The sequence below is a fragment of the Thermaerobacter sp. PB12/4term genome (assembly GCF_003403315.2).
GTDB lineage: Bacteria > Bacillota > Sulfobacillia > Thermaerobacterales > Thermaerobacteraceae > Thermaerobacter.
Genome location: NZ_CP048407.1, coordinates 57,672 through 288,357 on the forward strand (window position 1 = coordinate 57,672; position 230,686 = coordinate 288,357).

The following is a 230,686-nucleotide window of genomic DNA, read 5'->3' on the forward strand; positions in this document are numbered from 1 at the left end:
GACCGGCTGGAGCAGGACCTGGTTCGGCTGGAGGCCGAGCGCTCCATCGAGCTGGCGGAGCACTACCTGCCCTTCTTCGAGCCGGATATGGCCACCCTGCTGGACTATGCCCCGGGGCCCGCCATGGCTGTCTGGGTGGAGCCCCGGTCCCTGGAGGAGGCGGTGGCCGATCGGGAGCGCCAGTGGCAGGAGCGCCAGGCCGACCTTCTCGCCCGGGGCGAGATCCTGCCTGCCCAGGCCGCGCTCTACCTGGACGAACCGGCCCTCTGGGGCGCCCTGGCTTCCCGGCCCGTGCTGTACCTGTCGGTGCTGGCCCGGACGCCGGGCCAGGGGCCGGAGCCGCGGCAGGTGTATCCCGTGACGGCGCGGCCTGCCCCGATGTTCCACGGGCAGTGGGACCTGTTCGAGGAAGAGGTGCGCACCTGGCAGCGCCAGCAATACCGGGTGCTGCTGGTGGCCGGCGACGGCGACCGGGCCGGCCGGTTGCGCCAGGCCCTGCTCGACGCCGACGTGGCGGCTCGCCAGGTGGAGCGCCTGACCCTGCCCGCCCCCGGGGAAGTGCTGGTGGCTCCGGCCGGCCTGAGCGAAGGCTTTGAGGTGCCCGCCCTGCGCTGGGTCGTCCTGACGGAGCGGGAGGTATTGGGCCGCCGGGTGGCCCGGCGGCGCAGCCCCACCGTGGCCGCCGACCGGGCAGAAGCCCAGGCCCTGGAACGGCTGGTGGACCTCAAGCCCGGCGATTACGTGGTCCACGTCCACCACGGCATCGGCCGGTTCCTCGGCCTGCGCACCATGGAGATCCAGGGCGTGCACCGCGACTACCTGACCCTGCAGTACGCCGGCGGCGACCGGCTCTACGTGCCCACCGACCAGATCGAGCTGGTGCAGAAGTACGTGGGCGCCGAGGGTCACCAGCCGCGGCTGGCCCGGCTGGGTTCCGGCGAGTGGAACAAGGTCAAGCAGCGCGTCAAGGAATCGGTGCGGGAGATGGCCGGGGAGCTGCTGGCCTTGTACGCCGCCCGCCAGTCGGTCCGCGGTCACGCCTTCAGCCCCGACACCCCCTGGCAGCGCCAGTTTGAAGACGCCTTTCCCTACCAGGAGACGCCGGACCAGCTGGAGGCCATCGCCGCCATCAAGGCCGACATGGAGCGGCCGGTCCCTATGGACCGGTTGCTGGTGGGCGACGTGGGCTTCGGCAAGACCGAGGTGGCCATGCGGGCGGCCTTCAAAGCGGTCCAGGACGGCAAGCAGGTGGCGGTGCTGGTGCCCACCACCGTGCTGGCGTACCAGCACGAGCGGACGTTCAAGGAGCGCTTCGCGCCCTTTCCCGTCACCATCCGCACCCTGAGCCGCTTTGCCTCGCCGGCTGAGCAGGCGGAGATCCTGACGGGCCTGGCCCAGGGCACGGTGGACATCGTCATCGGCACCCACCGGCTGGTCCAGCCCGACGTGCGCTTCAAGGACCTGGGTCTCGTGATCATCGACGAGGAACACCGCTTCGGCGTGGCTCACAAGGAGCGGCTCAAGCAGCTGAAGCAGAACGTGGACGTGCTGACCCTGTCGGCCACGCCCATCCCCCGCACCCTGCACATGGCCCTGGCGGGAATCCGGGACCTGAGCCGCATCGACACGCCACCGGAGAACCGCTTCCCGGTCCAGACCTTTGTGGTGGAGTGGCACGAGTCGCTGGTGCGGGACGCCATCCAGCGGGAGCTGCGCCGCGGTGGACAGGTGTTCTACGTGCACAACCGCGTCCAGAGCATCCACGCCGTCCGGCGGCGGCTGGAGCGCCTGTTGCCCGAGGCCCGCTTCGCCGTGGCCCATGGCCAGATGGCCGAGGGCGAGCTGGAACGGGTCATGGTCGACTTCATGGAGGGCAAGGCCGATGTGCTGGTGTGCACCACCATCATCGAGTCGGGCCTGGACATCCCCAACGTCAACACCCTGATCGTGGAGGACGCCGACCGGATGGGCCTGGCCCAGCTCTACCAGCTGCGCGGCCGGGTGGGGCGATCCGACCGGGTGGCCTACGCCTACTTCACCTACCGCCGCGACAAGGTGCTGACGGAAGACGCCCAGAAGCGCCTGCAGGCGATCAAGGACTTCACCGAGCTGGGGGCGGGGTTCAAGCTGGCCCTGCGGGACCTGGAGATCCGCGGCGCCGGCAACCTGCTGGGCGCCGAGCAGCACGGCTTCATGCTGTCGGTGGGCTTCGACCTGTACACCCAGCTGCTGGAAGAGGCCGTCAACGAGCTGCGCGGCCGGCAGCGGCCCGCGCGGCTGAAACCGGTGATCGACCTGGTGGTCGACGCCCACATCCCCGACACCTACATCCGCGACGCCCGCCAGAAGATCGAGTTCTACAAGAAGGTCAACCTGGCGGAGACGCCGGCCGACCTGGCCGAGGTGCGGGAGGCGCTGCAGGACCGCTACGGCCCGCCGCCGGAACCGGTACGGAACCTGCTGGCCCTGGCCGAGGTGCGGCAGCTGGCGGCCCGCTGCGGCGTCTTCCGCATCGAACAGCAGGGCACCCGGATCGACATGGAAGCCGTCGCTCCCCAGGCCGGGGCCCTGACCCAGGCGTGCGAGGCGCTGCGCCCGCAGCTGGGCCGGCGGCTGCAGCTGGTGCGGGGCCGGGCGGCGGCGTTCTTCCGCACCGACGGCCTGGGCGAGCGCGAGGTCCTCACCGCCCTGCGCCGCTTTCTGCGCGAGCTGGCCCGCCACACACCCCTTCCCGCCGGAGAGCAGCCGGTGGACGAGCCGGTGGCAGAATAACGGAAAATTTTTGGCGGCACACTGTCTTCGCGGTGGCTGTCCCTCGAGAAGGGACCCCTGCGTGCGAAAAGCTATTCCGGAAGGATCACCCGCCCGCCCCCGGCGAGCGCGCCGGGCCGGGACGGGACACCAGGCCGGAACCCGGAAACGGACCGCCACCACCGCGAGGAACCAGGCGAGGAGGGGTGACGGATGAAGGCGACGGGCATCGTGCGCCGCATCGATGACCTGGGCCGGGTCGTGATCCCCAAGGAGATCCGGCGCACCCTGCGCATCCGCGAGGGCGACCCGCTGGAGATCTTCGTGGATCGCGACGGCGAAGTGATCCTGAAAAAGTACTCGCCTATTGGCGAATTGGGTGATTTTGCCAAGGAGTTGGCCGATTCCCTCCACGAGGCCGTCCACCACATCGCCCTGGTGGCCGACCGGGATGCCATCATCGCCGTGGCCGGTGCGCCCCGGAAAGAGTTCATGGAGAAGCGCATCGGGGGCGCCGTGGAGGAGGCCATGGCCCAGCGACAGCCCGTCCTCCGCAACCGCCCGGCCCAGAACCCCGGCGCCGGCACCCTCCTGGCCGACGACGAGACCGACGAGCGGTTCTCAGCCTACGTGATCGCGCCCATCCTGGCCACGGGCGACGTCATCGGGGCGGTGATTCTGGCCTCCAAGGAGCCCGGCACCCAGATGGGGGACCTGGAGCTCAAGCTGGCCGAGACGGCGGCGGCGGTGCTGCGCAAGCAGATGGAGGACTAGGCGGTGCCCATGTCCAACCCCCGGCCGGGGGGTTTATCGTGACGGACACCCTTGTGGATCGCAGCGGGCAGGACCCCTACGGATTCGCCAGGCTGGTGGAACTGGTCCGCCGCCTGAGGGAACCGGGCGGCTGCCCCTGGGACCGCGCCCAGACCCACCGCTCCCTGCGCCGCTTCGCCCTGGAAGAGGCGTACGAAGTGGTGGAAGCCATTGACCGCGGAGATCCTCAGCACCTGGCCGAAGAACTGGGCGACCTTCTCCTCCAGGTGCTGCTCCATGCCCAGATTGCCGCCGAAGCGGGTCACTTCGACGTGGCGGATGTCTGTCAGCGGCTGGCGGACAAGCTGATCCGCCGCCATCCCCATGTCTTCGGCCAGATGGAGGCCCGTAGTGCTGCCGACGTGCAGCGCCTGTGGGCCGCCATCAAGGCGGCGGAAGCCGGCGGCCGGCCCGGGCTCCCCGGGGCGGGGGACGAGCCGGCCCCCGGGGACGGCCAGACCCCGGCGCCACCCCCGCCAGCGGTGACCCCGCCTGCGGCGGGAAGGGCCGGGACCGGTGGCGCGGGTGGCGAGCATGGGGGTGCCGGCGACCGGTATGGGGCCGGCCCGGGTGGGCCGGCTGGGGACAGCGCGGCGGCCGGCCGGGCCCGGGAAGAAACGGGAGACCAGGGTGCGCCCGGCCTGCTGCCGGATGCCCGGCCCCATCCCGGCGCCCGGGCGGCGACGGGCGGCGAGGCGGACGCGGAGACCTGGCCGCCCAGCGCCCTGGTCCAGGCCTACCGGATCCAGGAGCGGGCGGCCCGCTCCGGCCTGGACTGGCCCGATCCCCAGGGGCCGCGGGCCAAGCTGGACGAGGAGCTGGCCGAACTGGACGAAGCCGTCGCCCACGGCGACCCGCAGCGCATCGAGGAGGAACTGGGCGACGTCCTGTTCATCCTGGTCAACGCAGGCCGCCACTGGGGCGTCTACGCGGAGGCGGCCCTGCTGGGGGCCGTCCGCAAGTTCCGCCGGCGGGTCCGCCTGATGGAAGAACAGGCCGCCCACCAGGGCCGCCGCCTGGAGGACATGTCCCCCGAAGAGCTGGACCATCTCTGGGAAGCGGCCAAAGACCGGGAACGCGGGAGGATTCAGGGCTCGTCCGCAGAACACAAGAGCGGAATTTGACGCGAGGCGAGGGGAGGGAAACGTGGGTGAACAAGCCTGAGCTGGTGAACGCCATCGCCGAAAAGACCGGCTTGAACAAGAAGGACAGCGAGCGGGCGGTCAACGCCTTCGTGGAGTCCATCAGCGAGGCGCTGGCCCGGGGCGACAAGGTCTCCCTGGTCGGCTTCGGCACCTTCGAGGTGCGCACGCGCCAGGCCCGCACGGGCCGCAATCCGCGGACGGGGCAGACCCTGACCATCCCCGCGGCCAAGGTGCCGGCCTTCAAGCCCGGCAAGCAGCTGCGGGACATGGTGAAGTGAGACCGGCCCCGCTCCGGCAAGGGTGACCCTGCGGGGTCCTGCGGGGCACAGAAGGACCGGCACCGGCGACACCCGGTGCCGGTCCTTTTTGCTTTCCAGGGCCGGCCGCCCTGGAGGGAGCGGCCCGCGCCGGGCATCCCCGCCACGGGTGCCGGTCCTTGTGCTTTCTGTGGCCAGCGGCGGGTGGCAGCGCGGTTGACCGGCCGGATTCCCGTGGCGGCGCCGGTGGCCGCGGCTCCCCGCCGGCAACCCGCGGTCGGGGCCGGGCACGGCCGGGACACCGGCCCGGTACATAGCCCCTTCCCCCGGGCATATCCATGAGCGAGGGCACCAGCCACATCCATGGATCGGGGGCCTGGCAGGCCCCCTGCCAGGGCGGTAGGGAAGGAGGTCCGGGCCGTGGCCGAGGGCCAGGCTGCGCCGGGCAACCGGGGGCGCCACACCCTGACGCTGGCCGGGCGGGAACGGCTGGAGCTGGACGGCGTCCAGCGGGTGGAGAACTTCGACGACCACACGGTGGTGCTGGAAACGGTGATGGGCCGCCTGACCATCCGGGGCGAGGGGCTGCACATCCACGAGCTCAACCTGGAGGAGGGGCGGCTGCGCATGACGGGCCGGGTTTCACTGCTGGCCTACGATGACTCCACCCAGCGCCGCCGCGACCGCCGCAACCTGCTGGAGCGTCTGCTGAAGTGAAGGGGCCCGCAGGCCCACACCGGCAGGAACCGGAGGCGGGCGGCCGATGTTCCCCCTGACCGTGCAGTTGTACATGCTTGCCGTCAACGTGGCCCTGGGCCTCACCCTGGGCTTTCTCTTTGATGCCTGCCGCGCCCTGCGTGCCGTCCTGGGCGGCGGCCGGGCGCCCCGCCGCCCCTGGCTGGACGCCCTGCTGGACGGGGCCTTCTGGGCGCTGGCCCTGCCTCTGGTGCTTCTGGCCTGGGGATGGGGCAACTGGGGCCAGGTGCGCACCTTCACCTTCCTGGGCCTGGCCCTGGGCCTGGGGGTTTACGCCGGGCTGGGCTCACCCTTCCTATATCCCGCCCTGGCAGCTACCTACCGGGCCACCGGCCAGGGCACCCTCCGGTTCATCCGGTGGAACCGGCGTGCCGCCGGCGCCCTCTGGCGGGGCTGCTGCTGGGTGGTGCGCAGCCTGCTGGCCCTGGTGCGCTGGGTGCTCAAGCCGGTGACCATCCCCCTGGGCTGGCTGCTGGCACCCGTCTTCATTCCGGTGCAAAGGCACGTCATCGACCCCTGCCGGGCCGCCCTGCGACGCCACCTTCTGGATCCCTGGCGCCGGTACCGGGCGGCGGCCGGCCGCCGGCTGTCCGGGCAGTGGAACCGGCTGCGGGCTGTCCTGGCCGCCTTGATCGGGCCTCAGCAGGGCGCGCCGCCCCCGCCCCCGGCGGGGTGACGGCCGGCGGCGGATCCAACGTGGGGGACCGGCAGGAATCCCCCTTCCCCCGGCGAACCGTACCCGGTACCTGCTGTATAAAGTTTGTCCACAGTATGTGTGTAATTTGTGGATAACCTCGCCTGAGGGCTGACGTCGGGGGTCGCCAGCCGGCCATGCGCATCGAGATTCGCGGGGCCGAGCGCCTGAGCTTTCGTGAGCGCCAGGTGGTCGTCCTGAAGGAGACGGGCTACAGCACCGAGCTCATCGCCCGCCGCCTGGGGCTGGCGCCCGGCACCGTGGCCACCCTCTACAACCGGGCGCGCAGCAAGGGCTACGAGGTGGTCATCGTCGTCGACGGCGACCCGCTGCGGCTGTTCGGTGAGGGCGACGAGGAAGCCCTGGACGGTGAAGGCGGCGGCGAAGAGGTCCGCTAAAGGGCGCCTGACCGCAGCTTGCCAGCACCACCGGGGCACCGAGGGGCAGCAAGGGCCGGCCAGAGACGGCAAGGGGCCGTGGATCTGGCGAGCCTGCCCCCGGGCCGTCCCCGGACAGGGACTTGAGGGTACCGTGCCAGGGTCACAGGCCAGGGTGACGCAGGGAGGTTGGGCAGGGATGCCGGTTCGTCCCGTGGGGACTCGCTGGATGCGCCTGGGGGAGCCGGGGTGGATGGGCCGGGAGGGTGACGGCGGGGCTCCCAGCGCCGGGGAAGCGTCCCGGGCGGAGCGTGACGGATGCGGTCCCGGTGCCGTGCCGGACGGTGGCGTCCTGGCTGACGCCGGGCCCAGCTCGCCCAACCCTCCGAGCCGGGCTCGGATCACCGGCCGGGGCGCCCCGCAGAGCCGGGCGGTGGCGCACCGCGCCGCGGGGGCTTCCGTCACGCCCCTGCGGCCGGTACCGGGAGGCCGTGGTGCCCGTGCGGGGCGCGCCGTTGCCGGGTTCCACCGCGGTCCTGGGCAGGCAGCCGGTCCGGGTTGGCCGCCCGGGGCCGGTGGGCGTGGGGCGCCGGTGCCCGAGCCGGGGAGCCGCCCCGTACGGCGGCGTCTCCGGCTTCGCTTGGGGCGGCTGGCCGCAGCGGTGGTGGCCGCCTACCTGCTCTCGGGGCTGATCCTTCAGCAGTGGGCCCTCTGGCAGGCGCGCCAGGACCTGCGCGCTCTGGACCGGCAGGTCCAGGCCCTGCGCGACCGCGCGGCCGAACTGGAGGCGGCCCGCCGGCGGGTCCAGGATCCAGCCTACGTGGACGAGACGGCCCGGCGCCGCCTGGGGCTGGTTCAGCCGGGTGAGACGGTCATCCAGCTGGTGGACGAGCCTGCAGCGGCGCACTAGAATTAAGGGCGCGGCGCCCCCCGGCGCTGCGCCTCTCCGGCCGGGGTGTCGGAATCGGCAGACGAGGCGGACTTAAAATCCGCTGGGCGCAAGCCCGTGTGGGTTCGAGACCCACCCCCGGCACAGGCCGGACAATCCGGTCTCCCGCCATGAGCAGCGGTCGTTGTCGCCACCGGCCCGCGCCGTTGACCCGGCCCCGCGGGCCGTTTTTCTAATCTCTTTCCGATCCGCCAGATGGAACGGCTGGGGCGAGCCCAGGGCCGAGCTCAGGGGCGAGCCAGGGGCCAGGGGGCTGGTCTGGCGTAGCGGTGTCCACGGCCCGGCTGGCGGTGCCATCGCCTGGCTGGTCGCGGGGCGCTGCGCCTGTTACCATCGGAAGGGTGGGAGGTGGAGATGGCATGGACGGAGAGCTTGGAACCCTGCTGCTCAAGCTGGTCCTCGCCCTGGTGGGCGGCGGCCTCACCATCGTTGGCCTTGCCGGCCTGATTCAGGGCAGCCTTTCGAGCCTGCGAGTGCCCAACCGGGTCGTGGCCACGGTGGTGTTCGTCGTGGGCCTGGCGCTGGTCACCATCTTCGGTGAGCCGGATCTGGTCACCAAGATCATGGCCGCTATGGGCGGCTCCTGAGCCTGAAAACGAAAGCGCCGGCAGCCCCCGCGGCCCGAGAGGGGCGCCTCGCCCTCGCGCCGGAGAGACCTGGCACAGGCCAGACTTCATCCCCCGTCGCCTGTGGGGTGGCGCGGGATTCGCCCATGCGCGGTGCCCATGCCGCCGAACGCTCTGGAGAACGAACCAGCCACGCCGTCACGCTGGAGGCGGGCCGCCGCTTGGTGCCCGCCTTTTTTCGTCCCCCACCCAGGGCCAGATCAGCACAGCTCCCAGCACGTTGAAGAGCGTGTGGGCCCAGGCCACCTGGCGAGCAGGGTCGGGGGACAGCCCGCGCGCCACGGCGGCCAGCAGGGGCCCCAGGGGAACTGCCGCCAGCGCGTTCAGCAGGTTCATCCCCAGGTGGAACAGGGCCAGGTCCAGGGCCGACCCCCGCAACAGCAGGCCCGCCAGCAAGACGTCGCTGGTCGTCCCCACGTTGGCGCCGTAGACCACCGGCAGGGCCTGTTCCATCCGGAGGAACCCGGCGGAGACGGCACGTTGCAGCACGGCCAGCACCGCGCTGCTGGACAGGGCCACGCCGGAGAGGACGAGGCCGGCGGCGAATCCGGCCCAGGGCTGCTGGACCCAGGCCAGCCAGGCCGGTACCAGGCTCCCCGCCGGGCCGGCCGGACCCGAGGCGGTGCCGGCTGGACCGGCCAGGGTCGCCAGGACGCGGCCCAGACCGTCCAGCGCGGCCAGGGCGGCCCCCAGGCCCAGGGCGGCCAGGCCCGCAGCCCGCAGCGACGGCCGGCGCCAGCCCAGGACCGCGGCCACCAGCCCGCCGCCGGCCAGCAGGGTGGCCAGGCCCAGGTGGGGCGCGGCCGTGAGGTGGGCGGTGAGGGTGGTCCCCAGATTGGCCCCCACCAGGGCGGCGCGGCCCGCCGGCCGCCGCACCCAGCCCGCTGCGGCCGCTGCTAACAAGAGCAGGCTGAAGGTGCTGGATGACTGCAACAGGGCGGTGACGGCTAGGCCGGCCATCAGCCCCTGCCAGGGGCCGGCATCCTGCAGGCGCTGTACCGCGTCATCCAGCCGGTGGCCCGCGGCCTGCCGCAGGCCCCAGGTCATCAGCGTCAGGCCTGCCGCAAGGCCGCCCAGGTGAAGGACGACGCCGATCCAAAAGGGTGTGCCCAACGGTTCCACCTTCTCCGGCGCATGGCGAGGCGGCGCTTCCGGGGGCGCTTCCGGCCATGCGGCGGGCCGCTGCCGCCCGGGCCAGGTGCTTCTCCTGAGCAGAGTCCGTCCGGCAGGACGGCATCCTTGTTCCCGGCGCCTGGTCCAGGTTTATGACGCGCGCCGGCGCGGTAGGTGGCCCATGGGTAGGTGGCCTCTAAAGGGGCGCGGCCGCCGGCCCGGGCGGGTGCCCGGCGCAGAGGGGGAACCGGCCCCCGTCCCGTTGTGCAGAAGAAAGGGTGCCTGGCTGGGGAATCTCCCCCGTGCCGCCGGAGAGGGCATCCGGAGCGCTGGTGAACGAAGGCTGGCTGAGATGCCGGGGGCAAGCGGAGGCCGGACAAGGAGGCGGCCGGTGAGAGGTGGCGGGAGAAGGTTCCGTTGGGAGTGCGGCTGGCCAGCAGGATGGGCCGCCTGGGCAGCGGCGCGGAGGCAAAACACCCGAGGCCGGCCAAAGGCCCGGGGGCCCGGCCAACCGCCAGCGCGACCAGCCACAACGACGCCCGGGGCCGGCCGCCGCGCGGCGACCGGCCCCGGGAGACGGCTCTTGTTACGCGAGGCGCGCGAGCGCGCGCTAGCGGCGGATCAGACGGGCAACCAGCATGGCCGCTGCGGCACCCACCGCCGAGATCACCCAGTTGGGGATTCGGGTCTTGGCCCGGGTGCGCATGCTCAGGCGCATGGGACCACCCCCGTCGCTAGCGTGTGCGGCGCAGGCGGCCCGCTCCCCTGGGAATGCCTAGTGCCGGCCACCGGCCTCCGGATAACCCGGCATGGATCCCACGCCTGGATTCATGTGCCCTCATCGCGCGGCAGCCGGACCGGCTCCCGGTTCGGTCGCCCGGGTCCGGCGACGGGCCCGCACGGGACACCCGGAACCGCCAGCCTAGCGGCCGCCGGTGGATGCCGCATCCTGGCCCTGGGCGGCCGGCACCGCGCCGGCGGGCGGCACCACGTCACTGGTCCCTTCCAGGAACCAGGCGGCCTCCATGGCGGCCTTGCACCCCTCCGCCGCCGCCGTCACCGCCTGGCGGTAGCGGTGGTCGCGCACATCCCCCGCCACGAAGACGCCCGGGATGCTGGTGCGCGGGCCGTCGGCGATGACGTAGCCGCGTTCGTCCAGGTCCAGATGGCCCCGCAGGAAGTCGGTGTTGGGCTTGTGGCCGATGGCCACGAAGACGGCAGCGCACGGGATCTCGCTGGTCTGTCCGGTCTTCACGTTGCGAACGCGCACGCCTTCGACCTTCTCTTCGCCCAGGATGTCCTCGACCACCGAATCCCAGACGAAGCGGATCTTGTCGTTGGCCATGGCCCGCTCCTGCATGATCTTGCTGGCGCGCAGCCGGTCGCGGCGGTGGACCACCGTCACCGAGCGGCAGATGCGGGCCAGGTAGAGGGCCTCTTCCATGGCGGTGTCGCCGCCGCCCACCACCACCACGTCCTGATCCCGGAAGAAGGCCCCGTCACAGGTGGCGCAGCTGGAGACGCCGCGGCCCATGAGCCGCTTCTCGCTGGGCAGGCCCAGCCACTTGGCCGAGGCGCCCGTGGCCAGGATCACGGCGTCGGCCTCCAGCTCCGTGGAACCGACCTGAAGGCGGAAGGGCCGGCGGCTGAAATCCACGCCGGTCACATCACCGTCGACGAACCGGGCCCCGGCCCGCTCGGCTTGCTGGCGCATGCGGGCCATCAGGTCGGGCCCCAGGATCCCCTCGGGAAAGCCTGGGAAGTTCTCCACCTCGGTGGTGAGCATCAGCTGGCCGCCGGCTTCCCACCCCGCCACGACGGTCGTATCCAGGTTGGCCCGGGCGGCGTAGATCGCCGCCGTCAGGCCGGCGGGGCCGGAGCCGACGATGACCACACGCTGGGAGGACATATTTCCTCACCTGCCTTCCGCCAACATTTTATATCAAGATGCCTGGCAACACCCGGTAGCCCGCGCCGGTGGCGCTCCGGCAGCGCAGGTGGCCGGAGTGCCCGGCGTCGGACCGGCCGCTGCAGGCAGACACTTGCCCCGGCAGATGCTGCCGTCGGGCGCAAGCTTGCGGCAGGCCCGGAGCACCGCCTACCCAGGCGTGGGCGCGGCCCTGAGGGCGCTGGGCCTGCCCGGCGGCGCCGGGGCTCGAGCCGCCACCTCCCGGCAGCCACCGGTTTTTGCCGCCTACCCCGCCCTTCGGATATGATGAAGAGCGGGTTGCAGCCCGCCGGCGTGCCGGCGGCGGTCGCAGGACCCGCCCCCGGTGGCAGTCCGGCCGGCACCTTGCCGGCGCGGTGCCGCGGGGGCGCGCCCTGCGACCGGAGACGGCCGCCCACCGCGGGTTGCCCCGCGGAAGGAGGGCGCCAGATGCCGATCGTTCCCCAGTTGCTGCGCCAGGCCATGGGGCAGTTTGCCACGGGGGTCACCCTGATCACCGCCGAGGTGCAGGGGGCCGTTCACGCCATGACGGCCAATGCGGTGACGTCGGTGTCCCTGGAGCCGCCCCTGGTCCTGGTGTGCGTGGGACGGGACCGGGTCATGCACGGCGTGCTGGAGCAGGCGGGACGGTACGGGATCAACGTCCTGTCCGCCGAACAGGAGCCCCTGGCCCGGTACTTTGCGCGCCAGACCGACCAGGAACCGCCCTATCGATTTCTGAAGGAAGCGCCCCGGGCGCCCCGCCTGGAAGGCGCCCTGGCCTACCTCGATTGCCGCATCGTGGAGCGCTTGCCCGGTGGCGACCACACCATCTTCCTGGCCGAGGTGGACCACGCCGAAGTCCAGGGTGGCGATCCGCTGCTGTTCTTCGCCGGCCGCTACGCCCGGCTGGCCGGCCAGCCGGCACCCACGGCCCGCTAGGCACCCCTGGGGTAGCGGCCGGCCCGGCGCCCGTGGATGGCGGCAGCCGGCCCCCGGCTCGCCGCACACCCGGCGCTCCAGGCCGCGTCCCGGCGGCCGCACCTTACCGGGCGGGATCGCCGGCCGGCGCGGGCCGGTGCACGGGTGACCGCCGTGGGATCGCCGACATGGCAAAAGGGGGAGCTGCAGGTGGACGAACGCGGCCAGCCGCCAGCGGTTCCGGGGCCTGGCGCCTGGACCGGGCGGGACTCCTTCCTGGCCTGGACCAAAAGCCGGCGGGCGGAGGAGCTGCTGAACCGCCTTCCGGAGGCGGCGCGGAAGGGCTGGACCTTCGAGCGGCTGGTCGAGCTGCTCACGGCGCTGGGGCTCACCCAGCCCCGGCAGTATTTGGAGGCGGGCTGGTGGGTCCCGGAGGCCGTGCGGCGGGACCCGCCCCACTCGGAAGCCCTTTACCAGCGGGTCCAGGAGGCCATGGCGGCGGGGCGCCTTCCCCCCGCCGGCGCGCCGTACACGTGGGACGACATCCGGCGGCTGGTGGAGCTCTGCGGCTTTACGGCCGACCAGCTGCTGGCCCAGCTGGCCTATGTGTACGCCCTGACCATGGGCGAGACCATCTTTGTCGAGACGGCCGCGCGGGTTGCCAGTGCGCCGGCCGAAGGCCAGGGCGCTCGTCCCTCCGAAGGGCGGGGCGCGGGTCCCCCCGGAGACCAGAAGGGGGGCCAGGCCTGAGGTCAAGCCGGGCCCCCGGCTTGTTCCGCCTCATACCGGTAGATGCCGGCCTGCAGGACCTTCAGAGCCAGCAGGGCGCACTTGAGCCGCACCGGGCTCAAGGGAATGCCCAGGAGGGCCAGGACGTCGTCCTTGTCCATGGCCTTGATCTCCTCCAGGGTCTTGCCCTGGACCGCTTCGGTCAGCATGGAAGCCGACGCCTGGCTGATGGCGCAGCCGCGGCCGTCAAAGGCGGCTGCTTCCACCCTCCCCTGGGGATCCAGCCGTACCTCAAAGCGCACCTGGTCGCCGCAGAGGGGGTTCAGATCCTCGTGCCGGATCTGGGCTCCCTCCAGGTGGCCGCGGTTGCGCGGGTTGCGGTAGTGGTCCAGGATGTTTTCCCGGTAGAAATCGCTGCCCACGGATGATGCCTCCCCAACAGGCCGTCCCCGTGCTCCGCCGGGCAGCCGTCCCGGACTCCTGGCTGGGGGGCGGCGCCCGGGCGCCTTCTTCAGGCGTTCAGGGGCCGGTCAGCAGGCGCCGGGCCTTTTCGATACCGTCAACCAGCCGGTCCACGTCGTCCCGGTCATTATAGATGTAGAAGCTGGCCCGGGCGGTGGCGACCACGCCCAGGTGGCGATGCAGGGGCTGGGTGCAGTGGTGGCCGGCCCGGATGGCCACGCCCTCGCCGTCCAGCACCTGGGCCAGGTCGTGGGGGTGGACTCCCTCCAGGGTGAAGCTGATCACACCGCCCCGGTGTTCGGGGCCCGGGCCATAGAGGATCAGGCCCGGCACCTGTTGCAGCCGCTCCCAGGCGTAGCGCACCAGCTCGCGCTCGTGGGCGGCCACCGCCTCCAGACCCAGCCGCTGCAGGTAGTCCAGGGCCGCGGTGAAGGCCGCCGCCTCGGCGATGGGGGGCGTCCCTGCCTCGAAACGCTGGGGCGGATCGGCCCAGGTGGACCGGTCCACCTCCACCCGCCGGATCATCCCGCCCCCGCCCAGCAGGGGTTCCATCTCGGCCAGCCGCTCCCGGCGGCCGTAGAGCACGCCCAAGCCGGTGGGGCCCAGCATCTTGTGGGCGGAAAAGGCCAGGAAGTCGGCCCCCAGGGAACCCACGTCCACGGGCAGGTGGGGGACGCTCTGGGCCCCATCCACCACCACCACCGCGCCGGCGGCGCGGGCTTGCCGGGCCAGCTCCGGAACGGGATTGATGGTGCCCAGGACGTTGGACATGTGGGCCAGGGCCACCACCCGGGGGCGGTGGGCCTCCAGGAGACGGGTGAAGGCTTCCCTGTCCAGCCGCCCGTCGGGCGTCAGCGGCACGGCCCGCAGCTGGAATCCTCCCCGGGCCGCCACCTGCTGCCACGGCACCAGGTTGCTGTGGTGCTCCATCAGGGTGACCAGGATGGTATCCCCGGGCCGCAGGTGATGGAAGGCCCAGCCCCAGGCGACCATGTTGAGGGCTTCCGTGGTGCCGCGGGTGAAGACGATTTCGTCCTCGCAGGCACCCAGGAAGGCGGCGGTACGGGCCCGGGCTCCCTCGTATGCCGCCGTCGCCTCCTCGGCCAGGGTGTGGATGCCCCGGTGGACGTTGGCGTTGCTTTCGCGGTAGAACGCGGCCAGGGCGTCGATGACCGCGGCGGGCTTCTGGGAGGTGGCGGCGCTGTCCAGGTAGGCCAGCGGGCGCCCGTGCACGGTCCTCTGCAGGATGGGAAAGTCGCGGCGCAGGACCGCCGGGTCGAAGGCGGGTGCGCCCTTCGCGCCGGCCGGTGAAACCGGGTCACCGGCCGGTGGCTGAACGGAGGTGGCCATGGCCCCAGGCCTCCTTGCATCGCGGGGGTCGAGGGCGCGAGCGCGGGCCGTCCCGGCCCGCGCTCGCCGCCTGCGCGACTCCTTTTCAGACCACCTTTTCCAGGACCAGCTCGCTGATGCGTTCCTGGGCCGCCTCGTTGGGGATCTTGCCCAGGAGCGGCTCAAAGAAGCCGCTGACCAGCAGGCGCCGGGCCTGCTTTTCGTCCAGGCCGCGGCTGCGCAGGTAGAACAGCTGCTCCTGGTCGATCTGGCCCACGGTGGCACCGTGGCTGGCCTTGACATCGTCGGCCTCGATCTCGAGGCTCGGGATATCGTCCAGCACCTTTGCCTCGGGCGAGAGGATCAGGGTGTTGCTGCTCAGGTAGTCCTCGCTCTTGTGGGCGCCCCGATCGATGCGGATCAGCCCCTGGTAGACCAGCCGGGAGGAGCCCGTCAGGATGCCCCGGGCCGTCATGTTGCCGAAGGTGCTGGGAGCACCGTGCCGGCTGCGGGTAAAGAGGTCGAAGTGCTGCTGGCCCGCCGCGGCGTAGGCCAGGATGTGCTCCATGCTGGCGCCGGGCTCGACCATATCCAGGAAGAACTGGTGGCGGGTCTGGCTCCCGCCGAAGAAGCCCGTGGTGACCAGCAGGGTCGCATCCCGCCGGACCACGCCGGCCTTCTGGGAAAACTCCCGCACCGGGCCGCGCCAGTTCTGAAAGCTGACGTAATTCAAGCGGGCGGCCGGCTGCACGTGAATCTCCAGCTGGCCGGTGTAGAGGGCCGCTTCCGCCAGGTCATGGGCGTCGCTCTCGTCGAACAGGGTCGCCTCGGCCTGCTCGTCCAGCACCACCAGGCCGTGGCCGGAGACGCTGGCACCCGCCGCCCGGCCGGTGATCAGGTTGACCAGGTAGATCGGCTTTTCCACCACCAGGCCCCGCGGCACGTAGACGAAGAAGCCCCCGGTCCAGAAGGCCGCGTGCAGGGCGGCGAACCGGTCGGCACCGGCGTCCAGGCCGCTCTGCATGAAATACTTCTGCACCAGTTCCCCGTGGGTCCGGGCAGCGGTGTGCAGGTCGGTGACCACGAGCCCCCGTTCGGCCAGGGCCGGGTCCAGGTGGGTCACCTCCACGCGGCCATCCACCTGGACGGCGATGGCGGCGGCCTCCGCCGCGGGCGGCAGGGAGGCCTCGGCCCAGGCCGGCAGCGCCGAGGCCGGCGCCACGGGCCGGAGCCGCTCCAGCTTCAGGTCATCCACCCGGGTATGCCGCCAGGACGGCAGGGGCAGCTCGGAAAAGATGCGGAAGGCTTCCCGCCGGCGCTCCACCAGCCAGTCGGGCTCGTCGTGGGCGCGAGCGATGCGGTCCACCAGTTCGGCCGTGAACCCCTGCGCCTGCGCCAGGGTTTCCAGGTTGTCCACGGACTTGGCCATCGTCCTTCCCCTCCTGCCTCGGCGGCCTCAGCCGACCTGCGCCTTGATCCAGTCGTAACCCTTGGCTTCCACCTCTTCGGCCAGCTCACGGCCGCCGGAACGGACGATGCGCCCGTCGACCATGATGTGGACGAAATCGGGCTCAATGTACTGCAGGATGCGCTGGTAGTGGGTAATGATGATGGCGCCCAGCTCCGGCCCCCGCAGGCTGTTGAAGACCCGGGCCACGTCCTTGAGGGCGTCGATGTCCAGACCGGAGTCCGTCTCGTCCATGATGGCGAACTTGGGCTTCAGCACCGCCATCTGGAGCATCTCGCCCTTCTTCTTCTCGCCGCCGGAGAAGCCTTCGTTCAGGTAGCGGCGCGTGAAGGAGGGATCCCAGCGCAACTGCTCCAGGGCACCCTCGATCTCCTTTTGCAGGGCAGCCAGGGCGGCCAGGTTCTTCCCCGACCCGGCGGGGCCCGCCGGCGCTTCGCCCCGCACGGAGTTCACTGCGGTGCGCAGGAAGTTGGCCACGGTCACGCCGGGCACTTCCTGAGGATACTGGAAGGCGAGGAACAGGCCCTTGCGCGCCCGCTCGTCCGGCGGTAGCTCCAGCAGGTTCTCGCCGTCCAGAAGGACCTCGCCGCCGGTCACCTCGTAGCGGGGGTGGCCCATCAGGGTGTACGCCAGCGTGCTCTTGCCGGACCCGTTGGGGCCCATGATGGCGTGGACCTCGCCCTGGCGGACCGTCAGGTTCACGCCCTTGAGGATTTCCTTGTCTTCAACGTTGCAGCGCAGCTCGCGGATCTCCAGCGTCGACGCCATCGGCGTGACCTCCTTCGTCAGCCGGCACGCATCGCCGCCGCCCGGAGGCGGCGGCGGCCGGGGCTTTTGATGGCCAGTTCTCAATTTATAATACTTTTAAATGCCGGGGCTGGCAAACACGGCCGGGGGAAGGGCGGAAGCGCAGGCCCCCGGCCGGGGCCGCCGCCGACCCCAGCGGGAAGGCGCCGGCGGGGGCCGGCCCCGGGGCCATGGCAGGGCCATGGTGATCGCGAAAGGATGGATGCCGATGGCCGACTGGCAGCATACCGCCCGGCTTTTAGAGGAACTGGCCGAGGCGCCGGGCGTACCCGGCGAGGAGGATGCGGTCCGGCAGGTGCTGCGCCGGTACCTGGCGCCGGTGGCGGAGCTGGAGCAGGACCACCTGGGCAGCCTCATCGCCCGGCGGCAGGGCAGCGCCCTGCGGCCCCGGGTGTTGCTGGCGGCCCACATGGACGAAGTGGGCTTCATGGTCCGGCGCATCACCGACGAGGGTTTCATCAAGTTCCAGCCCCTGGGCGGCTGGTGGGGGCAGGTCCTCCTGGCCCAGCGGGTGGTGATCCACACCCGCAAGGGCCCGATCCTCGGGGTGATCGGTTCCAAGCCGCCCCACCTCTTGCCGGCCGACGAGCGCAAGAAGCCCGTGGAACTCAAGGCGATGTTCATCGACATCGGCGCCCGCAGCCGCCAGGAAGCCGAGGAGTGGGGCATCCGCCCGGGCGATCCGGTGGTGCCCTACGGGCCCTTCACCCGCCTCCGCAACCCCGAGCTGGTCCTGGCCAAGGCCCTGGACGACCGGGCGGGCTGTGCCATCATCGTCCGGGTGATGGAAGAACTGGCCGCGGGCGGCCACCCCAACACGGTCTACGGGGTGGCCACGGTGCATGAAGAGGTGGCCCGCACCGGCGGTGGTGCCCGGACCTCGGCCTTTGCCGTGGACCCCGACGTGGCCATCGCCGTGGACGTGGGCATCGCCGGCGACATGCCCGGCGTTGAGCCCGATGAAGCCCAGAGCCGCCTGGGCCGCGGGCCCACGGTGCTGCTGTACGACAGCAGCATGGTGCCCCACCGGCGGCTCCGGGACCTGGTGGCCGAGACGGCGGAGGCCGAGGGCATTCCCTACCAGTTCGACATGATGCCGGGCGGAGCCACCGACGCCGGGTTCTTCCACGTGCACGGGCGCGGCGTCCCTTCGGTGGTGGTGGGGCCGCCGGCCCGGTACGTCCACAGCCACGGCGCCATCGTGCACCTGGCGGACGTGGAGCACACGGTGCGGCTTCTGGTGGCCCTGGTCAAACGGCTGGATGAGGCGACGGTGGCGGCGTTGCGCCAGGGTTAGCAGCCCGGGTGCGGCGAGCCTCCCGCCAGGGCGGGAGGCGGGCCCGTCACCGGCCAGCTTGCCGGCCCGCTTACCGGCCGGCTGAAGACCGGCTGAGGACCGGCGGGGCGAAGTTGACTTCGCCCCGCCGCTGTTCTTACTTTGAGTTGGGAAGGCAGGAAAACCCCTGCAAGGGCGGCAGCGCCGGTTCTTTTCTTTTCGCAGGCGGGTTGTCGGGTAGGCGGGTTGTCCGCAGCGGGTTGCCGGTGGCGGGGTTTCCAGGACGGTCGCCAGCTTGCTCGAGAGGAGGGTCGGGATGGGCCTCTACCGCGGCTACCGCGGCAGCCAGGGCCAGTGGGCGTGGATGCTCCACCGGCTGAGCGGCGTGGGCATCATGCTCTTTTTGATGATGCACATCGTCGACACCTTCCTGGCCGGGTTCGGACCGCAGGTGTACAACCACGTCATGGCCATCTACAAGGCACCGCTGTTCATGGTGCTCGAGGTGGTGCTGGTTGGCGGCGTGGTGTACCATGCGGTCAACGGCCTGCGGGTGATCATCATCGACTTCTGGCCCAACGCGCTGCGGTGGCACAAGTCGCTGATCGTTGCGGAAGTGATCGTCTTCCTGGTGCTCTTCATCCCGGCGGCGGTCATCATGCTGGGCCGCCTCTTCGGCTAGGGGGTGGCGGGGTGTCGTACGGCGAAGGCAGCTCGCGCCCGGCCAGCGGGTTCGAGTTGTGGTCCTGGTTCTTCATGCGCATCTCCGGCCTGCTTCTCATCTTCCTCGTCCTGGGACACCTCTACATCATGCACATCCTCAACAGCGTGGAAATCATCGACTACAACTTCGTCGCCCGGCGCTGGGCCAACATCGGCTGGCGCACCTACGACTGGGTGATGCTGGCCCTGGCGCTCTTCCATGGGGCCAACGGGATCCGGGTCATCATCGACGACTACGCCCACCGGCCGGGATGGCGCACCTTCTGGATGGTGCTGCTTTACGTGGTGACGTTCATCCTGCTGGTGCTGGGTACCGTGGTCCTGGTGACCTTCCCGTTCCCGGCCTGATCGGGGGTGTCTGCGATTCGTATCCACCGGCATCAGTTTGACGCCGTCATCGTCGGGGCCGGCGGCGCCGGTCTGCGCGCGGCGGTGGAACTGGCCAAGTATCCCGACCTCAAGGTGGCCGTGGTCAGCAAGCTCTACCCCTCCCGCTCCCACACCGGCGCGGCCCAGGGCGGTATCGGCGCGGCCCTGGGCAACATCGAAGAAGACCACTGGGAGTGGCACATGTTCGACACGGTGAAGGGCAGCGACTACCTGGGTGACCAGGACGCCATCGAGGTGATGTGCAAGGAAGCGCCCGAAGCCGTGTACGAGCTGGAGCACATGGGCTTGCCCTTCAGCCGCACCGAGGACGGCCGGATCAACCAGCGGCGCTTCGGCGGGCACACCAAGGAGTTCGGCAAGGCCCCCGTCCACCGCTCCTGCTTCGCTGCCGACCGCACCGGCCACATGATCCTACAGACCCTCTACCAGCAGTCCATCAAGCACGGCGTCCGCTTCTTCGACGAGTTCCACGTGGTCGACCTGGTGATGGACGGGCGGCGGGTGGCCGGGGTGGTGGCCATCGAGCTGGCCACGGGCGATCTGCACGTCTTCCATGCCAAGGCGACGCTGTTCGCCACCGGCGGTGCCGGCCGCATGTTCAAGGTCACCAGCAACGCGCTGGCCTTGACGGGCGACGGCTTGGCCATCGCCTTCCGCCACGGCATCCCCCTGGAAGACATGGAGTTCTTCCAGTTCCACCCCACGGGCATCTACCGCCTGGGGATCCTGATCACCGAAGGGGCTCGGGGCGAGGGCGGCATCCTGCGCAACCGGCACGGCGAGCGGTTCATGGAGCGGTACGCGCCCACCATCAAGGACCTGGCGCCCCGCGACGTGGTCTCGCGGGCCATCTACCTGGAGATCCGCGAGGGGCGCGGCATTGACGGCAAGGACTACGTCCACCTGGACCTGACCCACCTGAGCCGGGACGTGATCGAGACGCGCCTGCCCGACATCACCGACTTCGTCCGCACCTACCTGGGCATCGACCCGGTGGAGGAACCCATCCCCATCCAACCCACCGCCCACTACGAGATGGGCGGCATCCCGACCGACGTGGACGGGCGGGTGATCTGGGACGCGAAGAACACGCCCGTGGAAGGCTTCTACGCCGCAGGCGAATGCGCGTGCGTCTCGGTGCATGGGGCCAACCGCCTGGGCACCAACTCCCTCCTGGACCTGGTGGTGTTCGGCCGGCGGGCCGGCCGCCACATGGCCCGGTATGCCCGCGAGTCGGACTGGCCGGCCCTGCCCGGCGATGCGACCGACTGGGCCCGGGAGCAGGTGGAGCGGTTCCTCACCCGCCAGAAGGGCGAGAAGATCGGTGCCATCCGGGCACGGTTGCAGGAAGAGATGATGGACAAGGCCGGGGTCTTCCGTACGGAAGAGGGCCTGACGGAGATGGAGGGCATCCTGAAGGAGCTGGAGGCCCAGTACCAGGAGGCCGCCATCGACGACCGCGGCCGCATGTACAACACGGACCTGCTGGAGGCCCTGGAACTGGGCAACCTGCTGGAGTGCGCGCGGGCGACGGTGGTGGCCGCCCGGAACCGGAAGGAAAGCCGGGGTGGGCACGCCCGCGAGGACTACCCCAAGCGCGATGACGCCAACTGGCTCAAGCACACGCTGCTCTACCGGGAGCCCGACGGGTCGGTCCGGATCGACTACAAGCCGGTGGTCATCACGCGCTTCCAGCCCCAGGAGCGCAAGTACTGAATCCGGGGGAGGCCGGCGGGTCTTGCGGTGGCGGCCTGGCCAGCCCGGCGGCAGGAGGGCCGTCCCGGGGGTGGCGGCGGCCCCGGCCATGGTGCGGCCCAGGCCGGCACCCACGGCAACGGTCACGGGGAGTGAGAACCTTGCAGGTGACGCTGCGCATCCGGCGCTACAATCCGGAGCAGGATCAGGAGCCCCACTGGGAGGAATACCGGCTTGAGGCGGACCCTACCGATCGGGTCCTGGACCTTTTGAACCGGGTCAAGTGGGAGGTCGACGGCACCCTGGCCTACCGGCGGTCCTGCGCCCATGGGGTCTGCGGCTCCGACGCCATGATCATCAACGGCAAGGCCCGGCTGGCGTGCAAGACCCTGGTCAAGGAGCTGTCCCAGCCCATCACCGTGGAACCCATGCGGGGCTTCCGGGTCAAGAAGGACCTGATCGTGGACTTCACCGGTTTCTTCGCCGCATACCGGTCCATCAAGCCTTACCTGATCAACCACGACCCGGAGCCCGAGCGGGAGCGGCTGCAATCCCCCCACGACCGGGAGCGCTTCGACGACACGACCAAGTGCATCCTCTGCGGTTGCTGCACCACGTCGTGCCCGTCCTTCTGGGCCAATCCCGACTACGTGGGCCCGGCCGCCATCGTCAACGCCCACCGCTTCATCTTTGACAGCCGGGACCAGGCGGCCGACGAGCGGCTGCGCATCCTGAACTCCCGCGACGGGGTCTGGCGCTGCCGCACCATCTTCAACTGCACCGAGGCCTGCCCGCGGGGTATCGAGGTGACCCGCGCCATCCAGGAGGTCAAGCGCGCCATCCTGCTGGGGCAGCGCTGAGCCGTTGACCGAACGACATCGGGGCCGTGGGGGACGAACCCGGCCCTGCCCGGTGCGGGGCGGCCGGGGGCCCGCACCCCGGCCGGAACGGGGAGAGGCAAGGCCCGGGCCACCGAGGACCCGGCAGGGCCTCGCCTCCCGCGGGAGCGGGGAGGGGTAAGTCCCGGCCCACCGAGGGGCCGGCCGGGCCCCGCCTACGGGGCCGGCAAGGCGGCCTGCCCGGGTTCGCCCACCACCACGTGGACGGCGTGCCACCGGCCCGCCAGCCGAGCGAACCGGATCCAGGCGGGCCGCGTGGTGCGGCCGTCGGAGACGTCGTAGCGGGCGACCACCTGCCCGTCCCGCAGGAGCACCAGCTGGGCGAGGGTGACCTGGCGGGCGTGCCAGCCCTGGCGGGCCGCCGCCTGGCCCAGGATCTCGCTGCCCTCGGCGGCCAGTTCCGGCGCGAACTGGCGCAAAAACACGTGGGCATCGGCGGCCGAGCCCACGGCGATGGGCGGGCCGCCCTCTTCGTATGCGGCGGGCGCGGTGTCCCCCTCCAGGGCGATGCTGAGGCCGGCCTGGGCGGGCACGGCGGCGGGAACCCCCGGCAGCCAGCCGACCCGCGGGGTGGCCAGCATCCAGGGCAGGCCCGCCAGCAGGGCCAAAAGGAGCAGGAGGGCCCAGGGGCCCACGGGCAGACTGGAGTACGAAGCGGCCACGGGGCGCGGGCTCGAATCGGGGACCTGGAGACCGGCGGCGGAGGGATCTGGCCCGCTCCGGCCGGCGGCAGCCGCTTCGCTTCCCGGTCCCGGTCCCGACGTGGGGCCGCTGCTGAAGGGCAGGGAAGCCGCTGGGGGGGAAGAGGGAAGCCGGCGGAGCAAGGGCTTCTCCGAACGGGGCGACGAACCGGGTGGCCTGGCGATGGCAGCCTCCGGCGGGCCCGCAGGAACCGGCGGGTTCGTCCGGGAACGGAGGCGGGCCGGCCGGCTGCTGCGGAGACTCCAGACGATGCGCGGCAAACGCGCCTGCTTCATGGCTTGTGCACCCCCTGCACCCTATGCGCGCCGGTGGCGGGCCTAGACCGGGCGGGACGGCCGCACCGCGTCATGCGACGGTGGCCCGCCCGCCGGTCGCAGGGGGCACGGTTCACGGGCGAAGGGCGAGCGGCGGCAGCCCAGATCCTTTCCAGGTCCTGTCCAGGGCCGCACCAGCCGGCGCGCTCCGCGCGGGCCCCGGTGAGCGAGACCCCTCGGGACCGGTGGACGACGGGAGGGAAGGGAATGAAGATCTACACCCGGACGGGCGATGCCGGCGAGACGGGCATGCTGGGCGGGGGCCGGGTTCCCAAGGCCCACCCAAGGGTCGAAGCCTATGGCGCCGTGGACGAATTGAACGCCGCCCTGGGCTGGGCGGCGGCGCTGCTGGACGGCGCCGACCCGGCGCCGGTGATCTACCAGCTGCAGCAGGAGTGCTTTGCGCTGGGGGCCGATCTGGCGGCGCCGCCGGGTCCCGCCCGGGACGCGGCGACGGGCCTGCCCCGGGTGACGGCCCAGCAGGTGGAGGCGCTGGAGGGCCTGATCGATCGGTATGACGCCCAGTTGCCGCCGCTGCGGCAATTCATCCTGCCCGGCGGCGCGCCGGCGGCCGCGGCCCTGCACCTGGCGCGCACGGTGGCGCGGCGGGCCGAGCGCAGGGTAGCCGCCCTGGCAGCGCAGGAAGAAGTGAACCCCGTGGTACTCCAGTACCTGAACCGCTTGTCGGACCTGCTCTTCGTGCTGGCGCGCTGGGTCAATCACCAGGCGGGCGTGCCCGACGTCCCGTGGCAGGCCCAGTGACCGGTGACAGGCGACCCATTCAGGACCCGCCCCGCCCTTGCGCCGCGTCCCGCGCCACGATCCCCAGCGCGCCCGGGACGCCCGCTCCGCCTGTCCGCATTCCTGTCACCCGCCACACCAGAACGGCAACGAAAAGCAAGAAACCCGCACCGTGCGCGGGTTTCTTGTAGGCCCTGTGGGACTCGAACCCACAACACCCTGATTAAGAGTCAGGTGCTCTGCCAGTTGAGCTAAGGGCCTACGGGACGGATCCTATTATATCACGGCGCCCACGGCCTGGTGAAGCGGGAGGAACCGGTACCCGGGCGCCGCGGCCGGCATCCGGCAGGTTCGCGCGGAGCACCGCGGGCAATCAGGCCGCGGCATCCGACGGTAGCGGCGGGTGGATTCGAACCACCGACCCTGCGGGTATGAACCGCATGCTCTAACCAACTGAGCTACGCCGCCTCACGTATCTCCCACGATGACCTGTAACGGCCGGCGCGGGCCCGGCAGCCGCCACCCGGAAGGCGGTCACACCGACCGCCAGGCCGCTGCCGCGCTCGCAAGGCCTATTATAGGGACAGCTGCTGCGGCGCGCAAGCCATGGCCTGGACCCCGCTACCGCGCCCCTGCCGCCTTCCCGGGTGGCTCGGCCGAGTCTCCCCGGTCCCTCGCCTGGCATTGGACGACGACAGGCGCTGCGAACCCTGCCGGCCGAGCTGCCGGAGTCATAGGTCCTGCGACGCCGCATACCGATGAATCGTGTCGAGACCTGGTGGCGTCCGCGGGGCGGCTCGCGGAGCCCACGGCCGATCGCCGGGAGCGAACTTGCCGCGTTCGTCCGCCGAGTTCGGCGAAAGGGACCCCTTTCCGCCAGCGCAGGGAACGGGCGATGAAAGCCAAATATTATAGGAAAAACCCGCCTTTTCGGGTTGTGCCCAATACGCCGACGGGATGAGCGCGCGTTGTGACCGCTGCCGGCTTACCGCCACCTACCACGCAAGGGGAACATTCGACCCTGCACGACCGCTGGTTGTTCCTTGTCCCTGCCGCGCCCTGGCGTGCGGCCGGTTCGCTTCCACCAGACCGGGTAGGTACCCAGGCCAGCCTCCCGGTACGGGTCCGGAACGGCCGGCGGCCCCGGCTCCCGTGGGCGGGGCCGCCATGGCTGCGGTGGCACCTTCGGGCATCCACCGGATGTGGGTGATTCGTCGCATCCCTGCGGGTAGCGACCCGGTCCCCGCTCGCAGAGAGTACCTGCGCCCGGCGCGGATCCGGCGGGCGGGGCGCCAGGGTGACCCGCACTTCGTCGCAAGATCACCTATCCCCGGCCGGAAGCCCGGCGGTGCGTTCCCGCCCCGTCGCCGGCGCCAATCCAGGGGAGGATCCTGAAGGGGGGCATTCCGTGCGGTGGGTACTTCTCGGCCGGTTCGGCGACACGACGCAACAGTGTGCCGTCTTCATCCTCGGCCGGCATGACACCGTAGCGGCCATCCTCGAGCCCCGGGCGCGGCTGCGCCCCACCTGGGACGAGGACGCCTTCCGCGCCGCCCTGCGCCAGTGGGCCGGCCGCCATTTCCCCGACGTGCGCCCGGTGCTCGGCCTGCAGTATCCCCTGGGCCCCGGCCTCTACGAGACCGAGTGGCTCCTCTACTGCCCCCTCTGTGGCGCCGGTCCCTTTTGCCTCACGGCGGTTGCCGGCGACGCGGGCCTTGCGCCGCGCACCTGGGACGACCGCCGGCTGGCGCAGGAACTGGCCGAGCGGTTCCAGCACATCCACCCCGATCCCGAACCGCAGGGTCACGATCCCGGGACCGGCACCGTGCTTGGGGAGGCCGCGATCAGGTCCACCGGCCTCGAGGGCGAACCGGCCTCCAGCCCCCCGGGCCAGGCGCCCCTCAGCCCTCCGGAACGGGCAGGCCCCGGCTCCGCGCGCCCGCAGCCCGAGGACGAGGCCTGCCTTGCACCAGCAGGACGCCAGCTACGGCTACGGCCCCTCCCAGCCACTCCGCCCAGGTCGGGCGCTCGCCCAGCATGACCCAGGCGGTGGCCACGGCCAGCAAGGGATTCAGGTTGAGAAGGCTGGCCACCCGGGCGGCAGGTGCCCGGGCCAGGGCCGCCGACCAGCACCAGTAGGCCAGAGCCGACGGGAAGACCCCCAGGTACACCGCGGCCAGCCACGCCGCCGGCGCCAGGTCGCCGGCGGCCACCTGGCGGGCCAGCCCTGGGCCAAAGGCGGCACCCAGCAGAAGCGTGCCGGCCCAGGTGTAGAAGGAGGTCAGGGTGAGGGCGTCGTAGCGCCCGCTGAGGGGCCGCTGCAGGACGAAGAAGGCCGAGGTGCCCAGGGCGGCCACGCCCACGGCCGCAGGGCCGGCCCAGGCGGGCAGGGACGGGACGGAGCCGCCGCCCGTCGCCGTGACCGCCGCCGCGGGCTCCGCCGGCGCCGCCGCCGGCTGGGCGGCGGCCCAGCTGATCAGCGCCACCCCCGCAAAGCTGAGCACGAGGCCCAGCCAGCCCCGCGGTGCCAGCCGCTCCCCGAGCCAGAAGCGGGACATCAGGGCCGTCAGCGCCGGGGCGGTCGCCACCAGCAGGCTGGCGGTGGCGGCGGAAACCCTGGTCTCGCCCCAGTTCAACCCCGTGTGATACAGGAAAATCCCCGTGGCCCCCAGCAGGACGAAGCGGCCCGCGTCCCGCCACCATCCGGTCCCCGCGCCCGGTGCCGCCGGCAGCGCAGGGCGCTCCCCACCGGCGGCATGGGCCAGCCGGTGGGCCCGGCGGCGACCGGTACCGGCGGCACCCGGCCCGGTCGCTACGGCGGTCGTTGCCGGGGCAGTCGCCGGTACCGGCGGCTCCTGCCCGCGGGCCAGCCGGCGCAAGCCCAGCCCCAGCGCCAGGATGAGGGAGGCGACGACGAAACGGGCCAGCGCCAGCTCGCCGGGACCCCAGTACCGGAGCCCGGCCCGGATCACCGCGAAGGCCGACGACCAGAACAGGAGGGTGCAGCCCGCCAGGGCCAGGGTTCGCCAATCCATGGAGACCATCGCCGTCCTTTCACCGGGGGCGGCTGGCTGCGCACCGGGGGCGGTTGCCGGCGGGGCCTCCGCCGACTGCAGCACGCTTCGGTAGGTGGATCCCCCCGAGGGCTGTTGACAGCCGCCGAACACGAGTGCTAATAAACAATTCAGGATATATCCACCAGGCCACCGCGTCCTCACACCAACCGTCGTTTACTGGCTGCCGAGTCTCAACCCTTTTCCCTGCCGGCCTGGCCGGCGCTGCACAACGCACAACCCATCGCCAGGGGGAATCCTCCGGCCGGTGCCAGCGGCGCGATGGGGCCCGGCTGGCCGCCCGCACCGTGCCGGTGGTTGAGACCATCTTTGCCCATGAAGGGGCGGCTCCTGCCCCGTTCGTCCCGCCGGCTCCGGCAAGGATCCGGTGGATGGCCGAAGGGGCCACGCCGCCCCGCCGGGGAAGGAACGTTCCTTGCCGCCCGGTGGCCTGGTGGCGGCCGTGGGGACGCCGTGGCCTGTCGATCCCCAGCGGAAACCACGTCCACATGAACCGATCCGATCACACGGGGCGCCGGCCGGCCCGCGGGCCCGGCCTGGGCGAGCCTTGCCCGCGGGCGGCGCCAGGGCTCTGGAGGGGAGGGCAGCTGCGATGCGCAAGATCCGCGTGGCCATCGCGGGGGTAGGCAACTGCGCCAGCTCGCTGGTGCAGGGAATCTACTACTATCGCGACACCCAGCGGATCAAGGACGGCACCGGGCTGATGCACCCGGAACTGGGCGGCTACTATCCGGCGGACATTGAAATCGTCGCTGCCTTCGACGTCGACCGGAGGAAGGTGGGCAAGCCGCTCCGGGAGGCGCTCTTCGCCAAGCCCAACTGCACGCCGGTGTTCTGCCCGGACCTGCCGGACATCCCCGTGACCGTTCAGATGGGGCCCGTGCTGGACGGTGTCAGCGAGCACATGGCGGACTATCCCGAAGACCGGACCTTCGTCCTGGCCGATGAGCCGCCGGTGGACGTGGCCAGGGTGCTGCGCGAGACCCGGGCGGACATCCTGGTCAACTACCTGCCGGTGGGGTCGGAACAGGCCACCCGCTACTATGCGGAAGCCGCCCTGGAGGCGGGTTGTGCCTTCATCAACGCCATCCCCGTGTTCATCGCCTCGTCGCCCCGCTGGGCGGAGCGGTTCCGCCGCAAGGGCCTGCCCGTGGTCGGCGACGACATCAAGAGCCAGGTCGGCGCCACCATCGTGCACCGGGTGCTGACCCGCTTGTTCGAAGACCGGGGCGTCCGCCTGCGCCGTACCTACCAGCTCAACTTCGGCGGCAACACCGACTTCCTCAACATGCTGAACCACAGCCGCCTGAAGAGCAAGAAGCAGTCCAAGACCCAGGCGGTCCAGTCCCAGCTGGGCGAGCCGCTGCCGGGGGAGGACATCCACATCGGTCCCAGCGACTACGTGCCCTGGCTCCATGACAACAAGATCTGCATGATCCGCATGGAGGGCACGGGCTTCGGCGACCAGCCCATCGAGCTGGAACTGCGCCTGTCGGTGCAGGACTCGCCCAACAGCGCCGGGGTGATGATCGACGCCATCCGGTGCACCAAGCTGGCGCTGGACCGGGGCCTGGCGGGGCCCATCGAGCCCGTCTCCGCCTACTTCATGAAGTCGCCGCCGGTGCAGTACACCGACGACGAGGCGCGGCGCCTGGTGGAGGCCTTCATCCGAGGCGAGTCCCTGGCGGCTCGCACCCAGGCAGGGGACTGAACCCATGGACGCGGTGGTGCTGGCGGCCGGCGCCGGAACCCGTTTCCGGCGCACGGCCGCTTCCTGTCCCAAGCCCCTCTACCCGCTCTTCGGCGTGAGCCTGGTGGAGCGGGCCCTGCGGGTCGCCCGCCAGGCCGGTTGCCGCCGGGTCCTGGTGGTCACCGGCTACCAGGCGGAGGCGGTGGAACGGGCGGTCCTGAAGGCTGGGCGGCCCTGGGTCGAAGTGGTCCGGGCCGAGGGGTGGGAGCGGGGCAACGGTGCCTCGCTGCTTGCCGTCCGGGGCCGGGTGGACGGCCCCTTCCTCCTGCTGATGGCGGACCACCTGGTCGACCCCGGCCTGGTGCGCCAGGCCCTGGCCGAGGCCCAGGCGCGGCGGGACGAGCTGCTGGCCGGCGGGGTCCTGCTGCTGGTGGACCCGCGCCTGGACCGGGTGTTTGACCTCCCGGAAGCGACCAAGGTACGAACAGGCGACGGGGGCCGCCGGATCGAAGCCATCGGCAAGGACCTCGGCACCTTTGACGCCGTGGACACGGGGATCTTCGTGGCCTCACCTGCCCTGCTGGACGAACTGGCCCGGCTGGCCGCCGGCAGCGAGGCCGCAGCGCCGGTGGTCCCCGGCGCCGGCCCGCCCGCCGGTTCCCAGGACCGCCCCGGGGATCCGTTACCACCCGCCGGGACCGAAACCGTCACTTTGACGGCGGCTGCGGGCCGGCTGGCCCGGCGGGGCCGGCTGGGAGCGGTGCCGGTGACCCGGGGCTGGTGGATCGACGTGGACGATGGGGCCGCCCTGGCCCAAGCCCGCCGGCTGCTGCTGGATCACGCCGCGGCCTCAGGGGGCGACGGGCCGGTGGCCCGCTGGCTCAATCGCCGGCTTTCCCGGCCCCTCTCCGCCTGGCTGGCCTCCGCAGGGGTAGGGCCCAACGGAGCCACCTTGCTGGCCTTTGCCACCACCCTGGCCGGGGCGCTGGCCTTTGCCGCCGGGCAGCCCTGGCTGGGGGGCCTGCTGTGCCAGGCGGGATCCGTCCTGGACGGCTGCGACGGGGAGGTGGCCCGCCTGCGGCTGGAAGCCCAGCCCCGGGGCGCATTCCTTGATACAGTGCTGGACCGTTATGCGGACGCGGCGGTGGTGGCAGGCCTGGCAACGGGAGCCCTGGCAGCGGGAGCGGGCTGGGGGGTGACCCTCGCCCTGGCCCTGGCCGCCATGGCCGGCATGCCGCTGTCAGCCCTGATGAAGGACCGCCTGCAGCTGCTGCGGCCGGCCACCGGCCAGGGGGCCGGTGCCGCGGAGGCTGCCGGCGGCCCTAGGACCGGGCAGCCGGGGGACGGCTCGCCTCGGACCCGCCGGTTCGACCCCATGCGTGATGACCCGCCGTGGCTGCGCTGGATACCGGGCAACCGGGACGGCCGGTACTTCCTGATCTGCCTGGCGGGCCTGGCCGCCGCACCGCTGGCCGGCCTGGCGGTAGTCGCCCTGGTCTCCCACGTCCTGGCCGTGGGCAGGCTGTTGCACGGCTGGCGGGCGCTGGCGCTCCGGCAGGAATGATCCTCCAGCTGGACAGGGCTGGTATAATTGTGGCGGCACGGGGCCATACGGGGCACCGGTCCCCACACGGGGCACCAGCCCCCATGCGGGGATGAGGGCTCCATGCCGGGGAGCGGGCCCCATGCGGGGGTGAGGGTCATGTGCGGCCGTTTCACCTTGACCACGCCGGCGGTGGAACTGGAACGCCGATTTCTCGTTGACCTGCAGGGCCGGCATGTACCCCGCTACAACGTGGCCCCCGGGCAGGAGGTCCTGGCGGTGGTGGCCCCGGCAAGGGAGCGGCGGCCTGCGCGGCTGGTGTGGGGGCTGATCCCGCCCTGGGCCCAGGAACCCCGGCCGGGTCCCATCAACGCCCGGGCAGAGACCGCAGCGGTGCGGCCCATGTTCCGGCAGGCCCTGCGGCGGCGCCGGTGCCTGATCCCGGCCGATGGGTTCTATGAGTGGTTGCGGCGGGAGAAGGCCCGGCTGCCGGTGTTCCTTCGCCTGCGGGAGGGAGAGCCCTTCGCCCTGGCCGGCCTCTACGAGCGCTGGGACGGGCCCGGCGGGCCGCGCTGGACCTGCTGTATCCTGACCACCCGGCCCAATGAACTGGTGGGTCAGGTGCACGACCGGATGCCGGTCATCCTGCGCCGCCAGTGGGAAGCGGCCTGGCTCGACCCTCAGGTGCCGCCCGAGGAGCTGGCACCGGTCTGGGAGCCTTTCCCGGCGGAGGCGATGGAGGCCTACCCGGTCTCGCCCCGCGTCAACTCACCCCGCTACGATGATCCCGGGTGCCTGGCGCCCGCAGGGCCGCCGCTGTCCCGGCCAGGGGCCGGGGGCTGACCGGCCTCAGTGGATAGGAAGCGACCCGGGACCGGGGACTGCCGGGGAGCTGACGGCCCCGCCGATGCGGGCGAACCGGCCACTCGCTTCCCGCCCGCGGCGGCGGGAGGAGGGAAGCCGGTGGCGGCGACCCCCGGAAAGGGCGGGGTGGACGGGACCCGGGGCTGGCCCCAGGCCCGCTGTAGGGCATCGGCCACCACCTGGCGAAGCCACTCCCGGGCCTCCGGTTCGTCCAGATAGGAGGCGGGGGAGGGCCTGCCGGCAGGACCGGGTCCTGGGGTCTGGATCACGCCGGAAGGCGTCGTCCCGGCAGCTGGTCCGGGGGTGCCCGCGCCTCCGGGCCTCCCGGTGACGGCGCCGGGGTAGCCGGCGGCGAAAGGTGCCGGGCCCGGTCCCGAAGCGGCACCGGAAGCGGCGCCGAGGGCCTGGACCACCATGCTGCCGGCGAGCCGGGCCAGGCCCAGGGCGGCATCCAGAAGGTCCACCAGGTGCTCGCGGGCGGCATCGTCCAGGGGAAGCCCCTGATATCGCAGGGGCCGGGTGGGATCCCGCAACAGGTTGCGGAGGTCCAGGGGGCCGGGCAGCGGGTCACGCCCGGTCACCAGCCAGTCCAGGCTGCGGTCCAGGGCCGCCGCCAGGGTGACGGCCACGGCCAGGGACGGGTGCTTGACGCCCCGTTCGATGTCGCTCAGGTGGGACGGGGAGATGTGGGCCCGCCGGGCCAGGTCCTTGACGGACAGGCCGGCGGCCTGGCGGGCGAGGCGGATGCGCTGGCCAACGGCAACGGGATCGGATTGCATGACGTCATGAACATTAGCACCGCTTGCAGAGGCGATAAAGCGGCTGCGGTTCGCCGGAGGCGAACTTGACGGAACCAGTTGCAGCCCCCGGTGCCGGCGGGTGCGGCGAAGGATGTGCAGGGGCCTGCCTTAACAGGTTGCGGTAACAATGGAGGCTTAAGGATGTTAGGGTACTGCTGGGCACCGCCCGGGACTGACAACAAATCCCCTGCCGGCGTGGCATTCTGCGGTGCACCTGCCCCACCAGCGACCTTGTTGCCATCCTCTGTTCGCTAAAAGCGTGTTTCCGTCTCGAGTTCCCCATGGTAGATTTCACTATCGGCGAAAAGAAATCGCCAGCGGCGCTAACCAGTATTCGCCCCGGGAGGGCAAAGGCGGGAGAGTCAGGGTGGTCGGTGAGGGTATTTCTGCGGCGCTGCGCGACCTGGCGGAGTTCGGGTGGGTGGATGTGCCCGGCCGTCACCTGGCTGAGGTGATTGCCGCCGAAGCCCGGCGGCTGGGCGTGGAGGCCCGCATCATCCCCTTGACCAACCAGTGGTTCCGGGTGGAGACCTATTCCAAGCCCAATCCGGGCCGGGCCTGGGTGGCGGTGCGGGCGGTCGTTACCCGGCCGCGGGGAGGCCGGCCCCGCCCGGGCGGCGCGGGAGGGCAAGGGGGTGCTCCGGGGCAGTCGCCCCAGCCGGGCGGCGACGACCAGGTCACCGAGCATCTGGTCATCGTGGACACGGGGTCAGTGGTCCACATCTTTGCGTTCCCGCCCGATTCCCTGGATGAAGCACGGGTCTTTGCCCGACAGGTCGAACAAGAGGGGATTGCAGACCCCCGTCGCCTGGAGGCGCTGGCGGGCCGTATGGGCGGCCGCCGCCGCTAGCATCGACCCGGCTGGGCCCTGCCGGGCACTGGGCGTATCCCCCGCCTCCCGAGGTGCCCCGGTCCGGGTCCCTTCACCGGGCCCGGGCGGGCCTCCAGTGGGCTGGCGCCGATGGTGGGGCGCGGCAGGAACCCCCGGCCGGCCCGCGAAACGTCTCCAGGTGCCCGCCGAGCTGCCCCGCCCGCTGTCGCCGCGGGGGCGGGTGGCCCGCCGTGGCGGCCTGTCGCCCCGATCCCGCCCGTTCCACCGCCCGCGCCGGAAGGGGGAGGGCCGATTGGAGAGCACCCCGGCGGCCCGGCGGCGCACCGGGAGGCGAAGCACGGCATGGGACAGCGGACGCCCCTGGCGGTCGACATTGAAACCGTGGGCTTCGACTGGGACGAGTTGCACCCCGAGGTGCAGGACTACCTGTTGCGCCGGGCTCGGGACGACGACGAGCGGTCGCGGGTCAAGGACCAGCTGGGCCTGCATCCCGGCACAGGCCGGGTGGTGGCCATCGCCCTCTGGCGGCCCTATGAAGACCGGGGCGGTGTGCTGGTGGAAGACCCGGGCGCCACGGCCCCCCGCTGGGCACCCTTCCCCGAGGCCGGTGCCGGCGCCCTGATCTACCGGGGCACGGAGAGGGACATCCTGACGGAGTTCTGGCGCTACGTCAGCCAGCACGCGGGGACCCTGATCACCTTCAACGGCCGGTCCTTTGACGGGCCCTTCCTCATGATCCGCTCGGCTATCCTGGGAGTGGTTCCCACCCGCAACCTGGTGCCCTACCGGTACAGCTTTCAGGACCACTGCGACCTGGCGGAGGTCCTGTCCTTTTACGGTGCGCGCCAGCGCAATTCGTTCCTCTTCTGGTGCCACCAGTTCGGCATCCCCTCGCCCAAGCAGGCGATGGACGGGGCGGATGTGGGCGAAGCCTACAGGCAGGGGCGCATCGACGACATCGCCCGTTATTGCCTGGCCGATGCCCGGGCGACGGCCGAGCTGTACCGGCGGCTGGAACCCATGATCGCGGTGATGGACGGGCGGAGCCAGGGCGGCGAGGCCGGGGCAGCCCCTGGCAACGGCTCGTCCCCGGCCGGTCCGGGCACACCGGGCGGCGAAGCGCCGCCGGGCCCGGCCCGGTGATGGTCGGCCCGCAGAGGGGCACCCGGGCCACGGCAGGGCGGTGCCGCGTCCGGCCCCGTCTCCCACGGGGCATGGTGGCTAGAACGGGACGAGTCGCGGGTGCGCCCTGTCGAGGGCGGATCCCCAGGGGCGGGCGCCTGCCGGTGCCCCGGCGGCTACGACCGGGTACACTGACGGCGAGTGAGACATGGAGCGGGATAGTAAGGCATGGGGCGTGATCATGGAACGGAACGGACTTGAGCCAGGCCAGCCGGAGACCAGCGTGCCGCCGGGGCAGGGGCCTGCACCCGGCCGGCGGGGACCCCTGGCCATGGGGGATCTGGTGGTTTTCATCGACAACAAGCAGCGCCGTCGGCTGCAGCGGCTGCGCCAGGGCCGGGTCTTCCAGGCCCCGGCGGGTGGCATCGTGCGCCATGAGGCCGTGGCCGGCCTGCCGGAGGGCAGCACGGTGGTGACCAGCACCGGCGGCCGCCTGCGGGTGCTGCGCCCGACCCTGGAGGAGTACATCCTCGCCATGCCGCGACGGACCCAGGTGATCTATCCCAAGGACCTGGGGCAGATCATCATCCGGTCGAACCTGCGCCCGGGGGACCGGGTGCTGGAGGCGGGGGTGGGTTCCGGCGCCACCACCTTGGCCCTCCTTCAGGCCGTGGGCCCGGGAGGCCAGGTGATCTCCTACGAGCGGCGGGCCGAGTTCGCCCGGCTGGCCCGGGAGAACGTGGAGCGCTTCCTGGGCTACGCGCCGTCGTGGTGGCGGGTCGAGTTGCGGGATGTCTACCAGGGGATCGGCGAGCGCGATCTGGACGCCATCGTGCTGGATGTGCCCGAACCCTTCCACTGTGTGGGCGCGGCGGCGGAGGCCCTGCGCCCGGGCGGCGTCCTCCTCTGCTGGCTGCCCACCACCAACCAGGTCCAGCAGCTGGTCACCGCCCTTCAGGCCCACCCTGCCTGGGACCTGGTGGAGACCACCGAGCTCCTGCTGCGGCCCTGGCACGTGACGGCGTCCAGCGTGCGTCCCGAACACCGCATGGTGGCCCACACCGGCTTCCTCATCAGCGCCCGGCGGGTGGTGCCTGGCGCCGCCGCGGGGGCCGCCGGCGTTGGCCCAGGCGAACCTGCAGTGGAAGCCTCGGACGCACCCCCGGCAGGGGCCGGGGAAGGGGGCGAGCCCGAGGCGGCCGGGGAGCACCGCGGACAGCATCCCGGACCGGCCGATCATCTGATGTGACGCGCCTCCCCGTCTCCCCGCCTGCCCGCCCGGGCCGGCCCTTCCGGGATCCAGGCGGCGAAGCTTGTCGGCCGGTCCTGGCCGGCTTGCCGTCACCGTCCATCAAAATCTGGCGCCTCCAGCCTGCGGCCGCCGGTACCGGCGGCCTATTCTCTTGCTCTCCCAGCTCCGCGGCGTGCCGGCCCCGGTCCCTTCCGCCGCTCGCCCTGCCGGGCGGGCCAGGCGGTGGGCCGCCGCCCCATCCCTGCCCCCGCCCCCGGGCCGGAACGGACCTTCCCGTCCCCTTCGCATCCTGTCGGCCGGCTCCGGGGCCTGTCGCAATTTTTGTCCGGGCCACCTCGCCGTTGCGACAAAACTCCGGCAGGCGGCCCCGTTACAATCGGGCCACAGCTTGTCCCCCGGTCGGGGGACAGGCTCCCGGAATGCGTCACGGGATGGCCGGCCGGTGGACCCTGCGGGGAGGGGCGCCGCCGCCGGCCGGAGCGAGGTGAACGGTCATGGGGAAGAACGGGCGGCGCGGGCCGGTGGCATGGCGATCCCTGGCGTCAGGGGGCGGAGGCCGGTTCCGCCAGGACCAGGGCGGCCGGAGGGAAGGCACGGTACCCGGCCCAGGCGCCCGGGCGCACGGCAGCCTGGCGGCCGGGGGTGGCGCCGGCGGCGCCGCCGGGGGCCACACGGGCTCCGGTGCCCGGCCACGCGCGGGCACCTGGGAAGGACGGTGGCACCAGGCCCTGGCCTGGGGGCCCCCGTGGGCTGCCGCTCTGGCCCTGGCCTGGCTGGCCGGGCGGGTCCAGCCGGCGGGCCTGCCCTCACCCCTGGCTCTGCCCCTGGTTCTGGCCACCCTGGCCATGGCGCCGCGCCTGGGCTGGCTGCTGGTGGCGGCCGCCGCTGCCGGTGCGGCCAGCCGCGGTGCCCTGTACGGGGCAGCGGTGCTGGTGACGGCGGCGGCCCTGCTGCGGCTTGAGCAGCGGATCCTGGCCCGCTGGGAGCGGGCGGGTGAGTCTCTCCGGGAAGGTGGAGCGTTGGCGGGAGGAACCCCTGCCGCCGGCGCCGCCCCCTCCTGGCGGCTGCTGGACGGCTCCGCCGCGGGCATCGTCCTCCTGGCCGGGGCCCTCTGGGGGTGGCCCCGCAGCGACCTGGGCTGGGCGCTGGATCAGGTGGTGGGGCTGGCGGTCACGGCAGGGGTCTTGCTCCTGGCCCTGCCCTGGGCCCGCCAGGCGGTGGCGGTGGCCCTCTCCCTCCTGCCGCCCTTGCCGGGCAGCCTCGGCCGGGTGGCGGCCGGGCCGCCGGTCGTCCGGACGGTTCACGGCCGGAGAGCGCTGGCCCTGCTGGTGGTCCTGGCCACGGGCGGCCTGGACGGGGTGCGGCTGCTGGGCATCGACACGGCCCTGGTGGTACGCGGTGTCGCCGTTCTCGTGGCGGCTCACCTGGGAGGTGCCCAGGCGGGGGCCCTGGCGGGCACGGCCGCCGGCCTGCTGGGGCTGCTGGGCGGTCAGGGGGCTCTCTGGAGCCTGGCGTGGCTCGCCCTGGCGGGCGCAGCCAGCGGGCTCCTGCAACGGTATGGGAGGGCGGCGGCGGTGGCCGGCTTCCTTCTGGCTACCGCGGTGGTCGGCGGCTCGCTGCCCACGGCGGCTGGGGTAGGGCAACTGGCGGGCGGTGCCGCCACGGCGCTGGTCATCTACCTGGGCATCGCCGCCACGGGCTGGCCAGGGCGGCTGGCGGAGCGCCTGGAGGCCGCCCTGCCGGGCCACTGGGCCGGCGGGCGGTCCGGGGAGGCCGGCCGGGCCGGCGGCGCGACCGGACCGGCCGGGTTCGTCCCCGGTCCTGGACAGGCAGGTGCGGAGACCGGCTACGGGCCCGCCGCCCCATCAGCAGGCCGGGGCCGGGTGGCCGCTACGGCGGGAGCACAAGGGGGGCATCCCGGCGGGGCAGGCCCGACCCTGCCTGCCGCGGGTCCTGCCGCCGGTGGGGGCGCCGCTGCCCGCCGGTCGCCGGCGGGAGCCGGGCTGGCCGGTGGCCTCGACGGCCAGGGGCTATGGGACGTCCCTGCGCCGGCCCCGGGCCCCGGCCCGGCGGGCCGGCACGCGACGGCGCCGGCGGCCGGTACCGCGTTCCCTCCCCATCCCGGCATGCCGGCCTGGCCCTCCCTGCTGGCCGATCTGGCCCGGTTGATCGAGCCGGACCCCAGGGCCTGGGATCCGCGGGAGCAGGTGGGAGAGCTCATCAACGACGTGGCCCGGCGCCACTGCCTGCGCTGCCCCATGGCCCGCACCTGCTGGCAGGACCAGTTCACCCAGACCTATCAGGCCTTCTTCGACATTCTGGCCGGCCATGAGCGGGGCACCGGCTTCCGGCAGGAGGCCGTCACCCCGGCCTTGCGGGCCCGCTGCCCGCGGTTGCCCGCCATCAGCCGGTCGCTGGCCGAAGGACTCGACGTGCTGCGCATCGAGATGCGCTGGCAGCGGCGCCTGGACCGGCACCATCGCCTGGTGGCCCAGCAGTTGCGCGAGCTGGCGGCCCTGGCGGCCCAGGGGACGGGGCAGCCGCCGGCTCCCCGCCGCCCGGGATGGCGCTACGGCATGCGCGTGGGAGTGGCCCGCACCCCCAAGGAGGGGCGCTGGATCTCCGGCGACGGTTACCTGTGCCGGTCCTTCGACCAGGGCGGCCGCATGGTGCTGGTGATCAGCGACGGCATGGGGTCGGGGCGCCGTGCCGCCAACGAGTCACGCCTGGCCCTGCAGTTGCTGGAACGGATGCTGGAGGCCGGCCTGCCCGCCACCCCGGCGGTGCGGTTGCTCAACACCGCCCTGGCCCTGCGGGACCGGGAGACCTATACCACGGTCGACCTGGCTGCGGTGGACCTGGAGCGGGGCCGGGTGGAGTTCGTCAAGATCGGCGCCGCGCCCAGCTTCGTGCGACGGGCCCGGGAGGTCCAGATGATCGCCCACCCCGCGCCGCCGGCCGGCTATGTGGAGGAAGGCGATGTCCAGGCCGGCAGCGGGGTCCTGGAGCCGGGCGACCTGGTGGTCCTGGTCTCCGACGGCGTGCTGTCTGCCTTTGGTGACGTGGACGCCGCCACGGCGTGGATCCGCGGCTATCTGGCCGGCCTGGAAGACGACGACCCCCGCCGGGTGGCGGCCCGAATCGTCAAGGAGGCCCTGCGCCGCTCAGGCGACCGGGCCCCCGACGACATGACGGTGGTGACCGGAAAACTCTTGCCGCGGGCCCAGCTGGCGCCGGCTGCCGGAGCCGGCGGCCTGCGGTAGCACCAACCCAAACCCTCTCTCCCCTCAGCGGCGGTTCCCGGCGGCGGGCCGTCGCCTCCCCCTGCGCGGTCCTCCGGAGCCTGCGGGCCAGCCCGCGGCGGCCGGTGGCCGCGCTGCTTTTTGTCCCCGAGCCTTGTAATGTAAATAGGAAACGACCGGCACCTGGCGACGGGGAAGGGGGAGGGGCGGGAAGCCGTGAAACGGCCCGGCAAGGCGGGGGGCATCGCCATCCCCCCGGCCATCCGGCGACTGGAAGAACAGGTCCTCCAAGCGGCCGGCCGGCACCGCCTGCTGGAGGCCGGGCAGCGGGTCCTGGTGGCCGTCTCGGGTGGCCGTGACTCCATGGTCCTGCTGGACGTGCTGGACCGCCTCCGCCCGGTCCTTGGGCTGGCCGCCCTGGGGGTTGCCCACGTGGACCACGGCCTGCGGCCGGACTCGGCGGCCGACGCCCGCTGGGTGGAAGAACAGGCCGCAGCCCGCGGCCTGCCCTTTCTCTGCCGCCGGGTCCACATCCGGCCGGGACGCCGCTCCCTGGAAGAAGCGGCCCGCCTGGCCCGCTACCGTGCCCTGGCGGCCATGGCCCGGCAGTTCGGCGCCCAGCGGGTGGTCCTGGCCCACCATGCCGGTGACCAGGCGGAAACGGTGCTGATGCGCCTGCTGGCTGGGGCCGGGGTGCGGGGGCTGGCGGGGATGCCCTGGCGGCGGGGCCCCTTCGTCCGGCCCCTGCTGGCCACCGAGCCGGCCCTGCTGGCTGCTTATGCGGCCGCCCGGGGCCTGGGCTGGCGGGATGACCCGTCGAACCAGGACCTGACCTTTCTCCGCAACCGGATCCGGCACCGGTTGCTTCCCCTGCTGGAGGCCGAGTTCAACCCGCGGGTGGTGGCCGCCCTGGGCCGGGTGGCCGGGGTGCTGGCGGCGGAAGGCGCCCTGCTGCGCCGGCGTACCCGGAGGCTGGAGGGGCGGCTGGGATACCGGCTGGGGCCCCGCTGGGCGTGCCGGGTGGACGATCTGGCCCGGCTCCCCGTGGCCGACCAGCGCCGGCTGCTTCAGGCCGCCTACCACCGGCTGGCCCGGCGGCCTTTGCCCCTGGCCCACTGCGAGGCCGTAAGGGCCCTGGCGGCGCCGGCGGCGGAGGGCGAGCGCGGGCGATCGGCGCCGGAAGTCCGGCCGGACGCGGCAGCAGGGCCGGCGGCGGGACAGGGGGCACGACCGCAACGGGCAGCACCGCCGGCAGAAGCGCCGCCAACGCCGCCCGGGGAGCGGCCACAAGGGGAGGCCTGGCCGGAGGAGTGGCCCAGGTCAACCCCGGAGCCCGGGCCGGGGGCAGGGGGGAGCTCCGGGGCGCCGGTGGCGGGCCGTGTGCTGGATCTACCCGGCGGGTGGCGGGCCCGGCGCCAGGGGGTGTGGCTCTGGCTGGAACCCCAGGCCGGCGGCCGGCTCCGCGCCGCGACGCCCGTTCCCGGGACTCCCGGCGGGGAGGAACCGGCGCAGGCGGCGGCGCCGGGCGAGCCGGCCCCTGGACCGGCGCGGATTCTGCAGGTTCCGGGCGCCTGGCCTTTGGAGTCCGGCCTGTGGCTCCGGGCCCGCTGGCTGGAGGGGGACGAGGCGCGCCAGGCGGTAGCTCGGCTGCTGGCCGTAGGGCCGGCTGCCCCGCACCTGCCACGATACCCGGAGGGGAGGGCGGCGGCGCGCCGGGCGGGTCCCGGTCCCCGGTTCCTGGCCCGGCTGCTCTGCCCCGCCCGGGCCTTGCAGGGGACCCTGATCCTGCGCCGGCCCCTGCCCGGCGAGACCATGCAGCCCCTGGGAGCGCAGGGGCACCGCTCCGTGGAACGGCTTTACCGCGCCGCGGCCCGCCGGGGCGACCTGGACCTGGTGGACCCCGCCACGGGCACCGGCGCCCGCCTGGGACCGTGGGTGGTCGCCGCCGGCAGGGATGTCCTCTGGCTGGTGGGGGTGCGGGCGGCGGAAGGGTGCCGGGTTCGTCCCGGAGACGAGCGGGTGCTCTTGCTGGAGGTGCAGGCGGGGCTTGGGCCGGGCGGCGGGCCTGGAGGGTGGTGAGGGGCGACATAGCCGCACCATGGGCGCCGTGTTATAATGGGGGCGCCTTTACGGCGTCAGAAGGCGCAAAAACGCGGCGCCATGCCGTCGAGGTCCGGCCTGAACCCGCCTCGGCCGGGGGCAGGCCCGCGGGCCGCGCCCTGAGCGGCCGCAAGGAGGGCCATGATGAAGCCAAACCGCATCTTCAAGAACCTGCTGTTCTACCTTATCCTGCTCTTCTTCGCCATCGCCATCGTCCAGCGTTTGAATCCGGTGACCACCGAAGTCCAGTCGCTGTCGACCGGTGAGCTGCTGGAGAAGATCGAGCAGGGTCAGGTGGAACGCGTCGTCTATGACGAGAGCCACCGGGCGGTGACGGGGCAGCTCAAGGACGGCACCCACTTCCGCGCCAACGTCCCCGACCTGGACTGGCCGACCATCCGGGAATGGCAGCAGAAGGGTGTGCAGGTGGACACGCGGCCCATCGAGGAGACACCCTGGTGGACCAACCTTTTGACGGCCCTGCTGCCGGTGATCCTGGTGGTGGCCGCGTTTTTCTTCATCATGCAGCAGACCCAGGGGACGGGAAGCCGGGTGATGCAGTTCGCCAAGAGCCGCGCCCGGCTGCACCAGCCCGACGAGAAGCGGCGCATCACCTTCGACGACGTGGCGGGATATGAAGAGGTCAAGGAAGAGCTGAAGGAGATCGTCGACTACCTGAAGAACCCGCGGCGCTACATCGAGCTGGGCGCGCGCATCCCCAAGGGCGTGCTGCTCTACGGCCCGCCGGGCACGGGCAAGACCCACATGGCCCGGGCGGTAGCCGGCGAGGCGGGAGTTCCTTTCTATTACATCAGCGGTTCGGATTTCGTCGAGATGTTCGTCGGCGTGGGCGCGTCCCGGGTGCGGGACCTGTTCGAGCAGGCCAAGCGCAACGCGCCGGCCATCGTGTTTATTGACGAGATCGACGCCGTGGGCCGGCAGCGGGGCGCGGGCTACGGCGGCGGCCACGACGAGCGCGAGCAGACCCTCAACCAGCTGCTGGTGGAGATGGACGGCTTCGGCACCAACGAGGGCATCATCGTCATGGCGGCGACCAACCGGCCGGACGTGCTGGACCCGGCCCTGCTCCGGCCGGGCCGGTTCGACCGCCAGATCGTGATCGACCGGCCCGACCTGGTGGCCCGGGAGGCGATCCTGAAGGTCCACACCCGGTCCAAGCCGCTGGCGCCCGACGTGGACCTGGCGCTGCTGGCGCGGCGCACGCCGGGCTTCACCGGGGCCGATCTGGAGAACCTGGTCAACGAGGCGGCGCTGCTGGCGGCGCGGCGGCGCAAGAAGCAGATCGACATGCAGGACCTGGAGGACGCCATCGACCGCATCGTGGCCGGCGGTCCCGAGCGCAAGACGCGGGTGATGAGCGAGAAGGAGAAGCAGCGGGTGGCCTACCACGAGGCGGGGCATGCCCTGGTGGCCAAGCTGCTGCCCAACACGGACCCGGTGCACAAGATCTCCATCATCCCCCGCGGGGCTGCCCTGGGCTACGTGATGCAGCTGCCCACCGAGGACCGTTACCTCATCACCCGCCAGGAGATCCTGGACCGGGTCACCATGGCCCTGGCGGGCCGGGCCGCGGAGGAACTGGTCTTCGGCGAGGTCAGCACGGGCGCCCAGGACGACCTGGAGAAGTCGACCAAGATGGTGCGCCGGATGATCACCGAGTTCGGCATGAGCGACGAGCTGGGCCCCATGACCTTCGGCCACAAGATGGACGCGCCCTTCCTGGGCCGGGACCTGATCCGCGAGCGCAACTACAGCGAGGAAGTGGCGGCGGCCATCGACCGGGGCATCAGCGAGGTGATCAACGACTGCTACGACAGGGCCCTGCGGCTGCTGCGCGAGCACCGGGATAAGCTGGAGCGCATCGCCCGGCGGCTGCTGGAGAAGGAGACCATCGAGGCCGAGGAGCTGGACGCCCTGCTGCAGCAGGAGGGGGACGAACCGGCGGCGGCCGGCGAGAAGGCCTCCTGACGCCTGAAGCCGCCTGCGACCCGGGGCCGCCTGCCCGCGCCACCGGCCCCGCCACGCCGCCAACTGGGTCTATGCGGAGAAGGCAGCCCGGGGCACGCCGCCCCGGGCTCTTTGCCGCCGGCGGGCCGGGTCTTCAGGGATACCCCTGACCGGGAGCGTCGCCTTCACAGGCCGCAGGCGGTGCGGCACAATGGGGAATGTCCTGAAGAAGGAAAGCAAGGGCACCGCGCCCCGGGGAGGGTGAAGGATGGGCGACGGGCAAGCCACCCGCCAGCGGGAAGAGAAGTTGCAGCGGCGCCAGCGGGAGCGGCAGCAGCTGCAGGCCACGCGGGAGACCCTGCGCCGGCTGCTGGCCATCACCCGCCGCTGCCGCACCGGGGAGGAGTTTGCCCGTGCCCTCACGGCCCTTTGGGCCCAGGACACGCGTTTCGGCGGCGATCCGGGGCGGGGAGCGGGCCCGGTCTCCGGCACCGCCGGTGCGGATGCGGCGGGCGCCGTCGCCGGCACCACTGCCGGCGCTGCGGCCCCCGGCGCGGCCGCCGGCGCTACGGCCCCCGGCGCGGTCGACGGCACCCCCGTCACCGGGACTGCGGCTGCGAATGGGGCCGGCGCCGGCCCGGCTGCCGGACCTGCCGCGGCGGCCCTGCGTGCCCTGGCGGCGCTGCCGCCGCGGCAGCGGCCTGCCGAGCTGCAGCGCCGGTTCGGCCAGCTGGTCCCCGCTCCGGTGAGGGAGATCCTCCAGCGCCTTGACCAGCACGGGTACGGCGCCTTCCTGGTCGGCGGGTGCGTCCGGGACCTCCTGATGGCCCGGCCGCCCAAGGACTGGGACGTGGCCACCGCCGCCCGGCCGGACGAGGTGCGGCGCCTCTTCCCGCGCACCATCCCCACGGGCATCGAGCACGGTACGGTGACCGTCCGGCTGCGGGGCATGAGCGTGGAGGTCACCACCTTTCGCCAGGAAGCAGGCTACAGCGATCACCGTCACCCCGACCGGGTGGAGTTCACCCGCGACCTGCGGGCCGACCTGGAGCGGCGGGACCTGACCATCAACGCCATGGCGCTGGACCACCAGGGGCGGCTTCACGACCCCCTGGGCGGCCTGGATGACCTGGAACAGGGTCTGGTGCGGGCCGTGGGCGATCCCGAGGAGCGCTTCCGCGAGGATGCCCTGCGCCTGCTGCGGGTGGTGCGCTTCGCGGCGCGCCTGGGTTATCGGGTCGAACCCCGCACCGGGGCGGCCCTGGCGCGCTGCGCCCCCCTGATCCGCCACGTCTCCTGGGAGCGCATCCGGGAGGAGATGGCCGGCCTGCTGACCAGCCCGCGTCCTGCCTGGGGGCTGGAACTGCTGCGCACCAGCGGGCTGCTGGAGCCCATCTGGCCCGAGCTGCTGGAAGGCGTGGACGTTCCGCAGAACGTCCACCATGCCTACACCGTCTGGGAGCACAACCTCCTGGCTTGCGAGTACACGCCGCCGGTCCTGCGGCTGCGCCTGGCGGGCCTCCTGCACGACGTGGGCAAGCCGCGGACGGTGTCCGTCGACGCCCAGGGCGAGCGGCACTTCTACCACCACGAGGTGGTGGGGGCCCAGATGGCCCGGGACATGCTGCGGCGCCTGCGCTTTGACAACGAGACCGTCCAGCACGTGGTCCACCTGGTCCGCCACCACCTGGCGCTGCACCACTACCCCGGGATGACCGACGCCGCCATCCGGCGGCTGATCCAGCGCATCGGCTTCGACTACCTGGAAGATCTCATCATCCTGCGGGTGGCCGACCGGGCCGCCTCGGGAACCAAGCGGGCGCCCATCTCCCGGGGCGCCTACCGGCTGCTCACCCGCATGGAGAAGATCCTGGAGCAGGACGCGGCCTTCAGCCTGCACGACCTGGCGGTCGACGGCCACGACGTCATGGCGGCCACGGGCCTGGGGCCGGGACCGGCCATCGGGTGGATCCTGCAGCAGCTGCTGGAGGACGTGCTGGACGAACCCGCCCGGAACCGGCGGGAGTGGCTGCTGGAACGGGCCGCCCAGCTGCGGGTGGAGGCCGAGGAGCGATTTGCCGGCCGGAAAGGGCGATCCTCCTGAGGGTGGGTCGGGACGGGGGGAAGGGATGACCCGGCTCCGGTGGCGCGCTCGGGAGTTGGGCCCCGGGGCGCGGCGCCGCGGCATCCCCCCGGCGGGAACGGTCCGGCCCGTGCCGGGCGGCACCGCAGCCGGGTCACCGGGACGGGCACGGGCCGCCTGCATGGTGCGGGACGGAGGACCAGGGAGGGTGAGGGGCGTGGACGGGACGAGGGGCGCGGGCACGGGCCCGGCAGGAGGGGCCCGGCGGGGCGGTGCCGCCGGGATGGCGGCAGCGGGTGGACTCCGGGCGGAAGGGCCTTCCGTACCCCAGATGGGGCGGCTGCGGGCCCTGCAGGAGCGCATGGAGTCGGCGGGGATCGACCTTCTGATTCTGACCCCGGGGACCAGCTGGTTGTACCTCACGGGCCTTCCCCTACTGGGCAGCCGGCTGGCCCTGGCCGTGGTACCGCGGCGCGGCGAGCCCTCCTTCGCCGTGCCCCTGCTCGAGGCCGGGCGGGTGGTGGAGGCGCCCCTGGTGCGGGCCCTGGCGGGGGGAGGGCCTGGTGAACCCCAGGCGCCGGCGGCGGGGCCCGGCGGCAGTGCGGCCGCGCGCGGCGCTTCCGTATCCCCCACGGGCCTGCCCGCCCCAGCCGCCCCGGCCACCACGGCTGCTCCGGCCGCCCCGGCCGAAGGCCCCGCCCCCACCGGGGCCGGGGCCTTCGGCCGGGTGTGCCCGTACGCCGACGGAGCCGATCCCGCCCCCGCGGTCGCCAGGGCCGTCGCCCTGGCGACCGCGGGGCTGGGCGGGCCGGTGCGGGTGGCGGCCATGGAGGAGCGGGTCGCCCGGCTGTTCGAGTGGCGGGCCGCGGCGGCGGCGCTGCCGGGGGTGTCCTGGCAACCGGCCGACCCGGTGCTGGGCGCCCTGCGGGCTCGCAAGGACGCCGCGGAGGTGGTGGCCCTCCGCAAGGCAGCGGAGCTGGTGGAGACGGCCCTGGGCCACGGCATGGCCTTCATCCAGCCGGGGTACCGGGAGAGCCAGATTGCCCGGGAAATTGAAAAGGCCCTGCGGGAACTGGGCACCCGCAGTCCCTTCGGCATCCACGTGGCCTCCGGCCCCCGGTCCGCCGTGCCCCACGCCGAGACCGAAGACCGGGTGCTCCAGCCGGGGGACCTGGTCTGGGTCGACGTGGGGGCCGAGGTGGACGGCTATGCCGCCGACATCACCCGCACCTTCCTCCTGCCTGGGGGCGACCCCCATGGAGCGGCCCAGAAGGCCGAGATCTACCGCGTGGTCTACCTGGCCCAGGCGGCGGCCAGGGCCGCCGCCCGCCCGGGGGTGCGGGCGCAAGAGGTGGACGCCGCAGCCCGCCGGGTGATCGAGCAGGCCGGTTACGGGCCGTACTTCACCCACCGCACCGGCCACGGCCTGGGGCTCGACGTCCACGAGGCGCCCAACATCGCCCCCGGCGACGAGACCGTCCTGGAACCCGGCATGGTCTTCACGGTGGAGCCGGGCATCTACCTGCCCGGCCTGGGTGGCGTTCGCATCGAAGACGACCTGCTGATCACCGAGGAGGGGGCGGTCAGCTTGACCCGCTCCCGGCGCTGGCTGGCGCCGGGCCCCGAACCCGCCCTTCCGGTGTCCGGCCCTGAACCCGCCCCGCCGGCGCCCGCTCGCGCACCCGCCCCGCCGCGGGCGGCGGCCGCCCATCCGGCCACCGCATGGCCGCCGGCGGAGGATGTCCCGTGGTTCGAGCCGGCCGTCCCGCCCGGGGGAACGGCCCGGCCACCGGCGGGGCCGTCCCCGCGGCCGGAGGAGGGCGGCCGGTGACGGGCACCTCCGGCCGGCGGGCCCTGGTCCTGGACGGCTGCAGCCTGACCCTGGCCGCCATCGCCCAGGTGGCCCGGGAAAGCCGTCCCGTCGCCCTCGACCCGGCGGCCCGGCAGTGCATGGAGGCCAGCCGGCGGCGGGTGGAGGCGGCCGTGGCCCGGGGGGAGATCCTCTACGGGATCACCACCGGCTTCGGCAAGCTGGCGGACGTGGCGATCCCTCCCGCCCAGGCGCGCCAGCTGCAGGAAAACCTTCTGCGCAGCCACGCCGCGGGGGTGGGTGAACCCCTGCCCACGCCGGTGGTCCGGGCCATGATGCTGCTGCGGGCCAACGCCCTGGCCCGCGGCTTCTCGGGGGTCCGGCCGGAAGTGGTGGAGCGGCTGCTGGACCTGCTCAACCACCGGATCCACCCCGTGGTGCCCTCAAGGGGTTCCCTGGGCGCCAGCGGCGACCTGGCTCCCCTGGCCCACCTGGCCCTGGTGCTCATCGGACGCGGCGCCGCCGAGGTCGACGGCCAGGTTCTTCCCGGCGCACGCGCCCTTGCCCGCCGGGGCCTAGAGCCGCTGGCGCTGGAGGCCAAAGAAGGGCTGGCGCTGATCAACGGGACCCAGGCCATGACTGCTCTGGGCTGCCTGGCGGTGGAGGAAGGGCTCTACCTGGCTGCCGTGGCCGACGCTGCTGGGGCGCTGACCCTGCAGGCCCTGCGCGGCATCCCTGCCGCCTTCGACCCCCGGATCCACGCCCTGCGGCCCCACCCGGGCCAGCAGGCGGCCGCCGCCCACCTGCGCCGGCTTCTGGCGGGCAGCCGCCTGGTCACCGAGCCCGGCCAGCTGCGGGTCCAGGACGCCTACAGCCTGCGCTGCATGCCCCAGGTGCACGGGGCGGTGCGGGATGCGCTGGCCCATGCCGCCCGGGTGCTGGCCGTCGAGGCCAACAGCGTGACCGACAACCCCCTGATCTTTCCCGACGAACCCGGCCCGGGGGACGAGCCCGGCGGCGCGGCCGGCGTCTTCGCCTCCCGCGGTGCCACCGCCGCCGGCGGGGCTACCCCAGGTGCGTCCAGCGCCAGCGAAGCCACCGGCGCTGCCGGCGCGACGGGCGACGTCCTCTCCGGCGGCAACTTCCACGGCGAGCCCGTGGCCCTGGTGCTGGACTACGCCGCCATGGCCCTGGCCGAGCTGGCCGGCATCGCCGAGCGCCGCATCGAGCGGCTGGTCAACCCCCAGCTGAGCGGCCTGCCGGCCTTCCTGACCCGCCACGGAGGGCTCAACTCCGGCCTCATGCTGGCCCAGTACACCGCCGCGGCCCTGGTGTCCGAGAACAAGACGCTCGCCGTTCCGGCCAGCGTCGATTCCATCCCCTCCTCGGCCAACCAGGAGGACCACGTGTCCATGGGCATGACCGCCGCCCTGAAGCTCTGGCGGGTGGTCGAGCACACGCGCCAGGTGCTGGCCATCGAGCTCCTGTGTGCCGCCCAGGCCCTCGATCTGGTCGGGCCGGCCGGGCTGTCGCCGGCGACGCAAGCGGTCTATGAGGCGGTGCGGGCGGCGGTGCCGCCCCTGGACGGCGACCGGGAGCTGGCGCCGGACATGGCCGCCCTGGCGGAGCTGCTGGCCCGGCGGCAGCTCCCCCTTCCCGCTGCCGGGGACCTCCCCGGTGGAGGAGACGGGACCGCAGCCGGGGACCTCATCCCGCGGGAAGGCCCGGCCACCGCCGGAGACGGCACCGCGGCCGGGGACCCGCCCGTCCCCGGCCCCTTCGCCGCCAGAGGAGAACGCCCCGCGCCGGGGAGACCCCGCGTCGGGGGCGGCCTGCAAGCGGGCCGGCCGGACGCCGGCCCGGAGGGGGTGGAGCCGCGGTGAGCCGGTCGTGGCAGGTGATCCCCGGGGGGCTGGCCTGGGGCGATCGCCGGTTCGTCTGGGGCAGCCGGACCTACGTGATGGGAATCCTCAACGTGACGCCCGATTCGTTCTCGGACGGCGGCCGTTACCTGGACCCGGGAGCGGCGGAGGAGCATGCCCTGGCCATGGCGGAGGCCGGCGCGGACGTCATCGACATCGGGGCCGAGTCCACCCGGCCCGGGGCGGTGCCCGTACCGGCCGATGAGGAGCGGCGCCGCCTCCTGCCCGTGATCCGGCGCCTGGCGCCCCGGCTGGACGTGCCCATCTCGGTCGACACGTACAAGGCGGAGGTGGCCCGGGCCGCCCTGGAGGAAGGGGCGGCGATGATCAACGACGTGGGCGGCCTGCACCGCGACCCTGCCATGGTCCAGGTGGCGGCCGCCTACCGGGTGCCCGTGGTGGCCATGCACGCCCGGCCCCACGGCGACACGGCCTATGCCGACTTCTGGGGCGAGGTGCTGGGCTTCTTGCAAGCGGCCATCGACCGGGCGGCGTCCGCCGGGCTGCCGCGGGAGATGGTCATCGTCGACCCGGGCTTCGGCTTCGGCAAGACCCCCGAGCAGAACCTGGACCTGGTCCGGCAGCTGCCCCGGCTGCGGGTCCTGGGGGCGCCCGTGCTGCTGGGGACGTCCCGCAAGAGCACCATCGGCCGGGTGCTGGACCTGCCCGTCGACCAGCGGCTGGAAGGTACGGCGGCCACCGTGGCCCTGGCCGTGGCCCGCGGGGTCGACCTGGTCCGCGTTCACGACGTGGTCCCCATGGTGCGCCTGGTGCGCATGGCCGACGCGGTGGTCCGCCACCCCCGCTGGGAGGCACCGTCCCCCCTGGCGCCCGGGGGGGCACCGCCGGCCCGCGGCACCGGTGTGATCCAGTTGCGGGGCCTGCGCTTTGTGGCCTGCCACGGCGTGCTGCCCGAGGAGCACAAAAGCCCCCAGCCCTTCCTGGTGGACGTGGACCTGGGCGTCGACGTGACCGCGGCCGCGGCCCGGGACGACCTGTCCTTCACCATCGATTACGCCGAGGTCCACCGCAGGGTGGCGCGGATCCTGGAGGGTCCCCACCGCCGGCTGATCGAAACCCTGGCCTGCGCCGTCGCCGACGATCTCCTGGCCGCCTTTCCTGTCGGCTGGGTGCGGGTCCGTGTGGCCAAGCCGGAGGCGCCGCTGCCCGGCCCGTCCCAGGGCGCGGCGGTGGAGGTGTGGCGGGGCCGTGAGCCGCGTTCGTCCTGGATCTGACGGCCCGGCGCCCGTGCGGGCCTACCTGGGCCTGGGCGCCAACCTGGGGCGGCCCCGGGAGCAGCTGCGGTGGGCGGTGGCGGCCCTCGCGCAAGAGCCGGGCATCACCGTCACCGGGGTGGCATCCCTGTACGGCTCCCGGCCCGTAGGCGTCACGGACCAGCCCGACTTCCTCAACACGGTGGTGGCCGTGGATACCACCCTACCGCCCGGCCAGCTGCTGGACCGGATGCTGGAGCTGGAGCGCCGGGCAGGCCGGGTCCGGATGCGGCGCTGGGGGCCCCGTACCCTGGACATCGACCTCCTGTGGTACGGCGGCTGGGTGATCCACGATCCGCCGCGCCTGATCGTTCCCCACCCCCGGGCGGCCGAGCGGGCCTTCGTCCTGATCCCCTGGGCCGAGCTGGCACCGGGGACGGTGGTGCCGGGCCACGGCAGGGTGGCCGACCTGTGCGCGGCCGCCGATCCTTCCGGCGTCTGGCTGGAAGAACCGGCCCCCGCCTGGTGGCAGCGACAGGAATCGCGGCCTACGGGCGGCGAATAGCCTGCCTGGCCGCCACCTGCGCGGGGGAAGGGGGCGAAGGGCGTGACGGCGGAGCGGACACCTGACGGCGGCCGGGAACCCGGCGGTTCCGGCCGCCCGCCGGGCCAGGAGGCCGGTGCCCCGGCGGTCGGGGCAGCCGGCTCCCCGGCGGGCGGGGAGGCCGGTTCGACCGGAGCGGGCCGGGATGCGGACGCGGGGGACGGTACCCTGACGCGGGTCGAAGGCCTGTGGGTCGGCCATGCCAGTGATCCGGAGGGGCTGACGGGCTGCACGGTGATCCTCTGCCCCGAGGGAGTCGCCTGCGCCGCCGACGTGCGCGGCGGGGCACCCGGCACCCGGGAGACCGACCTGCTGGGTCCCGGCCGGCTGGTGCAACAGGTCCACGGGATCTGCCTGGCGGGGGGCAGCGCTTTCGGGCTGGCGGCGGCCCAGGGCGTCATGGCCTGGCTGGAAGAACGCGGCTACGGCTTCGACACCGGGGTGGCCCGCGTACCCATCGTCCCGGCGGCCATCCTCTTCGACCTGGCGGTGGGCGATCCCCGGGCGCGGCCCGACGCCGCCATGGGCTACGCCGCCTGCCAGGCGGCCAGCCGGGAGCCGGTGCAGGAGGGCAGCGTGGGCGCCGGGACGGGGGCGGTCATCGGCATGGTGATGGGCCCCCAGGGGGCACGCAAAGGTGGCGTCGGCTCCGCCGCCCGGTTCCTCCCCGCTGGTTGGACCGTGGGGGCCCTGGTCGTGCTAAATTGTTACGGAGGCGTGCGGGATCCCGCATCGGGACGCTGGCTGGTGGGCCCGCCGCCGGTGGTGTCGACCCCGTCCTGGCCGGGGGCGGCGGAAGGCGGGCCGGGCTTGTCCCACACCACCCTGGTGGTGGTGGCGACGGACGCGCCCCTGGCCCGGGACGATCTCTACCGCGTCGCCCAGGTGGCCCAGACCGGCCTGGCGCGGGTGATCGACCCCGTGCACACCTGGGTCGACGGCGACGTGGTGTTCGCCTTGTCCACCGCGCGGCACCGGCAGGCGCCGGACATGGCGGGCCGCATGGCCCTGGCCGTGGCCGCCGCCCAGGTGACGGCGGAGGCGGCGCTGCGGGCTGCCCTGCGGGCGACGCCCCTGGGCGGGATTCCGGTGGTGGACGCGGCGGGGCGGCGCGACCCTGGCCGCTGAGCCGGCCCGGGACGCCGTGCAGGAGGCGATGCCGGCGGTGCTGCTGGCCATCGACATCGGCAACACCCATACCAAGCTGAGCCTTTACGACGATCGCCAGCAGCTGGCCGGGTGGCGCCTGGCAACCAACGGCGAGCGGACCGCGGACGAGTTTGCCGTCACCCTGGCGGCCCTGATGCGGTCCCGGGGGCTCGAGCCGGCCCGGATCACCGCCGTGGCCATCTGCTCGGTGGTGCCGCCGGCCCTGGTGCCGGTGGTGACCATGGTGCGGCGCGACCTGGGGCTGGAGCCGCTGGTGCTGGGGCCGGAAACGGACACGGGCATGCCCGTGGCCTACGAAAACCCGCGGGAGCTGGGCGCGGACCGCATCGCCAACGCGGTGGCCGCGCGTGCGGAGTACGGGGCGCCGGTCATCGTGGTCGACCTGGGAACTGCCACCAAATGGGAGGTGGTGTCCCCCGAAGGGGTCTATCTGGGGGGCGCCATCGCGCCGGGAGTGGCCATCTCCCTGGACGCCCTCTTCGGGCGGGCCGCGCGGCTTTCCCGCATCGAGCTGGCCCGGCCCCGGCGGGCCATCGGGCGGAGCACGGTGGAGGCCCTGCGGGCCGGGGTGCTGTACGGGTATGCGGGTCAGATCGACGCCGTGGTCGACCGGATCCAGTCCGAACTGGGGTGTCCGGCCCCCGTGGTGGCCACGGGGGGGCTGGCGGGACTGATCGCCCCTGAGTCCCGGCGCATCCAGCATGTGGACCCGCACCTCACCCTGAAGGGGCTGCGCTGGATCTACCAGCGCCAGCTGGAACGCGCCCGGCGGGTGCAGGATCCCGGGGCGGGCGGAGGGGCGGGATGAGGGGCCGCCGGGATGAAGGGGCGCGCCGGCAGGGCCTTGCCGGGCTACGCATAAACTGGCTAAAGGAATCAACCGGAAGGGATCGAAACTCTGTCGTTACACGTGGCACCGGCGGCAGCCAGGTCATGGCGGCAGGGCCGGTGCCGTGGTCCCGCCGGGCCGGCGACGGCCGGGCGGGTGCCGGCCGCGGGGCCGGCCGAGAGGGGGAACGGGCCTTGGTCGAGATGAAGGTCCTCAGCGTGGGGATGGTCCAGGGTTCGGACGGCAACGTGGTCGTGCTCAAGGAAGCCGACGGGGACCGCCTGCTGGTCATCGCCGTGGGCCTGGCCGAGGCCAGTGCGATCGCGTTGCAACTGCAGGGTATGCAGCCTCCCCGGCCCCTCACCCACGATCTGATCGTCAACCTGGTCCGGCGGATGCAGGGCGAGATCGTCCGGGTCGTGGTCCACGACCTGCGGGACGAGACCTTCATCGGGCAGATCGACATCCAGACGGAGCACGGCATCATGGAGGTCGACGCCCGTCCCAGCGATGCCATCGCCGTCGCTCTGCGGGCCGACGCACCCATCTACGTGGCGGAGCCGGTCCTGGAGATGGCTGCGGTGCGCAGCGACATCCTCTCCGGCGACTCGTCCGAAGAATAGCTCAGGGAGGAACCGGCCGGGGTGGGAGGCGGAGGGGGGATCGGATCCCTGCCGGGCGCCGTGCCCACCCGGCCTGGGGGGCCGCCGGGCGACGGGAGGCATTGATTTTGAAGCGGATCGTCAGCGTCAGCCTGGGCTCGTCCCGGCGCGATCACAAGGTGCGCCTAGAGCTCCTGGGCGAGACCCTGGAGATCCAGCGGATCGGCACCGACGGCGACATCCGCAAGGCGGTGGAGCTGATCCGCCAGCTGGACGGCCAGGTCGATGCCTTCGGCATGGGGGGCACCGACCTCTTTCTCGTCGCGGGGCGCCGCCGGTACGTGCTGCGCGCCTCCCTGCCGCTGGCGCGGGCGGCGCGGAAGACCCCCATCGTGGACGGCAGCGGCCTGAAGAACACCCTGGAGCGGCGGGTGGTGCGCCAGCTGGCCCGCGAAGGGGTCATCGACTTTCCCCGTTCCCGCGTACTGGTGACCGTGGCCGTCGACCGCTTCGGGATGGCGGAAGCCCTGGCGGAAACCGGTTGCCAGCTGATCCTGGGCGACCTCATCTTCGCCCTGGGCATCCCCGTCCCCCTGCGCAGCCTCGACGCCCTGGAGCGCCTCGCGCGGGTCATCGCGCCCATCGCCACGAGGCTGCCCCTTAGTGTCCTCTACCCCACGGGCGAGAAACAGGAGCAGACGGTACCAAAGTTCGGAAAGTTCTTCGCCTGGGCCGACGTCATCGCGGGGGACTGGCACTACATCCGGCGCCACATGCCCCCCGCCCTGCCCGGCAAGGTCATCCTGACCAATACGGTAACGCCCGAAGACGTGGCCTTGCTGCGGCAACGGGGGGTACGGATGCTGGTCACCACCACGCCCGAGCTGGAAGGCCGGTCCTTCGGCACCAACGTGATGGAGGCGGTGCTGGTGGCCCTTTCAGGCCGCCGGCCGGACGAACTCGGCCCGGCCGATTACGAGCGGATGCTGGATGCGCTGAACTTCCGCCCGCGCATCGAACAGCTGCAGACGAGCCCGGCCTAGGGGGTGGCCGGGCTAGGCCCTGGACGGTGAGGCCGGCGGGTGCCGGCCCAGGGACGGTTCCCGAGCCGTGGCGGTGCCGCGGGCGGGCCGCCCGGCCGGATGGCCGGAAGGCCGGGAGTGGCAGGGGCATGCAAGCCCCGGGCGGTTGCGGGGTACCCTGCATCCCGGTGCCCGGAGGCGGCCGCGTTCGACCCGTTGCCGCGGCGGCGGGGAGGATGCCTCGGCCGGGACACGCAACGAGAGCCGGGATGGACCGGTCCCGGCGGCATGGTTTGACAGTCACGGGGTGGCCACATATAATACAACACCGCTCGCCGGCTGGATCCCGGTCCCTGCCGGGACGGGGTTCCTGCCGGGGGGCGGTCGCCTTGCAAGGGCCGGCTTGGAAGGAGCGAATGGGGGACGATGGATAAGGAGCTGCTGCTCTCGGCGGAAGGCCTGCGCAAGCTGGAGGAAGAACTCCAGTACCTGAAGTCGGTCAAGCGCCGCGAGGTGGCGCAGCGCATCAAGCAGGCCCGCGAGTTCGGGGATATTTCCGAGAATTCGGAGTACGAGGAAGCCAAGAACGAACAGGCCTTTGTGGAAGGGCGCATCATCGAGCTGGAGAAGATGCTGCGCAACGCGCGCATCGTCAACGATGACGAGATCGACCCGACCAAGGTCAACATCGGGTCCACCGTTTACCTCAAGGACGTGGACACCGGCGAGGAAGTGCAGTACACCATCGTCGGGTCCAACGAGGCCGATCCGGCCGCCCTGCGCATCTCCTACCAGTCGCCCGTGGGCAAGGCGCTGTTTGGCCACTCCGTGGGCGACGTGGTGGAGGTGAAGGTTCCGGCGGGCACCTTGCGTTACGAGATCGTCCGCATCGAGAGGGCCGGGTAGGGCGGACCCCGGGCAGGGGACGTACGGGCCGGGGGCCGGCCGTGGATGGGCCCGGCGACTCGCGCAGGCTCGGGCGGCCGGCGTCCATCCGCCCCACGGCCCCCGGCAAGGTGCACGGCGGGGATCCGCCAGCAGGATGCCGACGGTTGTCATGCTTCGCGCCGGTCCTGGCAGGACTGGCGCCATTTGTATTCGGCTCGGGAGGGACAGGCCGTGGTCGATGAGGGCGTGACGGGCCCCGTCGAGGGTGCCGGAGGGGCCGGCTTGCGGGGCGTGGACGGCCGGGGTGCAGAGGCCGGGCCTCCGCCGGCCCAGGGCGCGGCGGGCAGTACGGAGGCGGTCTCCGGTGCGAACGGGGCTGCCGGCCGGGAGGTACCGTCCGGGCCGGACGCAACGGGTGGAACCGGCGAGGGTGCCCGCCTGCAGGAGGTGCTGCGCGCCCGCCGCGCCAAGCTGGAGTTCTGGCGGCAGCGGGGCGTCGATCCCTTCGGCCGGCGCTATGACGTGACCCACCACGCCCGCGAGATCGTCGACCGGTTCGCCGAACTGGAGGGGCACCCGGTTCGGGTGGCCGGGCGCCTCATGGCCCTGCGCCGGCACGGCCGGGCCGCCTTTGCGGACCTGCAGGATGCCAGCGGCCGGATTCAGCTGCTGGCCCGGGTGGGGCCGCTGGCCGAGGACACCTATTCAGCCTTCCTGGAACTGGACCGGGGTGACTGGGTCGGGGCGGAGGGGACGGTGATTCGCACCCGGCGCGGCGAGGTCAGCGTCGAGGTCACCGGGTTCGTCCTGCTGGGCAAGTCCCTCTATCCCCTGCCGGAAAAGTGGCACGGCCTGCAGAACGTCGATCTGCGTTACCGCCAGCGGTATGTGGATCTCATCGTGAACCCCCAGGTGCTGGAGACTTTCAGGCTGCGCTCGCGCATCATCCGGGAGATCCGTGCCTTTCTGGACCAGCGGGGGTTTTACGAGGTGGAGACGCCCGTGCTGCACCTCATCTATGGCGGTGCCGCGGCGCGCCCCTTCGTCACCCACCACAACGCGCTGAACCTGGACCTCTACCTGCGCATCGCCCTGGAGCTGCACCTCAAGCGGCTGATCGTCGGGGGCATGGAACGGGTCTACGAGATCGGCCGGGTCTTCCGGAATGAAGGCATCTCGACCCGGCACAACCCCGAGTTCACCATGCTGGAGCTGTATCAGGCCTTCAGCGACTACGAGGGCATGATGGAGCTGACGGAACAGCTGGTGAGCCACGTTGCCCAGGCCGTGCACGGGTCGCCTGTGGTGCACTACCAGGGCCAGGCCATCGACTTCACACCGCCCTGGCGCCGGCTGTCCTTCGCCGAAGCCCTGGAGAGCATGGCGGGCGTGCGCCTGGAGGACGTGCTGACCGACGACGGTGCCCGGCGCGTCGCCCGCGAGCGCGCGCTGGAGCTGACCAGGGACCCGACACCCGCGGCGGTGCTGGATGAGCTGGTGGACGTGTACGTCCAGCCCCGGCTGGTCCAGCCCACCTTCCTCTACGACTATCCGGTGGTCCTGTCGCCCCTGGCGCGCCGCATACCCGACCGTCCCCATCTGACCTACCGTTTCGAGGCCATGGTGGCGGGGATGGAGATCGCCAATGCCTTCAGCGAGCTCAACGACCCCGACGACCAGCGGCAGCGGTTCGAAGAGCAGCTGGCGGCCCGGGCGCGGGGTGACGAGGAAGCCCATCAGATGGATGAGGACTACATCCACGCCCTAGAGATCGGCCTGCCCGCCACGGGCGGCCTGGGCATCGGCATCGACCGGCTGGTGATGCTGCTGACCGACAACCCGTCGATTCGCGATGTCATCCTGTTCCCGCTGATGCGTCCCCGGGATTAGCCCCGTTTCTTAGCGGCCCCCGGGTGGGTTGACGCGCCGCCGGACCGGCGTTATACTCACCGTTGCCGGTCGGGCGGCGCGCGACGCGCCCGGGCCGCCGGCGCCCGGCTCGAAGGGCGGGGCGCCAGGCGGCGGCAGCCGGGCCGCGTACGCCAGGGGGCGTGCGGCCGGGTTGCACCGATGCGGCGGCCGTGGCCGGAAACGGCAGCGGCGGGGGCTTGACGGCCCCGAACGAGCCTGATAAATTTCAAATCTGCCGGTGCGACACCGGCAGCGCCGCAGCCGGCGGCGCAACCTGGTCCTTGAAAACGGAGCAGCGCGTGGAGAGGCAGGCCTTGCGAGCCTGGTGGTCACCGGTGCCGTTGCGCGGGAGCGCAGAGGTGGCGGTGGCCGGGCGACGCGGAAAAGAGCGTGAGCCGCGAGAGGACTCTCTTGCGGGAAGGGAACTTTCCGGAGGAGAGTTTGATCCTGGCTCAGGACGAACGCTGGCGGCGTGCCTAAGACATGCAAGTCGAGCGGGGAGATTGGGGAGCTTGCTCTCCGGTCTCCTAGCGGCGGACGGGTGAGTAACACGTGGGCAACCTGCCCGGCAGTGGGGGATAACCCTGGGAAACTGGGGCTAATACCGCATACGGTCCGCGCTCCGCATGGGGTGTGGAAGAAAGGCCGTCGGAAGGCGGTCGCTGCCGGAGGGGCCCGCGGCCCATCAGCTAGTTGGTGGGGTAACGGCCCACCAAGGCGACGACGGGTAGCCGGCCTGAGAGGGTGGCCGGCCACACTGGGACTGAGACACGGCCCAGACTCCTACGGGAGGCAGCAGTCGGGAATCTTGCGCAATGGGCGAAAGCCTGACGCAGCGACGCCGCGTGGGGGAGGAAGCCCTTCGGGGTGTAAACCCCTGTCGTCCGGGACGAAGGTGAGGGGCTGAAAGGCCTCTTGCTGACGGTACCGGAGGAGGAAGCCCCGGCTAACTACGTGCCAGCAGCCGCGGTAAGACGTAGGGGGCGAGCGTTGTCCGGAATCACTGGGCGTAAAGGGCGCGTAGGCGGCCTGGCAAGTCGGATGTGAAAGGTCCCGGCTCAACCGGGGAGGTGCATTCGAAACTGCCGGGCTTGAGGGCAGGAGAGGGCAGCGGAATTCCCGGTGGAGCGGTGAAATGCGTAGAGATCGGGAGGAACACCAGTGGCGAAGCGGCTGCCTGGCCTGGCCCTGACGCTGAGGCGCGACAGCGTGGGGAGCGAACGGGATTAGATACCCCGGTAGTCCACGCCGTAAACGATGGGTGCTAGGTGTGGGGAGGTATCGACCCCTTCCGTGCCGGAGCTAACGCACTAAGCACCCCGCCTGGGGAGGAACGCCGGCAGGCTGAAACTCAAAAGAATTTAACGGGGCCCGCACAAGCGGTGGAGCATGTGGTTTAATTCGAAGCAACGCGAAGAACCTTACCTGGGCTTGACATCACCGCGAACCTGGCCGAAAGGCCGGGGTGCCCTTCGGGGAGCGCGGTGACAGGTGCTGCATGGTTGTCGTCAGCTCGTGTCGTGAGATGTTGGGTTAAGTCCCGCAACGAGCGCAACCCCCGCCCTGTGTTGCCAGCGGTTCGGCCGGGCACTCACAGGGGACTGCCGGTGACAAACCGGAGGAAGGTGGGGATGACGTCAAATCATCATGGCCCTTATGCCCAGGGCTACACACGTGCTACAATGGCCGGTACAACGGGTTGCGAACCCGCGAGGGGGAGCCAATCCCTAAAAGCCGGTCCCAGTTCGGATCGCAGGCTGCAACTCGCCTGCGTGAAGCCGGAATCGCTAGTAATCGCGGATCAGAATGCCGCGGTGAATACGTTCCCGGGCCTTGTACACACCGCCCGTCACACCACGGGAGCTGGCAACACCCGAAGCCGGTGGCCCAACCCGTCAGGGAGGGAGCCGTCGAAGGTGGGGCCGGTGACTGGGGTGAAGTCGTAACAAGGTAGCCCTACGGGAACGTGGGGCTGGATCACCTCCTTTCTAAGGAGTGCCAAGCCGGTGCACCGCACCGGCCCACTCCAGGTCGATCCTGCCTCGACGAAGCGCGCTGCTCGGTTTTCAAGGACCGGGTCGCCCGGTGCTGTGCCGGTGGTTGGCCGGCGGGGCGACCGGTGCTATAATAAAAGCCCGGTCACGGGCGTGGGGATATAGCTCAGGTGGTCAGAGCGCACCCCTGATAAGGGTGAGGTCGGTAGTTCGAATCTACCTATCCCCACCGTCCCTTTGAGCCCTTTTATGTGGGGACGTAGCTTAGCTGGGAGAGCGCCGGCTTTGCAAGCCGGAGGTCGGCGGTTCGAATCCGCTCGTCTCCACATAAACCAGGAGCCGCCCCTTCGGGGGCGGTTCTTTGGGCCGAGGGTTTTGCACCTTGACAGCGGCATAGGGGAAGCAGGAGAGCGTGACGCGGGAAGCCGGTGTGCGCGCCTTGCGCGAATGCACCCGCGGGGCAGCGGTTGGCGCTGCGGCGGGTGGGTGGCGTGCGAGGGCGAGAAGGTAGGAAGGGCACACGGTGGATGCCTCGGCGCGAAGGGCCGATGAAGGGCGTGGTAAGCTGCGAAAAGCCTCGGGGAGCCGCAAGCAGGCGTTGATCCGGGGATGCCCGAATGGGGAAACCCGGCGGGGGGAATGCCCCGTCATCCCGGACTGAATCCATAGGTTCGGGAGGGGAACCGCGGGAACTGAAACATCTCAGTACCGCGAGGAAAAGAAATCAACCGAGATTCCCCGAGTAGCGGCGAGCGAAAGGGGAGGAGCCCAAACCCGGGCGGTGGAGAAGGCTGCCACCGTTGCCGTCCGGGGGTTGAGGGGCGCAGGAGCGGAGCTTGGCAGGGCTCCGGCGGAGTGAGAAAGCCGTCCGCTAGCCGAAGCGGTCTGGAAAGGCCGGCCAGAGAGGGTAACAGCCCCGTAGGCGAAAGCGGAAGGCCTCCGTTGCTGCGTTCCCGAGTACCACGGGGCACGTGGAACCCCGTGGGAAGCTGGGGGGACCACCCTCCAAGGCTAAATACCCGAGCGACCGATAGTGCACCAGTACCGTGAGGGAAAGGTGAAAAGCACCCCGGGAGGGGAGTGAAAGAGAACCTGAAACCGTGTGCCTACAGTCAGTCGGAGGGGCGCAAGCCCTGACGGCGTGCCTATTGAAGAATGAGCCGGCGAGTGACCGTCTGCAGCGAGGTTAAGGGCCGCAGGTCCGGAGCCGCAGGGAAACCGAGTCCGAACAGGGCGCCAGTTGCAGGCGGTCGACCCGAAACCGGGTGATCTACCCATGGCCAGGGTGAAGCGCGGGTAAGACCGCGTGGAGGCCCGAACCAGGTTGGTGTTGAAAAACCATCGGATGAGCTGTGGGTAGGGGTGAAATGCCAAGCGAACCCGGAGATAGCTGGTTCTCCCCGAAACCACTTGAGGGTGGGCCTTCCGGGCTGACGCGCGGGGGGGAGCACTGCTTGGGCTAGGGGCCTTCGCGGGTTACCGAACTCAGGCAAACTCCGAATACCGCGCGGTGTACCGGAGGAGTTAGAGCACGGGGGATAAGCTTCGTGCTCGAGAGGGAAACAACCCAGACCACCAGCTAAGGCCCCAAGTCCGTGCTAAGTGGCTAAGGATGTGGGGTCGCTAAGACAACCAGGATGTTGGCTTAGAAGCAGCCATCATTTAAAGAGTGCGTAATAGCTCACTGGTCGAGCGACCCTGCGCCGAAAATGACGCGGGGCTCAAGCACGGCGCCGAAGCTGTGGACGGGCGCAAGCCCGTGGTAGGGGAGCGTTGCCTGGGCGGCGAAGGCCGGTCGTGAGGCCGGCTGGAGCGCAGGCAAGTGAGAATGCCGGCATGAGTAGCGAAAAGGCCGGTGAGAATCCGGCCCGCCGAAAGCCCAAGGGTTCCTGAGCAAGGCTCGTCCGCTCAGGGTTAGTCGGGACCTAAGCCGAGGCCGAAAGGCGTAGGCGATGGAGAACCGGTTCATATTCCGGTACCACCGGGAAGCCGTTACGAGCGATGGGGGGACGCAGGAGGGTAGGTACCGCCGGCCGCTGGAGATGGCCGGTGCAAGCGGGTAGGGAGCCCCGGGAGGCAAATCCCCCGGGGAGTCCTGAGACGCGACGCCGAGCCCCCTCGGGGGCGAAGGGGCCGATCCCCCACTGCCAAGAAAAGCCTCTAGCCAGGCTTCCGGTGCCCGTACCCGAAACCGACACAGGTGGGCGAGGCGAGAAGCCTAAGGCGCGCGGGAAAACCCTCGCTAAGGAACTCGGCAAACTGACCCCGTAACTTCGGGAGAAGGGGTGCCCCCTGGGGTGAAGGCCCTGGCGGCCGGAGCGCCGGGGGGTCGCAGCGAAGAGGCCCAGGCGACTGTTTATCAAAAACACAGGTCCCTGCGAAGCCGTAAGGCGCAGTATAGGGGCTGACGCCTGCCCGGTGCTGGAAGGTTAAGGGGAGGGGTCCGGGCGCAAGCCCAAAGCTCCGAACCGAAGCCCCAGTAAACGGCGGCCGTAACTATAACGGTCCTAAGGTAGCGAAATTCCTTGTCGGGTAAGTTCCGACCCGCACGAAAGGCGTAACGACCTGGGCGCTGTCTCGGCGAGGGGCCCGGTGAAATTGAGCGGCCCGTGAAGACGCGGGCGACCCGCAGCTGGACGGAAAGACCCCGTGGAGCTTTACTGCAACCTGTCATTGAACGTCTGCCGGCCATGTATAGGATAGGTGGGAGGCTGCGAACCCGGGCCGCCAGGTTCGGGGGAGCCGACGGTGGAATACCACCCTTGGACGGCGGGCGTTCTAACCGCGGCCCGTCATCCGGGTCCGGGACCGTGGCAGGTGGGCAGTTTGACTGGGGCGGTCGCCTCCTAAAAGGTAACGGAGGCGCCCAAAGGTACCCTCAGCACGGTTGGAAATCGTGCGCGGAGTGCAAAGGCACAAGGGTGCTTGACTGCGAGACCGACGGGTCGAGCAGGGGCGAAAGCCGGGCTTAGTGATCTTACGGTCCTGTGTGGAAGGGCCGTGACTCAACGGATAAAAGCTACCCCGGGGATAACAGGCTGATCTCCCCCAAGAGTCCACATCGACGGGGAGGTTTGGCACCTCGATGTCGGCTCATCGCATCCTGGGGCCGCAGCAGGTCCCAAGGGTTGGGCTGTTCGCCCATTAAAGCGGTACGTGAGCTGGGTTCAGAACGTCGTGAGACAGTTCGGTCCCTATCCACTGCGGGCGCAGGAGACTTGAGGGGAGCCTTCCTAGTACGAGAGGACCGGGAAGGACCGACCGCTGGTATCCCAGTTGTCCCGCCCGGGGCACGGCTGGAACGCCATGTCGGGACCGGATAAGCGCTGAAAGCATCTAAGCGCGAAGCCGACCCCAAGATGAGGTCTCCCATCCCGTCAAGGGAGTAAGACCCCTGGTGGATCACCAGGTCGATAGGCCGGGCGTGTAAGGACCGCAAGGTCTTCAGCGACCCGGTACTAATCGGTCGAGGCCTTCTCCCTTCATCCCACCCCCCGCCCATCGCCAAGCGTTGCTCCGCTCCCGCATCACCCGCTCCCCGCTCCCCTGTGCCGCTCTCAAGGGGCAAAACCCCCCACCGTTCCGGTGGCCATAGCGGAGGGGTCCCACCCGTTCCCATCCCGAACACGGCCGTTAAGCCCTCCAGCGCCAATGGTACTGGGCGGGCCACCGCCCGGGAGAGTAGGTCGCCGCCGGAACAATTTTTCAGGCTCCGTGCCTTCGCGCGCGGAGCCATTTTGTTTATGATCGAGGGGATCAGGAGGGACCGCTGATGGCACCGGTGGTCATTGGCATCGCCGGCGGCACGGGCTCGGGCAAGAGCACGCTGGTGCGCCGCATCGTGGAACATCTCCCGGGGCGGGTGGCCGTGCTGCCCCAGGACGCCTACTATCTGGACCGCCGGGATCTTCCCTTCGAGGAACGGGCGCGGCTGAACTACGACCATCCCCTCGCCTTTGATACGCCGCTGCTGATCCGGCACCTGCAGGAACTGCGGCGGGGCCGGCCCATTCGCCGGCCTGTATACGACTTCACCCAGCACTTGCGCGACCGGCGAACGGTCCGGGTCGAACCGCGCGACGTGATCGTTGTCGAAGGGATCCTGGTGCTGGCCGACGAGACGCTGCGCTCTTTGATGGATATCAAGATCTTCGTGGATACGGACGCCGACGTCCGAATCCTGCGCCGGCTGGTGCGGGACATCGAGAAGCGCGGCCGCACCATGGAGTCGGTGATCAGCCAGTACCTGGAAACCGTGAAGCCGATGCACGAGCAGTTCGTCGAACCAAGCAAGCGCTATGCCGACCTCATCATCCCCGAGGGCGGTTTCAACCGCGTGGCCGTCGACGTCCTGCTGGCGCGCATCCGGGCGGCACTCGGCTCGCAGGCGGTGGCCCTGGGGACTCGTGCCCGGCTGCTGGCGGCACCATCAAGGCTGCCGGGCGTGGAGGCCGGGCGGAGCCCGGGCACTGCCGTCGAAGGAGACGGCACGGCACACAAGGCCCGCAAGCGGAGAAGACGCAAGCGGCGGCGCAAGGCTGTCGCTGCCCCGGCCGCTCCCGCCCCCGTCACAACCGGCACCCGGGCTGATGACCCTGCGCCCGCCCCGCCGGCACCATGAGGCTTCCCCCGGTCCGGCGGCGCACCGGGCGGCAGCGGTGGCAGGCTGGCCGAGTGAGCCGCCGCCGGTGCTCCGCGCTCCCGCCCCCCGTTTGAACTCCTCATCTGGGGGCTCGCCCGGCAGCCTCCGGCCGGTAGGCTCCAGTGTTGGACGGCGGGATGGTGGTGCTCCCGTCAAATCTGGAGGCCGATGATGGCATGGTGATGATGCCATGGTCAGGGAAGGGACCCCTCGCCGCAGCCGGTGGTGGACCCGAGCTGGCGCGGCAGCCGTAACCAGCCTCCTTCTTCTGGGTCTTGTGCTTCGATGGGCGCCAGGCGCTGGGCGACCCGGCCCCGTGGAAGCGGCGTCCGGGCCGCCCGCCGCTCCCGGTTGGGCTGGCCCGGCCGAGGCTGGGCCCGGAGGCCGGCCCCGCGCCACCCCCGAGGCCCGTCTCGGTACGGGCGGCCGTCCCGATCCCGGCGGGCGATCCGCCGGGGCGCAGGGGCCCGGTCCGGGAGCCGGGGCAGAACCCGCGGCCGCCATGGCCCTGGCGGAGCAGAACGGACCGGCCCTCCCGGAGCAGGGCGATCATCCGAAGCGGTCCGAGGTGCCCGGCACCGGCAGTGCGGCGGGCGGCGAGGAGACCGCGCGGCAGGGCACCGGCGCGCTCCAGGCCGCGCGTGCCCTGTGGCTGGCGCGCCGCTGGCCCGAACCCCAGGGGTCCTGGACACGGCCCGTAACCCGGGAGGAACTGGCCCGCTGGCTGGTGACGGCCCTGGTAAGGCCGGCGCCGCCCTCCCTGCCTGCAGAGGAGGCGCTGTCCATGGCCGTGGCCCTGGGCTGGGTTCCACCCGAGTGGGGGCTTGGGGGCGGCGGTACCCCAGGGGGCGGAACTCCCGCCGGTGGAGGGGACGAGGTGCCGGCAGGGGTGATGGACGGGCAGCCAGCAGGGCGGCCGAAGGGGTCGCAGGCGGGACAGCCGTCGGGGCAGCCCGAAGAGCAACCGGGGGGGAAACCGCCTGGGCAACCGGGGGAGGAGCGGGCGGGACAGCCGGCCGGGGGTGTGCTGCCGCTGCAGGCGCGCGACCTGGGCGAGGTGGAGGCCCGGGTCCTGGGGGACCAGGGGCCCGGTGAAAGGGCGATCTCCCACCCCGCGGCGGGGGTGACGCTGGCCGAGGCATTGCCGTGGTTCTTGAGTCTGGTGGAGCGGGCCGGGATGCTTTTTGACGGGGAAGGCACCGTGGTCAGGCTGGATGCCGGGCACGGCTGGATCGAAGTGACCCAGGGCGATCTCCGCCGCATCCTGGTCCTGGACGGGCAGGCGGCGGTCTACCTCAACGGGCGCACGGCGCGGCTGGACGATCTGCAGCCGGGCGACGAGATCCGCTGGGTGGAGTCTCCGCCCGGCCCGGATGGCACCACCCTACCTCCCCCGGACGGCAAGCCCGCCGGGGCGCCCTCGACCACGGCGGCCTATGTCGAGGGTTATCGCTGGATCCTGCAGGGAACGGTCGACCGGGTGGACTGGCGCCGGCACCACCTGGTGCTGGTCCTGGCGGGATGGGCGCCGTCCCCCCCAGGGACCGGGCCGGGGTCGACCCCCGCCGCGCCCGCCGCCGGGCGGCCACCGGCGCCCTGGCACGTGCCCGGGCCAGGGGATGCGGCGGAGCGCAACGTGCCACCGGCGGCTGGCACAGGGGGCGACCGGGCCGGTTCCGGCCGGGCAACGGTGGAGCCGGGCCCGGGCGCAGTCGCTGGCGCCTCCGCACCAGTCCCGGGCACCAGCCTGGGGGGACGGGGGACACAGGAGGGCCAGGACGCCCCCGGTGCGCCCGGCCCGGCGGTGCGGGTGGCGCTCCAGGTGGAGCCGGGAGCGACCGTCCAGGTGAACGGCCGGTCCGGCAGCCTGGCGGCGCTGCGCCCAGGGGACCGGGTGAGCGTGACCCTGCGGCGGGCCACCGGGGCGGTGCGCCAGCTCAGGGCCGCCCGGATTTCCGTCCGGGGGCAGGTGGTGGCGGTGGACCTGCTGCGTGGTGTCATCACCGTGCGGACCGGCAGCGGGATAGGCCGCTGGGTGATCGGCACCGACGCCGTCATCCTGCGCGACGGTGCCGGGGCACGCCTGGCCGACCTGAGGCCCGGTGATGGGGTCTGGCTGGCCCTCGAGGCCCCCAGCCTGGCATCCTACGTCGAGGGGCGCACCGGGCCGGAAGAACAGCCGCCGGGTGGCGCCTGAGGCCGGGTGGCGCGCCAGGCAGGGGCACGCCAACGCGACGGGCCGCGCAATGCCGGGGACGCGCAATGCCACGCGCAATGCCGGTGGATGCGCAGCACCACGGGGCGCGCAAGGGCAGGGCCGCAATGCCAGGGGCCGCACCACCCGGGACCCGACACCAGGGGAGGGGCGCAGGTTGACCGCCCGCCGGGGGGCGAATCCACGGCGTCGGGGGTTGAAGCCCAGGCCATGACCGAACGACAGCACAGGGTTCGTGGACCCGGTGGCGGTGCTGCTGCCCTTCGCCGGGCGGGTTCCGGCTGCGGCCCCAAAGCCGCGCGCCGGCGCGTGGGGCATGCCCTGCTGGCCCTTCTGCTGGCAGGGCTCACGCTGCTGCAAGCCGTTCCGGCGGCCCCGTGGGTGCTGCTGCAAGCCGCTCCGGCGGCGCCGTGGGCAGGCGAGCCGGCACCCGTCCAGGCTGCTGCGGCCGGCCCGCACCCCTCCGGTTCCGGGACCCCCGGACCGGCAGAGCCGGGACCCCGCACCCCTTCGCGAACGGTGCTCACGCCCGAAGCCGGGCATCCGCCTCGGGCCGGGGACGGGACAGGGGCCACCGGCACCGTGGCCGGCTGGTCGGAGGGGGCGCGGGCCGAGTGGCTCGAGGCCCTGGCCCGCGGCGGCCAGGTGGCGCTGACCCTCTCCCCCCGGGCCGGGCGGAGGGCCGAGTTGGAGCGATGGATCGTCCAGGGCGGGGGGCAGGTTCTCTGGGCAGGCCGGGCCACACCGGTTCTGGCCGCGCGGGTCCCGGCGGCGGTGGTTCCCCGGCTGTTGCCCCTGGTGGAGGCCATTGAGGTGGCCCGCCGGGCAGGGGTGGCGGTGCCCAGCGCACCGTCGCCGGGCCCGGAGGCCGGGACCGGTTCGACCTCTTTTGAGCGGGCCCTGCACCAGGCCAATCAGGAGGTTCTGGGCGCCCCGGCCCTGCGCTCGGTCCACGGCGTGACGGGCCGCGGCGTCCGGGTGGCGGTGATCGACACCGGGGTCGATCCCGGCCTGCCGGCGTTCCAGCGCCATCTGGTGGACTACGTGGATTTCACCTCGGCGGTGCCCTTCGCCCAGCGGGTGGAGCGCGCCCGGGCCGCCGGGGAGGCGGTCCTCCAGCAGGGGCAGAACCCGGCCTGGGCGGCCGAAGGGGACGTCTTTTTGACGGGTACGGCACGGGCCGGCCGAGCGGATGGGGACGGTGCAACCCTGCGCTGGGGGAACCTGCAGGTCCGGCTGCCCGCCTGGGCCGCCGGTGGGGAGGTGCGCCTGGGCTGGCTGGACGAGGCGAACGTGGGGCCTGGCGGCACGGACCTGAACGGCAACGGCACAGCCCGCGACCGGTGGCTGGTGGTGGCCTACCCCTGGCGCGGTGACCGGGCGCCTGCACCCGGTGGGGGGCACCCCGGGACCGGCGCAGCGGTCCAGGGTGGAACTGCAGCGGGGCAGGAAGCCGGGCGAGGAGCGGCCACCCCAGCCCCTGGCGAAGGGGCTGCCGGCGGGGTGGGCGGGACCGGCGGCCCTGCGGTGCAAGGCCCTGCGGTGCAAGGGCCTGCGGTGCAGATCGACAGCGATCAGGACCTGAATCTGGCGGAGGAACCTGTCCTCCGGCCGCTGGCGGCCGGGGGACCGGTCGCCTGGCTGGGGCCGGCGCAGCCTGCCGGTCAGGCCGCGGGGCAGGGCGGGGGCGGCGGCATGGCCCTGGTGGTGACGGCTGCCGATCCCGGTGGGATCCTGGTGAATTTTGGTTTTGACGCCAACGGCCACGGCACCCGGATGGCGTCCATTCTGGCGGCGGCGGGGACGGCCTATCAGGGGGTCGCCCCCGGCACCGGCCTGATGGTCCTCAAGGCCCTGGGCAGCCGCGGGCAGGGAGACTGGAGCCAGATCCTGGCCGCCGTGGACTACGCCGTGGCGCAGGGAGCGGACATCATCAGTCTCAGTGCCGAGAGCCAGACCCCGGGCGAGGAACTGGCGGTGACGGAGCGCGTCCTCCGCCAGGCGATGGCCCGGGGCGTGCTGCCAGTGCTGGCTGCGGGCAATGGCGGGCCGGGCCTCCACACGGCTCTGGCCCTGCCCGCCGATGCGGGGCTGGTGGTGGGCGCCTTCCTGCCGGGCGCGGCGGCCGACCTGCTGGGCGACCCCGCCGGGGAGCGCCTGTTGCCCTACAGCGCCGCCGGGCCTGCCCGCGATGGGACGCCGTCCCCCTCCCTGGTGGGGCCTGGGGTCACCTACACCCTGGTTCCCTCCCGGCAGCAGGGGCTGTGGCCCGGAGGCCTGGCCCCCGACGAGGGCACCAGTGTGGCCGTCCCTTACATCGCCGGGCTGGCGGCTCTACTGCTGGAGCATGCCCGGAGGGAGGCGCCGCAATGGCCGGCGGCTGCCCTGGCGCCTGTGCTCCAGGCCTCCGCCCGCCCCCTCCCGGGAGTACCGGCGGCGGTGCAGGGGTTCGGCGTCCCGGAGGCGGCGGCGGCCGTGGCGCGCCTGGCGGAGCGCCGGAGGGCCGGCGGCGGTGATGGGGCAGGTCCTCCTTCCGGCACCGGATGGTCCATCACGTGGCTTCACCGGGGGCGCCCGTACCGCGGTGTGATCTGGGAAGGGGCGGCGCCGGGGGTGCTCACCCTGGCGGTCGGCCACGGCGGGCGGGAGCCGGTGACCGGGCGGTGGACGGGGGCACCTCCCTGGGCCCATTTCCCCGGCCCCATGCCCTACCCCGGCGGTGACGGCATCTACCTGCCCGTGCAGTACGACCTGCCGGGCCGGCCGGGGCTGTATTCCGCCCTGGTTCGGCTGGAGGGAGGACCGTCCCTGCCGGCCGGGTTCCTCCAGACCTTCGTGCGACCCTATCTCCTGGATGAGGACGGCCTGGAAGTGGCCGGCCAGGTGGGCCGGGGCCGGGTTGAACGGGTGTTCGTGGAGGTGCCGCCCGGCGTCACGCGCCTGGTGGTGCGCGTCGACCGGCCGGGGGACGGTGCGGAAGGCGCGGCTGCGGAACAGGAAGGCGGCAGCCTCAGCGCCTGGGTGTATGCCCCGGGGGGGCGCCTGGTGCGGGACAGCGCCCGGGACACCGGCCGGTTGATCGGCGGGCCCGAACTGCCCGACTGGACGGTGGAAATCCCGTCGCCGGAGCCGGGGGTCTGGGAGGTGGACCTGTTCTTCTCGACCCTGTCGCCGGTGGCCTTCGACCGTCGGGCCAGCGGCTTCCGGGTGACGGTGACGGCCCAGGGGGTGGCCTGGGAGCCGCGGGAGCTGGAGGTCCGGGCTCCGGGCGCCCAGGGGGCGAGGCTGTGGGCCGGCGTCACCCTGGTGCCCTACGGCCGCGCTGTGCGAGGCCGGGTTGCGGGCATGGGCTGGGATGTGCCGGTGGAGGCGACCGCCCGCCCGGTTGAGGAGAGCCGGCCGGAGGCGGCGCAGGAACTGCCGCCCCGCCAGTCGTCCGGGACGGAGCAAACGGCCGGCGGCGCCCCGGGCCGGGCTACCGCCGAAACCGCAAGCGTCACGCAGCCGGCGGCCATGGCGGAGGAACGGGCCCAGGTGATGGTGCTGGCCGGTGAGCCCCAGCCCTACGGTTTCGACGTCCCGGCCGGTACCGCGCTTCTGGAAGTGCAGGCCGGACCGGCGCCCCGTGCCGGCTGGCGGCCCCGCCTCTACCTGTACCGGGTGGAGGGCGGCGCGGCCGAACCGGTGGGGGACGGCCGGGGCGAGCCGGTGGCGGTGGTGGCCGACCCTCCTCCGGGCCGCTATTATGCCGTGGTGGAACTCGAGCCCACCGGCGCGGGCGCGCCCTCCTGGGACGAGCCGCTGGACCGGGACGCCGGGCCACTGGCCATCCCGCTGGTGCTGCGCCGGTTCCGCGACGGGGGCGGCATCCGGGTCCCCGCCGGCTCGGTGGAACTGGCGGCCGGTCAGCCGGCCCGGATCATGGCGCTCCTCGACGTGCCGCCGGGCACCGGTGAACCGCAAGGTTACTTGGTCCTGCTGGACGAGGCCGGGGCCGTCGGCGCGCCGCTTCCCGTACGGGTGCGCCGCGGCCCGCCGCGGCTGGTGGTCACCGCCCTGGTCCCGCCCCTGTCGCCGGGTGTGCCGGCCCGCATCACCCTACAGGTGCGGGACCGAACCGACGGGCGGCTGCGGGATGCCAGCCTCATCGTCCAGGGCCGGCTTTATACCACGGCGGGAGGCCAGGTGACCCTGGCCTGGGACGGGCGCAGCAGCGGGCTGGTGGTGCGGGTGCTGGGGGCAGGGGAGGAGAGCGTGCAGGTTGTTCCCCTTCCGCCCGGATCCTAGGACAGGGCCGGCGGCCCAGGGCCAGCATCGCCCGCCTAGGGCCGGCGACCGCCGGCCAGGGCCAGGGACCGCCGGCCCAAAGCAAAGGACCGCCAGCCCGAGGACTGCCGGCCAGGGGCTGAGGGCAGGGTTCGGCTACCGGAAACCTGCTTGCCTGGGGGCGGGCGGGCTGGGCCGCCCGGGCAGGCCCGGGGCAGGAAGCGGGCCGCTTCCCCCCGAAACTCTTACTGCCAGAGGAGCGATGGGCCATGGAACTGTTTCTCGACACCGCCCAGGTGGATGAGGTGCGCCGGGCTGCGGCCTGGGGCGTGGTGACGGGGGTGACCACCAACCCCACCTTGATGGCACGAGCCGGTGGGGATCCGGAGGCCATCCTTCGCACCATCGCCGGTCTGATACCCGGTCCCATCAGCGCCGAGGTCATCGCCACCGACGTCGAAGGCATGGTGCGGGAAGGGCGGCACCTGGCGTCCCTGGCCGACAACATCGTCGTCAAGATCCCCATGACGGCGGCGGGCCTGGAGGCGACCCACCGGCTGAGCCGGGAGGGCATCCGGGTCAACGTCACCCTGGTCTTCCAGCCGGGGCAGGCGCTGCTGGCCGCCCGGGCGGGGGCGACCTTCGTCAGCCCCTTCGTGGGCCGGCTGGACGACATCGGGGAAGACGGCATCGGCCTGGTGGCCGAGATCGTGGAGATCTTCCGTACCCACCGCCTGCCGACGCGGGTTCTGGCGGCCAGCATCCGCCACCCGCGCCACGTGATTGCTGCTGCCCGGGTGGGGGCCGACATCGCCACCATGCCCATGGCGGTGCTGGAGCAGCTGATGCGCCATCCCCTGACCGATGCGGGTCTGGAGCGCTTCCTGGCCGACTGGCAAGCCGCTCAGCAGGCACGCGCGGGGGCGCCGGCCTGAGCGGCCCGAGGGGCCGGAGCCGCGGCGGGGCCGGCATCCACGGGAAATCCGGCGCGGCAGGGGGAGCGCCCGGGGCGCCGGCACGGTCCATGGGCCCGCTTGCCTTCGGGCCGGAGGGCCAGCGGCCCGGCGCCGGGGAGGCAGAGGCACCCGCGGGCTGGTACCAGCCAAGGGCCGGCGGGCCTAGCACCAGGGAGCCAAGAGCGCCCGGGGGCCGGCGGCAGCCAAGGGCCGGGCAGGACCCCGGGGCGCCAGGGAACCAGAGGCGCCCGGAGGGCCGGCAGGGCCCAGGGGCCCCGAGGGACCGGGGAGCCAGGGTCCCCGGGGCCAGCGGCGACTGCGGCGTCCGGGGAGCCCAGGGGGCCGGTCCGGGCGCCCCCTGGCGCTCCTTCCTTACCTTGACGGCGACTCCCTCGCCTGCTATACTGCCACCGCACACCAGCGGTGATGGCGCCTGGCCGGGCGCATAGCCTTTTACCACCGACGCAATCCTTATGGTTGGCCTCCTCCTCCCCCAGACGCAGCGCCAAACTCGCCAGCGAGGGTACATGCCCGCCTAAGGGAAGGTGACCTCTTTGCCGGATACAACCGAATCCCACACCGCGTCGCGTTCCCGTTCCGGACGGGCGCGAGGTTCACGCACGCGAAAAGCAGCGGCTGAGGCCGCCCAGCCCGAAGGGGGCGCGGCCGGTGCCGAGACCCGAAAAAGTGAGGAAGGGCCCATGCTAGAAGAACCGGCCGCCACCCCGGCGGTGTCCGAACCGCCGGCCGGAGCCGGCGGAACCACCGGGACTCCCGGGACTTCCGGGACCATCCCCGCTCCCGGCGGTGAGGACGCCGGAGCCGGTGTCCCCGGCGCCTCCCGCGAAGGGGCGGAGAGCGGTCCTTCCGCCGAAGAGGCGGCGACTTCGTCCACCCGCACCCGCCGCCGCCGCACGGGCACCACGGGAACCCGGCGTTCCCGCCGGCAGGCGGCCACGCCAGAAGCGACCACGACGGAAGCGGCGGGCACAACCGCTGTAGAGCCCCCGGCCGGACCCGGCGAGACCATGGCAGGCGCCGCCCCGGCTTCCCCTGCTCCGGCGACCCCTTCCCTGCATGACGGGAGCCTTTCCGTGCCGGACGAACCGGCAACCGCCGCCCAGGACCAAGAAGGTGGCGCTACGGCCGGGCCGGATGGAGCGGCCGTTGCCCCGCGCTCCGCAACGCGGCGGGGACGGCGAGGCCGCACCGCGACCCGGAACGCCACCCCGGAACCGGCAGGTCAACCCGTTCAGGAGGCGCCGTTGGAAGGGATCACCAGGTCGGGTGGCGCAGGCGCCCCGGACATCCCGGGTGGCGAAGCCGCTGCGGGTGATGGGACCTCCCAGGCCACCCCCGACGCTGTCGATGGGACGGATGCCCCGGGCACGCCGGCCGCGCCAGATGCCGGTGCGGCACCGGCGGCCACTGCGGGCGCCGGGCCGGCGTCTTCCGCTGCAGCGGAAGCGGAGGCCCCCCGGCCCGTGGAGGCCGGCGCCGGCCAGGAGCCGGGCGGGCGGCCGGGGGGCGAAGGTGGGCTGCGGCCCGACCCATCGCCTCCCGTTGCTGCAGCCGCACCGGCGTCCCGCCCGGGGGTGGTGGAGTCCGCTACCCCCACCGGCCCCGAGCCCGTGGCCCCCGTTACGCCGGGGGTGCCTGCCGGGCAGTCCAAACAGCCGGCACCGGCGACTCGTAGACAGGAGTTGGCCCCCTCGTCCCAGGTGCCGGTGGCGCCCCAGTTGCTGAGCCGGCCGGCCGAGCCGGTCCGGACGGACGCCCGCCCGCGTTCCCAAACCCGCCTGCCGGAGCAGCAGCGCGGGGAGCAGCGGTCGCGACCGGCCGGACCCGAGCGGGCCGAGGGCCGTTACCGGGGTGGAGTCGCGGCCCGGCCCAACGGCGTGGAGGCGGCCGGTCCCGGCCGCCCGGGCAACGGGTGGCAACGGGGGACGGCGGCCGGGCATCGTCCGGGGGCGGCGGCCCGGTGGGAAGCCCGTGAAGGAGGGTTCCAGGTGCCAGCAGCGATGCCGGCGGAGCCGGCGGCGTCCGGGGAGCGCCCCGGGCTGTACCCTGCCGGGTACCCCGCGGCCGAAGGGGGCCAGCCGGGAACCGGCGGGCCGGGCCAGGGGACCTATGGCGCCGTGGCCGAGCCGGGGGTGGACACCGTCCTCCCGGGAGCACCCGGCGCACCGGCGGCCGGGCCCGGCGGGGCCGGTTCTGCCGGTGGCGACGCGGCGCCCCGCGGGGGGCGCCCGCAGGGACCCGGCCGGGGTCGTCAGGGTAACGGCGGCCGTCCGGACATCCGTGAGATGGAGCAGATGCCCCTCAAGGAGCTGTACGCCCTGGCCCGCCAGCTGGAGATTCCGTACTACAGCTCCATGCGCAAGCAGGAGCTGATCTTCGAGATCGCCAAGGCGCGCACGGAGAAGGACGGTCTGCTCTGGGCCGAGGGCCTGCTGGACATCATGCCCGAGGGGTTCGGGTTCCTCCGGCCGGTCAACTACCTGCCCAGCAAGGAGGACATCTACGTCTCGCCGTCGCAGATCCGGCGCTTCGACCTGCGGCCCGGCGACATGGTGTCCGGCCAGGCGCGACCGCCCAAGGACAACGAGCGCTACTTCGCCCTGCTGCGGGTCGAGGCGGTCAACGGCGTGGACGCGGAGCTGGCCCGGGACCGGCTGCACTTCGAGGGCTTGACGCCCATCTTCCCCAACGAGCGGCTGACCCTGGAGACGCCCAACGGCAGCATCGCCCAGCGGCTGATCGACCTGGTGGCGCCCATCGGCAAGGGCCAGCGCGGCCTGATCGTGGCCCCACCCAAGGCCGGCAAGACGATCCTGCTCAAGCAGATCGCCAATGGCATCGCCTTCAATTACCCCGACGTGGCCCTGATGGTGGTGCTCATCGACGAGCGGCCCGAAGAGGTCACGGACATGGAGCGGTCGGTGCGGGGCGAGGTGCTGAGTTCGACCTTCGACCAGACGCCGGAGAATCACGTCAAACTGGCCGATATGGTGCTGGAGCGGGCCAAGCGCTTGGTCGAACACGGCCGCGACGTGGTGATCCTGCTGGACAGCCTGACCCGGCTCACCCGGGCCCACAACCTGGTCACGCCGCCCAGCGGCCGCACCCTGTCGGGCGGTCTCGACCCCGCCGCCTTCTACAAGCCGAAGCGGTTCTTCGGGGCGGCCCGCAACATCGAGGAGGGCGGCAGCCTAACCATCATCGCCACGGCCCTCATCGACACCGGCAGCAAGATGGACGACGTGATCTACGAGGAGTTCAAGGGCACGGGCAACATGGAGCTGCACCTGGACCGGCGCCTGGCCGAGCGGCGCATCTTCCCGGCCATCGACATCAAGCGCTCGGGCACCCGGCGGGAAGAGCTGCTCCTCAGCAAGGACGAGCAGGAGATCATGTGGGCCCTGCGCCGGTCCATGGGCGACCGCGATCCGGCCGACATCCTGGAGAAGCTGATCGAGCGGATGCGCAAGACCCGTTCCAACGCCGAGTTCATCGCCCAGATCAAGGAGCACCGGAGCTAGGCCGCTGCCGCCGGGGGCGGGGCGCGCCGGTCGACGGCCGGGGCAGGTCCTCGGGCGCTACGTCGCCCAGGGGTGCGGTGCCCCGCAAGCCGGCCCCGCACCCTCCGGGCCGGTTGAAATGCCCCGGGCGGGGTGCGGCCCGCGGTTCAGCCGTGGAGTGTCCTGGGTTTTTCCGCGGACCGGCCGGCGGAGCAGGGGCGGTGGCGCCGGCCGGAACCCGCCGCGCAGGTCGCCGGGGCGGGGGACCGGGCCTCGGGCGCCCGGGGCCGGGGACCAGGCCCTCGGGCAGGCCCGGGGACGGGCTGCATACCGCCGCTGTCTTCCAGCCAAACTCCACCTCGTGCCTGGAAGGTCCACGAGGTGGTGTCCGTTGGCCAACCTGAGTCGCTGGCTCAACCGCATCAATGCGCTCCTGCTCGCCGCATGGCTTGGCATGGTGATGGCCTGGGGACCCGGGCGGGCGGGTCCGGCCCTGGGACGGCCCCAGTCCCCGGACAAGCCGGCCTGGGTGGCCGGGCTCGATGCCCTGGCCGACCGGTGGCTGGGATCCCGGTCCGGCCTTCAGGATCCCGGCGGCCCCCAGCCGCACGGCGAGGGCGGAGCCGGGCGGGCCGGCGCCGGTGGAGCCGTTCAGGAGGCGCAGGCGGCCGGATCGCCCGGTCCGGCGGCGGGCGGGGCCGGGTCCTCCGCCACGGCGGGGGCGGCCCAGGCCCCCGGGGCGACCGCCGGCAGCCAACCCGGCCCGCCGGCCATTCCGCCCGGCCGGCGGTGGCACCCGCCCGTGGAAGGGGTGGCCACCATCACCTCCCTCTTTGGTCCCCGGGACGGGCGCTGGCACCACGGGGTCGACCTGGCGGTCCCCGCCGGCACGCCGGTGCGGGCGGTCTGGGCGGGGCAGGTGCGGCAGGCCGGCTGGCGCGGCGATTACGGCCTGGCGGTGGAAGTGGCCCATCCCGGCGGCTGGTCGACCCTCTACGGCCACCTGGAGTCCCTGGCGGTCGAACGCGGCCAGCAGGTGGCCAGGGGCCAGCTGCTGGGGTGGGTGGGGGCCACGGGCAACGCCACGGGCCCGCACCTCCACCTGGAGGTGCGGGGTGGTCGCGGGTTCTTCGATCCCCTGGCGTGGCTCGACCCCCGCTGGTACCGGCCGTCGCCGGCCCTGCCCGGGAACCGGGAAGCCGGCTCGGGGGCGGGAGCCGGTGCCCGGGGCGGGTCGTGAGGCGGGCCTCCGGGCCGCGGGGGCGGCGGCGATGGCCCCGGCAAAGGGCAATGGCCCGGCAAAGCTGGTATAATGGTTGGGTGCATTCGAGCCGGAACCGCTCCAGCGGTCCGGCCATCTTGTGCGGGCGATGGCGTCCCGCCGCGATGAGGTGAAGGGTATGAAGCCGGGCATCCATCCCGAATACAAGCGGACGGTGATTACCTGCGCCTGCGGGGCCGTGTACGAGGTGGGTTCGACCCGGGAGAACCTGCGGGTCGACGTCTGTGCCCAGTGCCATCCCTTCTACACGGGCACGCAGCGCATCGTCGACACCGGCGGCCGCGTCGACCGGTTCCGCCAGAAGTACGAGCGGTTTCGCCAGGAGCAGCAGGCGGGCGCGGGCGGCCGCTGACGGCCGCTGCCCGGCCCGGCCGGTTCCCCGCCGGCGGTGGCAGGTTGGCTGACCGGGTGGCCGGGGGCCCGCGGAAAGGGCGATGGGCATGGATTGGCGCAACCGCTTCGGCGGCCAGGCGGTGATCGAGGGTGTGATGATGCGCGGTGCCGGGCGCCTGGCCCTGGCCGTCCGGCGGCCTGATGGGAGCATCCATGTCACCGTCCGGCCCCATACCGCCTACACCGCCCGCCGGTCCTGGCTGGGCTGGCCGTTCCTGCGCGGCATCGCCGCCCTGGCTGAGGCCCTGGTGGTGGGCATTCGGGTCCTCAACGAGTCGGCCCGGCTGGCGGAAGAACCGGCCGGCGGGGCTGCCGGCGGGGAGAAACGGGGGCCCGACCACCTGGCGGGCCGTCACGGCCAGGCGGTGCCCGCTAGGGACCAGGGCGCTCCGTCCGGAGACCGCTGGGTGACGGTGGTGAACGTCCTGGCCCTGGCTCTGGGCCTGGTCCTTTTCGTGCTGGTCCCCACCTGGGTCGCCACGGCCATGGCCGCCGGCGAGCTGGCCCGCAATCTGGTGGAGGGCGCCACCCGGCTGGTTCTGCTTCTGGGTTATATGGCGGCCATTGGCCGCCTTCCCGACATCCAGCGGGTCTACCAGTACCACGGGGCTGAGCACAAGGCCATCCATGCCCTGGAAGCCGGGGCACCGCTGGAACCCGAGGTGGCGCAGGGCTTCTCCCGCTTCCACCCGCGCTGCGGGACCGCGTTTCTGCTGTTTGTGGCGGTGACGGCCGTGCTGGTCCACGCCCTGTTCGGCTGGCCGGATTTCTGGCAGCGGACCTTGTTGCGCCTGGCGCTGGTGCCGGTGGTGGCCGGCCTGGCTTATGAATGGATTCTCCTGGCTGCCCGCAGCGCAAGCCCCTGGGTCCGCTGGATGTCGGCGCCCGGCCTGTGGTTGCAGCGGCTGACCACGGCCGAACCCAGCCTGGATCAGCTGGAGGTGGCCCTGGCGGCCCTCAAGGCCTGCCTGCCCCGCGACGGGTCGCAGGCCCCTGCCGGAAGGGAGTCCGGAGCGACCGCGGCCGGCCGGGCACAGGCCGCCGGCGCCGGTGCCGCTGCCGGGGCGGCGGCGGCCCAGCCGACGCAGGCACCGGCGGGGGCCGTGCCGGTGCCGGCCTCGCCCGGCGCTGCCACCTTCCCTCCGCCTGCTTCGAGGTGACGCCGTATGGCCGAAAGGTCCAACTCCGTCCACGCGCACGGCGCCCCGGGTGAAGGCCCGGACCACGGCCCGGAGTCGGGGCCCCTTCCCGAGCTGCCGGGGGCCCTGCGGGAGGCGCTGGCGGCGCGCCTCGGCCGGTTCGACCAGCTGGAGCGGGAACTGGCCGATCCGGCGGTGGCCTCCGATCCCCGCCGCTGGCAGCCCCTGGCCCAGGAACGGGCGGAGCTGGAGCCGCTGGTCGAGGCCTACCGCCGCTGGCGGGAGGCGGCCGCGGACCTGGAGGCCGCCCGGGCCCTCTTGCGGGAGGCCGAGGATGCCGACGAACGTGCCTACCTGGCAGCCGAGGTGGAGCGGTTGGAGGGAGAGCGCCAGGCTCTGGAGCGGGCCTTGCGCGGCCTGCTCCTTCCCCGCGATCCCCGGGACCAGCGGGACGTGATCATGGAGATCCGGGCCGGAACCGGCGGCGAGGAAGCTGCCCTCTTCGCCGGCGACCTCTTCCGCATGTACCAGCGCTACGCCGAGCGCCAGGGCTGGCGCACCGAGATCATGGCCGCCACCGAGAGCGACCTGGGCGGGTTCAAGGAGATCATCTTTGCCGTCAGCGGCCGCGGCGCCTTCAGCCGCCTCAAGCACGAAAGCGGCGTCCACCGGGTCCAGCGGGTTCCCGTGACGGAAGCCGGCGGCCGCATCCACACCTCCACGGCCACGGTGGCCGTGCTGCCTGAAGCCGAGGAGGTGGAGGTCCAGATCGACCCCGACGATCTGGAGATCGACACCTTCGCCGCCAGCGGCCCCGGCGGGCAGCACGTGAACAAGACGGAGTCGGCCGTGCGCATCACCCACAAGCCCACGGGGATCGTGGTGACCTGCCAGGACGAGCGCTCCCAGCACAAGAACCGCGCCCGGGCGATGAAGATCCTGCGTGCCCGGCTGCTGGACTACTACACCCGCCGGCAGCAGGAGGAGCTGTCCCAGCAGCGGCGCTCGCAGGTGGGGACGGGCGAGCGCAGCGAGAAGATCCGCACCTACAACTTCCGTGAGAACCGCGTGACCGACCACCGCATCGGCCTCACCCTGTACCGCCTGCAGGAGGTCATGGACGGCGACCTGGACGAGCTCTTGGATGCCCTGGCCGCCCACGACGAGCAGGTGCGCCTGGGCGAGGCGGTGAGCTGAGATGCCGGGTTTCTGGGAGGAACCCGCCGCCGCACCGCCCGGCGGCGCCCCCGGCTTGACCCCGCCGCCGGGCCCGGCAACGGCCCCCCACCGGACGGGGCCGGCCGGCACCGGCTTGCCGGCCGAGCGCCCGGCCCGGGTGGGCGAGGCGCTGGCCTGGGCCCGGGCCTTCCTGGTCGAGGGGGGCCTGGAGCCGGACGAGGCCCGGGCCTCGGCGCGGGTGCTTTTGGGGGCCGCCATGGACATGCCGGGCGCCCGCCTTCTGGCCGAACCGGAGGCGCCGCTGCCGCCGGCCGCGTGGGCCCGGTTCGTCCAGTGGGTCCTGCGCCGCGCCCGGCGGGAACCCGTGGCCTACATCCTGCAGCGGGCCGAGTTTTACGGGCGCCCCTTCCGCGTCACCCCCGCCACCCTAATCCCGCGGCCGGAGACGGAGGTGCTGGTGGAGGCGGTCCTGCGCACGCTGCCGCCGGAACCGGCGGTGGTGGCCGACCTGGGGACGGGGACGGGCATCGTCGGCGTGACCCTGGCCGCAGAGCGGCCCCTATGGACGGTGCTGGTCACCGATTGCTCAGCCCGTGCCCTCAAGGTGGCGCGGGATAACGCGGCGCGCCACGGGGTGGCGGCGCGCATGCAGTTCTGGGCGGGCGACTGGGCCGAACCCCTGCTGGCCGGCGGCTGGGCGGGCAAGCTGGCCGCCGTGGCCAGCAATCCGCCGTACGTCGCCTCCGCCGACCTGCGCCACCTGCAGGCGGAAGTCTACCGCTACGAGCCCCACTTGGCCCTGAGCCCGGGACCCACGGGGCTGGAGGCGTACCACCGGCTGATCCCCGGGGCAGTCCGGCTGCTGGCGCCCGGGGGCTGGATCTTCCTGGAGGTGGGGGCAGGGCAGGCCGCCGCCGTCCGGCACCTGCTGGGCGCGGTGGGTTGCCGCAACCTGTGCCAGTGGCCCGATCTGGCCGGCATCCCCCGGGTGGTGGCTGGACAATGGACGGCCTGAACCGGCCGCCGGCCGATCCCCCGCCCGCGCCGCCGGGCCGGAAGACCGGGCTGCCAGACCGGGCGGCCGGGCCGCTTGAGCGGTCCCGGTTGTCCGGTGAGGGGACCAGGGCGGCCGCTCGGCCCCCCGGCGCGGGCGGGCGGGAAGGGGATCCCGGCCCCGGCGCCGCCTGGGTCCGCCTGGGGACGGACCCCCACCAGGACGAGGCCGCCGTGCAGCGCGCCGGCGCCATCCTGCGCCAGGGGGGGCTGGTGGCCTTTCCCACGGAGACGGTGTACGGCCTGGGCGCCGATGCCCTCAACCCCCGCGCCGTGGCCCGCATTTTTGCTGCCAAGGGGCGGCCCGCCGACAACCCGCTGATCGTCCACGTGACGGGTCCCGAGCAGGCAGGTTCCGCCCTGGTGGCGTCCTGGCCCGAGGTGGGCCGCCGGCTGGCGGAGCGCTTCTGGCCGGGCCCGCTGACGCTGGTGCTGCCGGCAGGCCCCGCCGTGCCCGCAGCGGTGCGGGCCGGGCTGCCCACGGTGGCCGTGCGCTGCCCTGCCCATCCGGTGGCCCGGGCGCTCATTGCGGCTGCCGGTACCCCCGTGGCGGCCCCCAGTGCCAACCGCTCGGGGCGCCCCAGCCCAACCCGCGCCGAAGACGTCTGGGCCGACCTGGGGCCCCACCTGGACATGCTGCTGGATGCGGGGCCCGTGCCCGTGGGGGTCGAGAGCACCGTGCTGGACGTGACCGCGTGGCCCCCCAGGCTCCTGCGCCCGGGGGGCGTGCCCGCCGAGGACCTGGAAGCCGTGCTGGGGGTGCCCCTGGCGGCGCCGCCGGTGGTGGCGGGCGGTGAGGCGGCGCCGGCGCCGGGGATGAAGTACCGGCACTACGCCCCCGAGGCGCCCTTGGTCCTGGCGCCCGATGCCGGCGCGGGGGCCGTGTTCGTCCGCCGCTGGCTGGCCGAAGGCCAGCGGGTCGCCCTGGTGGGCTGCCGTGAGGACCTGGAGACGTTGCTGGGACAGCTGGGGTTGGGCGGCCGATGGCTTCCTCTGGATGAGGACGAAGGCGACCCGCGGCGGGGCAACGGGGATCCCACCGGTGAGGCCGCGGGTTTCGCCGCGGGACCGGAGGACGGCGAGCTCGCCGCGGGGGTGGCTTCTTCCCCCGGCGTCGGAACGGGCCCTGACGCCGCTACGGGCCCTGGCGGCGGGGTGGAGTGGGATTTCGCCCGGGGGCCGGTGGTCCTCGACCTGGGACCCCGGCACCGGCCCGACCAGCAGGCGCGCCGCCTGTTTCGCGCGCTGCGGGCCGCCGACGCCGCCGGGGCGACGCGGGTGCTGGCCCTGGCGGTGCCCGAGCGCGGGCTGGGGCGCGCCGTGATGAACCGGCTGCGTAAGGCAGCGGCAGGAGGGGAGGTGCCCGGCGATGACCATCCGCAGGGTGCTGGTCGTCTGTAGCGGCAACACGTGCCGGAGTCCCATGGCCGCAGCCTACCTGAAGCAGGCCCTGGCAGAGGCTGGTGTGCAGGCCGCGGAGGTGGCGTCCGCCGGTCTCCATGCCGTCCCGGGGCTCCCGGCGGCGGCCGAGGCCCGGGAGGCCGTGGCTCGTGACGGGCTGTCCCTGGCAGACCACCGCAGCCAGCCCGTGACGGCGGATTTGCTGGAGGGTGCCGACCTGGTCCTGGCCATGACCCGTTCCCAGGCGGAGGAACTCCGCCGCCGCTTTCCCGGGATCGCGCCGCGGGTCGCCCTCTGGCGGGAGTGGGCGACCGGCGCCTCCCTGCCCGACGCCGATGTGCCCGACCCCTTTGGCCAGGGGCTGGCGGATTATCAGATCCTGGCCCGGCAGCTGCGGCGGGAGGCGGCCATGGCGGCGCAGCGGCTTGCCGGTCTGCTGGGCGGGGCTTCGCAGAGGGGAGGCTGGCCCCGGCCCGTCGCCGCCCCGGGGGTGGACGCCGCCCCCGGCACCGGAGTCTCTCCTGCCACCGGAGTCGCCCCCGGCGCCAGTGCCGGCGCCGGAGGGGACATGGCTTCGCATACCAGGAGGGAGGAACGCGCCGTGACCGGGAGGGAAGAACGCGCCGTGGACCAGGCCGGCGGAGCCCGGGGGGCATCGGGGCGCCTGCGGGTCGCCATCGGCAGCGATCACGCCGGGTTCGACCTCAAGCAGGACCTCATCGCCTTCATGGAGGAACGCGGCCTGGAGGTCATCGACGTGGGCACCCACCAGCGGGAATCGTGCGACTACCCTGACTACGCGCGGGCGGCCTGCGAGAAGGTGCTGGAGGGTGAGGCGGACCGGGCGGTGCTGATCTGCGGTACGGGCATCGGCATGGCCATTGCGGCCAACAAGCTTCCGGGCATCCGGGCCGCGTGCTGCACCGAGCCCTACTCGGCCCGCCTGACCAGGCAGGACAACGACAGCAATGTGCTGACCCTGGGCGCGCGGGTGGTCGGGCCCGGAATGGCCCGGGAGATCCTGGCCACCTGGCTTGAGACGCCCTTCGCCGGCGGGCGCCACCAGCGCCGGCTCGACAAGATCGCTGCCCTGGAACGCGAATCTATGCAACGGTGACCGTTTTGGACCGGGGAGGAATGATTGTTAACCTTCTGTAAATAATGGAAACCGCCCTGGCGAGCCCTTTGACACCGCAGGGGGCGGGTTCTACAATCCATGAGGACGCCGGCCGGAGACTGCGGCCGGGGCGGGCGGCGCCCTGTGGTGGAGGGGGTCGCCTGCCGGTTGGGAGAGAACGGGAGGAAGAGCCGTCATGCCATCGTGGGCCCATTCCCAGTCGCACTGGCTGGCGCTGGCCGTCGCGGCGCTGGTGGCCCTGGTGACCACCCCCCTGGTGCGGGCTGTGGCCCTCCGCCTGGGGCTGGTCGCCCGCCCGACCCCGCGCAGCGTGCACCGGGTTCCGGTGCCGCACCTGGGCGGCCTGGCCATCTTTGCCGGGTTCGTCGCCGCGGTGCTGGCCAGCCTGGGTTGGGCCGATGCCGATGTGGCGGCGGTGCTGCTGGGCGGCCTGGTCATGGTGGCCGTGGGCCTGGCCGACGACGTGCTGGATCTGCCGCCCGTGGTCAAGCTGGCGGGCCAGGTGGCGGCGGCGCTGGTCGCCGTGGTACATGGCATCCGCATCGAAGTGCTGACCAATCCCCTCGGGCTGCTGACGCCCACCGGGGCCGACGACCTGCTGGTCCTGGGGGCATGGGGCATTCCCCTCACCGTGCTGTGGATCGTCGCCATGAGCAACGTGATCAACCTGATCGACGGGCTGGACGGCCTGGCGGCGGGGATCGGGTCCATTGCCGCCCTGACGGTGCTGGTGGTGGCGCTCCAGACGGGGCAGCCGCTGGAAGCGGTGCTGCTCATGGCGGCCCTGGCCGGCAGCACCCTGGGGTTCCTGCCCTATAACTTCAACCCGGCCAAGATCTTCATGGGCGACACGGGGGCCCTTTTCATCGGCTACACCATCGCCACCGTCTCGGTGGTGGGCCTCTTGAAGAGCGCGGCCGTGGTGGCCCTGGCCGTACCCGTGATGGTTCTGGCCCTGCCCATCGCCGACACCGCCCTGGCCATCCTGCGGCGCCTGCAGGCGGGACGGCCCGTCATGGCCGCCGACCGGGACCACCTGCACCACCGGCTGATGCGCCTCGGCTTCAGCCACCGGGACGCGGTACTGGTGATGTATCTCATCACCGCCTGGCTGGCGCTGGGGGCGGTCTCGGTCGCCGAGGGGAACATCCTGCAGGGCGTGCTGATCGTCGTCACCCTGGCCGCGTCGGTTCACCTGGTGGCCCGCAAGCTGGTGGAGTGGAACCGGCAGCGGCCGCGGCGCCTGGGCCACTGAGCCTCCCGCCGAATCACCTGCCCCAGGGCCCGGTGCCGCCGGGCATGGACCCGGCGGCTTCCCGCCGGCCTCCTGCCGGAACTTGTTTGGCAAGCCGCCAACGTGACAACCTGACATCATCGCCTCCGCACCCCTCCAGGGGGTGTCCGGCCGGCGCCACGGGATCGGCACCCTATCCCCGGAGGGACCAGGCTACCCGGTGCGGCCGGCTCCCGCGCGGCGGCGGAGACGGAGGCGAAGGAGGGGCAGAGCTGGATGGGGCAAGCTGAGCGGGCCCGCCGGTTCCCGGGCGGCGCGGCGGGCGGCACGGTGCCGCGGGCGCCCCGGCGGGAACCGGGCGCCGGAGGTCGAGGGGAGGCCGGGACCTCCGGGGGGGCCGCGCCGTTCCACCCGGACAGCCCGGCCGGTAGGCTGGGGAGCCCGGCGGATGGGGGCGCAGGCGGGGGTAGCGGCCGGTCCGGTGGCGCCGCCGGGGCGGCCGGAACGGCAGCCCTGCGCGCCCGCCTGGGAGCGCGCAGGCCGGCGGGCCAGCCGCTCAAGGTCCTGGTGGTGTTTGGCACCCGCCCCGAAGCCACCAAGATGGCACCGGTCGTTCACCAGCTGGCGCGGCGGCCGGCCATTCGCGTGCAGGTGGCCGTGACGGCGCAGCACCGGGAACTGCTCGACCAGGTCCTTCATCTCTTCGGCATCGAACCCGACTTCGACCTGGACATCATGCAACCCCGGCAAACCCTGACCGACATCACGACCCGGGCCCTGCAGGGTCTGGAGGCGGTGCTGCGCCAGGCGCAGCCCCATCTGGTGCTGGTCCACGGCGACACCACCACCACCCTGGCCGGCGCGCTCGCCGCCTTCTACCACCAGGTGGCCATCGGCCATGTGGAGGCGGGCCTGCGGACCTACGACAAGTACCAGCCCTTTCCGGAAGAGATCAACCGGCGGCTCACCGACGCCCTGTGCGACCTGCACTTCGCGCCCACCCCGGCCTCCCGGGCGAACCTGCTGCGGGAGGGCATCGACCCGGCCGGGATCTTCGTCACGGGTAACACCGCCATCGATGCCCTACTGTCGGTGGTTTCGCCCGGTTACCGCTTCCGCCGGGACGATCTGGCCCGCTTCCCGTCGCCCGGCCGGCGCCTGGTCCTCTGCGAAGCCCACCGCCGGGAGAACTGGGGCGAGCCCCTGGAGGCGGTGGCCCGTGCCCTGCGGCGGCTGGTGGAGAGCCACCCCGACATCGAGCTGGTCTACTCGGTCCACCCCAACCCGGTGGTGGCCGGCACCATCCGCCGCCACCTGGAGGGAATCGAGCGGGTGAGCCTGCTGGATCCGCCGGAGTACGCCGACTGGGCCAACCTGATGGCCCGCGCCACCCTGCTGCTGACGGATTCCGGCGGGTTGCAGGAAGAGGCGCCCGCCCTGGGCTTGCCGGTGCTCCTGTTGCGGGACAAGACGGAGCGGCCGGAAGCGGTGGAGGCAGGCACCGTGCTGCAAGTCGGCCCCCACGAGGAGCCCATCCTGCGCACGGCCCGGCGGTTGCTGACCGATCCTGCCGCCTACCGGCAGGTGGCCCAGGCCCGCAACCCCTTCGGCGACGGGCAGGCGGCGCGGCGCACCGTGGAAGCCATCGAGTATGCCTTCGGGCTGCGGGACCAGCCGCCCGACCCCTGGGATCCGGGACTGCCTCCGGCCCAGGCGGTCCCGGCCGCCGCTCCGGCGGAATCCCCGCCGGGCCACGGCCTGAGCCCCGGCGACCCGCAGGCGGCCCGTTCGTCCTGAGGGGCCCGGTGAAGGTACGGCGTTCCCGCGGCCCCTTCCCGGCTGCCACGCGTGCGGCGAGCCGGGGGGCGGGATCCCCAGGCCGGCCCGGGTCCCGGCAGGAGGGCTTCGCGGGCCTAGGGTGGGAATCCGGTTGCCCGCCCTACGGCCCTCTGCTAATCTACCGCTGGTGCGCGCGCCAGTGGCCTCCGGAACCGGCCCGGCGGCGCCCCGGCGGTAACCTGGCAGGGGACCGCAGCAGGGAGGATGGACCATGGCGGGCGACAGCCCTTCCAGGCCCAGGCGGCCCCGCAAGGCCGTGCTGCCCCCCCGCAAGGCCACGCCGCCCGGGGCGCGGGACGGCTCCGGGAGGGCGCGGGGCGGCTCCGGGAGCGGGCTGCGGGGTGCGGGCACGCTCTTCGAGCTGGCTTTCACCTTCGCGGGTACCCTGCTGGCCGGCATGGCCATCGGCTACTACGGCGGCCGCTGGCTGGACGGGTGGCTGGGCACGGCACCCTGGCTGCAGCTCCTGGGGCTCATGCTGGGCGTGGTGGCTGCCTTCCGGGTCCTGTGGCGTACCCTCCAGCGCCTGGATGCGGACGAACCGGCCGCCGGCGGGCCGGGGCGCGGCCACGGGGGACCGGGCATGCCGGGCAGAGGGCCGGGCGCAACCGGTCCGGGCTCTTCCGGCTCCCGGCCCGATCCTTCCGCCGGCCGCGGGCTTCCCAGGGACCCGGCAGAGCAGGAACGCGGCGGAAAGGGCGGGCCGTCTTCGTGAACGCTTTCACAAGCTGGGCGGATCCGGCACTGGGGCTGGCGGCCGGGGTGTGGGGCATGCTCTGGGGATTTGCCAACTACCGGTTGCTTGCCGGTCCCCTGCAGCGAATGTGGACCGCCACGGATCGCGAAGCGATTGCCACACTTCAACAGCAAGTTCTGGGCCGATTCTTGTTGCGCATGGCTCTAAGTTTTGTTTCACTCTTGATGGTGTTCCTGGTGACCGGCCGGCCCCTGGCCATCCTCGCGGCCGTTGCCGGGCTCATCCTGGCCGGTGACGCTCCCCTGTTCTTCCGGATGCGAGCAAGGAGGGAACGGGCTTGACCCCATGGCTGCAGCTGGCCGCCGCGGGCGGCGAGGCGGCGGAGGGCGGGCACGGGGCCGAAGGCGCGCACGTGGTCTTCCACCTGTTCGGGCTGCCCGTGCACGAGTCCATCGTCACCATGTGGATCCTCATGGCCCTGATCATCGTGCTGGGGATCGCAGCAGCCCGCGGCCTGCACCTGGTGCCGCGCAATCGCTTTCAGATGGCCGTCCAGTGGGCCGTGGAATCCCTTTACGGTTTTGTGACCGACATCATGGGCCGGGAGCGGGCGCGCCAGTTCACACCGCTGTTGGGCTCCTTCTTCGTTTTGATCCTGCTGAGCAACTACACCGGCCTGCTTCCCCTTCTGCCCCACGAGAACTGGTTCCAGCCGCCGACGAGCCGCTGGGGCGTGACCGGCGGCCTGGCCATCTTCACCTTCGTGGCCGTCCAGGTCTACGGCTTCCGGCGCCACGGGCTGGGGTACTTTCGGCGCTTTCTTGAAGGGCCTGTCTTCCTCTGGCCCCTGACGGTTCCCCTGGCGGTCATTGAAGAGCTGATCAAGCCCTTCTCCCTGTCCTTGCGTCTGTTCGCCAACATCTTTGGTGGCGAGGCGGTCCTGGCAGGGCTGTTGGCCGCCCTGCCCTGGTTCCTGCCCATGGGCGTGATGTTCATCGAGGTCATCGCCGGGTTCGTGCAGGCGCTAATCTTCACCATGCTGTCGGCCCTGTACATCGAGGCGGCCACCGCCGAGTTCCACCACGAGCACTGAGGAAGATTTTCAGGCTTGACCCGCGGGCGGCTGCGGCGGCCCGCCGGGCAAAGTTTTCGGAAAGGAGGGGGAGACGCGGTGGAAGGAATCACCGGGATTGCGTTCTTCTCCGCGCTGGCGGTCATCGGCCTGGCCATCGCTGCCTTCGGCTCGGCCACCGGCCAGGCGCGGGCGGCGGCGGCGGCGCTGGACGCCATCTGGCGCCAGCCTGAGGCGGCCGGCCGTATCCAGACGGTGCTGATCCTGTCGCTGGCCTTCCTCGAGTCGCTGACCCTGTTCACCTTCGCCCTCGCCTTCCTGTTCGCCGGCCAGGTGGCCGGTTGATGGGACGCCGGCAGGGGCGTAGCCCGCCCCTGCCGGCGGCGAGGCGGGTTGGGTGGCGGGGGGCGGCCGGGCCCGGGCTCCATCGGTTGCATCGGACCGCCCCCCAATGGCGTTGTGGGGCCATGGACCACGCCCCGGCGGGGCCGGGCAGGCCACGGCCTGCTACCGGGTACCGCCCGCGGCTGGAGGGAACAACGGTGCATATTTCACCCGAGTTGATCTGGGCGTTTATCAACTTTTTCCTGTTCGTCGTCGTGCTCGCCCGGTTCTTCTGGCGTCCGGTGATGGAGTTGCTGGACCGGCGCCGGGAGGAGATCGAGGTCAACCTGGCCGCTGCCGAGCGCGCCCGGGAAGAGGCGGCCCGGGCCGAGGCGGAGTACCGCCAGCGGCTGGCGGCCGCCCAGCGGGAGGCCCAGAGCATCCTGGAGCGGGCGACCCAGCTGGCGGAGCAGGAGCGCCAGGAGCGGTTGGAGGCCGCGCGCCGCGAGGCGGAGCAGCTGCTGGAACGGGCCCGGGCGACCATCGAGCGGGAGAAGGAGCAGGCCATCGCCGCGCTGCGGCGGGAGGTGGCCGACCTGACCCTGCTGGCCACGGAGCGGGTGCTGGGCCGGGTGCTGGACGCCGAAGATCAGCGCCGGCTGGTGACCGAGGCCGTGGAAGAGGTGGCGAACCTGCGATGAAGCGTCGCCCCCTCGCCCAACGCTACGCCCGGGTGCTGTACGATCTCGGCCGCGAGAGCAGTGAACTCGACCGCCTGGCCGCCGACCTGGCCCGCGTGCTCGACGTCTTCGGCGAGCACCCCGAGTTGCGCCAGCGCTTCGAGAGCCTGGCCGTCCCGGCGCGTGACAAGCAGCAGCTGATCGAGTCCGTCTTCGGGGACCGGGTCCATCTGTGGGTAGGCAACCTGCTGCGGCTGCTGGTGCGCCGGCGGCGGGAAAACCTGCTGCCGGACATCGTGGCCGAGTTTACTGCCCTGCGCGACCGGGAGGCGGGCGTGCTGGAGGCCGAGGTGGAGGCGGCGGCGGAGCTGCATGCCGCCACCCGGCAGCGCCTGGAGGAGGAGCTGGCCCGCTCCCTGGGGGCCCGCCAGGTCCGCCTCGCGGTGCGGGTTCGTCCGGAGCTGCTGGGCGGCCTGGTGGTGAAGATCGGCGACCGCCGGCTGGATGCCAGCCTGCGCCGCCGGCTGGTGCAGCTGCACCGCCGGCTGGCGACGGGCGGTCAGGCGTAGGAGGGACGAGCTGGTGAGCATTCGTCCGGAAGAGATCACCGCCATCATCCGGCAACAGATCGAAAACTTCGAGGGCCGCGCCGAGCTGGAAGACGTGGGCACCGTGATCCAGATCTCCGACGGCGTGGCCACCGTGTACGGCCTGGAAAAGGTCATGGCCAGCGAGCTGGTGGAGTTCCCCAAGAGCGGGGTCTACGGCATGGCCCTGAACCTGGCCGAAGACTCCGTGGGCGTGGTCGTGCTCGGGCCCTACACGGACATCAAGGAAGGCGACGAGGTGCGGCGCACGGGCCGAATCATCCAGGTGCCGGTGGGCCCCGAGCTCTTGGGCCGGGTGGTGAACCCCCTGGGCCAGCCCATCGACGGCGGCCCTGCCATCAATGCCACCCGCACGCGGCCCATCGAGTCGCCGGCTCCCGGCGTCATCGTCCGGCAGTCGGTCAACCAGCCCCTGCAGACGGGGTGGAAGGCCATCGACTCGATGATCCCCATCGGCCGCGGCCAGCGCGAGCTGATCATCGGCGACCGCCAGACCGGCAAGACCGCCCTGGCGGTGGACACCATCATCAACCAGAAGGACCAGAACGTCATCTGCGTCTACGTGGCCATCGGCCAGAAGGCGTCCACCGTGGCGGGCGTGGTGGAGACCCTGCGCAAGTACGGCGCCATGGACTACACCATCGTGGTGTCCGCCACCGCGTCCCAGCCGGCGCCGCTGCTCTACATCGCGCCCTATGCCGGCTGCGCCATGGGCGAGTACTTCATGTACGAGGAGCACCGGGACGTGCTGGTCATCTACGACGACCTCACCAAGCAGGCCTGGGCGTACCGCGAGCTGGCCCTGCTGCTGCGGCGGCCGCCGGGACGCGAGGCCTACCCCGGTGACGTGTTCTACCTGCACTCCCGCCTGCTGGAGCGGGCGGCCCGGCTGAGCGACGAGGTGGGCGGAGGGTCCCTGACGGCCCTGCCCATCATCGAGACCCAGGCCGGCGACATCTCGGCGTACATCCCGACCAACGTCATCTCCATCACCGACGGCCAGATCTTCCTGGAGTCGGACCTGTTCTACTCCGGCGTCCGGCCCGCCATCGACGTCGGCCGGTCGGTGTCCCGCGTGGGCTCGGCCGCCCAGATCAAGGCCATGAAGCAGGTGGCCGGCCGCCTGCGCCTCGACCTGGCCCAGTACCGCGAGCTGGCCGCCTTCGCCCAGTTCGGCTCCGACCTGGACAAGGCCACCCAGGCGCGCCTGGCCCGCGGCCAGCGGGTGACGGAGATCCTCAAGCAGGGCGAGCACCAGCCCATGCCCGTGGAGGAACAGGTCGTAGCCATCTACTGTGGCGTCAACGGGTATCTGGACGACGTGCCCGTGGAACGGGTGCGGGAGTTCGAGCGGGAGTTCCTCCAGTACCTGAAGCGGTTCAATCCGGAGGTGCTGGAGTCCATCCGCACCCAGAAGGAGATCACCAAGGAGAACGAGCAGCGCCTGCAGGCGGCCATCCAGCAGTTCAAGGCCGGCTTCCTGGCGGAGGGGCAACAGGGCACGGGGCAGCCCGCCCCGCAGGCGCAGCGGGCGTCGTGAGCCCGGCCGGGAAGGGTGAGTGGCCATGGCCTCGATGAGGGACATCCGGCGGCGGATCCGGGCGGTGCGCAGCACCCAGCAGATCACCCGCGCCATGTACATGGTCGCCGCCGCCAAGCTGAAGAAGGCCGAAGAGGCCGCCCGTTCCGGCCGCCCCTATGCCGCCGCGTTGCGGGCCATGCTGGCCCGCCTGGCAGGCTCCGAGCAGGCGCGCCAGCATCCCCTGGTGGCGCCCCGGCCCGTGCGCCGGGCCGGGCTGGTGATCATCACCGGTGACCGGGGCCTGGCGGGCAGCTACAACGCCAACGTCATCCGCCGGGCCGAACAGGAACTGCGCCAGCTGCCCGAAGGGGTCGAACCGGTCCTGGTCACCGTGGGCCGCAAGGGCCGCGACCACTTCCGCCGCCGGGGCTACCCGCTGGCCCATGAGCTGACGGGCATCGGCGAGGACGTGGACTTCGCCACGGCCCGGGAACTGGCCCGCTGGCTGGTCGACCGCTACCTGGCGGGGGCCATGGACGAGGTCCGGCTCATCTACACCGAGTACCGCTCGGCCATCAGCCAGCGGCCGGTGGTGATGCGCCTCGTGCCGGTGGCCGGCCTGGACGAGCAGCCCGGCGGGGAGCCGGGGCGGGGCGCCGCGAACCCCGCCGGGGTCGAGCCTGCGGGACGGCAGGCTCCCGGTTCCGGCCCCACGCCCGGCTCCTGGCGGGAATACATCTACGAGCCGTCGGAGCAGGCCATCCTGGAGGCGCTGCTGCCCAAGTACGTGCAAATCCTGGTCTTCCGCGCCCTGCAGGAGGCGAAGGCCAGCGAGCACGGGGCCCGCATGACGGCGATGAAGAATGCCACCGACAACGCCGGCGAGCTGATCGACACCCTGACCCTGGAGTACAACCGGGCCCGCCAGGCGGCCATCACCAAGGAGCTGGCGGAGATCGTCAGCGGCGCCGAGGCCCTCAAGGGCTAGCCGGCCCGGCCGGCGGCCCGCCGCCGGGTCCGGCCCGGAGCTGCCGGGCCTGGGCCGGCTAGGGCCAGGCCGGAGGCGGCCGGTTCGTCCAGCACCGGGCGGGACGGTGGCGCCGAGGACCGGAGGGAACACAGCAATGGCCGAGAAGAACGTGGGCCGGGTCGTGCAGGTCATCGGCCCGGTGGTCGACATCGAGTTCCCCGAGGGCAACCTGCCCGACATCTACAACGCCATCAAGATCCAGGCCAAGACCGAAGAGGTGGAGATCGACCTGACGGTGGAGGCCGCCCAGCACCTGGGCAACAACGTGGTCCGCTGCGTGGCCATGGCCTCCACCGACGGCCTGCAGCGCGGCATGCCGGCGGTGGACACCGGCGGTCCCATCTCCGTGCCCGTGGGCCGCGAGGTGCTGGGGCGGATGTTCAACGTCCTGGGCGAGCCCATCGACGGCAAGGAGCCGCCCCAGGCCAAGAAGCGGTATCCCATCCACCGGCCCGCGCCGGACGTGGCCGACGTCAACCCCGCCACGGAGATCCTGGAGACGGGCATCAAGGTCATCGACCTGATTTGCCCCTTTGCCCGCGGCGGCAAGGTCGGCCTGTTCGGCGGCGCCGGCGTGGGCAAGACCGTCATCATCATGGAGCTGATCCACAACATCGCCTACAAGCACGGCGGCTTCTCCGTCTTCGCCGGCGTGGGCGAGCGCACCCGCGAGGGCAACGACCTGTACCACGAGCTCAAGGAGTCCGGGGTGCTCGACAAGACGGCCCTGGTCTTCGGCCAGATGAACGAGCCCCCGGGCGCCCGCCTGCGGGTGGGCCTGACGGGCCTGGCCATGGCCGAGTACTTCCGGGACGAAGAGGGCCAGGACCTGCTGCTCTTCATCGACAACATCTTCCGCTTCACCCAGGCCGGTTCGGAGGTATCGGCCCTGCTGGGGCGCATGCCCAGCGCCGTGGGTTATCAGCCCACGCTGGCCACGGAGATGGGCAACCTGCAGGAACGGATCACCACGACGCGAAAGGGCTCCATCACCTCGGTGCAGGCGGTGTACGTCCCCGCCGACGACTACACCGACCCGGCGCCGGTGACCACCTTCGCCCACCTGGACTCCACGGTCCGGCTGGAGCGGGCCATTGCCGAGCGCGGCATCTACCCGGCCGTCGACCCGCTGGCCTCCACCTCCCGGATCCTGGACCCCAACATCGTGGGCCAGGAACACTACGAGGTGGCCCGCGGCGTCCAGCAGGTGCTGCAGCGGTATAAGGACCTGCAGGACATCATCGCCATCCTGGGCATGGACGAGCTGACGGAAGAGGACAAGCTGATCGTACAGCGGGCGCGCAAGCTGGAGCGCTTCCTGTCCCAGCCCTTCTTCGTGGCCGAGGTGTTCACCGGCACGCCGGGCAAGTACGTCAGCCGCGAGGAGACCGTCCGGGGCTTCAAGGAGATCCTGGAGGGCAAGCACGACGACCTGCCCGAGGCGGCCTTCTACATGGTCGGCACCATCGACGAGGCCGTGGAGAAGGCGAAGACCCTGGTCTGAGAGGGGCGACACCATGGCGGAGCGCGCCATCACCCTGGAGGTCATCACGCCGGAGCGGGTGGTCTTCCGCGAGGAGGTCGACTCGCTGATCGTGCCGGGAGCCGAGGGCTTGCTGGGCGTGTTGCCCGACCATGCCCCCATGGTGGCGGCCCTGAAGATCGGCATCCTGACTTACCGCAAGGACGGCGAGCGGCGCCGGGTGGCGGTGGCGGGCGGGTTCTTCGAGGTGGCGGACAACCACGCCGTGGTGCTCTCCGACGCCGCCGAGCGGGCCGAAGAGATCGACGTGCTGCGGGCGCGCCAGGCGGCCGAGCGGGCGCGCCGCCGCCTGGCCGAACGGGAGGCCAACTGGGACTTTGAACGGGCGCGGGCGGCCCTCAACCGGGCGCTGAACCGGCTGCGGGCCGCCGGGGCCGACACCGGCGACCTGGCCTGAACCCGCCGCTGCGCGCCGGCCCCGCGCCGGCGCGCAGCGTGCGTGGGGATGCAGCGCCCGGGCCGGTCGCCGGCCCCCGGGGCCGGCGGAGGTCCACCCGCCGGCCGGCGGGGACCGGGCCCGCGCGACGGGTGGGCAACCCCCAGGGCGGTGGGCGCCTTCCCAAGAGCCGCCTGGAACCCCGGACGGGCCGGGGACGATAACATACATGGGGATCCACGCGGCGGCCCCCCGCCCGCCTCAGGGCGGCCGGGGGCACAATCGGGCGGCCGCCCGCGAATCCCTTATCGGCGGGCACGCCGAAGGTGCGCCTGCAGCGTGCGGTGCCGCAGAACGGAGCGGCGCGCGGCAGGGTGGGTCCTCGGCGCCCGGCGTGTCCCGGTTGCGGCCCGCCCGCCTGCGGGCGTGGCCCTGGAGGGGGTTGAGACGGTGGAACGAATCGTGGTTCGCGGCGGGCGCCCCCTGCAGGGTCAGGTGAGGATCAGCGGAGCCAAGAACGCGGCCTTGCCGATCCTGGCGGCTACCTTGCTGGCGGAAGACACCTGCTTGCTGTATGACATCCCGTCGCTGGACGACGTGGTCACCATGACCCGCATGCTGACCCAGCTGGGGGTCACGGTGGAGTCCACGGGGGAGGGTGCCCTGGCCGTCCACCCGGCGGCGGAGCTCCAGTACGCCGCGCCCTATGACCTGGTGCGGCGCATGCGTGCGTCCATCCTGGTCCTGGGACCGCTGCTGGCCCGCCTGGGGCGCGCCCGGGCCGCCCTGCCCGGAGGCTGCGCCATCGGGCAGCGTCCCATCGACCTGCACCTGAAGGGCTTTGCCGCCCTGGGCGCCGATGTGGAGGTCAGCGGCGGCGAGGTGGAGGTCCGGGCCCCCAGGGGGCTGCGCGGCACCTCGATTTACCTGGACGTGCCCAGCGTCGGGGCGACGGAGAACATCATGATGGCCGCCGTCCTGGCCGAGGGCACGACCACCATCGAAAACGCCGCGGAAGAACCGGAGATCGTCGACCTGGCCAACTTTCTCAACACCCTGGGAGCCGACGTGCGCGGCGCCGGCACGCGGGTGATCCAGATCCACGGCGTGCCGGTGCTGGGAGGCGGGACGTACACCATCATCCCCGACCGCATCGAGGCGGGCACCTTCCTGCTGGCGCCCCTGGTGGCCGGAGGCCAGGTGACGGTCACCGGGGTGGTGCCGGAACACCTCAAGTCCCTGCTGGCCAAGGTGCGGGAGATGGGCGCCGATGTGGCGGTCGACGGGGACGAGGTGACCGTGGCGGTCAGCAGCCGGCCCAAGGCGGTGGACATCAAGACCCTGCCCTACCCGGGCTTTCCCACCGACCTGCAGGCGCCCATGATGGCGGCCCTGGTCACCGCCGACGGAACGGCCACGGTGACCGAAACCCTCTTCGAGAATCGCTTCGCCCACGTGCCGGAGCTGCGCCGCATGGGTGCGCGGATCCAGATCCAGGGGCAGACGGCCATCATCACCGGGGTCGAACGGTTGCAGGGTGCGCCGGTCACCGCCACCGACCTGCGCTCGGGTGCGGCCCTGGTGCTGGCCGGGCTCGGGGCCGAAGGGATCACCGAGGTCAGCGGCGTCCACCACATCGACCGGGGCTACGTGGGCATCGAGCAGAAGCTGCGGGCCCTGGGCGCCGACGTGGCGCGCCTGTCCACGGAGGACGACCCGCTGGCGGCGGCCCTGCTCCTGCACTAGGCCTTGCACCAGGCCGCGCGGCGCCTGCTCCGCCGTCGCGGAACCGGATGGCGCCAGGAACTCCGAACCCTTTCGTCCGGGTGCGAGCCCCGGAGCCATGGCCCCGGGGCTCGCGCCGCTTTTTGCAGGTCTTGCGCCCCTTTCTTCCAGGGCCTCGCGCCCAGGGCCTCGCGCCCCCGTCGTGCCGGCGCAGGCATGTCCCCCCTCCCCGGTGCATAGAGATGTCCCGAATTCGAGGGAGGGATCGCCCTTGCCTGTTCGGCCGGCGTGGCGCCGCCCCGTAGCCGGCTGGTTCCTCCTGGCGCTGGTGCTGACGGTGCTGCTGCCCTTTCTCGTGGTGCTGACCCGGGGCCTGCGCATCGAGACGCCTCAGGCTCCGGCCGTGCCCCTGGACCCCGGCCAGCTGCCGGTGCGGGTGTGGATTCCGGGCCAGGACAGCGTGCAAACCCTGCCCCTGGAGGTCTACCTGACGGGCGTGGTGGCCGCCGAGATGCCCGCTTCCTTTCACATCGAAGCCCTCAAGGCGCAGGCGGTGGCAGCCCGCACGTACACCGTGCGGCAGATGCAGGTCTTTGGCGGCCCAGGTTGCCGGGAACACGCGGAGGCGGACGTCTGCGGCGACCCCCAGACGGGACAGGCCTGGCAGCCCCTGGAGGCCCGGCGCCGGGACTGGGGGCTGTTGAACGGGTGGCGCTTCGCCCGGAAGATCCAGCAGGCGGTCCAGGAGACGGCCGGCCTGATCCTGGTCTACCAGGGGGCGCCCATCGACGCGGTCTACCACTCCACCTCCGGCGGGCGCACCGAGGACGCTTCCGCCGTCTGGGGCAACCAGGTGCCTTACCTGCGGCCCGTGGACTCCCCGTGGGAGACGGCCTCACCCCACTGGCGCAGCACCCGGACCATGACCCTGCAGGAGTTCGCCCGCCGCCTGGAGGTCGACCCCAAGGTCGTGCGGGACCTGCCGGGGGACCAGTGCTTTGCGCGGGTCGAATCGTCGCCGGGCGGGCGCGTGGGCCGGGCCACCGTGGGCGAGAAGGTCTTCACCGGTCCCCAGCTCCGCCAGCGGCTGGAGCTGCCCTCCACCTGGTGGACGTGCCGCCGGCAGGGAGAGCAGCTGACCTTCACCATCCGGGGCTGGGGCCACGGGGTGGGGATGTCCCAGTACGGTGCCGACGGAATGGCCCGCCAGGGGTACAGCTACCAGGAGATCCTCCGGCATTACTACCCCGGGACCAGCCTGCGGCCCATCTTCAGCGAGTAGCCCACCCGTCTTCGGCGGATAGCCCGCCCGGCCCGTCGCCGGGTCCCTCCCATGGGTACGGACGGCTTGCCCGGCGGGCCGGGCCGGCCCGGGCCGCCGGGCCCCTCCGCCAGGGCCCTGCTGTCGCTTCGGCCGGTGGAATTCGCACTTTCCTGCATAAATGCACCAGCCCTGGTAACACTACCGCCCAGAGGTGGTGCCACATGCAGGAGACCCCGCAAAGCGGGCAGAGCCGCATGGCGGGCCGGCTGGCCGGCTGGATGGCCCGGATGCGCGGGCGGCCGGCGCTGCGGTCGCTGGTGGGTTTCGCCGTGCTGGTGGCCGTCTTCATCGGGTCTTATCTGTACTTCCAGGGCTGGCCGGGGTTGAGCGGGCCCGAGACCGCTTCCCTGGATGAGCAGACCCCCTTGGAGACGGGTGCCGACCAGGGCGTAGCACCCAGCACGGCCACCCCGGAACCCATGACCGGCCAGGCCGGGGCCGGCACGGAGGCGGGGACACCGGCGCAACCCCGGGACAACGTGCCCACCCGGGAAGTCACCGGCGAGACGACCCCGGCCTTCATCTGGCCCGTCGCCAGCGGCAAGACGGCCATGGGCTTCGGCTGGCAGTACTCCGAGACCATGGGTGACTGGCGCTGGCACCCCGGCGTCGACCTGGCGGTCGAGGAAGGAGCCCAGGTGGTGGCCGCCGCCGACGGGCGGGTGGTCGCGGTCAACCGCGACCCCGACCGCGGCCTGACGGTGACCATCGAGCACGATGGTGGCTACCGCACGGTCTACGCCAGCCTGGCCGAGGCGACGGTGGAAGCCGGCCAGCAGGTGCGGCGCGGCCAGGCCATCGGCAAGGCGGGCCAGTCGGCCCGGATCGAGGCGGCCGCCGGCACCCACGTCCACTTCGAGATCTGGCGTGGCGACGAGGCCGTCGACCCGCAGACCCTGATCGGCTAGGATCCCCCGGCGCCGGACCCCGCCGGAAGAACCGGCCCGGAAGAACCGGCTCCGGCCCGGCGCCGGCCACCGGGGAACCCGCATCCCCGTACGAACGGCGGCCCCGCTCCCCCGAGCCCCCTCGGGGAGCGGGGCCGCGGCCTTTGCCGGGGTGTGGCGCCCCGGCGCCCCGGCCGGCCCGGCGGCCCAGCGGCCCGCCGGGCCGGCCGGGGCGTGCCGGGCGGTCATCCCGTCCAGCCGGTTTCGGCACCGGCAAGGCGATCGGGTCGACCCGTCCCAGCTCAGGCCTGGCAAACCCCCGCCGGCTTGCGTCCGCCCGCCTGGCCTGCGCTGGCCCGCACCGCCGGGCCCACGCCGTGGCGACCCCCGGCTGGCCCGAGCGGGCCTGTCCGCCCATCCGCGGCCCCACCCGTGGCGCCCCCCGGGGTGGGCCGACCGGACCTGCCCTCCCATCTGGGACCCCACCCGGTAGCGACCCCCGGGCTGCCCGACCGGGCCTGTCCTCCCATCCGTGGCCCCACCCGGCGGCTGCCCCGGCGGCCCGAGCGGGCCTGTCCGCCCGTCCGCGGCCGTCCGGCGGCCTGCGGCCAAGGTATGTTTGCCTAACGCCCTCATATAGATGGTACCAGACCAGGGCGAAGGGGGCAGGTCGGTGAAGGACTACATCTGGAAGCGCGTGGTGGAGGTGAGCACGTACATCGCCCGCACCCGTTCCACCGTGCGCGAGGCAGCCAAGGTGTTCGGTGTCTCCAAGAGCACCGTCCACAAGGACGTCACCGAGCGCCTGCCCAAGATCGACAGCCAGCTGGCGGCCAAGGTCCACCAGGTCCTGGAGACCAACAAAGCGGAGCGCCACCTGCGGGGCGGCGAGGCCACCCGCCTCAAGTACCTGCAGGAACAGCGGGGCCAGGAAACCAGGCAAGCCCCTTCGGAGCCCCCCGTCGGGGCTTGACGCGCCGTCCCTGCCCGCACCGGCCCTGGCCCCCGGACGAACGCGGCCGTGGCGGCGGCCCGCCGGGTTCCACCCGGCTGATCCCGGTCCGCAGCCCGGCCACCTTCCTTCCCGCCCCCTTCAGGGCCCGTCCGGCCGCGGCCTCCGCCGCCCCCCATGCCCGCCACGGGACGGACAACCCCGGCTTTTCCCTCCGCCGGCCGGCCCGGCCAGGAGTCTGGCGGTCAAGAGGAACCCGGCCTTATGGCAAAGAAATCCGCCACAGCAACCGCAGTCAGACGGATTCCTGCCAGCCCTGAGGCCCCGGCGCGGCCGCCGGCACCGGGACACCCCGCCGGTTCCCCGCCGTCGCCCAGGCGGCTGCCGGGCGGTCAGGAGGGGGACAGGCTATGGTCGGGTTCGTCCGGGACCTGGGGGTCGACCTGGGAACGGTCAACACCCTGGTCTTCGTCGAAGGCCGGGGCATCGTGCTCAACGAGCCTTCCGTCGTCGCCATCGATCGGGAAACCGGGCGGGTGCTGGCCGTGGGGTCGGAGGCCCACCGCATGCTGGGCCGCACCCCGGGCCACATCGTGGCCGCCCGGCCCCTGCGGGGCGGGGTGATCGCCGACTTCACCGCCACCGCCACCCTGCTCAAGATGCTGCTCCAGCGGGCCATGCCCCGACGCCTGGGGGTGCGGCCGCGGATGGTGGTCTGCGTTCCCTCGGGGGTGACCACCGTGGAGCGGCGGGCGGTCATCGAGGCCGGCTACGAGGCGGGGGCCCGCAAGGTCTACCTCCTGGAAGAACCGGTCGCCGCCGCCCTGGGGGCCGGCCTCAACATCCACGAGCCCGGCGGCCACATGGTGGTCGACGTGGGCGGCGGCACGACGGACATTGCGGTCCTGTCCCTGGGCGGGGTGGTGGTGGCCGGTTCGGCCCGCGTGGGCGGCGACACCTTCGACGAGGCCATCGTGCGCCATGTCAAGCGCCGGTACAACGTGCTGATCGGGGAGCGGACCGCCGAGCAGGCCAAGATCGCCATCGGCCGCGCCGAGCCGCCGGAGGGGGAGGGGAAGCGGTTTGAGGTTCGCGGCCGCGACCTGGTGACCGGGCTACCCCGCACCCTGCACCTGACGGCTGCCGAAATACAACAGGCCCTGGACGAACCCGTCTCGGCCCTCATCACGGCCCTGCGCAGCACCCTGGAGCGGGTTCCTCCCGAGCTGGCGGCCGACATCCTGCACCGCGGCCTGGTGCTGACGGGAGGCGGCTCCCTGCTGCGTGACCTGGACCGGCGCATCGCCCGGGCCACGGGCCTGCCCGTGGTGAAGCCGGAACAGCCGCTGCTGACCGTGGCGCTGGGTACCGGCGTCGCCCTCAGCATGCTGGACCGCCTGGACGGCGTGCTCATCGCCGGCTGACGGCCGCCGGTCCCTAAAAGGCACGCCGGCCGCCTGAACCGGGAAGGAATTCCCCTCCAGGTGTCGAATGGGCATGTAAAGCCTCCTGAGGCCGTACGTTCTAAGACGTGGTCCCGCGCATCAGGCGATGCACCTCGGCGAAAGTACGGCCGAGGCACCACAGGCTTCAACACGACCGTGACACGGCACGTGACCACGCCGCGATAAAGGCAAACCCGCCGAAAGGCGGGGGCGCAAAGCCACGGGTCTACCGCACGGCGGGACGGAGGGACGCCTCGCCCGGCGCGCACCGGGATGCGGGAGTCGGGTCAGGTTCCCGGGACAGGGAACCTGGCACCGGACCGGTAAGGGGGTGCCAGCCCTGGCCGGGCTCCGGTTCCGGAGAGCAGCTGGGCCGGCTCCTGCAGCGAGGTGTTCCGGCCCCTCCTCCTGCCGGCCATGACGGCCGGGCTGCCGAACGGGTGGACGGGATCTGCCGCCGGGTTCGCCCGCCGAACCCGGCGCGGTGAGAGGATTTTCCACCCCCGGTTGCCGCCCGGGGGTTTCGTTTTTCGCGGCCGGCTGCATGCCGCGATTGTGGCCGGTTGCATGCCGCAGGACGGCCTACCGGCGGGGCGGGGCGATCTCGGGGTCTGGCGTGGCGGAAGGGGTGATCCGGTGCTGCGAGGTCTCTACACCGCGGCCAGCGGCATGCTGGCCCGGGTGCTCCAGCAGGAGCGGCTGGCGGGCGACCTGGCCAACGTCAACACGCCCGGGTACAAAGCGAGCCGCAACGTGACCGAGGCGTTTCCCGAACTCCTGCTGTCGCGGCTCGACGGGACGGGAGCCCCGGTGGTGGGGCCCCTGGGCACCGGTACGGTGGTGGCCGAACCGGGCGCCGACATGCGGCCCGGACCCTGGGTCACCACCGGGCGACCGCAGGACCTGGCCCTGGAGGGGGACGGCTTCTTCGTGGTGATGGGCCCCGGCGGCCCGGCCTACACCCGGGCCGGCAACTTCACCGTGGGACCCGAGGGGTACCTCCAGGCTCCCGACGGCTCGCCCGTCCTAGACACCACGGGCCAGCCGCTGCTGGTGGGCAGCGCCCAGTTCACCGTCCGGCCCGACGGCCAGGTGGTGGGGGGGGACGCGGTCCTGGGTACCATCGCCCGGGTCACCTTCGCCAACCCCGCCGGCCTGCGGCGGGTGGGTGACAACCTGTGGCAGGCCACGCCCGAGTCCGGCCCCGCCGTCCCGGCGGCTACGCCCGTGCGCCAGGGGGTGCTGGAGCAGTCCAACGTCGACCCGGTGCAGGTGGTGGTCGCCATGCTGGCCAACTTCCGCGCCTTCGAGGCCGCCCAGCGGGCCGTCCAGGCCCAGGATCAGACGCTGGGGCTGGCCATCCAGGAAGTGGGGCGGGTCACATGATCCAGCGGGCCCTCTGGTCGTCCGCCGCGGGCATGGCTGCCGCGGCCCGGCAGGTTGACCTTACCGCCGGCAATCTGGCCAACGTGAACACTCCGGGTTTCAAGGCTGCCCGGGCGGATTTCGCCGATCTGGTTTACGCCGCGGCCCAGGTGCCGGTGGCGCCTCCTGCCGCCGCGGCGGGAGGCGTCCAGGTGGGACACGGCGTCCGCCTGGCGGCCACACCCCGGTTGTGGAGCCAGGGGCCCTTGCAGGCCACGGGCTCCCCCTGGGACCTGGCCATCGAGGGTCCAGGCTTCTTCCAGGTGGCCGATCCCGGTACCGGCGAGGTCCTTTTGACGCGGGGCGGGACCTTCATGGCCAGCCCCGTACCCGCCGGCGTCCCCGGCGGTGGGGAGGCCGGCGAAGCGCTTCTTGTCACCGACGGCGCCGGGCGGCCGCTGCTGGCGGCCGGCGGCCAGCCCCTCCTGCTCCCGGCGGGATCCCGCGGCTGGGTGGTATCGCCGGACGGAGAGGTGCGGGCCCTCCTGGCCGGGGGGCGCGAGGTGCCCGCCGGCCGGCTAGCGGTGATCGTCCCGCCGGCGCCCGATGCCCTGGAAAGCCGCGGCGAGGGCCTGTACGCCCTGGGCGGCAACCCGGTGCTGGCCATGGCGCCCGGCCAGGGCGGAGCGGGGTGGATCCGGCAGGGGATGCTGGAGCAGTCCAATGTGGACCTGGCCCTGGAGATGACCCGGCTGCTGGCGTCCCAGCGGGCGTACCAGCTCAACGCCCGCGCCGTGCTCACAGGCGATGAGATGCTGGGCCTGATCAACCGGTTGCGCTCCTGAGGCACCGCTCATGCGCTCAAGTGCATGCGCCCAAGATTGTTAGCGGTTTAGCCCGACGGCCCGCATGGGCCTCCCCCCTGATGCGGCCGGGGTCCGGGCGGCAGGCGCCGCCCGGACCCCGGCCCTTTTCCGGCGGCTCACCCTGCGCCCGGCGAGCCACCCCGCCGGCGGGGCCCGCATGAAAGCTGCCGATGCTTGGTATATACTCGTAATCGAGCGCAGGAAAGACTGGATCCTGGGAACGGGCAGGATACCGGTGCCACCGGGCCGGCCCTGGCGGGGCGGGCCTGCTCTGCTGCCGTCAGCCTGTCCCCGCAACCGGTGGCGCCGGGGCCGGTTCGTCCCGGGAGCCGGTCGCTGCGCACCTGCCGATTCAAGGAGGGATTGCCGGTGGCTTACCAGTTGCCGCCCCTGCCGTACGACTACAACGCCCTCGAGCCCCACATCGACGAGCAGACCATGCGGATCCACCACGACCGGCACCACGCCACCTACGTCAACAATGTCAACGCTGCCCTGGAGAAGTACCCCGAGCTGCAGGACAAGCCCATCGACGAGCTCCTGCGCCAGATCGACCAGGTTCCCGAGGACATCCGCACGGCGGTCCGGAACAACGGCGGCGGCCACGCCAACCACTCGCTCTTCTGGGAGATCATGAGCCCCAACGGCGGCGGCCAGCCCACGGGGGCCCTGGCCGAGGCGATCAACAAGGCCTTTGGCAGCTTCGATGCCTTCAAGGACCAGTTCACCAAGACGGCCACGACCCACTTCGGCAGCGGCTGGGCCTGGCTGGTGGTCGACGAGAAGGGCGACCTGCAGGTCTACAGCCTGCCCAACCAGGACAGCCCATACATGAAGGGCCACACGCCCATCCTCGGCCTGGACGTGTGGGAGCACGCCTACTACCTGAAGTACCAGAACAAGCGGCCCGACTACGTGGCGGCCTGGTGGAACGTGGTCAACTGGGACGAGGTGGCCCGCCGCTACCAGCAGGCCCGCGGCTGAGCCACCCATTGCCACCCGCATCCTCCCGGCCCGTGGTGACAAGGACCACGATGACAAGGACCGCGGTGAAAAGGGGAGCCGGCAATCCGGCCCCCCTTTATTTTCCATTCGGAAGGGGGACGGCGGCGGGCGGCGAATCCTAGGGGCGAACCCTGGTGCCGGACCGGCCACCGGGGCAACCCCGGTGCCGCAGCTTCGGGCCCCACCAACGCGGAGGATTGGACCAGACTATGGCGGAACAGGATGAGCCCCAGGGGGGCATGGACATCCAGGCGATCCTCGAGGTGTTGCCCCACCGTTACCCCTTTCTCCTGGTCGACCGGATTCTTTCCCTCGAGCCGGGACGCCGGGCGGTGGGCCGGAAGTGCGTCAGTGCCAACGAACCCTTCTTCCAGGGTCACTTCCCCGGCCGGCCCATCATGCCTGGGGTTCTGATCCTGGAGGCCATGGCCCAGGTGGGGGCGGCGGCGGTGCTGTCGGTCCCTGCGAACCGCGGCCGCCTGGCCCTCTTCGCCGGCGCCGACCGGGTGCGCTGGCGCCGGCCCGTGATTCCGGGCGACTGCCTGGAGATCGAGGTGGAGATCATCGCCATGCGCGGTCCCCTGGGCAAGGGCCGCGCCCGCGCCACCGTGGACGGCGAGCTGGCCGCCGAAGCCGAGTTGAGTTTTGCTTTGCGGTAGGCGACCGGTCACCCTGCAGGCGTAACATCGACCCCCGATGGATCCCTGGCCCAGGGGCCCTGTCCCGGAACCGTTTGCACCGGCCTCGCACCGGCCTTGACCGGATCTGTTTCCCTCAGGTGGGAACCCTGGCACTGGAACCACCAGCGGGCCCAACCGGCACGGCAACTTCGGTCCTCGTTGCCCCTTGCATGTCCGTTGCCCGGCCCTGGATGGACATGGTGAAAAGCCTGGCCGATCTGCTCACTTTGGATAAGGCGGGTGCATATTCCATAACCTACATGCAGGTGCACCGTACGAATGGCGTGGTGTAGCTTGCGGCCGGGCGTGGCGGAACCCGGCCCCGGCCTTGAGGAGGCGTCTTCCCGTATGCCGGATGCGATGAAGGATTCCCTGCTTCCTGAGGAGGATTCGCCCGCGTCACCGTCCGTGCCATCGCCGGTGCCATCCGGGCCTGCTCCGCCCTCTGACCTCGCCGGACGAACCGGCCGCACCGGCCCGGAGCGGGAGGGACGCGTCCCCGTTGCCCTGGAACCGGCCCGGGCGGCCGGCGCCGCGGTTCCCGCCGGGACGGGAACCGGTGCCGCTATGGTACCGGCGGCGGGGCCGGCGGCAGGGCCGGTGGCAGCAGCGGGCGAGGGGGTGCGGGACCTGGCCGGGCTTGTGCCCCTGGCGCCCGGGACCCGGGTCCACGGCACCATCACGGGCATCGTGGACTACGGCGCGTTCCTCGTGACCGACGACGGCCGCCGGGGGCTCATCCACATCTCGGAGATCTCCGACTGGTACGTGGAACGGGCGGAAGATTACTTCTACAAGGGCGAGCGGGTCCAGGTCGAGGTGGTGCACTTTGATCCCAACAGCGGCAAGTACGCCTTTTCCACCCGCCGCCTGGGAGGCAAGCAACCCCTGGCCAACCGCTACGCCGACCGCCTGCTGGAGCTGCACCGCCATGGCGTGACGGGCGCCCGGTACCGGTACGGCACCGGTTGGGCTCGCCGCCCCCACGCCCGACGAACCGGCCGCCCCGGTCCGGCGGCCGGCGCCACGGATCCCCAAGGCTCTACTGGCGGCTCCGGATACCGGCTGCCGGGTGGCACGAGCGGCGATGGCCGGCGGGGCCCGGGAGCGCCTCGCAGCCTGGCGAGGCAGGGCAGTGATCCGGCCGGCGTGGCCGGCACCGCCGGGAACGCTGGCCACGGTTCGGCGGGCCACGGTTCTGCGGGCAACGGGCCCCGGGCGGGCGGCAGCGGGAACCTGGAAACGGCCGGGGGCGCCGCCAGACCGGCGACCGGCAGCTGGCGGGACCCTGATGCGGGCCGCCTCCGCGCGCGGTACCGGGCAGGTACGGGCTGGCGCAGCGCCGCTCCGGTCGCCGGCGAGGACCGGGAGTCGCGGGAGGCCCTGCTCCAACTCCTCCGCCATCACGTGGGTCAGGTATCGCCCGCTGCATGCACGGAGCTGGACCGGCTGGTCGAGACCTACGGGAGCGAGCGGGTGGCCACCGCCCTGGCCCGGGTGCTGGAAGAGACGGACCGGGCCCTGCAGGTGATTGAGGCGACGGGCCGCCGGTTGGCGAGCGGCACGGCGGACTGAGCGTGGGGCCGGCAGGCGGGCCTCGCCACGGAGCTTCCCGGGCGGGGCCCGCAGGCGAGCACGGTCCGCAGGCGAGCATGGCGGGTGTATTGGACGGCGGCGCATCCATGGGCAACGCATCGCGTCACCCGCCGCCGCTGTAACCCACCGGCCAACCTACCGGGCCACCCACCACGGCGATACCTGGGGCCCGGGCTAGGCGGGAGACCGGAGGCTGTAGGCCAAAGCCCCGGATCACCCGCCGCCCGGGCCCCGTCATCTTGCGGTGCGTGATCCGCTGGCTGGTTGGGGAACAGGGTGTGGGGTGGCTGAGCGGGGTCCCCATGGGATTGCCCAATGGGGTCCCCTGCCCCCTGCGTTGCCTGGGACCCGCAACGGCCCCGCCACCGCAACCGCTACTGCAACCGCCAGGGACCCCGCACGCCCAGGACCCCGAGGACCCCGGCTCAGCACGGCCCCTCGCCCCCCTGTAACCCTATAATAGGAGCGGTTTGATCTTCAAAGGAGGATGCCCCTTGCTCCCTTACCTGATCGCCCTCGACGTCGACGGCACCCTCTTGGACAGCCAGGGCCGGCTGCGCCCGCGGGTGAAGAACGCGGTCCGGGCGGCCGTGGCCGCCGGTCACCATGTCTGCCTGGCCACCGGCCGCCGCTGGGTGGCCAGCCGTCCCTTCGCCCAGGAGCTGGGCCTGCGGACGCCCTGCATCGTCCACAACGGCGCCGTGGCCGTCGACCCCCTGACCGACGAGCCGGTCTGGAAGCAGCCCTTGCCCGCCGAGTTCGTCCGGCAGGCCATCCTGAAGGCCCGGGAGCTGGGGGTGTCCCTGTTCTTCCACGACCTGGACCATCCCCACGGCGACCGCATGCTCTACGAGCCAGGGGCCCGGCTGCCGAGGGCCTCCTGGTTCTTCGAGGCGGGGCGCCTGACCCAGGAGGTGCCCGATCTGCTGGAGTGGGTGAGCGTCGGGGCGGTGCGGGTGCTGGTCCGTGACCGGTACGAGGGTGCGGAGGCCTTCCGCAGGTGGATCACGGCCGAGTGGGGCGACGCGGTGCGGGTGCTGGCAGGGACCGATCTGGAGCCGGGCCTCTACGCCGTGGAGGTGTCCGACGCCCCTGTGTGCAAGGGCTGGGCGGTGGAGCGACTGGCCGCCCACCTGCAGGTGCCGGTGGAGCGGGTGGTGGCCTTCGGCGACTGGGACAACGACATCGAGATGCTCCAGTTCGCAGGCATTGGCGTCGCCATGGCCAACGGCTCCCCCGCCGCCCGGGCCGCCGCCCGCCGCGTCACCGCCAGCAACGACGAGGACGGGGTGGCGGTGGTGCTGGAGGAGCTGCTCGGCGGGGGTGTCCGCGGGGGCGTGGGTGGGGGTGCCGGCCGGGGCCGCTGAGGCCCCGGTACCGTTCGCCCTGCCGCCCGGGGCATGCCGGGGGCCAATCCAAGGGGCGCAGTGCATCGTCCCTCTGGGAATTTGGGACCCGGCCGGCGCTAACGTGTTGTCGCCTTCCCTTCGATATTCCGGGTAGCCGTCAGAACCCCCGGAGCGGCAGGCGCGCGATGCCGCCCGGTGGGAAGAACCCGGCAAGAGGGAGGGCTGTTGTTCATGCGGATCAACCACAACGTGGCCGCTCTCAACGCGTGGCGGAACCTCACCCAGACGAACAGCCTGCTCAACAGGTCGCTGGAGCGGCTGTCGTCGGGCCTGCGGATCAACCGGGCGGCCGACGACGCGGCGGGCCTGGCCATCTCCGAGAAGATGCGGGCCCAGATCGCCGGTCTGCAGACGGCCCAGCGCAACGCCCAGGACGCCATCTCGCTGATCCAGACGGCGGAGGGCGCGCTGAACGAGACCCACAGCATCCTGCAGCGCATGCGCGAGCTGGCGGTGCAGGCGTCCAGCGATACGAATACGGCCGCCGACCGGGCGCAGATCCAGAAGGAGATCGACCAGCTGGCCCAGGAAGTGGGCCGGATTGCTGGGACGACGGAGTTCAACACCCAGAAGCTGCTGGACGGGTCGTTCGAGCAGAACGGCATCACCTTCCAGATCGGAGCCAATGCCGGTCAGAACATCTCGGTCAAGATCGGGAACATGGGCGGCTTCAGCCTGGGCGTGGTGAGTGACCAGGTCAAGGCCCAGGCGACGGTTAGCGGTACGCTAACCGAAGGGGCCACCAATACTACCGACATTCCGGATGGTACCTACACCGTCCGGGCGGGTGCGAGCGGCGGCTACGAACTGGTCGACGCCACGGGAGTCGTCGCAGCGACGTCAACCGACGGCAAGACTTGGACCGGCGGTGACGACACAATCACATTCTCGGTCGCGGTGACGAACGGTACCGTCACCGTGTCGGGCACCACCGTAACTGCCAAGGGTACCTTCTCCTTCACGAACGGTGGTCTTGAGGCAGGCAGTTACACGTACGACGCGACTTCCAAGGTTCTGAAGGACAGCAGCGGCAACGTGGTCGCGACCGAAGATCCGACGACGGCCGGTAAGTTCATCGACAGCAAGGGCAACGTGGTGCTGGACGCGAGCGGCCTCGGTACGTTGAGCAACGGTCAAGTCTTCACCGTCAGCGGTCTCGACGTGACCTCCCAGGCGTCTGCCGGCTCTGCCATCACTGCATTCGACAGCGCCATCGAGAGCGTCTCGGGCCAGCGTGCAGACCTCGGTGCCATCCAGAACCGCCTGGAGCACACCATCGCCAACCTGGGCGTGGCGGTGGAGAACCTGCAAGCGGCCGAGTCGCGCATCCGCGACGTGGACATGGCCCTGGAGATGGCCAACTTCACCCGCAACCAGATCCTGTTGCAGTCCGGCACGGCGATGCTGGCCCAGGCCAACGCCATGCCCCAGGCGGTCCTGCAGCTGTTGCAGGGCTAATCGAAGGCGGAGCCATCCGTCAAACCGATGCAGTAGGTCACGTTCGACACACCATACCCCCCATCGATGGTCCAAGGTGAACTCCCCCTCACCGGGACCGGAGCGGAGCCCCCGGCGGAGCCGGCCGTCAGAGGATGGCCGGCTCCGCCCATTTCGGGACCTCAACCCTCTTCCTACCCAGACCCACCAGAATAGGACTCGAGGGCCGTTAACGACCTCCCGTTTCCAACCGATATGACGAACAAATGGGACCGGCGAACCTGACCGAGCCGTTGAAGAGACCGGACCGGGAGACGTGAGATCCGTGACCGTGTCACCCCAGGAACCCGTTGGGGGCGTCCTGCAACTCCGATACCCCGCTCCAAAGGCTCCGGCACAGGCGGATTTCGAAAGCCTGGGAGGCACCCCCAAGGGGCCCAATGCGCCGACTGCCGGCGTTGAAACGCAGGATGCCCGGGGGGAGGGCCCATCGTCCTCCGGGTTCGCCCCTTGGATGCCGCCCTTGCCCGATCACCCCCGCGACCCCTTCAGCTATCAGCTCCAGTTCCACGTGGACGACGCCACGGGCCGGGTGGTGGCGGAAGTGGTCGACCGGGAGACGGGCGAGATCGTACGGCAGGTTCCACCCGAACACGTGCTCCGGATTGCCATGTACGTGAAGATGCTCCTCGGGCAGCAGGTCGATCAGCGCGGCTAGGGCGGTTAGGCGGCTGGGGCGAGGCAGGCCAAGTGTTCGGGCAAGGAGGACGTCACCCAATGCGCATCGGTGGACTGGCCAGCGGCCTCGACTGGGAGCAGCTCGTCGAGCAGCTGATGCAGATCGAGCGCCGCCCGCTGCTGCTGCTCGAGCGGCGCAAGCTCGAGATCGAGTCCGAGAAAAATGCCTGGAGCGACATCCGCTCCCGCATCGACACCCTGCAGGACCGCATCGCGGATGTCCTGGCGGCGGACCTGTTCTGGCGGCCGCGGTCCACCAGCAGCGACGAGGCGCGGGTGACGGCGGAGGCTTCGGCCGCCGCCACCCCGGGCACCTATAAGGTTGAGGTCCAGCAACTGGCCACGGCCCACTCCATCGCCACCTACGACCCGGTGGCCGACCCCCAGGCCGCGCTGAACCTGAGCGGAACCTTTCGCATCACCGTCGGCAGCACCAGCGTCGATGTCACCGTCAACACCACCGACTCCCTGAACGCCATCCGCGACCGGATCAACGCGGCGGTGGAACAGGCGGTGCAGGCGGACCCCGCGGCGGAGGCCAGCGCCGTGCGAGCGGAGGTGATCGGCGGCCATCTGGTCATCACCCGCACCCACACGGGCCAGGGAGCCATTGACGTCAGCGATGGGAGCGGCACGGTGGCCCAGTCCCTGGGGCTGATCGACGCCACCGGTGCGGAACGCCGGGTGCTGGTCACGGGCCAGGATGCCCAGTTCACCGTCAACGGCCTCGCCTTCACCCGCTCGTCCAACACCGTGACCGACGTAATCCAGGGGGTCACCCTCGAGCTGCACCAGGCCGCCCCGGGCAGTCCCGTCACCGTCACGGTGGCCTGGGACGACGACGCCGTGGTCAATGCGGTGAAGAAGTTCATCGAGCAGTACAACAGCGCCCTGTCCTTTATGGCGCAGCAGCAGGACTACCAGGACGCGGGCGGCGGCAAGCTGGGCGGCGACGTGCTCCTCACCACCCTGCGCAACGAGCTGCGGCGCATGGTCTCGGACCCCGTGGCGGCGCTGGCCGGTTCGACCACCCTGGACCGGCTGGCTGCCGTGGGCATCACCACCCAGGACAAGTCGGGGACCCTGCAGCTGGACGAGGCGAAGCTGCGGGAGGCGCTGGCGGCCGACCGGGCGGGGGTGCAGCGGCTTCTGGCAGGCGACCCCGACGGCACCACCACCAGCGACGACGGGGTCTTCGTGCGGCTGCAGAAGGTCCTGGACGGGTGGCTCGAGACGAACACCGGCCTCTTCGACCGGCGCATCGACTCCCTGGACGACCGGGCCCGGGACTACGCCGAGCAGATGGAGCGGATGGAGTACCGCCTCAAGTTGCGGGAGCAGAACCTGACCCGGCAGTTCGAGGCGCTGGAGACCCTGCTCTCCACCCTGCAGTCCCAGGAGCAGTGGCTGGTCCAGCAGGTGAACCAGCTGGCGTCCCTGCGGCCGAAGGACTGAGGGCGACGGGACTGGGGACGGCAGGATGGGACTGAGGACGGCTGGATGGACCTGAACATGGGAGGATGGACTTCGTTCGCTGAAGCCGGGGTGAACGCCGGGGCAACCGCGGGGTGACCATGCGGGTGGACGGCGAGGTGAAAAGGCTGGGCGGACCGCCGGGTGTGCAAGACAGGGTGAATGGCGGGTTGAATGGCAGGCTGAAATGCAGGCGGGAGGGCAGGGTGACCGGCAGGGCAGGCGGCCCAACGCGCGCGGGCAGCAGGCGGGAGGGGTTGGCCCATGCAGAAGGCAAGCGGGGGCCAGGGCGGAATCGCTGAGCAAGGCGAAGTCGTCGCGGGCGCGAAGCCGGAGCTGGAGACCGGCGGGATGGCGGGGCCGGCGCCGTCCGGATCCGCAGCCGGCCCGCTGGCGGGCGAGGCGCGGGCGCCGGGGCAGGGGGCCCGAGGGGGAGGGGTCTTCCCCACCGGCCTGCCGCGGCGGGCCGTGGCCCATCCGGCCCGGTCCTACGTGGCGACCCGGGTGCTGACGGCGCCGCCCCAGGTGCTGGTCTTGATGCTGATGGACGGCGTGCTGCGGGAGGTGGCCCGCGCCCTGCAGGTCGACCTCAAGGCCCCCGGCGGCCGCGAGCGGCTTCACCGGGCCTTGACCCGCGCCCAGGACTTCTTGCGCGAGCTGATGCTGGCCCTGGACCACCAGCAGGGGGGCGAGCTGGCCGCCCGGCTCAGCGCCCTGTACCTGTTCTGCCAGGAGCGGCTGATCGAGGCCAACGTGAAGGCCAACCCGCGGCTGGCGGCCGACGCCGTGCGGGTCCTGGCCCCCATCCGGGAAGCCTGGGCCGCCCTGTGCGCCGAAGGAGCGGGCGGAACCCGCCCGGCGCCGTCCCCGGAGGTGCCGTCATGAGCGAGACCGACCTCTGGGAACTGGTGCTGGAAACCCGCAGGGACCTTGACCGGTGGATCGAGCGGGGCCGGCGGGCCCAGGCTGCCGCCGGGCGGGGCGACTGGGAGACGGCCCGGGCGGAACTCGAGGCCCGCCGGTTCCTCCAGGAACAGGTCAGCGCCCGGCTCCACCGGCTGCATGCGGGGGCAGCCCCCGGCGGCCGCGGCTTGCCCGGCGGGGAGGATGCCCGGCAGTGGCTGGCCCAGCTGGAAGAGCACCTGCGCCAGGCCCTGGAGGCCGACCGCCAGCTCCGCCTGGCCCTGGCCGTTCGCCATGAAGCCTTGGCCGAGCGGGCCCACTTCCTCGAGCAGGCCCGGCGGGCCGTGGCCGCCTACGCCCGCAACGCGCCGCCGTCGACACCCGTTGACAGCGCCAATTGACACCGCCGCGCGGGGGTTGCTAGACTAACCTGGGTTTAAGGAGGCCCGGCCGGTTCGACCGCCGGGTTGCACCGGTTTGTGCGGACGAACCGGCCGCGGGGCGGGGCGCAGCGGCCTTCCGCCACCCCACCGCCCGGGCCGCAGGGATGGAGGCTCCTTCTCTTCGGAGAAGGGGTCGTTTTATCTCTATCTCTGTCTCGCGGAAAGGAGGAACCCCGCGTGACGCGAGCCAGGGGCCGCCACCTGTTTACCTCGGAATCGGTGACGGAGGGCCACCCCGACAAGATCGCGGACCAGATCTCCGACACGGTCCTGGACGCCATCCTCGAGCAGGATCCCCAGGCCCGGGTCGCCTGCGAGACGGCGGTGACCACGGGCATGGTCCTGGTGATGGGCGAGATCTCGACCACCTGCTACGTCCACATCCCGGCGCTGGTCCGCGACGTGCTGCGGGAGATCGGCTACACCCGGGCCAAGTTCGGCTTCGACGCCGACACCTGCTCGGTGCTGACCACCATCGACGAGCAGTCGCCCGACATCGCCCAGGGCGTCCTCGATGCCTGGGAGGTGCGCCACGGCGAGGCCCCGCCGGACGACTTCGCCCGCATCGGCGCCGGCGACCAGGGGATGATGTTCGGCTTCGCTTGCCGGGAGACACGGGAGCTGATGCCGCTGCCCATCACCCTGGCCCACCGGCTGACCCGGCGGCTGGCGGAGGTTCGTAAGTCCGGCCTGCTTCCCTACCTGCGCCCCGACGGCAAGGCTCAGGTGACCATCGAGTACGACGGGACGCGTCCCGTCCGCGTGGAGGCCCTGGTGTTGTCGACCCAGCACCGCGAGGACGTCAGCCGCGCCCGCCTGGAAGAGGACCTGCGCCAGCACGTCATCGGCGCTGTCGTCCCGGCGCCCATGCTGGACGAGAAGACGCGGATCTACATCAACCCCACGGGCCGGTTCGTGGTGGGCGGGCCCCAGGGCGATGCGGGCCTGACGGGGCGGAAGATCATCGTCGACACCTACGGCGGTTACGCCCGCCACGGCGGCGGCGCCTTCTCGGGGAAGGATCCGACCAAGGTCGACCGGTCGGGCGCCTACGCCGCCCGCTGGGTGGCCAAGAACGTGGTGGCGGCGGGGCTGGCGGAGCGGTGCGAGATCCAGGTGGCCTATGCCATCGGCGTCGCCCAGCCCGTGTCGATCCGGGTCGACACCTTTGGAACGGGCATCATCCCCGACGACCGGATCGAGGAACTGGTGCGGGAGCACTTCGACCTGCGGCCGGGCGCCATCATTCACCACCTGAACCTGCGCCGGCCCATCTACCGCCAGGTGGCGACCTACGGCCACTTCGGGCGGCCCGATCTGGACCTGCCCTGGGAGAAGATCGACCGGGCAGCCCAGTTGCGGGAGGCGGCGGGGCTGGGGGCGATGCCCGACGATCCGCTGGCCGAGGTGGCGGTGACGCTGTAGGGTCCGGGGCTTGCAGGGCGCGGCCGGGGCCGGTTGCGGGCCGCGGCCGGGGTCGCGGGGCCGCAGCCGGGTCGCCGGGTTGCGGGTAAGCCGTCCGGCCGAGGAACGGGCCTGGGTCGCGGAACCGCGGGCAGCCGGTGCAGCCAAAGAATAGGACGGGTTCCAGCGGCGGCAAGCCTTCGGGGTCGCCACTATCTGCACGAGCTTTTGCCAGGCCTGGCCGGGCAGGCGGCGGCGCCACGCCGGGGGCGGCGCGCCTGCCCGGCCGTTTTCAGCCTTGGGGACCGCCCTGCTCAGGGAGGTTCCACTCCAGGGACCTTCCGGCCCGCCACGGCATACCTTGGAACCGCGACAGCGCCATTACGACCCTGACTTCCCGGCCCCACGGGGGTGCCGAGTCCATGGGGCACGATGCCGTGTGGTGGGCCCTGGCGGTCCTGGTCGCGGTGACGGCGGCCGGCATGCTGGGCGCGTTGCGGGGTGCATGGCACCGCGGGCAGCGCCGGGTCCAGCCCCAGGGGTGGGAACCATGGCCCCTGGTGGTGCTGGTGCGGGACGCGGCTTCCTTCATCGAGGGATTCGTGGAGGACCTGGCCGCCCTCGCACCCGGTTCGCCCATCGTGGTGGTGGACTGCGGGTCTGCCGATGAAACCGCCGCCATCCTCTACCGGTTGCGCCAGCGGGTCCCGACCCTGCAGGTCCTGCGCTGGCCGGCCCAGCGTTCGGGGGCGCCCGGCCCGCTGGAGGCGGCGCTTTTCGTCACCGGGGCGCCGCTGGCGGTGACCATTGACCTGACGAATCCCGGCGGATGGCGCTGGCAGGACCTCCGCGTACCCCTCATTCACCTGCTTGAGGCGTCGGCATCCAGCAGGAAATGCATGACAGGTTGAGAATGAAATAAGGACCGCGACACGGGGTGGGGGTCACGATCGCCGGTGAGGTCCTGGCGTAGCCCGCAGCGGCTGTATATCCTGGCCGTCGGTGTGGGCGGGATGGTGGCTCTGATCCTGGCCTTGCGCCAGTGGGAGCCCGTTCCCGCCCTGCCCATGTTGATGATGCTCGCCGCGGCCGTCCTGATGGACGCCTACCCGCTGCCGATGCCCGGCGGCGGGGCGATGTCCCTGACTTTCGGGGTCACCCTCACGGCCCAGTTGCTGTACGGTACCGTGCCCGCGGCCATCATCAACGTGCTGGGCAACCTCATCGGCTACGGGGTGCTGAACCGCCGGCCTTGGGACCGCACCCAATTCAACGCCGGCCAGTTCGCCCTGACCATCCTGACGGCAGGGGCCGTCTCGACGCGGCTCGGCCTCCATCCCTGGCCCGCGCCCACGGGGATCACCATTCCGCCGCTCCACCTGGTCTTTGTTTATGTGGCGATCTACTGGGTGATGAACAATGCCCTGGTGGGCCTGGCCCTTTACTATCACCAGGCCCATCCCACCCGGGAGTTCCTCCGCCTGTTCTTCCGCTGGTTGCCGGTGGATGCCCTCAGCACCGCCTTTGCCGTGGCCGCCCATTCGGTGGTGATGATCGCCTTTCAGGCGTACGGTGAAATCGGCATGGCCGTGGGCCTGACCCTCTTCCTGATGATCAACTACCTGCTCCGCCTGCACATGCGGCTGGTGGAGGCCCACCACGACCTGCAGTCGCTGTACGAGATCACCAAGGGACTGGCTTGCGTGCTGGAACTGGACGATGCCTTCGGCTGGATCGACCGGGCCGTGCAGCAGCTGGCGCCGTCGGACGCCTTCGCCATTTACCTGGCGGAGGAGGGCGACGTGCTGCGCCTGCAGCATGCGGTCCATCCCGACGCCGGGGAGGTTCAGGGCCGGGTGGCAGGGGAGGGGGCCGTCCGGCGGGCCGCCAGGGAGCGCCAGCTTGTCGAGCACGTGGACGAGCCCACCCTGGTGACGGAGAACTTCGAGCCGTCCAGCGTGCTGGCGGTACCCCTCTCGGCCGACGAGCGGCTCATGGGCTGCCTGTGCCTGGCCCGGCGCCATCGGGCCTTCGGCGATCGCGAGCGGCGCCTGCTGTCCATCCTCGCGTCGCCCATGGCCATGGCCATCCAGAACGGGCTGATCTATGGCCGAACCCAGACCATGGCCCACACCGACCCGATGACGGGCCTCTACAACTACCGGTTCTTCAGCATGCGCCTGCGGGAGGCGGTGCGGCGGGCCAGTGCTACGGGCCAGCCCCTGGCGCTGATCCTGATCGACCTGGACAATTTTTCGGACATCAACAACCAGTTCGGTCATCAGGCGGGCGATCACGTCCTGCGGCAGTTCGCCGACCTCTTGCGGCATTCGGTGCGCCAGCAGGATCTGGTGGCCCGGTATGCGGGCGACGAGTTCGTCGCCATCCTGCCCGGTGCCCGCCGGGAAGAGGCCGAAGCGGTGGCCGACCGCATCTGGGAAGCCGCCCTGAGGTACCGTTTCACCGACCTTTCGGGCCAGATCTTCTTCCCCCTTCGCTTCAGCCTGGGCGTGGCCGTCTACCCCTATGACGGCCCCTCCGACGAAGACCTCATCGCCGCTGCCGACCGCAACATGTATCGGGAAAAGCGCCACCACCGGGAGCGGTACCGCCGCGAGCACGCGTGAGGATTTTGTCATCCGGATTGTAATATAATGGCATTGCCGGCTTGGATGGGTTCCCTCGTGGGATACGGAGGTCGCGGTGCTTGCGGGGGGCCCGGTGCCGCCGCGGTCCGTGGGGCGCGGTCTACGTGGTGTGGTGCACGGGACGCCGCCTTCGTGGCGGTGTTTCCTCGTGCCGGGAGGCCGGTGGCTCGGCCTGCTTGATCCGGCGGCCGCCCAGGGCTGTCGCCGCCTGGCGAGCGCAGGGAGAGGGGCTGGGAGGCGATGCCCCCGCAACATTCCGGCGAGTGGCGGGCAGGCTGGGCCTTCACCGGCCCCCGCCCGAGGCCAGGGGGGAACTGGCAGAAGCTGTGGGCCGCCGTGCGCGACGAGCTCCTGGCCTGGGTCTTCCCCTGGCCACCCTATTGCCTGGGCTGCGGGGCTGACCTGCCCCACTGGCCGCCGGCCGACCCTGCGATATGCCCGCGCTGCCAGGCCCGGCTGGGACACGAGCCGGGCAGCCGGTGCCTGTGGTGCGACCGGCCTGCCTGGCTTGCCCACCCGGATGAACCCTGCAGCCAGTGCCGCACCCTGGGACCGCCCTGGGTGGCCGTCCGGGCGGTGGGGACTTACCGGGGCCTCTTACGGCGCCTCATCCTGCGGATGAAGTACGAAGACGAGCCCTACCTGGCCGAACTCCTGGGCCGCGCCATGGCCGCCCGGACCGGGGGCTGGCCGGCAGCGGCGCTGGTTGTACCCGTGCCCATGCACCCCGACCGGCTGCGCCAGCGGGGCTTCAATCAGGCGATCCTTCTGGCTCGGGCCGTGGCCCGGACGGGAGGCTGGCAGCTGGCGGAAAACCTGCTGGTGCGGCGCCAGGCCGGAGCCGGCCAGGCCACCCTGGGGGCGGCGGGGCGGCGGCTGAACGTGGCCGGCGTCTTCGCCCCCTCGCCCCGGGCCCGTCGGCTGGCGGGGCGGCCGGTTCTTCTGGTGGACGATGTGCTCACCACCGGGCGCACCCTGGCTGCGGCCTGCGAGGCCCTCCAGGCGCTGGGGGCGGGGGCTGTCTACGGCCTGGTGGCAGCGGCCACCCCCCTCCAGCCCGCCCGGTATACGGCGCCCGAACGCTCGGGGGACATGATGCCGTTGTAACGGTGTCGCAGTCCCCTCTAAACATCACGACCCGGCGTCACGAAAACCGGGTTAGTCACAGCTGGCGAGGAGGACGGGGCAATGATCATCTCCCGGCAGCAGGTCTTGAATGCGCTGAAGGCCTACGGCATGCAACCAGGCGCCGGTGCCCCGGCCGCTGGCCCGGCGGGGAGCCCGGGTCCCGTCCAGCCGGCCGCACCCGGAGTGTCTTCGGGTACCGGGGCGGCCGGCGCCGCACCGGTACCCGGCCGCGATCGGGTCGACCTTTCCCCCGCGGCCGCGGCAGTCCAGCGGCTGGTGGACGAAACCCGCGGGTTGCCCGAGGTTCGGGCGGAGCGGGTGGCGGCGTTGCGGGCGCAGATTGCCCGCGGGGAGTACCGAATCGACCCCCAGCAGGTGGCGGAGCGGATGCTGTACCGCCTGCTGGCGGACCGGGTTCAGGAGGACCGGTGAGCATGGCGCCCATTGACCCGGCCCGGCCCGGCCCCGCCGTCCCGGCCGCCGGCGAAGGATCGGAGCCCGCCCCTGCCGTCCCCGTGGCCCCGGCCCCTGCGACCGATGAGGCGCCGGCCGCACCTGCCGCGGCCCTGGCCCATCAGCTGGTCGCCCAGCTGGCGGCCATGGTGGAACCCTGGGCGCGGCTGCTGGAGGCGACCCGGGCTACCAACCGGGCCCTGGTCGCCGGGGACCCGGCGGTCATCGAGGCGGCCCTGGCCTTCGAAGAGGAATGCCTGCGGGTGATCGGCGAGCTGGAGCGGCGCCGGTTCGACCTGCAACGGGAGCTGGCGGCGGCGTGGGGGCTTGACCCCGCCTGCCTGTCCTGGGATGAGCTGGCCCGCCGCGTTCCCGATCTGGCCCCGGCCCTCGCCCGCTGCCGGGACTCCCTGAAGGCGCTGGCAGAGGGTGTGGAACAGCTCAACCGCCAGAACCGGGCGCTGGCGCGCCAGGGCCTGGCATGGGCCCGGTTCGGCCTGCAGAGCCTGGCGGCGGCCCGAGGTACCGCCGGCCCGGGGTACGGACCCGACGGCCAGTTGCAGTGGAGGCCGCCGGCCCTGGCCGTGGACCGGGCCTTTTAGGCTTCTTATGTTAGGCATTTAGGTGTTTAGGTGTTTCAAGGGTCAAAGGATGATGCCCCCGTGCGCAGCACCTTCTTCGGACTCGAACTGGCCCGGCTCGGCCTCTGGGCCCAGCAGCGAGCCCTGGATGTGACCGGGCACAACATCGCCAACGCCAGCACCCCCGGTTACTCCCGGCAAGTGGCGCGCCTGGCGCCCACGCCGGCCTACGCACCACCATCCCGGGCCATGGCGGTGGAAGCCGGCCAGGTGGGGACCGGGGTGCAGGTCGCCGGGATCCAGCGGGTCCGGGACCTGTTCCTCGACCGGCAGGTGCGGGACTTGCAGGGGCAGCTGGGACGCTGGCACGTTCGCACCCAGACCCTGGCGGAGCTGGAGACCATCCTGGGCGAACCATCCGACGCCGGCCTGGCCCGGGCCCTCGCCGACTTCTGGGAGGCCCTGGGGGTCGTGGCGAACCGTCCTGACAGCCTGCCGGCCCGGACGGCGGCCATTCAGCAGGCCCATACCCTGCTGGAACGCTTTCAGGAGGCGGACCGCCAGCTGGCGGACCTCCAGCGCAACCTGGACGCCAGCATCCTGGCCCGGGTCGACCGTGCCAACCAGATCGCCACCCAGTTGGCCGACCTCCACCGCCGCATCCAGGTCGCCACCGCAGCGGGACAGTCGCCCAACGACCTGCTGGATGAACGGGACCGGCTGGTGGAGGAGCTGGGCGGCCTGCTGCCGATCCGGGTGACGGAACGGGAGGGCGGCGCCCTGCGGGTCGAGGTGGCCGGGCTGCCCCTGGTGGACGGCCGGGTCGTCCACCGCCTGGTGGTCCGGGAAGAACCGGCCGCGGCCACCGGCGGCGGCACCGGTGGCGCCGGCAGCCCGGGCGGCGGGCCGGCCTCCGGCGATCCGGGTGCCGGCGACCTGGTGGTGCGGATCTACTGGTCGGGAACGGCCCAGGTCCTGGCGGAAGGTTCCGGGGCCGGTGCCTTGCCCGGTGAGCCGGGTGCCGGTACCGGGGCCGGACCCGCCCTCCTGCCCCTGGACGACACGGTGCTGGAGGGCGGCGAGATCGACGGCTTTCTCGAGTCGCGGGACCGGCTGGTAGCGGGCTTGCGTCAGGATCTGAAAGCGCTCTTTTTTGCGCTGGCCACTGCCGTCAACCAGGTCCACCGGCAGGGGTACGGGCTCAACGATGCCCCCGCTTCCGGCTCCCAGGGCGGAGGGGCAGGCCGGGACATGTTCCTGCTGGGGACGGGGACCGACCTGCAGGCGGTGGTGGTCAATCCCGCCCTGGACGATCCGGCCAACCTGGCAGCGGCCCTGGAGGCCGGTGCACCCGGAGACGGGCGCAATGCCCTGGCCCTGGCGCAGCTGCGCCACGCCGCCCTGGCCCTGCCCGGCGGGGCGCCGGCCCAGGATTACCTGGAGAGCGTGGTAGCGGGGCTGGGCATCGCGGGGCGCCAGGCCCAGGAAGGCCAGCGCACCACCCAGCTGCTCATGGATCAGGTGGCGGCCCAGCGGGAGAGCGTGCGAGGCGTTTCCCTGGACGAGGAGATGACCCAGCTGGTCCGGTACCAGCACGCCTACGCGGCGGCGGCCCGGCTGGTGACGGCGGTGGACTCCATGCTGGCCGTTCTCATCGAGCGGACGGGCCTGGTGGGTCGTTGAGGCGGCGTCCTCGAGGGCTGCTCACAGGAGGGAGCACGGGTGCGCATCACCGGCGGAATGATGATCACCACCCTGCTGGCCGACCTGCGCCGGGCTCAGCAGCGGCTGAGCACCTTTCAGAACCAGCTGGCTTCGGGCAAGCGGGTGCAGCGCCCTTCGGACGATCCCGTAGCCACCGTGGACAGCCTGCGCCTGCGGGCGCGCCTGGCCGAGGTGGAACGCCTGCGGGCCAATGCCCAGGATGCCCGGGACTGGCTCGAGATGACCGACAGCGCCCTGGACCGGGCGACCCAGATCCTCCAGCGGGCGCGGGAGCTGGCGGTCCGGGCGGCTTCGGGTACCCTGCCGGACAGCTCCCTCCAGGCCATCCAGGCCGAGGTCCAGCAGCTGCAGGACCACCTGCTGGAGGTGGCCAACAGCACCCTGGGCGACACGTACCTGTTTGGCGGTTTCGGGACGCAGCAACCGCCCTTCGTGGCCGATCCGGCCAGTTCCACCGGCGTCACCTATCAGGGAATCAACGGGCCCATCCAGCGGGAGGTGGCGCCCGGCACCACCCTGACCATCAACGTGCCCGGGGACGCCGCGTTCGACCCGGCTTTCGCGGCCCTGAGCGGGTTGCAGGTGGCCCTTCAGAATCGGGACGTCCAGGCCGTATCCGCAACCGGGATCGCGGCTGTCGACCAGGCACTGGACGGCCTGCTGCGGTTCCGCGCCGAGGTGGGGGCCAAGGTGAACCGCATCGAGCTGGGTCTTTACCGCATGGACGAGATCCGCGTCGACACCGAGCAGCTGCTCAGCGGCGTAGAGGATGCGGACATCGCCGAAACGGCCATGCGCCTGTCGGTGTCCGAGGCGGCGTACCGGGCGGCGCTGATGGCCGGTGCCCGTATCGTCCAGCCCACCCTGATGGACTTCTTGCGGTAACCGGGATGAACTTCACGCGGTAACCTTCGGGCCTCCGTACCGGCGGCGCCGTGGAGTCCCCCGGCTGCGCAACCAGGTCTCCCCGGGAGGAACCCTAAGCCAGGTTGCGAAGGTTCCACCGAGGTGAGCACCGGGTGAGCGACGCGCAGCAGAAGGGGCACGCAGACCGGAACCATTCCCAGTCCCAGCCCCAAACGGCATCGGTACCCGCCACGCCCATCCGCTTCGGCACCGACGGCTGGCGGGCGGTCATCGCGGAAGAATTCACCTTCGCCAACGTACGCCGGGTCGCCTGGGCCCTGGCGGAGCATCTCGAGGCCACCGGCCGCGCCGGCCAGGGCGTGGCCGTGGGCTATGACTGCCGGTTCCTCTCGGACCGGTTCGCTGCGGCGGTGGCGTCGGTGCTGGCGGCCGCCGGCATTCCCGTCCTCCTTTCCCGCTCCGCCTGCCCGACGCCGGCGCTGAGCTGGGCGGTCGTGTCGCGAAAGCTTGGCGCCGGTGTCATGATCACCGCCAGCCACAACCCGCCCGAATACAACGGGTTCAAGCTCAAGGGCTGGTTCGGAGGCCCGGCCCTGCCGGAAGAAACCCGCCAGCTGGAGGCGATCCTGGCCCGGCAAGAAGCCGGGCGGGCCGGGGCCGCGCCGCCGGCCGGAATGGACCTGAAGGAAGCGCGGCGCCTGGGCCGGGTGGAGGAGGCCGATCTCATCGGCCCGTACGTCCAGCAGCTGCGGAATCTGGTCGACTTCGAGAGGCTGCGGGCGGCCCGGCTGCGCCTGGTGGCCGACCCGATGCACGGGGCGGCCCGCGGGGTCTTGGCGAACCTTCTGGGGGAGGCCGGCGCCGAAGTGACCGAGATCCGGGGCGAGTTCAACCCCAGTTTCGGCGGACTGGCTCCCGAGCCCATCGCCCGCAACCTGGGTTCGGCGGTGGATGCCGTGCGGCGCCTGGGTGCCCAGGCCGCGCTGGTTACCGACGGCGACGGCGACCGGGTGGGGGCGGTGGACGCCACCGGCGAGGTGCTGGACGCCCAGCGCATCTTCGCGCTGCTGCTCCAGCACCTGGTGGAGGTGCGCGGCTGGAGGGGGTCGGTGGTGAAGACCTTCGCCGGCACGCGCATGGTCGACAAGCTGGCGGCCCGGTACGGACTGCCCTTCCACGAGACGCCCATCGGCTTCAAACACGTCTGCGAGTACGCCCTCAAGGAAGACGTCCTCATCGGCGGCGAGGAAAGCGGCGGCATCGGCATCAAGAACCACATGCCCGAACGGGACGGTCTCCTCTGCAACCTGCTGCTGGCGGAGATCATGGCGACCCGCGGCCGCACCCTGGGCGAGCAGGTGGCCGTCCTGATGGCGGAGATCGGCCCCCACTACTTCCAGCGCCGCGACCTCCACCTGACGCCGGAGGGGAAGAACCGGCTGATGGCCCTGCTGCGGGACGACCCGCCGGCCCGCCTGGCGGGCTGGCCGGTGGAGAAGGTCGACCCCCTGGACGGCTACAAGCTGATCTTCGGGCCGAGCCGCTGGATCCTCTTCCGTGCTTCCGGTACCGAGCCCGTGGTCCGCGTGTATGCGGAGGCCGAATCGCCCGAGGAGGTCGGCGCCCTGCTGGACGACGGCCTCCGGCTGGTGGAGTCCGCGACCCGCTGACCGGCCGGTCTTGCACCGCGGGCACTGCCAGCACGGCCGCCCGCGGGCCACGGCCTGCCGCGGGGGCGGGCCACGCCGCGGCATCGAATGTTGCAGGAGCTGTGGTCCTTTTCGTCCGGAAAATAACGAAAATTGGATAGGCTCGGATGGTCGCTGGTAGGGAACGGAGGGCCGGTTATCCCCAGCCCAATGAACAAGGGGGTGCCGGCCCTTCACCGCAGAAAAGGGGCGAACTCGTACTTATCAACAGATCATCCACATTATCCACAGTGGCCCGGGGGCAGACTATCCACACCAGGCATCGCCGGGAGCGGTGATTGGTACCATCCTTTGGGAGGTGGGGCCCCGGCCGCAGGTACGCGGAGCGGTAAGGTTGAGTCCCCGCTGAGAACCGGGAGAGCCGGCCGCCCGCTGTCTTCGCCCGGTAGGAGGACGCCGGTCGGGTGCGGAACTACTGCAGTAGTTCAGGGGAAGGAGTGAGGGCTGTTGAACATCACCATCTACGGCAAGAACATCGACGTCACCGAAGCCCTCAAAGAGTACGCCCGCAGGAAGGTTGGCAAGGTGGCCCGCTACTTCAACGGCGAACCCCTGCAGGCGCAAGTCACCCTGAGCATCGAGCGGGACCGGCACATCGTCGAGGTCACCATCCCCGTACCCACCAACGGCCTCCTGATCCGCGCCGAGGAAGAATCCGACGACATGTACGCCTCCATCGACATGGTGGTCGACAAGTTGGAGCGCCAGATCCGCAAGTTCAAGACCCGCCTGAACCGCAAGGCGCGGCGCCTGGAGGCCACCACCGGTCAGGCCGTGACCGAGCTGGACACCGCCGTGGACGAACCGGCGTGGCCGGAGGGAGAGGAGGAAGGCCGGGTCGTCCGCACCAAGCGTTTCGCCGTCAAGCCCATGACGGTGGACGAAGCGATCCTCCAGATGAACCTGCTGGGCCACGACTTCTTCGTCTTCGCCAATGCCACCACCGGCCAGGTCAACGTGCTGTACCGGCGGCGTGACGGGCAGTACGGCTTGATCGAGCCGGAGTTCTAGGCCGGGGGAACGGGTCGAACGCGGCCACGGGCCCGGCGCCCGTGGCCGCCTGCGCTTGCGCCCGCGCCGCGGCCCTGCGGCCGATCCCGGATCGGACGCCTGTCTTCTGGTCCCCAGTTGCCGGGTTCTGGCTTACGCCACCGAGCCTGACGCGGGTCGCCGGGCTTGGGGTGGCCTGTGCATCCATCCTGTGCATCCTTCGGACCACCCCTGTCTTGCCGGCCCTGGAGGCTCCGACCTCCGGACCCTATTCCAGGCCCGTGGTTCCCGGCGCCGGCCTGTACCCCTGCCCCTCGATCTTCCCCTCCCCCCGCTGTTCGTCCCGGGCCGCTGGCCCCCGGACGGGGTGGGTGAGGTTGGGTGCGCGCTGCGATTTCCAATTTCGACACTTCTCGTCTTCGTACGGGAAGGAGAAACCCGTATCCGCGGGTTCCGCTGGGGGAGCAGGGATTTTGGGACTATACCGGACCCGTGGGGGAGGTTAAGGTGGAGAAAGGCAGAATCGTCTATTCCTGACACCAGGGGCCGTGACCGCGGCCGGCGGGAGGATGCTACGGGTGTCGCAGCAATCGTCGTGGTCCGATCAGACCGCCCGGGCCATGGAGTCCGCGCTCCTCGGTTTGCCGGGCGTGCTTTCGTCCCATGTGGAGGTCGACGCCGGCGGCCGTGTTCAGGAAATCCACCTGCTGGCAGGACCCGGACGGGCCGAGCACCAGCTGTTTCGCGATGTCCAGTCCCTTATGGCCATCAGCTTCGGTCAGGACGTGGAGACCGGTGCCATTCACCTCACCCGGGTCGGTGCCGGTGACGAGTACGGGGAGTCCCGCTTGCGCCTTCTCCGTCATCGCCTGGAGACCGAGGGGACCCAGGTCGGCGTCGTGGTGGAACTCGGCAACGGCGAGCGGATCTTCCGGGGCGAGGCCCGCGGCACGCGAGGCCCCACTTCCGTCCTGCGGATGGCCGCCGCGGCAACGGCGCGAGCCGTCGTCGCCGCCCTCTACCGCATGGTGGAGGTTGAGGTGTTTGCCGTGCAGCGGGTACGGCTCGGCCACCGGGCGGTGGCCCTGGTGGGCATCACGGCCGGGGGCGGCATTCTGCCTGTCCAGGAATACGTGGGCGCAGTCCTCATCAAGCTGGACGAGACGGAGGCCACGTGCCGGGCGGTGCTGGACGGCGTGAACCGCTTCTTTGCCCTGGCCGGTCAGCTGGCACCGGAAGGAATCGGCGGTAGGACAACGAATGTGTGAAGCACGTGCTGGCACGGATTACCGGCCCCTGTTAGGACACGGACTTCCTGGGCGAATCCACCGTGCCGCTGCGATCATTGTCGATACGAAGTTTTGACAACAGGTTTCGGTTACTGTGGCCGGGTTTTACGCAGCGTGGCCATGAGCGGAGCTCGCTTCCCGGCGGTCGAGTGATCGCCGCGGGGGCAGATCGAGCGGAGTGATTCTTCATGGCCCGCGTGATCAAGGTTCTGCTTCTTCTGGCGACCCTGGTTCTGGCTGCCGGTTCGAGCTACCAGGTTAGCTTCTGAAGGCTAACCGGTCACAGTAACCGCTTTTTTATGGAGAGGGTTCTTAATGCTCTTGCCACGTCCGCGCACGGTCAAGCTTTATGCCTTATACCTCCTGATTATGGGGGGCTCGTTCTTACTCTGGCAGCACAGTATTCCCCCGACAGTATGTGGCGTATTCTTGTTCTATTTGTGTTTACTCTTCTCGCGGAAGCCTTCCCAATCCCTGTCCCGCCATTATCTGGTTCGATATCACTTAGCTTTGTGACGATTTTTGCTGCAATATTATCTGAGGGTCCCATCTGGGGTACTTTAATCGCTACATTAGGCACTATTCGTCCACTCGATTTTTCTGGCCAAGTTTCCATTAGGGGTATATTGTTTAATCGCTTTCAGCTGGGCTTATCTGCCTGGGTGAGTGGCTATGTGTATCACGCCGTTTCTATTGATGACCAAATCACGGCACTTCGTTCTGTCGTCGGATTTTTTGTCGCTGGCATGGCGTACTTTTCGGTTAACGTATTACTTTTTGGGTTATATGTTTGGCGTTATAAGAGGGTAAGCATTAATCGTGTCCTAAATCAGTTGCGCGTGAATGGAGTAGCAAACTATGTTGCGCTAATGCCTTTGGCATATCTTATTGCTGCTATTCAAGAGCGCGTTGGTCTGTTTGGTGTTTTGCTTTTTCTATTGCCTTTGGCTGTCGCGAGGTTTTCATTTCAGCGGTACCTTGATGTCCACCATATGTTTCTAAGCACCATTAGAGCTCTTGCTTTAGCGTTAGAGGCCAAGGATCGTTATACATACGGGCACGCGGATCGTGTGGCGCGTTTATCAGTTGAGATAGGAAAGGCTCTAAACTTGCCTGACAAGCAGCTCGAACTGTTGCAATATGCGGGTATCCTCCATGATATTGGCAAGATTGGTGTTCGCGATGAAATCTTAAATAAGCCTGGTCGCTACACTCAAGAAGAATACGAAGAGATGAAAAAGCATCCTGTGATTGGTGCGCGTATTGTAAGTGGTGTAGATTCCTTAGAAGTGGTTGCGCGTTGGATTCGTCATCACCACGAAAAGTTTGATGGCACAGGTTATCCGGATGGGCTTAAGGGGGCTGATATTCCGCTTGGTGCAAGAATTATTGCGGTAGCTGATGCTTTCGATGCAATGTTGTATGACAGGCCATACAAGGCTGGGCGTCCCCTTCCCGAAGTAATTGATGAGCTCAAAAGATGTTCGGGAAGCCATTTTGATCCGGAAGTCGTATCTATATTGCTCAAGCTCATTGAAACACCTGAGCGTGTGGCCGAACTGACACGCCCTCCGGAACTGCGGTTTGTTGAATACCTCGCTTCAATTTACGGACTTCGGCCTCCGATGCCTATTATTCAGGAGCTTCCCGCTGCTGATGAGGCGGCAGTTGCTGCCGAGGAGTTTCAGGAGCGGCCCGAATACCCTGAGATGTGACGTATACCTGTGAGGTATACCGGCAAGCGAAATCGGAGGTACACGGTGTTCCTCGTAACACTTGTATCAGCACTGTGCATTGGATGGTTACGAGGGGGTTCGCTGGAAAGGGTAGCGCATCTGCCCTTGCGGTGGGCGGTGTTGCTCCCTGTTCCCTTTCTGATACGTGCCACCCTACTACACGCTGGAGCGGCCGAATCTGGCATATTAAAGTCCTGGGCTCCCGAGTTGCAAGCGGTCGCCTATGGGATGCTTGCCTTGCTTGCCGTAGCCAATCGCCACCTACCAGGGGCGGCGCTCTTAATTGCGGGGACCGTCGCCAATGCCCTGGTGATCATGGCCAACGGTGGGCGGATGCCGGTCAGTGAGTGGGCGGTTCGGGTTGCCGCCGGCGGGGCGGACCGGGCTACGGCCCTCACCCTTCTGCGCATGGAGGACAGCCTCACCCACCAGCTGCTCGGACCGGAGACGCGGTTTCCCTGGCTGGCGGACATCATCCCCTTGCCTCGACCCTTCCCCTTCCCCTCCGTCGCAAGTGCGGGTGATGTAGTGCTGGCAATCGGCCTGATGTGGCTCATACTGGCGGCCATGGGGAAGCGGGCCAGCACGGCTGCTGACGAGTCGGGCCGCCTTGACGCGGCCACAGGCCCGGCGGAGCGGGCACTGGACCGGTTTGGTTCCCTATGACGGGGGCCGGACAAGCCGCTGGCCGAACAAGCTTCGGGTGCTTTTCGGGCGTGGAGGGGCCCCAGTCACGTGGTAGAATAACTAGGACGTACAGGTCGACGGGCGGGCCGCGCCAACCGGGTCCAGCCGGCCCTTCGGGGGGCAGCCGGACCCGCGGCCGGGCATGACGGCGCCCCCGCACACTGGGTCGCGCGCCATGGCGCCGGGCAATTGGCTTGAGCCGTGAAGCCCGGCATCCGTTCGGGCTGCAGGCGGCCAATGGCGAGGAGGCCAACAAGGCCAAAAGGCGGATAAGGGCTGAAGAGGATACTACAACCCGAACTGGATCCGGCTCGTTGTACGGTGCGGCCGGGTGCCCCCGCATGCCGGTGGACCGGACCAGACGGCTTGGACCGGATGATATGGGCGCGGGCCGGATTACGCGGCGTGAGAAGCTAGCGGCGGGTGGAGCGTCCAACCAGCGGTCGGCGGCCTGGTGCCGATTCGACCGTGCCGGCGCGACTCCAGACGCCGGTTTTTTCTTCAGGAGATGAGAACGCCATGCTGGGGCTGTTGCGCAACCTGTTCAACTACAACGAGCGGGAGATCCGGCGCCTGTCGCGAGAGGTCGAGCGGATCAACGCCCTCGAGCCGGAGATGGTGCGTCTCACCGACGCCGAGCTGCGCGGCAAGACCGGCGAGTTCCGCCAGCGCCTGGCCGCCGGGGAAACGCTGGACGATCTTTTGCCCGAGGCTTTTGCCGTCGTCCGGGAAGCGGCCCGGCGCACGCTGGGGATGCGGCCCTTTGATGTGCAGCTGATGGGCGGCATTGTCCTCCACGAAGGCAAGGTCGCCGAGATGAAGACCGGCGAAGGCAAGACTCTGGTGGCGACCATGCCGGCCTACCTGAACGCCCTGCTGGGACGCGGCGTCCACATCGTCACCGTGAACGACTACCTGGCGCGGCGCGACGCCGAGTGGATGGGCCGGATCTACCGCTTCCTGGGCCTGACGGTGGGTGTCATCGTCCACGGGCTGAGCTTTGACGAGCGCCGCCGGGCCTATGCGGCCGACATCACCTATGGCACCAACAACGAGTTCGGCTTCGACTACCTGCGGGACAACATGGCACTGTACCCCGACCAGATCGTGCAGCGCGAGCTGTATTACGCCATCGTCGACGAGGTGGATAGCATCCTGATCGACGAGGCGCGCACGCCGCTCATCATCAGCGGCATGGCCGACAAGCCCACCGAGCTCTACTACCAGTTCGCCCAGATCGCCCGCAAGCTGGAACGGGACCGGGATTACACCGTCGACGAGAAGGCGCGCACCGTCGCACCGACGGAGGAGGGCGTCCACCGGGTCGAGCAGATGCTGGGCGTCGAGAACCTCTACGCGCCCGACAACCCCGTGGACTACGCCCATTACCTGATCAACGCCCTGAAGGCCAAGGAACTGATGCGGCGCGACGTCGACTACGTGGTGAAGGACGGCCAGGTGATCATCGTCGACGAGTTCACCGGCCGCCTGATGTTCGGCCGCCGCTACTCCGACGGGCTGCACCAGGCCATCGAGGCCAAGGAGAACCTCAAGATCGAGCGCGAGTCCCAGACCCTGGCCACCATCACCTTCCAGAACTACTTCCGCATGTACGAGAAGCTGGCCGGGATGACCGGCACGGCGGCCACGGAGGAAGAGGAGTTCTCCAAGATCTACGGCCTGGACGTCGTGGTGATCCCGACGAACAAGCCCATGATCCGGCGGGACCTGCCCGACGTGATCTACAAGACCGAGGCGGCCAAGTTCCGGGCCGTGGTGGAGGAAATCGCGGAGTGCCACCGGCGCGGCCAGCCGGTGCTGGTCGGCACCATCTCCATCGAAAAGTCCGAGCGCCTCAGCGAGATGCTCAAGCGCCGCGGCATCCCGCACCAGGTGTTGAACGCCAAGTACCACGAACGGGAAGCGGAGATCATCGCCCAGGCCGGCCGCGTGGGCGCGGTGACCATTGCCACCAACATGGCCGGGCGCGGCACCGACATCCTGCTCGGCGGCAATCCCGAGTTCCTGGCGCGCCAGCACATGCGGAAGCTGGGCTATGAGCCCGAAGTGATCACTGCCGTCTCCGGACAGCTGGACCCCGACGACCCGGAACTGGCCGAGGCCCGCCGGGATTACCTGCGCCTTCTGGAAGAGGCCAAGCGCGAGACCGAAGCGGAGCATCAGCGGGTGGTCGAACTCGGCGGCCTGCACATCATTGGGACCGAGCGGCACGAGTCCCGGCGCATCGACAACCAGCTGCGGGGCCGCGCCGGGCGCCAGGGAGACCCCGGCTCGTCCCGGTTCTACCTGTCCCTGGAAGACGACCTGATGCGGCTGTTTGGCTCGGACAGCATCCGGAGCATCATGGACCGCCTGGGTGTGGAAGAAGACGAGCCCATCGAGCATCCCCTGATCACCCGCGCCATCGAGAACGCCCAGCGCAAGGTGGAGCATCGCAACTTCACCCTGCGCAAGCAGGTGCTCGAGTACGACGACGTGATGAACAAGCAGCGCGAGGTGATCTACGCCGAACGGCGGAAGGTGCTGAGCGGCGAGGACGTGCACGAGCACATCCTGGGCATGATGGACGACATCATCCAACATGCCCTGGACAATTACTGCAACGAGCACGCCCACCCCGAAGAGTGGAACCTGGAAGGGCTTGTGGAGTACCTGGAGGGCAACTATCTGCCGGCCGGCACCCTCAAGGCGGAGGAACTGGCCGACCTGGGCCGCGATGCGCTGGCCCAGGAGATCAAGGCCGCGTTCCTCCGGATCTATGAGGAGAAGGAGAAGGCCATCGGCAGCGCAATGATGCGCGAGCTGGAGCGGGTCGTGCTGCTCCGGGTGGTGGACCAGAAGTGGGTCGACCACCTGGCGGCCATGGACGATTTGCGGGACGGCATTGGCCTCCGGGCCTACGGCCAGCGGGACCCGCTGCTGGAGTACAAGTTCGAGGCCTTCGAGATGTTCCAGCAGATGATCGAAAGCATCAAGGAAGACGTGATCCGCATCCTGATGCACATGGAGGTCCGGCCGGGCCAGGCCGAGCCCCAGCGCCGGCGAGTGGCCGTGGGTGCCCGGGAGGAGAGCGGGCGGGTACCGGTCTTCGCCCTGGCGGCGGGTGCCGGCGGAGAGCAGGAGGGCAGCCATGGCTTGGCCCCTGCCAGGGCCGGTGCCGGTTCCATGGGCGCCGCGGCCTCGCCGGCCCAGGGCCCGCGGGAGCCGGTGCGGGTGCAAAAGGTGGGGCGAAACGACCCTTGCCCTTGCGGGAGCGGGAAGAAGTATAAGAAATGTTGTGGCCGGACGGCCTGATGGCCGGCTCCGGCTGCGCCCGCCGGCGCGAGCGGAAGCTGCAAGGGCAGGTGCAACGGCATCAGGGGAGGATGAGAGCATGTGGGATGAGGTGCTGCGCCGCATTCGGGCCCTGCGCCCGCGGCTCGACGAATTGAGGGATGATCTTTGACCTCGCCGGGAAGCGGCGGGAGATCGAGCGCATCGAGCAAGCCATGACCGAACCCGGTTTCTGGGATGATCCGGAGCGGGCCCAGCACCAGGTCCGGCAGCTGAAGGTCCTCAAGGGGCCCGTGGAGCGCTACGAGGCCCTGGACCGCAAGCTGGAGGACCTGCAGGTGCTGGCCGAACTGGCAGCGGAGGAGGCCGACGTCTCGGTCATCCCGGAGCTGGAAGAAGGCATCGCGCAAGTGGAGGAGGGCCTGCGGCAGCTGGAGCTGGAGCTGCTGCTGACGGGGCCGTACGACGGGTACGACGCCATCGTCTCCCTGCACCCCGGTGCCGGCGGGACCGAGTCCCAGGACTGGGCCCAGATGCTCTGGCGGATGTATACCCGCTGGGCGGAAGACCGGGGCTACCAGGTGGAGGTCCTGGACCTGCTGGAGGGCGAGGAGGCGGGCATCAAGAGCGTCACCTTTGCCGTCCGCGGGCCTAATGCCTACGGATACCTGCGCAGCGAGCACGGGGTGCACCGGCTGGTGCGCATCTCGCCCTTTGACGCCGCGGGGCGGCGCCATACCTCCTTCGCTTCGGTGGACGTCCTGCCCGATCTGGGGGACAGCCCCGAGATCGAGATCCGGCCGGAGGACCTGCGCATCGACGTCTTCCGGGCGGGAGGCCACGGGGGCCAGCACGTCAACAAGACCGAGTCGGCGGTGCGCATCGTGCACCTGCCTACGGGGATCGTGGCGACGTGCCAGAACGAGCGCTCCCAGCACTCCAACCGGGAGACGGCCATGAAGATCCTCAAGGCCCGCCTGGCCCGCTACTACGAGGAACAGCGCCTGAAGGAGATCGCAGCCCTGCGGGGTGACGTGGGCGAGATCGCCTGGGGCAACCAGATCCGATCCTACGTTTTCCAGCCCTACACCCTGGTCAAGGACCACCGCACCGGGGTGGAAGTCGGCAACGTCCAAGCGGTGATGGACGGCCAGCTGGACGTGTTCATCAACGCGTACCTGAAGTGGGAGGCAGCGCGGAGCGGCAAGCTGGGGGCACGCAGCGGGGACGGGCCGGGCCAGGTCCGGGATGCGGCGGCCACCCGGGGCCAGGGCGAGTAGCAGGCTCCCGGCCCCCCGGGGGTGCCGGTCCTGTGGCGGTCCATTTCCACAAGCGAGCCGGCCTCTGGAGGCGAGCCGCTGCCCGAGGTCAACTCCGGGCGGCGCCATACGATAACTGTACGGGAGGTCCACCGCCGGCCTCCCCTTTTTGCGTCTCCGCAGGGCGCAGGGGATACCGATTTTCGGCCATGGTGGCGAATTCCACCCATCAGCGGGGAGGGTTTGACCCCGTAAGGTCGAAGTACGCCGGGCGCGGGAATTGTCGAGAGGTGGCACCCCCCGTGATCGAGTTCATCAATGTCAGCAAGGTCTACCCTAATGGCGTCACGGCGCTTCAGGATGTCAGCCTGCACATCGAACGCGGCGAGTTCGTGTTCCTGGTGGGGCCCTCGGGGGCGGGCAAGTCGACCCTGGTTCGCCTGATCTATCGCGAGGAGGTTCCCACCCGGGGCATCGTGCTGGTGGACGGCCTCAACGTGGGGCGGATGCGCCGCCGGGACGTGCCGTACCTGCGGCGCCAGATGGGCGTGGTTTTCCAGGACTTCAAGCTGCTGCCCAACCGCACGGCCTACGAAAACGTGGCCTTTGCCATGTTCGTCACGGGGCACACCCAGCGCCAGATCCGGCGCCGGGTGCCCGAGGTCCTGGAGCTGGTGGGCTTGCGGGACAAGGCCGGTGCCCTGCCGTCGGAACTGTCGGGCGGCGAGCAGCAGCGGGTGGCGGTGGCCCGGGCTGTGGTCAACCACCCCAAGATCCTGCTCGCCGATGAGCCGACGGGCAACCTGGATCCCGAGACGGCGTGGGGCATCATGGAGCTTCTGGTGGAGATCAACCGGCGCGGGACCACGGTGGTGGTGGCGACCCATGCCCACAACATCGTGAACGCCCTCAAGCGCCGCGTGGTGCGGGTTGAAGCCGGCCGCGTCATTGCCGATCAGACCCAGGGGGTGTACGAGCGTGCGATTTGAGACGCTCGGGTACTTCCTGCGCGAGGCGTTGACGGGGATCCGGCGCAACGGGTTCATGAGCTTTGCGTCGGCATCCACCGTGTTCGTTTCCCTGGTGGTGCTGAGCCTGCTGCTGGTGGTGGCGGCCAACGTCCGCCACCTGGCGGCCTACGTCGAGTCGCAGGTCGCGGTGGTGGCCTTCCTGGCGCCGGGTACCGGCCGCGCCGAGGGCCGGGCGCTCGAGCAGCGCATCGCCGGCATGGAGGGCGTGGCCGCCACACGGTTCGTCACCCGGGAAGAAGCCTTGCAGGACCTGAAGGCGATGTTCGGCGACCGCGCCGACCTGCTGGAGGGCGTGGAGCAGGAGAACCCGCTGCGCGACTCCATTGAAGTCCGCCTGGCGGATCCGCGCTATGGCGAGAAGGTGGCCGCGGCGCTGCGGCAGTCGGCTGGGGTGGAAGACGTCAAGTACCGCCGCGACCTGGCGGATCGCATCCGCCGCGTCGGTGACGCGGTGCGGACGGGTTCCGCCGTACTGGTGGGCTTGCTGGCGGTCACCACCCTGTTCCTCATCTCCAACACCATCCGGCTGACGGTGTACGCCCGCCGGCGGGAGATCCAGATCATGAAGCTGGTCGGTGCCACCGACTGGTTCATTCGCTGGCCCCTGATCATCGAAGGCATCCTACTGGGGCTGGCCGGGGCAGGGGCGGCGGCCGCTCTGGCCTGGTGGGGATATGACCGGCTGCTGGTCGAGGTGACCCGGGCGATGCCCTTCATCCCCCTGGTCCCGCGGGAGCCGCTGCTGCCGCAGGTGGCGCAGGTGGTGGTTCTGGGCGGTGCCCTCCTGGGGGCCCTGGGCAGCTCCTTGTCCCTGCGCCGGCACCTGCGGGTCTAAGCCGGGGCACGCCTTGGCCTAGCCCGAAGGGCTCCGGCCGAGGGGGCCGGCCGCAGGTGGAGGCGACGGTCGGGCCAGGTGCGACCGGGCCCGGTGCCCGGCCGGGCAGCCCGGCCTAGATCGCGTCCATCGCTCCTGCGTCACGGCGAGTCCGGCAAGTCGAGTCCGTTGTATCCATTCTTCAGAGGGGACGAACCGGCCGCGGGCGCGGCCGCTCCGGGGGTGGGCACCCCGGGCGGGCGGCCGCGCGGGTTCCCCACGGCCGGGGTTCATCCGGGGAGGGCATTGCGCATGGCGTGGCGGCGAGGGCCGTGGTTTGCTCGCTGGGGGGAGGACGAGCCCTGGGCCGGAAACGTGCAGCCCGGGGGTGTCCGCAAGCTCCTGGGGCGGGCGGGCACGAAGAGCTGCTCGCCGGGGACGGGCGCCGTCGACGGGTGCCGCGGCGAGGGGGCGCCGGTCGACGGAGGTGCGGTGGGAAGGCCGCTCCTGGTTCCCAACGCCGGGTCGTCCCCGGCCCGTGACGCTGGGGGCGAAGGGACGGGGGTCAGGACAGGGGAGGCTCCGGGCCGGCCGGGCCGCAACCGGAGGGCGGTGCGGCGCCGGGGGGCGCGGGCCGTCACGGTGCTGGTGGCGGCCGCCCTCGCGGCGGGGGTGCTGTCCGGGGTGGCGGGACCGGCGCCGGCTCCGGTACGGGCGGCCAGCTCCATCAGCGAGCTGCGCCAGAAGATCAACGATGCCAACGAGACCCTGCGCCAGCTGGAGCAGCGCCAGGCGGAAGCCCAGCGCAAGCTGAAGGCGCTCAAGCAGGATGAGGCCTCCATCGCCGAGCGGGTGCGGATTCTGGAGGCCCAGATCCGTGAAACCCGGGTGAAGCTGGCCGAGCTGACGGGGAAGGTGCGCGAGGCCGAGGCCCGGGTGGAAGCGAAGCAGCAGGAGATCGACGAGGCCACCCGCCAGCTGGAGCAACGGGAAGATTACGTGGCCCGGCGGATTCGGGCGATTCAAGAGAACGGCACCGTGGGCGTGCTGGAGGTTCTCTTCGAGGCCAACAGTTTCTCCGACTTCTTGACCCGCCTCGACCTCTTGAGCCAGATCCTGCGCCACGACCTGGACGTGATGGCCCAGGTGCAGGCGGAGCGGGAGCGCCTGGTGGCCGAGAAAAAGGAGCTGGACGCCGAGCGCCAGAAGCTGGTGGCGCTCAAGGCCGAGGTTGAGCGGCAGCAAAAGCAGCTCAACGCCACCGTTGCCAGCCACAAGGACGAGCTGGCCCGGCTGGCGGAACAGCGGCGGCGCATGGAAGAGCACCTGGAGGCCCTGGAGGCCGACTCCAAAGAAGTGGAAAGGCTGCTGAAGAACCTGCAGGCGGATCTGAAGCGCCAGCTGGAGGCGCTCAACCGCAACCGGGCGCCCCGGAGCGGGGGTCGCTTCCTGTGGCCGGTTCCCGGCGAGTACACCATCACCTCCGGGTTCAACCCGGCCCGCCGCCATCCCATCTACGGGACGGTGCGGCCCCACACGGGGATTGACATCGACGGCCAGGGGCCGCCGGACCCGAATCCCAGCACCTGGGATGAGATCGTGGCGGCCGACGACGGCGTCGTGGTGGCCTCGCGCTACATGCCGGGTTACGGTAACACCATCATCATCGCCCACGACGAGACGTACTCCACCCTGTACGGCCATCTGAGCCGCCGCTACGTGGAGCCGGGCCAGGTGGTGCGGCGGGGGCAGGTCATCGGGCTGATGGGCACCACGGGTGCGTCCACCGGAACCCACCTCCATTTTGAGGTTCGGGTCAACGGCCAGCCCGTCAACCCCATGCCGTACCTGCGTTGATGTCGCGGCATGGACGGGTGGGCCTGCGCTGACGGTGCGGTACGGTGACATCGGTGTACGGCGGTGGGTGGCGCCAAGCTGCCGGTGGGGCCGCCGGAGCCCCCCGAGCCGCCGGATTTGACGGAGCAGGGCCGGAAAGCCGGAGCCGGGTTCATCGCCGGGTTCTTCCGCGGGAACCCGGCCCGCTTGTCCTTGAGGGAGGCCGGACCTGTACCTTCACCGGCTGCGAACCCGAAGAACCGCCGGGGCCGGCCACCGCGCCCGCCGGTTCGGCCGGCGGCCGGCCCCAGCGCCGCCGTTCCTGCACCCGGGGCCGCCCCCCGCGCCTGGTGGCCCTGACCCGGCAACCGCCCCGCCACCCCGGCCCCGCCGCCCCGGAGCCGCCCCCTGACCCGCTGTCCCGCACCAGCCGGTTGCCGGCCCCGGCCCGGGCCTGCCGGTGGGGCCGTCGGGCGATGTGCTATCCTGAATTGAGTGAATCGAGATGGCCCTGCTGGCGTGACCCCGCCGGCCCTGGCCCTGCCGGCGAGGCCTTCGGGTACGCATCCGGGGGCTTCGCTCTCCGTCCCTCGACAGTGCGGGCGGAACGGCCGGGGGCATAGGCTGGTGGAGGCACGAGCCTCGCACCGGCTGGGAGGATCGGAACCACGATGACGTCCTTCGGCCATTCCTTCGACACCGGACCGGCCGGGCGGGAGGGGGACCGCCCGGTCTTGACCTTGCGCCAGGCGCTGGCCGGCGCGCTGATCCTGGTCGTCCTGACGGCGGTGGTGACCCTGGCCGTCTCCGACCGGGTGGAAGGCTTCTGGCTCCGCCTCTTCCCCCAGAGCGTGGCCCTCACCGATGCCGAAAAGCAGCAGCTGCTGGACGAGCTGGTGCGCTCGCCCAACTTCGACCGGTTCCTCACGGTGTTTCAACTGGTGAGGAACCAGTACGTCGACCCGCTGCCTGTGGACCAGCTGCTGGAAGGAGCCACCCGGGGGGTGGTCGAGGCCACGGGGGATCCCTTCTCCGCCTATTTCGATCCGCAGGAGTTTCGCGAGTTCCAGATCGACGTATCGGGCCACTACAGCGGGATCGGCGTGGTGGTGTCGGAGGGGAAGGATGGTGGCGTGGTCGTCCAGACCCCCTTCGAAGGCTCGCCGGGAGCCACCACGCCCTTCGAGGGAGCGGGACCGGACGATCCCGTGGGCCTGCGGCCGGGGGACGTGATCATCAGCGTCGACGGGCAGGACGTCACCGGGGAGAGCGTGGAGGCGGTGGCCCGGCGCATCCGCGGGCCCGAGGGAACCCAGGTCACCCTGGAGGTGCTGCGGGAGGGCTATGACAAGCCGCTGAAGTTCGTCCTGACGCGCCGCAACATCGACGTGCCGTCGGTCCAGGCCCACATGCTGGACGGGAAGATCGGCTACATCCACCTGACCCAGTTCCTGCCCGATACCCCCGACGACTTCGATGCAGCGCTGGACGAGCTGCGCCGGCAGGGCATGCAGGGTCTCATCCTGGACCTGCGCAACAACCCCGGGGGCGAGCTCCAGGCGGTGGTGCGCATCGCGGACCGGCTCCTGCCCCGGGGGCCCATCGTCCACATCGAGTACCGCCATCGCGGCCGGGAGACCCACTCTTCCGACGCCGGGGCCCTGGGCCTGCCGCTGGCGGTCCTGGTCAACCAGGGCAGCGCCAGTGCCTCGGAGATCCTGGCGGGTGCCATCCAGGATTACGGCGTCGGGGTGCTGGTGGGCGAGCACACCTTCGGCAAAGGCACCGTGCAGACGGTGTGGCCGCTGGACGGCAAAGGCCGGGCCGGCCTGGGCCGGCGGGGGGAAGAGGGGGCGGGCGTCAAGCTGACCGTGGCCCGTTACCTGACACCGAAGGAACGACCCATCGTCATGGGCAAGGGGATCGAGCCCGACGTGCACGTGCCCTTCGACCTGGAAAACCTGGAGGGGATGGGCGACCTGCGCCGCGACCCGCAGCTCCGGGCAGCCTACCAGCGGGTTGAGCAGATGGTCGCCGGCGGCGCATGAAGGGGTCTCTCGAGCTCTGGGGATTGCCTCTCGGGGAGCTGGCCCGGCTGCTGGCCGCCGACACCCTGCCGGCGGCCCTTCTCAACCCGGGCACGGCGCCCCTCTTCCTCCTGGTCCTGGGGTTGGTGGCCTTTCAGTACGCCCGCATCGGGCAGATGGAAGCTCGGCTCTACGGCCGCCCGCTGGTGCCGTTGTGGCACCGGGTGCTGACGGCCATCGCGGCGGGCTTGCTGGGCGGATTCATCGGAGGGCTGGTGATCACGGCGGCCGGCGTGGTGCTCGAGCCCCGGGACGTCACCCCGCTGTGGCCCGTGGCGCTGGGGCTGGCGCTCATCCGGCCGCGCTTCCTTTGCTTTGCCTACGCCACCGGGTTGATCGGGGCCAGCCACCTGCTGCTGGGGTGGCCCCAGGTCCATGTGCCGGGACTGGTGGCCCTGGTGGGGGCGTTGCACCTGGCCGAGGCCGTGCTGGTATACGTCGACGGGGCCGAGGGGGCCACGCCGGTCCTGGCGCGCAACGGTCGCGGCGAGGTGGTGGGCGGGTTCCTCCTGCAGCGGTTCTGGCCGGTGCCGGCGGCCATCCTGGTGCTGGTCAACCTGACGGCGCCGGGCGGTGGCATCGAGATGCCCTCCTGGTGGCCGCTGGTCGGACCCGCCGATCCTGCGCGGTTGAACGCTGCGGGCTGGATCGTGGTCGCTCTGCCCCTCGTAGCGGGCCTTGGCTACTCCGACCTGGCCCTGACGGCCACCCCGGGCACCCGCTCCCGCCAAACGGCTCTGGTGATGGTCCTGTACAGCGCCGCCCTGGTGGCCATGGCGGCTCTGGCGGAGCGGGACGCCCGGTGGCTGTGGCCGGCCGTCCTGGCGTCGCCGCTCCTGCACGAAGGAATGATCCAGCTGGGAATTGCCCGCGAGCGGTGGGGGCGCCCCCTCTTTGGCCCGCCCGCCCAGGGGGCCCGGGTGCTCTGGGTCTGGCCGCGGTCGCCGGCAGCGGCGCTGGGCTTGCAAGCGGGCGACGTGATCCTCACGGCCAACGGGCGGCCGGTGCGCAGGGAGAGCGATCTGCGGGCCGTGTCCATGGACCTGTGGGAGGGGCCGCTGCGGGTCTTCGACCTGGAGCTCGAGATCCAGCGAGGCAACCGGCGCCTGACCCGTCGGCTGCAGCGTTTCGACCCCGGGGCACCCTTCGGGGCGCTGCTGGTGCCCCCGCCGGGGGATCCGGTGTCGCCGCTGATCGACCTGGGCCGTGGCAAACACTTGTTTGGCGCTTGACAACAGGGGTACACTGGAAGGCGCACCGGCTGGCCCACTGCGGCGGCTGCAGGGGCCCCGCGACCAGGCCCGGGTGGCCGGGGGCAGGTGCTGCCGTGCAAGCAGCAGGGGATGGGGAGGTGGAAGCATGCCTGCGTTCAAGGTGGTGGCCGAATTCGAGCCCCGGGGGGATCAGCCCAAGGCCATCGAGGCCATCAGCCGTGCCTTCCGGGAGGGGGCGCAGGTGGTGACCCTGCTGGGCGCCACGGGCACAGGGAAGACGGCCACCATGGCGTGGGTCATCGAGCAACTGCAGCTCCCCACCCTGGTCATCGCCCACAACAAGACCCTGGCGGGCCAGCTGGCCGCGGAGTTCAAGCAGTTCTTCCCCCATAACGCGGTGGAGTACTTCGTCAGTTACTACGACTACTACCAGCCCGAGGCCTACGTGCCCCAGACGGACACCTACATCGAGAAGGATGCGCTCATCAACGACGAGATCGACAAGCTGCGCCACTCGGCCACCAGCAGCCTGTTCGAGCGCAAGGACGTCATCGTGGTGGCCAGTGTCTCCTGCATCTACGGCCTGGGCGCGCCGGAAGACTACCGGGACCTGGTGCTGTCGCTGCGGGTGGGCAACGAGATGCCCCGGGAACAGATCCTGCGCAAGCTGGTGGACATCCAGTACGCGCGCAACGACGTGGACTTCCAGCGGGGCACCTTCCGGGTGCGGGGCGACGTGATCGAGATCTTCCCGGCGTCCATGGCCGAGCGGGCCATCCGGGTGGAGCTCTTCGGCGATGAGATCGACCGGCTGGCGGAGATCGACGCCCTGACGGGAGAGGTGCTGGCCTACCGGGACCACGTGGCGATCTACCCGGCCAGCCACTACGTCACCCACGAGTGGAAGCTCAAGCGGGCCATCGAGTCCATCGAGCGGGAGCTGGAACAGCGGCTGGCGGAGCTGCGGGCCAGGGACAAGCTGCTTGAGGCCCAGCGCCTGGAGCAGCGCACCCGGTACGACCTGGAGATGCTGCGCGAGGTGGGCTACTGCAGCGGCATCGAGAACTACTCGCGCCACCTGACCGGGCGGTCGCCCGGCGAGCCGCCCTACACCTTGCTGGATTACTTCCCCCGGCCCTTTCTGTGCATCATCGACGAATCCCACGTGACCATCCCCCAGCTGCGGGCCATGTACGAGGGGGAGATGTCCCGCAAGGACTCGCTGATCGAATACGGCTTCCGGTTGCCGTCCGCCCGGGACAACCGGCCGCTCAAGTTCGAGGAGTTCTGGGAGAAGGTCGGGCAGGTGCTCTTCGTCTCGGCCACGCCGGGGCCCTTCGAGCGGGAGCACTCCGACGTGATCGTGGAGCAGATCGTCCGGCCTACAGGCCTTCTGGACCCCGAGATCGAGGTGCGTCCCACCCGGGGGCAGATCGAGGACCTGCTGGGGGAGATCCGCCAGCGGGTCGAACGCGGCCACCGGGTGCTGGTGACCACCCTGACCAAGCGCATGGCCGAAGACCTGACGGACTACTTGCGGGAGATGGGCATCAAGGTCCGCTACCTCCATTCGGAGGTCGACACCCTGGAGCGGATGGAGATCATCCGCGACCTGCGCCTGGGCGTGTTCGACGTGCTGGTGGGCATCAACCTGCTGCGGGAGGGGCTTGACCTGCCCGAGGTCTCCCTGGTGGCCATCCTGGACGCGGACAAGGAAGGGTACCTGCGGTCGACCACCGCCCTGATCCAGACCATCGGGCGGGCGGCCCGCAACGTGGAAGGCAAGGTCATCATGTATGCCGACACCATCACCGATTCCATGCGCCAGGCCATCGAGGAGACCTACCGGCGGCGCAAGATCCAGGAGGAATACAACCGCCGGCACGGGATCACGCCCCAGACGGTGCGCAAGGCGGTGCGGGACGTGATCGAGGCGACCCATGCTGCGGAGCGGCCGCCGGAGTACCTGGCGGGGAAGCGGCTCTCCGACCTGCCCCGCCACCAGATTCCCGAGATCGTCAAGAAGCTGCGCAAGGAGATGGAAGAGGCGGCGCGGGATCTGGAGTTCGAGCGGGCGGCCCTCCTGCGCGACATGATTCTGGAGCTGGAGGCGCGCCGCTTGGGCCAGCCGGTCGGCCGGGACACCCTGCGGGCGGCGGCCACCGCCGGCGCCGGGGGCGGCCCATCCCCCGCCGCCCGGCGCCGGGGCCGGGCCGGGCGCGCCGGCAGGTGAGAGCATGGCACAGGACCGGATCGTCATCCGCGGGGCGCGGCAGCACAACCTGAAGAACATCGACCTGGAGCTGCCCCGGGACAAGCTGATCGTCCTCACCGGCCTCAGCGGCAGCGGCAAGAGCTCGCTGGCCTTCGACACCCTCTATGCCGAGGGCCAGCGGCGGTACGTGGAATCGCTGTCCGCCTACGCCCGCCAGTTTCTGGGCCAGATGGACAAGCCGGACGTGGACATGATCGAGGGGCTGTCGCCGGCCATCTCCATCGACCAGAAGACCACGACCCGCAACCCCCGCTCCACCGTGGGCACGGTGACGGAGATCTACGACTACCTGCGGCTGCTCTTCGCCCGGGTGGGGCATCCCCATTGCCCCAACTGCGGCCGGCCCATCAGCCAGCAGACGGTGGAGCAGATGGTGGACCGGGTGCTGGAGCTGCCCGAAGGCACCCGGGTGCAGGTCCTGGCGCCCCTGGTCCGGGGGCGGAAGGGCGAGCACGAGAAGGTCTTCGACGAGGCCCGGCGGGCCGGGTTCGTCCGGGTGCGGGTGGACGGCCAGGTGCGGGAGCTGGCCGAGCTGCCGCCGGGTTTCAAGCTGGAGAAGAACAAGAAACACACCATTGAAGTGGTGGTCGACCGCATCGTGGTGCGGCCGGGGGCCCGGTCCCGCCTAGCCGACTCCATCGAGACGGCCCTGGGGCTGGCCGACGGGCTGGTGCTGATCGATGTGCTGGACGGGGAGGCCATGCTCTTCAGCCAGCGCTTTGCCTGCCCCGAGTGCGGCACCAGCCTGGAAGAGCTCAGCCCCCGCATGTTCTCCTTCAACAGCCCGTACGGGGCTTGCCCGGAGTGCTCCGGGCTGGGCAGCCGGCTGGAGATCGACCCCGAGCTGGTGATCCCCGACCGGCGCAAGTCCCTGGCAGCCGGCGCGGTGGTGCCCTGGAGCCGGGGAACCTCCAACTACTACCCGCAGCTGCTGATGGCGGTGGCGCGCCACTTCGGGGTCGACTGGGAGGCGCCACTGGAGGAGGCGGGGGAGGAGTTCATCCGGGTGCTGCTCTACGGCACCCCGGAACCCATCCGCTTCCGCTACGAGAACCGGTACGGGCGGGTGCGGGACCGGTACGTCCAGTTCGACGGCGTGGTGGCCAACCTGGAGCGGCGCTACCGGGAAGCCACCACGGACTTCCAGCGGGAAGAGATCGAGCAGTACATGAGCGCCCACCCCTGCCCGGCCTGCCGCGGGGCCCGCCTGCGGCCCGAATCCCTGGCGGTCACCGTGGGAGGCAAGAACATCGCCCAGGTGACGGCCATGTCCGTGCGCCAGCTGCTGGGCTTCCTGGACCAACTCCGGCTGACGGAGCGGGAGGCGGTGATCGCCCGGGAGGTCATCAAGGAGATCCGGGCGCGGCTCCACTTCCTGGCCGACGTGGGGCTGGATTACCTCACCCTGGACCGCCCGGCCGGCACCCTGTCGGGCGGCGAGGCCCAGCGCATCCGGCTGGCCACCCAGATCGGGTCGGGCCTGGTGGGCGTGCTCTACATCCTGGACGAACCCAGCATCGGCCTGCACCAGCGGGACAACGCGCGGTTGATCGCCACGCTGCAGCGCCTCCGGGACCTGGGCAACACCCTGGTGGTGGTGGAGCACGACCAGGACATGATGGAGGCCGCCGACTTCATCGTCGACATCGGGCCGGGTGCCGGGGAGCACGGCGGCCGGGTGGTGGTGGCCGGCACGCTTCAGGATGTGATCCGCTGCCCCGAGTCGGTGACGGGCCAGTACCTCTCGGGCCGCCGGGCCATCCCGGTGCCGGAACGGCGGCGGCAGCCCAATGGCCGGTGGCTGGTGGTGAAGGGAGCGCGGGAGCACAACCTCAAGGGCATCGACGTGCGCTTCCCCCTCAACCTGCTGGTGTGTGTAACGGGCGTGTCGGGCAGCGGCAAGTCGACCCTGGTCAACGACATCCTCTACCGGCGCCTGGCCCAGCACGTCTACGGCACCAGGACGCGGCCCGGCGAGCACGAGGGCATCGAGGGCCTGGAACACGTCCGCAAGGTGGTCAACGTAGACCAGTCGCCCATCGGGCGGACGCCGCGGTCGAACCCCGCCACCTACACCGGCGTCTTCGACTTCATCCGCGAGCTTTTCGCGGCCACCCCCGAGGCCCGGATGCGGGGTTACACCAAGGGACGGTTCAGCTTCAACGTGCGGGGCGGCCGCTGCGAGGCCTGCAAGGGCGACGGCATCATCAAGATCGAGATGCACTTCCTGCCCGACGTCTACGTGCCGTGTGAGGTGTGCAAGGGCAAGCGATACAACCGCGAGACCCTGGAGATCAAGTACAAGGGCAAGTCCATCGCCGACGTGCTGGACATGACGGTGGAAGAGGCGCTGGAGTTCTTTGCCGCGGTGCCCCGGGTGCAGCGGAAGCTGCAAACCCTGTACGACGTGGGGCTGGGGTACATCCGGCTGGGCCAGCCGGCCACGGAGCTCTCCGGCGGGGAAGCCCAGCGGGTCAAGCTGGCCACCGAGCTCTCCCGCCGGTCCGACGGCGGCACGGTCTACATCCTGGACGAGCCGACCACGGGGCTGCACTTCGCCGACATTCACCGGCTGGTGGACGTGCTGCAGCGGCTGGTGGACGCCGGGGACACGGTGATCGTCATCGAGCACAACCTGGACGTGGTCAAGGTGGCCGACTGGGTCATCGACCTGGGGCCCGAGGGGGGCGACGGTGGCGGCCGGGTGGTGGCCGAGGGGCCGCCCGAGGCCATCATGGCCGAACCCGCCTCGTACACGGGCCGGTTCCTGCGCCAGCATCTGGAGCGCCAGGCCGGCCGGTCGGGCACGGGCGGGCAGCTGCCCGGGGCGGCGCCGCCGGATGGGATGGCCGCCGTGGACGGCCTGGCCACCGGGGATCGCCCGGCCTCCCGGGACGGCGGCGCCGTGGCCCGGGCCGCGGGGCGATAAACCGGCCGCTCTCAGGCGGGCCGGCGGGTGATGACGACCCGCGGGCCGCGGGCGGGGGGCGGCGGGTCTTGCCCCTCGCGGGCCGGTTCCTGCTCGCGGCGTTCCGGGGGCAGGGGCCCGGGCGATCCGGCACCGGCCGGTTCGTTCGCCTCGCGGCCCGGGTCTTCAGCGTCCCCGGGCGGGGCTGGAGCTTGAGCCCCCACGGGGCGGGGCGCACGACTGGGGCGGCGGGGTTTCCCCCGGTTGCCCCCACCGCCGGGTTCGCCGGGGTCCGGGTCGGGCGGGTTGAACTCCCGCAGCAGTGCCTGGGCGACGGCGGCCACCGGCACCGCCAGGATCGCCCCCAGGACACCGGCCACTTCGTAGCCGGCCAGCAGGGCCAGCAGGGTGGCCAGGGGGTGGAGCCCGACGGCCTGGCCCGTGATGCGGGGCACCAGCAGGTTGCCCTCCACTTGCTGGACCACGATGAAGAACAGGGTCACGTAGAGGACGGCAGGCCACGGCTGGAACAGGGCCACCAGGATGGCCGGGATGGCACCCAGGACGGCGCCCACGATGGGCAGCAGCTCCATAACCCCCGCGATGACGCCCAGCAGGGCCGGGTAAGGAATGCCCAGAAGGCTCATGCCGATTCCGACCACCAGGCCGATGATCAGGCCCAGCAGCAGCTGGCCCCGCAGGTAGCCGCCGAAGACCCGCAAGGCCACCGACTGGGCGCGGCGGACGGGCCGGCGGTACCGGGCGGGCAGGTAACCCAGCATCTGCCTGTTGAGCCCGGAACCGTCGACCACCAGGTAGATGGAGATCACCAGCACCAGCACGGCGTTGGCCAGGGTGGTGCCGATGCCGGTGACCAGCGCGGTCACGCCGGCCAGGATGCGGTTGGTGCTGCCGGCCACCCGCTGCAGGAACTGGCCGGCGAGATCCTGGGGCTCCACGCTGACCCCGTAGCGCGCCAGGAATTCCCGCAGGAGCTCCATGTAGTTTTGCAGGATGGGCACCGCTTCCGCCACCTGCTGCCGGTAGCGCGGCACGGACCAGAACAGCTCCTGGGCCTGCTCCTTGATGGGGCCGGCCAGGTAGACCACGCCCAGGGCCAGCAGCGCAACAAAAGCCAGGTAGAGCAACAGGGCGGCCAGGGCCCGGCTGCGCATGCCCCGCTCCAGGAAGCTGACGGCCGGTTCCAGCAGAAACGCCAGCACCCCCGCCAGTCCGAGCAGGGCCAGGGTGCGGCCAAAGTGGGAGAGCACCCACCAGACGAGCCAGAGCACACCCGCGCCGGCCAGGATGTTGAGGAGCCCCACCAGGGTGGACCAGGCCGGCCCGGCCGGCCCCGGCGCTCCCGCCGGGGGTAAGGCCGGCTGCTTGGGCGGTTCCGTCGCCAACGACCATCCCTCCGCCGCCCGAAATGACCTGCATCCGTGCACCCAGCGCCGCGCCCGGATGCATGCACAAACCGGATCCTTAAGAGCTACCGGCCCATCTTCGACGGTAGCGCCGCCGGTTTCCTTCTCCATAGACGGTATGGTCACCAGGCCGGCAGATTATTTTGACTTCATCCTTCGCGGGGCCGGCGATGCAGGCCGGCTTCAAACGCCGGGCAACGGCAGGGCGATCTGGCCGGGAACACCGCGGGATCGCCGGTCCCGGTGCCCGGGGCGGACCGGGCGACCGGGCGCAGGGGTGCGGCCCGAGGCGCCGGCCGGCTTCCTGTCCCGGGTGGCGGCGCGGGCAGGCTGTTCCAACCCGCCGGCGGTGGCGGAGCGCTGGGCGGTGCCGGGCTGGCGGGTGGCAGGCCCGGGGCCTGCCGGCCGGTTCGCCCGCGGGAGCATCGGGAGGAGGGCCGTCACGCCCGCCATGGCGGCGACGGGCACCGTGGTAACCGGGGCAGGGGGCCGGGTGGGGGCGGCCGCCCGGCCGGCGTCACCGCTGGCGGAAGGGGCGGTCCCGGCCGGCGGGGTGACCCGGTGTACACCGTCCGGCCGCGGTCCGGCCAGACCCCACCGGGTTTTCAACTCTTCGACCCGCCGGAGCACGCTTTCCCGGTAGAAGGGTGCCGCCTCCCTCCCCCGATAGAGGGCCCGGTACATGGGCATCAAATCGGGCCGCAACCGAGCCAGGGCCGGGAAGACCCACTCCCGCACGCCGGGCGCCAGGTGCATGACCCCCGGCCACAGGAAGGCCGCCCCGTGCTGCGCGGCCGCTTTCACCACGGCTTCCAGGTGGAGCCGGTCGTCGGTGATGCCGGGCAGGATGGGGGCCAGGAAGACGCCAGCCCGGATTCCAGCGGCCCGCAGGCGCTCCAGGACCCGCAGCCGCTGAGCCGGGTGGGGGGTGCCGGGCTCCAGCTGGCGCCACAGGCCGGGATCGACCGTCGGGATGGAGATGTTCACCGTGCAGCCCGCCCGGCGGCTGGCCTCGGCCAGCAGGTCCAGGTCGCGCAGGACCAGGGTGTTTTTCGTGGTGATGGAGAAGGGGGTTTCGGCGTCGATCAGTGCCCGCAGGATGCCGCGCATCAAACGGTATTTCCCCTCGATGGGCTGGTAAGGGTCGGTGGCGGTGCCGATGGCCACCATCTCCCGGTTCCAGCCCGGCCGGGCCAGGTCCCGGCGCAGGGCTTCCACCGCACCCTGCTTCACGAAGATCACCGATTCGAAGTCCAGGCCGCCGTCGAGCCCCAGATAGGGATGGGTTGCGCGGGCATAGCAGTACACGCAGCCGTGGGTGCACCCGCGGTAGGGGTTGATGCTCCACTGAAAGGGCATTCCGGAGACGCGGTTGACCAGGCTCTTACAGGGCAGCCAGCGGTACTGGATGCGGCGAGTGCGGGGACGCACGGGACCACCACCTCCCTGCCGACCTGGACCGGGTGCGAACATGCGTTCCCTGCCAGGCATTGTAGGAGGGAATGGGTGTTCGGTCAAGGGCTGCGGATCGTGCTATCATCAAATCTGCGGCGAGAGAAGCCCGCCGGGAGACGGGCCAAACCGGGCGAAAGGAGGCGGGATGGTGCCGGACAGGCGACAGCGCGGCGAACCCCAGCCCCCGTCGGGGGGTGGGGCGGTGGCCACCGGCGAGCTCGGGCCCGCGGGCGAGCGCGGGCCAGCGGGCGGGTTGGGGCCCGCCGGCCAGCGGGGTCCCGCGGCCGAACCGGTGCCCTCCGGCCGGCCCGTTCTCCCCGGGGACCCGGTGCCCGCCCGCCATCCGGAGCCGCCCGGCGGGACGGGGGGGACAGGAGCGTCCCTCCGCCAGCGGGCTGCGGACCTGCCCGAGCAGCCCGGCGTGTACCTGTTCAAGGACGCCCAGGGCCAGGTGCTCTACGTGGGCAAGGCGCGCTCCCTGCGCCAGCGGGTCCGGTCGTATTTCCAGTCCTCCCGCCACCTGCCGGCCCGCATCCAGCGCATGGTGGAGCGGGCGGCCGGCCTGGAGTTCATCGTGACCCGCAACGAGGTCGAGGCGCTGGTTCTGGAAAACACCCTGATCAAGCGGTACCGGCCGCGCTACAACGTCCGGCTGCGGGACGACAAGACCTATCCCTACCTGAAGGTCCACGTCCATGAGGACTGGCCCCGGGTCAGCATCGCACGGCAGGTGCAGGACGATGGCGCCCGCTACTTCGGGCCCTACACCTACTCCGCGTCGCTGCAGGAAGCCCTGCGGCTGATCCGCCGGGTCTTCCCCTACCGCAGCTGCTCCGATCACCGGCTGCGGCGGGGCGGCCGGCCGTGCCTGCACTACTACATCGGCCGCTGCCTGGCTCCGTGTGCCGCCCTGTGCGACCGGGACCGGTACGACGCCATGATCCGCGACCTCATCGCCTTCCTGGAGGGCCGGTCGCGGGAGGTCCTGGAACGGGTGGAGGCGGAGATGCAGGCCGCCGCCGCCCGCTGGGAGTTCGAGCGGGCCGCCGAGCTGCGCGACCAGCTGCGGGCGCTGCACCAGGTCCTGGAGCGGCAGCAGGTGGCCAGCCCCCGCCGGGCGGAGGAAGATGCCATCGGCATCGCCCGCCAGGGCGACCGGGCCCACGCCCAGGTCTTCTTCGTGCGGGAAGGACGGATCATCGGTCGCGAGCAGCTGTCCATGACGGGCGTCGACGGCCTAGACGACGGGGAGCTGCTGGCGGCGTTCCTGACCCAGTACTACGGGCGGGCGACCTTCGTTCCGCGGGAGATCCTGCTGCCCGCCGAGCTGCCCCCGGGCGAGGCGGAGGTCATCGGCCGGTGGCTCAGCCAGCGCCGGGGTGTTCAGGTGCGCCTGCACCGGCCCCAGCGGGGCACCAGGCGCCGGTGGGTCGAACTGGCCGAGCACAACGCCCGCCTGCTGCTGGCCCAGGCGGAGACGGACGACCAGGTGCGCCAGGACCGGGCCCGGCGGGCCCTGGAGGAGCTGGCCCGATACCTGGACCTGGACGAGCCGCCGCGGCGCATCGAGTGCTACGACATCTCCAACTTCCAGGGTGCCCAGCCGGTCGGCTCCATGGTGGTGATGATCCGCGGCGAGCCGGCCAAGGCCGAATACCGCCGCTTCCGCATCCGCACGGTGGAAGCACCCAACGACTTCGCCAGCATGCAGGAGGTGCTCTACCGCCGCCTGCGGCGCGGCCTGGAGGCCCAGGGGGTGCCCGTGGAAGGCGACGTGCCCTCCACGGCCGGCGCCGGGGAAGGCGACCTGCCGGCCTCCGGGGCCCCGGCCGGGGAGACCCCCGCGGCACCGCCGCTTGCGCCCGGCCAGGCCGGCGCGGGTGAGGCAGGGGCGGGACAGGCCGGGGCCGACCGGGCCGGGGCGGGTCTCTCCGGGACCGCCGTCGGCGGAGCCGGCCGGACTCCCGCCGGCGATCCCGGCGCCGCGGAGCTGCGGGGCTTTGCCGACCTGCCGGACCTGATCCTGATCGACGGGGGCAAGGGGCAGCTGTCGGCCGCCCAGGAGGTCCTGGACCGCCTGGGGCTGGTGGACATTCCCGTCTTCGCCCTGGCCAAGCGGTTCGAGCTGGTTTACGCTCCGGACCGGCCGGATCCCATCGTGATCCCGCGGGACTCCCCCGCGCTGCACCTGCTGCAGCGGATCCGGGACGAGGCCCACCGCTTCGCCTTGAGCTACCACCGGCAGCTGCGCCAGCGGGCCGGGTTGCACTCGGTGCTGGAGGAACTGCCGGGCATCGGGTCCCGGCGGAGGAAGGCGCTGCTGGAGGCCTTCGGCTCCCTGGAGGCCATCGCCCGGGCAAGCGAGGACGAGCTGGCGGCCGTACCGGGGATGAACCGGGCGGCGGCCCGCACCGTTTACCGGGCCTTCCACCGCCTTCCCACACCGGACACCGGCCCGCCCGGCGGCGATGCCGGGGAAACAGCCACCGGCGGTGGTGGCGATCCCGCCTGAGGGACGGGCTCCCTGCACGCCCGGCGGGATGCCGGGCCAGGGGTGAGCCGGGACCCGCAGGGTGCCGCCGGGGCCGGTTCCGCCAACCGTGGGCCCCGAGCGCCCCCGCTCGCCAATTCGGAAACGTGAGGAAGTGAGGACCATGGACCGCTTCTGGGAACAAGGGCTCATCAGCCGCCTGCGCCCCTATGAGCCGGCTCTGGTGGTGACGGCCGGGGAGCCCCTGCCCGCCCCCCTGGCGGCCGCCGCCGCCGACGGTGCCGCCCGAGCCACGGGGCGGCCGGCGGTGCTGGTGGCCGGGTCGGGCGCGGAACTGAACGGGATGCTCCCGGCCCTGGCCGTAGCCGACGCCGATTCCGTCCCCCTGGTGGTGCTGGTCCGGGGCGGCACCGCCGCTGACCTGGAGGCCGGCCGGGAGCGGGCGGGTGCCCTGCCTGACACCCTGCGCCTCACCGAGCCGGTCACCGGCTGGAACACCCGGGTGGACCGGCCGGAGGACCTGGACCTGGTGCTGGAGGCCGCCTTCACCGACCTCGCCCGGCGCCGCCCCCGCCCGCTGCTCATCGAGCTGGCCGTCGAGGCCTTGCCGCGCCTGACCGCCGTCCCCCCGTCGGGGACCGCTTCAGGACCGGCTGCCGCCCGGCGGTGGGCCGGCGCCCCGGGCCCCGCCGTTGGGGAGGAACCGACCGGAGACCCGGCCGCGGGTCTGGCCGGGGGCCTTCTTGCCGGCCTGTCCGGCCCGGGCGACGGTGGGGGCGATCCGGCCGGCGGCCGGGCCGGCCAGACTGGTGCGGACGGCGCGTACGGTGACCCGGCCGGACCCGGAGGGCGGCGGGACGGCACGGCCGGGCCCGAGACCTTCGTCGACCGCCGCTGGATCGACCAGGTGGCGGCAGCCCTGGTGCGGGGCCGGCAGCCGGCCATCATCGCCGGGGGCGGCGCTGCAGGGGCTGCCGAAAGCCTGCGGCGGCTGGCCGAAACCCTGGGTGCGCCCGTCTTCCTGACCCTGGCCGGCCGGGGGCTGCTCCCGGCGGAACACCCCCTGGCCGTCGAGGGACTGGGTGCCGCCCCCGCCCGGCGCTGGCTGGAGGAGGCCGACGTGCTGCTGGTGGTGGGCACCACCCTGTCCCCGGCCGAGCACGGCGACCTGCAGCTGAAGGGGCGGGTGGTGCACATCGACCGGGATGCCGAGCGGCTCGGCCGCAACACGCCCGTCTGGCTGGCCCTGCCGGGCGATGCCGCCCCTGTGCTGGCTGCTCTGGCCCGGCGGGTGGAAGCCGAGCAGGCCCGTCCGGGCGGGCCCGAGGTCTACCTGGGCGCCACCGGGCCCGAGCAGCGCCGCCGGGAGGTGGCCCGGCTCAAGGATGACCTGGCTGCCGCACCCCAGATGGTGCCGGAGGCTATAGCCGCCTGGTTCGCCGGCCTGGAACCGCGCCTGACGGCGGCCGAACCCGGGGCCCTTAGCGTGGTCGAAGCCAACCTGCTGCCGGTCCCCGGTCCCCGGTCCCTGCTGGTGCCGGTCCGCCTGGGCCAGCCCGGTTACGCCATCCCGGCCGCCTGGGGGGCCGTACGGGCCACCGGGCGCCCGGCCCGCGCCATCACCTCGCCGGCCGGCCTGCTGGCGGCGGCCGCGGTGCTGCCCTGGATCGCCTCCCTGGGCGCCGGCCTGGAGATCCTGGTCCGGCTGGACGCGGGGGATGAGGGCGAGGAACCGGGCGTGCCGCTGGACGGCCGGCCCGGCCTGCCGGGTGGGGTGACGGGGCTGCCAGGAGCCGGTGGCGGGCAGGGCCTGGGCTCCGCGGTGGCAGCGTTCTTCCGCCGGGCGGCCGGGGCATTCCGGCTGGAGTGGGACGAACCCGGCCCCCGCGGGGCCGTTCCCTTTGCCCGGCTGCGCCCCGCGGAGCCGGCCGGCCAGGGGGCGGGAGGTTTCTAGCGGCCCGGTAGGGGCCGGAAGGGCCCGCGGCGAAGCCTCTTCCCGGTGCACAACCTGCGCCTGCCAAAGCCGGTGCGGCGGGGCACGGGAGCGCCCCGGCGCCCCTGGGCGTGCCCCCTGGCCCGCCCGGCCGGAGCGGTGCCTGGCTGCCGGTAGGAATAGGGAAGGCTCGGGAGAGGTCGGCGGGGCGGCAGCCCGCGCGCCCGTGCTTGGGGGCTGCCCGCCGGCCGCCGGGATGGAGGCATGTCATGCTGGCCCTGACCGCGTTCTTTGCCGGGGCCGTCCTGATGGCCCTCGAACTGCTGGGCAGCCGGCTCCTGGCGCCGAGCCTGGGGAGTTCCATTTTCGTCTGGGGCAGTCTGATCGGCGTAGTGCTGGCCGCCCTTAGCGCCGGTTACGCCCTGGGCGGCCTGGCGGCCGACCGCTGGCCGGCCCGGGCGGGTCCGGCCCTGGTGCTGGTGCTGGCCGGCGCCTGGATCCTGGTGCTGGCCGCCCGTGGCGAAGCCTGGGTCGCCGCCCTGGCGGGCCGGGTGGCGGACCCCCGCTGGGGGGCGCTGCTGGCCTCGGCGGTCCTGTTCCTCCCGCCGGGGCTTCTGCTGGGCAGCATCTCGCCCTGGCTGGTGCGGCTGGCCGCTCCGGCCACCTACCGGCTGGGCCGGGTGGCGGGGAACCTCTACGCCGTCTCCAACGCCGGGAGCATCGCCGGGACCCTGGCCACCGCCTTCTGGCTGATCCCCCTTTTGCCGGCGGCCACCATCCTCAAGGCGCTGGCGGCCATCCTGGCGGGCGCCGCCGTGCTGCTGGCCGGGCGGCGCCACCTGGCGGTGGCCCTGCCGGCGGCGGCGGTGCTGGGGGTGGCCGTGGTGCCAGCCCCGGCTCCCGCCGCGGTGACCGCGGACGGGGCCAGGGTGGTCTACCAGCGCAACACCCTCTACCACCACCTGCGGGTGGAAGACCGGGAGGACAGCCGCTTCTTGCGCTTTGACAACTCGTGGCAGAGCGGCATGTACCTCCACGATCCGGTGACCGCCCGGTTCGCCTACACGGACGTGATGCATGCCGGCTGGGCGCTCAAGCCCGACGCCCGGCGGGTCCTGCTGGTGGGTCTGGGGGGCGGCTCGATCCCCAAGCGGGTGCTGGCGTCCTATCCCGACGTCACCATCGATGTGGCCGAACTGGACCCGGTGGTGGTCGACGTGGCCCGACGGTTCTTCCACCTGCCCGGCGACCCGCGGCTGCGGGTGTACGTGGAGGACGGCCGCCGGTTCATCCGGCGGGCGCCCCAGCGGTATGACCTGGTGCTGCTTGACGCCTACTACGCCGATGCCATCCCCTTTCACCTGACCACCCGCCAGTTCCTGGAGGAAGTGCGGTCCCGGCTGGCGCCGGGGGGCGTCGTGGTGGCCAACGTCATCGGGGCGCTGGAAGGACCGCGCAGCGCCCTGCTGCGGGCCTTTTACCGCACCTACCGGGAGGTCTTCCCCGAGGTGTACCTGATGCCCGTTCTGCCGGTGGAACCGGCGGAGCTGCAGAACGTGATCCTCCTGGCCCGGGACGACCAGGGGGAGCCCGGCCCCCTGGACGGGGAGGAACTGGCCCGGGCGGTGGAGGCGTGGGCGGCCCGCCACCCGGAACTGGAGGCGCTGGCCGCGGCGGCCCGGTGGATCTATGACCGGCCGGTGCCGGTGGACGATGTTCCGGTGCTGCAGGACGATTACGCGCCCGTGGACGCCCTGCTGCACTTTGAGCGGGACAACCCGCTGCCGGACGTGCTCCGGCCGGGCGGCGGGAACTGAAGGAGCGTTGAAGGAGGGCGGCCGATGAACCTGCTGCTGCGCTGGCTGATCAGCGCCGGGTCCATCCTGCTGGTGGCCTGGCTGCTGGAGGGGATCGACGTCACGGGGCCGGGGGCGGCGCTGGTGGCCGCGCTGGTGCTGGGCCTGGTCAACGCGGTGATCCGGCCGGTGGTCCTGTTTCTCACCATGCCCATCGGCTGCGTGACCCTGGGCCTGTTTACCTTCGTGGTCAACGCCCTGATGTTCTGGTTGGTGGGGGCGGTGGTGGACGGCTTTGAGGTCCGGGGGTTCGTCCCCGCCCTGATCGGCTCCTTGCTGGTCAGCGTGATCAGCACGGTGGCCAGCCGCCTGTGGGCCGACCGGGGCGAGCGGTGACGGCAGCGGGGGCGGCAGCGCCGCGGCCAGCGCCGGCGGTCGCGGCGAGCGCTGAAGGCGGAACCGGGCCGGGACGCCGCCGCAAGCGGTGACGGCAGAGGCGGCGGGTCATGGCAGCGGCGCCCGGCGACGGGCCTCGGCGGGCGGGTCATGGCAGAGGCCACCGGTGACGGGCCACGGCCCGCGGTCACGGCCGCCGCCCCTCAGGGCCCCTCGGCGGTCCCGGCCCCGGGCCCGGGCGCCAGGCCGGCCAGGGCCAGCAGCCCCTCCAAGGCCAGCAGGTAGCCCGTCACCCCCAGCCCGCTGATCACGCCGCGGCAGGCGCCTGCCGTGAGCAGCCGGTGCCGGAAGGGCTCCCGGGCGTGAACGTTGCTGAGGTGCACCTCGATCACCGGCACCCCTAGGCCGGCGATGGCGGCCACCGCGTCCCGTAAGGCCACGCTGGTGTGGGCGTAACCGCCGGGGTTCAAGATCACGCCCAGGTACCGGCCGGGCGCCTGGTGCAGCCGGTCGATCAGCACGCCTTCGTGGTTGCTCTGAAAGCACTCTACGGGCACCCCGTAGCGGGCGGCCCGCCTTTGCAGCAAGGCGTCCAGTTCCGCCAGGCTGGTGTGCCCGTAGACCTCGGGTTCCCTGCGACCCAGCAGGTTCAGGTTGGGCCCGTGCAAGACCAGAACGGGCCGGCCCGGGGCAGGTTGCGGGCTGCCCCCAGGGCTGGCCTCGGCCGGCGCGGCGCCGGGGGATCCGTCCTGCCGGGCCGGGCCGGACGTTCCGGCCGGCCCGGGCTGAAAAGGGGTCGTCACCGCTTCGTCCACCTCGCCATCTGCCGGTTTTCCTGCCGTCACGGGTCCTGCCGTGGTCACCGTCCTGCTACCGTGCTGCGGCCTGCCGGGCCGCAGGATCGCCGGGAGGGCCGCCGCGACGGCCGCTCGGATGGTCGCCGAGATGGCCGCGGGAAGGCCATGCCGGCCACCGGAAGGCCATCCCGCCGGAAGGCCACCCCGGCGGCCATCCCGGGCAGACCGCCGCAAGACCGCGCCGGGAAGACCGCCAGAAGACCATGCTGCGCCTGCAGTTACACCTGGGCGCGCCCTGCCCCTGCAGCAGGCGACCGGCCGGCCAGAGACCGGCCGACCAGCTCCTTCACCACCGCCTCGGGCACGTCGTCCCGCAGGGCGATCTGCCCCGGCGCCCCGAGCAGGACGAACCGCACCCTGCCCTGCCGGTTCTTCTTGTCATGCTGCAGGCGACCCAGCAGCTCGGCGGCGGTGGGCGGCTCCACACCCCATTCCCGGCAAGCCTGGGCCAGGGTGACGGGAAGGCCGAGGCGGGCCAGCAGCTCCTCCACCCGGCCGGCCAGCCCGGCGGGGGCCATCCCCAGCCGCTCCGACAAGGCCAGGGCCAGCACCAGGCCGGCGGCCACGGCATCGCCATGGGGCACCCGGTAGCCGGCGGCGGCCTCCAGGGCGTGGGCAAAGGTGTGGCCCAGGTTGAGGAAGGCGCGGGGGCCGCGTTCTTCCGGGTCCTGGGCGACGATCCGCGCCTTGACGGCCACCGAGCGGGCGATGAGGGGCGCCAGCCCGTGGGGGTCGCGGTCCAGCAGCCGGGGCACGGCGGCCTCCAGGGCGGCCAGGTGGCCTTCCCCGTCCAGCAGGGCGTGCTTGACCATCTCCGCCAGCCCGCCCCGGTAAGCGGCCTGGGGCTGGGTGGCCAGGGTGGCCGGGTCGGCCACCACCAGCCGCGGCTGGTGGAAGGCGCCGATCAGGTTCTTGGCCCGCGGGTGGTTGACGGCCACCTTGCCGCCGGCGCTGGCGTCAACCTGGGCGAGGAGCGTGGTGGGCAGCTGGGCAAAGGCGATGCCCCGCATGTAGGTGGCGGCGACGAATCCCGCCAGGTCGCCCACCACCCCGCCGCCCAGGGCGAAGACCCAGGCGTCGCGGCCCGCGCCGGCTTCCACCAGCCGGTCGTAGAGGCGGGAGGCCCACTCCAGGGACTTGGCTTCCTCCCCGGCGGGCACCACGGCCCGGACCACCCGGAACCCCGCCCGCTCCAGGGCCCGGGCGACCCGCCCGCCGTAGAGGGCGGACACCACGGGATCGCTGGCCAGCAGGGCCACGGGCGCGCCCCCGCCAGGCTGGCCGGCCGGGCGCTCTTCCGCTAGGGGACCGGCCGCTGGAGGGCCTGACAGAAGGCCGGCAGCGCCGGGCGTGGCCCGGGTAGCCGCCGGACCCGGCCGGCCCGGAGCCCCCCAGGGCGGTGTTCCGCCGGCGGGGACTCCACCGGTCCATGCGGCGGCCAGCAGCGCCTCCAGCCCCACCTCCCCCGCGGTGCCCGTCACCGTGCCCGCTCCCGTGCCCGCCACCGCACCGGGACGCACCCACAGAGGGTAGCGCTCGGCCCCCGCCTCGATCAACAGGTCCGGCTCCGCGACGGCGGCGGGCGCCGTAGGCGCGGAAGACGCCCCGGGGGGAGCCGTAGCGGCGGAAGGCACGGTGCCGGGACCGGCGGCGGAAGGCGCCGCGGCGGGATCCGTGGCGGAGGAAGGTGCGCGGGCGTGCGGCGGGGCGCCGGGCGGCGGGACGGTGGCCACCGAACCCGGGGCGGTGGTCACGGAACCTGAGGGGCCGTGGGGGCCTAAGGCGGTCGTGCCGGTCCCCGGGCGGGCAGCGGGGCCGGGGACGGGTACCGGTAGGAGGTGTTCGAGGACCGCCTCCGTGACCGCCGCCACCGGCCGGCCGGCGGTGGGGATGCGGTACCGGGCCACGGCCGCGTAGGCACCGGCCCGCTGCTGGAGCAGCTGGGCCAGGCGCTGAGCGAGGACGGCCGGCGGGTGATCCGGCGACCCGCCGGCCGGGGAAGCGCCCAGCTCCCGAGAGGCACCCACCATTGAGACAGCTTCAGCCGCCGCGCCCGCCAGCAGGGGCCGGCCGGCGGCCTCCTGCCCGGCCAGCCGGCGGGCCAGTTCCTCCGGCGGGGCCTCCAGCCAGACCACCCAGGGCTCGGCGGCCAGCTTTGCCCGGTTCGCCTCCGAGAGCACCACCCCGCCCCCCGTGGCGATGACCACCCGCTCCAGGGCCAGGGCCCAGGCCAGCGCCTGTTCCTCCCGGCGCCGAAACCCTGCCTCCCCCTCCTGGGCGAAGAGGGCGCCGACGGTGCGGCCCGCCGCCTGTTCGACGAGGTCGTCCAGGTCGAGAAAGGCCCAGCCCAGGCGGGCGGCCAGGGCCCGTCCCACGGTGGTCTTGCCGGCGCCCATCATGCCGACCAGTACGAGCCGCAGGGGCCTTCCCGTCACCGGGGGTCCCTCCCCGGGGTGGGGGCGCCGGCCTGGCTCCCGCCCGCCGGAGGGGAACCGGCAGCCCGGGACGCCTCCGGTGCCGGGGCACGGTCGACCCAGGCGGCCAGGCGCTCGCAGTATGCGATGTAGTTGCGCAGCATGTCGTCGACGCTGTCGCCGCCGAACTTGTCGATCCACGCCGCGGCCAGCTCCAGCGCCACGATGGCCTCGCCCACCACCGCCGCCGCCGGCACGGCACAGATGTCCGACCGCTCGTGGTGGGCGGCGAAGGGTTCCCCGGTCAGCAGGTCGGCCGACGGCAGGGGCCGGCGCAGGGTGGCGATGGGCTTCATCGCCGCCCGCAGGACCAGGGGCTCGCCGTTGGTGATGCCGCCTTCGATGCCCCCGGCCCCGTTGCGGTACCGGAAGAACCCGGCCGCCGGGCCGCGCCAGCCGTCGGCCCCGGCCCGGGCTGCGGCGGCCCGGGCCGCCGGGTGGGCGGGACCGGGCGCCGCTGGGGCTGGTTCCGTACCCTCCAGGCGGGGCGGGCGGAACCCGATGGGGTCGTGGACCCGGGAACCCGGCAGGGCGGCGGCGGCGAAGCCCAGGCCCACCTCAACCCCCTTGATGGCGTTCAGCGCCATCAAGGCCCCGGCCAGCCGTCCCTCCAGCCGCCGGTCGCCGCTGGAGTGGCTGCCCAGCCCCACGGGCACCCCGGTGACCAGGATCTCGAACACGCCCCCCAGGGTGTCCCCGGCCTGGCCGGCGGTCCGGATGGCCTCCACCATCCGCTCCGACGCCGCCGGATCCGGGCAGCGGACCGGCGAGGCTTCGGTGGCCTCCTCGAGGGCCCCCGGGTCCACGGGCGGGCGGCCGTCCTCGCCGTACTCCAGGACCGGCGACGGGATGGCCACCTCGCCGATGCGCAGCACGTAGCTCTGGATGCGGACCCCGAACAGGCCGAGCAGCTTGCGGGCGACGGCCCCCGCGGCTACCCGGGCCGCCGTCTCCCGGGCGCTGGCCCGCTCCAGGACGTCCCGGATGTCGCGGGCGCCGTATTTCAGGGCGCCCGCCAGGTCGGCATGGCCCGGGCGGGGGCGGGTGACGGGTTCCAGGCGCCAGTCGCCGTCCGCAGTGGCCTGGGCGGCGGCGTCCGGGGGCTCCGGCGCCATGGCCCGGCTCCAGTTCTCCCAGTCGCGGTTGGGAATCCACAGGGCGATGGGGCTGCCCAGGGTGCGGCCGTGGCGCACCCCGCCCACGATCCGCACCCGGTCCTGCTCGATCTTCATGCGGCCGCCCCGGCCATAACCCCGCTGGCGCCGGGCCAGGTCGCGGTCGATGTCGGCGGCCGTCAGGGGCAGCCCGTGGGGCACGCCTTCCAGGACGGCCACCAGGCCGGGTCCGTGGGATTCGCCGGCGGTCAACAGCCGCAGGGCCACCGGGTTCACGCTCCTTGCTCCGGAGATGACGCCCCCCGGCCCGTGCCGTCCCAGGCCTCCGCCGGAACGTCCCGGGCCCCGGGGGCACCCGGGTCGCCGGCGGCCAGGGCCGCCTGCAGGGCGGCCCGCATGGCGGCCAGGGGGGCGGGCCGGTTCGTCCAGAGTTCAAAGGCGGCGGCCCCCTGGTGCAGCAGCATGCCCAGGCCGCCGATGGCCCGGGCGCCGGCCGCCGCCGCCCGGGCCAGGAAGGGGGTGACGGCCGGCCGGTAGACCAGGTCGTAATACACCTGGCCGGGCAGGGGGCGGCAGGTAGCCGGCAGCGGGTCCACCCCCAGCTGGGGCGCCATGCCGGCGCTGGTGGCGTTGACCACCAGCAGGCAGCCGGCGGCCACCTCCGGCAGGGCCGGGTCGTCTAAGGAGAGGGCTTCCACGGGCGCCTCCACGGGCGCCGGATCCAGGGAAGCCTCGCAACCTTGATCCCGTGCGCCGGCGGGCCTCCCCGGTTGCGGGGACTGGCCCCCGTCGCCGGACCCGGCCGGGCCCGCGATCCCGTGCCGGGGGTGGGGCCGGGCCGGAGGCCCGCCGGCTGCGCCCGGATCCACGGGCGCCTGCGCCAGCTCCCGGGCCAGCGCCCGGGCCCGAGCGGCCGTCCGGTTGGCGATCACCACGGCCATGCCGGCTTCCAGCAGGGCGAAGGCCACGGCCCGGGCGGCACCGCCGGCTCCCAGGACCAGGGCCCGCCGGCCGGCTAGGCGGCCGGCGGGGAGGCCGTGCTCCTCCAGATCCCGGAGGAACCCGGTCCCGTCGGTGTTGTACCCCACCAGCGCCCCGCCGTCCTCCCGCACCACGGTGTTGACGGCGCCGATGCGGCGAGCGGCGGGATCGAGCCGGTCCAGCAGGGCGAGGGCGGCTTCCTTGTGGGGGATGGTCAGGTTGACCCCGGCCCAGCGGGGATCGGCCCGCACCTGGGCCAGGGCGGCCTCCAGGTCCCCGGGCGGCACGTCCCAGGCCTGGTACGACCAGGGCAGGCCCGCCGCCCGGAAGGCGGCAGACTGCAGGGCGGGCGAGAGGCTGTGGCCGATGGGATGGCCCAGGACCGCCAGCCGCCGCGGCGGCGGCGAGCCGGGGGTGGCCGGGGGGCGGCTCATGCCGGTTCATCCCCCGCGGCCGGGGCCGGCAGGGAGCCGGGTGCCGCACCTGCACCGCCTGCTTCCAGGGAAACCAAGCCTGCCCCCAGGGTCACCGGGCTTGCCGGCTGGGGCTCCGGGCTCCCCGGCAGGCCTTCCGGACCCTCCACGGGAGCGCCCAGCCGGCGGAGGTTGCTGAAGAAGCCAGGGTCCGACACGGCGGCGCTGGCGGCGCCGGTGATCACCGTCTCGCCGGCCGCCACCAGCCCGGCCACGGCCAGGGCCATGGCCATGCGGTGGTCGCCCCGGGAAGAGACCACGGCGCCCCGCAAGGGGGTGGGGCCGTGGATGTCCAGGCCGCCGGGGTGCTCGTCCACCCGGGCGCCCAGCCGCCGCAGTTCCTCGGCGATGGCCGTGAGGCGATCGGTTTCCTTGACCCGCAGTTCCGCGGCGTCGCGGATGCGGGTGGTGCCCCGGGCCTGGGTGGCCAGCACCGCCAGGATGGGGATCTCGTCGATCAGCCGGGGGATCAGGTCGCCGCCCACGTCCACGGCCCGCAGCTCGGAGGTTTCGGCGGTGAGGTCCGCCACCGGCTCGCCCGGCCCGCCGGCCGTTGCGGAAGAACCGGCGGGCCCTCGGGGAACGCGGCCGGGGGCCGGGCGGCCTCCGTCCCCCGCTCCCCGGGCCGGCCGGCCCGGCCCCGCCGGGTCGCCGGCGGGACCGGCGCCGGGCTGCAGTTCCCGCACGGCCTTCACCCGCACCCGGGCGCCCATGGCCTGCAGCACCTCCAGGAACCCCGCCCGGGTGGGGTTGACCCCCACTCCCTGCAGGGTGATCCGGCTACCCGGGCAAAGGAGGGCGGCGGCCAGGTAGAAGGCGGCCGCCGACGGGTCGCCGGGGATGGCCAGCCGGGCCGGGGCGGCCAGGACCTGGCCGCCGTCGACGGCGACCAGCAGCCCGTCCCGCTCCACGGCGACGCCGAAGAGGGGCAGCAGCCGCTCGGTGTGATCGCGGGAGAGGGCGGGCTCGCGGACGCTGGTTCGTCCCGCGGCAAACAGCCCTGCCAGCAGGATGGCGCTCTTGACCTGGGCGCTGGCCACGGGGCTGTCGTGGTGGATGGCCCTGAGGTCCCCGCCCCGGATGGTCAGGGGGGCCCGGCGGCCGCCCTCCCGGCCGCTGATCAGGGCGCCCATGCGGCGCAGGGGCTCGACCACCCGGTCCATGGGCCGCCGGCACAGGGAGGCATCCCCGGTCAAGGTGGCGGTGAAGGGGCGGGATGCCAGCAGCCCCAGCAAAAGGCGCATGGTGGTGCCCGAGTTGCCCGCGTCCAGGGGAGCTGCGGGAGCCTGCCAGCCGGCGATGCCCGGCCCCTCCAGCACCACCTGGTGGGGCGCCGGACGCCGCACCGTGACCCCCAGGGCGGCAAGGCACGCCAGGGTCGAGGCAGCGTCCCGCCCCGGCGCGTAATGGTCCAGGACGACCCGGCCCCCGGCGGCGGCGGCCAGCAGGGCCGCCCGGTGGGCGATGGACTTGTCCCCCGGCACCGGCAGCGTGCCGCCCAGATCCCGGGCGGGCCGCACCCGTACCAGGCCGGAGTCCAGGGCGGGGTCGCCGGCGGCCGGTTCCGGGGCCGCCCCGGGGATCCCGGCTGGTTTGGTGGCTGCGGCCGGGGCAGGAGCGCCGGCGGGTCCGGGCGCCGCTCCGGGCAGGGCATCTCCAGGCGCTCCGCCCGCCCGGCGGTGCCGGCGATTGGATTCAGGTTCAGGCGTTGGGCAGTGCACGGGCGTCACCCATCCTCGCTGGAGCCTGGCCGGGCGGTCTCCGCGGGCGGCCCGGGCCGGCGCAGGATGGCCTCCCGGAAGCGGCGGGCCGCGTCCAGGTAGCGGAAGAGGGGATCGCCCCCTTCGCCCCCCTGGGCCAGCCCGGTGAAGTCTCCCCCTCCGGCGCCGGTCCCCCCGGCGCGGCCTTCCGGCCCCGCCGGTCCTTCTCCGGGCCCGGCGGGGACCACCGCCCGGGCCAGCCGGTCAAGTTCTTCCTTCAGAACCTCGAGCCACGGGGCCAGATGGACCCAGTTGGCGCGCAGCATGTCCCGCCCCAGCACGGGGTGGCCGCCGGCCACCCGGGTGGTGTCGCGAAAGCCGCCGGCCACCAGGCCGGCCAGGTGGGGGAGGCTTCCGGCGCCCCGGCGGGCGGTGCCTGCCAGGGCGGCGGCCACCAGCAGGGGCAGGTGGCTGGCCAGGGCCACGTGCCGGTCGTGATCCACGGGATCCATCAGGAGGACCCGGGCACCGGCGGCCTCCAGCAGCGGGATCCAGGGCCGGGCCGCCCCTTCGCCCCAGGGGGCGGCGGGGGTGAGGACCCAGGTGCACCCCCGGAAGAGCCCGGGATCAGCCGCGGCGGCGCCCCACCGCTCGGTGCCGGCCATGGGGTGGCCACCCACAAAAGCCACCTGGGCGGGCAAGTGCTGCCGGGCGGCGGCCACCACCGGCCCCTTGACGCTGCCGGTGTCGGTGAGCAGCACTCCCGGCCGCAGGAAGGGCCGGGCCTGCTCCAGCACCGCCGGCATGGCGCCCAGGGGCACGGCCAGCACCACGGCATCGGCCTCTCTGAGCAGGTCCAACCCGGCGGACGAACCGGCGTCGACCCACCCGGCCGCCAGGGCGTGGTCCAAGGCGGCCGGATCCCGGTCGAACCCCAGCACCCTGCCCACCAGGGGGCGGACGGCGGCGGCCAGGGAGCCGCCGATCTGGCCCAGGCCGACCACGGCCAAAACGCGCCCCCGCCAGCGCTCCAGCCGGTCGCCGCCCGGACGGCCGCCCGGCTCGGAGGCCGGAACGGGCCCGCCCCGTCCCGGCCCTGGCAACGGATTAGGAAGCCTCCGGGATTCGAAGGCGGGGCCGCAGGCCGGGCCGGGGGCCTCGGGGCACACCGGTCAGTTGCCCCCACCGGCGGCGGCCCGCCTCGGGGAGGGTGCCGCCGCCACCGCAGCCGGCGCGACCGGTACGTCCGGCTCGCCGGGGCGGGGCAGGCCGGGTTGGGCGTCGCCCCGGCCTTCGCGGCCGGCGCCCGCCCGTCCTTCCCGACCTGCCCCGGTGACGGCCCCGTCACGGGCCGCCTGCCGGCCGGGTTCGTCCCCGTGGCGGAACAGCCGGCGGCCGAGGGCCCGGGCCACGGCTTCGACCTCTTCCACCAGCTGCTGGAACTGGGCGAAGTCCAGGCTCTGGTTGCCGTCGGACAGGGCCTGGTCGGGCCGCGGGTGCACCTCCACGATCAGCCCGTCGGCCCCCGCGGCGACGGCCGCCCGGGCCAGGGGGATCACGTACTCCCGGTGACCGGTGCCGTGGCTGGGATCGACGATCACCGGCAGGTGGGTCAGGCTCTTGGCCACGGCCACGGCGTTGAGGTCCAGGGTGTTGCGGGTCGACGTTTCGAAGGTGCGGATGCCGCGCTCGCAGAGGATCACGTGGGGATTGCCCTCGGCCAGGATGTATTCGGCCGCCAGCAGCCACTCTTCCACCGTGGCCATGAAGCCCCGCTTGAGGAGCACCGGCTTGCGGGTCCGGCCCACCGCCTGCAGCAAGGGGAAGTTCTGCATGTTGCGGGCGCCGATCTGGAGGACGTCGGCGTAGGCAGCCACCTGCTCCACCTGCTCGGGGGCCATCACCTCGGTCACCACGGGCAGGCCCGTCACCTGCCGGGCCTGCGCCAGCAGCCGCAGGCCCTCCTGGCCAAGACCCTGAAAGCTGTAGGGGGAGGTACGGGGCTTGAAGGCACCGCCGCGCAGGGCCGCGCCCCCGGCCCGCCGGAGGAACCCGGCGATCTCCAGCAGCCCGGCCTCGCTCTCCACGGAGCAGGGGCCGGCGATGATGGGGACCGCATCGCCGCCGAAGGGCACGCCGCCCGCAGTCACCACCGTCGGCTCGGGGCGGAACTCCCGGCTGGCCAGCTTGTAGGGCCGGCTGACGGTGACCACCCTCTCCACCCCCCGCAGGGTCTCCACCTGCTGGCCGTCCAGGGCGCGGGGATTGCCGTGGCCGTGGATCACCACCCGCTCGTCGCCCTGGGCCACGTAGGGCCGCAGCCCCGCCTGGCGGAGGCGCTCCTTGACCTGCTCGACGTCGTCAGGTGTGGCGTGGGGATGCATGATGACGATCACCCTCGATTCCCTCCCGCCAGGGCCTGGGCGACGGCCAGGCCGTCCAGGACTCCGCCGGGTTGCCAGGTGGCCAGGTCGGGCCGCAGGCAGCGGGCCTGGCCCAGGTAGACGTGCCGGATCTCCCGGGGCGACCGGTCGGTGTTCACCAGCACCAGGGCCCGGATGCAGCGGGGCAGGTCATCGTCCACCGGCGGCGCCATGGCGTCCAGCAGCGGGACGTGGGTCCAGCCCAGCTCCCGCACCGCGGAAGCGGGGAAGGCACGGTCCAGGTCCCGGGTCACCGTGAAGAACACCGCAACAATATCATCGACTGAAGCTTCATTCAGCGCAACCATGGCCTGCAAGAGCTCGCGGGTCGCCCGGCGGATCGCCTCGGGACTGTTGTCCTCGGCGACTACGGCACCCCGTATCCCGCGCACCATCCTTCCCTCCTTGCCCGGCCCCTGCGCAGCGAGGACAGAAAGGAAAAAGCCACCGAAGGGTGGCGGGAGGAATCCGCCCCTACCGTCCTGCCGTTCTACGCAGCGGCTGCCGATGGATTTGAAAAGGAGTCGGGAACCGGCCGCGTCCTACCGTGAAGCCTGCCGTCCTGCACCGGCTGCGGCCGGTTGTTATTCGCGAATTATACAAGGCGCCCGGGCGTCCGGCAAGACCTTGTAGCGCTGGTCGGCAAGGCCGGCGGGTTGCCGAGGCCCGCGGGTTGCCAGGGTCCGCGGAGCAGGTAGCGGGTGCCGCCGCCGGATCCGCCGGACCGCCGCCGGTCACGGCAGACCCGCCGGTCACGCCGGACCGCTGCGGGGCGCCACGTCAGGCACGGCCCGGTGGGCCAGGCCCACGGCCACGTCGTCCAGGTGCACCAGGCCCACCCCCACGAAGACGGCACAGGCCAGGTGCTCCCCCAGCCGGGCGATGGCCACCTTGCCGCCCACGTTGAAACCTAGCGCCCGGCCCGCCAGCTGGGCCAGCGCTTCCCTGGCCGCCCCGGCCACCGCCCCCTCGTGGGGGTGGATGGGTGCGATGACGCCCTCGCGCCGGGCGGCGACGATGGCCCTCTGCACCATGCTGCCGATGGACTCCACGTACGGTCCGCCGAAGTCCACCGCCACGCCCCGGATGCCCTGGCGCAGGAGCTCGTCCTTGATCCGGCCCTCGTCGCTGCGGGTAGCCGAGGTGGCCAGCCGCAGGGCGGCCCGCGCCACCGCCAGGTTGGGACCTTCCGCTTGGGTCATGGCCTGATCATCCTTCCGGGTGCGTTCCCTGCCGGTTGTGCATCCCCTGCCGGTTTCGTCCCGCCTATGCCTTCGGCCGGCCCGGCGAGCTTCCCTGTCGGGCCGGGTCCTCTCCCCTGGGAGAGGAGGCCGGTCCGGCCACCAGCCGCCAGCGGGCTCCCGCCTGGACCGGGTAGAGCTGCACCGCCCACCAGCCCAGCCGCCCCAGGTCGCGGGCGACCCGGCGGGCCGCGCCGCCGTCGCCCGCTCCCGCAGGAGCCAGCCACAGGGCCCAAACGGGCCAGGCCACGTGCCAGGCAGGCCAGGCGGGGGGGCTTCCGGGCCCGCCGGGGTCCCAGCCCAGCTGCCGCAGCGCGGCCTCCAGCCGCTCGCCGGCCGTTGCCACCGCCGGCGGGACCAGCCCCTGGTCCCGGACGAACCGGCCCAGGGCCGCAGCCTCCCGCAGCAAGGCGGCCAGGACCCGGTCGGGATCGCCGGCGGCAGCTGCGGGCCGGCCGCCGCCCCCCGCCGGGCCCGTCTCCGGCCCCGGTGCTCCCCCCGTGGGGCGGCGGGGGCGCGGGTCGGTGGGAAGGTCGGCGGGCAGCCGGCGGCGCCAGCCCGCCAGCCAGCGGGCTTCCCGCTCCAGGACCCGGACCAGGACGGGGTCGGGGCCCTGGGACCAGCGGGCAGCCCAGCACCACTCCGGCGGCGGCGGCAGGTCCGGCCAGGTGTCATCCGGCCGGGAAGCTGCCGCGGGAAGGGGGCCGGCCAGCAGCAAGCCCCGGGTCAGGGGTTCAAGCCAGCCGGCGGGCAGGGCGGCAAAGGCCCGAGCCCGTCCGGCCGCCAGGGGTGACGGCCAGCCCCCCTCGTCTCCCGGGGGTGGTCCGGAGGGGGCGCCGGTCCCGGCCCCTTCAGCGGGGTGCCCCGCCAGGCCGCCCGTGCCCGCGCCCCCGGCCGGCCCGCTTCCGGCCACCCGGCCTCCTGGCCTTCCCCCTGCGTCCCCGGCGACCGGGGCCGGGCCGGGCGGGCCCAGACCCGCGACGAAGCCCAGGTCCGGCGGTGGACCGGCCCAGCGCAGCCCGCCCAGGGCCATGGCCACCGCCCGTGGCCAGGCACCCAGGGCCAGCGCCGCCTCCCGGGCCAGGGCCAGGACGGCGGGCGGGGGGCCGGGGTGAAGGGCGACGTCCTCCAGCAGCTGGCCCATTCGTTCCCGCAGCGGGTCCGCAGGAAGGAACGGGCCCTTGCCCGCTTCGGGACCCGCCCCACGGGCGGCGCCGGGGCGGCGGCAGGGGCGGGGCGCCACCGCCAGGCCGAGCCCCAGGGGAGGAGGGCCGGGCAGGTCCGCGGGGACTGCGGCCCGCCCTCCTGCCAGCCACAGGGGTAAGGCCCCCAGCACATGACCGCCCAGGAGGATAGCGCCGGGCACCCGGGGTACGGCCGTCATGGCCAGGCCGGGGGCAGGCGGGTCCCCCTGGCGGGCGGGCCTGTTCGTCCCGGCAGGGTAAGGGCCGGCGTCCGGTCCGCAGGTCACAGCCGTGGGCCCCCTAGCTCAGGTTGAGAAGCGCGCGGGCCACGGAAAAGTAGATGAAGAGTCCCGTCCCGTCCACCAGGGTGCTGATGAAGGGACCCGACACCACCGCCGGGTCGACCCGCAGGCGGTGGAGCAGCAGGGGCAGCACCGCCGACACCATGGACGCCCAGACCACGATGAACAGGGCCGTCACCGCCACCACCGGACCCAGCTCGATGCCGACTCCCAGCGTGTAGGCGCGCACGTAGGTGGCCACAGCCATCACCGCTCCCAGCAGGGTCCCCGTGGCCAGCTCCCGTCCCAGGACGCGCAGCATGTCCCGGAAGGTGACCTCGCCCACGGCCAGGGCGCGCACCAGGGTCGCCACCGTCTGGCTGCCCGTGTTGCCGCCCGTGCCGATCAGCAGCGGGATGAAGAAGGTCAGCCCCACCACCTGGGACAGCAGGTCCTCGAAGTGGTGCAGGACGGTGCTGGTATAGGCACCGGCGATGAACAGGGTCAGCAGCCACCCCACGCGCTTGCGGAACAGCATGGGCACGGGGGTCTTGAAGTAGGACTCGGCCAGGGGCACGCTGCCGCCCAGCCGCTGGATGTCTTCCGTCGCCTCGCGGTGGATCACGTCGACGATGTCGTCGATGGTGATGATGCCCAGGAGGCGATGCCGGTCGTCGACCACCGGCAGGGCCACGAAGTCGTAGTTGGTCAGGAGGCGTGCCGCTTCTTCCCGGTCCGCCGTGGCCCGGACGGTGATCACGTCCGCCCGCCCCACGCTGGTCAGCGACGCGTGGGGATCGGCCAGGATCAGCTCCCTGAGGGATGCCACCCGTACCAGCCGGCCGCGGGCGTCCACCACGTAGACGTAGGAGACCACCTCGGCGTCGTGGCCCACCTTGCGCACGTGGTCCAGCGCCTGCTGGACGGTCCAGCCTTCCCGGGCGGCGATGTACTCGATGGTGGCCAGGCTGCCTGCCGTGTTCTCCGGGAAGGTCATCAGGGTGTCGATGCGCTCGCGGTAGGCGGGCGGCAGCCAAGCCTTGAGCCGGGCCGCCTGCAGCGGGTGGAGGGCGAGCAGCAGGTCGACCACCGTGTCGCTGGACATTCCCTGCAGCAAGGCGGCGGCCCGGGGCTCGTCCAGGTGATCGAGGATGCGGTACTGGGTTTCGGGTTCCAGGTATTCCAGGGTCTCGGCGGCCAGGGGCACGGGCATGCTCCGGACCAGGCGCAGGCGGTCCTGGGGCTCCATGTGGGCCAGGACCTGGGCCCGGTCGAAGGGCTGCAGGCGGGCCAGCCGTTCCAGGGCGCCCTGCTCGTCTTGACCGTGAAGGATGTCGGTGATGTCGCGAGCCCACTCGGCGGCCTGCACGGCGGGATCCCCCTTTTGGGCCGCTGGCCCAGTGTGGTGCCCATGGTCCCAATGCCCTGCCCATTATAGTGCGGGCCGGGGAGGTGGCGGAAGACGCCGCTTCCGGCCGAAAAGCGGCTTACACCTGCCAGGAACGGGCGGGAAAACGCCGTAGTACCGCTGCAGCCGGGCCGGTCCGCAGCCCCGTGCCTGGGCTGGTCCGCTCCAGCCGGGCCGGGCCGCAGCCCCCTTCCCGAGCGGGTCCGGTTCTACCGCAACCGGCCTGCCCGGCCGGCCCGGCGCCGAGGAGGTGTGGGAGTGAGGGAGCGACCCCGCGTCTTCGTCACCCGGCAGGTGCCTGAGGGTGCCCTGGCGCCCCTCGAAGGCTGGGCCGAGGTGGAGGTGTGGCCCGAGTTCCTCCCGCCGCCGCGGGCCGAGCTGGCCCGCCGCCTGGCCGTGGCCGACGGGGTCATCACCATGATCACCGACCGCATCGACGACGGGCTGCTGGCCGGAGCGCCCCGGCTGCGGGTGGTCAGCAACTGCGCCGTGGGCTACGACAACGTGGACGTCCAGGCAGCGCAGCGGCGGGGCATCCTGGTGACCCACACGCCGGGGGTCCTGACGGAGGCCACCGCCGACCTGGCCATGGCCCTGATCCTGGCCTGTGCCCGGTGCCTGCCCCAGGCGGAGGCGGACCTGCGGGCCGGCCGCTGGACCACCTGGCACCCCCTGCAGTGGCTCGGCCTCGAGCTGGACGGGGCCACCCTGGGCATCGTCGGCCTGGGGCGCATCGGCCGGGCCGTGGCCCGCCGCGCCCGGGCCTTCGGCATGCAGGTCCTGTATTCCAGCCGCCGGCGCCATCCGGACGCGGAGGAGGAGTTGGGCGTCGCCTATGCCGACCTGGACTCGCTCCTGGCCCGCTCCGACATCGTCACCCTCCACGTGCCCCTCACCCCGGAAACCCGCCACCTGCTGGACGGGAGGCGGCTGGCTCGGATGAAACCCGGGGCCATCCTGATCAACACCGCCCGGGGCGGCGTGGTGGACGAACAGGCTCTGGTCGAGGCCCTGCGCCAGGGGCACCTGGCCATGGCGGGCCTGGACGTGTACGGCCAGGAGCCGGTCCCACCCCATCACCCGCTGCTGCAGCTGCCCAACGTGATCGCCCTGCCCCACATCGGCAGCGCCACCCGGCGCACCCGCTGGCGCATGGCCCGGCTGGCGGCGGAGAACTGCGCCGCCGTGCTGCGAGGGCTGCGGCCGCCCCACCCGGTGCCGGAGATGGCGTAGGCGTGCAGGCGGCGCCCTGCCCGGCCTGAACTGCCATGCCGCACGCCCCGCGGCAGCGGTGGCCGGCCCGGGCCGCCCGGAGGGTATGGCCGGTCGGGGATCCTGATGGCGGCGGCATCCGGAGGGCGGCCAGAGGGTCCAGTATGGTCCAGTATAGTGGGGGCGGGCGGTGCGGGCGCAGTGCCCGCGAACGCGCCGCCCGGCCAGGGCCACACCTGCAGCCGGGGCCCCGGAGACCACGGGCCCCGGAGGGTGGGAAGGAGGCCGGAGATGGGTGGAGTCCTCGACATCCTGATCCTGATCGGCAAGGTGCTGATCAGCGTCGCGACCATTGCCCTGGGCATCTCCTGGGGGGTGCGGGGGGAGATGCGCACGGCGCTGGCGGTCTGCGCCGTGTTGCTGGCCGTAGGGATCTTCTGGACCAATTTTGCGGGTCTTCTCATCCCGACGATCCTGCTGGCGTACATGGCCGGCGTCCTGATGGAGCGCGGCTGGCACCGGGCCGCGCGCCAGCGGCGGCAGGACCAGGAGGACGGCTCCGCCGCAGGCTAGCAGGCCGGAGCCCGCAGGAGACGGGCGGCCCGGCCCGCGCCCGGTCAACAAGGCCTGTGGGGTCGGACCGGGGTGGCCGGGCGGTTTGGCCCTGCAACCGGCCGCCGCGCGGCCCGGTGGGGGACGGCGCGGCGCGCGGGGGTGGCCGGCGCGCCCGGAACGGAGGGAGCGGCCCTGGCGCACCGGGCAGGCATGCTCTGGCGCATTGCCACCTTCAACATCCGCCACGGGCGGGGACTGGACGGCCGGGTCGACCTGAAGGGCATCCGGCGCGTGCTGGAGCGGGCCAGCCCGCACTGGGCCGGCCTGCAGGAGGTGGACGGCGGCCGCCGCCGCAGCGGCGGAGTGCACCAGGCCCGGTGGCTGGGCATGGCCCTGGGCCGCGCCTGGTTCTTCCACCCCACCCTGCACCGGGGCGGCGCCTACGGCCTGTGCTGGCTCGGACCGCCGGTCCCCCCGGCGGGGAGCGGGGTGGTGGCCGTGGAGGCCCAGCCCCTGCCTTCCCGCGGGGAACCCGGGCCTGCCTGTGGCTGCGGGTGTCCGGCTTCGGTCCCCAGGACGAACCGGCCTGGCTGGGGGTGACCCATCTGGGGCTCGGCGCGGCGGAGCGCCGGGCGCAAGCCCGCGCCCTGGCCGAGCGGGCGGCCCGGCTGCGGCAGGAGGGGCCGGTTGTCCTGGTGGGGGACTTCAACGCGCCGGCGGAGGCGCCGGAACTGGCGCCCCTCCGGGCCGTTCTGGCCAGTGCCGCGGCGGCCCGGGCGCAGGTGCCGGCGACCTACCCGGCCACCGGTGGTGCGGGAGGCGAGCCCTGCTGGGTCGTGGCGGCGGGCAGCGGGAGCTCAAGGGGTGCCGGAAGCCCCGGGGGCGGGCCGCGCCGGGGGGACCCTGAGGGGGCGCCACAGTCCGGGCCGGCCATCGACCTGATCTGGGTAGCCGGCCTGCGCGTGGTGGAGCTGCAGGCCCTGGATCACGGGGCCTCCGACCACCGGCTGGTTCAGGCGGTCCTGGGATTCCCGTGAGGCCTGCCGGCGCAAGGCACGCCTGACGGTGCCGGACCCGCGGTACGGCGACCCGGAGCCCCGGGACCAGGGGCCCCCGGAAGGGGCGGGGCCGGGCCGGCCAGGGCGGGCGTCGGGGGTATCGCCGGGCGGCCGGGGTGCCGCCGGGTGGCCGGAGGCCGGAAGCGGGCGGTCTGGCGGCGGGCGTCCGGGTCCTCGCGCCGGCGGCGGGCCCGTAAAGGAGGATCGTTCCTTTTCCCGGCGGAAGATTTGAAGGATAAATGGGTCCGGGATTCGGTGTGGGTCCGGGATTCGGTGCCGCCCCCCTAGGGTGCGGCGGACCCAGGCCCGGGCCCGGGGCCGGGCAGGGAGGTGGGGGCGATGGAAAAGGCGGCGGAAAGGAACCCGGCGGGACCGGCCGGACACCCAGGCCCGGCTCCAGGGGACGGCGCTCCTGCGGGCGCCGGGGAAGCCAGGGACGGGGTCGCCGGCGGAGGGCAAGGGGGGCCTGCGCCGGGGGTGGCACCTGCTGTCGCGCCCGGGGAACCGCAGGCCGCCATGCCGGCGGTACCGCAGGCCGCTGCGCCGGCGGCACCGCAGCCTGGCGTACCCGTGGCCGCGCAGGCCGCCGCGCCAGCGGGCAAGGGCCAGGAGGCGGGTGCCGGGCGGGACCTGCAGCTGGTGGTGGTCACCGGGCTGTCCGGCGCGGGCAAGACCCAGGCCATCCACGCCCTTGAGGATCTCGGCTTCTTCTGCGTCGACAACCTGCCCCCGGCCCTGCTGGCGCCCTTTGCCGCCCTCTGCCGCCAGCCCGACAGCCCCGTGCGGCGGGTGGCGGTGGTGATGGACGTGCGCGGCGGGGACTGGTTCGACCAGGCGGTGGAGGCGCTGCAGGAGCTGGACCAGGCCGGCGTGTTCTACCGGATCGTGTTCCTGGAGGCCTCCGACGAGGCGCTGGTCAAGCGGTTCAAGGAGACGCGGCGGCGCCATCCCCTGGCCCCCCAGGGCCGGCTGCTGGAGGGGATCCGGGCGGAGCGGCAGCGGCTGGGCGCCCTGCGCGGCCGCGCCCACGTGATCCTCGACACCAGCGAGCTCTCGCCGCGGCAGCTGCGGGAGCGCATCGCCCAGCTGTGGGGCGGGCCGGAGACGCCGCGCCTGATCGCCCACGTGGTGAGCTTCGGCTTTCGCTACGGGCTGCCGGCCGACGCGGACCTGGTGTTCGACGTCCGCTTCCTGCCCAACCCCCACTACGTGCCCGACCTGCAGCCCATGACGGGCCTGGACGACCGGGTGCGGGATTACGTGCTGCGCTGGCCGAGTGCGCGCCGCTTGCTGGAGCAGCTGCAGGACCTGCTGGATTTCCTGCTGCCCCAATACATCAACGAGGGCAAGACCCAGCTGACCGTGGCCGTGGGTTGCACCGGCGGCCAGCACCGCTCGGTGGTGATCGCCGAGGCGCTGGCCGCCCACCTGCGCAACCAGGGGCACCGGGTGCTGGTCGAACACCGCGACGTGGAGCGCTCCCTGGCGGAGCGGGCCCAGGGGAAGCGAGGGTGACGGATGAAGCTGGCATACTGGCTCTTGCCGGGCCTGCGCATCAAGCGATGGCTGGTGGTGTTCGCCGCGGGTCTCTACCTGGTGGCCCTGGGCGGCGCCATGGCCGCCGGGGCCGACCTGTGGGCGGCCGCCGAGGGGTGGCTGCGCCGCCAGGTGCTGGCGGCCACGGGCCGGTTCGTCCCCGAACCCTGGCCGGGGGTCGCGGTGATGGCGTTGGGGGCCTTGCTGGCCGTGGGGGCCACCTACCGCGTGCTGCGGGTGGTGGCGGAACTGCTCACTCCGGCCGGCGGAGCCAACGGCGCCGCCATGGACCGGCTGGTGCTGCGCCGGCGCCTGGACCGGGGGCCGCGGGTGGTGGCCATCGGCGGCGGGACGGGCCTGTCGGTGCTCCTGCGCGGCCTCAAGGAGTACACCGGCAACGTGACGGCCATCGTCACCGTGGCCGACGACGGCGGCAGCTCGGGCCGCCTGCGCGGCGAGCTGGGGATCCTGCCGCCCGGCGACATCCGCAACTGCCTGGTGGCCCTGGCCGACGCCGAACCGCTGATGGCCCAGCTCTTCCAGCACCGCTTCACCCAGGGCACCCTGGCCGGCCACAGCCTGGGCAACCTTTTCATCGGCGCCCTGGCGGAACTGCTGGGCGACTTCGAGCAGGCGGTGTACGAGTCCAGCAAGGTGCTGGCGGTGCGGGGGCAGGTGCTGCCGTCGACGCTGACGCCCGTGACGCTGGTGGCCCGCATGGCCGACGGCCGGATCGTCCGGGGGGAGTCGGCCATCGCCGCCGATGCGGCGCCCATCGAAAAGGTGTGGCTGGAGCCCTCGGGGGTCGAGCCGCCGCCGGCGGCCGTGGAAGCCATCGAGTCGGCCGACCTGGTGGTGCTCGGCCCGGGGAGCCTGTACACCAGCATCCTGCCCAACCTGCTGATTCCCGGCATCCGCGACGCCCTGCGCCGCTCCCGGGCGGTCAAGGTGCTGGTGGTCAACGCCATGACCCAGCCCGGGGAGACCACCGGCTACACCGCCGCCGACCACGCCCGGGCGCTGATCGACGCCGTGGGCCCAGGCCTTTTCCACCACGTGCTGGTCAACGTCCAGCAGCCGCCGGCTGCGCTCCTCCAGCGCTACCGCCAGCAGGGGCAGGACGTGGTGCGCCTGGACCGGGAGCGGCTGCGCCAGATGGGCCTGCAGGTGCATGCGGCGCGCCTGCTGGCGGGGGACGACCTGGTCCGCCACGACCCCCAGCGGCTGGCCCGCGCCCTGCTGCGGGTGCTGCTGGCCGCCCGGCCGCGGGTGAACCCGCGCCGCCGGCTGGACTTCTTCCTGCTGGGCGAGCGCCTGTGGCGCGAGGAGACCGGGGCGTAACGAACCGGCCCGCGTGGCGCAGGACGCCTGAAGGCGGCCCGCGGGGTGCGGGACGCCTGAAGCCGGCCCGCGGGGCGTACGGCGGGCGAAGCCGGCCTGCCGCGGCCGCCGCTGCGGTTCCGCCCGCTGGTGGCGCTTCCCGGATGGGGTTTTGGAACCCGGCGGCCCGGGTGCTCGACCCCGGCCCGCCGGGCTGGAGGGATGCCGTTGATCCGGGACACTTTCTCGGGCCAGGTCAAGGACGAGCTGGCCCGGCTCTGGCCGGCCGATGGCACGGCCCTGGCCTGGGAGCTGGCCGGCCTGTGCCTGGGGTGCGGGATGCCGGTGGAGGGGAAGGGCTGGCGCTGGCGTACGGAAAGCGCCGCCACGGCGCGCCTCCTGGTCCGCCTGGTGCGGGCCCGCTACGGGGTCACGCCGCGCCTGGTGGTCGACCGGCGGGGGCGGCTGGGCCGGGGCAACGTCTACGAGCTCTGGCTGGATGAACCGCCCGAGCCCGCCGGGGCCGGCGGCTCGGGCCTGGTGCTGGCCGGCCTGCCCGATCCGGGTGCCGGGGAACAGCCGCGGCGTCGCCAGGACCGGCAGGCTTTCCTGCGGGGCCTCTTCCTGGGGGCAGGCAGCGTCAGCGGGCCCGGGCACGGGTACCACGCCGAGGTGGTGGTCCCGGGGGCGGCCGCCGCGCGGCGGGTGGCTGCCGAACTGCGCCGCTGGGGCTTGCGGCCCGGCCGTGCCCGGCGCCGGGGGCGGGTGGGGCTTTATCTCAAGGAGGCCGACCAGATCGCCGAGTTCCTGGGGCGCCTGGGAGCCCACCAGGCGGTCCTGGCCCTGGAGAACCACCGGGTGGTCAAGGGCATGCGCAACCAGGTCAACCGCCTGGTCAACGCCGAGACGGCCAACCTGCGCAAGGCCGTGGACGCCGGGCTGCGGCAGGTGGCAGCCATTCGCCGGCTGGTCGAGGCGGTGGGATGGGAAGGTCTGCCCCCATCGTTGCGGGAGGTGGCCCGGGTCCGGATCGAGCACCCGTCGGCCAGCCTGCGGGACCTGGGCCAGCTGCTGGATCCGCCCCTGAGCAAGTCCGCCGTGGGACACCGCATCCGCCGTCTCCAGGCGCTGGCGGCCCGGTACCAGGAAGGGTAAAATGGATCATGTCCCGCGTGTTGACGGAATCTCCTGCCCCGGGGAGCGCCGCAGGCGCCGCGGGTGCGCCGGGGGAAGATGCATGGCAGGCGAAGGGCAAGCATCGGTGACCGTCTCGGCGGGGGCGGTCTTCGAACCGATCCGCAACGACCTGGCCGCGGTCGAGGTGGCGATCCGGCGGGCCCTGGACGGTCCTGATCCCCACATCGTCGAACTGGCCACCTACCTGCAGCGTGGCGGCGGCAAGCGGTTGCGACCCGCCCTGGTCCTCCTGGCCGCACGCAATTTCCATTACGATCGCGAGCGGCTGCTGCCGGTGGCGGCGGCGGTGGAACTGATCCACATGGCGACCCTGGTCCACGACGACATCGTGGACGGCGCCACCGCCCGCCGGGGGCTGCCCACGGTCAACGTGCGGTGGGGTACCGGGACGGCGGTGCTGACGGGCGACTTTCTGTTCGCCCGGGCCTTCTCCCTGCTGGCCGCCGACGGCGACAACCGCGTGGTGCAGGTCATGGCCGAGGCGGTCTACGAGATGTCCACGGGCGAGATCGAGCAGCAGGCCCAGCTCTTCGACCCCAGCACCGGGGAAGAGGGCTACTACCGCCGGATCTACAAGAAGACCGCCCACTTCATCAGCCACTGCTGCCTGATGGGCGGCCTGATGGGCGGCGCCACCGAACAGCAGGCGGAGGCCCTGCGGCGCTACGGGTACGGCATCGGCATGGGCTTCCAGGTCATCGACGACATCCTGGATTTGACGGGCAGTCCCGAGCAGCTGGGCAAGCCCCGGGGAACGGACCTGCGCAGCGGCGTCCTCACCCTGCCCGTCCTGTTCGCGCTGGCCCGGGATCCCCAGCCCTGGCTGCTGGAGCGCCTGGAAGCCCGGCAGGTGGACGATGCCACGGTGGAGCGGGTGACCGGCTGGGTGGAGGCGGTGGGCGGGCTGGAATATGCACGCCGCCGGGCGGAGCAGTTTGTCGGTGATGCGCTGGAAGCCCTGGATGAGCTGGCCGGTGCGCCGATGGAGCCCAATCTGAGGGCCCTGGCCCGGTTCATCCTGGATCGGAAGCACTAGGCGTCGCTGGACGAACCGGTGCCGCCGGCGGCCGGAGGCCAGGCAGGGGCCGGCGCCGCCCGGGGCCGGGCCGGGTGCCCGGGTGGTCCGGAGGGGCCGGTTGGTGGCAACCGTCGCCGCGATCGGGAACCCAGGGGAGGCGGGCATGGCGGTCAGGCCAGGGGATGGGGAGCCCAGGCTGTCCGGCCGGGCGCCGGCGGCGGGCGAGAAGGCGGGGACCGAACCGGAGCCGGCGGTCGTCCCGGACCAGGAGACCGGCGGCACCCCCGCCCGCGTGCCCGATGTGGCCATCCGCCGGCTTCCCGTCTACCTGCGGGCCCTGGAGGAACTGCGGGCCGAGGACCACGAGATCGTCTCCTCCGCCGACCTGGCCGCCCGTACCGGCTATTCTTCCGAGCAGATCCGCAAGGACCTGGCGTACTTCGGTGCCTTCGGCACCCGGGGCGTGGGCTACCGCATCGATGTGCTGGTGGACCGGCTGCGGCATATCCTGGGCCTGGACAGGGAAGTGTCCATCGCCCTGGTGGGGGCCGGGCACCTGGGTACGGCGCTGGCGCGGTACAACCGCACCCGCCACCGGGACGTCCGGATCGTGGCCATCTTCGACAGCGACCCTGCCCGCATCGGCGAGCGCATCGAAGGCCTGGAGATCCAGCCGGCCGACGCCATGGAGGCGGTGATCCGCCGGCTGGGGATCCGGCTGGCGGTGATCGCCGTTCCGGCGGGGGCGGCCCAGGCCGTGGCCCGGCGGCTGGTGGCCGCCGGCGTCGAGGCGATCCTCAACTTCGCCCCGGTGACCCTGCAGGTGCCACCGGGGGTGGTGGTGCAGAACATCGACCTGACGCTGGAGCTGCAGAGCCTGGCGTACTACATCCGGCCCGAGCCGGCCACGGGGTAGCCGCCGGCCCGGCGCCGGGTCGAACCAGGGGGCGGTCCGGATCCGCCTGCCGGCCGCCGGCCCGCAAGCCGTGCCCTGGGGCTGAGGGTCCGGTGCCGGGGTCCGGAAGGGCCGGCTTCCCGCGCCCGTGCTCGCCTGGGGACGCGGGCGGGGACACGGGGCCGGCCAGGGTGGATCCGGCCGGGGTGAGAGCCTGCTGCCGCGGGGGCCGTTGCCGGCCGCGCCCGCGGCAGTCCCGGGAGGGAGGCCTGAGGTGCCGCTGCCCGCGTTCCTCTTCACCATGACCTGGGTCGACTGGCTGATCTCCCTGGTGGACATCGCCCTGGTCGCCTACCTGTTCTACCGGTTCTTCCTCTTGATCCGCGGGACGCGGGCCGTTCCCATCCTGAGCGGCATCCTGGTGCTGGTGGTCTTCACCAGCATCAGCGGCTGGCTGCGCCTGGACACCATCCACTGGCTGCTGCGGCAAGCCCAGCTGGCGCTGATCGTCGCCCTGCCCATCGTCTTCCAGCCCGAACTGCGCCGTGCGCTGGAGCAGCTGGGACGCGGGCGCTTCTTTGCCCGGCCGCTCTTCGCCCTGCCCCAGCAGGACGTGGCCCGCATGATCGATGAGGTGGTGCGGGCGGTCGAACAGCTGTCCCGCAACAAGATCGGCGCCATTGTGGTGATCGAGCGGGAGACGGGCCTGAACGAGATCATCGAGACGGGGATCATCATCGACGGCATCGTCTCCGCCCCCTTCCTGGTCAACGTGTTCATCCCCAACACGCCCCTGCACGACGGGGCGGTGATCATCCGCGGCAACCGGGTGATGGCCGCCGGCGCCTTCCTTCCCCTGACCGAAGAGGCCGGGCCCGGCCCGGAGCTGGGCAGCCGCCACCGGGCGGCCCTGGGTATCAGCGAGCATTCCGATGCCGTGGCCATCGTGGTCTCGGAGGAAACGGGCCGCGTCTCCCTGGCCCAGGGCGGCAAGCTGATCCGTAACCTGGACGAGGCCACCTTGAAAGAGCTGTTGATGTCCCTGCTGGCGCCGGAGGAGACGCCGTCGCTGCTGCCCTGGATACGGGGGTCGTCCTGATGGAGCGGCTGTTCGAGAACGAGACGCGTTTGAAGGTCCTGTCCGTGATCCTGGCCATCATCCTCTGGTTCGGCGTGATGAGCAGCCAGAACCCCGACCAGGCGCGGACGGTGTATGACGTGGAGGTCGTCCCCGAGGGCCTCGACCCGGGGCTGGCGGTGCTCTCCCTGGAACCCCACGCGGTGGACGTCACCTTGAGCGGCCCGCCGGAGTTCCTGGAGGATCTCGGCGTCCGCGATGCCCGGGTGACCGTGGACCTCAGCGGTGTGGGGCCGGGCGAGACCACCCGCCCGGTGACGGTGATCCCCGCCCGGGGGCGGTTGCGGGTGGTGCGGGTCAGTCCCCAGTACGTGACGGTGCGCCTCGAGCAGCGCATGGAGAAGACGGTGCCCGTGGAGCTGCAGCTGAACGGCGAGCCGGCACCGGATTACATCATCGAGAACCCGGCGGTCTCGGTGGAGCAGGTCACCGTCAGCGGTGCCCGCAGCCTGGTGGAACGGGTGGCGAGAGTGGTGGCCTCCGTTCCCGTCAGCGGGATCCAGAGCACCATCGCCCACTCGGTGACCCTGGTCCCGGTGGACTCGTCGGGTCGTCCGGTGGAGGCGGTGTATCCCCAGGCCCTGGTGCTGGAGCCCCAGACGGTGCAGGTGACGGTGCCGGTGGTCTTCATGCCGCAGAAGGTGGTGCCGGTCCAGGCGCGCCTGGAGGGAACGCCGGCCGAAGGCCATGAGATCGGCAACATCACCATCGAGCCCGCCGAGGTCACCGTGCGGGCACGCGAGGAGCGTTTGCTGCAGCAACTGGAGTTCCTCCAGACCGAACCGGTCAACATCGGCGGGCTGGACCGGACGGTGACCCGGGAGGTGGGCCTGGCGCTGCCGGAGGGAATCGTGCTGTCCGGCAGCCCGCGGACCGTGCGGGTCACCGTCGAGATTCGCCCGGCCGAACCGGCGGCCGGCGCAGGCGGCGCCGGGAACGCTCCCGGGGCCGGGACCGGAGCCGGAGGGCCCGGCGGGACTGCGGGCGATGGAGAAGGCGCCGGGGGACGGTGACGGCCCGGAGCGGAGGGCCGGCGGCGGGGGCGCCGAGGCGGCCGCCCCCGAGAGTTCCTGAATGTCTTGGAGGAGTCGAACAGGAGGACCGGTATGGCGCGCTTGTTTGGAACCGACGGCGTCCGCGGCGTGGCGAACACCGAGCTCTCTGCGGAGCTGGCCCTGGCCCTGGGCCGGGCCCTGGCCCGGGTGCTGGAGGAGCGTGGCGGCGGACGGCCCCGGATCGTGGTGGGCCGGGATACCCGCGCATCGGGAGAGCTGCTGGAGGCGGCATTGAGCGCCGGCCTGATGTCGGCCGGCGCTCTGGTGGTGCCCCTGGGGGTGATGACGACGCCCGGGGTGTCGTATCTCACCGGGGCCCTGGGAGCTACGGGCGGGGCCGTGATCTCCGCCAGCCACAACCCGCCGGAGTACAACGGCATCAAGTTCTTCGACCCGCAGGGGCGCAAGCTGCCCGACGAGCTGGAGGAAGCCGTCGAGGGACTGGTGGCCGAAGCCGGCGGCGGGGCCGGGTTCGTCCCGCCGGTGGGCGGAGCCGTGGGGCGCCGGCAGGCGGCGGCGGACGCCGGCGACCGGTACCTGGCCCACCTCCGGCAGGTGGCCGGGACCGGCCTGGAGGGTCTCCGGGTGGTTCTGGACTGCGCCCACGGCGCCGCCACTCCCTGGGCGCCGGCGGCCTGGCAGGCGGTGGGCGCCCGGGTGACGGTGATCCACGACGCGCCCGACGGCACCAACATCAACGTGGGCTGCGGCTCCACGGCTCCGCAGGCGCTGGCGCAGGTGGTGCGCCAGCAGGGGGCCGATCTGGGCCTGGCCTTCGACGGCGACGCCGACCGGGTCATCGCCGTGGACGAGCGCGGCCGGATCGTGGACGGCGACGCCATCCTGGCCGTCCTGGCCCTGGACATGGCCGCCCGGGGCGAGCTGGCCGGCAACACGGTGGTGGCCACGGTGATGAGCAACCTGGGGCTCGAGCGGGCCCTGAAGGCCGCGGGCCTGCGGCTGGTGCGCACCCGGGTGGGCGACCGGCACGTGTTCGAGACCATGGAGCAGGGCGGGTTCGTCCTGGGTGGTGAGCAGTCGGGGCACATCATCCTGCGGCGCCACGCCGTCACCGGGGACGGCATCCTCACCGGCCTGGCCCTGGCGGCGGTCATGGTGCGGGCGGGCAAGCCCCTTTCCCAGCTGGCGGCGGTGGTGCAGCCCGTGCCCCAGGTGCTGCTCAACGTGCCCGTCACCCGGCGGGACGGCTGGGAGGAAGACCCGTCCATCCAGGCGGCCATCGCTGCGGCCCGGCAGCGGCTGGGCGAGGAGGGCCGTATCCTGGTGCGGGCCTCGGGCACCGAGCCGCTGATCCGGGTCATGGTGGAGGGGGACGATGCCGCCCTGGTCCGGGAGCTGGCGGAGTCGGTGGCGGGCGCCATCCGGCGCGCCCTGCGGTTGCCGGCCGATTGACAGGGGGCGGGCCGGGGCGCATAGAATGGGGTGCCTGGAACAGGGCGGTGCCCAGGAGGGTTGCTCGACCCAGCACCGGGTCGCCGGCCAGGCACCCCCGGTCAAAGGGGGCGCAGGGCACCGGGGAGCGCGCGGCGGCACGGCCGGCGCCGGTGTCCCGGGGGAGGGGGTGAGGTCCGAGGGCCGGCGGCGGCAGGAGCCGGTAGCCGGTAAGGCGGAAGCCGATCCGAACGCCGCCCATGGGGAAAGGGAGCCGCGAGGTGCGGCCGTCACGGACCGTCCGGTAGCGGGTTCGTCGCGGTGCACCATGAGGGTTTGCCAGGACAAACCGAAAGCAGGAACGGAGCCTGCTAGCGCCAGGACTCGCCGGCGGCAGGCCGGCGAGTTGACGAGGACCGGGCGTATCGAAGGTTTCGGCGGATCGCCCGGCGGTTGGCCACGACCGTGAGCGGCCCGGCAAAACCCGGGAGCGATCCCGGGGACAAGACGGGCCAGGTGGCGCGAACCCTCACCCGCCATCCTGCCTCCAGTGCATCGCCCTTCCCCATGCCCTCAGCGGGTTATCCCGTGCTGTTTTCCCAGAAGGCTGTCCGTGCCAACGGGCGCCTTGCGCGCGGACCGTTCGTGGCTGCCGCTGCGGCCCGGCGCGGCGCGACCGGGGGTCGTCCTGTGCTCCCGGGTTGTGGGGTCCTGGCCCCGCGGCGCCGGCCCAGGGGCCGTCCTGTGCGGTTGCACGCCAGAGCACCCCGGGCAGGCCGGCCGTTCCGTCCTGACCGGCCGGCGGGCCCGCATGCAGGCCGGCCGGCTCGCATGCATCCCGGTTCAACGCTCGAGGCAGCGGCTGCGCAACAGGTGTAGCCCGGCGGAGGCTGCGAGGAGGGACATGGCGAACATGTGCGGCATCGTCGGTTACGTCGGACCCAAGCAGGCCGTCCCCATCCTGATCGGCGGCCTGCGGGCGCTGGAATACCGCGGCTATGATTCGGCCGGTATTGCCGTCAGTTACAACGGGACGGTGGACGTCCGCAAGCGCCAGGGGCGCATCGACGGCCTGGAGGAACTCCTGAGCCAGCGACCCCTGCGCGGCACGGCCGGGATCGGCCACACCCGCTGGGCCACCCACGGCCGCCCTTCGGACGAGAACGCCCATCCCCACACCGACTGCACGGGTGCCTTCGTGGTGGTGCACAACGGGATCATCGAGAACTACGCCGAGCTTCGGGACGAACTGGCGGCGCGGGGTCACCGCTTTGCCTCGGAGACCGACACGGAGGTCGTCGCCCACCTGCTGGAAGAGCTGTACGACGGCGACCTGGTGCGGACGGTGCGCCGCGCCGCCCAGCGGCTGCAGGGGGCCTATGCCCTGGCGGTGCTGACCCGGCGGGAGCCCGGCAAGATCGTCGCCGTCAAGCAGGCCTCGCCCCTTATCGTGGGCTTGGGTGAAGGCGAGAACTTCCTGGCATCGGACATCCCGGCGCTCTTGCCCCACACCCGCCGCGTGATCCCGCTGGACGAGGGAGAGATGGCCGTCCTGACCCGCGACGGGGTCCAGCTGCTGCGCCTTGACGGTACCCCGGTGGAGCGGGAGCCGATGTTCGTCCAGTGGGATCCCGGCCAGGCGGAGCGGGGCGGCTACCCCCACTTCATGCTCAAGGAGATCCACGAGCAGCCGCGGGCCGTGCGGGATACCCTCTCGGGCCGGGTGCGCCCCTCGGGGGAGGGTGTCATCCTGGACACGGTCCGGTTCGACCCGCAGTGGATCCGGCAGCTGAGGGCGGTCTATCTGGTGGCCTGCGGCACGGCCTACCACGCCGGCTTGATCGGCGGCCGGCTGATCGAGCGGCTGGCCGGCATCCCGGCGTGGACGGAGATCGCCTCCGAATTCCGCTACCGGGAGCCCCTGGTGGACGAGCGCACCCTGTTCGTCGCCATCAGCCAGTCGGGCGAGACGGCCGACACCCTGGCCGCGATGCGCGAGGCGAAGCGCCGGGGCGCCCGGGTGCTGGCCATCACCAACGTGGTCGGCAGCTCCGTCGCCCGCGAGGCCGACGACGTGGTCTACACCTGGGCGGGGCCCGAGATCGCCGTGGCGTCGACCAAGGCCTACACGACCCAGATCGTCGCCCTGACCCTGCTGGCCGTCCACCTGGCCGAGCTGACGGGCTTCACCGGGCCCCTGGGCCGGAAGAACCTGCTGGAGAGCCTGCGCCAGCTGCCCGAGGCGGTGGAGGCCGTCCTGCAGGTGGAGGAGGACATCAAGGCCATCGGGGACGCGGCCGGCGGCTGGCGGGATGCGTTCTTCATCGGCCGCGGGCTCGACTACTTCGCGGCCCTGGAAGGCCAGCTCAAGCTGAAGGAGATCTCCTACATCCACGCCGAGGCCTATCCGGCGGGCGAGCTCAAGCACGGCACCCTGGCTTTGATCGAGCAGGGGACGCCGGTCATCGCCCTGGCCACCCAGCCGGCCCTGCGGGAGAAGATGATCAGCAACATCGAGGAGGTCCGGGCCCGCGGCGCCACCGTCTACGCCGTGGTCCGGCGCGACCTGGGCGGGTTCGAGCGCTATGCATGGCAGACGGTGAAGCTGCCGGTGGTGCATCCCTTGCTGATGCCCGTGGTGGCCGCCGTCCCCTTGCAGCTGCTGGCGTATTACGCGGCCGTGGCCAGGGGCACGGACGTCGACAAGCCGCGCAACCTGGCCAAGAGCGTGACCGTGGAGTAAGCCGTCACCGGATGGCACACCGGGGCCGGGATGCCGGAAAACCGGTAGACCGGGAAGATCCGGCGTCCTGAGCTGGATTGCAAGGGACGGGCGCCGCGGAGCGAAAACGAAGCTGAAGCCGGGCAGGCCCAAGGTTTCGCGGAGTCGCCTGCTCGGCTTCGTTCTTGCCCGGGTGGCGTTGCCCGGTCAGCGGGGCAGGAACAGGCCGGTCGCCGCGCCCGCCGCAATCAGCCAGGCCGAGTTGAGCCGGGTTCGTCCCAGGATGAGCAGGGCGGCGGCGAACAGCCCCGCCGTCCAGAGGTTGAACACGGCGGTGCGGGCCAGCTGCCAGGTGACCCCCGCCATCAGGGCGAAGGAGGCAACGTTGAGCCCGTCCAGGGCCGCTGCCAGGACCGGGGAGCGCCGCAGCCGGTCCGCCAGGGGCCGGACGGCCGCCACAAAGACGAAGGCCGGCAGGAAGATGGCCAGGGTGGCCACAGCCGCCCCCGCCCAGCCGCCGGTGACGTACCCGACGAAGGTGGCGGTGGTGAAGACGGGCCCGGGGGTGAACTGGCCGGCGGCAATGGCGTCCAGCAGCTGCCGCTCGGTGAGCCACCCCAGCCGCTGGACGAAGTCCCGCTGCAGGAAGGCCAGCAGGACGTACCCGCTGCCGTACAGGACCGACCCGATCTTCAAGAAGGTGAGGAACAGGGTACCCAGGCTGAAGGGCACCGGCGCCGTACCCGCAGCCGCCAGCAGGACGCTGCCCAGGCCGGGGCCGCCGGCCGTTCCCAGGACGGTCCCCAGGGCGGGCCGCGGTGGCCGCTGGCGGGGCCGGTGGCGAAGGGCGGCGGCCCCGCCCCACAGGGTCGCTGCGGCGAGAAGCAGCAGCAGCTCGTGGACGCCGGCCAGGTAGAGGGCCAGGGTCGCCAAGGCCAGCGCGGCCCGCCCTGCCGCGGCCCGAGCCGCGCCGGCCCCCAGGGCGGTGGCCACCTGGCGCCGGGGTACCGGGACGTGGGACCCCTGCCCGCCAGGCCCCGGCCGGTCGCCGCCGGCAGGCGCTGCGGCCGGACGGGCCGCCGGGCGGAAGACGGTGCGGCCCAGGCTCCACAGCGCCTGGACGACGATGGCCAGGACCACGGGCAGCGCGCCTTCGAAGAGGCGCTCGGCCACCGGCGTCCGGCCGTAGACGGTGTACGCGTGGGCCAGCACCCCGACCATCACCGCCGCCGGCACGATGAAGCAGGCGCCCGCGGCCAGCCATCCCCGCCAGCCGGCCCGTTCCATCCCCAGGTGCATGGCCAGCTCGGTGGAGTTGGGCCCGGGGATCAGGTTCGTGATGCTCAGCAGGTCGAGGAAGCGCTGGTCGTCCAGCCAGCGCCGGCGCCGGACCAGTTCTTCCTGCATCATGGCAATGTGGGCGGCGGGCCCGCCGAAGGCCACCACCCCCAGCCGGAGGAACACGGCAGCCACTTCCGCGACGCTGCTTCGTCCCAAGGCCGATCCTCCTCCCGTCAGGCGATGCTGCCCAGCCGCCCTGTCCTGCGCGCCCAGGCCCATTGCTGCCGCACCACCAGCCATCCCACCCCAAGCCAGAGGAACGCCACGCCCCAGGCTGCCAGGAGAACCGGTCCCACCGGCCCGCCCTGCCAGGTTGACCTCACGCCGTCCACCACCCGCGCCAGCGGCGAGACGGCATTGAGAACCTTAAGCGGAAACGGTGTGGCACCTGGAGGAAGAAAGAACCCCGAAAAAACCAGAAGGTAATACAGGAAGACCTCTACCAGCGAACCGACTTGTTTGTAACGAAGGGATAGACCGAGGGCGACCAGGCCGCAACCGATCATCCCTGCCAGGCCCGCCAGAGCCAGAGGAAGCCCGGGCCAGCCAGCGGCCCTGAGCCCGTCCACCAGGACGTTCGGGCCGGTCAGCAGCGCTGCGACCGCGGTGAACAGGGCAACCCAGATGGAGGAGAGGCCCAGCTCCACACCTACGGTCGCGGCCAGCCAGCGCGCAGGGTGCGTGCGGGTGACCAGGACCTGCTGGGCTGTTCCCAAATAGGCTTCTTCCATGGCCATGTTCCCCATCTTGGCGACGACGTGGGCGCTCAGGTACCAGAGTCCAAAACCCAACACCCGCAAGGCCAGCTCCGCCGGCGGCGCTCCGGGGACCGCAAACAAGGCGCCCAGAAAAAAGATGCATTTGATAGAGAGACCCACCAGGAAATCCAACCAGTACCGCCGGTACTCAGCCCGCTTCTTGAGCCAGGCTGCCCGCAGGGCGTTGCCGAACCGGGGTTGCGCCCCCAGCGACAGGGCCAGGGCGGCGAGGGGCTGATGGGGCGGGAGAACTCCGCCGGAGGGTGGCCTGGTCTTTGAAGATTCACCCCAGAATTCACCCCTGGAGGCGAGCCCCCGCGGTGCCTGCCCGGTGGCCTGTGGGGACTTCGTCCCGGCCGGTTTATTCCTGACCACGGCCAGATAAAGGGCTTCCAGGGCTTCGGCACTGTCGATCGCATCGGGTGTCGCCTCGGCCAGGATCCGGCCACCTTCAAGGATCAGGTAGCGCGTGCCGACGGCGCAGGCAAAGCTGGCATCGTGGGTGGCGATGAGAAGGCCGTGGGCAGGATTTACCTCTTCCCGGATGAACCGGCGCAGGTTGTGCTGGGCTTCGATGTCCAGACCCAGGGTCGGCTCATCCAGCAGCAACAACGGGGCCCCCCGGGTGAGGGCTACGGCCAGCGCCAGCTTCTGGCGCTGGCCCCGGGACAGGGACTGGGTGAGGTCGCCCGCCTGCTGGCCCAGGCCCAATGCTTTGAGAGCCTGGAGGGCGCGGCGGCTGGCATCCGCCGGCGGCCATCCGTTGAGCAGGCCGAAATACAGAACGTTTTCCAGGGCCGTCAGGTAGGCGTAACTGTTGCCGGCGTCTTCGAACATCACACCCACGCCCTGGGCGCGCCATCGCGTGGGGTGAACCGGAACACCACCCAGCCAGATTTGGCCCCGGTCGGGCTGGACGAGGCCCAGGATACACCGGATCAGCGTGGTCTTGCCCGCACCGTTCCGGCCGAGCAGGATCACCCGCTCACCCGGGTCGATGCGCAGATTGACGCCATCCAGAGCCTTGGGCCCGCCCGGGTACCGCTTCGCAAGATCACGTACTTCCAGCAGGGGAACGGGATACTGCTCCATGCCCCTTGTGTTCGCCGCCGGCGGGCGGTGTCCTGGCCCGCCGGCGGTGCCCGTTCTGCCGGAGGGGCCGGTGTGGCAGTCATGCCCAGGCCGGGGCCGTCACGAAGCCGTGCCCGGCCCGGGGTGGTCACGAATGTGAATGAAAATTGATAGGTCCACCCCGTTGACGCTTTCCGCCGCCACATGATAGCCTCGAGATGGGGCATGTACGTCTATAGACCTCTACCCCAGCCTCTGCTGGGGTCCCATGGGTACGCCCAGGGGCACCGGCGGCCCGCCGGCGCGGCGCGGTCCCGGTGCCCGTGGGCCTTTGGGGGCAGCAAAGACTCTCCCGTCGAACGAGGGCACACAGCCCTAGCGGCATGGCCGCCTTGGGTCGTCGCACCCGGGTGCCGGTGGCCAGGAGTCGAGGGGAACCGGGGGGATGGCGGTGGACGGACCGCAGCTCGACCGGACCAGTCCCGTTCCGCTCTACCTGCAGATCAAGGAGTGGATGCTGGACCAGATCCGGACGGGCCGCTGGCCGCAGCGCTACAAGCTGCCTGCCGAGGAAGACCTGGCCGGCGCCGTCGGCGTGAGCCGCGGCACCCTGCGCAAGGCCATTGCCGAACTGGTCCGGGAGGGCGTGCTGCACCAGATCCACGGCAAAGGCACCTTCGTGACCGCCGGTGGCATCGAGCAGCCGCTTGCCCAGCGCCTTTCCGCCTTTTCCGAGTTGCTTGAAGAACGCGGCATCCGCTACAGCACTCGTGTGCTGCAGCAGCGGGTGGAGGAGCCTGCCGGGCGGGTGGCGTCCCTGCTCCGGCTGGAACCCGGGCAGCGGGTGGTCCACCTGGCCCGCATCCGGCTGGTCGAATCCTGCCCGGTGGCCTACATGGAGAACTACGTCCCGGTCCACCTGGCGCCGAGGCTCGAGCGGGTCGACTTCACCCGGCAGGGGCTGTTTCGCACCTTGGAGCAGGATTACGGCCTGACCCTGGCCTGGGGCCAGCGCACCTTCGAGGCCCTGGGGGCCGAGGGCGAGGTGGCCGAATACCTGGAACTGCCCGCCGGGGCACCGGTGTTCTACATCCAGCAGGTGGTCTACCTGGACGACGGCCGCCCCATCGAGTTTTCCGACGTCTGGCTGCGCGGCGACCGGTTCCGGCTCTCCGCCGTGATCAGGCGTCCCCGGGAGGGACGCGGCGAGGGCCGGAGCCGGGAACCGGCGGGGCTGCCGCGTGGCCTGCAGCCGGCGGGTGCCGGTCTGGAACCGGGGGGGCCGGCGCCCGCGGGGGCATGGCCGGATCCCGTCGGGGCCAAGCTTTGCTTCTAAGTCGACCGTTGATCCGTTTCCTTCACGCCGATCGGCGGCATCTCGGCGTGCCCAGGGGGATTCGCCATGGCAGGGCAGAGTGGGGGCCGGCGGCCCGTGGTGACGGTGGTGGGCAGTTTCGCCGTCGGCCTGACCTTACGGGCCGACCGCTTCCCGGTGGCCGGCGAGACGGTGGTGGGGCGGGATTTCGACCGCGGGCCCGGCGGCAAGGGCAGCAACCAGGCCGTTCAGGCCGCCCGGCTGGGTGCGGACGTTGAGTTCGTAGGGCTGGTGGGCGACGACGACCTGGCTGCCATCGCCTGGGAACTCTACCGCCGGGAGGGAGTGGGCACCCAGTACCTGGGCGTGGTGCAGGGCCGGAACACCGGCGTCGGCTTCATCGTGCTCAATGCGGCGGGGGAGAACCTGATCGTCCTGGACCCCGGCGCCAACGAGTGCCTGGAGCCTTCCCACGTGGAACGGGCCCGGGAGCGCCTAACCCAGAGCCACGTGGTGCTGACGCAGCAGGAGATCCCGGCCCGGACGGCGGTCCACGCGTTGCGCCTGGCCCGGGAGGCGGGGGTGACGGCCATCCTCAACCCGGCCCCGGCCCGGCCGTTGCCTCTGGAGGACCTGGCCCTGGCGGACATCGTCACGCCCAACGAGACGGAGCTGCACATCCTGCTGGGCCTGGCCCCCGACGACCCGTCCGATTCCCTGAACCTCTGCCGGCGCCTGCTGGATGCCGGCGTACGGACGGTGGTCCTGACCCGCGGCGCCCGCGGCGTGCTGGTGGTCGAACCCCGCGGGGTGACGGAAGTGGCGGCCTTCCCGGTCCAGGTGGTGGACACCACCGGGGCGGGCGATTCCTTCAGCGCCACCCTGGCGGTTTCCCTGGCCGAAGGACGGCCCCTGATGGAGGCGGTGCGGCGGGCAGCGGCGGCCGGAGCCCTGACCTGTACTGCCCTGGGGGTCATCCCGGCCCTGCCGCGGCGGGAACAACTGGAGGCGTTCCTTGCCGCCCGCGGCTAGCGGAGGGCCCGGCGGAGCCGGGGCTGCCGGCGGGGACGGGCCGCAGGCGGCGCCGGTCGAACCCATCCCGGGCGGCAGGCGGTGGCCGGCGAGGCGGCAAGGTTCCGGCCGGCTTGATCTGCCGGCACGGGCTGTGCCCAGGTCGCGCAGAGGAGGAATGGGGATTGCCGGTTCGCTTGATCATCGACACCGATACGGCGGGGGATGACGTCAACTCCCTGCTCATCGCCCTGCTCCATCCCAACATCCAGCTGGAGGCCGTGACCATCTCGGTAGGGAACGTGGGCTTCGAGCAGCAGATCGAGAACGCCCTCTACACCATCGAGATGGCCGGGCGCAGCGGCCAGGTCCCGGTCTACCCCGGCTGTGCCGTTCCCCTGGTCAACGAGTGGGTGGCGGCGGATTACGTCCACGGCCGCGACGGAATGGGCGACTCCTTCTTCCCCCGGGCGCGGCAGCGCCCCGAGCCCCAGCATGCCGTCGACGCCCTGATCGAGCGGATCCACGCGGCACCGGGTGAGCTTACCATCCTGGCCCAGGCGCCCCTGACCAACATCGCCGTGGCGGTGACCCGGGACCCCTCCATCGCCCGCAAGGTGAAGACCCTCTACATCATGGGGGGGACCTACTTCGCCCCCGGGAACATCACCCCCGCGGCGGAGTACAACTTCTACGTCGACCCCGAGGCCGCACGGATCGTGTTCCGGGCGGGGTTCGACATCCGGCTGGTCGACTGGGGCCTCTGCGTCCGGGACACGGTGCTGGATGACGGCGACCTGGAGGACATCCGCCGGCTGGATACGGAGCTGGCCCGGTTCTACCTGCAGGTGAACCGCGTGGTGCGGCAGTTCAATGAGACGGTGGGCATCCGGGGCGTGACCCACCCCGACTCCATCGTGGCGGCCATGATCGCCGATCCGGCCATCGCCCGCGGCTGGCAGCCCTGCCAGGTCGACATCGAGACCCGGGGCGAACTGACCCGCGGCGCCTCGGTGATCACCCCGGCGCAGTACGCGGGCGTGGAGAAGCGGGTGGAGAGGCCCAACGCCCAGGTGTGCCTGGGCGCGGACCGGGAGCGGTTCAAGGCCCTGCTGATGGACATCCTGGCGCGGCGGTAAGCTTGCCGCGGCCGCAGGCGGGCACGAAGCCGGCGGCATGGACAGCGAGGCGTCCGGCCGGCGGGACAGCGGTACGGCGGGCGGTGGCGGGACCGCAGGAAGGGCCCCGGTGGTCGCAGGCCGTGGCGGCCAGTTGCCCACCGGACGGCTCGCGCGGCCCGCCCGCCTGGCCCGCTGGACGGGGGCCGAGACCGGCCGGTCAGGGGGCATGGCGGCCGGCCAGGGCAGGAGGACGGCCGGGCGGGGCAGCGGGGTGCCGCGGGACGGGGCAGCAGGCAAAGAAGGAGGCGGGTTGTCCTGTGACGGCAGAAGGCTATCCCAGCGGGGCGGTGGCCGGCGGGGCGGGGCGCAGCGGGGCGCGTCTCGCCCGGTTCATCCAGTCGACCCTGATCGCCAGCGACGTGACGGAGGAACAGGTGGTGGCCCACTGCCGGGCGTGCCTGGAATACGGCTTCCACGCGGCCATGGTACCGCCGCTGTGGGTCCCGGTGGCCCGCCAGGTCCTGGCCGGCTCGCCGGTGCGGGTGGCGTCCTTCGTCGACTTTCCCCTGGGCTGCATGACCACCTCCGCCCGGGTGGCCCAGGCCCGGGAACTGGCCCAACTGGGTGTCGACGAGATCGACGTGATGGTGCCCCTGGGCCTGTTCCGCAGCGGCCGGCTGGACGACTTCCGCGCCGATCTGGAGGCGGTGGTCCGGGCGGCCCGGCCGGCGGAGACCAAGGCCATGCTGGAGCTGCCCCTGCTGAACGCTGCCGAGCGGGAGCAGATGGTCCGGCTGGCCGTGGCGGCCGGGTTCGACTGGGTCAAGAACGCCAGCGGCGGCGCCGTGGGCGTGGCCACGCCGGACGACATCCGCTTCCTGCGCCAGCGGGTGCCCTCCGGCGTGCGGGTCAAGGCCTCGGGGGGCATCAAGACGGCGTCCCAGGCCTGGGCGCTGATCGATGCGGGGGCCGAGCTGCTGGGCACCAGCGCGGCCGTGGCCCTGGTGACGGGGCGGGCCGGTGGGGACGCGTCGCCGTCCCGCCGGACCGGCGACGGGGCCGCCGCTTCTTCCCCGGACGAACCGGCCGGCCGCGCCGGTGCGGGCGCGGCCGGCGCCGGGCGAGACCCGGCGGTCACCTACTGAGGGCAGGTGGGGCCATGGCCCCGGGGGGGAGGCCGGGCGGGAAGGCCCGTCCCAGCAGGTGAGGAACGGCAGGAGATGGAAGAAGGGCCGGAGGCGCGGGTCGCCCCGGCTCTTTCCGTTCCGAGCTGGGGTCCGCGAGAAGCCCTGCCAGGGGGGCGGGGCTTCGACGAAGGGAGTGGCGGTTCCATGGAACCGATCCCGCTGACCGGGAAGGTCACCGTGTTGCACGGCGCGGTGAACAGCGGGCTGGTCCGGACCGGGGACGGCCTGGTGCTGATCGACACAGGCCTCGACCGGTCGGCGGCCAACAAGATCCTGCGGGTGGCGGAGGCCATGGGGGAGCCCGTGCGGGTGGTGCTCAACACCCATGCCCACGCCGACCATTTCGGCGGCAACGCCCAGGTCCTGCGCCGGACCGGTGCCCGGGTCTGCGCCCCCGCCGGGGAGGCGGAGGTGATTCGCCATCCCCTCTACGAGCCGGTGTACCTCTTCGGCGGCGCGGCGCCCGTGGCGGCCCTGCAGAACCGGTTCCTCCTGGCGGAGCCGTCGCCGGTGCACCAGGAGCTGGAACCCCGGCAGGTCCTGGAGCTGGGCGGCGTGGCGATGGAGGTGGTGGACCTGGCCGGCCACAGCCTGGCCCAGGTGGGGTTCTGCGTCGACGGCGTGTTCTTTGCCGCGGACAGCTTCATGGGCCTCGAGCCCCTGGCCAAGCACCCCATGCCCTATCTGGTGGACGCCGGGCGGATGCTGGCATCCCTGGACCGGGTGCGCCAGGTGGACGCCCGCTGGTTCGTCCCCGGCCACGGCCCGGCGGTACCGGCCGGACCGGAACTGCAGGCGGTGCTGGAGGCCAACGCGGCGGCCGTCCGCCGCCTGCTGGACTGGGCTGCCGCACGCCTGCGGCAGGGGCCCGCGGGAACGGAGGACCTCCTGGCCGAGCTGGCCCTGCACCTGGGTGTGGCCATGGACAACCCCGCGGCTTACGTGTTGAATCGCGCCGCCCTGCTGGGCGTGTTGGCCACCCTGGAGCGGGAGGGTGCCGCCCGGGTCGAGGTGCGGGAGGGGCGGTGGTGGTGGGCGGCGTCGTGACCGCCCCACCTACCCCTCGACGAGGAACCGCCCCTCGCGGTAGATCAGCTCGCCGTCGGCGTAGATCTCGCCGCCCTGGCGCAAGTCGCAGATCATGTCCCAGTGGATGGCGGACCGGTTCTTCCCCCCGGTGATGGGGTAGCTGGCCCCCAGGGCCAGGTGGACGGTGCCGCCGATCTTCTCGTCAAAGAGCAGGTTGCGGCTGAAGCGGGTGATCTGGTCGTTGGTGCCGATGGCGAACTCGCCCACGTAGCGGGCGCCCTCGTCGGTGCCCAGCAGCGCCTCCAGCAGGTCCTGCCCGCGGGCCGCCCGGGCTTCCACCACCCGGCCGTCCTCGAAGCGGAGGCGGATGTCCTCGATCTCCTTCCCCTGGAAGATCCCCGGAAAGCTGAAGCGGATGGTGCCGCGGACGCTCTCTTCCACCGGGCCGGTGAACACCTCGCCGTCGGGGAAGTTGATGTGGCCGTCGGCGTTGATCCAGGTCCGGCCGGCCACCGAGAGCGTCAGGTCGGTGCCGTCACCCACCACCCGGATCTCCCGCACGCCGTTCAGGAATTCCACCAGCCCCTGCTGGCGCCGGCTCACGGCCTGCCAGGAGGCCACCGGGTCGTCGTCGTCCAGGCGGCAGGCCGCGAAGACGAACTCCTGATAGTCGCTCAGCGACATGCCGGCTTCCTGGGCGAGGGCCTGGGTGGGGAAGAGGGTGACGCAGTACTTGCCGCCCTGGCCGATGCGGGACATGAGCTTGTCGGCCAGGGGCCGCCGCGCCTCCTGCATGATGGCCAGGCGGCGGGGGTCGACGCCGCTGAGGGCCTTGACGTTGTGGGGCGCGTGGATCACCAGGGCGTGCCGGTATTCCTCAAAGGCGATCCGCTCCAGAGGGGTCAGCACCCGCAGCTGCTCTTCCGACGCTTCCTTCAAGTAGATCTCACCCAGCCCCTCCAGCTGGGCTAGGACCTGGGGGAAGGCACCCACCCGGAGGGCCTCCCGGTAGATGGCCTGGACCAGGGGCGTGGCCAGGTCGGACGTCTGGATGAGGAAGTGGTCGCCGGCCTCGAGGCCCAGGGAGTAGCGCACCAGCACCTGGGCCAGCTTCCGCACGCGGGGGTCGGTCACCGTCGTCGCTCCTTTCCGGTCTTAGGATTGCGACGCGGGGGCGCGGGGTTCCTCCCGGTGACAAACTACCGGTACAGTAGCACGGGGAACGACCAGTCCCGGCCGTCGTCCTGCTGGCCGGGGAGCCCGGGCCGCCGTTCGGGGTCAGAATGAAGGGGGAGGTGGGGGTATGGCATGCCCGCCGTTTTCGTCGAACCACGACGGTGCGGCCAACCACCCTGCGCCGGAGGCTGTGCGCCACGGGCACACGGGCCACGGTGCTGGGCACCACGGACCGTGGGAGGCCCAGGTCTCCTGGGCGGAGATCTTCGAGCACCAGAAACGGCGACAAGCCCTGGTGGAGGAATGGTTGAAGTGGCTGGATCTCCGGCCTGGGGATCACCTGGTGGACCTGGGTGCGGGCCCGGGGCTCACCAGCCTGCTGGCCGCCCGCCGGGTGCTGCCCCATGGCCGCGTGTACGCGGTGGACCACTGGCCCGAGGCCCTGCGCTTTCTGCGCCGGCAGGTGGAGGGAGAGGGACTCGACAACGTGCACGCCGTCCAGGCGGACATCGCCCAGGACGACCTGGCCGGGGTCATCCCGCCCCAGCACGCCCGCAAGGTGGTCCTGGCCCATGTGCTCCACCATGTTCCGGATCCGAGGGCAGTCCTGGGTCGCCTTCACCGCTGGCTGTTGCCGGGCGCCCGCATGGTGGTGGCGGAGTTCGATCCGGAGGGGGCCGGTGAGGTGGGCCCGCCCCGGGAGGAGCGCATTGCCGAGGCGGACCTGGCCGGATGGTTGACCGGTGAGGGTTTCAAGATCCTGGGTCGCAAGCACCATCCGGAGCATGAGCAGTACGCCATCCTGGTCGAGCCGGCTTGACCGGGGTGGGCATCCTTGCCCCTGCCGGCCGTCCTTGCCCGCCGCCCTGGCGGCGGGGTGCCACGACAACCCGCCGGCCTCCCCTGGAGACCGGCGGGTTGTCACGGCCGAGGGAACCCTGTCAGGAAAGGGCCTCCTTGATCAACGCCAGCAGGTGCGGTTCCGGCGCCGCGCCTTCAACGGCAGCCGACCCGTTCACCACGGTCTTGGGAACACCGAAGACCGCGAACCGGTTGGCCAGATCGGGGAACTCCATGGCCTCGATGGCGTCAGCCCGCACCCGGTCGCTGGCGAGGGCCATCTTATGAGCCAGGCGGACCGCCCGGGGACAGTACGGTCACGTCGGCGTGACGAACACCTGCAGGTGGACGTCGGTGTCCAGCGACCGCAGGTACGCCTCGGTTTCCGGGGACAGCCCCGCGACACCGCGGGAGACGTCGACGATGTCGTCGATCAGCGTCCCGAACTCGTAACCGGCCGGAATGCCGTAAAACCGCATCCCGGTGTCGCTGCCGTCCGCCCGGGCGAACAGGATGGCCGGGACCATGTCGACGCCGTGGCGCTCGGCCAGCTCGGGTTCCAGGTCGACATCGTGGACCTCAAGGGTGATGCGGTCGTCGAGCTCCGCCACCGCTTCCAGCAGCTGGCGGGTGTCCTCGCAGTAGGGGCACTCGTCTTTGTCTGCGCGGACGAACAGCTTGAGGACCACCGGTGATTCCATCGCCTCAAAGCGCCGCTGGATCTCCCGCCGGTCCTGATCGGAGATCTTCATCTCTTTCGTCACCTCCTCTCGGGGATCCCTCTCTTCGCGGATCCCGGGAGCCCCGGCCGGGCGGCGCGCCTGCCCGGTGATCGCCGAACACGCACCGTCCGACCGGAAACCTTCAAAACCAGTGAAACCAGCGCTCTCTCGGGAACAGTGTGCCCGCCTGCCGGGGCGACCGGCTGCATGCACCGTCGGAGACGCATCTAGTCCGACACGCCCCGGATGGCGTTCATGGCCTGGCGTGCGGCCACCAGCACCGGATCCCACACGGGCGCGAAGGGGGGTGCGTAGGCCAGGTCCAGTTCGTAGAGCTGGTCCACCGTCATGCCTGCATGGAGGGCCGCCACCAGCGTGTCGATGCGCAAGACGGCGTCGACCGGTCCCGCCATCTGGGCGCCCAGCAGGCGGCCGTCAGGCCCGTGGACCAGCCGGACGTGGAGCTTGCCGGCACCGGGGTAGTAGTGGGCGCGGGAGCCGTGGCGGATCGTCGTGGCCCCGGCCTCCAGGCCCGCCAACGCGGCCTCGCGGGCGGTCAGACCCGTACGGGCGACGCCCAGGTCGAATACCTTGACGATGGCCGTACCCAGTACCCCGGGGAAGCGGGCGTGGCCGCCGGCGGCGTTCTCGCCGGCCACGCGCCCCTGCTTGTTGGCCGTGGTACCGAGGGGAATGTAGGCGCGCCGGCCGCTGACCCGGTGGACGGTGTCGGTGCAGTCGCCGGCGGCATAGACGGACGGGTGCGACGTGCGCATGAACTCGTCCACCTTGATCGCCCGCCCGGCGCCCAGCTCGATGCCGGCCGCCTCGGCCAGCTCGGAATTGGGCCGCACGCCCACGGCCACCAGGACCAGATCGGCCGGCAGGGTGCGGGCGTCGGTGTCCAGCGCCCGCACGCGGCCACCGTCGCCCAGCACGGCCCGCGCCCCCTCGCCCAGATACAGCGCCACACCGTGACGGCGCAATTCATCGTGGACCAGCTCGGCCATCTCCCGGTCGAGGTTGGGCATGACCTGGGGGAGACGCTCGACGATGGCCACCTCCATGCCGACGGTGACCAGGGCCTCGGCCATTTCGAGCCCGACGTAGCCACCGCCGATGACGACCGCCTTGCGTCTCTCCTGGGCCACCAGGGCCCGGGCGTGCTCGCGGATGGCGATGCCGTCCTCGACCAGCCGCAGGAAATGGACACCCTTCAGGTCGAGGCCGGGAATGGGCGGCTCGACGGGGCGGGCGCCCGTGGCGAGGATCAAGGTGTCGAACTCCACCTGCCGCTGGCGCCCGGTCACGAGGTCGCGTACCTCCAGGTAGTGTTCGTCCGGATGAATGGCCGTGACCTCGTGCTGGACGTGAACGGCGATGTTGCGTTTCTGGCGGAAGAACTCCGGAGTGTAGACCACCAGCTCGCCGGGTTCGCGGATCAGGCCGCCGACGAAGTAGGGCAAGCCGCAAGAGCCGTACGAGACGAAGCCGCTGCGCTCGAACACCTCGATCTCCAGGTCAGGATCGAGGCGACGCGCCCGGGAGGCGGCGCTCATGCCGGCCGCGACGCCCCCGACCACCACCAGGCGCTTTCTCCGGGACATGGTCCACCATCTCCTGTGGGCTCGGGGCGGCGGCGGGTACGCTGGGCCGCTCGCCCCGCATCGGTCCCCACCGGCGCGGCCTGGCCGCCCCGGAAAAGGATGCGGCGGCCTCAGCGGGCCGCCGCATCCACCACCGCGCGCAGCTCCTGTTCCACCTCGGTCGCCAGGTCACGAAACCGCTCGTCGCCCAGCAGGCCGATCAGCGTCTGCGGGCGCAGCAGGCCGATCTTCGTGCGGTTGCCGTCGTTGCGGTCGGCGTACACCACGATCTTGCAAGGCAGCAGGTAACCGACCTTCTGATCGGTCTCTAGGGCCTGCTTGGCCTTGGCAGGATTGCAGACCTCGAAGATGTGGAACTCGGGTTCGAGGTGGAAGCCCTTCTCTTGCAGCTTCTCGTTGACGTGCAGGTGCCAGAGGGCGCTGAACTTCCGTTCCGCCAGCGCGGACTGCAGCGCTTGGATGGCCTCGTCCACCGGCTTGTCCGTGGCCACCGTGTAGTCCAGCTCCGCCATCGCCGATCCCTCCCTGCGGTTCCCGCCTGCGCTGGGCCCTGACCCGTTCGGCTGATGCGTCAACGGGCCGGTGGGCCCGGTTGGGGTTGTGCGGCGTTGACCTGCTCGGTGCGGGGCGCCGGCGTGCTTGGGCAGCCCCGCAAAGCCTGGCGTACGGGTTCGCCTCGTCACGGCTGCCCGGGTTGCGGACCGGCGCCGCTCTGAGCGGCCAGCATCGCACTGCGCCGCAAGTGCTCGAGGAGCACGTGGCGAACGGCCTGGCACGCTTCCAGGATCTCGCGCGAGGCGAGCCGGTAATACACGTTGAGCCCTTCCTTCCGCGACTCCACAAGTCCGTACTGGCGCATGAGGGCCAGGTGCTGGGAGAGGTTGGCGGTGGTGGTGTCGACGACCCGCGCCAGCTCACCGGCCGTCATCTCACCGCCGGCCAGGGTATACAGAATCTCCAGGCGCTTGGGGCTGGCCAGCACATGACAGAGTCGCGCCTGCAGCTCCAGCAACTGCTTTTCCGTGTCCGTCCGCTCCGCAGTCATGGGCTACCGCTTCCCCGGCTCCTTGCTAAGTAACTTCTTAACTACTCCCAATATGATCCCCCATGCGCCCGCTGTCAAGTCGATCTTCTCCTGCGCCCCGGCACGTCATCCGGATCACGGCGGGCGCACCGCGTGCCCCCGGCCCTACCCGGCGCGCGGTCCGGCTGGAACGGCCGGCACGAATCCGCATGGGGGTTGCACGCGGGGCAGGCACCTCGTAAACTGGTTGCTAGTTTCAGTAGTTGCTTAATCTCAAATAAGAATAGGCGTCATCCGGCTGAGCCCGGCAGGGTCGCCAGCAGGCGCCCCGGACCGCCGGTCCGGCCGGGGCCAAGGGGGGAACACCATGGCGATGCGCGCTCCGTGGCCGGACACCGTCACGCCCGAGGAGCTGCGCCGGCGGCTCGAGGCGGGCAACGCCCCGCTGATCGTCGACGTACGCGAGCCCGACGAGTACGCCGGCGGGCACATCCCGGGCGCGCGGTTGCTCCCGCTGGGGCAGGTACCCATACGGTACCGGGAGTTGCCGTCCGACCAGGAGATCGTCCTCGTCTGCCGGAGTGGGAACCGCTCCGGCCTGGCCCAGCAATGGCTGCAGGGGATGGGTTTCCGCAACGTCCGCAACCTGGTGGGCGGCATGCAGCGGTGGAAGGGCCCGGTGGAATACGGCCCCGGGCGGGGTCGATGAGGGGAGGGACAGAGGTGGACCCAAGGACGCGTACTCCCTCGGAAATCGATGCCGCTGAGCTCAAGCGGATGCTGGACCGGGGCGAAACCCCGTTCCTGATCGATCTCCGCAATGACGAGGAGTTTCGCCGCTGGCGGATCGAAGGCCGCCAGCCCCTGCAGATGATCCACGTGCCGTACTACGAGATCCTGGCCGAGGCCGAGGAAGACGACCTCATCGCATCCGCCAAGGCCTACGCGCGCCGGCACTGGGTGGACCACCTGCCCCGGGAAGGGCGGATCGTGGTCGTGTGCGCCCACGGCGGCACCTCCGGGTATGTGGCCCAGGGGCTCCGCGAGCTGGGCTATGACGCCGTCAGCTTGCGCGGCGGTATGATCGCCTGGGGCGACCACTACGAGTTTGTCCCCGTGGTGGAGGAAGAAGGCCTTGCCGTTTATCAGATCAACCGCCCGGCCCGCGGCTGCCTGAGCTATCTGGTGGCCTCGGAGGGGGAGGCGGTGATCATCGACCCCCTGCGCCACGCCGAGCGCTACCTGGAGTTCTCGCGCCGGCACGGCCTGACCATCACGCGGGTCCTGGACACCCACGCCCACGCCGACCACATCAGCAGTGGCGCCGAGCTGGCAGAACAACTGGGCGTGCCCTATCACCTGCACCCCTACGACGCCATTCACCCCATGGACGTGTTGCCCGCTACCTTCCGCTACCAGCCGGTGTACGACGGGCAGGAGTTCCGTGTGGGCCGTGCCACCTTGCGTGCAATCCATGTGCCCGGCCACACCCTGGGCCAGGTGGTCTACCTGCTGGACGGTCGCTACCTGTTCAGCGGCGACACCATCTTCGTGGAGTCCATCGCCCGACCGGACCTGGGTGGCCGGGCCGAGACCTGGACGCCCCTTTATTACCGGTCCCTTCTGCGCCTGATGGAACTGCCTGACGCGACGCTGGTTCTTCCCGGGCACTTCAGCCGGCCGCAGGAGGCGGACGCCCGCGGCCGCGTCGCCGGTACGCTGGGCGACCTCAAGCAGTCGAACGAGGGCCTGCAGGCCCTGGCAGCGGGCGAGCGGGCCTTCGTCGACTTCATCATGGGCCGCTTGCCGGAGTTCCCGCAGCAGTACGTGGACATCAAGCGGGTGAACACCGGTTTGCTGCGGCCGAGCGAGGAGCAGGCGTCCGAGCTCGAACTGGGGCGCAACGTCTGCGCGCTGGCGGAAGAAGCGGCCTGAGGGAGGGAGTCGTCCGTGAACGCTACGTTCAAGCCGAGCGCCACCGTGGATGCCCGCGGCCTTTCCTGCCCGTTGCCGATCGTGCGGGCGCGCAAGGCGATCGATGCCCTGCAGGTCGGGGAGATCCTCGAGGTGCTGGCGACCGACAAGGGCGCACCTGCCGATTTCCGGGGCTGGTGTGAGCAGACGGAGCACAAGTTCCTGGGCGTGGTGGAGGACGAAGGTTTCCTCCGGCTGTATGTCAAGAAGCTGGTCCCGGAAACCAAGGAGAAGGGACAGCTCTTCGAGCGCGAGATCAGCAGCCAGGAACTGGCCCGGCGCCTCGAGGCCGGGGACACGCTGACCGTTCTCGACGTGCGGGAACCGGAGGAGTACGAGGCCGGCCATATCCCCGGTGCCCTCTCCGTACCCATCGAGACGCTGTCCGAGTTTGCCGCCAAGCTCGACCGCACGGCGGAGATCGCCGTGGTCTGCCGCAGCGGCCGCCGCAGCGCCTATGGCTGCCGCATCCTGCAACAGGCCGGCTTCGAGAAGGTGGTCAACGTCGTGCCGGGCATGTCCGCCTGGTCGGGCCCGGTCGAGCAGGGCGGTGCCGGGGCTGCCCCGGCACCGGCATCCCGCTGACGTCACGCCGGCATTCGGGTGCCACGGGTCAAAACGGGCTTCCGGCACGGCGAAATCAGGAGGGAGGGGTACGCGGTGTCCGTCCGTCGCGTGGCCATCATCGCCAGCCACGGGAACATCGACGACGCGTACAAGGTGCTGAACATCGCCACGGCAGCTGCCGCCATGGGGGCGGAGGTCCAGGTCTTCTTCACCTTCGATGGCCTGAAGATCATCCATAAGGAAGCGAACCGGCAGTTGCCGGTGCCGGAGCACCTGCAGCCGGCGCTGGAGGGCTTCAAGAAGAACAACGTGCCTTCGGTGCCTGAGCTGCTGGAGATCGCCAGGGAATCGGGAGTCAAGCTGATCGGCTGCCAGATGACCATGGACGTCATGGGCATCGGCCTCGACGAGCTGGTGGACGGGGTCGAGCCTGGTGGCGCGGCCACCTTCCTGGCCTTTGCGGCCGAGGCCGACGTCAACGTCACCTTTTGAACGGTGGGACCGGGCGCCCGGGCCCGGTCCCGGGCGCCCGGTGCACCCCGCGGCCACGTGCGGTAACGGGGCGCTTCAGGAATCTGAGGACATGAGACAAGGGGAGGAAGGCCCGGATGAGCGCCCTCCTTTTCGTGATCGGCCTGGCTGGCGGGTTCTTCTCGGGATTGCTGGGGCTCGGCGGTGCGATCCTCATGGTTCCACTGCTCCTGTTCGTCCCGCCGCTGTTCGGCTTCCCGGCCCTGGACATGAAGCAGGTGGCCGCCATCACCATCGTGCAGGTGTTCTTCGCAGCGCTGTCCGGCATGGTGGTCCACTGGCGCAACCGGTTCGTCCACAAGGATCTGGTCCTGACCATGGGAGGAGCCAGCGCCCTCGCCGCCCTGGTGGGCGGCCTGCTGTCCGATCTGGTGAACGCCCGCGCGTTGCTCCTTCTCTTCGCCGGCGTTGCCACGGCCGCGGGCGTGCTGATGTTCCTGCCCCGCCGGGAAGAAGATCCGGACGCGACGGCGGACCACGTCCGCTTCAATCGGCCGCTGGCGGTGGCCATCGCCCTGGCGGTGGGGTTGGTGGGCGGGCTCGTCGGGGCGCCGGGCGCCTTCATCTATGTGCCCTTGATGATGTACCTGCTCAAGATTCCTACCCGGGTCACCCTGGGCTCGACCCTGGCCATCGTCCTCTTCACCGCCGCCTTCGGCATGGTGGGCAAGGTGGCGACGGGGCAGGTCGACTGGCCGCTGGCGCTGGCGCTGGTGCTGGGTTCGGTCCCCGGGGCCCAGGCGGGGGGGTATCTGTCGAAACGGGTCCGCGCCGGTGCGCTGCGCTGGATGGTCGCAGTCGTGGTCTGGGGGTCCGTGGTCCAAATGTGGCGCCAGGCCGTCTCCGGGTAACAGATTGTGCCGGCCGGGCAGGCCTCATCTCAAGAGGATTTCGGTCGCCAACACCGAATACGGTGCAAGTGATATGGAAGTGCAAATGATACGGAAGTGCAAGTGATACGGAGCTTCGATGCCGCGGTGACCGGCTGCCTGCGGGCCAGCGATGCCCTCAACATCTCAGGCCTGTGCGTCCAAGGCGCTGGTTCTCCGCGGCAGTGTCGTGCCTTGAAGGGGGTCCGTCGATCATGGGAGGGCACCGTCACGCGTCCGTGGAGCCATGCCGTGCTCGCGTACGTCCCGGCTCGCATGGGGCCACCCGCCTTGGCCTGGCCGGGCTGGTGGCCGCATCGCTGTTGCTCGCCGCGTGCGGCGGGGTGATGACCCCGGCGGCGACCTTCGATCCCGACTACGAGGTGCGCTGGTACGAGTCCCAGAACGCTGCCGGGCCGGAACTCGATCCCAAGTGGGACGGTAACGGCTGGCTCTACGTCGCCGACGAGGTGAGCCAGGGTGTCACCGTGGTCGACCTGGCCACGGGCGAGCCGGTGCAGTTCATCCGCACCGAGGGCGGGGTACCGCACCACCCCTACATTACCAAGGACCAGCGCTGGGTGCTGGTGACCATCCGCTACGGCGACTGGGTGGCGGCCATCGACACGGACAACGGCAACAAGGTACGCCGCATCGACCTGCCCAAGTCGGCCGACGGCAAGCCGGCGGGACCGCTGCACATGGGGCTGACGCCGGACGGCCGGTACGCGCTGGTCACGTTGAACGGCTCCGGCGCCGTGGCGGTGCTGGATGCCACGGACCCCAAGTTGTTGCGTGTGGTGGAGGTCGGGAAGAAGCCGCGTGACGTGGTGGTCACCCCCGACAGCAAGAAGGCGTACGTGAGCCTGCAGGCCGACACGCGGGTGGCGGTCCTCGACCTGGAGACCTGGAAGGTCGAGCACATCACGCGGACGGATACGGACTACGGTAGCGGTTCCGGCAGCGGCCTGGGGATGTCGGCCGACGGTAAGTACGTGGCCGTCGCCAATACCCTGGATGATGAAGTGATCATCATCGACACGGCGACGGACCGGATCGTCCACCGGGTCGGGAACGTGCCCAAGCCGGTGAACGTGGAATTCTTGGGCAAGACCCACGTCATCTCCACCGGCAACCGTTCCGACGGCTCCTTCTCCTTCATCGATGCGGACAAGGGCCAGCTGATCAGGACCGTCAAGACGGGCGGCGGGGCCAACATCGCCTACTACGGTCCCGACGGCAACGTGTGGGTGAACCACAACGGCGCCCAGCACATCAGCGTGCTGGACTTCGAGACCTTCGAGGTCATCAAGGAGATCCCGGTCGTCCAGAACCCGCACTGGATCTACTTCTCGCCGGACGGGAAGACCGCCTACGTCACCAACTGGGGCGCCAACTCGATCTCCATCATCGATGTGGAGAAGATGGAGCGCGTCAAGAACGTGACGGTGGGCCTCAACCCCAACGGCTTGGCGCTGAAGTCCAACGTCCCGCCGGACGTCATCGCCCGGTGGCAGGAGAACAAGGACCAGGCCAAGGAGGTCGTCGCCAAGGCCGCCAGGCTGGTGATGCCGGAGCCCCGCTCGGAGGCCGAGGCGTTATTCTTCCAGAAGTGCACGATCTGCCACGACGTGGGCCGCATCATCCGCAACAACGCCAGGGGTGACCAGTGGGACGCCATCGTGGAGAAGATGCGGGGCAACGGTGCGCCCATCGACGACCAGGAGGCCAAGATCATCGCCGAATACCTGAAGACGGACCAGCACCGCAGCTTGACCATCAAGACGGAGTTGCAGATCGAGCAGCCGCTGGATCCGGCGAAGGGCTACGAAGACGACGCCGCGGTGCAGTGAAGGCTAGCCGCGGTGGCGAGCCCGGCCGGTGACGGGGCCCTTCGCAACGGAACAGGGCCACGCGGCGATCCGCGGTGGTAGGTTCGCTGTGACACGTTTGCATCACGGGACCTGTGGGAACGACCCCCCGGTCCCGTTTTTGTTTGTCTTCCTCCTTCAAAAGAGAACCGCGTTCGCTTTCTCAGCCGGCGATCAGGTTCTACTCAGCTTGTGCTCAGGGTCGTGGCCGACAGTTAAGGTGGCGCCCGCCCCGGCGGCTGCGCGCCAGGGTTGCCCCAGTTCATGCGGGGGATTTCACCCCATGGAGGCGTTGAAACCTGGGAGGTGGGGAGGAATGGCCACGAGCATGCGGACCCCGGCGGAACGGCAGGCGCCGGCCCGGTCCATCCGGCCCAGGGCACGGGCGGAGGACATCCAGGCCCCGAAGGGGACGGTCCTGGTCACGTTCCTCTACCTGCTGGCGATTGCCGCGATGTGGGGCTTCATGTATCTCACGTTGCTGCGCAGTGCTTGATACTCCCGTTCCCATGAACGCTTCGGGGCCGCACGGCGGCCGGCCCGCCGGCGGCAGCCTGGTTGGGGGTAGGGGGCGAGCGTAGTGCACGTCGACCGTTACGAAAAAACGTGGATTGTGATCAGCGCGGCCTTTCTCGTCGTGCTGATCCTGGTGATCGCTTACACGACCTTCGGAATGAACATCCACCTGCCCGACTCGGGAAGCGCCCACGCGGCCCACGGGCAGGCGGCCCACGTCACGGCGAATGACCCGCCCTTCACCTCGCCCGGTATGCGCGCGGTGGGGTCCAACCAGTATGAGGTGGTCATGACCGCGCAGGTCTTCGGGTATGAGCCCAGCGAGATTCGCGTCCCCCGCGGCGCGGCGGTGGAATTCGTCCTGACCAGCAAGGACGTCATCCACGGCTTCCGCATTCCGGGTACCACGGTGAACGCCATGGTGGTCCCGGGCCAGGTAACACGGGTCCGCTACACCTTCGACCGGCCGGGCGAGTACACGTTCTTCTGCCACGAGTACTGCGGGATAGGGCACCACCTCATGTCGGGGCGGATCGTGGTCGAGTGAGGGGAGCGGCTGAAAGGGGGCCACGATGATGTACACCGGCAACGTTCCCGCGGAGTTTCGCCAAGATTACGCCGACGTGCGCAGGCATCTCTTCACGGCCATCTTCTTCGGCCTCGTGCTTGGCGTCTTGATGGGTCCCTTGCAGGCCCTGGACAAGGCGCGCATCGACTTGTATCCGTACGTGCCTTTCCTCAAGAGCTACTATCAGGGCCTCACCTTGCACGGCGTGGCCTTGGTACTGGTCTGGACCAGCTTCTTCAACGTCGGCTTCCTCACGTTCACCGCCGTGCGGGGCTTCGGCCGGCCCCTGCAAAGCCGGTTCCTCAGCCGCGCCACACTGGTGGTGATGTGGACCGGGCTGGCGCTGGCCCTGTGGGCGATTCTCACCGACCGCGCTACCGTCCTGTTCACCGCCTACGCACCCTTGAAGGGCCACTGGACCTTCTACCTCGGCGTGGCGCTGTTCGCCGTCATCGGCACCTGGTTGCTGGCCGCCAACGTATTCCTGACCTATCGCTCCTGGAAGCGGGACAATCCCGGCGCTAGGACGCCGCTGCTGGCGTTCGGTACGCTGGTCACGCTGGCCATGTGGACGCTGGCGACCGTCGGCGTGGCGGTGGAATTCGTGGTCTACCTGATCCCATGGTCGCTGGGCCTGCGCGAAGGCGTCGACCCGCTGTTGACCCGAAGCCTGTTCTGGCTGACCGGCCACCCCATCGTCTACTGGTGGCTGCTTCCGGCCTATATCTCCTGGTATTTCATGCTGCCGCGCCAGGTGGGGGGCAAGCTGTTCAGCGAGTCCATGGCGCGCCTTGCACTGCTGTTGTTCATCCCCTTCTCGCTGCCGGTCGGTGTTCACCACATGTACACCGATCCCGGCGTCGCCACCACCAGCAAGATGGTGCACGCGTTCCTCACCTTCGTGGTCTTCGTGCCCAGCCTGATCACGGCTTTTACCGTGGTGGCGTCCCTGGAGATCGGCGGCCGGCAGCGCGGGGGCCGGGGCTGGCTGGGCTGGATCCGGGCACTGCCGTGGAGTGAGCCGTCGGTGGCCGCGCAGCTGCTGGCCATGGTGCTCTTCACGATCGGCGGCGCCTCCGGCCTGATCAACGCCTCCTATGTGCTGAACCTGCTGGTCCACAACACGCTGTTCGTCGTCGGCCACTTCCACCTGACCGTGGGCAGCGCCGTGACCCTCACCTTCATGGGCATCTCCTACTGGCTGATTCCCGAGCTGACAGGCCGCCCGCTGCGCGGCAAGCGGGTCGCACTGGCCCAGGCGTGGCTGTGGTTCCTGGGCATGGCCGTCATGGGGCGGGGCATGGCCGTGATGGGGCTCGAGGGAGTGCCGCGGCGCACCTGGTGGTCCCAGGCGGCCTATCAGATCCCGGGGGCCCAGGACGGTGGCGTGCTGACGGCCGTGGGTGGGGCGCTGCTGTTCATCAGCATGCTGCTGTTCGTAGGCGTCATCGTCGCCACGATGCGTGGCGCCGAAGTTCCGGCCCGGCAGGAGGTCCCCGTTGCCGAGCCCCTGGACGGCGGCTTGCCGGTGCCGCCCTGGCTCAACCGCCTGACCCCCTGGGTCGTCGGGACCGTGATCCTCACCGTGCTGGCCTGGGGCCCCGTGGTCTGGGGACTCTTGCACTCGCCCTTCAGCGTTCCGGGCCTCAGGGCATGGTAACGGGCTCTACCGTGGCCCGTGACAGCGGTATTGACGGCGGACCTGTCCGGTCCGAGCTGGTGGCGCACCCGGGCCGGCAGCCGCCGTCCCGGCCCCGGCGGGGCCGGTTCGTCTTTTAGAGGCGACATGGTGACGCCCCTCCGAGCACGCGGCCCCGCGACTCCCCCACTTTCCTTTGTTCGGGAGCCCCGGGTTTTCTGGCGCGGGGACCGGGTGGTCCCGCGACCCGTGCCGGACCGGCTCGGCCGGTGCCTCCGCCGTCCCCAAGCGTTTCGACGGATCCCTCTCACGTCTCGAACCTCTTCGGCCCGTCCGTCACCCCTCGCCCGTCCCGGACCGGTTCCGCCGGTCCCTTTCACCCGGGCGCCGCCTGCGCTAGAAAGAGGACAGAGAGGAGCGACGGGCGTGATCGTCGGGACGGGGATCGACCTGGTCCAGGTCCAGCGCATCGAGGCCATCTTGCGCCGCCGCGGCTGGCGCTGGGCGGAGCGGGTCTTCTCGCCGGAAGAACTGGCCGCCGCCGGCACGGGGCCTCACCGGGCCCGGCGCCTGGCGGCCCGCTGGGCCGCCAAGGAGGCCTTTGCCAAGGCCCTGGGGACGGGCCTGCGGGGGTTTCGCTGGCGGGACATCCGGGTCCGCCAGGACGGCAGCGGCCGGCCCTGGCTCGAGGCCGGCGGGCGGGCGGCCGAACTGGCGCGGGCGGCGGGGGTGCGCCGGATCCACCTCAGCCTGTCCCACGACGGCCAGTGGGCCGTCGCCCAGGTGATCCTGGAGGGCGACCCCGAGGAGGGAAGGCCGTGAGGGGGGAAACCGCACCCATCGATCCTGCCCCGGGGCTCTGGGTCCTCTCGGCCGCTGCGGTCCGCCACGGCGATCGCCTGGCGGCGGCCCAGGGGCTGGAGGGCCTGGTGATGATGGAGACGGCGGGCCGGACCGCCGCCGCCCTGCTGTGGAAGCTGGCGGGCCCCTTCTCCCCCCGGCAGCCGGTGGTGGTCCTGGCCGGGGGCGGCAACAACGGCGGCGACGGGATGGTCCTGGCCCGCTGGATCGGCCGCTGGGCCGGACCGGCCGCGACCGAGGTCTTCCTGCTGGCATCCCCGGGCCGGCTGCGGGGTGAGGCGGCGGTGCAATGGTCCTTGCTGGCCCGGTCGGGTATCCCGGCCACGGCTCTGGAGGATGAGCCGGCCGGCGGCGATCAGAGCGATCCCGCCGGCGCCGGCCCCGGCCCGGACACCTTCCTGCAGCGGCTTACCAGGGCGGCCGCCCGGGCCCGAGTGGTGGTCGACGCCCTGCTGGGCGTGGGGGCCCGCGGCTCCCTGCGCCCCCTGGCCGCCCGGGCCCTCGAGGCCGTCAGCGGGGCGGGCGTGCCGGTGTTCGCCCTGGACCTGCCGTCGGGCCTCGACGCCGACACCGGGGAGGCAGGCTCGGCGGTCCCCCGCGCCCGGTGGACGGCGACCTTCGCTGCGGCCAAGTGGGGGCTTCTCCTGGGCGACGGCCCGGAACGGGCGGGTCAGGTCTTCGTGGTCGATATCGGCTGGCCGCGGGTGCCGCCGGGGGAGGGGATCCCCAGTGGTGAGGACGGGGCCGGCTCCACCCCCACCAGCGAGGCCGGCCCTGTCTCTGGGCCCGCCAGCCGGGCTGGGGCCGGCTTTCCCGCCGCCCGGGTGCTGGACGCCGCCCAGGTGGCGGCCCTGTTGCCGCGGCGACCCTGGGCGGCCCACAAGGGCTGGGCGGGCCACGTCGTGGTGGTGGGAGGCCGCCCGGGCCAGGTGGGCGCCGCCGTCCTGGCCGGCATGGGCGCCCTGCAGGCCGGAGCGGGGACGGTCACCCTGGCCCTCCCGGCTCCCCTGCGGCCCGAGGCTGCCGCCCACCTGCCCGAGGTCATGACCTGGGGACTGCCGGCGACGCCGGAGGGTGAATGGGATGCTCAAGCGGCGGCCGCGCTGACGGTGCGCGAAGGGGAGCGCCGGGGCCGGGTCGTGCGGGTGGTGGGGCCCGGCCTGGGCCAGAGCCCGGGCGCCGCTGCCTGCCTGGCCACCTGGATCGGGGTCGGGGGGGCGTCCTCCGTCCCTGCCCCCGGCAACCCCGGCATCCCGGGCGATCCCCGGGGCCGGGGTGAGCCCGTCCCCCGCGGCCCGGCCGGAGACCGGGATGCCCCTGCGACCTCGCCGACGTCGAGCACTTCCGGGTACCGGGGAGGCCCCGTGGCCCGGCGTGACCCCGCGGACCCCGGCGATCAGGCGGCTGCTACCGGCGCCTTTCCACCCACCGTTCTCGACGCAGACGGGTTGAACCTGGCGGCCGCCCTGGGTCTCGACCGGCTGCGGCAGCGACCCGGTGCCTTCCCGCTGGTGCTGACGCCCCACCCCGGCGAGGCGGCCCGCCTGCTGGGGTGGACCACGGCTCAGGTTCAGGCCAGGCGGCCCCTGGCGGCGCTGGAGCTGGCGCGTCGCGCCGGCGCCGTGGCGGTGCTCAAGGGCGCCGGCACCCTGGTGGCAAGCCCCGACGGGCAGCTTTTCATCTGCACCCGGGGTCACCCCGGCATGGCCAGCGCCGGCATGGGCGACACCCTCGCGGGGATCACCGGGGCGATGCTGGCCCAGGGGCTGGAACCCCTGGCCGCCGCCCTGGCGGCCGTGTACCTCCATGCCCTGGCGGGAGAGCTGGCTGCGGACCGTGCGGGCGTCCCCGTGCGGGCCACCCGGCTGATCGACCGGTTGCCGGCGGCCCTGGATCTCACCTGCCTCGGCCTGCCGGAGACGGCCGACGCCCTGGGCGTGCCGGGGGCCATGTGGCTGCGGGCGCCTCTCTCCGCCCGTGGGGTCGCCTCCACCGGGGTGGAACCCGGCCCTTAGGGCGCGCCGGGACCGGTGCCGGGGCGCCTTGGGCGAGGAGGACCCCCGGCGACGAGGATCCCTTGGCGACACCATGACCCGGCGATGGGACTCCCGGCGACAGGGTCCGGCGCCCCGGGCGCGAAGCTTCAGGGGGAGGAGGAATGGCCGTGGAAGGGCCGGGCCGGGTGCGCCCGACACGCCCCACCTGGGTGGAAGTCGACCTGGATGCCATCGCCCACAACGTCAGGACCCTCGAGCGGCTGGCGTCCCCCGCCCAGCTCATGGCGGTGGTCAAGGCGGATGGTTACGGGCATGGTGCGGTGATGGTCGCCCGCACCGCCCTGGCCCACGGTGCCCGCCGCCTGGCCGTGGCCGTAGTGGAGGAGGGCATCCACCTGCGCCAGTCCGCCATCGCCTGTCCCATCCTGGTCATGGGCTGGACCCCGCCCTGGCAGTACGGCCTGGCCCTGCGGTACGAGCTGGAGCTGACCGTCAGCAGCGAGGACGAGGCCCGGGCCCTGGCCGAGGCCGCCCGCCGCGACGGGCGCAAGGTGCGGGTGCACGTCAAGGTCGACACGGGCATGGGCCGCCTGGGCCTGCGCTGGGACCACCTGCGCCTGGCGGAGACCATCGCCCGCATCGCCGGCCTGGGGGGTCTCGAGGTCGCCGGCATCTTCACCCACCTGGCCACGGCCGACGACCCCGAGGCCCCCCTCACCGAAGACCAGCTCAACCGTTTCGCCCGGGTGCTGCAGTCCCTTGAGGAACGCGGCCTGCGGCCCGTGCTGCGGCACGCCGCCAACAGCGCCGCCCTGCTGCGGCTGCCGGGGGCACGGTACGACTTGGTGCGGCCGGGCATCGCCCTGTACGGGCTGGAACCCTTCCCCGGGGCGGTGGCGGCCTTTGGCCTCCAGCCGGCCCTGGCGTGGAAGACCCGGGTTGCCCTGGTCAAGGAGGTGCCGCCGGGGACTCCCATCAGCTACGGCGCCACCTTCGTCACCCGCCGCCGCTCCCGCATCGCCACCCTGCCGGTCGGGTACGCCGACGGGTTGCGCCGGGCCCTGTCCAACCGCGGGCAGGTACTGGTGGGAGGCCGGCGGGTGCCCATCGTGGGCCGGGTCTGCATGGACCAGGTGATGGTCGACGTCACCGATGCCGGCCCGGTGGCGGTGGGCGACGAGGTGGTCCTGATCGGGCGCCAGGGGGACGAGCAGGTCACCGCCGACGAGATGGCCGGCTGGGTGGACACCATCGGTTACGAGGTGGTGACCGGCATCGGCCGCCGGGTTCCCCGCATCTACTTACGTGGGGGCCGTCCCGTGGCGCAGGCACCGCTGTCCCACCTGTTGTGAGGCGCCGTTGAGAGGCTGCCGAGGGCGCAGCGGCGGGGCAGCGGCAGAGCGGAAGAACCCGGCCGAGGCCGCTGCGGCGGGCCGGCCGGGGCCGGCTGAAGGCCGGCGCGGCCGGTTCGTCCGGAACGGGGAGCGAGGACCACGAGGGGTGATGGACGGTGGCGGGAGACGCCCAATGGCCGGCGGTAGCTGCTGCTGCCCCATCGCCTTGTGTCCCGCCGGCGGGTGCCGGGACGGGGGCGACAGGGCCTTCTCTGACGGAAGAGGGTTTGCGCCGCGGCTATCAGGAGATGGGCCCCCTCAACCAGCGGCTGGCGGAGGAGTGGATTCCCGGGGAACTGGAACCCCGGCGCTGGGATTGGGGTGGGGAGGGCGGTTGAAGTGGACGTCCGCCGCGGCGACATCTTCTTTGCCGACCTGAGCCCCGTGGTGGGGTCCGAACAGGGCGGCATCCGCCCCGTGCTCGTCGTCCAGAATGATGTAGGCAATCGGTACAGCCCGACCACCATCGTGGCGGCCATCACCTCCCAGATCAACAAGGCCAAGCTTCCCACCCACGTGGAACTGCCGGCCGGCAGCTACGGCTTGGAGAAGGACTCGGTGGTCTTGCTGGAACAGATCCGCACCATCGACAAGCAGCGGCTCCTGGAGCGGGTGGCGCGACTGGATGCGGGCGCCATGCGCCGGGTCAACCTGGCCCTGGAGATCAGCCTGGGGCTCCGCGAAATCTAGGTCACGACCGATGTCATGGTGATTGGAGACGGTGGCATGGATCCGGAATTGCTGGTGGAAGTGACCCGCGGCGGCTGGGTGGAGAGCCGCCACCACGGCCACGCGGTGGTCGTGGACAAGCAGGGCCGGCTGGTGGCGGCCGTTGGCGACCCCGAGCACGTAACCTTCCTGCGCTCGACCCTCAAGCCCTTTCAGGCCCTGGCGGTAGTGGCCTCGGGCGCCGCGGACGCCTTCGGCTTCGACGACGCCGAGGTGGCGCTGATGTGCGGTTCCCACGCCGGGGAACCGGAGCACGTGGAACGGGCGGCTGCCATGCTGGCCAAACTGGGGCTGGAGCCGGAGCACCTGGCCTGCGGGCCCCACCCCCTGTCCAGCCCCGCGGCCCTCGAGGCCCTAAAGGCGGCGGGCGGCGAGCCCACCCGGCTGCACAACAACTGTTCGGGGAAGCACGCCGGCATGCTGGCACTGGCGCGGCACCGGGGCTGGCCGGTGGAGGGCTACCACCAGCCGGACCACCCGGTACAGCAGGCGGTACGCCAGCTGGTGGCGGCCCTGACGGGTCTCGAGCCCGGCGGTCCCCGCTGGCGTGAGGCGGTGGACGGCTGCGGCGTGGTCACCTTTGCCTTGCCCCTGGTGGACGTGGCCCGCATGTTCCGGTATCTGGGGCGTCCCGACCTCTTGCCCCCCGGCCTCGACCACCTGGTACCGGCTCTGGAACGGATCCGGCGGGCGCTGATCGCCCATCCCACCATGATCCGCGGGGCCGGCCAGTTCGACACCGAGGTCATCCGGGCCACGGGCGGGGCGTGGATCGGCAAGGTGGGGGCGGAGGGATATTACGCCGGAGCCCTCCACACCGGGCACGCCGTGGCGCTGAAGATCGCCGACGGCCAGGACCGGGCCCGGCCCGTGGCCATCCTGGCCCTGCTGGGGCGGCTGGGCCTCCTGCCGCCGGGCGCCGGGTCCCTCCAGGCGCGGTGGGGCCGGGTGGCGGTGACCAACACCCGGGGTGAGACGGTGGGCGAGATCCGGCCGGCGGGGCGGCTGGCCGGCGGGCCCGCGAGGTAGGCGGTCCCCGCGGCGAGCGGGACCGGCGGCCGGTGCAGGAGGCGGCCTGGTATCGTGGCACGACCGGAAGCCGAGCTGATGCGCATCCACGACATGGCGACGCTGGAGCAGGTGGTCAAAGGCTGCACCGCCTGCGGCCTGCGGGCAGGGTGCCGGGGGGTGGTCTTCGGTGACGGCAACCCGTCGGCCCGCCTGATGCTCATCGGCGAGGGGCCCGGGGCCGACGAAGACCGCCTGGGGCGGCCCTTCGTCGGCCGGGCCGGCCAGCTGCTGGACCGCATCCTGGCGGCTTGCGGGTTCGACCGGCAGCGCCACGTCTACATCGCCAACATCGTCAAGTGCCGGCCGCCCGGCAACCGCACCCCCACCCCGGAAGAACGGGCCGCCTGCCTGCCCAACCTGCGGGCCCAGATGCGGCTGGTGCAGCCCGTGATCGTGGTGCTCCTGGGAGCCACCGCCCTGCAGGCGCTGATCGACCCCGCCGCCCGCATCAGCCGGGCCCGCGGCCAGTGGATCGTCCGGGACGGGGTCTGGTACATGCCGACCTACCACCCGGCGGCCCTCTTGCGCAACCCGGCCCTGAAGCGGGAGTGCTGGCACGATTTCAAGAAGGTGATCGACAAGTACCGGGAGCTGGTCGACCCGGCCCACGTGGCGCCCCATCACCCGCCGGGTGCGGAGGGGCAGGCGCCGGCCCCGTCGGCGGACCGGCGCAGCGTCCCGGCGGGCGCGGAACCCTGGGCGGCGGGCAGCACCGGAGGGCCGGCGGCCGCCACGGAGGAAGCGGCCGCGGCCAGGGAGCCCGAGGACGGGGCCCCGCCGGCCGGCCCCGGGGACGGCGTCCAGCCCGGGGACGAAGTCCACCAGTTGAACCTCTTTGACGAGGCAGGCGGCGAGGGGAGGGGCCGCCGGTGACGGGCCACCGGACCGTAACGATCCCCTCCGCGGAGGCGATGGAGCGGCTGGGTGAAGGCCTGGCCGCCGCCCTGGCCCCGGGCGACTGGATCGCCCTGACCGGGCCCCTGGGGGCCGGCAAGACCACCCTGGTCAGGGGACTGGCCCACGGGCTGGGCTACCGCGGGCGGGTGGCCAGCCCCACCTTCACCCTGGTCCACCTCTACCGGGGCCGCCTGCCCCTGTATCACCTGGACCTTTACCGCCTGGAGGGCGAGGAGGCCTTGCGGGACGTGGTCGACCCGGCGGAGATGGAGGCGTCCGGCGCCGTGGTGGTGGAATGGGCCGACCGGGCGCCAGGGTGGATCCCCGCCGAGGCCCTCTGGCTGGAGCTGGCTCCCCTGCCGGCGGGGGAGGGCCGCCGGGTGACGGCCCGGGCCCAGGGGCGGCGGGCCGCGCGTCTCCTTGACGCCCTCCCGGGAAAGGACGGCGGCTGGCATTGACCTGGATCCTGGCCATCGATACCTCGGGACCCCGCTGCGGGGTGGCCCTGGTACGGGACGGGGAGCCCGCCGGGGCGGAAGAACTGGCCGCGCCGGGCACCAACCGCACCCTGATGCCGGCGGTGGACCGGCTCTGCCGGCAGGCCGGCATCGGCCCCCGGGATTTGGGCGGGGTGGCGGTGGCCCTGGGCCCCGGCTCCTTCACCGGCCTGCGCATCGGGCTGGCGGCGGCCAAGGGTCTGGCGGTGGCCCTCGGCTGCCCCCTGGCGGGCGTGGGGACGCTGGATGCCGTGGCCCTGGCGGCCGCTGGGGCGCCCTCCGCGCCCTCCCGGGACGGGGCGGCAGGCCGCCTGTGGCTGGTGGCGCGGCCCGCCCGGCGCGGGGAGTTTTACGCAGCGATCTACTCGCCGGGCGACCGTGGGGCCGAACCCGCCGGTGGGTTTGCCGCGGCGAACTGGCCCGCGGGGACGGCGGCGAGCGACCCGGCGGCCGTGGCCCGGCCGGCAGGCAGCATCCGGCCCTTCCGGCGCCTGTGGGGTCCCGGCCTGGTGGGTACCCAGGTGTTGCGGGAATGGCTGGCCGGGCCTGCGGCGGTGCCGGCGGTACCCACGGTGCCGGTGGTGCCGGTGGTGCCCGCGGTGCCGGCCGATGCCTCCTGCCCGGCCGGCGAAGAACACGACACCCGGTCGACCCCGGGGGTGGCGGCCGGAGGCTGGGTCCTGGTCGTCGACCCGGTCCACGGGGCGGAGCTGGCGCCAGGTGGCCGGGATGGGGCAACGGCGGACCAGGAAGACCGGGGGGACCGGGGTGGCCGGGCCGCGGCGCCGGCGGGGGAGGGCCCGGCAGGTTCGACTCCCGGCCCGGGACCGGGGCCGGGCCCCATGGTGGTGCCCGACCCCGGGGCCGTTCCCCTGGCGGTGGCCCGGCTGGCCCAGGACCGGCTGGCGGTGGGGGGCGACGACCCCGGCACCCTGGCGCCCCTGTACCTGCCCGCCGGTTCGACCTACCGGCCTTACGTTCTTCCCGCTGCCCAGCCCACCCCCCCGTCCGGGACGGGGCGCAGCTCCTGACGGGCAGGTGGGCTGCGGTGCACGGGTTTCCCCCGCCCGCCCACTGGCCGGGGCGGGACATGGCCCACCGCCCGAAGGCCCCCGGCTGCCCGGGGGGAGCCGGCGACGCGCGGTAACCCCTGCCGTGGCCCGACACGCACCGGCAGGGCAAGATGCTATGATGGAACTGCCCTCGCGGGAGGTGAGCGGGGTGGCCCTATCCCATGACGTGCAGAGCCAGCCCGGCGAGATCCGTATCGACCCCATGACGCCGGGCGATTTGCCGCTGGTGCTGGCCATCGAGCGCCGCTCCTTCCCCACCCCCTGGTCGGAGCGGGCCTTCGCCAGCGAGCTGCGCGACAACCTCTACGCCGACTACATCGTGGCCCGCCGCGGGCACCGGCTGGTGGGGTACGCGGGCATGTGGTGCATCCTGGACGAGGCCCACGTCACCACCATCGCCGTCGACCCCGAGTTCCGGGGCCGGGGGATCGGCAACCGCCTGCTCACCGCCCTGGAAGAACGGGCCCTGCGGTACGGCTGCCGGCGCATGACCCTGGAGGTGCGGGTGAGCAACCACGTGGCGCAGCGGCTCTACCTGCGCCATGGCTTCCGCCCCTGCGGGATCCGGCGGGGCTATTACGTGGACAACGGGGAGGACGCCATCATCATGTGGCGCGACCGCCTGGACCCGCCGGGACCCGTGGCGGCGGAGGGGGATGACGCCCCGCCAACCGGCCGGGATGCCGGGCTCCAGTCCGGGACGGAGCCGGCCACCGGTGCCGGCGCGGCCCCTGGCGGGAGCGAGCGCCCGTGAGCCGGCCCCACCTCACCCTGGGCATCGAGACCAGCTGCGATGAGACCAGCTTCGCCGTGGTGGCGGGCGGCCGCCGCATCCTGGCCAACGTGATCCTCAGCCAGACGGGCGAGCACGGCCGCTACGGCGGCGTGGTGCCCGAACTGGCGTCCCGGCGCCACGTGACCAACGCCGTGCCCTTGCTGCAGGAGGCCCTGGCCCGCAGCGGCATCACCCTGGCGGAGGTCGACCTGGTGGCGGTGACCCGCGGGCCGGGTCTGGTGGGCGCCCTGCTGGTGGGGGTTTCCCTGGCCAAGGCCCTGGCCTGGGCACTGGACAAGCCGCTGGTGGGCGTCCACCACCTGGCGGGGCACATCTATGCCAACTTCCTGGCCGGCCCCGGGGACGAACCGGCCCCTGAGCCCCGCTACCCCGCGGTGGCGCTGGTGGTGTCGGGCGGCCATACCGACCTGTTCCACCTGCGGGAGGGCGGGGGCCTGGCCTGGCTTGGCGGCACCCGGGACGACGCCGCCGGCGAGGCCTTCGACAAGGTGGCCCGGGAGCTGGGGCTTGGCTACCCGGGCGGGCCGGTCATCGACCGCCTGGCCGAGCGGGGCGATCCCCAGGCCTTTCCCTTCCCCCGGGCCATGCTGGACGACGACTCGCTGGATTTCAGCTTCAGCGGCCTCAAGACCGCGGTGCTCTACGAGCTGGAGCGCCGCGGCTGGCGCGACCCGCAGCGGCGGGGCGAACTGGAGGCCCGCCTGCCCGACCTGGCCGCCAGCTTTCAGCAGGCGGTGGTGGACGTCCTGGTGGCCAAGACCCTGCGGGCCGCCCGGCAGGTGGGGGCGCGCCAGATCTACCTGGCCGGCGGCGTGGCGGCCAACCGGCGCCTGCGCCGGGACCTGGAGGCCGCAGCCCGGGAGGCCGGCCTGAACCTTGCCTGCCCGCCCCCGGTTCTCTGCACCGACAACGGGGCGATGATCGCCGCGGCGGGTTATGCCGCCTGGCGGCGGGGGCGCCGGGACGGGCTGGAGCTGGACGTCGATCCCGACCCGCCCCTGGACGAATGGTTTTAGCGCGGGAGGGGTGGCCATGGTGGCGGCAGGGGACGGGCAGGCCCAGGCGCGGCGCGGCGGCGGCCGGCCGCCGGGGGAGATGGCCTGGGCCCAGGCCCTGGTGGCCGCCGGAAGCGGCAGCCCAGGGCCGGGTGGGGCCGGCTCGTCCGGCGGGGAGGGGGCCTGGCAGGCGGTGCCGCGCCAGCAGCGGCTGCGCCGGCACCCGGTGCCGCCGGGGCGCAACTCGCTGCACTACTGGCGGGAGGCCAAGAGCCTGCCCCGGGTGGCGTGGAACTTCCTGGTGATCTCCCTCTGCCGGATCCTGCCCTGGTTCGGGGTGAAGAACTTCCTCTACCGGCGCCTGGGGATGAAGGTGGGCCGGGACGTGGCCTTCGGCCTCATGGCCATGGTGGACGTCTTCTGGCCGGAACTGGTCGAGGTGGGCGACAACAGCATCATCGGCTACAACACCGTGCTTCTGGCCCACGAGTTCCTCATCGGCGAGTACCGGACGGGGCCGGTGGTCATCGGCCGCAACGTGATGATCGGAGCCAACTGCACCATCCTGCCCGGCGTGGTGATCGGCGACGGCGCCGTCGTGTCGGCCCATTCCCTGGTCAACGCCGACGTGCCGCCGGGCGCGGTGGTGGGCGGCGTGCCGGCCCGGCCCATCGGCCGCCGGGGCTGAGGGCGGTGGTTCCGAGCATGCCGCCGGGGCTGACGGCGGCGGTCCGGAGCAGGCCGCCGGGTTCCTGGACGGGCCGGTCCCGCCTGGTGCGAATGTTTTCCAGCCCGCGACCCCAAGCTAGCCTTTAGAGGCAGCGGTTGCAGGCCCCGGCAGGCTGCCGTGGCAACCCGCGGGCCCGCGGCATACATCGTGAAATGCGCCGGCCGGGCGGCGGTGGACAAGGGAACGGGCGGGGCGATGCGAATTCATGGGGGCATAGATGCAGGGAAGGTGGAACGGGCGATGGAGGAACCGGGGTACGCGCCCCCCATGGACTGGTCGGGCAAGCGGGTGCACTTCATCGGCATCGGCGGTTACGGCATGAGCGGCCTGGCGCGCGTGCTCCTGGCCCGGGGCGCCCGGGTCAGCGGGTCGGACGTGCGCCCCTCCGATCGCACCCGGTGGCTGGCCGGGAACGGGGCGGAGGTCCACATCGGCCATGATGCCCGCCACGTGGCGGGTGCGGACCTGGTGGTCTACAACACCGACGTGCCGGCCGACAATCCGGAGCTGGTCGCCGCCCGCCAGGCGGGCATCCCCATCTGGCACCGTTCCCAGGTCCTGGCCGACCTGATCAACCACCGGCAGGGCGTGGCGGTGACGGGCACCCACGGCAAGACCACCACCACGGCCATGACGGGCCTGGTGCTGGTGGCCGGCGGGTTCGACCCCACGGTGCTGGTGGGCGGGGAGGTGCCGGAGTTCGGCACCGCCACGGCGCGGCTGGGACATGGCCCCTGGGTGGTGGCCGAAGCCTGCGAGAGCGACGGCACCTTCCTGCGCTACTTCCCCCGGATCGCCGTGGTCACCAACGTGGAGCCCGAGCACCTGGACCACTATGAGGGCGACTTCCGGCGGCTGCTGGATGCCTTTCGGGGTTTCCTCGGCAACGTCCGGCCGGGCGGCCTGGTGGTGGCCTGCGGGGACCACCCCGTGGTCCGGCAGCTGCTGGCCGGTCTTCCGGCGGGCCGGGTGCGGGTCGCCCGTTACGGCGTGGAGGCCGAGGACTGCCACCTGCGGGCCCGGGACGTCCAGACCGGCCCGGAGGGAACGCGCTTCAGCGTCTGGCAGGACGGCCGGCCGCTGGGCGAGGTCACCCTGGCGGTGCCGGGGGAGCACAACGTGCTGAACGCCCTGGCCGCCCTGGCGGTGGGGCTGGAGGTGGGCGTTCCCTTCGGCGTCGCGGCGCAGGCCCTGGCGGGGTTCCACGGTGCCAAGCGGCGCTTCCAGGTGATCTACGACCGGGACGGCATCCTGGTGGTGGACGACTACGCCCATCACCCGACGGAGATCCGGGCCACCCTGCGCGCGGCGCGGCAGCGCCGGGGCGCCGCGGGGCGGGTCATCGCCGTCTTCCAGCCCCAGCGCTATTCCCGCACCCGCCTGCTGATGGACGAGTTCGCCCGGGCTTTCGGCGACGCCGACAAGGTGATCCTTACGGAGATCTACGCCCCGCCGGGCGAGCGCCCCATCCCTGGCGTCTCCAGCGCCGTCCTGGCCGAGCGTATCGCCCAGGAAGAGGGGCGTCCCGTGGATCTCTTCTCCAGCCGGGAGGACCTGATTGAGCACCTGCTGGCCACGGTGCGGCCCGGCGATCTGGTGCTGACCATGGGCGCCGGCGACATCTGGACGGTGGCCCGGGACCTGGCCCGGCGCCTCCAGGCGGTGACGCCGGCCTGACGAGCCGGCCGCGGCCCGCACGCTGGTTTCCGGCCCCCATTGAAAGGCCCACCTCGCCGTGTTACGTATGGAACCAATAACCCGGGTGTGCCGGGTGGCCGGCTTCGTCCCCGGCCGGCCCGGCCCCCAGGAACCCGGTGGGGAGGGGCGAAACGTGAGGGCCGATCCGATCACGGCCGGACCGGCCAGCGACGGGCTGGCCGGAGGAACCGGCCGCGCGGCCGCCGGCAAGATCGCCAGCGAAGGACTGACCTTTGACGACGTGCTGATCATCCCCGCAGCCTCGGAAGTGCTTCCCCGCGACGTCGACGTCTCCACCCGCCTGACCCGCCAGCTGCGCATCCGCATCCCTCTGGTCTCCGCCGCCATGGACACCGTCACCGAGGCCCGTCTGGCCATCGCCCTAGCCCGGGAGGGCGGCATCGGCATCATCCACAAGAACATGCCGCCCGAGCGGCAAGCGGCCGAGGTCGACAAGGTCAAGCGGTCCGAGCACGGCGTCATCGTCGATCCCTTCTACCTGTCGCCGCAGCACCGGGTGCGCGATGCCCTGGAGCTCATGGCGCGCTACCATATTTCCGGTGTCCCCATTGTCGACGGCCACGGGATCCTGGTGGGGATCATCACCAACCGGGACGTGCGCTTTGAGGAGAACCTGGACCGGCCCATCGCCGAGGTGATGACCCGGGAGGGCCTGGTCACGGCGCCCGAAGGCACCACCCTGGCCCGGGCCCGGGAGATCATGCGGCAGCACAAGATCGAGAAGCTGCCGCTGGTCGACGGCGCGGGCCGGCTGCGGGGGCTCATCACCATCAAGGACATCGAGAAGGCGATCCGCTACCCCAACGCGGCCAAGGACGAGCGAGGGCGCCTTCTGGTAGGAGCGGCGGTGGGCGTGGGCCCGGCGGGCCTCGAGCGCGCCGATGCCCTGGTGGAAGCCGGGGTCGACGTGCTGGTGGTCGACAGCGCCCACGGCCACTCGCGCAACGTCCTGGAGACGGTCCAGGCCCTCAAGCGGCGCCATCCCCAGGTGCCCCTCATCGCCGGCAACGTGGTGACCGCCGAGGGCACCCGGGCGCTGATCGAAGCGGGGGCCGACGCCGTCAAGGTGGGCGTGGGGCCGGGCTCCATCTGCACGACCCGGGTGGTGACGGGGGCCGGCTTCCCCCAGCTCAGCGCCATCCTGGACTGCAGCCAGGAGGCGGACAAGTTTGACGTGCCGGTCATTGCCGACGGGGGCATCAAGTATTCAGGCGACATCGTCAAGGCCCTGGCCGCCGGCGCCAGCGCGGTGATGATCGGCAGCCTGTTTGCCGGGACCGAGGAGGCGCCGGGCGAGCTGGAGATCTTCCAGGGCCGCAGCTTCAAGGTGTACCGGGGCATGGGCTCCCTGGGCGCCATGAAGCAGGGGGGCGCGGAACGCTACTTCCAGGAAGGCGAGGCGAAGTTCGTCCCCGAAGGGGTGGAGGGCCGCGTACCCTATCGCGGCCCCCTGTCGGAGACGGTCTTCCAGCTGGTGGGCGGCCTGCGGGCGGGGATGGGCTACGCCGGGGCGCCGGACATCGAGACCCTGCGCCGCCACGCCCGGTTCGTCCGCATCACCAGCGCCAGCCTGGTGGAGAGTCACCCCCACGACATCACGGTGACCAAGGAGCCCCCCAACTACTGGCTGGGCCGGGTCTGAACACGGGCTGGAAGAACCGGCCCGGCCGCCCGAGGTGGGACGTAAGGGTTGCAGGAACGCAAGACCGGTGCGGAGGGACGGGCGCCGGGCCAGGAGGCGGTGGCCTACCTGCAGGGGCTCGGCCGCTTCGGCATGCGCCTGGGGCTGGAGCGCATCCGTGGCCTGCTGGAGCGGCTGGGCCACCCCGAGGAGGGCCTGCCGCCCGTCTACCACATCACCGGAACCAACGGCAAGGGGTCGACGGCCAGCCTGATGGAGGCCATCCTGCGGGCGGCGGGCTACCGGACGGCCCTCTTCACCTCCCCCCATCTGGTCCACTACGAGGAGCGGTTCCGCTTCGACGGCCGGCCGGTGTCCGGGGTGGAGCTGGCCGCCGCCGTCGAGCAGGTGCGGCGGGCGGCGGCGGCCCTGGCGGCCGGCGGAGGGGTGGAGCCGCCCACGGAGTTCGAGGTGGCGACGGCCGTGTTCTTCCTGCTGGTCCAGGCGCGGCGGCCCGACGCCGTGGTGCTGGAGGTGGGGCTGGGCGGCCGCCATGACGCCACCAACACGGTGCCGCGGCCGGTGGTGGCGGTGGTCACCAACGTGGCCCTGGACCACACCGACCGGCTGGGGCCCACGGTGGAAGCCATCGCCTACGACAAGGTGGGCATCGCCCGGCCCGGTGTCCCTCTGGTGACGGGCGCCCTGGATCCGGCGGCCCTGGCAGTCCTGCGCCGGGAGGCGGCGGCCCTGGGGGCGCCGTTGTGGGAGGTGCGTCCCGAGGAGGCGGCGCTGGAGGCGCGGGATCCGCGGGACCAGGGCGGGCAGGCGGCCGTGGCCACCTACCGGCTGCGTTCGGCGGGTCCGGACGGGTCCTGCTGGGACTACCGGGGGCCGGCCCCGGCCCCCGCCCGCTGGGACCGGCTGCCCCTGACCCTGGCCGGACCGCACCAGGTGGCGAATGCCGCGGTGGCGGTGACGGCGCTGCTGGCCGCCGCCGCGACGGAACGGGGCCTGCCGGTGACCCGGGAGGCGGTGGAACGCGGCCTGGCCGCTGCGCGCTGGCCCGGCCGCATGGAGCGGGTCCGGTGGCGGGGCCGGGAGATCTGGCTGGATGGGGCCCACAACCCGGCCGGCATGGCGGCCCTGGCCCGGACGGTGGCGGCCCTCTGGCCCGATCGCCGGGTGGTGCTGGTGGCCGGCATGCTGGACGACAAGGACGTGGAACAGGCGGCGGCAGCTATCGCCCCGGTGGCGGCGCGGGCGGTGGTGACGGAACCCCCCTCGCCCCGGGCCGCCCGGGCGGAGCGGCTGGCCGGGGCGCTGGCCGGACGTGGGGTGCCGGTGGCCATCCAGCGGGAGCCTCTGGCGGCCCTGGAGCGGGCCCTGCAGGAAGCAGGACCGGGCCAGCCCGTGCTGGTCTGCGGCAGCCTCTACCTGGTGGGAACGGTACGCGCCCAGGTGCTGGCCCCCACGGCGGCACCCGGCGGCTGACCTTGCGGTAGGCGGTCCCGGGAGCGGCGGGCCGCAGGGGCTGCTCCGCCGGGGCTTCCGCGCGACGGCCGTGCAGGGAGGGCGCCCGCCGGGGGAAGCTGACCGGTGCTGGGTGCGGGCGGTACTGGGCGCGGGCAGCGCTCAAGGGGCTTTGCCCGAGGACGGCACGACGCAGGGAACGGGCCCTTGCAACCCGAACTGCCCGGTAGAGGCCGGCCCGGTCGCCCCGGCGGGTTCGCCGGCGGCGTCCTTGGGGGCGGGGCATCGCCCCGGGTTTGCCCCATCGGCCGGCCGTGCGGGGGGAGAGTTCGGTGAAGCAAACCGTGATCATCGACGGGGCACGGACGCCCTTCGGCAAGTTCGGCGGGGCCTTGAAGGACGTCCCGGCGGTCGAACTGGGCGCCGTGGCGATCCGGGCGGCCCTGGAACGGGCCGGGGTTGCCGGCGACCAGGTGGACTACGTCCTGATGGGCATGGTCGTCCAGGCGGGGGCGGGCCAGATTCCGTCGCGCCAGGCGGCGGTCAAGGCGGGGTTGCCGGTGACGGTGCCCTCGGACACCATCAACAAGGTCTGCGCCTCCAGCCTGCGGGCCGTGAACCTGGCGGATGCCCTGATCCGGGCCGGGGATGCGGCCGTGGTGGTGGCGGGCGGCATGGAGAGCATGAGCCAGGCGCCGTACCTGGTGCGCCAGGCCCGTTGGGGCGCCCGCATGGGCCACGGCGAGCTGGAGGATGCCCTGCTCACCGACGGCTTGCTCTGCGCCTTCGGCGGCTGCCACATGGGCGTGTACGGCAGCCGGGTGGCGGCGGAGTACGGCATCACGCGGGAGGAGCAGGACCGCTGGGCGCTGCGCAGCCACCAGCGGGCCGTGGCGGCCATGGACGCGGGGCGGCTGGCGGAGGAGATCGTCCCCGTGGAGGTGCCGGGGCGCAAGGGCCAGGTGACCCGGGTGGAGGCCGACGAGGCGCCGCGCCGGGACACCAGTTACGAGAAGCTGGCCGCCCTGCCCCCGGCGTTCGAGAAGGACGGCACGGTGACGGCGGGCAACGCCCCGGGCATCAACGACGGCGCCGCCGCCCTGGTCCTCATGGAGGCCGAGCGGGCCCGGGCCCTGGGCCTCAAGCCCCTGGCCACCATCGTCAGCCAGGGGCAGGCCTCGCTGGACCCGCCCTACCTGCACACCGTGCCCTATTACGCCGCCGAGCGGGCTCTCCAGAAGGCGGGCCTGCGCCGGGACGACATCACCCTCTTTGAGGTCAACGAGGCCTTTGCCGCCGTGGCCCTGACCACCATGAAGCTGGGCGACTGGGACCCGGAGAAGGTGAACGTCAACGGCGGGGCCGTGGCCCTGGGGCACCCCATCGGCGCCAGCGGCGCCCGCATCCTCCTGACCCTGGCCTACGAGCTGCGCCGCCGGGGCGGCGGGTACGGCATCGCCACCATCTGCAGCGGCGGCGGCCAGGGCGAGGCCACCCTGATCCGGGTGGATCCCTGAGGCCCGGGCGCCCGGCCGGTCAAGGCGGCGGCCCGCCATCGCCGATCCCGCGGTCACGGGGCCGCTCGACCGGTCACGGGGCCCGCCCGGGCGCCCGCTTGCGGCCAGTCGCCGCGCCGGCCCGCCATGGCCCCGGCCCCTGTCGCGGGTGGCCCGGGCCGCGGCCGGCCGCCGGGCAAGCGCGTACACCAGGAGGCGGCCGGCACCGGACGCCGCAAGGAGCAGCAACGGCCTGCGGGGAACGCGGTAGGGGCCAGCCGCAGCCCCGGGGGCGAGCCGCCGGCTGGGAGGATAGCGGCCGGCTGCCGACAGCTGCGAACAGGACACAGGCCGAGGTAGACCATGGAACGCCAGCGGGCGTGAAGGCGGTCTGGGACGTCCCGGGCCGCAAGACCCGCGCCCAGGGAGGTGCCGCCGTGGCGGGGTACGAACCCGAACCAGGCCACGAACCGGAAGCCGCGGCCCGTGCCGCGGAGGCCCAGGCCCCGGCGCCCGCGGGGGCGGCAAGCGCGGCCGGTACCGCATCCCAGGAACCGGTCCGGGATCCGGGAGGTTCGCCGGCGCCGGCGTCCCCGCGGGACACCGGCCTGCCGGGGGCTGGCTTCCGGGCGCCCTTCCCCAGCGCCGGGCTCCCTACGGTGGCCGAGGCCCTCCAGCGGATCCTGGCGGCGGCGGGCCGGCCGTCCCTGGCGACGGAAGAGGTGCCCCTGGCCGCGGCCCTGGGCCGGGTGCTGGCCAAGCCCGTCTACGCCCCCGAGGACGTACCGGGCTTTCACCGGTCGACCGTCGACGGATACGCCGTGCGCAGCCAGGACCTGCGGGGCGTGGAGCCCGGCCGGCCGGCCCGCCTGCAGGTGGCGGGCCGGGTGCTGGCGGGCCAGCCCGCCCGGGTGACGGTGGAACCCGGCCAGGCCGTGGCCGTGCCGACGGGCGGGATGCTGCCGCCGGGCGCCGATTGCGTGGTCATGTTCGAGCACACCACCCGGGAGGGACCGTGGCTGCTGGTTCACCGCTTTGCCGGCCCCGGCGACAACGTCATCGCCCGGGGCGAGGACGCCGCCGCCGGCCTGGCCCTGTTGCCGGCCGGGCGCCGGCTGGGGCCCGCGGAGCTGGGCGCCCTGGCGGGCGCGGGTGTCACCCGCCTGACCGTGGCCCGGGGACCCCGGGTCGCCCTGCTGCTGACCGGCGACGAGGTGGTCCCTCCCGGCCAGGTGCCCGCACCCGGCCAGATCCGGGACATCAACGGGGTGGCCCTGGTCGCCGCTCTGCGCCAGGATGGCGCCGAACCCCTCGACCCCGTCTACGTGCGGGACGAGCCGGACGCCTTCCGTCAGGCCCTGGGGGCCGCCCTGGCGGCTGCCGACCTGGTGCTGATCTCGGGCGGCAGCTCCGTGGGCGAGCGCGACCTGACGGCCGAGCTGGCCGCCGAGCTGGAGCCGCCCGGGGTGATCCTCCACGGCATCGCCCTCAAGCCGGGCAAGCCCACCCTCTTCGCCATGGCGGGGCGCAAGCCGGTGTTTGGCCTTCCCGGCAATCCCGTCTCGGCGCTGGTGGTCTACCGGCTGCTGGTGCGGCCGCTGATCCAGCGCTGGCTGGGGCTTGCACCCGAGCCCGGTCCCGGCCCCCGCATCCGGGCGCGCCTGGAGACGGCCCTGCGCCGGCCGCCGGGCCGGGAAGAGTACGTACCCGTGGCCCTGATCTGGCGCGGGGGCGAGTACGGTGCCCGGCCCCAGCCCCGCAAGTCCGGCCTGATCTCGGCCCTCACGGGGGCCCAGGGGCTGGTCCACCTGCCCCTGGAGATCGAGGGCCTGCCGGCGGGTGCGCAGGTGGAGGTGATCCCCTGGTGAGGGAGCCCTTGCCGGCCGGGCAGGGAGCGGAACCCGGCCCCGGCCGGGCCGGGGCGCCGGCCGGCGCCGGAGGGACCGGGTCAGGCCTTGCGGCAGGGTCCCAGGAATGGACCCACCTGGACGGGACGGGCCGGGCCCGGATGGTGGACACCAGCGGCAAGCCCGTCACCCTCCGCGAGGCCGTGGCCCGGGGCCGGGTGCGCATGGCGCCGGCCACCCTGGCCCGCCTGCGCGCGGGCGACGTGCCCAAGGGGGACGTCTGGGCCGTGGCCCGGGTGGCGGGCATCCTGGCGGCCAAGGAGACCGGCCGGCTGATTCCCCTGTGTCATCCCCTGCCTCTTGATGCCGTGGCCGTCGACTTCCGGCTCAGCGCCGAGGGCGTGGAGATCCAGGCCACCGCCCGCACCGCAGCGCGCACGGGGGTCGAGATGGAAGCCCTGACGGCGGTCACCGTGGCCGCCCTGACCCTGATCGACATGTGCAAGGCCCTGGACCGGGGCATGGTGATCGAGGCCGTCCGCCTGGTGCGCAAGACCGGCGGGCGCAGCGGCGAGTACACCCGCCCGGACGAGCCGGCCTGGGAGGACCTGGGCGAGCCGGTGGGGCCCCCGGGCCCGCAGCCATGACGGAAACCCCTGCCCCCGGGGCCCCGCAGACCCGCAAACCGGACGACCGGAAGGGAAGGTGAAGGCCGTGCGGGTGGCGATCCTGACCGTGAGCGACGGGGTGAGCCAGGGCTGGCGCCGGGATGACAGCGGCGAGTACCTGGCCCGCTGGGCTGCCGAGGGCGGGGCGGTGGTGGTGGACCGCGGTGTCGTGCCCGACGACCGGGACGCCATCGCCCGCTGGCTGCGGGCGGCGGCCGGGCGGGCGGACATCATCTTCACCACCGGCGGCACCGGCCTGGGTCCCCGGGACGTCACGCCGGAAGCCACCCTGGACGTGGTGGAGCGCCTGGTGCCCGGGCTGCCCGAGCGGATGCGGTCCGCCACGGGCGCGGCCAACCCCATGGCCTACCTTTCCCGGGGGGTGGCGGGCATCCTGGGCCGCACCCTGATCGTCAACCTGCCGGGCAGCCCCCGGGGGGTGGCCGAATGCCTGGCAGCGCTGGAACCCTTGCTGGCCCATGCCGTGGCCATCCTGCAGGGGGGCGGTCACGACGCTCCGGGCCACCCTCTCCCGCCCCCGCCCTCAGGCGCACCATCCGGCCATGCCTGACCGGCCACGCATAAAGCGCCCCTCGCGCGGGAACAGGATAAGCGGCCGAGTTGGGAGCGGCGGCCAAATCGGGGCTTGACGACCGTTTTTGGCCGCCTTACCATAGTCGGTGGCTTAGCACTCTCCGGAAGGGAGTGCTAACAGGACAGGCGTCCAGCGGCCCGGGGGCTCCGGCCCGCCGGCCCGCCGGCCGGTCATCCTGCAACCCATCATCCAATCGCTGTGGCCGGGCGCCCCGGAACCAACCTGCATCCTTTCAGGGAGGTGCACGGCGGTGAGCGTTCAGCCGCAGCCCAAGGGAGGGACCGTTTCGGTGAAGCTGCGCCCTCTCGGCGACCGGGTGGTCGTCAAGGTGCTGGAGGAAGAGGAGCGGACCAAGGGCGGGATCATCCTGCCGGACACGGCCAAGGAGAAGCCCCAGCAGGGTGAGGTCCTGGCCGTGGGCACGGGCCGCATCCTCGAGAATGGCCAGAAGGTGCCCCTGGAGGTCAAGGAAGGTGACCGGGTCATCTTCTCCAAGTACGCCGGCACCGAGGTCAAGCTGGATGACGAGGAGCTGCTGATCCTCAGCGAGCGGGACATTCTGGCCATCGTTCAGTAACCGAGGAGGGGAAGCGGCATGCCGAAGCAGCTGGTCTTCAACGAGCAGGCGCGGCGCAGCCTCGAAAAGGGGCTGAACACCGTCGCCAACGCCGTCAAGATCACGCTGGGGCCCAAGGGCCGCAACGTGGTCCTGGAGAAGAAGTTCGGCTCCCCCACCATCACCAACGACGGCGTGACCATCGCGCGGGAGATCGAACTCAAGGACCCCTTCGAGAACATGGGCGCCAAGCTCCTGACCGAGGTGGCGACCAAGACCAACGACGTGGCGGGTGACGGTACCACCACCGCCATCGTGCTGGGCCAGGCCATGGTCCGCGAGGGCATGAAGGTGGTGGCCGCCGGCGCCAACCCGATCCTGGTCAAGCGGGGCATCGAGAAGGCGGTCGCCGCCGTGGTGGAGGAGATCAAGCGGATCGCCAAGCCCGTGGAGACCAAGTCGGCGACCCAGCAGGTGGCCTCCATCTCCGCCAACGACGAAGAGATCGGCAAGATGATCGCCGACGCCATGGAGAAGGTCGGCAAGGACGGCGTCATCACGGTCGAGGAGAGCAAGACCCTGGACACGACCGTGGAGGTCGTGGAGGGCATGCAGTTCGACCGGGGCTACCTGTCGCCGTACTTCGTCACCGACCCGGAGGCCATGGAGGCCGTCCTGGAGGATCCCTTCATCCTGATCACCGACCGCAAGATCTCCTCGGTCAACGACCTGCTCCCCGTCCTGCAGCGGGTGGTGGAGCGGGGCAAGCCGCTGCTGATCATCGCCGAGGACGTGGAGGGCGAGGCCCTGGCCACCCTGGTGGTCAACAAGATCCGCGGCACCCTGCAGTCCTGCGCGGTGAAGGCGCCCGGCTTCGGCGACCGGCGCAAGGCCATGCTGGAGGACATCGCCATCCTCACGGGCGGCCAGGTGGTCTCCGAAGACCTGGGCATCAAGCTGGAGAACGTCACCCCCGACATGTTCGGCCGCGCCAAGAAGGTGGTCGTGGAGAAGGAGAACACGACCATCGTCGAAGGCGCCGGCGATCCGCAGAAGATCAAGGCCCGCATCAACGTCATCAAGCGGCAGATCGAGGAGACCACCTCGGACTTCGACCGCGAGAAGCTGCAGGAGCGGCTGGCCAAGCTGGCGGGCGGCGTGGCCGTGATCAAGGTCGGCGCGGCCACCGAGGTGGAGCTGAAGGAGAAGAAGTACCGCATCGAGGACGCCCTCTCCGCCACCCGGGCGGCGGTGGAGGAGGGCATCGTCCCCGGTGGCGGCTCCACGCTGGTGCACGCCATCAAGGCGCTGGACAAGGTGGAGGCCCGCAACGAAGACGAGCGGATGGGCATCGAGATCGTCCGCCGCGCCCTGGAGGAGCCCCTGCGCCAGATCGCGACCAACGCCGGCCTGGAGGGCTCCGTGGTGGTCGAGCGGGTCAAGCAGCTGCCCGACAACGAGGGCTTCGATGCCCTGACGGGCGAGTACGGCGACATGTTCGCCCGGGGTATCGTCGACCCGGCCAAGGTGACCCGTTCGGCGCTGCAGAACGCCGCCAGCATCGCTGCCATGGTGCTGACCACCGAGTCCCTGGTGGCCGACCTGCCCGAGGACAAGAAGGAAGCGGCTGGCGGCAGCATGGGCGACATGGACTTCTGATCCGGTCGCCACGAAGGGACCGGCCCGATAGGGTGGCCGCAAGCCGCTGGCGCGCGGCACCCTTCCCGGAACACAGCACGCCGCGGGGTGGAACCCCGCGGCGTGCTCTTTCAGGGGGGACCGGCGTTTCAGGGGGGACCGGCTTCGGGCCGGACCATGGTATCATGCCGTCAATGAAAAGGAGCGATGGGACCATGTCCGATGCCCGTTCCCCCCTTTCCCCGGCCGAACCCGCCGAGCGGGTGGTGATCCTGGACTTCGGCTCCCAGTACGGCCACCTCATCGCCCGCCGGGTGCGGGAGCTGGGGGTGTACTCGGAGGTCCTGCCCCACAACGCGCCGCTGGCCCAGATCCTGCGCCACCGGCCGCGGGGCGTGATCCTTTCCGGCGGTCCGGCGAGCGTCTACGAGCCCGGTGCCCCCCAGTGCGATCCCGGCCTGTGGCATGCCGGGGTGCCCGTTCTGGGCATCTGCTACGGCATGCAGCTCATGGTCCACCAGCTGGGCGGGCGCGTGGCCCGCGCGGAAGAGCGGGAGTACGGCCCGGCGACCCTGGAGGTGGAGGAACCCGGCCGCCTGCTGGCCGGCCTGGGGCCGCGCCTGGAAGTGTGGATGAGCCACGGCGACCGGGTGGAAACGCTGCCGCCGGGCTTCACCGTCCTTGCCCGCACGGCCGCCTCGCCCTTTGCCGCGGTGGAGGGAGGCGGCGGCCGCTGGCTGGGGGTCCAGTTCCACCCCGAGGTGGGCCACACCCCCCGGGGCCGGGAGATCCTGGCCAACTTCCTCTACGGCGTGTGCGGCTGCCGGGCCGGCTGGACCATGGCCGGCTTCGTCGAGGAAGCGGTACCCGCCCTGCGACGCCAGCTGGAGGGCGCTCGGGCCCTCTGCGCCCTTAGCGGCGGGGTCGACTCCACCGTGGCGGCGGTTCTGGTCCACCGGGCCATCGGCCCCCGGCTGGCCTGCGTGTTCGTCGACACGGGCCTGTTGCGGGCGGGGGAGGTGGAGGAGGTCCAGGAAAGCCTGGCCGGGCTGGGCATTGACCTGCGGGTGGTCGACGCCCGGGACCGGTTCCTGGCCGCCCTGGACGGCATCGCCGACCCCGAGGCCAAGCGCAAGGCCGTGGGCGAGACCTTCATCCGCGTGTTCGAGGAAGAGGCCCGGCAGCTGGCCGAGGAACTGGGGTCCATCCCCTTCCTGGTGCAGGGGACCACCTATCCCGACGTGATCGAGAGCGGGGGCGGCGCCGCGGCGACCATCAAGAGCCATCACAACGTGGGCGGCCTGCCCCCGGACCTGGCGTTCCGGCTGGTGGAGCCGCTCCGCTACCTGTTCAAGGACGAGGTGCGGGAGGTGGGGCGCCGCCTGGGGCTGCCGGAGGCCATCGTCCAGCGGCAGCCCTTCCCCGGCCCGGGGCTGGCCATCCGCATGGCGGGGCCCGTGACCGCCGAGCGGCTGGAACGGCTGCGGGCCTGCGACCGCATCGTCCGGGAGGAGATCCGGCGGGCCGGGCTGGAGGGTCGCCTCTGGCAGGCCTTTGCCGTCCTGACGGGCACGCCCACCGTGGGCGTGATGGGCGACCGGCGCACCTACGGCGAGGCGGTGGCCGTGCGGGCGGTGACCTCGGGGGACGGCATGACGGCTGACTGGGCCCGCCTGCCCCACGAGGTCCTCGACCGTATCGCCCGCCGTCTGGCCAATGAGGTAGAGGGCGTCAACCGCGTGGTCTACGACATCACGTCCAAGCCCCCGGCTACCATCGAGTGGGAGTGACGCCGGGGGGTCAGGCCTGTGGGAGTGAGCCGTGGGGAGGCGTCAGACATGGGCATGGCCGCCGGAACCCGGCCCGGAGGCCGGGTTCCGGGCTTCCGGACCCCTGCCCGGCCGGTGGCCCCGGGCGCATGGGTCCGGCCCCAGACCGAGGGGATCCCGGCCCGTGGCCCTGGACCCAGGGGGTGGGCCCCGGGTCCCAGACGCCGTTCGACAAGAAGGGCGCCCGCGCGAGGGACAGGTTGGCCGTGGCGGCGGCGAAGGATGTATGTAGCCGGACCGGTAGCGGCGCTGCAGCCGGCCTGTGCCACAACATGACGAAAAAGGTCGAAGCACGGTCCTATTTTTTCGAATTTAGGAGGATCTTGCGTGGGCTTGTCGTAACCTTTTCCTAGCAGGGCCGGAGGGAACTGGCCGGGCCGCGACAAGGAACGGCCGGTCGCCGCCCGGGATCAGCGGGAGGGGCGGGACCGGCCGGACGCGGGTGGAGGTGACGGAATGCTTTACCGTGCGGCGAAGCTGCTGGCCGGTGTGCTGGCGGCGCTGACCATCGTGGTGAACTATCAGGTCAGCTGGCCCATGTAACCCCTTGCCGGAAGGGATGGGCCCGGACCCGCAGCCCTGGCCGGCCTGGCTGCAGGCACCACCGCACCCCTCGCACCCGGGTTACCACCATCAAAACACGGGCGCCGGTGGGGTGTAAAGGCAGGTGGAACCGGTCCGGCCGGCCCGGCCGGCCCTCCGGCCGGGGCTGCGGAGCTGGCTGCTGCGACGCGAAAGCCGCGTTCGCCGGGGCGAACGCGGCTTTCGCGTGGGCAGGGGCACCGGCACCGCGATCCCGGCCCGGGCTCCTGCGGCTGCGCGCCGCCGGGGAGGGTTGCCGCATGGACCAGCGAAGTGGAACCGCCATGAAGCCTTCGGGGACCGTCGCCCGGTACATGCTGGCCGTGGCCACCCTGGGCCTGGCGGGCCTGGTGGTCCAGGCCGTGCTCTGGCCGGTGCCGCCGTCGGTGCTGGTGCTGGTGCTGGGTTGCGCCCTGCTGGTGGCCGAGCTGTACCAGGTGCCCGCGCCCGGCGGGGAGGCGGTCTCCATGGGCTCTCTGGTGGTCCTGGTGTCCCTGTGGCTCCTGGGGCCGCCCGTGCCCATCTGGGCCGAGGTGGTGGGCTGGAGCTTGCTGGCCCTGCGCCGGCGCTCCGTCGGCCTGGTCACGGCCTTCAACATCGGCCAGACGGTGCTGGCCGTGCTGGCCGCCGCCGCGGCCTTCCGCCTCACCGGCGGGGCGTGGGGCCTGCCCCTCGTGGCGGGCGACACCGCCACCCCCTACCTGGCCAGCGCCGTGGCCTTCGGCCTGGTCAACGCCACCCTGGTGACGGTGGCCTTCGCCCTCTACAAGCGGGTTCCCCTGGGGCAGCAGGTGCGCACCTACCTGGTGGCCGACAGCTGGCGGCTGGCGGTGTCCGCCCTGCTGGCCCTGGGCGTCTACATCCTCTTCACCCGCCACGGCTATCCCCCCGCGGCCCTGGCCGCCTTCCCCGCTTTGACGGTGGTCCACCACTACGTGGCCACCGTCTGGACCCGCCACCTGCGGCAGCGGGCGGTGGAACGCTTCCTGCGCACCCTCCAGGCCGACCCCCAGTGTCTGCGCCGGACCGACATGCTGGTGCGGCTGGTCACCGAGCTGGCCGAAGCGCTGGGGGTTTCCGGCCGGGACGTCGACAACCTGCGCCAGGCCGCGCTTCTGCACGAGGCAGGCGGGCCGCGCCCCCTGGGCATGGACGACGGCGATCCCGCTCCGGCCCAGCTGGCCCGCCACGCCGTGGCCTCGGCCCGGGAGGTGGCGCGGATCGCGGTGCTGGAGCCGGTGGCGAGGGTCCTCCGGCACCACCACGAGCATTGGGACGGCAGCGGCGGGCCCGACGGCCTGGGAGGCACGGCCATCCCCCTATGCAGCCGGATCCTGGCCGTGGCCGAGGCCTATCTTTTCGCCCTGCAGCGCTGGGGCGATCCCGGGGCGGCCTGGGAGGCGGTGCAGGGGCGGGCCGGCAGCCGGTTCGACCCCCAGGTGGTGGAGGCCCTGGGACA

181 protein-coding genes, 5 tRNA genes, 3 rRNA genes, 1 pseudogene and 1 riboswitch (2 of these 191 only partly in view) are annotated in these 230,686 nt (G+C 72.2%); of the genes and pseudogenes, 159 read left to right on the top strand and 31 right to left on the bottom strand.

Translation table 11 applies throughout. From position 1 onward, the window contains the following. From mfd to DYI95_RS00335, 10 genes are all read left to right on the top strand, one after another. A protein-coding gene (gene mfd, locus DYI95_RS00290) for a transcription-repair coupling factor (RefSeq protein WP_116899604.1) crosses the window boundary here: on the top strand, positions 1-2,772 show its 3' portion. Its footprint begins 819 nt before the window's first position; only the last 2,772 of its 3,591 coding nucleotides appear in the window; its start codon lies beyond the left edge, outside the window; the stop codon is at positions 2,770-2,772. Between the two features lie 192 nt (positions 2,773-2,964). Then, entirely contained in the window at positions 2,965-3,525 is a 561-nt protein-coding gene (gene spoVT / locus DYI95_RS00295) for a stage V sporulation protein T (RefSeq protein ID WP_006902698.1), read from the top strand. A 38-nt stretch (positions 3,526-3,563) separates the two neighbouring features. Beyond that, the gene (locus DYI95_RS12870) at positions 3,564-4,688 is read left to right on the top strand and encodes a YabN family protein (RefSeq protein ID WP_116899603.1); all 1,125 of its coding nucleotides are present in this window, start codon (positions 3,564-3,566) and stop codon (positions 4,686-4,688) included. A 26-nt stretch (positions 4,689-4,714) separates the two neighbouring features. Then, entirely contained in the window at positions 4,715-4,987 is a 273-nt protein-coding gene (locus DYI95_RS00305; RefSeq protein WP_006902696.1) for an HU family DNA-binding protein, read from the top strand. Between the two features lie 399 nt (positions 4,988-5,386). After that, positions 5,387-5,683, top strand: a complete 297-nt coding sequence (gene yabP, locus DYI95_RS00310; protein WP_006902695.1) for a sporulation protein YabP — start codon at positions 5,387-5,389, stop codon at positions 5,681-5,683. A 46-nt stretch (positions 5,684-5,729) separates the two neighbouring features. After that, complete coding sequence (yabQ, locus tag DYI95_RS00315; protein ID WP_116899602.1) at positions 5,730-6,398, top strand: spore cortex biosynthesis protein YabQ; 669 nt, start codon at positions 5,730-5,732, stop codon at positions 6,396-6,398. A 155-nt stretch (positions 6,399-6,553) separates the two neighbouring features. Continuing rightward, positions 6,554-6,814, top strand: coding sequence for a sigma factor-like helix-turn-helix DNA-binding protein (locus DYI95_RS00320; RefSeq protein WP_116899601.1), 261 nt, complete (start codon positions 6,554-6,556; stop codon positions 6,812-6,814). 571 nt (positions 6,815-7,385) lie between these two features. Beyond that, positions 7,386-7,703, top strand: a complete 318-nt coding sequence (locus DYI95_RS00325; protein WP_158555999.1) for a septum formation initiator family protein — start codon at positions 7,386-7,388, stop codon at positions 7,701-7,703. A gap of 39 nt (positions 7,704-7,742) precedes the next feature. After that, a tRNA-Leu gene (locus DYI95_RS00330) sits at positions 7,743-7,826 on the top strand. Positions 7,827-8,101: 275 nt separating this feature from the next. Next, positions 8,102-8,329 carry an ABC transporter permease gene (locus DYI95_RS00335; protein WP_116899599.1) on the top strand — a complete coding sequence of 76 codons (228 nt, stop codon included), beginning with the start codon at positions 8,102-8,104 and terminating at the stop codon, positions 8,327-8,329. 177 nt (positions 8,330-8,506) lie between these two features. On the opposite strand, the gene DYI95_RS00340 is transcribed toward DYI95_RS00335, so the two are convergent. Together DYI95_RS00340 and trxB are read right to left on the bottom strand one after the other, a co-directional pair. Then, positions 8,507-9,481, bottom strand: coding sequence for a Na/Pi symporter (locus DYI95_RS00340; RefSeq protein ID WP_116899598.1), 975 nt, complete (start codon positions 9,479-9,481; stop codon positions 8,507-8,509). Positions 9,482-10,403: 922 nt separating this feature from the next. Continuing rightward, the gene (trxB, locus tag DYI95_RS00345) at positions 10,404-11,390 is read right to left on the bottom strand and encodes a thioredoxin-disulfide reductase (protein ID WP_116899597.1); all 987 of its coding nucleotides are present in this window, start codon (positions 11,388-11,390) and stop codon (positions 10,404-10,406) included. Positions 11,391-11,858: 468 nt separating this feature from the next. Between trxB and DYI95_RS00350 the strand changes: the two genes are divergently transcribed. Together DYI95_RS00350 and DYI95_RS00355 are read left to right on the top strand one after the other, a co-directional pair. Then, a complete protein-coding gene (locus DYI95_RS00350; RefSeq protein ID WP_116899596.1) occupies positions 11,859-12,350 on the top strand; it encodes a flavin reductase family protein in 492 nt (163 codons plus the stop codon). A 189-nt stretch (positions 12,351-12,539) separates the two neighbouring features. Continuing rightward, positions 12,540-13,079 carry a hypothetical protein gene (locus DYI95_RS00355; RefSeq protein WP_116899595.1) on the top strand — a complete coding sequence of 180 codons (540 nt, stop codon included), beginning with the start codon at positions 12,540-12,542 and terminating at the stop codon, positions 13,077-13,079. Between the two features lie 2 nt (positions 13,080-13,081). Here DYI95_RS00355 and sufU read toward each other — a convergent pair whose 3' ends face one another. From sufU to sufC, 4 genes are all read right to left on the bottom strand, one after another. Then, a complete protein-coding gene (gene sufU / locus DYI95_RS00360) occupies positions 13,082-13,480 on the bottom strand; it encodes a Fe-S cluster assembly sulfur transfer protein SufU (protein WP_116899594.1) in 399 nt (132 codons plus the stop codon). Between the two features lie 97 nt (positions 13,481-13,577). Continuing rightward, positions 13,578-14,870, bottom strand: coding sequence for a SufS family cysteine desulfurase (locus tag DYI95_RS00365; RefSeq protein WP_116899593.1), 1,293 nt, complete (start codon positions 14,868-14,870; stop codon positions 13,578-13,580). A gap of 85 nt (positions 14,871-14,955) precedes the next feature. Continuing rightward, a complete protein-coding gene (sufD, locus tag DYI95_RS00370) occupies positions 14,956-16,278 on the bottom strand; it encodes a Fe-S cluster assembly protein SufD (RefSeq protein ID WP_116899592.1) in 1,323 nt (440 codons plus the stop codon). Between the two features lie 27 nt (positions 16,279-16,305). Next, a complete protein-coding gene (sufC, locus tag DYI95_RS00375; RefSeq protein WP_116899591.1) occupies positions 16,306-17,085 on the bottom strand; it encodes a Fe-S cluster assembly ATPase SufC in 780 nt (259 codons plus the stop codon). A 247-nt stretch (positions 17,086-17,332) separates the two neighbouring features. Here sufC and DYI95_RS00380 point away from each other — a divergent pair, with 247 nt between their 5' ends. The 5 genes from DYI95_RS00380 to DYI95_RS00400 all read left to right on the top strand — a co-directional run bounded on the left by DYI95_RS00380 (position 17,333) and on the right by DYI95_RS00400 (position 22,068). After that, the gene (locus tag DYI95_RS00380; protein WP_116899590.1) at positions 17,333-18,421 is read left to right on the top strand and encodes a M42 family metallopeptidase; all 1,089 of its coding nucleotides are present in this window, start codon (positions 17,333-17,335) and stop codon (positions 18,419-18,421) included. Positions 18,422-18,716: 295 nt separating this feature from the next. Beyond that, a complete protein-coding gene (sdhC, locus tag DYI95_RS00385) occupies positions 18,717-19,082 on the top strand; it encodes a succinate dehydrogenase, cytochrome b556 subunit (protein WP_116899589.1) in 366 nt (121 codons plus the stop codon). A gap of 11 nt (positions 19,083-19,093) precedes the next feature. Then, a complete protein-coding gene (locus tag DYI95_RS00390) occupies positions 19,094-19,471 on the top strand; it encodes a succinate dehydrogenase hydrophobic membrane anchor subunit (RefSeq protein ID WP_116899588.1) in 378 nt (125 codons plus the stop codon). A gap of 21 nt (positions 19,472-19,492) precedes the next feature. Continuing rightward, the gene (gene sdhA, locus DYI95_RS00395; RefSeq protein ID WP_116899619.1) at positions 19,493-21,229 is read left to right on the top strand and encodes a succinate dehydrogenase flavoprotein subunit; all 1,737 of its coding nucleotides are present in this window, start codon (positions 19,493-19,495) and stop codon (positions 21,227-21,229) included. Between the two features lie 146 nt (positions 21,230-21,375). Then, complete coding sequence (locus DYI95_RS00400; protein WP_243149892.1) at positions 21,376-22,068, top strand: succinate dehydrogenase iron-sulfur subunit; 693 nt, start codon at positions 21,376-21,378, stop codon at positions 22,066-22,068. Positions 22,069-22,262: 194 nt separating this feature from the next. Here the strand turns inward: DYI95_RS00400 and DYI95_RS00405 are convergent, their stop codons facing one another. Further along, positions 22,263-22,769, bottom strand: a complete 507-nt coding sequence (locus DYI95_RS00405; protein WP_116899586.1) for a hypothetical protein — start codon at positions 22,767-22,769, stop codon at positions 22,263-22,265. Between the two features lie 561 nt (positions 22,770-23,330). Between DYI95_RS00405 and DYI95_RS00410 the strand changes: the two genes are divergently transcribed. Next, a complete protein-coding gene (locus DYI95_RS00410) occupies positions 23,331-23,885 on the top strand; it encodes a cob(I)yrinic acid a,c-diamide adenosyltransferase (RefSeq protein ID WP_116899585.1) in 555 nt (184 codons plus the stop codon). A 167-nt stretch (positions 23,886-24,052) separates the two neighbouring features. Here the strand turns inward: DYI95_RS00410 and DYI95_RS00415 are convergent. The 3 genes from DYI95_RS00415 to DYI95_RS00425 all read right to left on the bottom strand — a co-directional run bounded on the left by DYI95_RS00415 (position 24,053) and on the right by DYI95_RS00425 (position 26,899). Beyond that, a tRNA-Lys gene (locus tag DYI95_RS00415) sits at positions 24,053-24,125 on the bottom strand. Between the two features lie 133 nt (positions 24,126-24,258). Further along, positions 24,259-24,332: transfer RNA gene (locus DYI95_RS00420), tRNA-Met, on the bottom strand. A 1,433-nt stretch (positions 24,333-25,765) separates the two neighbouring features. Continuing rightward, positions 25,766-26,899 carry a DMT family transporter gene (locus DYI95_RS00425; protein ID WP_243149774.1) on the bottom strand — a complete coding sequence of 378 codons (1,134 nt, stop codon included), beginning with the start codon at positions 26,897-26,899 and terminating at the stop codon, positions 25,766-25,768. Between the two features lie 631 nt (positions 26,900-27,530). Between DYI95_RS00425 and DYI95_RS00430 the strand changes: the two genes are divergently transcribed. From DYI95_RS00430 to DYI95_RS00440, 3 genes are all read left to right on the top strand, one after another. After that, a complete protein-coding gene (locus tag DYI95_RS00430) occupies positions 27,531-28,649 on the top strand; it encodes an inositol-3-phosphate synthase (protein ID WP_116899581.1) in 1,119 nt (372 codons plus the stop codon). Between the two features lie 4 nt (positions 28,650-28,653). Beyond that, positions 28,654-30,192, top strand: a complete 1,539-nt coding sequence (locus DYI95_RS00435; RefSeq protein ID WP_116899580.1) for an NTP transferase domain-containing protein — start codon at positions 28,654-28,656, stop codon at positions 30,190-30,192. A gap of 102 nt (positions 30,193-30,294) precedes the next feature. After that, positions 30,295-31,014, top strand: a complete 720-nt coding sequence (locus tag DYI95_RS00440) for an SOS response-associated peptidase (RefSeq protein ID WP_203530664.1) — start codon at positions 30,295-30,297, stop codon at positions 31,012-31,014. Here DYI95_RS00440 and DYI95_RS00445 read toward each other — a convergent pair. Continuing rightward, positions 30,948-31,814: a helix-turn-helix domain-containing protein gene (locus DYI95_RS00445; protein WP_116899579.1), complete on the bottom strand. Its 867-nt coding sequence runs from the start codon at positions 31,812-31,814 to the stop codon at positions 30,948-30,950. The two genes, DYI95_RS00440 and DYI95_RS00445, sit on opposite strands and share 67 nt — an antisense overlap. Positions 31,815-32,202: 388 nt before the next feature. On the opposite strand from DYI95_RS00445, the gene DYI95_RS00450 reads away from it, so the two are divergent. The 84 genes and pseudogenes from DYI95_RS00450 to uvrA all read left to right on the top strand — a co-directional run bounded on the left by DYI95_RS00450 (position 32,203) and on the right by uvrA (position 142,714). Continuing rightward, the gene (locus tag DYI95_RS00450; protein WP_116899578.1) at positions 32,203-32,685 is read left to right on the top strand and encodes a hypothetical protein; all 483 of its coding nucleotides are present in this window, start codon (positions 32,203-32,205) and stop codon (positions 32,683-32,685) included. Positions 32,686-33,009: 324 nt separating this feature from the next. Beyond that, on the top strand, positions 33,010-33,810 hold the full coding sequence (locus DYI95_RS00455; protein ID WP_116899577.1) for a ribonuclease H-like domain-containing protein: 801 nt from the start codon (positions 33,010-33,012) through the stop codon (positions 33,808-33,810). Positions 33,811-34,030: 220 nt separating this feature from the next. After that, positions 34,031-35,038 (top strand): tRNA (adenine-N1)-methyltransferase, encoded by a 1,008-nt coding sequence (locus tag DYI95_RS00460; protein ID WP_243149775.1) that lies wholly within the window; start codon positions 34,031-34,033, stop codon positions 35,036-35,038. Between the two features lie 524 nt (positions 35,039-35,562). Further along, complete coding sequence (locus tag DYI95_RS00465; protein WP_243149776.1) at positions 35,563-38,304, top strand: SpoIIE family protein phosphatase; 2,742 nt, start codon at positions 35,563-35,565, stop codon at positions 38,302-38,304. A 195-nt stretch (positions 38,305-38,499) separates the two neighbouring features. After that, positions 38,500-40,362 carry a tRNA lysidine(34) synthetase TilS gene (tilS, locus tag DYI95_RS12875; RefSeq protein ID WP_116899575.1) on the top strand — a complete coding sequence of 621 codons (1,863 nt, stop codon included), beginning with the start codon at positions 38,500-38,502 and terminating at the stop codon, positions 40,360-40,362. A gap of 165 nt (positions 40,363-40,527) precedes the next feature. Continuing rightward, positions 40,528-42,372 carry an ATP-dependent zinc metalloprotease FtsH gene (ftsH, locus tag DYI95_RS00475; protein WP_116899574.1) on the top strand — a complete coding sequence of 615 codons (1,845 nt, stop codon included), beginning with the start codon at positions 40,528-40,530 and terminating at the stop codon, positions 42,370-42,372. A gap of 247 nt (positions 42,373-42,619) precedes the next feature. Next, complete coding sequence (locus DYI95_RS00480) at positions 42,620-44,455, top strand: CCA tRNA nucleotidyltransferase (protein ID WP_116899573.1); 1,836 nt, start codon at positions 42,620-42,622, stop codon at positions 44,453-44,455. A gap of 196 nt (positions 44,456-44,651) precedes the next feature. Continuing rightward, positions 44,652-46,265, top strand: a complete 1,614-nt coding sequence (locus DYI95_RS00485; RefSeq protein WP_164581334.1) for a M24 family metallopeptidase — start codon at positions 44,652-44,654, stop codon at positions 46,263-46,265. After that, entirely contained in the window at positions 46,262-48,127 is a 1,866-nt protein-coding gene (gene hutH / locus DYI95_RS00490) for a histidine ammonia-lyase (protein WP_116899572.1), read from the top strand. Before DYI95_RS00485 ends, hutH begins: the two co-directional genes overlap by 4 nt. Beyond that, positions 48,124-49,401, top strand: coding sequence for a dihydropteroate synthase (folP, locus tag DYI95_RS00495; RefSeq protein ID WP_116899569.1), 1,278 nt, complete (start codon positions 48,124-48,126; stop codon positions 49,399-49,401). The genes hutH and folP overlap by 4 nt, the downstream gene beginning before the upstream one ends. Continuing rightward, the gene (gene folK / locus DYI95_RS00500) at positions 49,376-49,945 is read left to right on the top strand and encodes a 2-amino-4-hydroxy-6-hydroxymethyldihydropteridine diphosphokinase (protein WP_116899568.1); all 570 of its coding nucleotides are present in this window, start codon (positions 49,376-49,378) and stop codon (positions 49,943-49,945) included. The genes folP and folK overlap by 26 nt, the downstream gene beginning before the upstream one ends. A gap of 42 nt (positions 49,946-49,987) precedes the next feature. Beyond that, entirely contained in the window at positions 49,988-51,112 is a 1,125-nt protein-coding gene (locus tag DYI95_RS00505; RefSeq protein WP_243149777.1) for a P1 family peptidase, read from the top strand. 37 nt (positions 51,113-51,149) lie between these two features. Beyond that, positions 51,150-51,962: a type III pantothenate kinase gene (locus DYI95_RS00510; RefSeq protein ID WP_116899571.1), complete on the top strand. Its 813-nt coding sequence runs from the start codon at positions 51,150-51,152 to the stop codon at positions 51,960-51,962. Positions 51,963-52,186: 224 nt separating this feature from the next. After that, the gene (locus DYI95_RS00515; RefSeq protein WP_242823318.1) at positions 52,187-52,606 is read left to right on the top strand and encodes a bifunctional nuclease family protein; all 420 of its coding nucleotides are present in this window, start codon (positions 52,187-52,189) and stop codon (positions 52,604-52,606) included. A 107-nt stretch (positions 52,607-52,713) separates the two neighbouring features. Next, positions 52,714-53,628 (top strand): quinate 5-dehydrogenase, encoded by a 915-nt coding sequence (locus DYI95_RS00520; protein WP_116899566.1) that lies wholly within the window; start codon positions 52,714-52,716, stop codon positions 53,626-53,628. Between the two features lie 405 nt (positions 53,629-54,033). Continuing rightward, positions 54,034-54,513: a transcription elongation factor GreA gene (greA, locus tag DYI95_RS00525; RefSeq protein WP_006902650.1), complete on the top strand. Its 480-nt coding sequence runs from the start codon at positions 54,034-54,036 to the stop codon at positions 54,511-54,513. A 213-nt stretch (positions 54,514-54,726) separates the two neighbouring features. Beyond that, entirely contained in the window at positions 54,727-56,385 is a 1,659-nt protein-coding gene (gene lysS / locus DYI95_RS00530; RefSeq protein WP_116899565.1) for a lysine--tRNA ligase, read from the top strand. 450 nt (positions 56,386-56,835) lie between these two features. After that, a 16S ribosomal RNA gene (locus tag DYI95_RS00535) occupies positions 56,836-58,394 on the top strand. A gap of 161 nt (positions 58,395-58,555) precedes the next feature. Then, positions 58,556-58,629: transfer RNA gene (locus tag DYI95_RS00540), tRNA-Ile, on the top strand. A 24-nt stretch (positions 58,630-58,653) separates the two neighbouring features. Continuing rightward, a tRNA-Ala gene (locus DYI95_RS00545) sits at positions 58,654-58,726 on the top strand. A 174-nt stretch (positions 58,727-58,900) separates the two neighbouring features. Next, a 23S ribosomal RNA gene (locus DYI95_RS00550) occupies positions 58,901-61,882 on the top strand. Between the two features lie 99 nt (positions 61,883-61,981). After that, a 5S ribosomal RNA gene (gene rrf / locus DYI95_RS00555) occupies positions 61,982-62,098 on the top strand. The 16S, 23S and 5S rRNA genes sit together here with 2 tRNA genes alongside, the layout of an rRNA operon. Before the next feature lie 74 nt (positions 62,099-62,172). Further along, positions 62,173-63,021, top strand: coding sequence for a uridine kinase (gene udk / locus DYI95_RS00560; RefSeq protein WP_116901322.1), 849 nt, complete (start codon positions 62,173-62,175; stop codon positions 63,019-63,021). Positions 63,022-63,544: 523 nt separating this feature from the next. Further along, positions 63,545-65,239: a hypothetical protein gene (locus tag DYI95_RS00565; protein ID WP_116901321.1), complete on the top strand. Its 1,695-nt coding sequence runs from the start codon at positions 63,545-63,547 to the stop codon at positions 65,237-65,239. A 600-nt stretch (positions 65,240-65,839) separates the two neighbouring features. Further along, positions 65,840-69,544 carry a S8 family serine peptidase gene (locus DYI95_RS12790; protein WP_116901324.1) on the top strand — a complete coding sequence of 1,235 codons (3,705 nt, stop codon included), beginning with the start codon at positions 65,840-65,842 and terminating at the stop codon, positions 69,542-69,544. A 248-nt stretch (positions 69,545-69,792) separates the two neighbouring features. Further along, entirely contained in the window at positions 69,793-70,458 is a 666-nt protein-coding gene (fsa, locus tag DYI95_RS00575; RefSeq protein WP_116901320.1) for a fructose-6-phosphate aldolase, read from the top strand. Between the two features lie 2,327 nt (positions 70,459-72,785). Next, positions 72,786-74,021, top strand: a complete 1,236-nt coding sequence (gene rho, locus DYI95_RS00580) for a transcription termination factor Rho (RefSeq protein WP_040827564.1) — start codon at positions 72,786-72,788, stop codon at positions 74,019-74,021. Positions 74,022-74,391: 370 nt separating this feature from the next. Then, positions 74,392-75,240 (top strand): M23 family metallopeptidase, encoded by an 849-nt coding sequence (locus DYI95_RS11930; RefSeq protein WP_203530668.1) that lies wholly within the window; start codon positions 74,392-74,394, stop codon positions 75,238-75,240. Positions 75,241-75,400: 160 nt separating this feature from the next. Further along, a complete protein-coding gene (rpmE, locus tag DYI95_RS00590; protein WP_006904697.1) occupies positions 75,401-75,634 on the top strand; it encodes a 50S ribosomal protein L31 in 234 nt (77 codons plus the stop codon). An 88-nt stretch (positions 75,635-75,722) separates the two neighbouring features. Beyond that, the gene (locus tag DYI95_RS00595; protein ID WP_243149778.1) at positions 75,723-76,835 is read left to right on the top strand and encodes a DUF1385 domain-containing protein; all 1,113 of its coding nucleotides are present in this window, start codon (positions 75,723-75,725) and stop codon (positions 76,833-76,835) included. Between the two features lie 105 nt (positions 76,836-76,940). Beyond that, the gene (gene prfA, locus DYI95_RS00600; RefSeq protein ID WP_371731892.1) at positions 76,941-78,011 is read left to right on the top strand and encodes a peptide chain release factor 1; all 1,071 of its coding nucleotides are present in this window, start codon (positions 76,941-76,943) and stop codon (positions 78,009-78,011) included. A 1-nt stretch (position 78,012) separates the two neighbouring features. Continuing rightward, a complete protein-coding gene (gene prmC, locus DYI95_RS00605) occupies positions 78,013-79,008 on the top strand; it encodes a peptide chain release factor N(5)-glutamine methyltransferase (protein WP_116901317.1) in 996 nt (331 codons plus the stop codon). Next, a complete protein-coding gene (locus DYI95_RS00610) occupies positions 78,996-80,447 on the top strand; it encodes an L-threonylcarbamoyladenylate synthase (RefSeq protein WP_116901316.1) in 1,452 nt (483 codons plus the stop codon). The genes prmC and DYI95_RS00610 overlap by 13 nt, the downstream gene beginning before the upstream one ends. Beyond that, on the top strand, positions 80,416-81,564 hold the full coding sequence (gene rpiB, locus DYI95_RS13160; protein ID WP_116901315.1) for a ribose 5-phosphate isomerase B: 1,149 nt from the start codon (positions 80,416-80,418) through the stop codon (positions 81,562-81,564). The genes DYI95_RS00610 and rpiB overlap by 32 nt, the downstream gene beginning before the upstream one ends. Before the next feature lie 196 nt (positions 81,565-81,760). Next, a complete protein-coding gene (locus DYI95_RS00620) occupies positions 81,761-82,840 on the top strand; it encodes a glycosyltransferase family 4 protein (protein WP_116901314.1) in 1,080 nt (359 codons plus the stop codon). A 504-nt stretch (positions 82,841-83,344) separates the two neighbouring features. Beyond that, positions 83,345-84,481: pseudogene (gene wecB, locus DYI95_RS00625) on the top strand (non-hydrolyzing UDP-N-acetylglucosamine 2-epimerase); the annotation flags it as partial. 388 nt (positions 84,482-84,869) lie between these two features. Next, a complete protein-coding gene (locus tag DYI95_RS00630; protein ID WP_116901312.1) occupies positions 84,870-85,373 on the top strand; it encodes an AtpZ/AtpI family protein in 504 nt (167 codons plus the stop codon). Beyond that, positions 85,370-85,696 (top strand): hypothetical protein, encoded by a 327-nt coding sequence (locus DYI95_RS00635; RefSeq protein ID WP_116901311.1) that lies wholly within the window; start codon positions 85,370-85,372, stop codon positions 85,694-85,696. The genes DYI95_RS00630 and DYI95_RS00635 overlap by 4 nt, the downstream gene beginning before the upstream one ends. Further along, on the top strand, positions 85,693-86,448 hold the full coding sequence (atpB, locus tag DYI95_RS00640) for a F0F1 ATP synthase subunit A (protein WP_116901310.1): 756 nt from the start codon (positions 85,693-85,695) through the stop codon (positions 86,446-86,448). Before DYI95_RS00635 ends, atpB begins: the two co-directional genes overlap by 4 nt. Positions 86,449-86,526: 78 nt before the next feature. After that, a complete protein-coding gene (locus tag DYI95_RS00645) occupies positions 86,527-86,772 on the top strand; it encodes an ATP synthase F0 subunit C (RefSeq protein WP_116901309.1) in 246 nt (81 codons plus the stop codon). Between the two features lie 197 nt (positions 86,773-86,969). Further along, a complete protein-coding gene (atpF, locus tag DYI95_RS00650; protein ID WP_116901308.1) occupies positions 86,970-87,452 on the top strand; it encodes a F0F1 ATP synthase subunit B in 483 nt (160 codons plus the stop codon). Further along, positions 87,449-88,000 carry an ATP synthase F1 subunit delta gene (atpH, locus tag DYI95_RS00655; RefSeq protein ID WP_116901307.1) on the top strand — a complete coding sequence of 184 codons (552 nt, stop codon included), beginning with the start codon at positions 87,449-87,451 and terminating at the stop codon, positions 87,998-88,000. Before atpF ends, atpH begins: the two co-directional genes overlap by 4 nt. Before the next feature lie 13 nt (positions 88,001-88,013). Continuing rightward, complete coding sequence (gene atpA / locus DYI95_RS00660; protein ID WP_006904683.1) at positions 88,014-89,579, top strand: F0F1 ATP synthase subunit alpha; 1,566 nt, start codon at positions 88,014-88,016, stop codon at positions 89,577-89,579. A 25-nt stretch (positions 89,580-89,604) separates the two neighbouring features. Beyond that, positions 89,605-90,549, top strand: a complete 945-nt coding sequence (gene atpG, locus DYI95_RS00665; RefSeq protein ID WP_116901306.1) for an ATP synthase F1 subunit gamma — start codon at positions 89,605-89,607, stop codon at positions 90,547-90,549. 136 nt (positions 90,550-90,685) lie between these two features. After that, on the top strand, positions 90,686-92,095 hold the full coding sequence (gene atpD / locus DYI95_RS00670; RefSeq protein ID WP_006904681.1) for a F0F1 ATP synthase subunit beta: 1,410 nt from the start codon (positions 90,686-90,688) through the stop codon (positions 92,093-92,095). A gap of 13 nt (positions 92,096-92,108) precedes the next feature. Further along, the gene (locus tag DYI95_RS00675; protein ID WP_116901305.1) at positions 92,109-92,531 is read left to right on the top strand and encodes a F0F1 ATP synthase subunit epsilon; all 423 of its coding nucleotides are present in this window, start codon (positions 92,109-92,111) and stop codon (positions 92,529-92,531) included. A gap of 429 nt (positions 92,532-92,960) precedes the next feature. Next, entirely contained in the window at positions 92,961-94,256 is a 1,296-nt protein-coding gene (gene murA / locus DYI95_RS00680) for a UDP-N-acetylglucosamine 1-carboxyvinyltransferase (RefSeq protein ID WP_116901304.1), read from the top strand. Between the two features lie 250 nt (positions 94,257-94,506). After that, positions 94,507-95,517, top strand: coding sequence for a stage II sporulation protein D (spoIID, locus tag DYI95_RS00685; protein ID WP_116901303.1), 1,011 nt, complete (start codon positions 94,507-94,509; stop codon positions 95,515-95,517). A 203-nt stretch (positions 95,518-95,720) separates the two neighbouring features. Further along, positions 95,721-96,467 (top strand): M23 family metallopeptidase, encoded by a 747-nt coding sequence (locus tag DYI95_RS00690; protein WP_116901302.1) that lies wholly within the window; start codon positions 95,721-95,723, stop codon positions 96,465-96,467. Between the two features lie 652 nt (positions 96,468-97,119). Then, the gene (gene spoIIID / locus DYI95_RS00695) at positions 97,120-97,419 is read left to right on the top strand and encodes a sporulation transcriptional regulator SpoIIID (protein ID WP_116901653.1); all 300 of its coding nucleotides are present in this window, start codon (positions 97,120-97,122) and stop codon (positions 97,417-97,419) included. A 389-nt stretch (positions 97,420-97,808) separates the two neighbouring features. After that, positions 97,809-98,822 carry a rod shape-determining protein gene (locus DYI95_RS00700; protein ID WP_116901654.1) on the top strand — a complete coding sequence of 338 codons (1,014 nt, stop codon included), beginning with the start codon at positions 97,809-97,811 and terminating at the stop codon, positions 98,820-98,822. 198 nt (positions 98,823-99,020) lie between these two features. Continuing rightward, a riboswitch (cyclic di-GMP riboswitch) is annotated at positions 99,021-99,077 on the top strand. Positions 99,078-99,479: 402 nt separating this feature from the next. Continuing rightward, positions 99,480-100,229 (top strand): flagellar hook-basal body protein, encoded by a 750-nt coding sequence (locus DYI95_RS00705; protein ID WP_243149780.1) that lies wholly within the window; start codon positions 99,480-99,482, stop codon positions 100,227-100,229. Further along, positions 100,226-101,053, top strand: a complete 828-nt coding sequence (locus DYI95_RS00710) for a flagellar hook-basal body protein (protein ID WP_164581335.1) — start codon at positions 100,226-100,228, stop codon at positions 101,051-101,053. Before DYI95_RS00705 ends, DYI95_RS00710 begins: the two co-directional genes overlap by 4 nt. Positions 101,054-101,443: 390 nt before the next feature. Then, positions 101,444-102,058 (top strand): superoxide dismutase, encoded by a 615-nt coding sequence (locus DYI95_RS00715; protein WP_116901281.1) that lies wholly within the window; start codon positions 101,444-101,446, stop codon positions 102,056-102,058. Positions 102,059-102,288: 230 nt separating this feature from the next. Then, on the top strand, positions 102,289-102,738 hold the full coding sequence (gene fabZ, locus DYI95_RS00720; RefSeq protein WP_116901280.1) for a 3-hydroxyacyl-ACP dehydratase FabZ: 450 nt from the start codon (positions 102,289-102,291) through the stop codon (positions 102,736-102,738). A gap of 621 nt (positions 102,739-103,359) precedes the next feature. Further along, the gene (locus DYI95_RS00725; RefSeq protein ID WP_158556080.1) at positions 103,360-104,334 is read left to right on the top strand and encodes a S1 RNA-binding domain-containing protein; all 975 of its coding nucleotides are present in this window, start codon (positions 103,360-103,362) and stop codon (positions 104,332-104,334) included. A 515-nt stretch (positions 104,335-104,849) separates the two neighbouring features. Continuing rightward, positions 104,850-105,722 (top strand): Cof-type HAD-IIB family hydrolase, encoded by an 873-nt coding sequence (locus DYI95_RS00730; protein WP_116901278.1) that lies wholly within the window; start codon positions 104,850-104,852, stop codon positions 105,720-105,722. A gap of 213 nt (positions 105,723-105,935) precedes the next feature. Beyond that, the gene (locus DYI95_RS00735) at positions 105,936-107,222 is read left to right on the top strand and encodes a flagellin (RefSeq protein ID WP_116901277.1); all 1,287 of its coding nucleotides are present in this window, start codon (positions 105,936-105,938) and stop codon (positions 107,220-107,222) included. A gap of 502 nt (positions 107,223-107,724) precedes the next feature. Then, positions 107,725-107,919, top strand: a complete 195-nt coding sequence (locus DYI95_RS00740) for a flagellar protein FlaG (protein WP_203530670.1) — start codon at positions 107,725-107,727, stop codon at positions 107,917-107,919. Positions 107,920-107,978: 59 nt separating this feature from the next. Further along, positions 107,979-109,394, top strand: coding sequence for a flagellar filament capping protein FliD (gene fliD, locus DYI95_RS00745; RefSeq protein WP_116901275.1), 1,416 nt, complete (start codon positions 107,979-107,981; stop codon positions 109,392-109,394). A gap of 282 nt (positions 109,395-109,676) precedes the next feature. Continuing rightward, positions 109,677-110,297, top strand: coding sequence for a flagellar export chaperone FliS (gene fliS / locus DYI95_RS00750; RefSeq protein ID WP_116901274.1), 621 nt, complete (start codon positions 109,677-109,679; stop codon positions 110,295-110,297). Then, positions 110,294-110,716 (top strand): hypothetical protein, encoded by a 423-nt coding sequence (locus DYI95_RS00755; RefSeq protein WP_116901273.1) that lies wholly within the window; start codon positions 110,294-110,296, stop codon positions 110,714-110,716. The genes fliS and DYI95_RS00755 overlap by 4 nt, the downstream gene beginning before the upstream one ends. A 219-nt stretch (positions 110,717-110,935) precedes the next feature. Beyond that, positions 110,936-112,183, top strand: a complete 1,248-nt coding sequence (gene metK / locus DYI95_RS00760; protein ID WP_116901272.1) for a methionine adenosyltransferase — start codon at positions 110,936-110,938, stop codon at positions 112,181-112,183. Between the two features lie 401 nt (positions 112,184-112,584). Continuing rightward, on the top strand, positions 112,585-113,073 hold the full coding sequence (locus tag DYI95_RS00765; protein ID WP_116901271.1) for a hypothetical protein: 489 nt from the start codon (positions 112,585-112,587) through the stop codon (positions 113,071-113,073). A gap of 45 nt (positions 113,074-113,118) precedes the next feature. Next, entirely contained in the window at positions 113,119-114,789 is a 1,671-nt protein-coding gene (locus DYI95_RS00770; RefSeq protein WP_116901270.1) for a diguanylate cyclase, read from the top strand. Positions 114,790-115,050: 261 nt separating this feature from the next. Continuing rightward, positions 115,051-115,917 carry a ComF family protein gene (locus DYI95_RS00775; RefSeq protein WP_116901269.1) on the top strand — a complete coding sequence of 289 codons (867 nt, stop codon included), beginning with the start codon at positions 115,051-115,053 and terminating at the stop codon, positions 115,915-115,917. 81 nt (positions 115,918-115,998) lie between these two features. Then, positions 115,999-116,370, top strand: a complete 372-nt coding sequence (gene flgM, locus DYI95_RS00780; protein ID WP_116901268.1) for a flagellar biosynthesis anti-sigma factor FlgM — start codon at positions 115,999-116,001, stop codon at positions 116,368-116,370. A 2-nt stretch (positions 116,371-116,372) separates the two neighbouring features. Continuing rightward, complete coding sequence (locus tag DYI95_RS00785) at positions 116,373-116,993, top strand: flagellar protein FlgN (RefSeq protein WP_116901267.1); 621 nt, start codon at positions 116,373-116,375, stop codon at positions 116,991-116,993. Between the two features lie 60 nt (positions 116,994-117,053). Further along, complete coding sequence (gene flgK / locus DYI95_RS00790; protein WP_116901266.1) at positions 117,054-118,655, top strand: flagellar hook-associated protein FlgK; 1,602 nt, start codon at positions 117,054-117,056, stop codon at positions 118,653-118,655. Positions 118,656-118,694: 39 nt separating this feature from the next. Further along, positions 118,695-119,582, top strand: a complete 888-nt coding sequence (flgL, locus tag DYI95_RS00795; RefSeq protein WP_116901265.1) for a flagellar hook-associated protein FlgL — start codon at positions 118,695-118,697, stop codon at positions 119,580-119,582. A gap of 134 nt (positions 119,583-119,716) precedes the next feature. After that, positions 119,717-121,234 (top strand): phosphoglucomutase/phosphomannomutase family protein, encoded by a 1,518-nt coding sequence (locus DYI95_RS00800; protein ID WP_116901264.1) that lies wholly within the window; start codon positions 119,717-119,719, stop codon positions 121,232-121,234. Positions 121,235-121,720: 486 nt separating this feature from the next. Then, positions 121,721-122,284, top strand: a complete 564-nt coding sequence (gene hpf, locus DYI95_RS00805) for a ribosome hibernation-promoting factor, HPF/YfiA family (protein WP_116901263.1) — start codon at positions 121,721-121,723, stop codon at positions 122,282-122,284. Positions 122,285-122,832: 548 nt separating this feature from the next. Further along, positions 122,833-123,531, top strand: coding sequence for a hypothetical protein (locus DYI95_RS00810; protein WP_243149781.1), 699 nt, complete (start codon positions 122,833-122,835; stop codon positions 123,529-123,531). A 320-nt stretch (positions 123,532-123,851) separates the two neighbouring features. Beyond that, a complete protein-coding gene (locus DYI95_RS00815; RefSeq protein ID WP_243149782.1) occupies positions 123,852-125,267 on the top strand; it encodes an HD domain-containing phosphohydrolase in 1,416 nt (471 codons plus the stop codon). A 45-nt stretch (positions 125,268-125,312) separates the two neighbouring features. Continuing rightward, the gene (locus DYI95_RS00820) at positions 125,313-125,954 is read left to right on the top strand and encodes a DUF5317 domain-containing protein (protein ID WP_116901260.1); all 642 of its coding nucleotides are present in this window, start codon (positions 125,313-125,315) and stop codon (positions 125,952-125,954) included. A gap of 540 nt (positions 125,955-126,494) precedes the next feature. Continuing rightward, on the top strand, positions 126,495-129,290 hold the full coding sequence (gene secA / locus DYI95_RS00825) for a preprotein translocase subunit SecA (RefSeq protein WP_116901259.1): 2,796 nt from the start codon (positions 126,495-126,497) through the stop codon (positions 129,288-129,290). A 79-nt stretch (positions 129,291-129,369) separates the two neighbouring features. Further along, a protein-coding gene (gene prfB / locus DYI95_RS00830) for a peptide chain release factor 2 (protein ID WP_116901258.1) occupies positions 129,370-130,549 on the top strand; the annotation gives its coding sequence in 2 pieces (ribosomal slippage) (positions 129,370-129,438 and positions 129,440-130,549; 1,179 coding nt in all). Positions 130,550-130,830: 281 nt separating this feature from the next. Next, complete coding sequence (gene ftsE, locus DYI95_RS00835; RefSeq protein ID WP_006904648.1) at positions 130,831-131,517, top strand: cell division ATP-binding protein FtsE; 687 nt, start codon at positions 130,831-130,833, stop codon at positions 131,515-131,517. After that, positions 131,507-132,394 carry a permease-like cell division protein FtsX gene (gene ftsX, locus DYI95_RS00840; protein WP_116901257.1) on the top strand — a complete coding sequence of 296 codons (888 nt, stop codon included), beginning with the start codon at positions 131,507-131,509 and terminating at the stop codon, positions 132,392-132,394. The genes ftsE and ftsX overlap by 11 nt, the downstream gene beginning before the upstream one ends. A gap of 291 nt (positions 132,395-132,685) precedes the next feature. Then, on the top strand, positions 132,686-134,230 hold the full coding sequence (locus DYI95_RS00845) for a murein hydrolase activator EnvC (RefSeq protein ID WP_116901256.1): 1,545 nt from the start codon (positions 132,686-132,688) through the stop codon (positions 134,228-134,230). Between the two features lie 650 nt (positions 134,231-134,880). Continuing rightward, positions 134,881-136,257, top strand: coding sequence for a S41 family peptidase (locus DYI95_RS00850; protein ID WP_116901255.1), 1,377 nt, complete (start codon positions 134,881-134,883; stop codon positions 136,255-136,257). Continuing rightward, positions 136,254-137,528 carry a PDZ domain-containing protein gene (locus DYI95_RS00855; RefSeq protein ID WP_116901254.1) on the top strand — a complete coding sequence of 425 codons (1,275 nt, stop codon included), beginning with the start codon at positions 136,254-136,256 and terminating at the stop codon, positions 137,526-137,528. The genes DYI95_RS00850 and DYI95_RS00855 overlap by 4 nt, the downstream gene beginning before the upstream one ends. Positions 137,529-137,655: 127 nt before the next feature. Continuing rightward, positions 137,656-139,743, top strand: coding sequence for an excinuclease ABC subunit UvrB (gene uvrB, locus DYI95_RS00860; RefSeq protein WP_116901253.1), 2,088 nt, complete (start codon positions 137,656-137,658; stop codon positions 139,741-139,743). A gap of 4 nt (positions 139,744-139,747) precedes the next feature. Continuing rightward, positions 139,748-142,714 (top strand): excinuclease ABC subunit UvrA, encoded by a 2,967-nt coding sequence (gene uvrA, locus DYI95_RS00865; RefSeq protein ID WP_116901252.1) that lies wholly within the window; start codon positions 139,748-139,750, stop codon positions 142,712-142,714. 11 nt (positions 142,715-142,725) lie between these two features. On the opposite strand, the gene DYI95_RS00870 is transcribed toward uvrA, so the two are convergent. Both DYI95_RS00870 and DYI95_RS00875 read right to left on the bottom strand, forming a co-directional pair. Then, a complete protein-coding gene (locus DYI95_RS00870) occupies positions 142,726-144,099 on the bottom strand; it encodes an AI-2E family transporter (RefSeq protein ID WP_116901251.1) in 1,374 nt (457 codons plus the stop codon). Positions 144,100-144,303: 204 nt separating this feature from the next. Beyond that, positions 144,304-145,551 carry a radical SAM protein gene (locus tag DYI95_RS00875; protein ID WP_243149784.1) on the bottom strand — a complete coding sequence of 416 codons (1,248 nt, stop codon included), beginning with the start codon at positions 145,549-145,551 and terminating at the stop codon, positions 144,304-144,306. Between the two features lie 169 nt (positions 145,552-145,720). Between DYI95_RS00875 and uvrC the strand changes: the two genes are divergently transcribed. From uvrC to DYI95_RS00895, 4 genes are all read left to right on the top strand, one after another. Continuing rightward, positions 145,721-148,087, top strand: coding sequence for an excinuclease ABC subunit UvrC (gene uvrC, locus DYI95_RS00880; RefSeq protein WP_243149785.1), 2,367 nt, complete (start codon positions 145,721-145,723; stop codon positions 148,085-148,087). 142 nt (positions 148,088-148,229) lie between these two features. Further along, entirely contained in the window at positions 148,230-150,020 is a 1,791-nt protein-coding gene (locus DYI95_RS00885; RefSeq protein ID WP_116901249.1) for a thiamine pyrophosphate-binding protein, read from the top strand. A 248-nt stretch (positions 150,021-150,268) separates the two neighbouring features. Then, on the top strand, positions 150,269-151,816 hold the full coding sequence (locus tag DYI95_RS00890; protein WP_116901248.1) for a fused MFS/spermidine synthase: 1,548 nt from the start codon (positions 150,269-150,271) through the stop codon (positions 151,814-151,816). A 24-nt stretch (positions 151,817-151,840) separates the two neighbouring features. Beyond that, complete coding sequence (locus tag DYI95_RS00895; RefSeq protein ID WP_116901247.1) at positions 151,841-152,191, top strand: phage holin family protein; 351 nt, start codon at positions 151,841-151,843, stop codon at positions 152,189-152,191. A 203-nt stretch (positions 152,192-152,394) separates the two neighbouring features. On the opposite strand, the gene aroQ is transcribed toward DYI95_RS00895, so the two are convergent. The 11 genes from aroQ to mgtE all read right to left on the bottom strand — a co-directional run bounded on the left by aroQ (position 152,395) and on the right by mgtE (position 166,289). Then, entirely contained in the window at positions 152,395-152,994 is a 600-nt protein-coding gene (aroQ, locus tag DYI95_RS00900) for a type II 3-dehydroquinate dehydratase (RefSeq protein WP_243149786.1), read from the bottom strand. A gap of 272 nt (positions 152,995-153,266) precedes the next feature. After that, positions 153,267-155,483, bottom strand: coding sequence for a 3-dehydroquinate synthase (aroB, locus tag DYI95_RS00905; RefSeq protein WP_116901246.1), 2,217 nt, complete (start codon positions 155,481-155,483; stop codon positions 153,267-153,269). Further along, complete coding sequence (gene aroC / locus DYI95_RS00910; RefSeq protein WP_116901298.1) at positions 155,480-156,904, bottom strand: chorismate synthase; 1,425 nt, start codon at positions 156,902-156,904, stop codon at positions 155,480-155,482. Before aroC ends, aroB begins: the two co-directional genes overlap by 4 nt. A 5-nt stretch (positions 156,905-156,909) precedes the next feature. Next, positions 156,910-158,052: a shikimate dehydrogenase gene (locus DYI95_RS12880; protein WP_116901245.1), complete on the bottom strand. Its 1,143-nt coding sequence runs from the start codon at positions 158,050-158,052 to the stop codon at positions 156,910-156,912. Continuing rightward, entirely contained in the window at positions 158,049-159,812 is a 1,764-nt protein-coding gene (gene aroA / locus DYI95_RS00920; protein ID WP_116901244.1) for a 3-phosphoshikimate 1-carboxyvinyltransferase, read from the bottom strand. Before aroA ends, DYI95_RS12880 begins: the two co-directional genes overlap by 4 nt. 5 nt (positions 159,813-159,817) lie before the next feature. Next, positions 159,818-160,894, bottom strand: coding sequence for a prephenate dehydrogenase (locus DYI95_RS00925; protein ID WP_116901243.1), 1,077 nt, complete (start codon positions 160,892-160,894; stop codon positions 159,818-159,820). Between the two features lie 69 nt (positions 160,895-160,963). After that, on the bottom strand, positions 160,964-162,187 hold the full coding sequence (gene aroF, locus DYI95_RS00930) for a 3-deoxy-7-phosphoheptulonate synthase (RefSeq protein ID WP_116901242.1): 1,224 nt from the start codon (positions 162,185-162,187) through the stop codon (positions 160,964-160,966). Then, positions 162,184-162,609, bottom strand: a complete 426-nt coding sequence (gene aroH, locus DYI95_RS00935) for a chorismate mutase (RefSeq protein WP_116901241.1) — start codon at positions 162,607-162,609, stop codon at positions 162,184-162,186. Before aroH ends, aroF begins: the two co-directional genes overlap by 4 nt. A gap of 357 nt (positions 162,610-162,966) precedes the next feature. After that, positions 162,967-163,416 (bottom strand): HutP family protein, encoded by a 450-nt coding sequence (locus tag DYI95_RS00940; RefSeq protein WP_006904627.1) that lies wholly within the window; start codon positions 163,414-163,416, stop codon positions 162,967-162,969. A gap of 64 nt (positions 163,417-163,480) precedes the next feature. Then, positions 163,481-164,926 carry a hypothetical protein gene (locus tag DYI95_RS00945; RefSeq protein WP_116901240.1) on the bottom strand — a complete coding sequence of 482 codons (1,446 nt, stop codon included), beginning with the start codon at positions 164,924-164,926 and terminating at the stop codon, positions 163,481-163,483. 13 nt (positions 164,927-164,939) lie between these two features. Beyond that, positions 164,940-166,289, bottom strand: coding sequence for a magnesium transporter (mgtE, locus tag DYI95_RS00950; protein WP_116901239.1), 1,350 nt, complete (start codon positions 166,287-166,289; stop codon positions 164,940-164,942). Between the two features lie 297 nt (positions 166,290-166,586). On the opposite strand from mgtE, the gene DYI95_RS00955 reads away from it, so the two are divergent. The 13 genes from DYI95_RS00955 to glmS all read left to right on the top strand — a co-directional run bounded on the left by DYI95_RS00955 (position 166,587) and on the right by glmS (position 181,447). Then, on the top strand, positions 166,587-167,561 hold the full coding sequence (locus tag DYI95_RS00955) for a D-glycerate dehydrogenase (protein WP_116901238.1): 975 nt from the start codon (positions 166,587-166,589) through the stop codon (positions 167,559-167,561). 270 nt (positions 167,562-167,831) lie between these two features. Further along, positions 167,832-168,113 carry a hypothetical protein gene (locus tag DYI95_RS00960; RefSeq protein ID WP_116901237.1) on the top strand — a complete coding sequence of 94 codons (282 nt, stop codon included), beginning with the start codon at positions 167,832-167,834 and terminating at the stop codon, positions 168,111-168,113. A 141-nt stretch (positions 168,114-168,254) separates the two neighbouring features. After that, a complete protein-coding gene (locus DYI95_RS00965) occupies positions 168,255-168,695 on the top strand; it encodes a hypothetical protein (RefSeq protein WP_158556079.1) in 441 nt (146 codons plus the stop codon). Continuing rightward, positions 168,650-169,132, top strand: coding sequence for an endonuclease/exonuclease/phosphatase family protein (locus DYI95_RS00970; protein WP_116901235.1), 483 nt, complete (start codon positions 168,650-168,652; stop codon positions 169,130-169,132). Before DYI95_RS00965 ends, DYI95_RS00970 begins: the two co-directional genes overlap by 46 nt. 651 nt (positions 169,133-169,783) lie before the next feature. Continuing rightward, complete coding sequence (gene rapZ, locus DYI95_RS00975; RefSeq protein ID WP_203530719.1) at positions 169,784-170,668, top strand: RNase adapter RapZ; 885 nt, start codon at positions 169,784-169,786, stop codon at positions 170,666-170,668. A 3-nt stretch (positions 170,669-170,671) separates the two neighbouring features. Beyond that, positions 170,672-172,030 carry a gluconeogenesis factor YvcK family protein gene (gene yvcK / locus DYI95_RS00980; RefSeq protein ID WP_116901233.1) on the top strand — a complete coding sequence of 453 codons (1,359 nt, stop codon included), beginning with the start codon at positions 170,672-170,674 and terminating at the stop codon, positions 172,028-172,030. A 201-nt stretch (positions 172,031-172,231) separates the two neighbouring features. Then, positions 172,232-173,164 carry a DNA-binding protein WhiA gene (gene whiA, locus DYI95_RS00985; protein WP_243149787.1) on the top strand — a complete coding sequence of 311 codons (933 nt, stop codon included), beginning with the start codon at positions 172,232-172,234 and terminating at the stop codon, positions 173,162-173,164. 82 nt (positions 173,165-173,246) lie between these two features. Then, on the top strand, positions 173,247-174,242 hold the full coding sequence (locus DYI95_RS00990; RefSeq protein WP_116901231.1) for a polyprenyl synthetase family protein: 996 nt from the start codon (positions 173,247-173,249) through the stop codon (positions 174,240-174,242). A gap of 145 nt (positions 174,243-174,387) precedes the next feature. Next, on the top strand, positions 174,388-175,140 hold the full coding sequence (locus DYI95_RS00995; protein WP_116901230.1) for a redox-sensing transcriptional repressor Rex: 753 nt from the start codon (positions 174,388-174,390) through the stop codon (positions 175,138-175,140). 253 nt (positions 175,141-175,393) lie between these two features. Further along, a complete protein-coding gene (gene cdaA, locus DYI95_RS01000; RefSeq protein WP_116901229.1) occupies positions 175,394-176,218 on the top strand; it encodes a diadenylate cyclase CdaA in 825 nt (274 codons plus the stop codon). Further along, positions 176,218-177,270 (top strand): YbbR-like domain-containing protein, encoded by a 1,053-nt coding sequence (locus DYI95_RS01005; RefSeq protein ID WP_116901228.1) that lies wholly within the window; start codon positions 176,218-176,220, stop codon positions 177,268-177,270. Before cdaA ends, DYI95_RS01005 begins: the two co-directional genes overlap by 1 nt. 93 nt (positions 177,271-177,363) lie before the next feature. Then, on the top strand, positions 177,364-178,725 hold the full coding sequence (glmM, locus tag DYI95_RS01010) for a phosphoglucosamine mutase (protein WP_116901227.1): 1,362 nt from the start codon (positions 177,364-177,366) through the stop codon (positions 178,723-178,725). An 892-nt stretch (positions 178,726-179,617) separates the two neighbouring features. Next, positions 179,618-181,447, top strand: a complete 1,830-nt coding sequence (glmS, locus tag DYI95_RS01015; protein WP_116901226.1) for a glutamine--fructose-6-phosphate transaminase (isomerizing) — start codon at positions 179,618-179,620, stop codon at positions 181,445-181,447. A gap of 186 nt (positions 181,448-181,633) precedes the next feature. Here the strand turns inward: glmS and DYI95_RS01020 are convergent, their stop codons facing one another. After that, the gene (locus DYI95_RS01020) at positions 181,634-182,923 is read right to left on the bottom strand and encodes a chromate transporter (protein WP_116901225.1); all 1,290 of its coding nucleotides are present in this window, start codon (positions 182,921-182,923) and stop codon (positions 181,634-181,636) included. Positions 182,924-182,940: 17 nt separating this feature from the next. After that, entirely contained in the window at positions 182,941-184,617 is a 1,677-nt protein-coding gene (locus DYI95_RS01025; RefSeq protein ID WP_116901224.1) for an ABC transporter ATP-binding protein/permease, read from the bottom strand. Positions 184,618-185,041: 424 nt separating this feature from the next. On the opposite strand from DYI95_RS01025, the gene DYI95_RS01030 reads away from it, so the two are divergent. The 5 genes from DYI95_RS01030 to DYI95_RS01050 all read left to right on the top strand — a co-directional run bounded on the left by DYI95_RS01030 (position 185,042) and on the right by DYI95_RS01050 (position 190,277). Beyond that, positions 185,042-185,932, top strand: coding sequence for a GntR family transcriptional regulator (locus DYI95_RS01030; RefSeq protein WP_243149788.1), 891 nt, complete (start codon positions 185,042-185,044; stop codon positions 185,930-185,932). Positions 185,933-185,998: 66 nt separating this feature from the next. After that, positions 185,999-186,943: a ribokinase gene (gene rbsK / locus DYI95_RS01035; protein ID WP_116901223.1), complete on the top strand. Its 945-nt coding sequence runs from the start codon at positions 185,999-186,001 to the stop codon at positions 186,941-186,943. Positions 186,944-187,107: 164 nt separating this feature from the next. After that, positions 187,108-188,061: a nucleoside hydrolase gene (locus DYI95_RS01040; RefSeq protein WP_116901222.1), complete on the top strand. Its 954-nt coding sequence runs from the start codon at positions 187,108-187,110 to the stop codon at positions 188,059-188,061. A gap of 299 nt (positions 188,062-188,360) precedes the next feature. Further along, positions 188,361-189,188 carry a deoxyribose-phosphate aldolase gene (deoC, locus tag DYI95_RS01045; protein ID WP_116901221.1) on the top strand — a complete coding sequence of 276 codons (828 nt, stop codon included), beginning with the start codon at positions 188,361-188,363 and terminating at the stop codon, positions 189,186-189,188. Between the two features lie 186 nt (positions 189,189-189,374). After that, a complete protein-coding gene (locus DYI95_RS01050; RefSeq protein ID WP_116901220.1) occupies positions 189,375-190,277 on the top strand; it encodes an MBL fold metallo-hydrolase in 903 nt (300 codons plus the stop codon). 9 nt (positions 190,278-190,286) lie between these two features. Here DYI95_RS01050 and DYI95_RS01055 read toward each other — a convergent pair whose 3' ends face one another. Continuing rightward, on the bottom strand, positions 190,287-191,393 hold the full coding sequence (locus DYI95_RS01055; protein WP_116901219.1) for an aminopeptidase: 1,107 nt from the start codon (positions 191,391-191,393) through the stop codon (positions 190,287-190,289). Between the two features lie 169 nt (positions 191,394-191,562). Between DYI95_RS01055 and DYI95_RS01060 the strand changes: the two genes are divergently transcribed. Next, positions 191,563-192,255, top strand: a complete 693-nt coding sequence (locus DYI95_RS01060) for a class I SAM-dependent methyltransferase (RefSeq protein WP_116901218.1) — start codon at positions 191,563-191,565, stop codon at positions 192,253-192,255. Between the two features lie 121 nt (positions 192,256-192,376). Here the strand turns inward: DYI95_RS01060 and DYI95_RS01065 are convergent, their stop codons facing one another. The 4 genes from DYI95_RS01065 to DYI95_RS01080 form a co-directional block, all read right to left on the bottom strand. Continuing rightward, positions 192,377-193,027 carry a thioredoxin family protein gene (locus tag DYI95_RS01065; RefSeq protein ID WP_116901217.1) on the bottom strand — a complete coding sequence of 217 codons (651 nt, stop codon included), beginning with the start codon at positions 193,025-193,027 and terminating at the stop codon, positions 192,377-192,379. Between the two features lie 197 nt (positions 193,028-193,224). Further along, positions 193,225-194,604, bottom strand: coding sequence for an FAD-dependent oxidoreductase (locus tag DYI95_RS01070; protein ID WP_116901216.1), 1,380 nt, complete (start codon positions 194,602-194,604; stop codon positions 193,225-193,227). 110 nt (positions 194,605-194,714) lie between these two features. Then, complete coding sequence (locus DYI95_RS01075; RefSeq protein ID WP_116901215.1) at positions 194,715-195,116, bottom strand: DUF302 domain-containing protein; 402 nt, start codon at positions 195,114-195,116, stop codon at positions 194,715-194,717. A 167-nt stretch (positions 195,117-195,283) separates the two neighbouring features. Then, positions 195,284-195,649, bottom strand: coding sequence for a helix-turn-helix transcriptional regulator (locus DYI95_RS01080; RefSeq protein WP_116901214.1), 366 nt, complete (start codon positions 195,647-195,649; stop codon positions 195,284-195,286). Between the two features lie 346 nt (positions 195,650-195,995). Between DYI95_RS01080 and DYI95_RS01085 the strand changes: the two genes are divergently transcribed. From DYI95_RS01085 to DYI95_RS01240, 31 genes are all read left to right on the top strand, one after another. Then, a complete protein-coding gene (locus tag DYI95_RS01085) occupies positions 195,996-196,337 on the top strand; it encodes a rhodanese-like domain-containing protein (RefSeq protein WP_116901213.1) in 342 nt (113 codons plus the stop codon). 14 nt (positions 196,338-196,351) lie between these two features. Then, positions 196,352-197,563 carry an MBL fold metallo-hydrolase gene (locus tag DYI95_RS01090; RefSeq protein WP_116901212.1) on the top strand — a complete coding sequence of 404 codons (1,212 nt, stop codon included), beginning with the start codon at positions 196,352-196,354 and terminating at the stop codon, positions 197,561-197,563. A 15-nt stretch (positions 197,564-197,578) separates the two neighbouring features. After that, the gene (locus DYI95_RS01095) at positions 197,579-198,187 is read left to right on the top strand and encodes a sulfurtransferase TusA family protein (RefSeq protein WP_116901211.1); all 609 of its coding nucleotides are present in this window, start codon (positions 197,579-197,581) and stop codon (positions 198,185-198,187) included. Positions 198,188-198,262: 75 nt separating this feature from the next. After that, positions 198,263-198,661 (top strand): DsrE/DsrF/DrsH-like family protein, encoded by a 399-nt coding sequence (locus DYI95_RS01100; protein ID WP_116901210.1) that lies wholly within the window; start codon positions 198,263-198,265, stop codon positions 198,659-198,661. A gap of 116 nt (positions 198,662-198,777) precedes the next feature. Further along, positions 198,778-199,551: a sulfite exporter TauE/SafE family protein gene (locus DYI95_RS01105; protein ID WP_116901209.1), complete on the top strand. Its 774-nt coding sequence runs from the start codon at positions 198,778-198,780 to the stop codon at positions 199,549-199,551. A gap of 233 nt (positions 199,552-199,784) precedes the next feature. Next, positions 199,785-201,422: a beta-propeller fold lactonase family protein gene (locus DYI95_RS01110; RefSeq protein ID WP_116901208.1), complete on the top strand. Its 1,638-nt coding sequence runs from the start codon at positions 199,785-199,787 to the stop codon at positions 201,420-201,422. Between the two features lie 334 nt (positions 201,423-201,756). Then, a complete protein-coding gene (locus DYI95_RS01115; RefSeq protein ID WP_116901207.1) occupies positions 201,757-201,936 on the top strand; it encodes a hypothetical protein in 180 nt (59 codons plus the stop codon). Between the two features lie 84 nt (positions 201,937-202,020). After that, a complete protein-coding gene (locus DYI95_RS01120; protein WP_116901206.1) occupies positions 202,021-202,503 on the top strand; it encodes a cytochrome c oxidase subunit II in 483 nt (160 codons plus the stop codon). 28 nt (positions 202,504-202,531) lie between these two features. Next, entirely contained in the window at positions 202,532-204,184 is a 1,653-nt protein-coding gene (locus DYI95_RS01125; protein ID WP_116901205.1) for a cbb3-type cytochrome c oxidase subunit I, read from the top strand. 405 nt (positions 204,185-204,589) lie between these two features. Continuing rightward, complete coding sequence (locus DYI95_RS01130) at positions 204,590-204,985, top strand: holo-ACP synthase (protein WP_116901204.1); 396 nt, start codon at positions 204,590-204,592, stop codon at positions 204,983-204,985. Further along, entirely contained in the window at positions 204,982-207,039 is a 2,058-nt protein-coding gene (locus DYI95_RS01135) for an NAD(P)H-hydrate epimerase (protein WP_243149789.1), read from the top strand. The genes DYI95_RS01130 and DYI95_RS01135 overlap by 4 nt, the downstream gene beginning before the upstream one ends. Before the next feature lie 149 nt (positions 207,040-207,188). Further along, positions 207,189-208,373 (top strand): alanine racemase, encoded by a 1,185-nt coding sequence (gene alr, locus DYI95_RS01140; protein ID WP_116901296.1) that lies wholly within the window; start codon positions 207,189-207,191, stop codon positions 208,371-208,373. A 381-nt stretch (positions 208,374-208,754) separates the two neighbouring features. Continuing rightward, positions 208,755-209,105 carry a type II toxin-antitoxin system PemK/MazF family toxin gene (locus tag DYI95_RS01150; protein ID WP_116901201.1) on the top strand — a complete coding sequence of 117 codons (351 nt, stop codon included), beginning with the start codon at positions 208,755-208,757 and terminating at the stop codon, positions 209,103-209,105. Between the two features lie 36 nt (positions 209,106-209,141). Beyond that, positions 209,142-210,173 carry an asparaginase gene (locus DYI95_RS01155; RefSeq protein WP_116901200.1) on the top strand — a complete coding sequence of 344 codons (1,032 nt, stop codon included), beginning with the start codon at positions 209,142-209,144 and terminating at the stop codon, positions 210,171-210,173. A 54-nt stretch (positions 210,174-210,227) separates the two neighbouring features. Then, the gene (locus DYI95_RS01160; protein WP_116901199.1) at positions 210,228-211,088 is read left to right on the top strand and encodes a uracil-DNA glycosylase family protein; all 861 of its coding nucleotides are present in this window, start codon (positions 210,228-210,230) and stop codon (positions 211,086-211,088) included. After that, entirely contained in the window at positions 211,085-211,570 is a 486-nt protein-coding gene (tsaE, locus tag DYI95_RS01165) for a tRNA (adenosine(37)-N6)-threonylcarbamoyltransferase complex ATPase subunit type 1 TsaE (RefSeq protein ID WP_116901198.1), read from the top strand. The genes DYI95_RS01160 and tsaE overlap by 4 nt, the downstream gene beginning before the upstream one ends. Further along, on the top strand, positions 211,567-212,640 hold the full coding sequence (gene tsaB / locus DYI95_RS12085; RefSeq protein WP_243149790.1) for a tRNA (adenosine(37)-N6)-threonylcarbamoyltransferase complex dimerization subunit type 1 TsaB: 1,074 nt from the start codon (positions 211,567-211,569) through the stop codon (positions 212,638-212,640). The genes tsaE and tsaB overlap by 4 nt, the downstream gene beginning before the upstream one ends. A 157-nt stretch (positions 212,641-212,797) precedes the next feature. Beyond that, entirely contained in the window at positions 212,798-213,436 is a 639-nt protein-coding gene (rimI, locus tag DYI95_RS01175; RefSeq protein WP_116901197.1) for a ribosomal protein S18-alanine N-acetyltransferase, read from the top strand. After that, entirely contained in the window at positions 213,433-214,494 is a 1,062-nt protein-coding gene (gene tsaD / locus DYI95_RS01180) for a tRNA (adenosine(37)-N6)-threonylcarbamoyltransferase complex transferase subunit TsaD (protein WP_116901196.1), read from the top strand. Before rimI ends, tsaD begins: the two co-directional genes overlap by 4 nt. A 16-nt stretch (positions 214,495-214,510) precedes the next feature. Next, complete coding sequence (locus DYI95_RS01185) at positions 214,511-215,161, top strand: DapH/DapD/GlmU-related protein (protein WP_116901195.1); 651 nt, start codon at positions 214,511-214,513, stop codon at positions 215,159-215,161. 282 nt (positions 215,162-215,443) lie between these two features. Then, positions 215,444-216,880, top strand: coding sequence for a UDP-N-acetylmuramate--L-alanine ligase (gene murC, locus DYI95_RS01190; protein ID WP_116901194.1), 1,437 nt, complete (start codon positions 215,444-215,446; stop codon positions 216,878-216,880). 196 nt (positions 216,881-217,076) lie between these two features. After that, a complete protein-coding gene (gene guaB / locus DYI95_RS01195) occupies positions 217,077-218,564 on the top strand; it encodes an IMP dehydrogenase (protein ID WP_203530721.1) in 1,488 nt (495 codons plus the stop codon). Positions 218,565-218,612: 48 nt separating this feature from the next. Continuing rightward, a complete protein-coding gene (locus tag DYI95_RS01200) occupies positions 218,613-220,037 on the top strand; it encodes a folylpolyglutamate synthase/dihydrofolate synthase family protein (protein WP_116901193.1) in 1,425 nt (474 codons plus the stop codon). Between the two features lie 311 nt (positions 220,038-220,348). Beyond that, positions 220,349-221,533 carry an acetyl-CoA C-acetyltransferase gene (locus DYI95_RS01205; RefSeq protein ID WP_116901192.1) on the top strand — a complete coding sequence of 395 codons (1,185 nt, stop codon included), beginning with the start codon at positions 220,349-220,351 and terminating at the stop codon, positions 221,531-221,533. A gap of 416 nt (positions 221,534-221,949) precedes the next feature. Beyond that, on the top strand, positions 221,950-223,380 hold the full coding sequence (glp, locus tag DYI95_RS01210; RefSeq protein ID WP_116901294.1) for a gephyrin-like molybdotransferase Glp: 1,431 nt from the start codon (positions 221,950-221,952) through the stop codon (positions 223,378-223,380). Beyond that, entirely contained in the window at positions 223,377-224,006 is a 630-nt protein-coding gene (moaC, locus tag DYI95_RS01215) for a cyclic pyranopterin monophosphate synthase MoaC (RefSeq protein ID WP_116901191.1), read from the top strand. Before glp ends, moaC begins: the two co-directional genes overlap by 4 nt. Positions 224,007-224,073: 67 nt before the next feature. Then, positions 224,074-224,598, top strand: a complete 525-nt coding sequence (locus DYI95_RS01220) for a molybdenum cofactor biosynthesis protein B (protein ID WP_116901293.1) — start codon at positions 224,074-224,076, stop codon at positions 224,596-224,598. A gap of 274 nt (positions 224,599-224,872) precedes the next feature. Next, the gene (groES, locus tag DYI95_RS01225; RefSeq protein WP_006904573.1) at positions 224,873-225,199 is read left to right on the top strand and encodes a co-chaperone GroES; all 327 of its coding nucleotides are present in this window, start codon (positions 224,873-224,875) and stop codon (positions 225,197-225,199) included. Positions 225,200-225,217: 18 nt separating this feature from the next. Next, on the top strand, positions 225,218-226,837 hold the full coding sequence (gene groL, locus DYI95_RS01230; RefSeq protein ID WP_116901190.1) for a chaperonin GroEL: 1,620 nt from the start codon (positions 225,218-225,220) through the stop codon (positions 226,835-226,837). A gap of 194 nt (positions 226,838-227,031) precedes the next feature. Then, positions 227,032-228,606 carry a glutamine-hydrolyzing GMP synthase gene (gene guaA, locus DYI95_RS01235; protein ID WP_116901189.1) on the top strand — a complete coding sequence of 525 codons (1,575 nt, stop codon included), beginning with the start codon at positions 227,032-227,034 and terminating at the stop codon, positions 228,604-228,606. Positions 228,607-229,487: 881 nt separating this feature from the next. Further along, positions 229,488-230,686, top strand: the beginning of a protein-coding gene (locus DYI95_RS01240) for an ATP-binding protein (protein WP_116901188.1). It continues 1,801 nt past the right edge of the window; only the first 1,199 of its 3,000 coding nucleotides appear in the window; its start codon is at positions 229,488-229,490; the stop codon falls past the right edge of the window.

Excerpts from the sequence above, each read along its gene's own strand:
- groL (WP_116901190.1), top strand. The coding sequence starts at position 225,218 with ATGCCGAAGCAGCTGGTCTTCAACGAGCAGGCGCGGCGCAGCCTCGAA.
- DYI95_RS01050 (WP_116901220.1), top strand. The coding sequence starts at position 189,375 with ATGGAACCGATCCCGCTGACCGGGAAGGTCACCGTGTTGCACGGCGCG.
- DYI95_RS00690 (WP_116901302.1), top strand. The coding sequence starts at position 95,721 with ATGCAGGAGACCCCGCAAAGCGGGCAGAGCCGCATGGCGGGCCGGCTG.
- DYI95_RS00565 (WP_116901321.1), top strand. The coding sequence starts at position 63,545 with ATGGCCCTGGCGGAGCAGAACGGACCGGCCCTCCCGGAGCAGGGCGAT.
- guaA (WP_116901189.1), top strand. The coding sequence starts at position 227,032 with ATGTCCGATGCCCGTTCCCCCCTTTCCCCGGCCGAACCCGCCGAGCGG.
- uvrC (WP_243149785.1), top strand. The coding sequence starts at position 145,721 with ATGGTGCCGGACAGGCGACAGCGCGGCGAACCCCAGCCCCCGTCGGGG.
- atpG (WP_116901306.1), top strand. The coding sequence starts at position 89,605 with ATGGCCTCGATGAGGGACATCCGGCGGCGGATCCGGGCGGTGCGCAGC.
- DYI95_RS01080 (WP_116901214.1), bottom strand. The coding sequence starts at position 195,649 with ATGACTGCGGAGCGGACGGACACGGAAAAGCAGTTGCTGGAGCTGCAG.
- DYI95_RS01085 (WP_116901213.1), top strand. The coding sequence starts at position 195,996 with ATGGCGATGCGCGCTCCGTGGCCGGACACCGTCACGCCCGAGGAGCTG.
- DYI95_RS00890 (WP_116901248.1), top strand. The coding sequence starts at position 150,269 with ATGCTGGCCCTGACCGCGTTCTTTGCCGGGGCCGTCCTGATGGCCCTC.
- fsa (WP_116901320.1), top strand. The coding sequence starts at position 69,793 with ATGGAACTGTTTCTCGACACCGCCCAGGTGGATGAGGTGCGCCGGGCT.
- DYI95_RS00735 (WP_116901277.1), top strand. The coding sequence starts at position 105,936 with ATGCGGATCAACCACAACGTGGCCGCTCTCAACGCGTGGCGGAACCTC.
- whiA (WP_243149787.1), top strand. The coding sequence starts at position 172,232 with ATGCCGTTGATCCGGGACACTTTCTCGGGCCAGGTCAAGGACGAGCTG.
- yabQ (WP_116899602.1), top strand. The coding sequence starts at position 5,730 with ATGTTCCCCCTGACCGTGCAGTTGTACATGCTTGCCGTCAACGTGGCC.
- DYI95_RS01155 (WP_116901200.1), top strand. The coding sequence starts at position 209,142 with ATGGATCCGGAATTGCTGGTGGAAGTGACCCGCGGCGGCTGGGTGGAG.
- atpH (WP_116901307.1), top strand. The coding sequence starts at position 87,449 with ATGAAGCGTCGCCCCCTCGCCCAACGCTACGCCCGGGTGCTGTACGAT.
- atpD (WP_006904681.1), top strand. The coding sequence starts at position 90,686 with ATGGCCGAGAAGAACGTGGGCCGGGTCGTGCAGGTCATCGGCCCGGTG.
- DYI95_RS00320 (WP_116899601.1), top strand. The coding sequence starts at position 6,554 with ATGCGCATCGAGATTCGCGGGGCCGAGCGCCTGAGCTTTCGTGAGCGC.
- sdhC (WP_116899589.1), top strand. The coding sequence starts at position 18,717 with ATGGGCCTCTACCGCGGCTACCGCGGCAGCCAGGGCCAGTGGGCGTGG.
- DYI95_RS01115 (WP_116901207.1), top strand. The coding sequence starts at position 201,757 with ATGGCCACGAGCATGCGGACCCCGGCGGAACGGCAGGCGCCGGCCCGG.
- secA (WP_116901259.1), top strand. The coding sequence starts at position 126,495 with ATGCTGGGGCTGTTGCGCAACCTGTTCAACTACAACGAGCGGGAGATC.
- DYI95_RS01060 (WP_116901218.1), top strand. The coding sequence starts at position 191,563 with ATGGCATGCCCGCCGTTTTCGTCGAACCACGACGGTGCGGCCAACCAC.
- DYI95_RS00700 (WP_116901654.1), top strand. The coding sequence starts at position 97,809 with ATGGTCGGGTTCGTCCGGGACCTGGGGGTCGACCTGGGAACGGTCAAC.
- DYI95_RS00455 (WP_116899577.1), top strand. The coding sequence starts at position 33,010 with ATGGGACAGCGGACGCCCCTGGCGGTCGACATTGAAACCGTGGGCTTC.
- DYI95_RS12880 (WP_116901245.1), bottom strand. The coding sequence starts at position 158,052 with ATGAGCCGCCCCCCGGCCACCCCCGGCTCGCCGCCGCCGCGGCGGCTG.
- udk (WP_116901322.1), top strand. The coding sequence starts at position 62,173 with ATGGCACCGGTGGTCATTGGCATCGCCGGCGGCACGGGCTCGGGCAAG.
- glmM (WP_116901227.1), top strand. The coding sequence starts at position 177,364 with ATGGCGCGCTTGTTTGGAACCGACGGCGTCCGCGGCGTGGCGAACACC.
- DYI95_RS00620 (WP_116901314.1), top strand. The coding sequence starts at position 81,761 with ATGCCATCGTGGGCCCATTCCCAGTCGCACTGGCTGGCGCTGGCCGTC.
- DYI95_RS00810 (WP_243149781.1), top strand. The coding sequence starts at position 122,833 with ATGCTACGGGTGTCGCAGCAATCGTCGTGGTCCGATCAGACCGCCCGG.
- DYI95_RS00460 (WP_243149775.1), top strand. The coding sequence starts at position 34,031 with ATGGAACGGAACGGACTTGAGCCAGGCCAGCCGGAGACCAGCGTGCCG.
- DYI95_RS00885 (WP_116901249.1), top strand. The coding sequence starts at position 148,230 with ATGGACCGCTTCTGGGAACAAGGGCTCATCAGCCGCCTGCGCCCCTAT.
- spoVT (WP_006902698.1), top strand. The coding sequence starts at position 2,965 with ATGAAGGCGACGGGCATCGTGCGCCGCATCGATGACCTGGGCCGGGTC.
- sufC (WP_116899591.1), bottom strand. The coding sequence starts at position 17,085 with ATGGCGTCGACGCTGGAGATCCGCGAGCTGCGCTGCAACGTTGAAGAC.
- DYI95_RS00480 (WP_116899573.1), top strand. The coding sequence starts at position 42,620 with ATGGGCGACGGGCAAGCCACCCGCCAGCGGGAAGAGAAGTTGCAGCGG.
- DYI95_RS01110 (WP_116901208.1), top strand. The coding sequence starts at position 199,785 with ATGGGAGGGCACCGTCACGCGTCCGTGGAGCCATGCCGTGCTCGCGTA.
- rbsK (WP_116901223.1), top strand. The coding sequence starts at position 185,999 with ATGGCAGGGCAGAGTGGGGGCCGGCGGCCCGTGGTGACGGTGGTGGGC.
- DYI95_RS00440 (WP_203530664.1), top strand. The coding sequence starts at position 30,295 with ATGCCGGGGAGCGGGCCCCATGCGGGGGTGAGGGTCATGTGCGGCCGT.
- DYI95_RS00765 (WP_116901271.1), top strand. The coding sequence starts at position 112,585 with ATGGGGCACGATGCCGTGTGGTGGGCCCTGGCGGTCCTGGTCGCGGTG.
- DYI95_RS00845 (WP_116901256.1), top strand. The coding sequence starts at position 132,686 with ATGGCGTGGCGGCGAGGGCCGTGGTTTGCTCGCTGGGGGGAGGACGAG.
- DYI95_RS00675 (WP_116901305.1), top strand. The coding sequence starts at position 92,109 with ATGGCGGAGCGCGCCATCACCCTGGAGGTCATCACGCCGGAGCGGGTG.
- prmC (WP_116901317.1), top strand. The coding sequence starts at position 78,013 with ATGCCGGGTTTCTGGGAGGAACCCGCCGCCGCACCGCCCGGCGGCGCC.
- uvrB (WP_116901253.1), top strand. The coding sequence starts at position 137,656 with ATGCCTGCGTTCAAGGTGGTGGCCGAATTCGAGCCCCGGGGGGATCAG.
- DYI95_RS00425 (WP_243149774.1), bottom strand. The coding sequence starts at position 26,899 with ATGGATTGGCGAACCCTGGCCCTGGCGGGCTGCACCCTCCTGTTCTGG.
- DYI95_RS00630 (WP_116901312.1), top strand. The coding sequence starts at position 84,870 with ATGGCGGGCGACAGCCCTTCCAGGCCCAGGCGGCCCCGCAAGGCCGTG.
- DYI95_RS00815 (WP_243149782.1), top strand. The coding sequence starts at position 123,852 with ATGGAGAGGGTTCTTAATGCTCTTGCCACGTCCGCGCACGGTCAAGCT.
- glmS (WP_116901226.1), top strand. The coding sequence starts at position 179,618 with ATGTGCGGCATCGTCGGTTACGTCGGACCCAAGCAGGCCGTCCCCATC.
- DYI95_RS00430 (WP_116899581.1), top strand. The coding sequence starts at position 27,531 with ATGCGCAAGATCCGCGTGGCCATCGCGGGGGTAGGCAACTGCGCCAGC.
- fliS (WP_116901274.1), top strand. The coding sequence starts at position 109,677 with ATGCAGAAGGCAAGCGGGGGCCAGGGCGGAATCGCTGAGCAAGGCGAA.
- DYI95_RS01125 (WP_116901205.1), top strand. The coding sequence starts at position 202,532 with ATGTACACCGGCAACGTTCCCGCGGAGTTTCGCCAAGATTACGCCGAC.
- ftsH (WP_116899574.1), top strand. The coding sequence starts at position 40,528 with ATGAAGCCAAACCGCATCTTCAAGAACCTGCTGTTCTACCTTATCCTG.
- uvrA (WP_116901252.1), top strand. The coding sequence starts at position 139,748 with ATGGCACAGGACCGGATCGTCATCCGCGGGGCGCGGCAGCACAACCTG.
- DYI95_RS00380 (WP_116899590.1), top strand. The coding sequence starts at position 17,333 with ATGGCCGACTGGCAGCATACCGCCCGGCTTTTAGAGGAACTGGCCGAG.
- yvcK (WP_116901233.1), top strand. The coding sequence starts at position 170,672 with ATGAAGCTGGCATACTGGCTCTTGCCGGGCCTGCGCATCAAGCGATGG.
- DYI95_RS00785 (WP_116901267.1), top strand. The coding sequence starts at position 116,373 with ATGGCGCCCATTGACCCGGCCCGGCCCGGCCCCGCCGTCCCGGCCGCC.
- DYI95_RS00710 (WP_164581335.1), top strand. The coding sequence starts at position 100,226 with ATGATCCAGCGGGCCCTCTGGTCGTCCGCCGCGGGCATGGCTGCCGCG.
- DYI95_RS00855 (WP_116901254.1), top strand. The coding sequence starts at position 136,254 with ATGAAGGGGTCTCTCGAGCTCTGGGGATTGCCTCTCGGGGAGCTGGCC.
- rpmE (WP_006904697.1), top strand. The coding sequence starts at position 75,401 with ATGAAGCCGGGCATCCATCCCGAATACAAGCGGACGGTGATTACCTGC.
- DYI95_RS00610 (WP_116901316.1), top strand. The coding sequence starts at position 78,996 with ATGGACGGCCTGAACCGGCCGCCGGCCGATCCCCCGCCCGCGCCGCCG.
- rpiB (WP_116901315.1), top strand. The coding sequence starts at position 80,416 with ATGACCATCCGCAGGGTGCTGGTCGTCTGTAGCGGCAACACGTGCCGG.
- DYI95_RS00515 (WP_242823318.1), top strand. The coding sequence starts at position 52,187 with ATGAAGGTCCTCAGCGTGGGGATGGTCCAGGGTTCGGACGGCAACGTG.
- DYI95_RS00350 (WP_116899596.1), top strand. The coding sequence starts at position 11,859 with ATGCCGATCGTTCCCCAGTTGCTGCGCCAGGCCATGGGGCAGTTTGCC.
- murC (WP_116901194.1), top strand. The coding sequence starts at position 215,444 with ATGGAGGAACCGGGGTACGCGCCCCCCATGGACTGGTCGGGCAAGCGG.
- DYI95_RS00775 (WP_116901269.1), top strand. The coding sequence starts at position 115,051 with ATGCCCCCGCAACATTCCGGCGAGTGGCGGGCAGGCTGGGCCTTCACC.
- DYI95_RS00995 (WP_116901230.1), top strand. The coding sequence starts at position 174,388 with ATGGCGGTCAGGCCAGGGGATGGGGAGCCCAGGCTGTCCGGCCGGGCG.
- DYI95_RS01105 (WP_116901209.1), top strand. The coding sequence starts at position 198,778 with ATGAGCGCCCTCCTTTTCGTGATCGGCCTGGCTGGCGGGTTCTTCTCG.
- DYI95_RS01070 (WP_116901216.1), bottom strand. The coding sequence starts at position 194,604 with ATGTCCCGGAGAAAGCGCCTGGTGGTGGTCGGGGGCGTCGCGGCCGGC.
- aroH (WP_116901241.1), bottom strand. The coding sequence starts at position 162,609 with ATGGTGCGCGGGATACGGGGTGCCGTAGTCGCCGAGGACAACAGTCCC.
- greA (WP_006902650.1), top strand. The coding sequence starts at position 54,034 with ATGGATAAGGAGCTGCTGCTCTCGGCGGAAGGCCTGCGCAAGCTGGAG.
- DYI95_RS01025 (WP_116901224.1), bottom strand. The coding sequence starts at position 184,617 with ATGGAGCAGTATCCCGTTCCCCTGCTGGAAGTACGTGATCTTGCGAAG.
- DYI95_RS01075 (WP_116901215.1), bottom strand. The coding sequence starts at position 195,116 with ATGGCGGAGCTGGACTACACGGTGGCCACGGACAAGCCGGTGGACGAG.
- DYI95_RS00435 (WP_116899580.1), top strand. The coding sequence starts at position 28,654 with ATGGACGCGGTGGTGCTGGCGGCCGGCGCCGGAACCCGTTTCCGGCGC.
- flgM (WP_116901268.1), top strand. The coding sequence starts at position 115,999 with ATGATCATCTCCCGGCAGCAGGTCTTGAATGCGCTGAAGGCCTACGGC.
- DYI95_RS00445 (WP_116899579.1), bottom strand. The coding sequence starts at position 31,814 with ATGCAATCCGATCCCGTTGCCGTTGGCCAGCGCATCCGCCTCGCCCGC.
- rho (WP_040827564.1), top strand. The coding sequence starts at position 72,786 with ATGGAGCAGATGCCCCTCAAGGAGCTGTACGCCCTGGCCCGCCAGCTG.
- DYI95_RS00365 (WP_116899593.1), bottom strand. The coding sequence starts at position 14,870 with ATGGCCACCTCCGTTCAGCCACCGGCCGGTGACCCGGTTTCACCGGCC.
- DYI95_RS00895 (WP_116901247.1), top strand. The coding sequence starts at position 151,841 with ATGAACCTGCTGCTGCGCTGGCTGATCAGCGCCGGGTCCATCCTGCTG.
- fliD (WP_116901275.1), top strand. The coding sequence starts at position 107,979 with ATGCGCATCGGTGGACTGGCCAGCGGCCTCGACTGGGAGCAGCTCGTC.
- DYI95_RS01030 (WP_243149788.1), top strand. The coding sequence starts at position 185,042 with ATGGCGGTGGACGGACCGCAGCTCGACCGGACCAGTCCCGTTCCGCTC.
- fabZ (WP_116901280.1), top strand. The coding sequence starts at position 102,289 with ATGGCGGAACAGGATGAGCCCCAGGGGGGCATGGACATCCAGGCGATC.
- DYI95_RS00410 (WP_116899585.1), top strand. The coding sequence starts at position 23,331 with ATGAAGATCTACACCCGGACGGGCGATGCCGGCGAGACGGGCATGCTG.
- sufD (WP_116899592.1), bottom strand. The coding sequence starts at position 16,278 with ATGGCCAAGTCCGTGGACAACCTGGAAACCCTGGCGCAGGCGCAGGGG.
- trxB (WP_116899597.1), bottom strand. The coding sequence starts at position 11,390 with ATGTCCTCCCAGCGTGTGGTCATCGTCGGCTCCGGCCCCGCCGGCCTG.
- DYI95_RS01005 (WP_116901228.1), top strand. The coding sequence starts at position 176,218 with ATGGAGCGGCTGTTCGAGAACGAGACGCGTTTGAAGGTCCTGTCCGTG.
- DYI95_RS00335 (WP_116899599.1), top strand. The coding sequence starts at position 8,102 with ATGGACGGAGAGCTTGGAACCCTGCTGCTCAAGCTGGTCCTCGCCCTG.
- DYI95_RS00755 (WP_116901273.1), top strand. The coding sequence starts at position 110,294 with ATGAGCGAGACCGACCTCTGGGAACTGGTGCTGGAAACCCGCAGGGAC.
- DYI95_RS00850 (WP_116901255.1), top strand. The coding sequence starts at position 134,881 with ATGACGTCCTTCGGCCATTCCTTCGACACCGGACCGGCCGGGCGGGAG.
- DYI95_RS00595 (WP_243149778.1), top strand. The coding sequence starts at position 75,723 with ATGGATTGGCGCAACCGCTTCGGCGGCCAGGCGGTGATCGAGGGTGTG.
- DYI95_RS00960 (WP_116901237.1), top strand. The coding sequence starts at position 167,832 with ATGGGTGGAGTCCTCGACATCCTGATCCTGATCGGCAAGGTGCTGATC.
- rimI (WP_116901197.1), top strand. The coding sequence starts at position 212,798 with ATGATGGAACTGCCCTCGCGGGAGGTGAGCGGGGTGGCCCTATCCCAT.
- DYI95_RS00990 (WP_116901231.1), top strand. The coding sequence starts at position 173,247 with ATGGCAGGCGAAGGGCAAGCATCGGTGACCGTCTCGGCGGGGGCGGTC.
- DYI95_RS00940 (WP_006904627.1), bottom strand. The coding sequence starts at position 163,416 with ATGACCCAAGCGGAAGGTCCCAACCTGGCGGTGGCGCGGGCCGCCCTG.
- DYI95_RS01185 (WP_116901195.1), top strand. The coding sequence starts at position 214,511 with ATGGTGGCGGCAGGGGACGGGCAGGCCCAGGCGCGGCGCGGCGGCGGC.